This window comes from uncultured Litoreibacter sp., from assembly GCF_947487515.1.
Classification (GTDB): Bacteria; Pseudomonadota; Alphaproteobacteria; order Rhodobacterales; family Rhodobacteraceae; genus Litoreibacter.
Genome location: NZ_CANKWO010000001.1, coordinates 169,253 through 399,938 on the forward strand (window position 1 = coordinate 169,253; position 230,686 = coordinate 399,938).

The window sequence follows — 230,686 nt, forward strand, 5'->3', positions numbered from 1 at the left end:
GGCCTCTTGCGCGATGCGGTACAGCGCGATCTTGGCATCCTCATCCAGCAGGTTTCGGAACACAATTGTCTTGAATTCTGTTTCGATCTTCGTGCGGCGGGAAAACTCGTCGATAAGCGACTTGAGGGCGGCTCCCAGTCCCAAATCATCCAAAATGCCCGGTCTTAGATCTGCCGAGATGCGGCGCACCTCGTGAATCGTATCATTGAGCCCCGCAATCCCCTTATCCAAACTGTCGGACGCCATGGTATCCCCTCCGACAACACGTTTGCGCGCAAGCTCCAACGTGTAGCGGATGCCAATGAGCAACTGGCTGACACTGTCGTGCAATTCACGGGCCACACGCCCGCGTTCTTCTTCTTGGGTATCGATAATGCGCTCGGTCAATGCGCGCAGTTTGACATCGGCCAAGCGCCGTTCGTGCAAGTTCAGCAAGACGCCCGCAACAAAGACCGCGGTCAATGCAAGGATGGCAATCAACACGATGTAGACAAAGGTCTTGTGTATGCGCGCTTGGGTTTCCGCCTCGGCGGCCGCAACGGTGCTGAGAACATCATCGATGAAAATCCCCGTGCCAAGCGCCCATTTCCAATCTTGCAAGCCGACCACATAGGTCACCATGCGCGCATTTGCATTGGTGGTGGGCTTTGCCCAATCATAGGTGTGATAGCCGCCGCCCGAGCGCGCAGTGTCGATGATCGTATCCACAACCGGAACACCGTTGACGTCCTGAAGGCCTTTCCAATTCTTGCCGATCAAAAAGGTCTGGCGAGGCGACACCAAGTTGTTCCCGTCATAGTCATACACAAAGAAGAACCCTTCTTGGCCATAGATCATGGCGCTTAGAATTTGGGTCACTGCCAGTTTGGCCTCTTCGTCATCGGGGGCGGCATTGCCATAGATCGAGCCAATGGCGGTGCGGGCAAGCGAGAGGTAGTTTTTCAGCTCGGCGCGTTTGGCCTCGATAAGCTGGAACTTCAAGGCGCGGATTTCACCTTCGGCCAGCTGCCTGGACTGGATCGTCACCACGATCGATATCGCCGCCACGGCCAGCACAAGGGGCAGGGCCGTGAGCAAGAAAATCTTTTGGCGATAGGTCAACGCGATACGCGACCAGATGTTTTGCCAGCGGTTCGACATGAGTTTACCGCTCCTCCCTGCGGCGGCGACCATAGGATGCGTCAGCATTTTTGGGGCGTCAATGCGACGTCGCGGCCCGATTTGGTTAAAGTTTTTCACCAATCTACCCAGCGGTGGGTATTTTGGTTCTCAATTTCCATGCGTAAAGTCCCCACACTTGAAACGATCTATCGAGTCGCGGGGAGAACTCCGCCTTGATGATACCTTTGGGAGGAGACACAAATGGATCGTCGTTCTTTTTTGAAAACATCCGCACTTGGCGGCACCGCCGCTGCAGCCACAACAACGCTCGCAGCACCAGCTTACGCGCAGGGCAAACGCACCCTGACGATGGTAACAACTTGGGGCCGCGGCCTTGCGGGCGTGTTTGATGCGGCTCAGCACGCAGCAGACAACATCACAGCAATGTCCGACGGCAGCCTGACCGTAGACATCAAAGCTGCTGGCGAATTGGTTGGTGCATTCGAAGTGTTCGACGCTGTGACCTCCGGTCAAGCTGACATGTACCACGGCGCAGACTATTACTTTGTAGGCCAGCACCCTGGGTATGCCTTCTTCACATCGGTCCCATTCGGTATGACCGCGCAAGAGCTGGCAAACTGGTACTACCATGGCAATGGCGCAGCAATGCACGACGAGTTGGGCGAAATCTTCGGCCTGAAATCCTTCCTCGCAGGTAACACTGGCGCACAAGCTGGCGGTTGGTTCCGTAAAGAAATCAACGGTCCAGAAGACTTCAACGGTCTGAAGTTCCGTATGCCAGGTCTGGGCGGCAAAGCCCTTGGTAAACTCGGCGCATCCGTGCAGAACTTGCCAGGTTCCGAAGTGTACCAAGCCTTGGCATCCGGCGCGATTGACGGCACCGAGTGGATCGGCCCATGGGCGGATGAGAAAGCTGGTTTCCAAGAGATCACAAAGACTTACTACACGTCCGGCTTCCACGAGCCAGGTGCGGGCTTGTCGATTGCGACAAACCGCGAGGTCTTCGACTCGCTGTCTCCTGCGCATCAGAAGATCATCGAAGTGGCGTCTGCTGAAACCCACCAGTGGAACCTTGCACAATACCTGAACAACAACGGTTCTGCGTTGCAACGTCTGCAATCTGCTGGTGTGAAAACGCTGGAATTCCCAGACAGCGTTTGGGATGCCTTCGGTAAAGCGTCGAATGAAGTTCACGCTGAAAACATGGGCGACGAGCTGTATAAGAAGATCTTCGATGACTATACCGCATCGATGAAAGCGTCTTCTGCTTGGATCCAAAAATCCGAAAGCACCTACCGTGGTCAGCGCGATCGCGTGAACGGGTAACATCAGCTTCACCCTGTAGGGTGCTGATTTAAATACAGTTTCGCCACCTTCGACATTGAATGGTGGCGAAACACCCAATCTGGTCGCCTCGGGGATGTTGGCGGCAATCGACACTTTCGGGGGGCACATCATGCTAGACGCCATCGTCTGGTTCTTCACCAATATAGCAATGTCATTTTACAACCTCGCCTATGCGATCACGCATCCGGCGCAGTGGTTGTCATGGGTTCCTCACATTAACCAATCCTTGCCGACCGTCGAGCACAAGCAGTCGTTGATGTATTTCATCTACTATGGTGCTTCGGTCGAGTTCTTCTTCGTGGTCTTCACCACGTTTCTGGTTCTTTTTGCCATAGGCTTATGGCGCAATTCTTTCATGTGGGGCTGCGTACGCACCTTCGAGGGGATTGCAAATTTCACCGGACGCCTTGCCGCATGGGCGGGCTTGCTGATGGTGTTGCAACAGATCATTATCATCTTCATGCAGCGAATTTTCGCGCGGGCCGAAATCTCTATGGGGTTTGGGATCAGTTTTTCCAAAGACGTAAGCTGGTGGGCCGAGGAGCTGAAGCTCTATAATGCCCTCGTCGTGACGTTATGCGTGACATATACATTCGTGCAGGGCGGACATGTCCGCGTTGATCTTGTCTATTCTGCGGTAAGCTACCGCACCAAAAAGATGATCGACATGGTGGGCAGCTTGATATTCATGATGCCAATCGCGGTGCTGACATGGCTTTACGGCTGGTTCTTCATGTGGCGTCATCTGGTGGTGCCGAACCCTTCGGCCTCCGACAAGCTGGACAAGCTTCTGCTCAAGGCGCGCGCATTGCGCTGGAACATCGAAACCATCGGGTTTTCGCCAAACGGCTTCAATGCCTATTTCCTCTTCAAAATCTTGCTGTGCACCTTCACTGCCTTGGTGTTCTTGCACGCGGTATCCTTCTTCATGCGCTCCTTCCTAGAGCGCAAAGAAGGGCCTGAGAGCGAAGGCAAATACCTTGATAAAGACAAGCTGGGCGACGAAGACGCCGAGCTGGTCGCAAACATACACTAAGGGGCGCACTCATGCTTTTCGGATTAGATGGCGTCGAAATCGGCCTTATCATCGTTTTTCTCTGCCTGTTCGGCGGGATCTTGTCGGGGTTTCCGGTGGCCTTTGCCATCGGGGGTGCCGGTGTAATTTCTTTCTCGATCATCGCGGCGTTGGACACGGGCGGCTTACTGATACACCAAGCCATTGATGCAAGCTCTGCGGAATATGCCGCATTGATTGCCGAAGGGGTGAAGGCCGAAACCATATCATCCTTTAGATATCCCGATCTGCCCAAACTGGCAGAGCCGGTCTTTGTCAACGGTTGGGAAACCGCGCTCAATCGTAATGTTTCCTTCATTGTGAACCGGATCAACGAACGTGTGCTCGCCGGAGCCTCCATCGAGACCCTGCTGGCAGTGTTGATGTTCGTACTGATGGGCATCACCTTGGAGCGCTCGAAGATCGCCAATGACTTGCTGACAACGATGGCGCGCGTTTTCGGGCCATTGCCAGGCGGTTTGGCTGTATCAGTGGTTCTTGTGGGGGCGTTCCTTGCGGCATCCACCGGTATCGTTGGGGCCACAGTGGTTACCATGGGGTTGCTGTCCTTGCCGACGATGCTTCGCAACGGCTATTCACCGGAGCTTGCAACAGGGGTCATTGCGGCTTCTGGAACCTTGGGGCAAATCATCCCACCTTCGATCGTGATCGTCCTGCTGGGCACTTTGGCGGGGGATTTATACTCTGCCGCGCAAGAAGCCCGCGCGCAGGAAGTTGGTTGTTCTGATGCCTTGACGTATCTGGGCGAGCCGGCTGTGGTTTCCGTCGGGACTTTGTTCCAAGCTGCCTTGGTTCCTGGCATTATGCTGGCGCTGCTTTATGCGCTCTATGCCTTTGGCTATGCGATCTTGAACCCGACCAAGGCGCCCGCCGTTCAATTGGGTGAAACCAATGGCGAACCTATTCGGAAATCCGAGGCGTTGACATGGTTCCTATTCGCCCCAATCGGGTTGGTTACAGGTCTGATCTTGATGATGCAGGTCAACATTATCGGGTCCCAAAACTTCCATGTGGATAGCTTCTCTGACGCGGGGCAAACCGCCTCGCTCCGCACGAATGTGTCCGAGCAATGTGCCGGCGCCATGCTGGAGTTGCACGGCCAAGAGGCTTGGGACATCGCATTGGCAGAGCAAGCCACCATCGACGCCGCAGGCGGGGTGGAGCAATCTGTAAAACTCACCGAGGAAGAGCTGGCAACCGCCATCGATGCCAAGGTTGCCGCAGCCGCACCGATCGGCACCGGCATTTCGGTTGGGCTGCTGTTGATGGCAATGATGATTGTCGTTGCTCGCGGAGTTTCAATGTCGTCGAACACGGTGCCGTTGATCGTGGGCGTTGGTGGCATCTTGCTGACAATGCTGATCGACACATTGTTTATTGCCCCCACCACTTCGCCGGGCATGACCTTTGTTTTGTTGGCCGTGCCACTTGGCTTGATGCTTTATAGTGCGAAATATGCGGCGGGCATCCTTGGGCGCAATGATCTGATCCGCGTGGTGTTTCCACCGCTGGTTCTGATCGTCGCTGTTTTGGGTTCCATCCTTGGCGGGATCACGAACCCGACACCGGCGGCGGCACTTGGGGCAGGGGGCGCTATCATGTTGGCTGCTTACCGCAGGTTGCAAGACGAAGGGCGCTCTGGCCGCATGGTGATTATGACCACTTTTGCGATCATCATCATGATCCTTGTGGGTGTGAACTTCGATTTGCGTGTGAACATTGACGACATCACTTTCGAAAACAAAATCGCCTTCTTGGTGGCGCAGGCGGCGTATCTGTTTGCCATCTTTGGCCTGCTGTTCGCCTGTTATGTTTTGTGGAACTACGGAGTACTGAGCCCCGTGGTCCGCGAAACCGCCAAGGTGACGTCGATGGTTTTCACCATTTTGATCGGATCACAGCTGTTGAACCTTGTGGTGATTTCATTCGGCGGGGAGCATTACATCCAGCAGTTCCTCAAGTCTTTCGACAGCGAGTTGCAGGTCTTTATAATCGTGATGCTGGTTCTGTTCGTCTTGGGTTTTGTGTTGGATTTCCTTGAGATCATCTACATCGTGATCCCAATCGTCGGTCCAGTTATTTATGGCGGCACGATGGATCCTAAATGGGTGACGATCATGATCGCTGTGAACCTCCAAACCTCGTTCCTGACGCCTCCTTTCGGGTTCGCACTTTTCTATCTGCGCGGTGTGGCGCCAAAGGAAGTTACGACGGGGCACATTTATCGCGGTATCATTCCGTTTGTGCTTATTCAGGTTGCAGCTTTGGGCTTGTTGGCGCTGTTCCCATCCGTGGTAACAATTTTGCCGAACCTGATTGGAAATTGATCAACCACGCCTGCCAAGATGTTTATTTTGGCAGGCGTAACAAAGGGTTAAAAAAATACCCTATGATCTCAATTTAATTGACCTGTAAGTAAACTAGGCGACACTATTCCCTAAAGCGATGTCTATAATTCGCGCCAGTATAGTAACGAGTTATTGTTTTCTTTCTTGCATTTTTTCTCCTTCATTTGCATTCTCCCGTTGGTATCCAATTGGTAGGATCAACAGTTGAATAATTCGGCACGTTTTCCAAATGCTTCACGAGCCAATATCCTTCGTGATTTAAAACCGGAAGAGCAATCTCGTTTTATCGACAGCTGTCAGCTGCGCAGCTACAAGCGTGGCTCTGTCATTTTAAATCAGGGTGATCCAACATCATATATGATGATGATTGCGGAAGGCCGCGTTGAGGTCAGCTACCTAAGTGAAACCGGCTATCAGTCCATCATTTATCACGCCTTTCCTGGTGGCGTTTTGGGGGCCGTCGAAACCCTGTCCGGACGCCCCTGCGCAGGCACCTGCAAGGCATTGGTCGACACGGCAATATTGATGTGCAAGCGCACCAACCTTTATGAAATGATGCGCTCTCCGATCTTTGTGCGAAATCAGGCGACCGATCTACACGATGTTTTGGTGCACGATAATCGCTACAAGTCGATTGACCAGTTTTTCACCGCAGAGCAGAAAATTTGCGTCTACCTCGAAAAACTTTCTGCGGGCGACGCGACTGTGTTCATGGAAAGCCAAAGCTATCTGGCAGATGTCGTCGGCTGTTCACGGCAAACCGTGAACAAAGAACTTGGCCGACTGAGACAGCAAGGCGTCATCGAGACGACCAAAACCGGTGTGCGAATTCTTGATTATGCGGCTTTGTCACGCAGGCTGGCAGAGCTGGGTGGCGGGGCCGAGCTTAGAGCCGCGACTGGCTAGGACTTCTTAAGTTCAAGTAAATCCCAACGGTTGCCCCATGGGTCGCGCCAAATTGCGACCATTCCGTATGGCTCGTCTCGAGGCGCTTCTTCGAAGAACACGCCTGATTGTGTCATACGGTCAAAATCGGTGTAAAAATCGTCAGTGTGCAAGAAGAACCCAACGCGGCCACCCGTTTGATTGCCAATGGCCGCCGTCTGTTTCTTGCCATCCGCTTGCGCGATCAGAATAGGTGTTTGCGCGTCGGGGGATGGCGCAATAAGCACCCAGCGTTTCCCATTCCCCATGTCGGTATCTTCGACCACATGAAATCCGGCACTACCGACGTAAAACGCAATCGCTTCGTCATAGTTCGGGACCACAATGGTGACTGCAGAAATTCTGCGGGTCACTCTTTGGGGGCTCGGGTGTCGGGCAGGGAAATGCGCGCAACCTGTTCCGCAATGGGATCCACAGAGAGCGGATGCGTGTCCGCCTCATAATCTTCCGTGTCGCTCATGTTTTGCCAACGACCTGCGCGGAAAATCTCCAAACCGCTAAAGCCGGCCTTATACCCCATTTTCGGAGATCCAGGCACCCAGTAACCTAAGTACACATAGGGAAGACCGGATTCTTGAGCAATTCGCACGTGATCCAGAATGATGTAATTTCCAAGGGAATTCCGCGCCCAGTCAGGATCGTAGAACGAATAGACCATGGACAATCCGTCATCCAGAACATCGGTCAGACAAGTTGCGATCAACTGCGGGCGGTCCCCCGACTTGTCCCAATATTCGACAACGCGGCTTTTCACCGGCGTTTCTTCGATCATCGCGGCAAATTCAAAGATATCCATATCCGCCATACCGCCATCTGCATGGCGCGAATCGAGGTAGCGGCGGAACAGGTCATATTGCTCCTCGGTGGCCCAAGGGGAGGTGGCGTTGCGTTCCAGCATTTTGTTGCGGCGCGTGCATTTGCGCTGACTACGGGTCGGAACAAAGTCCGCAACCCGAATTCGGGCAGAAAGGCACGCCGAACAATCCGCACAAGACGGGCGGTAGAGGACGTTCTGAGACCGCCTAAACCCTTGCTTGCTAAGAGTGTTATTCAATGTGCTGGCATGTTCCCCTTGAAGGGCCGTGAACAGCTTACGCTCGCGACGGTCATCCAGATATGGGCAGGCCTGCGGGGCCGTGACGTAAAACTGGGGAGCAATGGGTAGTGTATGACGCATGGAACCTCTGAGCAGCGCAACTGCATCCAAACCTACCAATGGCCCAGACGAGTCACAATTGCTTTTTGCCCAAGGTCTGCGAGCAGCATGAAGATCGACTTAACTGTGCCATAGTAACCACCCCGAAATTCTACAGTTTTCCAGGAGAGTTAATCGCAACCACGCCGGTAAACATATCGTGCAAGCCTTGTCCTCGCTCGGACATCAGCATCAAAACAACCGATGCCACTTGCGGGATGAAAAACGCGCTCGCGATCATGAAGCCAATGGTATGCATCGCCGCCGTTGATCCATCGAGCTGTTGGCCGTGGTGGTCTCGTAGCTCAATGTTGAAGACGCGCATCCCGAGAGTGGCGGAAAATGCCCGAATTGTACCGATACGGTAGATCAATGAGATCACCAAAAACACCAATGGAAAGATGAACCACAACAAGAACAACGGAATGCTGGCGACAACCACAGCAATTGCGCCGATGATCACGGTATCCAGCACCCAAGCCAATAACCGTTTCACCCCCACGCCATCATAGAAAGCGGGTTGCATTTTCGGGTCGGGGAGGGCGTCGTAACTGTCATTCATGGTGAAGGACATAGCAATCTTGTCTCCTGAAATTCAAGAAAGTGAAAGGGGCCGCGCCTCGGCTTTGCAAGGCGCGGTGGAGTATTAGGCGTCTTCGTCGGACTTTGCAGCCTTTGCGCGTTCGTCCATAAAGGTGTCGAACTCGGATTTATCCTTCGCTTCGCGCAGACGCTCCAGAAAGCTCTCAAAGGCGTGTTGCTCGTCCTCTAGGCGCTTCAGCATGTCAGCTTTATACGCATCAAAGGCGGTGTTTCCAGATGTTGCAAAGCTGTGCGTCCGGCGGCCCGTCAAAGCACCACTGCGACAAGATGAGTTAAACATACGTTTGCTCCATATCATATATGCAAGAAGGGCGAGGCCAACAGGCCACACAAAGATAAACCCGAACACCATAGCGGCGATCCAAGCCCCTTTGCCGCGCTCGTCTAGCCAGGCTTCAGCCCGGGCGAACCAGCCCATACGGGGGAATGTGTGGTTGGCTGTTTGGGTGGGGGTCATCAGTCGCTCCTTTATGTGAATGTTATTTACATTTACATATTTGGGGATGCAGAACCCATATTCAAGAGAAATCGCCCCAAAAAAGCAAAAAGGGGCACGGATTCCCGCGCCCCTTTTGAATTTATTGACTTAATTTTGACTAGGAAGTCAGCTCATAAGCCCGTTCACCATGGGATGTCAGATCCAAACCGGTGATTTCATCCTCTTCCGACACACGGATCGGGAAGACCATTTTGACCAAAACGACCAACCCGATGGTCACAACAGTCGTCCAGATCCCAACCACGGCCAAGCCACCCAGTTGCGCCGTCCAGCTAGCGTGACCAAAGACCGCCAGCATGATGATGCCAAAGATGCCTCCGACGCCGTGCACCGCAAAGACGTCCAATGTATCGTCAATCTTAATCACGTTCTTCACTAGGCCACACAGCTCTTGGCACATGATGCCCGCAATGGCGCCGATGATCATCGCTTCCATTGGCCCCACAGAACCGGACGCTGGTGTAATCGAAGCCAGCCCCGCAATCGTCCCAGTCACCATGCCAACCAAGGAAGCTTTACCAAAGCGGAAGCGCTCCCAAGCGGCCCAAGTGATGGAAGCCATTGCGGCCGAGATATGCGTAACCGTGATGGCCATCGCTGCACCGCCGTCTGCTGCCAATTGCGAGCCACCGTTGAAGCCGAACCAACCAACCCACAGCATTGCCGCGCCGATCATGACCATCCCCGGATTGTGAGGAGGCGTTGTTGCTTTGCGGCGTGGGCCGAGGAAGAAGGCGATAATCAAGGCCGCGATGCCCGCTGTCTGGTGAACCACGATGCCACCGGCGAAATCATTGACCCCATCTTCAAACAAGGACCATTCCGCACCAGCCAATAGGCCGCCGCCCCAGATCCAATGCGCAACCGGCGCATAGCAGATCAACATCCACAGCGACGAGAACACCATGACAAACGCATATCCGATGCGCTCAACATAGGCGCCAACAATCAGGGCAGGCGTGATGATCGCGAAGGTCATCTGGAAGGCAAAGAACAAAACTTCAGGGATAGTGCCTGATACGGTGTCCCGCGTAACGCCATTCAAGAAGGACTTATCCAAGCCGCCCCAGTAGGCGTTGCCGTCGCCAAACGCGATAGAATAGCCTGCAACCAGCCACAGGATGCTCATGACACATGCAATAGAGAAGCACTGCATGAAGACGCTGAGCACGTTTCGCGCTCGCACAAGCCCTCCATAAAACAATGCCAACCCTGGTAGGGTCATAAACAGCACCAAAGCCGTTGCGACAATTATCCAAGCGGTATCCGCTCCATTCATGGGGTAGCCCTCCGAATTTTAACCTTTCAAGGCAAAGACGCGGTGGCGGGCGCAACATAAAGAGGCAACAGCCCTGCAGGCCGCTCAAAACCTATGCAATTTCGCAATTGCCTAAATAATGAGCAGATATACGCGGGGCCGCTAGAAAACTGCGCAACTATGAAACAATAGCCCGCATCAGCAAATCCAAGGCATGATCCACAGCAGCCCGCCGGACAGCATCGCGCCCCAATGGGCCGAAGAGCTGGGTATCCGTCTGCGTTCCTTTGGGGGTGGCGATGCCAAAACACACCATGCCTTCGGGTTTGTGCTCAGACCCGCCCGGACCGGCGATACCCGTTACTGACACGGCGATATCGACCTTTGACGCGGCCAACGCGCCAGTGGCCATTTCTTGCGCAACCTGTTCGGACACAGCGCCATGCGCCGCCAGAGCGCTGGCAGAGACGCCCAACAGATCCATCTTGGCTTGGTTGGAATATGTAATGAACCCGCGATCGAGCACATCGGATGATCCGGCGACCTCTGTTAATGCAGCGCCAATCAGGCCGCCGGTGCAGCTTTCTGCAACCGCAATGCGCCATCCGCGCGCCCGCGCAGCAGCTAGGACCTGAGCCGCATCACCCATGGGCAACCCACGCGCCTATGATCACAACCAACGCCGCCAGTAGACCTGCAATCACATCATCCAGCATTACCCCAAGCGGGCCTTCTTTACGATCAGCCCAACCCACAGGCCCGGGTTTCAAGATGTCAAAGGCACGAAAGGCGACAAACGCGGTCAACACCCCGGGCCAAAGCGTCCAAAAGGAGCTGCCCGAATGGCTAAGTCCAATGGCAACCGGAAGCAGGGCGATCCATTGGCCCACCACCTCGTCGATGACAATCTCGGATGGATCATGGTCGTCCTTGCCTTTGGTCTCAACGGCGGTGACGTACCAGCCAAGAACGAACATGATAAAAGTCAGCGCCGCAAGTGCCACCACTCCGCGCCATTCCAGAATGCCCCACGCCGCGATGACTGCCGCCGCGGAGCCCCATGTGCCGGGGGCGGGACGCAGCATTCCCACATAGAAAAACGTCGCCCAAAACTTCGAGACTGAAAACATACCGCTACCCCTTCATCAATGTCGCGGTGGCCATACAGGCGATACCTTCGCGCCGTCCGGTAAATCCAAGCTGCTCGGATGTGGTGGCCTTCACGCTGACGCGATCCAAGGAAATATTCAACAAATTCGATAACTTCTCGCGCATAGCTAATGCGTGAGGGCCGATCTTGGGCTCCTCGCAAATCAATGTGCAATCCACATGCGAAATCTTGAACCCCATATCCGCGGCCATATCGCGCGCATGCTCCAAGAACACATGGCTGGCCATGCCCTTCCATTGCGGGTCGCTGGGTGGAAAATGCTGACCGATGTCCCCCTGCGCCAAGGCGCCGTAAATCGCATCGGTGATTGTGTGCAAGCCGACATCCGCATCCGAATGCCCTTGCAAACCGCGCGAATGAGGCACTTCAATGCCGCACAGAACGACATGGGTGCCCTCGCCAAAACGATGCACGTCAAAACCGTTGCCAACCCGTATATCCACGGCGCTCTCCATATAGTTTTCAGCCCGAGCGAAGTCTTCAGGCGTGGTGATTTTCATGTTGCGCTCGGCACCGGTCACAATTGAGACGGATAGCCCAGCCGCACGTGCGATCTCGACGTCATCTGCCGCGCCGCCGCCATGCGCATGATGTGCCGCTAGAATTTTTGGCAGATGAAAGCCTTGCGGAGTTTGCGCGCGGTACAGTCCTTCGCGGTCTTGCGTACCCGCAACCAAGCCGTCCTCCCCGCGCCACAAGGCGTCTGTGACCTGCAAAGCAGGGGCGGCCCCCTCAGCATGGCTCAGCTCTTTTAGAACTGCATCAATGACCTGCGAGCTGACCAAGGGGCGCGCGCCATCATGGATCAAAACAACGTCAAAACGCCCTTCAATGGCCTTCAATCCGTTTAATACAGATTTGTCGCGACTATCCCCTCCGAAGACGCGCTGTACGCCAAGGGGCAGGGCGGCGTCACGGGTGTCTTGCGGCACCACCAGCACGACCTCATCGACCGCGCTGTGGGATGTGAAGGCTTCACAGGTCCAATCAATCACCCGCCGCCCAGCAAGTGGCTGCCATTGCTTGGCAATTTCGCCACCCGCGCGGGTGCCACGACCAGCTGCAACGATGACGGCAGCAACAGAGAGACGGTTTGAATTCATGCAATTGGTCTAAGATGTGCTTGCGCAGAGGACAATGCCCCCAATCGATGCGCCTAAAATTTAGGCAAACGCCAAAAAAGCGTCGTCGCGCCATAAAAATCCCACTGATTCAATTGCCACGGCCAACCGCAGCGCGCTAATTTGACCAAAAGCGCACAAGGATTAATCACTTGGCCATTCTTCTGGCAAACCACACCATAGACCCTCCGGTTCTTCTTGCCCCATTGGCTGGCATCACAGACCTGCCTTTTCGCAACTTGGTGTCAAGTTTCGGCGCGGGCTTGGTGGTGTCTGAAATGGTAGCCAGCCAAGAAATGGTGCAAGCCAAACCCGGTGTCCGAGAGAAAGCTGAACTGGGCATAGAGGTCGCAAACACCTCTGTGCAGCTTGCGGGGCGTGAAGCCCATTGGATGGCCGAGGCCGCACGGGTGGTCGCGGCGAATGGCGCACGGGTGATCGATATAAACATGGGCTGCCCCGCCAAGAAAGTTACCAACGGGTATTCCGGCTCTGCGTTGCTGAAGGACTTGGATCACGCATTGACCTTGATCGAAGCGGTGGTGGCGGCTGTCGACATCCCCGTGACGTTGAAAACTCGTTTGGGCTGGGATGACGACCTGTTGAATGCGCCGACATTGGCCAAACGCGCCGAGGACGCCGGCATCCAGATGATCACCATTCATGGCCGAACCCGCTGTCAGTTCTACAAAGGGCAGGCCGATTGGGCCGCTATTCGTGCCGTGAGAAACGCGGTCACTATTCCGGTGGTGGCCAATGGCGACATTGTCGACGCCGCCACCGCACGCAGCGCCCTCAACGACTCTGGCGCAGATGGTGTCATGATCGGGCGGGGCGCCCAAGGGAAGCCTTGGATATTGGCGCAAGTCGCACATGAGCTGCATGGCTCCGAAAAACCGGTCCAACCCAAAGGGAAGGCGTTCAGCAATATGGTCGCGACGCATTATGAAGACATGCTGGATTTCTACGGCTCCGATCTGGGGCCGCGCGTGTCACGCAAGCATCTGGGATGGTACATGGACACGGCGCATACGCCTTCTGCCTTGCGGCGCGAAATTCTAACCGAAAGATCACCGGCGAAGGTGCTTTCGCGCCTTCCCGAGGCACTGGAAGAAAGGGATGCGGCATGACGGCCAGCTTCTTTGATACGCTGTGGAATTCCCTACCGGTGCCTAGCTTCGTTATTGATGCGCAAAGCAACATCGTAGAGATCAATTCCGCCGGCGAGAACTTTATGAACGCTTCGGCCAAGTCTTTGCGCGGAGCACCCGTTTGGGACAAGCTGCACGTCAATGCGGCACTCGATGACGCAGTGACACGCGTGCGGCGCGACAGCTCGGCGCTATTTGTAAACACCGTAGATGTCGGGTCAGGCGAAAGGCCACCCGTTCAATGCAACGTGCAGCTGACCGCAATGGTAGATCGCCCCGGATATATCCTGATCCTGCTGGAGCCGCGTGAAATCGCCCATAAAATGGGCCGCGACATGCAATCGAAAACCGCTGCGAAATCTGCCATTGGCATGGCCGAAATGCTGGCCCATGAGATTAAGAACCCTCTCGCGGGCATCACTGGTGCGGCGCAATTGCTGAGCATGGGGCTATCAGGCGATGACATCGAGCTGACCGATTTGATAGTCGAGGAATCCCGCCGCGTGGTCAAACTGCTGGAGCAGGTCGAGCAATTCGGCAACCTTCGCCCGCCTCAACGCAAGGCCGTCAATATCCACGATGCCCTTGATCGCGCACAAAAAAGTGCGGCCGTAGGCTTTGCGGCCCAGATGAAGATCAAGGAATACTACGACCCGTCACTGCCCCCTGCATTTGCCGATGCAGATCAGTTGCTACAGGTCTTCTTGAACCTGCTCAAGAACGCATCAGAAGCCGCAGACCGGTCCGGCGGATCCATTGAAATCCGAACCTTCTATGAGATGTCGCTGCGCGTAGAGCGCCCCGATGGCACGCGGGTGGCCGTCCCGCTGCAAGTGGAAATCATCGACGATGGCCCAGGTTTGCCGCCAGAACTCGCCAGCGAGGTATTCGAGCCCTTCGTCTCAGGCCGCGAGAATGGAACCGGTCTGGGGCTCGCGCTCGTTTCCAAAATTATTTCCGAACACGATGGCTGGATATCAGTGACCTCCTCTCCGGGGCGCACTGTATTTCGTATATCCTTGCCAATTGCCCCGAAAGATATGCCCAAATGATATTCCCGAAAGTGAGAAATTAAGCCATGGACGGTACCGTACTCGTCGCAGATGACGACCGCACAATTCGAACAGTTTTGACGCAAGCCTTGACGCGGGCGGGCTGTAAGGTTCACGCCACGTCTTCGCTGACAACGCTGATGCGTTGGGTTGGTGAAGGCAAGGGTGATTTGGTGATTTCCGATGTGATGATGCCTGACGGAAATGGCTTGGAAATGCTGCCTGCCATTCGCGAACAGCGCCCCTCGTTGCCGGTCATTATCATCTCGGCGCAAAACACCATTATGACGGCCATTCAAGCCACCGAGGCCGACGCCTACGACTATCTGCCCAAACCGTTTGACCTACCCGATCTAATGAAGCGCTCCGCGAGGGCATTGGGCCGCAAGCGCGTCGTCGCCAGATCGCGCCCAGAGGACGATACGGACCAAGACGGGGGCGATCTGCCACTGGTCGGGCGCACACCGCTGATGCAAGAGTTGTACCGCTTGGTGGCCCGCGTGATGAACACCGATCTCTCCGTCATGATCACGGGCGAAAGCGGCACCGGAAAAAGCTTGATCGCCAGCGCAATTCACGACTTCTCTGACCGGCGAAACCTGCCGTTTGTCACCGCGACACCCGCCGATTTATCGGCCATGGAGGGGCCTGCAACCATGCTCAGCCGTGCGCGCGGCGGGGCGATCTTGTTTGATGAGGTCTCTGATCTGGACGATGCGGCGCAGGCGCGGATCGTGCGGATGCTTGATAGTCTAACCGATGATGCGCCACGCATTCTGGCAACGTCACAGCAGGATCTGATGGCGAAGATGGAGGCAGGGGAGTTTCGTCAGGATCTGTTCTACCGCCTTTGTGGCGTCACCGTGAATGTCCCGTCACTGCGCGAACGGGTGGAAGACATCCCGCTTCTGACCCAGCACTTCCTTGGCAAGGCCGAACGCGACGGCGCACCTGCGCGACAATTCACCAAAGAAGCCATGGAGATGGTGCGCGCCTATAGCTGGCCCGGGAATGTGCGGCAGCTGGAGAACTCTGTGCGCCGTTTGATCGTGACCGCGACGGAAGAAGAAATCGGGCGAAGTGACGTCGAAATGGTGCTGGGGAACCAGCCCGAGATTGAACCCCTTATGGGCGGCGGGGATACGGACAAACTGTCGTCAAGCATTGCGTTGCATTTACGCCGATACTTTGATTTGCACGGCGGCGTTTTGCCCCCTCCAGGGCTGTATCAACGCATTTTGCGTGAAATGGAGCTGCCATTATTGGAGATTGCGCTAGAAGCAACAGGGGGAAATCAGGCTAAATGTGCTGATTTACTTGGGATCAATCGCAATACCTTGAGAAAAAAGGTGACAGACCTCGATATTCGCGTGACACGCCGCCGTAAGTTGATGTAAAACCGCAACAGTCACCGTGACGATTGAGCCGCATGGACGGTTTAACGATCACATCAACAAGACGTGGCAAGGCGGTAAGAAAGCAGATGAAAACCCAAAAAGGGACCCGTAGTCGATCGACGACTTGGGACAGGCTGAATCGGTTGCGCAAGCAACGCAGGGTGCAGAATTTCGCGACCCTCGGGCTCGTGGTGCTGGGGCCGGTGCTGGCTGTTTTGACCTATTTAGGATTGGGTCCGTTTGAGTTGGACCCTTCATCCAGCGGCATTCGTCTGATTATCCTTGCCGATTTGATCTATATTCTCGTCGTCGCCTCGCTGGTGGCACAGAAGGTCGGAAAGATCGTCGCGTCGCGTCGGGCCAACTCGGCGGGGTCACAGCTACACCTGCGCCTGACCGGAGTTTTCGCCATCGTGGCGTTGATTCCTACGGTATTGGTTGCGGTCTTTGCTGTTGTAACGTTGAATTTCGGGCTGGAAGGCTGGTTTTCCGATCGCGTGCGCAATGTGGTCGGCACCTCGCTCTCGGCCGCGCAAGCCTATGAGAAGGAACAGCAAGACGATCTAAGCGAAGACGCATTGCGACTGGCAGGCTACATGAACATCGCCAAGCAAGCCACGAATTTCATTTCAGATTCCGACTTGAGGCAAGTGTTGACGCAAGCTCAGGATCAAGTGCAACGCGGCCTGAAGGAAGCCTTTATCGTCAACGGCGGCGGGGATCTATTGGCGCGGGGAAACAGATCCTATCGCTTCGATTTTGAACCTGTCCCCGAAGTGGCGTTTAAAACTGCTCAGAACAATCAACCGGTGGTGATCGAAGATTGGTCCAACAATGAATTCCGCGCCTTATTGCGCCTAACGGCCTACGCCGACCGCTACCTGTATATCAGCCGCACCGTCGATGGCGAAATCCTAAGTCTTCTGGATCAAACCCAAGAAACCGTGCGCCTCTACGAGCAGTTGGAGAATGATCGCGGGCGACTGCTGTTTGAGTTTGGCCTGATCTACCTCGGCTTTGCGCTCATTCTGATCCTCGCTGCGATTTGGCTGGGGCTTTGGTTCGCTGAACGTCTGGCGCGCCCTGTGGGGCAGCTGGCCAGCGCCGCGCAACGTGTCGGGGCAGGGGATTTGGATGTGCAAGTTGTGGAAGCCAAAAGCGAAGATGAGATCGCGCTTCTGGGACGGCTGTTCAACCAGATGACCCGCGAGCTAAAGGTCCAGCGCGAAACCCTTTTGTCCAACACCGACCAGATTGAGCGCCGCCGCCGCCTGTTCGACTCGGTCCTGTCATCTGTGACTGCGGGTGTCATCGGGCTGGATTCCAACCATGGGGTCACCTTCATGAACCGCTCTGCGTTGAGTTTGCTGGATATTTCGGAGGATGCGGACATCTCGCGGCCCCTGTCCGAGATTGTTCCGGAGTTCGGCGCGCTCCCGACCCAGTTAAACGACACTGGCACGAAAGCCGTGCAAGAAGAGATCAAAATCACCCGCCGCGGGCATCTGGAAAACCTGTTGGTGCGCATCGCTACCAGAACCTCGCAAGACGGCGACCTCGAAGGCTATGTGTTGGCCTTCGACGATGTCTCCGAACTGGTCAGCGCGCAAAAAATGGCGGCATGGGGGGATGTGGCGCGCCGTATCGCCCATGAAATCAAGAACCCGCTCACACCGATACAACTCTCCGCCGAACGTCTAAAGCGCAAATTCACGCCGCTCGCAGGCGACCAGCTGGACAGCCTAGAGCAGTACACCGATGTCATTATCCGCCAGACCAATGACTTGCGTCGCATCGTTGACGAATTCTCCAAGTTTGCGCGCATGCCGGAACCGGAGCTGCGCGAGATCGACCTGATGAAGCTGATCAGCGATGCAGTCTTGCTGCAGCAATCAGGTCAGCCGGACGTCAAGATCACCTTGAACAGCGACCGAGACACCATTGTAGCTGATCTGGACCAAACCATGATCGGCCAAGCCATGACCAACCTGATTAAGAACGCAGGCGAAGCCATCGAAAGCCTGTATGAAAAAGGCGCTTATGACGGTCACTCACCACAGGTGAAGGTCGACATTGTGACTGCGGATAAGGATGTGACCATCTGCATTTCAGACAATGGAATAGGTCTTCCCGAAGACCGCACACGGCTGTTTGAGCCATATGTAACAACCCGCGCGAAGGGCACCGGACTTGGTCTGCCCATCGTGAAGAAGATTATCGAAGAGCATGGGGGCAGCCTTGTGCTGCGCGACGCCGATGCCTTCGACGAAACCGGCCATTTGGGCGCAAAGGCAGTCATAAAACTGCCACGCCTGACGGCTGCCAAACGCAGGAACGTGGCCTAAAGGGCCGCAAACAGGAGCAGAAATATGGGCGATATTCTGATCGTAGACGACGAACGAGACATCCGAGAGTTGATTTCGGACATTTTGAAGGACGAAGGGTTCACCACACGGCTGGCCGGCACCTCTGATGCCTGCATGGCAGAAATCAACGCGGAACCACCGGCGTTGATGATTTTGGACATCTGGCTGAAAGACAGCTCGATGGATGGCATCGACATCCTCAAACAGGTCAAGCGCGACAACCCAGATGTGCCGGTGGTGATCATCTCCGGTCACGGCAACATCGAGATTGCGGTCGCCGCGATCAAACAGGGGGCTTACGACTTCATCGAGAAGCCGTTCAATATTGATCAGCTGATGGTGGTGATCACCCGCGCCATGGAAACCTCACGCCTGCGTCGCGAGAACAACCAACTTAAGCGCGGCGAGGCCGTTGTCTCGGAAACCATCGGCGAAAGCTCGGCGTTCAAGGCTTTGCAAGCCCAGTTGGACAAGGTTACCGGCTCCAATGGTCGCGTCATGCTGACCGGTGGAGCAGGGGCCGGCAAAGACGTCGCAGCCCATTACATCCACACGAATTCCAACCGCGCCAATGCCCCTTTCGTTACCATCAATTGCGCATCCATAGAGCCCGAGCGTATGGAAGAGCTGCTGTTCGGCCGCGAAAGCAAGGAACGCGGCATTGAACCCGGACTGCTAGAGCAAGCTCACGGCGGCATCGTGTTCTTTGACGAAGTCGCGGATATGCCCCTTGGCACCCAGTCGAAGATCTTGCGCGTTTTGGTTGAGCAGCAGTTTCAGCGGGTGGGGGGTAAAGACAAGGTGCGCGTTGACCTGCGGGTGATTTCCTCCACCAATCGCGACTTGGATCAAGCCATCGCCGCGGGCACGTTCCGCGAGGAACTATACCACCGCCTGAATGTGGTCCCAATTGCAGTACCAAGCTTGGAAGATCGCCGCGAAGACATACCAACCTTGGCAAACCACTTCATTGAGACGTTTAACAGCTCCCAAGGACTGCCCCTGCGAAAGCTGGCAGATGATGCGATCACCTTGCTGCAAACGATGCAGTGGCCAGGCAACATTCGCCAGTTAAAGAACGTCATTGAGCGCGTGTTGATCCTTGGCCCCGACAAGGGCGACATTGAAGCAAAAGAGCTGCCACAATCCGAAGGTGCCGTTGAAAGCGAAAGCGGTGTCACCATTGGCGGCAATCTGGCAACCTTGCCCCTGCGCGAGGCCCGTGAGCTGTTCGAACGTGAATATCTTATGACCCAGATCAACCGCTTTGGCGGGAACATCTCTCGCACGGCGGCCTTTGTCGGAATGGAGCGCAGCGCGCTGCACCGCAAGCTGAAATCGCTGGGCGTGGTGACATCGAACAAGGCCGGCGCCCGCATCGCGCAGGTTCAAGAAGACGACATGGCCGAAAGCACCTCCGACTAGTGGTTTTCCCAGCGATCCCCCCAAGCCGTCTAGGCTTGGGGGGATACGCGCATAACAATTGACCCGCCAGCGCCCATCTGGCATGCCTGAGCATTCCAAACACCGGGGATCATTCGATGAAAGTCATCATCTGTGGGGCAGGGCAAGTCGGTTGGCAAATCGCCCGCCACCTGTCGAGCGAGAAAAACGACGTCACCGTTGTGGACAACAATCCTGAACTTGTCGCCCGCGCCACCGAGACACTGGATGTGCAAGGTATCACCGGATTTGCCAGCTATCCTGATGTGCTGGATCGTGCTGGTGCCAGAGACGCAGATATGATCATCGCGGCGACCTATTCGGACGAGGTCAACATGGTCACCTGTCAGGTGGCACATTCGGCCTTTTCCGTACCGCGTAAAATTGCCCGACTGCGATCACAAAGCTATCTAACCGCGATCTACTCTGATTTGTATCGTCGCGATCACATGCCCATTGATGTGGTGATCAGCCCCGAAAAAGAGGTGGCAGAAGCCGCGTTGCAGCGCCTCGCCGCCCCCGCAGCCTTCGACACCGAAAATTTCCTTGCGGGGCAGGTACAACTCTTGGGCATTCAGCTTGAGGAAGACTGTCCGGTCCTGAACACCCCGCTGCGCCAGCTGACCGAGCTGTTTTCCACTCTGCGCGCTGTGGTCGTTGGGGTGCGCCGCGAAGGAAATCTGTTTGCCCCTGACCCTGGGGATCAGCTGTTCTCCGGAGACCAGATATACCTATCCACCCACCGCGAAGACGTTCCACGCGCGATGGAGATTTTCGGAAAAACCCAATCCAAGCAAGAACGCGTCGTGATCATTGGCGGCGGAAACGTCGGGCTGGCCGTGGCCCAAGCGCTTGAAAAACGGACCGAACGCATTCGCGCCAAGGTGATCGAAAAGGACCGCCCCATTGCGGAGCGTGCCGCCAATGAGTTGGAGCGCACAATCGTGCTGCATGGCGACGGGCTGAGCGCCGATATCCTGAACGAGGCCAATATCAAACGCGCCGACGCCGTGCTTTGCGTGACAGATGATGACAAAACCAACCTTCTTGCGGCGGTGCGTGCCAAGGCCGAAGGCTGCCCGATGACAATCGCGCTGGTGAATGATCCCACCTTGGTTCCCCTGATGGAGCCGCTAGACGTAGACGCCTATATCAACCCACGAGCAACCACCGTGTCGTCGATCTTGCGCCATATCCGGCATGGCCGCGTGCGCCAGATTTACTCCATCGGGGACGCCGAGGCAGAGGTGATAGAGGCTCAGGTCTTGTCGACCTCGCCAATCTCGGGGCAACCCATCCGCGACATCAGCTTTCCCGAAGGTGTCTTGGTCGGGGCGATCCAGAAGGGCAACAAAGTCGTGCGCCCTGTCGGCGGGACCCGCGTTGACGAGGGCGACACCATCGTGATCTTCGCCCTTGCGGCAGATGTTCCGGAAGTAGAGCGCCTGTTGCAGGTTTCGGTCGACTTTTTCTAGCTATGGCCCAGCGATCCAAAGCAACGACCATTCCTGTGCTGCTTCAGCTGCCCCTGTTTGTGCAGCTTATGGCCACGGGATCGGTTGCGATGTTGCTGCCCGCGATCCATGCCTTCGCCTTGGATCAGCATCGGGTTGCGCAACCGTTTTTCTACGGGGCAGTGCTATTCGGGTTTTTGACCGCTTTGATTGGTTTGGGGACGTTTCGTCAGCCCGTGCGCAATGTGCCGCGCAGCCAGCTATTGACCTTGGTTGCAGCCTTTTTGGCCCTACCGGTCATGCTGGCGGTGCCACTGCATGAGGCGCGGCCCTCCATGTCGTTCTTCAATGCTTACTTTGAGATGGTCTCCAGCATCACAACAACGGGGGCGTCGATCTTTGACACGCCGCATCTGATACCGGATCCGATCCACCTGTGGCGCGGGATTGTCGGTTGGATGGGGGGCTTTTTGGTGATCGTCTCGGCGGTGGCCATTCTGGCACCGATGACGCTTGGCGGCTTTGAAGTGTTGCGCCCAACACCCTCTAGCGGTGGCCTGCCGGGATCTGGTGCCCAGCTGGCGCGCGCCACCGAGCCCAACAAACGCGTGGCCCGTTTCACCGCGCAAGTGCTTCCGGTTTACGTTTCCCTCACCTTGATCATCTGGTTGCTGCAAGTCATCAGCGGAACCGGCAGTTTCAACGGGGTGATGATCGCAATGGCCACCATGTCCACCAGCGGTATCTTGCCCTTGAGAACTTTGGCCGAGCTGGGCATGTCCGTACCCGCAGAGATCGCCATCTTTGTTTTCCTGTTCATCGCCGTGACGCGTCAGGTCACTTGGTTGCCCTTTGACAAACACTATTCCTCCAGCCTGCGCAACGACCCCGAGATGCGGGTGGCTCTTTGCTTTGTTGTTCTTGTGCCCTTGGCCTTGTGGTTCCGTCATTTTATCGGCGCGATTGAGGTGAATGAGGAAAGCGACGTCCTGTCCGCGGTGCGCGCCCTTTGGGGGGCAGTCTTCACCGTGTTGTCCTTCCTTTCCACCACCGGCTTTGTATCTGGGGATTGGGAAACCGCGCGGGATTGGTCGGCGCTGCCCACGCCCGGATTGGTGCTGGCGGGGCTGGCAATCTTGGGAGGGGGCGTCGCGACCACCGCGGGCGGGGTCAAATTGCTCCGCTTCTACGCGCTCTATAAACACGGGGTCCGAGAGATGGAGAAACTGGTTCACCCGTCCTCCATCGGCAGCGGTGGGCGCCTTGGGCGTGGAATGCGCCGAGAGGGCGCCTTCATCGCGTGGATTTTCTTCATGCTATTTGCGCTCTCTATCGCGGGTGTGGTTGTCGCTTTAGCCTTCACCGGATTGGGCTTTGAGGAATCAGTGATTTTTGCCTTGTCGGGCCTGTCGACCACGGGGCCGCTGATCTATGTGGCTTTGGACGAAAGCGCCAGTTACGCAAGCCTGTCAACCGGTTCGAAATCGATCCTGATTTGGGCTATGGTATTGGGGCGAATGGAAACTTTGGCCATCATCGCTTTGTTCAACCCTGACTTCTGGCGTCGCTAACTCACCCAACGTCACCCGCGCCCCCCTGTGACTTTTTGCCAGTTTTAAGGCGAAATTCAGGGCTGGACGCCCAATAAAAGCCACGACATACTGCAATTTCATCACGGACAGGTGTCGGCTCGGCTGACGCTCGCACAACTAGCGCAATAAAAAAGGCAATAAAAAATGGCCGCTGATAAGCAAAACCTACAAGACGCATTCCTCAACAACGTTCGCAAGACTAAGATTCCGGTGACGATCTTCCTGATCAACGGAGTGAAATTGCAAGGCGTGATCACTTGGTTCGACAACTTCTGCGTGCTGCTTCGCCGCGATGGTCAGTCCCAATTGGTCTATAAACACGCGATTTCAACGATCATGCCATCGCAACCGATCAACCTCTACGACGGTGAAGATAATTCTTGAGACCGAAGAGGCCGGCCTGACCCGCGCATGGGTCGTCCATCCTGACATCAAAGACATAAAGGCGCGCAGGCTCCCGAGCTTCGCGCTTTCGGAAGCCGTTTCGCTGGCGGATGCTTTGCCCGGACTGGAGGTCGCGGGGTCTGAAGTCGTCCCCTTGCCAAAGGTGAAAGCGGGCACATTGTTCGGCACCGGCAAAATCGCCGAGCTGAAAACCCGTCTGCACGATGCAAAAGTCGAGCTGGTATTGATCGACGGCCCCGTCACGCCGGTGCAGCAACGCAATCTTGAGAAGGAATGGGGCGTCAAAATTCTTGACCGCACCGGCCTCATCTTGGAGATTTTCTCGGACCGCGCGGCAACCCGCGAGGGCGTCCTTCAAGTAGAACTTGCGGCCTTGTCCTACCAGCGCACGCGCCTTGTTCGCGCATGGACACACCTAGAGCGTCAACGCGGCGGCCTTGGATTTGTGGGCGGGCCAGGTGAGACACAGATCGAGGCCGATCGCCGTGCCATTGATGAAGCCATCGTTCGCATCCGTCGGCAGCTCGAAAAGACGGTAAAGACCCGCGAGTTGCACCGCGCGGCCCGCGCCAAAGTGCCTTATCCTGTCGTGGCTTTGGTCGGATACACCAACGCCGGTAAATCGACTTTGTTCAACAGGCTAACCGGCGCCGAAGTCTTGGTGAAAGACATGCTGTTTGCCACGCTCGACCCGACGATGCGGTCGGTAGAGTTGCCCGACGGGTTGGAAATCATCATGTCGGACACGGTTGGCTTCATCTCTGATCTTCCGACGCAACTTGTGGCCGCCTTCCGCGCGACACTGGAAGAAGTGCTGAGCGCTGATCTGATCCTGCATGTGCGCGACATCTCGCATCCCGAATCCGAAGGCCAAGCCCGCGACGTCCGCGCGATCATGGCCGATCTTGGGGTAGATAAAGATGTGCCCGTGTTGGAGGTCTGGAACAAATCAGACCAGCTGAAGCCAGAGCCTCTGGAAACCGCCACCAACAAAGTCGACCGTGACGACGCCTTGTTCTTGACCTCGGCAGTTACTGGGGCAGGGATCGACGCGCTGTTGGATGCGGTATCGGGTCTCTTGCGCGCGGGCTCTACCACCGAAGTGATCGATCTGGGTTTCGCAGACGGCAAAGCCCGCGCTTGGTTGTTCGGCCAAGAAGTCGTCGACGCAGAAGAGCAAACCGAGACCGGATTCAAGCTGACCGTCACGTGGAAGCCGACGCAAAAGGGCCAGTTTGAGAAGCTGTGACGACGACCTGCGTCATTCATCTCGCCTTGCAAGATGCCTCTATTCGCCCGACGGCACCAGCGTGATTGTCCCCACGGAGCCTGCACGCGCCAACTCAGGGTCAAGCGACATCGGTACATATTCCCCGCGCCGCCACAGCACACCCAAATCATCGTAATGCCGTGACAGCGGGTGGCCCGACTGCCCCGTTGCCATCACGAACAACGAGCTATCAGGGTCGCCAAAATCATACACCCCACGGTAGCCCGCCGCATGAACGTTCTGAAACGGGTCCGGACCACTGCCGGACGTGCGCCCGCGCAGCAAGGTATTATCGCCACCAGAGGTGGATTGGCGAATGTTCACAAAGATCGACAAGAAGGGTATTTTCCCCAGCACTTGGTGATCGTGGGTCGCCTCATGCGCATCCCCCCAACGCCAGCTTTCAATCGCCGCGCCGTATTTGTCGCTCAGCCAGACCAAGGCATCGTCCAACGCCAAACGTGAGATGTCGGTGCAGGTCTCGACCGGCGCAGATTGCAAAACATCGCACCACACGCCCGCATTGTCTGCGTTTCGGAAAACCCGCTCGATAAACAAAGGCTCCACATGGGTGAACTCGCTTTCCAGCGGCCCGATTTCATCGCGGATAAGGCGTGACTGCAACGCGCGCAGCCATGCAGAATAGATCAAGGGTTCAGGCAGATGTTCGGACATCTCGCCATTCCACTGCGCCATCAGCTCCAACGCTTTTTGGCGGCGACGCTCGGGCGTGCCATCGGGGGCGGCCTCTCCGGTAAACCACAGATCCCCAGCAATCAACGGAAGCAAGGAGCGCGCGGTGAATGACACCGTATCAAGCTGAGCGTCAATGAAACTGTCGCGCGTATGAACCTGCCGCCCCAACATCAACCGACGCCAGCGCTGCACCCGCTGCGTATCGCCATAGGTATAGCTGACGTGATCGGGGAAGGGGCGTTCAACAACCTTGTTGTTTGTATTGCCCAAGATGCCACCGCTAGGGCGCGTGAACTGCGGGTTGGAGGCATAGGGCATCACACCCAGCCAGCGATTTTGCGCCAACCAACCCGGCGAGGGAATACGCCCGCGCGATTGATGCGCCGGATTGCGACGGGGCACATGGCCAATGGTTTTAAACGCGATGCCGTCTTGATCCACAATGGTCAGGTTCTGCGCGGGGGCCACATAGCCCTCACCGGCTGCGATGACGTCCTCTGCGGTGCTGGACTGCATGATCCGCAACGCCGCCTGAATGGAGGTGTCTTGATCCGTCAGCATCGTCCAGCTTAGCGCCGCCTCATGCCCCAAGGGGGTGATTGTGCCAAGATTGTAATGTGTATCGGGCAAGATCGGGCCATTGTCAGACCAGCGCATGTTGATGGTTTCGGATGGGGCGTCCTTTACCAAGATGATCGATTGCGCGGTCCTGAAACGTTTGTAGCCGTCAGCTGTGAGGTATTCGTCTGGGTTCTCGGGGTTCAATTTCTCGATCAGGAGATCTTGGTCATCCACATAGGCCGATGTCAGCCCCCAACCAACCTTGTCAGAGCGCCCGCTTAACACAACCGGCATGCCAGGAATGGTTCCGCCGATCACCCCACCCGACGCCAGATCCAGCCGAGCCAGATACCAAATTGACGGGGCCGACAGCCCCAAATGCGGGTCATTGGCCAGCAAGGTTCCCCCTGCAGCCGACCGCTCTGGCGCGGCCGCAAAGGCGTTAGAGGCGCCAGCCAATTCGCGCTCGGGGAAGGGCGATAGGAAGTTGCCTGTGTCACTGGTGGTATTCGCGGCATAGCGCGGGAGCCCAAGCCCGTGCATCAGGCCCGCGTAGTCCAGCGCCGCAATCCCTTGACCCGGATTGTCGGGCAGAAGGTCACGCACCCGTTCGGGCTGCAGCACCAAGGAGGCCCGCGCGCGTACGACTTCTTCCTCCAGATGGCCCGATAGCTGCAACGCCATGATCTTGATAATGGCGATGCTATCGGCGGGCTGCCATGGGGCAATCTGTGGGGAGAACACGAAGAATTCCGGTGCGCCGCGTCCAAGGGCCTCTTGGTTGACCGTGCGAAGCCACGCATTCACCCCCGCAGAATAGCTCTCTAAGGCGGCCAATGTATCCGCATCCTGCGCCTCGACCGAGCGTTGCGCCAAACCGTAGACATCCAACCTGCGGATCAGTTTATCAACGTTCAACGTGCGTTCGCCAAACAGCTCGCTCAACCGCCCCTGAGCGGTGCGGCGCAGCATGGTCATCTGCCACAGGCGGTCCTGCGCATGGGCAAACCCAAGTCCGTAATAAACGTCTTCATCGCGGTCAGCAAAGATATGCGGCACGCCGGAGTTATTGCGAATGATCTCGACCTGCCCATGAAGGCCCGGCACGGTGTAATCCGCGTCATAATCGACCAACGACCGTGACGCGAGGTAATACACCCCCGCCAACGCCAGCCCCGAAAGCAGCGCAAGCAGCATGAAAAGCCGCAACGACCATTTGAAAACCAGACCCATCGACCCTCCGGAATTTGCGCCCTACTATTGACGCTTCAGCCCCTGTCGTTACATCGGTTGGCAGGCATAATCAAACAGATGAAACAGGGACTTCACAGAATGGCAAAAGTTAGTTTTCTTGGACTGGGCGTAATGGGGTATCCGATGGCCGGACATCTTGCCAAAGCGGGCCATGACGTCACCGTTTACAACCGCACCACCGCCAAGGCCGAAAAATGGGTGGCAGAGCAGGGCGGCCGTTTCGCCGTCACCCCGCGCGAAGCCGCACAGGGGGCTGATTTCGTGATGGCCTGTGTCGGGAACGACGATGACTTGCGCTCGGTCTGTTTGGGGGAGGATGGCGCATTTGCAGGCATGGACGCTGGCACTATCTTTGTCGATCACACCACCGTATCCGCCAAGGTCACCCGTGAACTCTATGCCGATGCCGACAACAAGCAAATCTGTTTTGTTGATGCGCCGGTCTCCGGAGGCCAAGCGGGGGCCGAAAATGGCCAACTCGGGGTTATGTGCGGTGGCGATCAGGGCGCCTATGACCGCGCCGAGCCGATCATCAACGTCTACGCCAAAGCCTGCAAACGCATGGGCGACAACGGGGCGGGCCAATTGACCAAGATGGTCAACCAGATTTGCATCGCAGGCGTGGTGCAGGGCCTGTCCGAGGCGCTTCACTTCGCCGACAAAGCCGGACTGGACGGCAAGGCAGTGGTCGAGGTTATCTCCCAAGGGGCCGCTGGATCATGGCAGATGTCCAACCGCTATGAAACCATGGTGGACAATGAATTCGACCACGGGTTTGCCGTAGACTGGATGCGCAAGGATTTGGGCATTTGCCTTGATACGGCCGACGAGAATGGCGCGTCCTTGCCGCTGACCGCCTTGGTGGATCAATTCTACAAGGACGTCCAAAAAATGGGCGGTGGTCGTTGGGACACCTCATCCCTGATCCAACGTCTACGGGCGCTGGATCACGCCTGAACCTGCCCCCAAAAGCCCTGTTGAAGCGCCGCGATCTAAATCTGCGCTTCAATTAACCTTAGGATAAGACGCAAGCCTCATAGTTGGTGCTCTATGAGGTGTCGTATTGTGCTTAGATCAATCACGCTATGTGGTCTTTTATTCTGTGTGTTCAGCACGGGCCCAGCGGCCTCCGCGCCCGAGGCCCAGTGCAAACATGAAATCATGCAGGACGGTGTTTGTGTTTACAGGCTGGCCGCCGACGCGAGTTTGAACGCCCCAAAGGGCGCTTTGCCACGCGCTGGCTCAATCACCCCAAAAAGCCACAGTTTTTCAATGCAGGGGGGCAATATGATTGCGCTGAAGATACTGTTGGGATCTCTGATACTCATCATCCTGTGGCGACTTACGCGTCGCAGTGATCTGCGGCATAGCTGCAGGATTCCGGTGCAGGTCATGTGCCTAAATCAATGCAAATTGACCCATATGGCCGATTTGGGGCGTCAGGGCTGCAAAATCGATGTCATCACTATCGGCGAACCCGGAATGCACGTCGAGCTGACCTTTTGCGGCATCTCCGTCCCCGCCGAAATCATATGGCGGAATTCGCAGTTTGCAGGGCTGGAATTCGAAAGACGTCTGAGCGTGCAAATGCTAAAGAATGCTCTTGCGTTTGAAGATCACGCTACACTGCACAAGCGCATCTAGGGGCAAAGACCCCGATGTGAGGCCGCCATAGCTGACTGGGCTATGACGGCAGCTTTGTTACGGAATGATACGGTTGTATTTATTGCCTTCAATCTGCGCACCAGCGATCAAACCGGACTGACCAAAGACAACTGCAATGACAGGTGTCAGCGCCGTAGTGGTATCAACACCTAGGTTTCCAGCGTCATTTGCCACTGCAAAGCGCGCATCTGCGCCCAATGTCCAGCCTGGGGACCTGCGAAAATCTGACAATGCCTGTTCGGTCATGAAGAACAATGCGTGCGAATATTGCTGCGCGCCGATCTGGAAGCCGAAGCTTGCAGCGGTTGTTGAATAGTAATCAACGGTGACATCGTTCACCCGCAAAGCACCACGCCCATAGGATCCGCCAACACCGAAGCCCGCCTCTGAAACCAGTGGCATCATCAAAATGCCAACCGCCTTATTCGACAGATCGGTCGTTCCACCGACGTTATTATACATAAAATCCAATGCGCTATCCACACGCGCGTCGATCTTGCCGCCGCCTTGTGAATTGACGCCATTGCCGCATGCCGCAAGCAAAGTCGCGCTACCAGAGGTCGCAAGAAAATTGCGCCGAGAAAGAATGCTCATGAGTTCCGCCTATATATAATTTACTGCCGTTGGCCTCTGAAATCGGGCCTTGTGGATAAAATACGGCATGATCCGCACCTTGTCACGCGAATTGAGCACGGCACGGCGGTAGATTGCCGAAAGTTTGATCAGCCTTTTTCAGCGTAAACTTGCAAAATGGCGGCATAGGCGTCGGGTGGGGCTAAGGAAAACACCCCTGCATTCCCCGCATCAAATGCCGTGCGCCATGTCGTGTATCCCTCACGAAAGCCCTCGGGGGATGACACGCCATCCAACACCAACTCCGCCGTATTGTCCGAGTTGAACGCGGTCTCGGCAATTGGCGCGTGCTCGACTTGCGGCCAATCCAGTTTGCGAGCTTCCTCGCTCGGGGTCATCGACACCGATAGCACCGCGCAATTGGACGGATCCGCGCCCAAGTCACCGGCCGTATCAATACAGCCGATGGTCACGATCAGTTGCGGATGATCTTCAGTCTCAGCAAAGCTCCAGACTTGTCCTGCCGCAAAGATCATGCGCCCAGCAACTTTGCGACCCTTGGTGCGAAATAGGTCAGGATTCCATCGCAGCCCGCGCGCTTGAAGGCCATCAGGCTTTCCATCATCACCTGTTCCTCGTTGATCCAGCCATTGGCACCGGCCCCCATGATCATCGCGTATTCGCCGCTGACCTGATAGGCATAGGTTGGGGCGCCAAACTGGTCTTTGACGCGGCGGCAGATGTCCAGATAGGGCAGGCCGGGTTTGACCATGACCATATCCGCGCCCTCAGACAGATCACGTGCGACCAACCGCAGGGCTTCATCCGAATTGGCGGGATTCATCTGATAGGTTTTCTTGTCGCCAACCAAAGCCCCCGACGCCCCCAGCGCATCGCGGAACGGGCCATAAAAGGCAGAGGCATATTTGGCAGAATAGCTAAGGATTGCGACGTCTTGGAAACCATCGGCCTCCAAGGCGCGGCGCATCGCCCCGATGCGACCATCCATCATGTCAGACGGCCCGATAATATCCGCACCCGCAGCGGCCTGCGCAAGCGTCATTTTGACCAAAGCCTCTACGGTTTCGTCATTCACAATTGTGCCGTCGCGCACAAAGCCGTCGTGCCCATTGGCGTTATAGGGGTCCAATGCGACATCTGTCATAATCGCGATGTCCGGCACCGCGGCTTTGATCGCAGCCGTTGCGCGGTTGGACAGGTTGTCAGGGGACCACGCCAAGGCGCAATCCTCAGTCCGCGAGGCATCATCCGTATATGGAAAAATGCAGATCGCCGGAATCCCCAGATCATGTGCCTCCTTGGCGGCCAATACGGCCCGATCAACCGTCAACCGCATGACCCCCGGCATGGACGGGATGGCGTAGCTGTCGTTTTGCCCTTCCATCACAAAGATCGGCCAGATCAGATCATTCACGCTCAAGGTGTTTTCAGCCGCCAAGCCGCGTAAGGCAGCTGTACGACGCAAACGGCGCAGGCGCGTCATCGGGAAGGGCGCATTTACGGGCGTGATGGACATGAAAATTTGGCCTCCAAAGAGCAACATTTCTCCAGTGGTGGCATGATTGACACCGCGCCTCAAGCCCTTGGCCCAAAATCGCATTGGCCGGTCTTTTCATCGCCTCAATCCCCGACTAGGGTGCAGCCTCACACTGACCCCACCAATGAGGCGCCCAAGCGTGGATATTTACTCAACGGTCTTCGAGCTTATCGACATGCGCTCTTTCTCAAACCTGTGGTTCTGGATCACATTGGCCTATGTTTGGTCTGCCGCGTCGCATTACGTGATTGGTGTGCCCTATGATATGGTCGCACGGGCGACGAAATACGGCGGTCAAGTGGATCAGGACTTGAAGGATTTGGTGCGCAGCAATGCCAACCGGTTTACCTTTATCGCCGATAATTCGGGCATCTGGTTGGTGGGTTTCGGCTTTTTCATCCTGACCGCGCTGGCGCTTTTGGGGTTCTATTACAAGCTGGAGTTCAGTCAGGCGCTGTTCCTGATCTTCGCGCCCTTGTCGCTGGTTTTCGCGCTTTCGGTGCGATGTGCGCGGCGCATCGATCACACTTCCCTTGCAGATATTCGCATGAAGCTGCGGCGGCAACGACTGGCCATCCAAGTCATTGGCATGTTGTCGATCCTTGTGACGTCCATGTGGGGGATGCTTCATAATCTGTCTGTAGGTGTGCTGGGCGGTTGACACCCGCGCCTCATGACATAGGTCATCGGCCATGAATATGATCACAGTTTCCGGTGCCCCCGAAGGGTTTGATGCTCGACTGCTTCTAAAAGAGCTGGAACGCGGCCCCGTTATCCATGTGGCCCGCGATGACAAACGCATGCAAGCGATGCGCACAGCCTTGCGCTTTTTCGCCCCTAACGTCCCCGTGCTGGATTTCCCCGCGTGGGATTGCCTGCCATATGATCGTGTCTCGCCAAATGCGGATGTGGCGGCGGCGCGGATGGCGACATTGGCAGGGCTGGCCAGCGGAATTCCCGGCCCGTTCATTTTGTTGACAACTTTGGCGGCGGCATCCCAATACGTGCCCGCGCGCACTGTGCTCGAAGGGGCGTCCTTCGTCGCGGAAGTCGACCGCCAGATCAACGAAAAGTCCCTGCGCGACTATCTTGTGCGGATGGGCTTCACCCAAAGCCCCACAGTAATGGAGCCCGGAGACTACGCCATTCGGGGGGGGATTATCGACATCTTCCCACCGGGCGAAACCGGCCCGATCCGTCTTGATCTGTTTGGAGATGTTCTGGATGGAATCCGGCGATTTGATCCGGCCAGCCAACGCACCACCGAAAAGCTCAACCGTGTGGAGCTGGCCCCCGTCTCAGAAGTTATTCTGGACGAGGCGGCCATCACAAGGTTCCGGCAAAACTACCGCATAGAATTTGGCGCGGCAGGGACCGACGACCCATTGTACGAAGCCGTGTCTGCAGGCCGAAAGCATCAAGGCATCGAGCATTGGCTGCCGTTCTTTCATCAGTCCTTGGAAACCGTTTTTGACTATCTGCCGGATGCCATAGTTGTGCTGGACGACAAGTCCGAACCCGCCCGCATCTCTCGCTGGGAAGGAATAGCAGACCAATATGACAATCGTGCAGAAGCCCTGAAGTCCAAGGCTCGCGTCGACAGCGTCTATAAACCGGTGCCGCCGCATTTGCTGTATCTCGACAATGACGCGTTTCAATCTACCTTGAAGGGCAAACGCGTCTTGCAATTGGCAAGCCTTCCCCAAGCCACCGGAGCAGGTGTCACCGATGCGGGCGGGCGGATCGGGCGCAACTTCGCCCCCGAGAGACAAGCCGAAGATCGCAACATATTCAACGCACTCGCGGATCATGTTAATGAACTTCGTGACGGGCGATCTGTGATCGTCGCCAGTTTTTCCGAAGGGGCGCGGGAACGGCTCAGCGGCTTACTTGAAGACCAAGACATTCGCGACGCCAAACAGGTGACCTCCTTTAAGGATGTCGGGGAGCAAGGGGTCTATCTGACCGTTTGGGCATTGGAGGAAGGGTTCACCGCCGCGGGTCTTGCGGTGATCTCGGAGCAAGATGTGCTGGGCGACCGCCTGATCCGCCGCGCCAAGAAAGCCAAGCGGGCAGAGAACTTCCTTACCGAAACCCAAGGCTTGTCTTTGGGCGAGCTGATCGTCCATGTCGATCACGGGATTGGCCGCTATATCGGCCTTGAAACCGTTACCGCAGCCGGCGCGCCCCACGAGTGCATTTTGCTGGAGTACTCAGGCGGGGACCGGCTGTATCTTCCGGTTGAAAACGTCGAACTCCTGTCGCGATATGGCCATGAAGAAGGCCTGCTGGACAAATTGGGGGGCGGGGCTTGGCAGGCCAAGAAAGCCCGTCTGAAACAGCGCATCCGTGACATGGCAGACAGGTTGATCCGCATCGCAGCCGAGCGGGAGCTGCGGCGCGCCCCGATTTTGGAAGCTCCGCAGGACATGTGGGAGGCCTTCTGCGCAAGGTTCCCCTATGAAGAAACCGAAGATCAGCTGACGTCCATTGAAGCCGTGATGGATGACCTCGCCAAAGGCCGTCCGATGGACCGATTGGTCTGCGGCGATGTGGGCTTTGGCAAAACCGAGGTCGCGATGCGCGCGGCCTTCATCGCCGCCGCAAGTGGCATGCAGGTGGCTGTGGTCGCACCGACGACGCTTTTGTCGCGTCAGCATACCCAAAGCTTTCAAGAGCGCTTTCGCGGCTTCCCGATCAATGTGCGGCAACTGTCACGCTTTGTAAGCGCGAAGGACGCGAGCGAGACCCGCAAAGGGCTGGCCGATGGAACCATTGACATCGTCGTGGGGACCCATGCGGTATTGTCCAAACAGGTGCATATCAAAAACCTAGGCTTGTTGATTATTGATGAGGAACAACACTTTGGCGTGCAGCACAAAGAGCGCCTCAAGCAGTTGCGCTCTGATATTCACGTGCTGACGCTCTCGGCCACTCCGATCCCGCGCACCTTGCAGTTGTCTTTGTCGGGCGTGCGTGAATTGTCGATCATTGGCACGCCGCCCGTGGACCGATTGGCGATCCGAACCTATGTATCCGAATTCGACACGGTCACTATCCGCGAAGCCCTGTTACGTGAACATTATCGCGGCGGGCAAAGTTTCTATGTGGTGCCACGCGTCTCGGACCTGCCTGATGTTGAAGCATGGTTGAAGGAACATGTGCCGGAGGTGTCCTATCTTGTGGCCAACGGTCAAATGGCACCTGGTGAATTGGACAGCCGCATGAACGCCTTCTACGACGGCAAATATGACGTGCTTCTGGCCACCACAATTGTTGAGTCCGGCATCGACATTCCAACCGCCAACACCATGATCATACACCGCGCCGATATGTTCGGGCTTAGCCAGCTGTATCAAATTCGCGGGCGGGTCGGGCGCTCCAAGACCCGTGCTTATGCATATCTGACGACAAAGCCCCGCCAGAAACTGACCAGCACCGCCGAGAAACGTTTGCGCGTCCTCGGCTCCATCGACAGCCTCGGGGCGGGCTTTAACATCGCCAGCCAAGACCTTGATATCAGGGGCGCAGGCAATGTTCTGGGCGAAGAGCAATCCGGCAATATGCGCGAAGTGGGCTTTGAGCTTTACCAATCCATGCTGGAAGAGGCCGTCGCCAAGATCCGGTCCGGCCAGATGGAAGGCCTGACGGAAACTGACGACCAATGGGCCCCGACGATCAACCTTGGTGTGCCGGTATTGATCCCTGAGGATTATGTCCCCGATTTAGACGTGCGTCTTGGCCTTTATCGCCGCCTGTCGGGTCTGACGACCAAGGTCGAGCTGGAAGGCTTTGCCGCCGAGCTGATCGACCGCTTTGGCAAGCTGCCGCGTGAGGTAAACACATTGATGTTGGTTGTACGCATCAAGGCCATGTGCAAACGCGCAGGGATCGCCAAGCTGAACGCAGGCGAGCGCGGCGCAACAATAGAGTTCCACAACAACAAGTTCGCCAAGCCGGAAGGGTTGGTGGCCTACCTTCAGGATGACCGCAATCTAGCCAAGCTGAAAGACAACAAGGTCGTCGTACGCAGAGACTGGAAGAAAGAGGCCGACAAGATCAAAGGGGCTTTTGCCATTGCCCGTGATCTGGCGGAACATGCAGGCACCTTCAAGAGGGCACAAAAGGCCAAGTAAACTCGGGCGCTTTTACCGCAGGCCGCGCCGGACCAACACAAACGCCGATATGGACAGAACCGTCGAAGCCAAGGCAAGGGGCAAGGCTGTCCCGTCAAACGCCAAGCCAATAGGGGCGGCAATAGCGACGCCGAAAACCGTAGACAGCGCACCAATCACCGAAGCGGCCATACCGGCCACATGGCCAACCGGCTCCATTGCCAGTGCATTCAGGTTGCCAACAGCCAGCCCGACCATGAAGAACATTGACGTGGTCCAGACCAGATACAGGGAAAACGGCAGCGTCCCCGTGGCATAGGAAAGCAGAACCAACCCCGAAATCGCAATTTGCATTCCCAACCCTGCCAAAATCAGCTTTTGCATTCCCAACCGGACAACCAAACGCGCGTTCAAAATAGAGGCCGTTCCCGACACCAAGGCGACCAAGGCAAACCAAAAGGGAAACTCTTCTCCGCGCGCAAAGGTGGTTTCAAATATCTGCTGCGTCGAACTTAGGGCGCCGAACAGCATCCCGTAGACGAGAATTTGCACAACCGTCGACAGGATGAAAACCCGATGCGAGAAACACTCCCGAGCGGCCACCAGCAAAGACGCGGGCTTGAAGGGCACCCGTGCCTCCGGCGCCAAGGTTTCGGGCTGACGGATGTATAGCCAACTCACGACAATCACCGCGAGGATCACAAAGCAGTAGAACACCGCGTGCCACCCGAAACCGTCAATGATGAACTTGCCTAACAGCGGCGCGATCGCAGGCACCAGCGTGAACACCATCATGACATAGGACATGATCGAGGCCATCGGTCGCCCCTCATATTGGTCGCGCACCATCGCGACCGCCACAATGCGTGGCCCCGCCACACCAATCCCCTGCAAAAGGCGGCTGAACAGCATGCCATCCAACGTCTGCGCCTGTGCCGCCATGATCGCCCCAACCGCATAAAGCAACGCCCCGCAAAATATCACCGGCTTGCGCCCAAACCGATCCGACAGCGGCCCCATCACCAGTGTCCCCAAGCCCATTCCGAACACAAAGCTGGTCAGCACCAGCTGGGCGCGATTTGGGGCGTCCGGAGTAAGGGTCTGGGCGATCTCGGGCAGGGCGGGCAGCATGGAATCGATGCTGAATGCAACCATTGCCATGTGGCATGCGATCAGTCCGACGAATTCAGGTTGCGAAAGCTTGCGGATCGGAGCGTTCAAAATTTTGCCTTTGCAAACAGGTAGAGGGCAAGAGCCCAAATGGCCAACTCTAGGGAAAAGGTCCAATGAAACAGGAAGGACAAAATGAAATGATCATGTGTCGGCTCCACCGTGACCAGCTGAAACAACTCGCTGTTGATCGGCCATTGCCAAGCGATTGAGCCAGCGATTGTGTCCAGCACAATATGCATGAAGATCGCCACAAAGAACGTGCGGGCAGGGGGCAGATACCTAGGCCTCCAACGCCGCAACACCATTAAAGTCGCCACCGCAACAGGCAGCCAGAAGGCGGGCATATGCACCCAGTAAAGGTGATGGTGGAACGCACGATTGTCGACAAAGTAAAACCAGATCAGGTCAAAGTCGGGCAGCACCGCCCCCAGAATGGCAGCAGGCATCAACCAAGGGTGAACCCCGTACCGTTGGGCGCCGCGCCCCAAAATATATCCAGATGGAAGATGTGCCGTGATCACCCCTGCACCTCAAGTTGCTCATTGAGCTCCTTGATCACATCCATCCACAACTCCGGCGGTTGGGCCCCTGACAAAACATGTTGATTGGCGATAATATTGGCAGGCACGCCTGACACGCCGCGCTCGCGGGCATGTGCGTCACGGGCACGAATATCCTCGACATCCTGATCCATCGCCAGCAATCGTGCGACCATATCGCGATCCATCTCGGCCGCCTCGGCAATGTTGATCAGGGTTTCACTGTCGCCAATATCCTGCCCGTCTTTGAAGTAGGCCTTGAACAGTTTGGACACCACCGCGGTTTGGCGTCCTTCCAACCCTGCCCAATGGATTAGGCGGTGGGCATTAATGGTGTTCGGCGTGCGCTGTATCGCACCAAAATCCACCTCTAGCCCCGCTGCAACCGCCGCTTCCGCGATCTGGCCGTAGACCCGCAACGCCCCATCCTTGCCGCCGAATTTGTGCTCCAGATACTCTCGACGGTCCATCCCGCCGTCAGGCATGGTCGGGTTCAGTTGAAACGGATGCCACTCAATGGTGAACGGGTGGTCGGGATTGGCCTCCAACGCGCGGTCCAGATGGGCTTTTCCGATATAGCACCAAGGGCAAATAACGTCGGAGATAATATCAAGTTTGATCATGCGAGGCCTCAAATCTGTCGCGAAGCAATCTGCGGTTCAGCTTGCCGTTCCCCCCTTTTGGCAATGTGTCGAGGTGGATGTAAAGGCGTGGTTGCTTGTACCGCGCGAGCAAGGCCTGTGCGCAGGCGCGCAATGCCTCTTCATCCAAGGGGGCGGAAGAGGTGTAGAACAGGGCGATAACACGCGTATCCGCCTTAATTTCAACGCTAGCAGCAGCGCATCCAGTCAGATGGGCGACGCCGGAAAACGCCGCCTCCACCTCCAGCGGAGACACACGGTAACCACCGGCATTCATCATATCATCACGGCGCCCCAGATAGGTGATGTCGCCGTCTTTGCTCATGCTTACAGTATCAGAAGTAATGAACCATTCGCCTTGCTCCGGCTCCTCTCCAAGATACCCCAGCATAAGACCAGGATCACTACGGTGAATGGCCAGCAAACCAGCGGTGTCATGGGGCACTGGCTTCCCGTCTTGCAGCACCGCGATCCGTCGCCCGCGCTGAGGCCGCCCGCAAGAGGTGCTATGTGCAGGGGTCTTCGGGTTGCCGGATATGAAGGTTGAGCATTCCGACATGCCCATCGCCTCGTGAAGATCGGTCCCGCTTGCCGCCCGCCAAGCCAGTCGCAGCGACGGCGGCAAACTTTCGCCCGCGCTAAGCCCGTGGCGCAAGCGCGGCATATCCGGCAAGTCATGCTTCAACATTTGCCTGTAAACGCCTGGAGCCGCGGCAAAAATGCTAACGGAGTTTTGCGAGATCAACCCTGCCAGCTCGGCAGATGTGACATCATTATCTGGGATCAATGCCGTGGCTCCGATGCTCCATGGATCCATCAGCCCCGTGCCCAAAGTATAGGTCCAGTTGAACGCCCCCGCATGCATCATCCGGTCGTCTTGCCCCAAGCCGTACCAGCCCTCCCACATCATCCGTCGCGCCCAGATTGCACGATGCGCATGACACACGCCGCTTGGCCGCCCCGAGGTGCCAGAGGTGAACACGATATAGGCAAGGCGGTTCGGGTCTCCCATGACCGGCGGCACCGCATCCGCTTGGGGCAGCTCCGTTAGAACTGGCGCATCAAACTCCGGCAATGACACGCCCTCTTGATGCAAGATCACAGCGGGTCGGGTTTGACGGGCAATTTCAGTCGCTTCGGGCACGGTAAGTTGCGCCGATGCAGGGATCGGAACCAGCCCGCCCCAGATACAGGCAAGATAGGCCACGGGAAAATCTGGGGTATTCCCAAGCCGCAGCAAGACGTGATCGCCCGCCTGCAACCCAGAGGCCAGCAATCCCCCCGCAACACGGCTCACGCGGGCATGAAGCTGCGCGAATGTGATCACCTCGCCAGAGCCCCCCAAGATTTCCAACGCGGGTTTGTCCCCCAGCTCCACTGCCTTCGACAGCACATATGCCGCCATGTTGAACGGTGCAGGACAATGCGCAGCGGCGCCATGATCGAATACGGATTGCATAGCCCAAACGGCTAGCCCCCATTGCAAGGGGCCGCAAGAGGGCGTTAAGAACCCATATGAGCAACAAAGACGAACCCAGCCTTATCCGGCTTGCCCGTGCCAATGGCGAAAACAGCCCAGTGGAACCCTTGAACCTTGGCGCGCGCGTTCGCGAATTGCGCAAGGCCCGAGACTGGACGTTAGAGCAGGCCGCAAATCAGGCAGGGCTAGCGCGATCGACCTTATCGAAGATCGAAAACGAGCAAATGTCGCCCACCTTCGAGCTGATGAAGAAACTCGCGGACGGGCTTGGGATCGGCATGCCGCAATTGTTCACCCCGCCGAAGAAAGCCCAAGTGAACGGGCGTATGGATGTGACCCGCTCGGACGACGGATCGGCCCATGTGACCCCCACCTACGAGCATGAAATGTTGAATACGGGGCTGACCAAAAAGGCCATGTTGCCTTACCGCGCCCGCATCCGTGCCCGCAGCTTTGACGAATTCGATGGCTGGGTCAGGCATGACGGCGAGGAGTTTCTATATGTGCTGACCGGCAGCGTGCAGCTGTTCACCGAGTTCTATGAACCCGTCGAGATGAAACGTGGCGACAGCGCCTATTACGACGCCTCCATGGGGCACAACGTCGTGTCGACCAGCGCTGAGGACGCGTTGATCCTTTGGGTTACCTCAATGACGTGAAAAGCGCCGCGATGATCATTCGAACATCGCCCTCAGATCGACAGACGACCGCTGCCCCAGATCATCAAAATGCGCCTCCAGAAACCCGTCCGCCGCCGCGCGACCTGCGGATTTCAGCTCGGCCAGAACAAAGGGCGTGGGGATGCTTTTGGTGGCGACCGACAGTTGCGTCATCAACGCGTCATCCGCAATCATATGCACCAGCACATCCTTCATCGAGCCGCGTGTTAGCTTGCCGCTGGCGATCAGATCATGCACGAATTGAATGGCCCGCAGCTCTCGGAACAAGGAACCATTAAAGCTGATCTCGTTGATCCGGTTGTGAATTTCCGTCGCCTTGCGAGGAATATCCTCGCGGTGCAGCGGGTTGATATTCACGATGATCATATCCGACGGAAACTGGGGTTCGAACAGGGGGAACAGGGCAGGGTTGCCCATATAGCCGCCGTCCCAATAGGCCTCTGTCCGGTCGGTTTTGGGATCAAAAATTTCGACCGCCTTGAACAATGTAGGCAAGCAGCCTGACGCGAGGATTGCGTCGGTGTTGGTGTCATGGTGATCAAAGATGCGGATCTTTCCCGATCTGACATTTGTCGCGCAGATGAACAGATCGGGGCCTTCCTTGGCGCAGACCTCGTCAAAGTTCAGTTGCTCCACAATCGGGCGCAAGGGATGGCTGTATAGCGGGCCAAGGTTATAGGGGCTGGCCATCCGGCTGTAGACATCCATCGCCTGATAAAAAGGCGAGGCTTCGACCGCGTGGCTGACCACGCCTGGTGTCACGCCCTTCATCCAGCTTTGCAGATGCGTTTGATCGCTTGCGCCAATCTCGGACCAAAGCCAATCCAGTTTGGCCTTGGCGCCACTGGCCCCGCCCTCCAGCAGCCCAGATTTCAGCGCCGCGCCGTTCAACGCCCCCGCAGAGGTGCCACTGATCGCCGCGACCTCCAGCCGGTCGTCCTCTAGAATGCGGTCCAGCACCCCCCAAGTGAAGGCACCATGAGCGCCCCCACCTTGAAGGGCCAGATTGATCTGTTTCTTTTGGCTCACAACGCCGTCCAGCCACCATCAACGCTCAGAGTTGTGCCGGTGATCTGTGTGGCGGCATCCGAGCACAAGAAGGTTGCCACGCCGCCCAGTTGTTCGGTGGTGGCAAACTCTTTGGAAGGCTGGCGTTTTAGCATGACATCTTGGATCACCGTTTCGCGGTCCATGCCGTATTTTTCCATCGTATCGGGGATTTGCGACTCCACAAGCGGTGTCATCACATAGCCCGGGCAGATTGCGTTGGCGGTGATCGGCTCACGGGCGGTTTCCAACGCCACAACCTTGGTCATCCCAACGACGCCATGTTTGGCGGCCACATAGGCGGATTTATAGGGCGATGCGGTCAATCCATGGGCCGAGGAGATATTGATCACACGTCCCCAACCCGCAGCGCGCATCATGGGCAGGGCAGTTGCCGTCGTGTGAAAGACCGAATTGAGCATGATCGCCATGATCGCGTCCCATTTTCCAACTGGAAATTCGTCAATCGGGGCCACATGTTGGATGCCAGCGTTGTTAATAAGGATGTCACATTGGCCCGCTTGGCTGACCAAGGCGCGCGCTTGCTCCCCGTTGGACAGGTCGGCCTGAATATAGCGCGCTTCGTTGCCGGTTTCTTTGGTGATTTCTGCCGCCAAGGCGTGATCTTCATCTCTATCGGTATAGGAGTTCAGGACCACATTGGCCCCTGATCTGGCCAATTCACGTGCGATGCCCAACCCGATGCCCGAATTGGAACCTGTGATAACTGCTGTTTTTCCCAAAAGGGGGGCCGCGCTGGTCATGAATGAAGTCCTTTTAGATGCATTTCATCAGCGAACGCTACAATGCTGCACCTGCGAAATGAAGGGCCAATTCCGGCAATCGCGGCGAGTTTACCAAATCTTCGCTGGTTTCCCTCATACAGGCGGCTATGCAAAATTTCATCACACCAGACCTCACCAGCCCGTTTCTAACGACCACAGCCCCGACGCTGCGCTTTATGCAGGTCACGCAAGTGGCGGCACGGACCCTCACCGGAGGGGACGGCGACGACATTCTGACCGGAACCAGCGCAGATGAAATCATCAAAGGCAGCGATGGGAACGATAGGATCAAAGGGGAAGAGGGCAACAACGAGCTGTGGGGGCAAAATGGGGATGATACGATTCAGGGCGGCACCGGCGATGACCGTGTGAACGGCGGCCACGGGGATGATTCACTTGACGGCGGCGATGGTGACGACCTTGTGGCGGGGGGCACTGGGGCAGATACGCTGCGCGGCGGCTCTGGTAATGACCGGCTGTACGGTGGCTCCGGCAATGATGTCATCGAAGGAAATCGCGGGGATGATAAGCTCTACGGCCAAGCCGGTGACGACCGGCTCACAGATTCATCAGGGAACAATCGCTTAAGTGGTGGCGCAGGGAATGATATCCTTCGGGTCGGGCAGGGCGATGACCGGCTGGATGGGGGAACCGGCGATGACACTCTCTACGGGTTTGGCGGCCAAGACACGTTGAAAGGCGGGGCTGGGGCTGATCAATTCGTGTTCCTGACCGAAGAGCTAACCGGAGACAGCCATATGATCGTCAATGACTTCACGATCGGCGAAGACCTAATGATCATTCAGGTTGCGGATGAGGATGCAATTGCTGATCCGTTTGCGTTCTTCTTGTCCAATGCCACCCAACAAGGCCCCAGCGTAGTATTTGAAATGCCCGAAGATCTCTTGGCGCCATCAACGACCTTAACCATCCGTCTGCGCGGAATAGACCTCGACGCATTGTCCGTGAATGATTTTCTGGGGGCGGATGCGGGCCTGTTCTAGGGAACACCGAGGATCGCATTGGGAAAACGTCAAAAAAAAACGCCAGCACGAAGCTGGCGTTAAGTTATTGAGGCAGGTTTCATACAGGCAAGAAACCTATCGAGCAGTGAGGTCTTTATAAGCCGAACTCAGCCACCCGCCAAGCTAAAAGTTTGAAAAGGCTGGAAACACTGCGTAGCATGGTTTTCAAACAGGGCAGGTCGCTGAAGGATTGTTACCGAAATGAAATCAAACTTTTTCCAAACCGTGCGCAAAGGTCTCACAACTGTGGCAATCCTTGCGACAAGCGCCGCAATAGCAGAACCTCAGCATGGCATAGCTATGTATGGTAAACCTGCTCTACCACCAGAATTTGTGTCCCTGCCATATGCGAATCCCAACGCACCGACCGGTGGCAAAATTGTGACCGGTGAAGTCGGCGGGTTTGATTCGCTGAACCCCCACATCCGAAAGGGACGTGTGCCTTGGCAGCTACGCTTTCTCGCATATGAGAGCCTCATGGGGCGGTCTTGGGACGAGGCCTTCACACTTTACGGGCTACTCGCTGAAACCGTAGAGACCGATTCGACGAATCTCTGGGTGGAATTCAAGCTTCGCCCCGAGGCCCGATTCTCTGACGGAAGCCCCGTCACCGCCGAAGATGTGATCTGGTCTTACGAAACTTTGGGAACCATTGGCCACCCTCGCTATGCGGGGACATGGGCCAAGATCGCCAAATCCGAAATCACACCCTCAGGGACCATTCGCTTCACCTTCAAAGAACCTGACCGCGAGCTGGCTTTGATCATGGGCATGCGCCCAATCCTGAAGAAAGCGCAATGGGATGGGGTCAAGTTTGACGAAAGTGGTTTGGATACCATCCCGATCTCCTCGGCCCCTTATGTCATCGACGACTTTGAAGCGGGCCGCTTTGTGTCCCTTAAACGCAATCCCGACTATTGGGGGCGCGATATCCCAATCCGGCGTGGCACCAATAACATCGACGAATTGCGCATGGAGTTCTACGGCGATGCGACCGCGATGTTTGAGGCCTTCAAAGCGGGGGAGCTGAACACCATTCGCGAATCCAATGCCGCCAAATGGGCCCGAGACTACGCGTTTCCACGTATTGCCAATGGTGACGTGGTGAAATCGGAAGTCCCGCACGCGCGCCCGACCGGAATGAACGGCTTCGTGATGAACACACGTCGCGGCATCTTTAACGACTGGCGCGTACGCGAGGCCATGCTTCATGCCTTCAACTATGAATTCATCAACGAAAAGTTGAACGGCGAGGGCGGCCAGCCCCGCATCGCCTCTTACTTCCACAACTCTGTTCTTGGGATGGAGGCGGGGCCCGCGACGGGCAGGGTTGCCGAACTCTTGGCGCCGTTTAAGGACGACCTGCTTCCTGGGACATTGGAAGGCTACAGCTTCCCGCAAAGCAACGGATCGGCACGCAACCGCGCAGGTATCCGCGAGGCCTTGCGTTTGTTGGAAGACGCTGGCTGGACTGTAAAGGACGGCGTTCTAACCGGCAGCAACGGTAAACCATTCGTTTTCGACATTCTTTTGAAGCAGGGCAGCTCGGAGCACCAATCGATCGCAAGCATCTACAAAGAGCACCTAAAACGTTTGGGGATCTTCCCTACAATCACCATAGTTGACAGCGCCCAGTACCGTGAACGAACTGACGCCTATGACTTTGACATGACACACTTTATTCGCGGTCTTTCCCTGAGCCCCGGCAATGAGCAGATGGCGTATTGGGGCAGCGACGGAGTGGACAACAACGGCTCACGCAACTGGATGGGCATGTCCAGCCCCGCCGCAGAGGCGATGATCCAAACGATGCTCACCTCGCAAAGCCAAGAGGACTACCGCGCCGCCGTCAAAGCACTGGACCGCATTCTAACGGCTGGTCGCTACGTCGTGCCATTGTGGTACTCCAACGTCTCTATGTTGGCCCATGACGCGGACTTGAAGTTTTCGGACAATGTTCCTGTCTACGGCGATTGGATCGGGTTCCAACCAGACGTCTGGTGGTCGGAGTAAGCCGCGACCCTTCTGCAAAAGCAAAACGGCGGCTCTGGTTGGGCCGCCGCGATTGATCCGCCGTAGGGGCGCGCTTACTGAGCAGCCAAAGCCTTCGCAGGCGAAGTCGGATCGTCCTTATTGGGGTAAACCAGCCCCGCCGAGATCACCAGTTTAGCCGCATCTTCCACCGTCATATCTAACTCGATCACATCGGATTTCGGCACGAACAGCAAAAAACCGGACGTGGGGTTTGGCGTGGTCGGCAAGAAAATGGACATGATCTCGTTTTCGACAGAAATGCTGGCATCGATTTCACCCTTCGCAGAGGTCGAGATAAAGGCAATCGCCCAAATACCGCGGCGCGGGTATTCCACCAAACAAGCTTTCTCAAAGGAGGTTTCGCGCTGCGAGAACACCGTCTCGGCAATCTGCTTGAGGCCGTTATAGATGGACCGCACAACCGGCATCCGATCCACAAGGCTTTCGCCCCACCGCAAGAACGACCGCCCAAGGAACCCTTTGCCCATCCAGCCGACAACCATAGTGAACAGCAAGAAGAACGCGACCCCCACGCCGCGCAGGTTGATGCCCACATATTGCTCGGGGCGATAGTGATAGGGCACGAAGGGCAGCACCCAGCTATCGATCCAGCCAACGATGCTCCAGATGAACCACATGGTCAGCCCGATGGGGGCAATCACCACCAAACCGGCCAAAAAATTGCCACGCATTCGCGCAAAGAGGCCCGGCTTGCGGGGTTTCTTAGGTTCAGTTTCCAAATCGTCCAGCAGCATGAGCGCTCTTGTCTCTCTTTTCGTCTTACCAACTTATGTATGATCCCACACACTATCCGGCAAGATGATCAAGTGTTTATGGGGGTATTCAGGTCAAATTTCGAGCAATCTGCGCCGCCAATCGCGCATTGTTCAGCACCAACGCTATGTTGGCAGTCAAGGAGGCACCGTCGGTTAGCTCAAAAATGCGCCCCAGCAGGAAGGGCGTTACGGATTTCCCATCCACGCCCTGCGCGTCAGCCTCGGCCAAGGCTTGTTCGATGATCGGCGTTAGAATCTGAGAGGGGATTTCATCCGTGGCTGGGATCGGGTTGGCGATCAATTGCCCCCCAGGAAGCCCCAATGCGGCCCGCATCCGGTGGGCTTTGGCGATGAGAGAGGCCTCATCCATGCGAAGCGGGGCCTTCAAAGTGGATACCCGCGACCAAAAGGCCGGCAGCATATCTTGGCCATAGGCGATAACCGGAACCCCAAGGGTTTCCAACACCTCCAATGTCTTGGGCAGGTCCAAAATCGCCTTGGCACCGGCCGCGACGACTGTAACCGCGGTTTGCGACAACTCTTGCAGATCGGCGGATATGTCGAAGCTTAGCTCTGCTCCACGGTGAACGCCGCCGATACCGCCTGTGGCAAAGACCTCAATGCCCGCGTGGCGCGCCGCAATCATCGTGGCCGCCACGGTTGTGGCTCCGGTGCCTCCGGTCGCGAGACTGGCGGCCATATCCGCCCGCGATAGCTTTGCCACATCCTTGGCCTGACCCAGACCGTCCAACTCGGCCTCGGTCAACCCGATGTGCAACTGGCCGTCGATCACAGCAATCGTAGCGGGGACGGCCCCGTGATCGCGGATGGTTTGCTCTACACGCCGTGCGGTGTCCACGTTTTGCGGGTAGGGCATGCCATGGGTGATAATGGTGCTCTCCAACGCCACAATAGGCTGGCCTGCGGCCTTTGCGGCCTCAACTTCGGGGGCATAGTGCAAGGGGATCAATAGCTGTCTCCGGAAATATATGTGGCTGTCGCCTGCAGGGCGTTTTGCAAGGCCGCCTCTGGTGTGGCCCCTTTGGATTCGGCTGAAACATGGGCCGCCATGAAAGTATCACCGGCACCGGTGATCCGTTTCACCTCAACCGAGGGCGGGGTTACCGTTATCAAAGTGTCGCCAGAAGCCAAGGAAGCAGCCTCGGCCCCATTGGTAACCAACGCACGATGTAGCCCTTGCCCCAGCAGCGCCGAGGCCGCGGCTGCGCTATCTGGGAAATCCGTATCTAGCAATAAGCCTGCCTCTTCGAGGTTCACATAAAGCGTGGCGGTGGGATGCGACAAGAAAGGCTGCAAGCGCTTCGCCTTTCCAGGAGAGGCGGGGGCAATGCGCAAGTCAGCTTTCGTAAAGACCGGATCCGCCGCAATCTGCGTCAACAAATCAAGGGTCAAATTTCCATCAAGGGCGATCAACCCGCGCCAGCCAGCAAGTGCCTTGGTCAACGGAGACAGGATCGCGGCCCCCGCTTCCTCCAAGGAATGCGCATCTGCGATGGCCGCAATCAACCCGTTTCGACCTTCAATCGCCATGTAGCGATCTGTGGGCAAATCCGTGGGGCGGTAGATGTGGTCAGTGATGACACCGCGCCCTCTGCAGGCCTGCATCAGCTCTTGGCCCTCAGCATCGGTTCCAATCGACGTCAGCACCGCGGGCGTCATACCGTAGGCCTGAACCGCCATAGCGATATTCATCGCGACCCCTCCGGGCACCCGCGTTATATGGCCGGGACGATCATGCCCGCGTTCCATGTTTTCATCGTGGCGCCCGATAATGTCCCAAAGGACGGCGCCAATGCAAAGGATGTCAGCTGTCTTAGTCATGAGACGCGTTATGATCGCGACAGGTGGAAGGGATCAAGGGGTATCACGACGGATTTCAAGCCAATTGCGCCCAACGTCCAGATTCCCCCCGATTTCCCACGCGAAAGACGGCATTGGGGCTTGCAGGCAAGCAGGGCTTGGGCTAATTGGCGCTTACTTCGCAGGCGGGGTCGGGCAGATTGGGGAGACATCCCAAGACGTCCACCGGTTGAGGCATTCGTCTCTACACCCCGCCGAGGCATAAACCGGAAAAGGAAAACGGATATGGCACTGCCAGAATTTTCGCTCCGTCAGCTTTTGGAAGCTGGCGTTCACTTTGGTCACCAAACCCAACGCTGGAACCCGCGTATGGCCCCGTATATCTACGGCGCTAAAAACGGCATCCACATCATGGATTTGACCCAAACCGTCCCAATGCTGGAGCAGTCGCTGCAAGTTGTACGTGACACCACCGCAAAGGGCGGCCGCATTTTGTTCGTCGGCACCAAGCGTCAGGCACAACGCCCGATCGCTGAAGCTGCTGAAAAATGCGCTCAGTACTACATGAACCACCGTTGGTTGGGCGGCACGCTCACCAACTGGAAAACAGTTTCCAACTCGATCAACCGTTTGAAGAAGATCGACGAAGCCCAAGAATCCGGCTTCACAGGTCTGACCAAGAAAGAGCGTCTTGGCATGGAACGTGATCAAGGCAAGCTTCAGGCTTCTTTGGGCGGCATCCGCGAAATGGGCGGCGTTCCTGACTTGTTGGTTGTGATCGACGTAAACAAAGAAGACTTGGCCATCGCCGAAGCAAAGAAGCTGGGCATCCCAGTGATTGCTGTGGTTGACTCCAACTGCTCGCCAGACGGCATCGACTACCTGATCCCAGGCAACGACGACGCATCGCGCGCCATCGGTCTCTACTGCGATCTGGTTGCACGTGCGGCTTTGGACGGCATGCAGGCGCAAATGGGCGCTGCTGGTGTTGATCTGGGCGCAATGGACGAAGCGATGACTGAAGAAGCTGTCGCTCCTGCTGAAGGCTAAGGCCTGACGTCATAAACTCTTTACCCGAGGGCTGTTACGGCCTTCGGGGCTAACCCTATTTTTTCTATTAGGAGAACCATGATGGCGATTACTGCTGCACTGGTGAAAGAACTGCGCGACTCGACTGGCGCGGGCATGATGGACGCAAAAAAAGCGCTGACAGAGACAGAAGGCGACATGGAAGCCGCTGTTGACTGGCTGCGCACCAAAGGCTTGGCAAAGGCTGCCAAGAAATCCGGCCGTACCGCTGCTGAAGGCCTTGTGGCTGTTAAGGTAGAGGGCGGCGTTGGTGTTGCTGTTGAAGTGAACTCCGAGACTGACTTCGTTGGTAAAAACGCTGAATTCCAAGCTATGGTTTCTGGTGTGGCCGATGTTGCTGTTACCTGCGCCGACACAGATGCACTTGCTGCAGCTGACATGGGCGGCAAATCGGTTGCTGACACAATCACTGCTAAGGTTGCTACGATCGGCGAAAACATGTCCCTGCGCCGCATGGCTCGCTTGGAAGGCGCTTCGGTCGTTTCCTACGTGCACAACGCAGCAGCAGACGGCATGGGCAAAATCGGCGTTTTGGTGGCTTTGTCCGCTGAGAACGAAGCGTTCGGCAAGCAGGTCGCGATGCACGTCGCTGCGGTGAACCCTGCGTCCTTGTCCGAAGCCGATCTGGATGCCTCGGTTGTTGAAAAAGAGAAAACGGTTCAGATGGACATCGCCCGCGAAAGCGGCAAGCCAGAAGCCGTGATCGAGAAGATGATCGTCGGCCGCATGAAGAAATTCATGGCCGAAGTTACTTTGCTGAACCAAGCATTCGTTGTGAACCCAGACCTGACCGTTGAAGCGGCTGCAAAAGAAGCAGGCGTCGAAATCACTGGCTTCGTACGTTTGGAAGTGGGCGAAGGCATCGAGAAGAAAGAAGAGAACTTCGCGGAAGAAGTTGCGGCAACGCTGAAAGGCTAAGCCTCTCTACATACTCTACTGACACAAAAAAACGGCGCGATGGGGAAACCCTTCGCGCCGTTTTAGTATGTTGTCGGGCTCACATGCTGGGGATGATGCGAGCCCGACTAAGGGAGGAGAGCAAACATCGCCAAGACCTGTCGAGGATCTTAACAATGCGCACCGGTCGAAATCCTACCCAACCGGTACTACCCTTGAAAATGCAAGGCGCACCCTAACTTATGCCTCACGGCCGGAGCCGTCACTCATAAGGCATGAATGAACTATGTCGCTGCGACGCGGAAAATCAAAGTAGGGATTTCCTTACCTATACGCGTCGCCGGAACGCGTCGCTGTAAGTATTTGAATTTACTAAATTATTTACCATTGATCGCAGGCGAAAACCGGCCGGTGAAACGGAAAAATATTGCCCGTCTAAACGACCTAACTTCAGCGCTCGATTAGGAAAAACTGGTTTTGGCTGGAGGCTTTCAAAATTGCTTGGGCCGTTGTGTCCACATCAAGGGTCTCACGTGCCAAGCGCAAATGCTTTTCGATTGTTGCGGGGTTTAGCCCCATAATCGTTGCAGTATCTTGAATGGTTTTACCATCTGCAACCCACTCAAGCACCTCACGCTGCCGCGCGGTGAGGGGCCGACGTTGACCCGTCGTATGTGGAAGCTGCGTCACCTTCAAGTGCATGACTTTATTGGCCAATTCGATATCAACACCATGTTTGGACCAAATCTCATCAACATCGTCTTGCGTAAGCCCACGTCGAGCAGTCAACCCAATGGCACCTTTGGCACGGCTTGAGACGTCATGAAAACTCACGGTGTAACCGGCAGTGACATCAAGGCGCTGGTTCAAAGCCACGACCTCCAACTCCCCGGGGGAAAGTTTTCCGTTCATCGCCAATTCTTGCATCATGCGCCAGCTACAAGCGCCAACATTCTCAGCGGCCCAAGCGACCATCGGCCCTTGGTAATAGGCCCCGTCACCAACGAAATGCTCTACGTATTCAGCGTCATGGTTGGTCAGGATCAAGGCATCTTGCAGGTCACCAAGGGTACTTCCAGTCCGAAACCGAGTATATCCGTAGACGATCCGGTCGAAGCCGAACTCAGCCATTTTGTCCCCATGCAGGGACCACACATCTTCTAGCGTCTCTGCAACAAGAATTGCGCTCAGGTGCTCTTGAATACTCATCATGCTGCCAGATGTCCCGCTAATGCATCCAATGCCAATACATATCCTTTCACCCCGAACCCAGCGATCTGACCGAGGGCCACGGGCGCGATGAAAGATTTATGGCGGAAGGCTTCTCGGGCGTGAATATTCGACAAATGCACTTCAACGACCGGCAATTCGACAGAGGCAATCGCATCCATCAATGCCACAGACGTGTGGGTAAAAGCCCCTGCATTCAGGACGATACCTTGATGGGAGGATTTCGCAGCATGAATGGCGTCAATCAGAACGCCCTCATGGTTGGACTGCATGGTTTCAACGTCAAACCCCAGAGATTTCCCATGAGCCTTACAGATTTCTTCAACATCAGCCAAAGTGACAGATCCATAAACCTCAGGTTGCCGCGTTCCCAGCAGGTTAAGGTTAGGTCCATTCAGGACAAGTAGTGATGTCATAGAACATTCCTTAGAAAACAAGACCTTCTTATAGCCAGAACGGCTCTGTGTCGAGCGCGTTGCGGCCCCAACTTTCCTGCGTAGGAAATCCCCTTAACGACGATCACGTGATACGGGGGTGCCTACTCCGAGTGTGGCGCTCAGGCTGATCATCGCAAAAGAAAGCTTTTATTGGAAAACTATGGTCGTTTCAAACTGTTTTGCCAAAATGCACTTCAAAGCAAGCGCCAGTTTCCGACGGCACGCACCGAATTGATGCCTCATATCCCTCTAAGACAGCCGCAACAATTGACAGGCCCATGCCGGTTCCACCGTGCTCGCGCCGCGTTGTGAAGAAAGGCTCTGTCAAACGGTCCAAATTGCTATCGAGCACGCCGGAACCATCGTCTGAAAGCGTCAACACCCCTTGGGCATATCCGAGTGTCAGGCGACCCGCCCCATGGGCGAGGGAGTTTTGTGCCATTTGCTGCAGTATCATCTGCCCATGTTCTGGCGAGATCGGAAGCACTGTATCTAAAGGAGCCGTCGAGATGATGCTCAAACCGTCGATATCAGGTATCATGTCCGCCAAGCGTCCCGAGCCGACTTCATGTGACGTGCGCACGCGGGTCATTTCGCGCAGCTTTCCGAGAAGGCTGTTCATCCGGCGCGACTCTACTTCAATATTATCAAGCAATTTCAGCTTATTATCTGGCGTAATTCCATCAGATTTCAGCAGTTCCGCCGCACCGATCACTGCGGTGACAGGGGACTTCAACTCATGGGTTACATGGTCAGTGTAGGTCGAAATTTCTTGCGACCGCCGCGACAGAGTTGCCGCCATGCTCGACACGCTTTCCCCAAGATCGGCAAGCTCGCGCAAACCGTAGTGACCGATGGCGCGAACATTGGGATTTCGCTGCGCTGCAATGGCCCGCGATCTGTCGCGCAAAGCATGTATCGGCCTTGAGATGAGCCGTTGAAGCAGCAAGCCAATCAATCCGGCCCCAACCAGCGTTGAAACCAGCATGATCATCAACGCATATCGCTCTTGAAACAGGAACTTACCAAGGTTCAACGGAGTCCGCGATAGATACACCACACCGACCACCCGCTCGTCGACCAGCACCGGATAGGTCAAAAACACCCGATAGCCCGTATCGCGGCTCAGGGAAGAAAACCGGTGCGATTCAAAGTCATCAGAACGCCAACGAAGGGCCGCCCCAATGTCGCCCGCCAAAGCCGATTTCACCTCATCAAGGGCAGCAAGGGACGGGGCCCCCTCGGAATTCAGGTCACGACCTGCATGATCCAAGAAAACCACCCCCGCCAATGTCGTCCGTTGAGACCGCTTCGCCAAACGGATCAAGCGCGGGGTGACAGCTGAATATCGCGGATCCAATGGCGCGGCGACTGCCGTGCCGTCGGGGCGCGGAGGGCCGACCGTATCTTGGCGCACATTGAGATGCGCACGGGCAGGGTGGAACTTCGCCCCCCAATGCTCTTTTTGCGCGTCGCTCAAGATCGCGCCGACCAATGGCCCATCCAACGCAGAAAACGTCTGCGCGTAGATTTCCGCATAGATGGCGCCTTGCTGGATCAATGATTGCTCTGTCTCGCGCACGAATTGATTAGATGTCAGCCGCACCGCCAAAAGCGCCACCAATGGCACCGACACAAGAGCCACACACACCGCAGCGATTACCATCGCGATCGAAGGGCGCCACTTTTTGCGCACTGCGCTCACAGGCTACAGGGCCCCAACTTCACCCCCACGCCGTGCACCGTAACGATTATGTCGGTACACCCCAATGCCGCGGCCTTTGCACGAATGTTCCGCAAATGGCTGTCGACCGTCCGTCCCGACAGGTCTGAATTCGGGCCATAGATGTGATCGATTATCCTGTTACGGTCATAGAGCTGTTCGGGGTGGGTCATCAGGACTGCCAACAACGAAAACTCCGTCGCCGTCAGTCCCAATGCAGCGCCCCCAAGAAGGCAGATATGGCGCGGAGGGTCCAACTCCAACTCCCCGTGTCGCAGCTTGGTGTCGACTTGTGGCTTGCCGCGGGCCAGAATGGCCTTGATACGAAGGACCAGCTCCCGTGGGCTAAAGGGTTTAGAGACAAAGTCATCCGCCCCCAGCTGGAACCCTAACACACGGTCCAGCTCGTCGTCTTGTGCCGTCAAGAACAGCACAGGCACATTGGAGCGGGCGCGGATTTTCTTACAGCACTCGAACCCGTCCATCTGCGGCATGCCCACATCAAGAACCACCAGATCAACTTCTTCACGGCCTATATGGGTGATCGCGTCTTGACCGTTCGCCGCCTCCACAGACCGCAGCCCAGCCCCTTCAGCCGCTATCCGCACCACGTCGCGGATGTGGGGGTCGTCATCTACGATCAAGATACGCTCATTCATATCCAAGGTGTTACAACTCACGTTAAATTTGTCCAGCGCTGCAATCCATTACCCGACCCTTCGCCGAAAGCCCAACAGGGTCATAGCCGCGATGAGGAGAAAGCCGATTATGGCCTCAGGTTCCGGCGAAGAGGACCCTGCGAAAGCCGTCCCATGCCCGTGCCCCGCCTTTGACATGCCCGACACCATTGGCAGTGGCACCAGAGCGTTTTTGCCGGTAACTCCGCTGGAGTTGCTTTGCCGCTGAGACACCGCAACAAAAGATGTGTATTGAGTTTGAAGCGCATATTCCAACCCCAGTTTGGTGATCTCCCGATCCGCCGAAGACGGGTCTTCACCCACGGCGATCTGCCGTGTCAAATCAGCGATCCTGTTGCGCGCCCAAACAAGCGGAAGGGCGGGGTTCTGGGGGGTGTCCTTCAGGGAAACCGTAACCGGCATTTCCGCCAAATGCCCGTTTACCAGCCCTTTCAAAGTTATTTTGGCTTGCGCGAGGTCTTTCACGTTTTCCCGATCAAACCGCGTGTAGACGCGCAGGCTGTTGCCGGCAAACAGGTCCGGCACGCGGGCAGGGGTGACGTCTTGCACGTCCAGATCCCCCCAATCGATGGTGATATCCGTGAGCAAAGGAGATTTGAGATCAGCCGCCAGTTCCTCCGCGACCTCGGACGCCTGCTCATCAAGACCGACATAGCGGGAATACCCGCGCCCTTCATCGGCCATCGCGTCCAACAGGTAGCGGTTCACGGAGTTTCCGACCCCAAAGGCGTAGATGCGCGCCGCGCCAATTTGCGCGCGGATGGTCCGAAGCACTTTGGCCTCATCACCAATGTAGCCGTCGCTCAGGAAGACGACGATGCGCATCGTGTCCTCGGGCTGGCTGGTGGAGAACGCCGTGCGAATGGCATTGTCGATCTCGGTGCCACCACCGGTACCAAGGTTGTTCACATAGGCCCGACCTTTGCGAATGTTGCTCTTCGTCGCGCGGGTGGAGCCATTGGCAAACCGTTGGGTATGATTGGCAAAGGGAATGATCCGGAAGTAGTCGTCAGGGCGCAGTTCGCTTAATGCGGCGTCCATGAAGTTCTTGCTGGCTTGCATCGGCTCCCCATTCATCGAGCCGGAGGTATCCAACACGAACACCAACTCGCGTGGGGTGATATCGGCATCGGCTGGCGTGGAAGGTGGCTCAATCATCAAAGAGACATATCCCCCGCGATCGTCCACATGGGACAGGGTTGCGGCCTCAAGCACATCACCGCCCAAAGTGTAACGAATGACCAGATCGCGGTTGTCTTGAACCTTCCCATTGGCGAATTTCGCGCTCAGCCCTTCATAGGTCTGCTCCACTTTCAAGTGATGCGTTCTGCTGATGAAGTCTGACACTGTAACACCCGATGTCATGTTCAGCTCAAGAGACACGCGGTCGCTTGAGAACGTATCGGGAAGATCAAGCCCAATGACCTTTGGATAGGCAGGGACATCGCTAATCGCCCAAGTATTCGTGGTCAGAACCGGTGCTTGATCGTCGCCTGCGACTTCTTGATCATGGTCCAAAGACCCACCGCCATCGTATCGTGGTCCGACGATCAGGGGGATCACCAGTTCATGCTGACCCTCAATCTTCGGAACCATCTGCACATAGCGCAAGGTCACGTTGATCGGCTCCCCTGGCATCAGGTTGGCAATCCGCTGCGAGAACATATTGGGGCGATGCTGGGTCAAAAGAGCTGCGGATTTGCCGTCTTTGGCGGCTTGATCAAATTCAGCCTGAGCCTGCGCTTTTTCGCGAATTTCTGCGCGAATGACCTCATCACCGATGCGCATCTCCATGCCGTAGACTGCGGCCAGCTGGTTGAGCGGAAACAGATATTCGGCCTCTAGGGGAAGATGTGCCTCATTCAAGAAGCTCTGAGTGATCTCGACGGTGGCCATATCTCCTTCGATGCTGACATCGATGTTGCTGTCCAGCAAAGGCAGATCATAGGACGCCCCCGCCAAATTGGCGACCACGCGCCCAGCCACATCTTCCTTGTCAGAGCCCCATGCCGACATCGCAGCGCTGAGCGAAAAAACCGGAAGTAAAATTAGAAAAAGTCGCATAATGATCCTCGTTTAGGTTATAGATCGAGAGCAGCCAGAGCCGCCTGTTCAAATGAGATTCGGTCCTGTTCAGGAAGGGATTTTGCCGTGATCCGCTGCACGGATTGCCAACTGCGCGAGGCCCCGCTCAGCCAGCTCCAGACGGCTTCGCCAACACTGGCCGTTTGCTGCCCGTCATCAGAGACAAAGCTGACCGAGACAATCCAGACACGGCCATCAGGGCCTGTTGCCTCATAGACCGAACTGGGCAGCGGATCGTAGGTTGTCCCCAGAAAGCGAACCGCAAAGCCCATCCCCAACAGGCAGGTTTCTGGCGAATGAAGGTGGCGGAGCGGCGAGGTCGTGCGCACGATGTTTACCCCCATCGGCCCGTATTGAACCTTCTGCGCGGTGCCACCATAGGCGGTAAAATACCTCTGCTCCGTCTCGCTTAGGGCAATCGGCTTTGCCCGCTGCCCCAACAGCTGCATCGGCAGTTCGGCGGCGACCACAGGGGCTGACAGGTCCATCGGGCGTTTGGGGGCGTTCACTATTCCGACGGCGGCCACAAGCGCCACGAAAACCACTGGCCCATGAAGTCCCTTTGGCAGTTTTATGACGGCAGATTTCGGCACGACAACGGCGCGGGGCTGCGGGCGGTAGACCATCAACACCGGTATCGCGGTCGCCATCAAGGTGAACAGCCCGATGGCGTTGTGCAGCCATGGCTCCATGGTGTCGATGCCCAGTGCAAGCCCGCCAGCCAGAAGGCTGATCCGCAGCGCGTTGCCAAGGATGCTAACGCCAATAACGGACAATCCCCCCAACAGCGCCACCCGAAAACGAGGGCGGTAGAGAATATTCAAAAACGCCCACAGGCTCACCAGCAGCAGCAATCCCGACGCGCCGGAGCAGGGCAGGTCCACCAACACATCCACCCCATTGAGGCGCAGCCGCACCCCCTCGCACAACAGATCCGAGAAGACCGGCGACAACATTTCGCAAGCCACCTCCGCAGACACCATTTGCAATGGAAACCCCGCGACCCGCTGCAAAATGGGCCCAAGCGGCAAGGCGAACAGGAAGAATACGGCCATCCAAAAAGGAGATAGCGCCAGCTTCCGCCGGTCCAGCCTCAACACCGTTGCCACTGCAAACACATCAAGCGACAGGGCCAAGGCGCTCAGAATATTGATCGCGAGAAGCTGGCCTGCCAGTCGGATCGCCGCCGCCAGAAGGAATAGAACAAAAACGCGCCCCGCCACAGAAGGCCCTTGGGGAGGGGAGCTTTTTATCGACAGCCCCGCCAATCCGGCAAGCACAACGCAATATAGCGCGCCATAAGACTGGTAGGACGGATCACGCCAACTGGTAAGGAGCCACCGCAGAGGCTCGATTGCCAATAAGACCGACGCGGCTGTCAGGCCAATCCATAGAAGAGTATCGCGTTTTTGTTCCATGCCGCAGGTCTCGCGGCGAGACGTGCAGATGGATCAGGGAAGATGTGCAGAACCTGTGCAGACGTCGATTTAACCGCTGTATTGCGCGCGAAGGACGTTCTTTTGCACTTTGCCCATGGTGTTGCGCGGCAAGGATTGCTGGATCAGATAGCTGCGCGGGTGCTTGAAGCGGGCCAAGAGCGGCTCGATCCGCGCGGCAATGGCATCGCCGTCCAAAGCGGCACCATCTTGCAACACCACGGCTGCGATGACGCTTTCGCCGAAATCCGGATGCGGCACCCCGTAGACGGCACTTTCCAGCACCCCGTCTATGTCATTGATCACATCCTCAATCTCCTTGGGGTAGATGTTATACCCGCCCGAGATAATTAAATCCTTCTGCCGCCCGACGATACTGACCCGCCCATCCGCCGACTGGATTCCCAAGTCTCCGGTTATGAAAAATCCGGTCTCGCGTATTTCCTCGGCCGTTTTTTCCGGCATATTCCAATAGCCCTGAAAGACATTGGCACCCCGCACTTCAATCATCCCGACGTCGCCCGTTGGGGCAGGGTGGCCTGTTTCGGGATCGGTGACTGTGACCTCGACATTCGGCAAGGCATATCCAACCGTACCGGCCAGCCGTTCCCCCCGATAGGGGTTGGAGGTGATCATATTGGTTTCGGTCATGCCGTACCGCTCTAAGATGCGGTGGCTCGTTCGGGCCTCAAAAGCCACATGCGTCTCCGCCAGCAACGGGGCAGAGCCGGATATAAAGAGCCGCATGGAGGCGCATTTGTCCTTGGTCAAGCGCGGATCATCCAACAATCGGGTGTAGAAAGTCGGGACCCCCATCAGCAACGTCGAGCGTGAAAGCTCCGACAAAACACCATCCACATTAAACGCCGCCATCAGCCGTATCGAAGCCCCCGTCAAAAGGCAGGTGTTCAGCGCCACAAACAATCCATGCGTGTGAAAAATCGGCAAGGCATGGATCAAGCGATCTTGGTCGGTGATTTCCCATAGCTCCGTCAAAGATTGCGCGTTGGACAGAAGGTTGCGATGGGACATCATCGCCCCCTTGGAGCGACCGGTCGTGCCGGAGGTATACAAAAGCCCCGCCAAGTCATCCGCCCCGCGCGCGACTGTGTCAAATTCCGTCGAGGCCTGATCTGCGGCCTGCACCAGACTTCCGCGGCCCTCTGCGCTCAAGGTCAGCACCTGTGCACCAAGCGGCACCGCGATGTGATCAATCGCGGCCTCGTCTTGGACGTCACACACGACCAATCGCGGTGCGGCATCCGTCAGAAAATACGACAGCTCGGCTTGCGTATAGGCCGTGTTCAACGGCAAATAGACCGCCCCCGACTGCAACGCCGCACCATATAATGCGACGGCATCCGCGTGTTTGGGAACCTGAGCGACGACACGGTCCCCAGGCGTCACACCAGCTTTTTGCAAAACATTGGCCATCTGCGCCACCCGCAGCACATAGCTGTGATAGCTGACAACAGAGCCATCATCACACAGCAAGAACGGTTGGTCGTTGTCGCGGTGCGGCGCGATGAGCGCATCATACAGGGCGTTTGTCATACTATATTCGTCCTCGCATTGATCAGCCTCTATATTCCTGACCCGCCGTGACCCGCCAACACGCAGCATCCACAGACGGCGCTAGGAGGGGTCAATCATTGGAGAATATGTGGCGGAGAGACAGGGATTCGAACCCTGGGAACCCTCTCGAGCTCAACGGTTTTCGAAACCGTCCCGTTCGACCACTCCGGCACCTCTCCGCAAAGGCTGACTTGTGATCAGGTGCGCGCGGTTTAGCGGGCAACTTCATCCGCTGCAAGCCCATCTCTGCCAATTTCCGCGCAAGCCAATGTCGCTAAGTATAATTTCAACGTGGCAGCCATTGTCGAAGCCGCGTTTGGCTCCTATTCTGAAGTAAGAACCCGCCGCAAAGGATATGCAATGCGCCTTCTAACAGCCAGCTTCACCGCGCTCATGATTTCCGCCTCCGCTGTCGCCGCCCAAAGCGCGTCATTGCTGGACCGCTACTTTACCGCGCTAGATATGGACACGGTGTTTAAGGTTTTGCAGGCAGAAGGCATCGCCGCAGGGCAGGACATGTCCGACGGCGACGGCGTGGCCCCATCGCCCGCGTGGACTGCACGGCTGTCACGCATCTACGCGCCACAACGGGCCAAAAAGGCCTTCTTGGAAGGCATGGCAACCATCAAGGACATCGAAGCGTCCGAACCGGCCCTCGCATTTTTCGAAACTGAACTCGGTGCGCGTATCGTGCAAATTGAGATCGACGCGCGTGAAGCTTTGAACACAGACGCAGGCGAAGCCATCGCTGCCGCAACTGTTGCCGATATTCGCAAGGAGGATCCGGCCCTCTATTTGATGTATAAAGAGTTCATCAAAGTGAACGAGTTGGTCGAAAGCAATGTGGCCGGCGCGCTGAACTCCAATTTGGCATTCTACCGAGGCATGGCGACGAATGAAGGCTATGCCGAAGGATTGACCGAAAGCTTCATGCTGAACTCTGTTTGGGAACAAGAGCCCGAAATCCGCGCGGAAATGGAAAGCTGGACGATGAACTTCTCGTCGGTGGCCTATAGCGGGTTAACCAAGGCAGAGTTGCAACGCTACATCGACATCTCCAAAACCCCCGCAGGCAAACGCCTCAACACCGTCCTGTTTGCAGGCTTTGACCAGATGTTTGAACAGCAAAGCTACGAGTTGGGGCGCGCCACGGCCGAGTTCATGGAAGGCGAAGACACCTGAACTTTAGTCAGTCAGAGTGAACCATCAGGCTGACCGTCACGGCCTCAATGTCGCGGCGCAGATTGGGGTCTTGGGACAACATAGCCGTCAGGGCAGGGCGCTTGGGCACAGGAACCGCCGCCAGATCATAGCCCAATTCCAAGTTCGGCCCGCCGCCCGCCTGAATTTCAGCAATCAATAGATCAAAGGTCTTCTTCACATGAGCTTTGACCACTGCGCGTCTTTTATTATACCGCGCATTGTGAATGGCATTTCCAGCGGCGTAGACAGGAAACAGGACCGGATTGGGAACATGGGACGGCGCAGTCGAGCCGCACCCGAGCACCGCAAAGGCCAAAAAGCCGAATAACGCTAGGTTTAGAGGCCGCGGCCTGTTGACAGTGAGGCGCATTTCCAACATAAGCCCGCATCTGCGCATGTTGCGTAGATTTTTGCAATGACGTCCCGTACCGGGGGCGCGCTGTCCGAGGTGGCCTGAACAGGCCCATGAACGCCGCGAAATGCGGGGCCACAGGACGCGGAAGATAAAAGGGTATGCGATATGTTCGCGGTTCTAAAAACCGGCGGCAAGCAGTATAAAGTCGCCTCAGGCGACGTTCTGCGCGTCGAAAAACTGGACGCCGCCGCTGGCGACACAGTTCAATTCAACGAAATCTTGATGGTAGGCGGCACTGTAGGTGCTCCTTTGGTCAAAGATGCAGGCGTTCAAGCCGAGATCATCGACCAGATCAAAGGCGTTAAAACGATTAACTTCGTTAAGCGTCGCCGTAAGCACTCCTCCAAGCGCACCAAGGGCCACCGTCAGCAACTGACGCTCCTGCGGATCACTGACATCCTTGAAAAAGGCGCCGACAAGTCCGGCGTTAAAGCTGCCATCAATGGTGGCGGTGTGTCTGTTGCTGCTGTTGAAGCTGCGGCTCCTGCACCGAAGAAGAAAGCCAAAGCCGCTGCGAAGCCAGCTGCGAAAGCTGAAAAAGCCGCTGCTCCTAAGAAAGAAGCTGCACCGAAGAAAGCCGCACCTAAGAAGGCCGCTGCTAAAACTGACGGCGCAGACGATCTGAAACAGCTGTCGGGCGTTGGCCCTGCGCTGGAGAAGAAACTGCATGAAGCTGGCGTGACCACATTTGCGCAGGTCGCAGCGTGGACGGATGCCGATGTGGCTGCTATGGATGAGAAACTGTCGTTCAAAGGTCGTATCGAGCGTGAAGGCTGGATCGATCAAGCCAAAAAACTGGCATAAGGAGACTACGAGATGGCACATAAAAAAGCAGGTGGTTCATCCCGGAACGGTCGCGACTCAGCGGGTCGTCGTCTTGGCGTGAAAAAATATGGCGGCGAAGCTGTCATTCCAGGTAACATCATCGTTCGTCAGCGCGGCACTGTTAAGTGGCCTGGCGAAGGCGTCGGCATGGGCAAAGACCACACAATCTTCGCCAAAGTCGAAGGCAACGTGAAGTTCCATAAAGGCCTGAAAGGTCGCACCTTTGTATCCATCGTCCCGATGGCGGAGGCTGCCGAGTAACCGAGACCCACAAAGGTTTGAAAATTTGAGGGATCGGTTGAAAAACCGGTCCCTTTTTCTTTTGTAACGCAAGGCCAGACCATGAGTGTCGCCGCCGTATCATTCGCAATCTTTGCCGCTTCGCAAGTTGGCACACCGGGTCCGGCCAATATGGCCTTGCTCGCAACAGGTGCGCGCTACGGGTTGCGACCTGCACTGCCGTTCGTTGCTGGCGTGGCTTTGGGCAAGCAATTGGTGATCTGGCCGGTTGGCTTTGGCTTGATGCAACTCGCCACCTCGGCCCCTTGGGTGTTTGAAGCGCTTAAGTGGATTTCCGCTGGCTACATTATTTGGTTGGCGTGGAGGGTGGCGAACCTGCGTCTTAACACCAATATCAAGGCTTCTGCGCCCGGTTTTATGGCGGGGTTAATAGTTCATCCGCTAAATCCCAAGGCATGGGCCATGATTACGACCGGTTTTACTGCTTTTACGGACCCCGAAACACCAAGTTTTGAGGCAACCGTTACAATTGCCGCGATACTATTGGGCTTGCAGCTGATCTTGCACCCCATTTGGACCTATGGAGGCGAGCGCATAGCGCGTCTTGTGGCGGGAACGCCCGAAGAAAAATATTTGATGTGGATGTTGGCAGCAGCAACGGTCGCCAGTGTTCTGTTTGTACTATTTGCGGGAGGCAAATAATGAGTTTTGAAGGTATTTACGCCCAGCCGATCATTGCGGCCGACGGATTTGTTCTGCGTCCTTTGACGTCCGCAGATGCAGGTCAATTGGGCATGTATGCCGCCGACGAGCGGATCGCCAAAGCCACATCTTCGATTCCGCATCCCTTGCCACCCGGCACAACCGAGGGGTTCATTGAGCGTTCACTCGCAGATGAGCGTGCGGAGGATGTCTGGGTGATCGACCCCTCTGAGGACAGTTCCCAAGTTCTCGGCGTCATCGCTTTGACTCGTATGGACCGCGAACAATCCGAAATCGGGTATTGGGTCGCACCACAACTGTGGGGCAATGGCTTGGCGTCAAAGGCCGTAGAAGCCTTGATTGAGGCCAATCCGCAGGCCTGCCGCACGCTATTTGGCTCGGTGTTTCAAGACAATCCCGCGTCGGCGCGGGTTTTGACCAACGCTGGGTTCGAGTATATCGGAGACGCGGAAACCTTCTCCGTTGCCCGTGACGCAACAGTGCCGACTTGGACCTATATTAAGAAGCTGGATTGAGGGTTGCGGCCTTGTAGGTTAAGGCATCACAACCCCGCTAGAAAAGGCCACGACTATGAAATTTCTCGACCTCACGAAGGTATATGTCCGTTCTGGCGGCGGCGGTAGTGGTAGCATCAGCTTCCGGCGCGAGAAGTACATTGAGTATGGCGGCCCCGATGGCGGGGACGGCGGCGCGGGCGGCGATGTAATTGCCGAAGCGGTTGATGGGTTGAACACCTTGATCGACTTTCGCTACCAACAGCATTTCTTTGCCAAATCCGGCCAAGGTGGCATGGGGCAGCAACGCACTGGTGCCAGCGGCGACGACATTATTCTACGCGTGCCCGTGGGAACCGAAATCCTAGACGAGGATGAGGAAACCGTCATTGCCGATGTCACAGAGGTCGGGCAGCGGGTCGTTCTTGCACAGGGCGGAAATGGCGGCTGGGGCAACCTGCACTTCAAATCCGCCACCAACCAAGCCCCGCGTCGCGCCAACCCGGGCCAACCGGGCGTTGAGCGCACACTCTGGCTACGGCTGAAGCTGATCGCGGATTCCGGTCTTTTGGGACTGCCGAATGCGGGGAAGTCGACGTTTTTGGCCGCCTCCTCAAACGCCCGTCCGAAGATCGCGGACTATCCGTTCACCACATTGCATCCAAACCTTGGCGTGGTCGGGGTTGATAATACCGAATTCGTCATGGCCGATATTCCTGGCCTGATCGCGGGGGCCTCCCAAGGCAAGGGCATTGGTGATCGCTTCTTGGGGCATGTCGAGCGCTGCTCGGTTCTGTTGCATCTGGTTGATGGCAACTCTGATACCGTCGCCGAGGATTACCAAACCATTATCACCGAGCTTGAAGCCTACGGCGGCGAGTTAGCGGATAAACCGCGCGTAACAGCACTCAACAAGATCGACGCATTGGACGACGACGAACGCGCCGAGAAGAAGGCAGAGTTGGAAGCCGCCTGCGGTGGACCGGTCATGATGATGTCTGGTGTCTCGCGCGAAGGGCTGACGGAGGTGCTACGCGCAGTGCGCTCGGAGATTCAGGAGGATCGTCTGCGTATCGCCAAAGCCGGCGAGGAGCCTGAACCATGGCGCCCCTAACACCTTCCCTGAAAAGCGCCAAACGCATTGTCATCAAGATCGGCTCAGCCCTGCTGGTCGACCGCGACAGCGGTGCGTTGCGGCAAGATTGGCTACACGGGTTGGCCCAAGACGTAGTGCGATTAAAGCGTCGCGGACAGGATGTTGTTTTGGTGTCCTCAGGCTCCATCGCCCTTGGACGCGGGGTGCTGAACCTCGGATCAGGGGCTTTGCCCCTAGAGCAATCCCAAGCCGCAGCCGCCGTCGGACAAATCCGGCTGGCCCGCGCCTATGAGGATGCATTGGCCCCGCATGACGTGACCACTGCTCAGGTATTGGTCACTTTGGAAGACAGCCAAGACCGTCGTCGCTATCTGAACTCACGTGCCACCTTGCGCCAATTGCTGGGCATGGGCGTTGTGCCCATCGTGAATGAAAATGACACCATCGCCACGGATGAAATCCGCTACGGCGACAATGACCGCCTTGCGGCCCAAGTGGCCGTCACGGTGGGGGCCGATCTGGTCGTTTTGCTGTCCGATGTGGATGGGCTGTACACGGCCAACCCCAATGACACCCCTGATGCCACACGTTTGGAAGTGATCCATGAGGTCACGGCCGAAATCGAAGCCATGGCTGGCGACGCCAGCTCTGGGCTCTCCAAGGGGGGGATGAAAACCAAGGTCATGGCCGCCAAAACCGCCATGGCCGGAGGGGCCGCCTTGGTCATCGCAGAAGGATCCGTTCTGGCGCCATTGAACGCGCTGGAGAACGGCGCGAATTCCAGCTGGTTCATCCCGCAAACCGACCCGCAGATTGCACGAAAACGCTGGATTTCAGCGATGAAACCGCAGGGCATATTGACCCTAGACGCAGGCGCCGTCGCAGCACTTGGGCGGGGAAAATCCCTGCTTCCTGCCGGTGTGACCCATGTAAGCGGATCGTTTGAGCGTGGTGATCCGGTGTCGCTAACAGATACAACTGGGGCAAACATAGGTGTCGGGCTGACCCGCTATACCCATGCCGAAGCCCAGCTGATTAAGGGGCATCAATCCTCCGAAATTGAAGCCATTCTTGGCTACCCCGGACGTGCGGCGCTTGTTCACCGCGACGATATGGTGCTCTAACTGACCCTGACCAATAAAGGCCTGTTCCTATGACCAAAGTTGACAACATCCCCGCCGTCATGACCCAGATCGGGGAGCAAGCGCGCGCCGCCGCAGCCGAGCTGTCTTATGCCAGCGCCGAGCGCAAACACGCCGCTTTGATAAGTGCTGCCGAGGCCGTTTGGGACAACCGTCACAAGATCATCGAAGCCAACAAGCTGGACATGGAATTCGGGCGCAACAAGGGCCTGTCCCCCGCAATGATGGACCGCCTAATGCTGGATGAAGACCGCATCCGCGCCATGCAAAACGGCCTGCGTGCTGTGGCGGAACAGGCCGACCCTGTCGGCAAGGTGATCACAGAGTGGGATATGGCGTCAGGGCTACAGATCAAAAGAGTGCGCACACCATTGGGGGTCATCGGGGTCATTTATGAAAGCCGCCCCAATGTAACCGCTGATGCCGGTGCTTTATGCTTGAAAGCCGGAAATGCGGTCATTTTGCGTGGGGGCTCCGAGGGCTTCAACTCCTCGACCGCCATCCATGAATGCCTTGTGAAAGGTCTACGAGACGCGGGTCTGCCCGAGGCCGCAATCCAGCTTGTTCCCACACGCGACCGCGCGGCGGTGTCGGAAATGCTGACCATGACCGACTATATCGACGTGATTGTTCCGCGTGGCGGCAAAGGGTTGGTTGGCCTTGTTCAACGCGAAGCCCGTGTTCCGGTTTTTGCCCATCTCGAAGGCATCGTGCACATCTATATCGACAAAGACGCCGACCTAGAGAAAACGCTCAATGTTGTGTTGAACGCCAAAACGCGCCGGACGGGGATTTGTGGCGCGGCGGAATGCTTGCTGATCCACGAAGATGTGGTCGACACCATCGGGCAGGGCGTTATTCGCGCTTTGTTGGAGAAAGGTGTCACAGTGGACGCAGACATGAAGCTGTCGGGTATTGAGGGCACGCAGCCTGCCAGCCTTGAGCATTGGGGCCGAGAGTTCCTCGACATGGAGATCGCTGCTAAAACGGTCAGCAGCGTGGAAGACGCGATGGCCCATATTCGCGAATATGGATCGAACCACACCGATTGCATCATGACCGAAAATGACGCCACAGCGGAGCTTTTCCTTAGCCGCTTGGACAGTGCCATTTTGATGCATAATGCCTCCACCCAATTTGCCGATGGTGGGGAGTTTGGCATGGGGGCCGAAATCGGCATCGCCACTGGAAAAATGCACGCCCGTGGCCCTGTCGGCGCAGAGCAGCTGACCTCATTCAAGTATATTGTCAAAGGCGACGGCACCATTCGCGCCTAGGTTAGGAATACGACAGGGGCTCTCGGTCAAACCACTCAATGCAAAGGTCGGGCGCGGCGAGGCACAGTTCTGCTTTGACGATGTCCGGTCGGGGCAGGCGGCCACTTACCACACGGTAGCAACCGCGATACCCCAAACCGGCCAATCGCAGCGCCAGTTCAAGCGCGTCACAATCTTGAAACACAAGGGGTGATACAATGAGGCAGGGCTTCAGCTCTTTTATAACCAAGTCATTTAAACGCGCGGCTTCAATGAAATACGCCGGCGGAGAATAGGGCAAAATATGAAGCGGCAGTCGTGCAACCTCAACCGGATTGAACCCGATGGCAAGCGATACATTGTCTAGGGAACACCCCCGACTGCGAACAGAAGAGCGGGTATTGAACTGTTTCACCGTTTATGTCCGACTGGCATACTCGACCTGCAAACTTGCTAAAACCTAAAGCTAACAGGGGTCGAAAACCGCGCAAGACAGGTTTACCTGTCCTCAAACAGGCGCAAGACATAGACCAAACACTCTGACGAGCGGCACAAAGGCAAAAGGACCATGATGATTGAAGCGCTTCTGAAAGGCATCCCATTGCCGACAATGATCGTGGGAAGCGACCGGATTGTTACGCATACAAACGCTGGAATCTCGGAGATTTTCGGGCGCGATCTGGCGGGCGAAAATGTAGTGAACCTAATCCGCCAAGCACAGGCCTCCGCGGCAATCGAAGCCTGCCTCGACAACGGCCGATCGGGGGCGGCGCGGTTCGTATTATCCAACCATTCCGGCGAACACAGCTTCCAGCTTAGCGCAGGCGCCATCGGAAACGGGCAAGCCGTGATAAGCTTTGAAGACCAGACCCGCCATGAAGAAGACGATGCTATGCGCCGTGACTTTGTGGCCAATATCAGCCATGAGCTGCGCACACCGCTGACCAGTCTGATGGGGTTCATCGAAACCCTCCGAGGCCCCGCGCGCGGGGACACTGATGCTCAAGACCGCTTCCTTTCCATTATGGAACGCGAGGCCGAGCGAATGAGCCGCATGGTGAGTGATTTGCTCTCTTTGAGCCGTGTGGAAGTGGACGAACGCGTGCGCCCTCGCGATCAGGTGGACATCAGCGGGGTGCTGCGTTCGGTCATTGCGACTTTGGAAGGGAAGATGTCGGACGCCGACATAACCGTGAACGCCACCAATCTGGAGAACGCCTTCATTGTACAAGGTGACCGTGACCAGCTGACCCAGCTGTTTTTGAACCTGATAGAGAATGCGATAAAATATGGCGGGACGGGCAAAACCATCCACGTAAGCCTGAGCACCATCGCGCGCGACCAGCCCCTGCGCCAACCCGCTATAAAGGCGGAGATTCGTGACGAAGGTGCGGGAATCGATCCGCTTCATCTTCCGCGGCTGACAGAGCGTTTTTACCGCGTGGATGACCACCGAAACCGCAATCAGGGCGGAACAGGTCTGGGCTTGGCAATTGTGAAGCATATCGTAAAACGGCACAGAGGACGCTTAGAAATCTCTTCTAAACAAGAGGTTGGAAGCCAATTCACGGTATTTTTCCCGCAAAAGTCGTGAACTTTTTACGCCCATATCGCAGGTTGTCATGAACTTGTTACAAAAGGTTCACAAAAGGTCAGCACGGCGCATTTATTTCGTCGGTCATTCATAGCCACCAAGGGGGTGGACGTGAGATTATGACACTAAAGGAGTGACCGTATGTCGTTCATCAAAACAGTGGCTTCCGCCGCTATTCTAGCCACCGCAGCTGTGACTGCCGCAGAAGCCCGTGACCAGATCCGCGTCGTCGGCTCATCCACAGTATTTCCCTTCTCAACAGCTGTTGCAGAACAATTCGGCCGCTCCACTGATTTCCAAACACCGATTGTTGAATCCACCGGCTCCGGCGGCGGTATGAAGTTGTTCTGCGCAGGTGTTGGCACCGAGCACCCAGACATCACAAATGCGTCGCGCCGCATGAAAGCAAAAGAGTTCAAACTCTGCGCTGACAATGGTGTCACTGAAGTGACTGAAGCTATCGTAGGGTTTGACGGTATCGTCATCGCCAACGCAAAAGGCGGACCAGAGTTCGCGGTCACACGCACCCAACTTTGGCAAGCTCTCGCAGCGGAAGGCCCAAAGCCGACCAACTGGTCCGACATTGATCCATCCCTTCCAGTGATCAAAATCGAAGTTCTGGGACCTCCACCGTCCTCGGGCACACGTGACGCCTTCGAAGAGCTGGTTATGCAAAAAGGCTGTGCCAAAGCAGAAGCTGGCGACAAAGCATATTGCAAGAAAGACGGCTCCCACATCCGCGAAGATGGTGCCTATATCGAAGCTGGCGAAAACGACAACTTGATCGTGTCGAAATTGGAAGCAAACCCGAATGCGGTTGGCGTATTCGGCTTCTCTTTCCTCGACCAGAACTCCGACAAGCTGCAAGGCGCGGTAGTTGACGGCGTTCAGCCAACATTCGACAACATCGCAGGTGGCGAGTACCCAGTTTCACGTTCCTTGTACTTCTACATCAAGAACGCCCACGTGGGTGTCATCCCTGGCTTGCAAGAGTACGCAAACGAGTTTCTGTCCGAAGATGCCGCCGGTGAAGAAGGATACTTGATCGACAAGGGCCTGATCCCGCTGCCAGAAGACGAATTCAAAACCATCTCCGGCAATGTGAACTCCTTGACCAAAATGACTGGCAACGAGTGGAACTAAGCCCCATGGGTTAGAAAACAATTGGCGAGGGCGATATCACAGATGTCGCCCTCGTTGTACGACGAAAGATCAACAGATACTCCTCGAGGATCGAATGCTAACACTCACATTCTTCGCAGTTCTTGCACTTGCATTGGCGTTCTTTCTTGCAGGGCGAAGCCGCGCTCTTTCCATCGTGGGTGGAGAGGTCCGAAACCTCCATTCGCGCCCGAATTTCCACGGCACATTGGCGCTGCTGCTATCGGCAATTTCCGGCATCACGGTGCTTCTTTTGGTCGGCATGCTTTGGAGCGCTTGGATCGAAAGCAGCCTTCTTGCCCAGATATCCGCGTCTCATCCCGATTTATCCGCCATTGAAGCGGAATTGGTGCTGTCGGACGCCTATGCCATAGCCAATAGCGGCATTGCCTCCAAAACCGACGAGCTGCGCATCGCAATGTCACAACAGGTGACCCGCACCAGCGCCTTGCACCAATGGGGCACGATTGCAGCCGCCCTGATCGCCACACTGATGGCGGGGGCTTGGGCCTTGGGGAAAATTTCCCCCGACTGGCGCGCGCGCAACCGCTCCGAGACCATCATTCGCCGCATCTTGATGCTGACCGCCGTGATTGCGGTGCTGACCACCGTCGGCATTGTGATGTCGCTGATCTTTGAGACGATAAACTTCTTCAACAACATCGACTGGCAGATCCACAAGTTCCTTTTCGGAACCACATGGTCACCGCTTTCAGGTGTGCAGGCCGGAAAACTGGACCCCGATAAAGTTGGCGCAATTCCATTGTTTGCTGGCACCTTGATGATCACCGTGATTGCAATGCTGGTGGCCGTGCCAATCGGACTTTTGTCAGCGGTCTACCTGTCTGATTTCGCCAGTCCGAAGCTGCGCGCTTGGGCCAAGCCGATGCTGGAATTGCTGGCGGGTATTCCGACCGTTGTTTACGGCTTTTTCGCCGCCATCACCTTGGCCCCATTCATCCGGAATTCGGGCGAAAGCATTGGCCTGACCATCGCGTCAGAGAGTGCGTTGGCGGCGGGCATTGTTATGGGCATCATGATCATTCCGTTCATCTCCTCGCTGTCTGACGACGTGATCAACGCCGTTCCACAAAGCCTGCGCGACGGCTCCTACGGATTGGGCGCAACCAAGGCCGAGACCATCCGCCAAGTCGTTTTGCCAGCCGCGTTGCCGGGCATTGTATCTGCGGTCTTGCTGGGTATTTCACGCGCCGTAGGCGAGACGATGATCGTGGTGATGGCTGCAGGGCAGGGGGCCAATTTGACCGCAAACCCGCTGGAGGCCGTGACCACAGTGACCGTGCAAATCGTCATGCTGATCACGGGGGACACCGAGGCCTCTACGGCGGCGGGCCCTGCCTTCACACTTGGGTTCACGCTGTTCTGCGTGACCTTGCTTATGAACATTGCGGCACAACGCGTCGTGCGCAAATACCGCGAACTCTACGATTAAGGGCTGCTGGCACATGGTAGATATGACAACTCTTAGTACGCGCCACTCTGGCGAGGCTTCGGCCAAGCGCATCCGCAAACGGCGCTTCGCTGAAACCCGCCTTAAGGCCTACGGCATCTTTGCCTTGGCCTGTGCGGCGGCGGCACTTATCGCTCTTTTGGCTTCGGTTGTGACCAAGGCAGGGGGGGCGTTGACAGAAACCTATCTGACGCTTCCGGTAACCTTGGACGCCGCCGAGATTGATCCTGATGGCACAGGTGACCCCAAGATCATCCGCCGCGGAGATTTTACCGGCTTGACCAAGGACGCGCTTAAAGCTCACTTCCCCGACGCCAAAGGCCGCACGGCCCGACGCCAACTCTATGATCTGACGTCGTCAGGAGCAGCATTCGAGCTGGCTGAGAAAGTCGCAGCCGACCCGTCTTTGGTAGGTCAGAGCATCGACTATGATTTTCTCGCCTCCGATGTGACAGACCTGTATCTGAAAGACGCCTTTGGCAGCTTCCAGTCTCAAAGCGTATCGGGACATCTGACCCTGACCGCGGAGGGTGACAGCATAGCCGTGTCATCCACGTCAGAGGATTTCGCCCTAGCGCTGGAGCGCGTCAAAGAAGGGCTGATCGGCAAAGCAGACCGTCTTCGCAAACAGGCCGCATTGCAGGAGAACGGTGTCACTGAATTCACCCGTCGCGCCGAAGAGGCCAAGACGGATGACGACCGCCAGAAGAACGAGGCGCTTGCGATTGCTCGTGCAGCCGCCCGCGACAAACTGCTTGATGAGGCCGCAGAGCTGGACGCCCGCGCCGCTGCTGACGGCGGCAATGAAGCTTTGGATGAAGACAACCGCTCGGTGCTTGTAAACGTGGCCGGCGGCTGGCTGAAACTGACGCATATCACCCCAACGGGCGGTGTAGCGGAGGTGGTGTTGCCGGTAGAAGGCGAAGTCGTCTCCGGCACGCCTTGGAAATTGTTCATCACAGAACTGCCCGAGGCCGCGCGCAAAGTGTCCGACAACCAGATCATCTGGATCGAACAGCTCAAATCGCAGGGCAGGGTGGATGTGGTCTTCAACACGCGTTTCTTCACAGCAGGCGACAGCCGAGAACCTGAATTGGCAGGGATTTGGGGGGCCGTCGCTGGCTCTTTCTGGACCATGGTTGTCACCTTCCTGTTGGCCTTCCCCACAGGTGTAATGGCCGCGATCTACCTTGAAGAATTCGCCCCTAAGAACAAGCTCACCGACTTCGTAGAGGTCAATATCAACAACCTTGCGGCTGTGCCCTCCATCGTGTTTGGCCTGCTGGGGCTATCGGTATTCCTTGGGGTGTTCGGGGTTCCCAGATCAGCGCCATTGGCCGGTGGCATCGTGCTGGCGCTAATGACGCTGCCGACCATCATCATCGCCTCGCGCGCCTCCATTCGCGCGGTGCCACCCTCCATCCGAGATGCCGCCGTGGGACTTGGGGCAAGTCCGATCCAAGCGACGTTTCACCATGTACTACCGCTGGCGATGCCTGGAATTCTAACCGGCACGATCATCGGCATGGCGCAAGCTTTGGGCGAAACCGCGCCCTTGATTATGATCGGCATGGTGGCCTTCATTGTCGATATTCCAGGCTCGATCACCGATAGCGCATCCGTGCTGCCCGTTCAGGTGTTCCGCTGGTCCGACTTCCCTGAGCGCGCCTTTGAGGCAAGAACCTCTGCCGCGATCTGCGTGCTGCTTCTCTTCCTCGTGGTGATGAACGCCATCGCCGTATTCATGCGCAAACGATTTGAAAGACGGTGGTAGACAATGCTCGATATGACACAGACACTTCAAACGGAGCCGACCATGTCCAAAGACATCAAAATTAGCGCCAAAGGCGTGGACGTTTTCTACGGCGACACACATGCCATCAAAAATGTGAATGTCGATATTGAAGACAAGGCCGTCACCGCATTTATCGGACCGTCGGGTTGTGGCAAATCCACCTTTTTGCGCTGCATCAACCGGATGAATGACACCATCGATATTTGCCGCGTTACCGGCGACATCTTGTTGGAAAACGAAGATATCTACGCCAAGTCCGTTGATCCGGTTCAACTGCGGGCCCGTGTGGGCATGGTGTTCCAAAAACCGAACCCATTCCCCAAGTCAATCTACGACAACGTGGCCTATGGCCCGACGATACACGGTCTGGCAAAAAACAAGTCAGAGCTTGATGAAATCGTCGAGCAATCTTTGCGCCGCGCCGCAATTTGGGATGAGGTAAAAGACCGCTTGCACCAGCCTGGCACCGGCTTGTCAGGTGGCCAACAGCAACGCCTTTGCATTGGTCGCGCCATTGCAACCGCCCCAGAAGTCTTGCTGATGGATGAGCCATGCTCAGCCCTTGATCCGATTGCCACCGCGCAAGTCGAGGAACTCATTGACGAATTACGCGCCAGCTACACGGTGGTGATCGTCACGCACTCTATGCAACAAGCCGCGCGCGTCAGTCAGAAAACTGCCTTCTTCCACTTGGGCGAGGTTGTAGAATACGGCGACACCGATAAAATTTTCACAAACCCAGAAGACAGCCGAACCGAGAGCTACATCACCGGACGGATCGGGTAGGGAGCAGAACCATGACTGATAAAGAACACATCGTATCGGCCTTCGACCGTGATTTGGCCGCGGTTCAAACCTTGATCATGAAAATGGGCGGAATGGTTGAAACCGCAATATCTGACGCCGCACGCGCGTTGGAATTGCGAGACGTTGAATTGGCCGAGCAGGTTCGCAAAAATGACAAGCAGATTGACGCTTTGGAAGAGCAGGTGGCCTCCGAAGTTGCGCGGATCATTGCGACACGCTCGCCCACAGCAGGTGATCTTCGCACCGTGCTGACCGTGCTTAAGATATCGGGCAATCTAGAACGCATGGGGGACTATGCAAAGAACCTAGGCAAGCGCACTTCCGTTTTGTCCGAAATGCCCGCAATCAACGGGTCGGGCGGGGCATTGCGCCGCATGGTTCAACTTGTCAGTTTGATGCTGAAGGACGCTCTGGATGCCTACATCCAACGCGATGTGGCTTTGGCAGAAGACGTGCGGCGACGCGACGGCGATGTTGATCAGATGTACAACGCATTGTTCCGTGAGTTCCTGACCCACATGATGGAAGACCCGCGCAACATCACCGCCTGCATGCATCTTCATTTCATCGCTAAGAACGTGGAACGCATGGGCGATCACGTCACATCGATTTCGGAGCAAGTGATCTACCTTGTGACCGGTGGGCTTCCTGAAGAAGACCGCGATAAGCAAGACAAAACCTCAATCGATAGCGCCTTGGGCAAGGTTTAACATGCTCTCGCAACCTTATGTTCTTGTTGTAGAAGATAACCCTGCGCAACGCGAAGTTCTGATTTATAACATCAGTGCTGAAGGGTATCAGGTCGAAGCTGCAGAAAACGGCGACGAAGCTTTGCTGATGATCAAAGAGCATACTCCCGATGCGATTGTTCTGGATTGGATGTTGCCCAATGTCTCGGGGATCGAGATTTGTCGCCAAATCAAGAGCAACCCCGACACACGCGCCATTCCCGTCATCATGCTATCGGCCCGATCCGAAGAAGATGATCGTGTTCGGGGCCTCGAAATCGGCGCTGACGACTATGTCGTCAAACCATATTCCATCGCAGAGCTTCTGGCGCGTATCCGTACTCAATTACGCAGATCACGTCCGGCTTCTGTTGGTCAGCGCTTGGAACATGATGATGTGGTGTTGGATCTGACTGAACATCGAGTGTATCGCGACGACGCCATGCTGAAGCTTGGCCCGACAGAGTTTCGACTTTTGGCGACTTTCATGGAACGTCCTGGTCGGGTGTGGTCACGAGAGCAATTGCTCGATCGTGTTTGGGGTCGCGACATCTACGTCGATACACGTACTGTAGACGTCCACGTTGGACGTTTGCGCAAAGCTTTGTGTTCCTTCGGGGGGGATGATCCCATTCGAACCGTCCGCGGCGCTGGCTATTCTTTGGGATAATACATCAATGCAATCATATGGATAAGGCGATGTTTTAAACTAGGGCTCATGTTTAGAGCTATCTTTAATTTACATAATACTGATTATTAGTAAACCCAATCAGATCCTGCAGGCCACATTAATCACCTTTACCGATCCTCCCCATCGTTAAGATTTTACGAACTGCCTTCGGTCCTTCACAGTCCACTCGTAAACGACTACCAGGCCATCGGCCCTGAACGGCAATGCTCCCATGGTGCTGCATCCACTGCGTAGCGAGCTGTATCGTGGAACGCCGCAGTCAGATCATTCGCTTCAACCGTGGCGTTTGCTTCGAGCAGCGTACTCGTTCATCTGCCGGTACGGCAAACCAGGATCTCGCATTGCACTCTGAACGTCATCAGCACGCTTTCTACAAAGCTTGATATTCCATTCTTTTACAACGAGATGCGATGTGCATCTCATGTAATCAATGCACTGCTTTCCTATATGATGAGTAGGGTATCCATAGGCCCTGCCCCATGCCGATGCCTTGCTAAAAGTGATCTTTCAGACGCCGTAACTCCGCGAAAACTTCGCTGTCGCTGGCCTGCTCCAGCCCCAACTTCGTCCGAATTTCGGGGTTTGCGCAGCGCAAAAACGGGTTGGTGGCGAGCTCTTGCGCCAATGTCGTGGGAACCGTGGGGTCTCCTTGCTCTCGAAGTTGCTCAACCTCGATCATTCGATTGCGCAACGCCATATTGTCTGGATCGACCGAAACCGCAAATTTCGCATTTTCCAATGTATATTCATGGGAACAATAAATCACCGTCTGATCCGGCAAAGCTGTAAGCTTCTGCATGCTGCTCCACATGGTTGAAGGACTGCCTTCAAACAAGCGACCGCAGCCCATCACAAACAAAGTATCCCCTGTAAATACAATACGTTCTGACTTGATGTGAAAGTTCAACATATCCATCGTATGCCCCGGAGCATGAATGACCTCCACCTGTCGGCCTGCGAACGAAAAATGATCCTCGTCCGATAGCACCTCATCCACACCTGCGATCCCTGGCGGGCCATAGACGGTAGCGCCAGTGGCAGATTTCACCTCTGACAACCCCGTGACGTGATCGAAGTGATGATGCGTCACCCATATCTGCGTCGGAGTCCATCCCGTTGCGTGAATAGCCGCCATATAGGCCGGCCCGTCCCCCACATCTACTGCCGCTGTTTCGCCTGTCTCTGGGTCATGGATAAGCACGCCATAGTTTTGTAATGGCGGATGCGGGAATTGATGGATTTGCAACATAGGGGCCTCCTACGGCCAAAGGTATTGTTTAGACGCTAGCGTTCACGAAAGATCAGACACCCTAGCTGCGGACCGCGCGAAGTGCTCCACTTAGCAACGCTACATCAGAGGCAATCGCGACAAAGCGCGCGCCCATTTTGATATAGTGCTCCGAGCGCGCCTTATTCAATGTCAGGCATCCTGCAATCTTGCCGGAGGCCGCAATCCTGCGCAGGGCTGCATCAACGGCGGCCTGAACCTCTGGCGCATCCAAATTATGCAGATACCCCATCGATGCTGCCAAATCTGACGGCCCGACGAACACTCCATCCACCCCGTCAACGGCGCAAATTTCTTCGAGGTTCTCCAAGGCAGTCGTCGTTTCAGCCTGAACCATTAAGCACACGCGATCATTGGCCTGAGCAAGGTAGCTGGTGTCAAGATTGTAGCCTGACGCCCGTACAATTGCGGCGCCAATTCCTCGGGTTCCTTGCGGAAATTCTTTAGATGGGTAGCGCATCGCACAGGCCAGTTCACGGGCTTGGTCGGCCGTGTCGACCATCGGCACTACAACGGTGTGAATGCCCAGATCAAGGACTTGCTTGATCATCCAGCATTCGGCGTTGGGGATCCGCACACAGGCGTCTGGCCCCAGCACGCGCGCCTGTTGCGCGACTTGGGAGATGTCATAAGGGCCATGCTCGCCGTCGATCAGACACCAGTCAAACCCCGCTGTTGCGGCAATTTCGGCAGAGGTCGCAGTGCCTAAGCCCAACCAGCATCCTTGTTGAACTTGGCCTTTTTCTAGTCTCTCTTTTAGCGACGTCATAATTCACGCAATCCCCTGTAACTGATGATTGCATCAAGGCCACCAAGGGCCCCATCTTTCAAGCTGGATTCGGACATCTGAGAAGAAAAATGTGCGGAATTTCAGAAAAACAGAAACTCAAACATCTCTCAACATTCAAATACCCCCTATCTATCAATCACTTACAACTTTACTCAGCGACAAGCTTGCACAGAGCAACCTGCCCCCTACCATGTCCATATAACACGTCGGACAACTGACGTCCTTGGGAGGAACAAATGAACAAACTACTCAAAACCACCGCTATAGCTGCGCTGACAGTGTCCTTTGTCGGCGAAGCGGCCGCCACCGAATGGAATGTCTCGGTCTGGGGCAAACGCCGCGCGTTCACTGAACATGTTGAGAAGCTTGCCGAATTGGTCTCTGCAAAGACCAACGGCGAATTCACCATGAATATCAGCTATGGTGGCCTGTCGAAAAACCGTGAGAACCTAGATGGGATCTCCATTGGCGCATTTGAAATGGCGCAGTTTTGCGCTGGATACCACCGCGATAAAAACCGCGTCGTTACCGTGCTGGAACTGCCGTTCTTGGGCGTCGCAAACCTTGAGGAAGAAGTAGCGGTATCCAGCGCCGTCTATGCCCACCCTGCTGCAGCCGAGGAAATGGCGCAATGGAACGCCAAACTTCTGATGACGTCGCCAATGCCGCAGTACAACATCGTCGGCACCGGCGCGCCTCGGGACACGCTGGATGCAATGAACGGCATGCGTGTTCGTGCGACCGGCGGATTGGGCAAAGCGTTTGAAGCCGTAGGCGCCGTGCCAACGTCGGTGACCGCGACAGAGGCCTATCAGGCGATGGAATCCGGTGTCGTCGACACCGTGGCCTTTGCCCAGCACGCCCATTTGTCGTTTGGCACCATCAATCAAGCAGAGTGGTGGACCGCCAACTTGAACCCCGGCACCGTGAACTGCCCTGTCGTCGTCAATGTCGACGCCTATGAGGCCCTGTCGGACGCCGAGCGTGCGGCGCTGGACAGCTCTGTTCCAGAGGCCTTGGATCACTATTTGGCCAACTACGGCGAGCTGCTCAAAAAATGGGACAGCGTACTGGAGGAAAAAGGCGTCAAAAAGGTTGAGATCAGCGAAGACGTCTTGGCCGAATTCCGCGCCAAGGCTGCCGACCCGATCCGCGACGCTTGGATCAAGGATATGGAAGCCCAAGGCCTGCCTGGCCAAGAGCTCTATGACCTTGTCGTCAAAACGCTCGCCGACAAACGCGGCAGCTAAAGTCTAAAGCAGCGCCCTATTTGCGGGGCGCTGCATCACGACATCTGGGGGAGTAACTTACATGGCCGGATCCGCCGCCGTGCTGGAAGATTCCAGCCTTCTAAGCAAGCTTGATCGGGCCTTACTGCCATTGGAGCGCTTGTTTGCCCTGCTTTCAGGCCTCACGGTTTTCTCCTTGATGTTCCTTGCCGCCTATTCCGTAACGGGGCGTAAGTTTTTCAATTCTCCGCTGTCGGGCTACGTCGATTATATCGAGGCCGCGATGCCCTTGATCGCCTTTATGGGGGTATCTTTCGTGCAGCGCGAAGGTGGACATATCCGTATGGACATCGTGATCGCAGCCCTGAAAGGGCGCGCCATGTGGTTGTTTGAGCTGCTCTCGGTTCTTCTTATTCTTCTGGTGATACTGGCGCTCATTTGGGGAAGCTGGTCGCATTTTGATCGCAGCTTTGACATGAGCAGACCTCTGTGGAGTCGCGACAGTTCTATCGATATTGGCATTCCCATCTGGCCGTCGAAATTGCTGGTCCCCGTTGCTTTTTCCGTCCTCGCCCTAAGGCTGATGCTGCAATCATGGGGCTATGCGCGGGCATTTGTCTTGGGATTGGAGGCGCCGGTGGCCGTGCCGTTAATCCTCACTGTAGCCGAGCAAGCCCGACTGGAAGCTGAACAACTTGAGGGGGCCGACTGATGGATGAAATCACCATTGGCCTTTGGGTGTCAGGCGGAATGCTGGCGATGGTTGTGCTGGGCATGCGGGTGGCATTTGCGGCGGCGGCTGCAGGCCTGTTCGGGTTGGTCTGGCTGCGCTGGAACGGGTTCGACTACGATCCAAGCCTATTGTGGAAGTCGGTAGAAATCAGCGTGAAGATTGCGGGGCAAGTCCCCCACTCCAAAGTGTCGTCGCAGGCGCTGAGCCTCATTCCGACGTTTATCCTGATCGGCTATCTGGCCTATCACGCCAAGCTGACATCCGCCCTGTTTGAGGCCGCCAAGCGCTGGTTTGCTTGGGTGCCAGGGGGATTGGCTGTGTCGACCATTTTTGCGACCGCCGGATTCGCCGCTGTGTCAGGGGCATCGGTTGCCACCGCTGCGGTTTTCGCCCGCATCGCTATCCCAGAGATGTTGAAAGTCGGATATAATAAACAGTTTGCAGCTGGTGTTGTGGCCGCAGGTGGCACCTTGGCGTCGCTTATTCCGCCCTCGGCCATCCTTGTGATCTATGCCATCATCGTGGAGCAAGACGTCGGAAAATTGTTGCTGGCGGGCTTTGTGCCTGGGGCGTTTTCAGCTGTTATCTATGCGATGCTGATCATTGGCATCGCTGTGGTCTTTAAAAACGTCGGCCCTCCGGTGACTGGTTTTACCTGGCGCGAGCGTTTTGCGTCCCTGCCTCCTGCCCTACCGATTGTGGCAGTTGTCGTTATCATTATCTTCTTTGTCTACAACCCCTTCGGAGACGCATGGGGCACCCCGACAGAAGGTGGCGCGATTGGGGCCTTTATCGTGTTTTTGATGGCCGTTTACCGTGGCATGCGGTGGGGGCAATTGAAAGAGGCGCTTATCGACACGGCCAAGCTGACGGTGATGATTTTCACCATCATTTGGGGGGTGCTGATCTATGTGCGCTTCCTTGGCTTCGCTGATCTTCCCGGTGCCTTTTCCGACTGGATTACCACGCTGGAGATGTCGCCGATGCTGATCCTTGTGTGCATTTTGCTGGCCTATGCGGTTTTGGGGATGTTCATGGACGCCATTGGCATGTTGCTGCTGACCCTGCCTGTTGTCTATCCGGCGGTCATGGCTTTGAACGGTGGCGAAGCTGTAACTGCCGCAGAAAGTACCTTTGGCATGTCCGGCCCCATGTGCGCGATCTGGTTTGGAATATTGGTCGTGAAGATGGCCGAGTTCTGTCTCATCACCCCCCCCATCGGGTTAAACTGCTTCGTGGTGGCGGGGGTTCGAGATGATCTCAGCGTGCAAGATGTGTTCAAAGGCGTCACACCTTTCTTCATTGCAGATGGCTTGACCATCGCCGCATTGGTGGCCTTTCCCAGCATCGTGCTTTGGCTGCCGTCCCTTGCGGGGTAGATGTTGCTTTTGAGTATTTGGGACCAAATGGAAATAGGGCTCCGCGCCCCTGATCTATCGGAGGGGCGCGGTTCAATGCTTAAGAATTATGGGGTGATCTCATAGAGGGCGCCGTCATGCACCGAGAGAAACCAGATCTCCCCGTTTGGCCCTTCGATGACATCCCGCACACGGCCCGTCGCACTGGATTGAAGGCGTTCTTCGCTTAGGGTTTTTCCATCCAGTTTAGAGATCATATCAAACTTGAGCGAACCTACGAAGATATCCCCCCTCCATTCCGGCCAGAGCTTTCCCGAATAGATCATCATTCCCGACGGAGCGATGGACGGATCCCAATAGTGTTCGGGTTGCTGGAGGCCGTGCTTTGACGTGCCTTCGCCTATTTTCAAGCCTGAATAATGTCGCCCGTAGCTGATCACCGGCCAGCCGTAGTTTTCACCGGCATCGATTTTATTCACCTCGTCGCCACCGCGTGCGCCATGCTCAACGACATAGAGATTCCCGTTCAAATCCAGCGCAGCACCTTGGGGGTTGCGGTGGCCGTAGGAAAATATCTCCGGCTCGGCCCCTGGTCGGCCAATGAACGGGTTATCCGGCGGAACCACCCCCGAGCGCCGCACCCGCACAACCGTGCCACTATGGTTTTGCAAGTTTTGGGCCTCGGATCGCTGACCACGATCGCCGATGGTCAAGAAGAGAGTGCCATCGCGGGCCTCGACGACCCGTGAGCCGAAATGTTTGGCGCTTGTTGCCCCGCGTGCTTGTTGAAAAATTCGCTTGAACCCGACCAAGGACTTCGCATCCGAGCTGAGTTTGCCGCGTCCGAGGGCCGTGCCATAGCTGCCCCCTGCCCGATTGGCGTAGCTCAGGTAGATCTCGCGGCTTTGTTCGAAATCACGCGGGATCATGATATCAAGCAAGCCCCCCTGCCCATTGTCGACGACATCTGGTACGCCGGAGATCTTGTGCCTTGTGCCATTTGGGTGCAAATAGGTAAGTGAACCTGCGCGCTCGGAGACCAAAACCGCACCGTCGGGCAGATGCTCCACCGACCAAGGCTCATCGAATCCATCGGCAATGAGGGTCACGGTCAGCTTTCCCGCGCTGCTTTCCATAGCATTGAGGGGAACGGCAGCGGTTAATGCGACCGCGATTAGCGAGTATTTCAGGAACATCCGTCACTCCAGGCTCTTAAGTCAGGACGATGACAGCTTGACCGACATCCACTCATAAAACAACTGAACATTTATGTGAAAACCCCCGCCACCACCCTTGAACTTCAACAAAATTGGGGCCGTGCAACTCCCCTTTTCTTTTAAAGAATCCCTGCGTAAGCTCATTCAATAAAAATACGATCAGGGAGATCAAAAAATGAAAAAACTTCTTCTCGCAACAACTGCATCCGCAATGATGACCAGCATTGCCGCTGCTGAAGATGTTAAAATCGGTATCATTTTGGGGTTCACCGGCCCCCTTGAATCCATCACCCCGCAAATGGGCGCTGGTGCTGAATTGGCGATTGCAGAAGTCAGCGCGTCCGGCGCCTTGCTGGATGGTGCCAAAGTTGAAGGCATCCGTGGCGACAGCACATGTGTTGACGCCGGTGCCGCAACCGCCGCCGCAGAGCGTTTGGTAACTTCTGACAAAGTAAACGCGATCATGGGGGCTGATTGCTCTGGTGTGACCGGTGCGATTTTGCAGAACGTGGCGCGTGCGAATGGCGTAGTGATGGTGTCCCCATCGGCTACATCCCCAGGCCTGTCGACTGCAGAAGATGACGGACTGTTCTTCCGCACCGCACCTTCCGACGCGCGTCAGGGCGTGATCGTGACCAATATTTTGCAGGATCGCGGCGTCAAATCCGTGGCCCTTACCTACACAAACAATGACTATGGCAAAGGTCTGGCCGACGCTTTCAAGGCTGAATTCGAAGCAGCCGGTGGCGAAGTCACGATCTCCGCGGCACATGAGGACGGCAAGGCCGACTATTCCGCGGAAGTTGGCGCATTGGCATCGGCTGGTGGTGAAGTACTGGTTGTGGCCGGCTATGTTGACCAAGGTGGTTCTGGCGTGATCCGTGGGGCTATCGACTCTGGCGCGTTTGACACATTCTATCTGCCAGACGGCATGGTTGGCACCAAGTTGAATGAGATCTTCGGCGCAGAACTGAATGGCTCTTACGGCGCATATCCTGGTACAGACAGCGAAGGTGCCGCTACCTATGCTGAAATGGCCAAGGCTGCAGGCTTTGACGGCACATCTGCGTTCTCTGGTGAATCATATGATGCAGCGGCGTTGATCATGCTTTCCATGCAGGCGGCCAAATCTTCTGCTTCTGCAGACTTCAAAGACCACATCTTTGATGTTGCCAACGCACCTGGTGTTGAAATCTTCCCTGGTGAGTTGGAGAAAGCTTTGAAATTGATCGCAGAGGGTCAAGACGTGAACTACGTCGGGGCCTCAGCGGTAGAGCTTGTTGGTGCTGGTGAATCCGCCGGTAACTACCAAGAAATCGAATTCAAAGACGGCGTCTACTCCACGATCAAGTACCGCTAAACTCTTTTGAAAACCTAAGAAAGCAGCCCGTGGTTTCAGCACCTCGGGCTGCTTTTACAAAGGGATACGTAAAATGATCGAAGTTCACGACCTCCATAAGCATTTTGGTGGCTTTCACGCGGTTGATGGTTCAACCCTGAGCATCGAAAAAGGGTCGATCACCGGATTGATCGGGCCAAACGGCGCAGGTAAAACCACACTTTTCAATGTCATAGCGGGTGTTCTTAAACCTACCTCTGGTACGGTTCTCATGGACGGCGAAGACATCACGGGCCTGCCTCCGCATGAACTCTTCACCAAGGGCCTTTTGCGGACGTTCCAAATTGCGCATGAGTTTTCGTCGATGACCCTGCGGGAAAACCTGATGATGGTTCCGGGAAACCAAGCAGGCGAAACCCTGTGGAACACGTGGTTCGGGCGCAAACGAATTGCCGACGAGGAACGGGCGCTGGCGGCCAAGGCCGATGAGGTGCTGGAGTTTCTGACGATAGATCACATCAAAGAGGAGAAAGCTGGCAACATCTCTGGCGGGCAAAAGAAGCTGCTGGAGCTGGGCCGCACGATGATGGTCGACGCCAAGATCGTGTTCTTGGACGAGGTAGGTGCCGGCGTGAACCGCACCCTTCTCAACACCATTGGCGACGCGATCATCCGTTTGAACCAAGAACGCGGCTACACCTTCGTGGTGATTGAACACGATATGGATTTCATCGGGCGTCTTTGTGATCCGGTGATTTGCATGGCGGAAGGCCGTGTGTTGGCCGAAGGCACGTTGGATGAGATCAAAGCCAATGAACATGTGATCGAGGCCTATCTGGGCACTGGATTGAAGAACAAGGTGGCCTCCGCATGAGCAATGACAACTATGATGCGCACAGCCAACAGCCGACACAGGCTGTCGGTGGCACAAAGAGTGAGCCCTACCTCATCGGTGACGCCATGTCCGGCGGCTATGGCCAAGGGCCCGACATCCTGCACGATTGCACTATCGCGGTGAACGAAGGCGAAATCGCCGTCATCGTCGGACCCAATGGCGCGGGCAAATCTACGGCCATGAAAGCGGTTTTTGGCATGTTAAATGTCCGTAAAGGTGCCGTGCGATTGGACGGTGAGGACATCACCGCCCTCACCCCGCAAGCCCGCGTGGCGAAGGGGATGGCCTTTGTGCCGCAGACATCGAACATCTTCACCTCTATGTCGGTTGAGGAAAACCTCGAGATGGGCGGTTTTCTGCGTCGCGATGATCTTCAAGGCACGATTGAACAGATCTACGACCTGTTCCCGATCCTGAAGGAAAAGCGCAACCAAGCGGCGGGTGAACTCTCCGGAGGCCAACGCCAACAGGTGGCCGTGGGGCGCGCGTTGATGACCCAGCCAAAGGTTTTGATGCTGGATGAACCGACCGCAGGCGTCTCGCCCATTGTGATGGACGAACTATTCGACCGGATCATTGAGGTGGCGCGCACTGGCATTTCCATCCTGATGGTGGAACAAAATGCCCGACAAGCACTTGAAATTGCAGACAAAGGATATGTTCTGGTGCAAGGGGCCAACCGGTTCACCGACACTGGTCAGGCGCTTTTGAATGACCCCGATGTCCGCAAAAGCTTTTTGGGAGGTTGATGTGAAATTTAGTGTTACCCCTCCTATCGCCCTCTGCGCGCTCCTGTCATTTTTGACGGCACCAAGTATGGCTGAAACTGTGCAATGCAGCTTCACGACCGAATGCTATGAGGCTGAAGCCTGTTCCGAGACCGCATTTGATCTCTCCATTGAGGACGCGGACGGAAAAACCGCGATCGTAACGGACGCCCAGACCATTCCCACAAGCATCGGTGGCAGTGAAGCCGTTCGCATCTACGTTGGTGTGACCGACGACGCGTTTCACCTGATCAGCCGCGCATCTGGCGGGGCGACCCGCTACACAACCCACATTTACGAGGGGCCTATGATGGTAAACTACCTCGGCACCTGCAAAGGGGAAAACTAATGGACTTTTTGAATGCCATTGTGGCCCTCGCAAATTTCGTCATCGTTCCTGGCATGGCCTACGGTGCCCAACTTGCACTCGGTGCGCTTGGGGTAACCTTAATCTACGGCATCCTGCGCTTTTCGAATTTCGCCCATGGCGACACGATGGCGATTGGCACGATGTTTGTGATCCTCATCACATGGGGCTTCCAAAGTGCAGGCATCACGTTTGGCCCCTTGCCGACAGCGCTGCTGGCCCTGCCCTTTGGCATAGCCTTAACCGGCCTATTGCTGATTGGCACCGACAAGGTGGTGTATCAGTTTTACCGACAAAAGAAGGTGAAACCGGTTGTTATGGTCATGGTGTCGCTCGGAGTGATGTTCATCATGAACGGGTTGACGCGCTTTATCATCGGGCCAGGCGATCAGCGCTTTGTCGATGGCGAACGTTTCTTGATCTCGGCGCGCGAATTCAAGGCTATGACTGGCTTGAAGGAAGGCTTGGCGATCAAAACCAGCCAAGGTCTAACGGTCGTGACAGCGGTGATTGTGGTCGCCATTCTGTTTTGGTTCCTCAACCGGACCCGCACAGGAAAATCCATGCGCGCCTATTCCGACAATGAAGATCTGGCGCTTCTGTCGGGCATTAATCCGGAACGGGTGGTTCTGTATACATGGCTCATTGTGGCCGCGCTGGCGACGGTGGCAGGCACCCTTTACGGGCTGGATAAGTCATTCAAACCTTTCACCTATTTCCAACTGTTGCTTCCAATTTTTGCAGCCGCCATCGTTGGCGGGCTTGGCAATCCGCTGGGGGCGATCGCGGGTGGCTTCGTTATCGCCTTCTCGGAGGTAACGATCACCTATGCCTTTAAGAAAGTGGCGAACTATCTGCTGCCAGAGGCGCTGGCCCCCGACGGCCTCGCCCAGCTCATGAGCACCGATTACAAGTTTGCCGTCTCCTTCTCGATCCTGATCATCGTGCTGCTCTTTAAGCCGACAGGCCTGTTCAAAGGACAATCCGTATGACCCGCCGCGACGCACTTCTGTTTTTATTCGTTGGCCTGTTAATCCTGCTCACAGGGTTTTTCCAATCTTGGAACACGGCGCTTGTCATCCTGAACATGGGGTTGATATCGGCCATCTTGGCCTTAGGGGTTAACTTGCAATGGGGCCTCGCGGGGTTGTTCAACGTCGGCATTATGGGCTTTGTGGCGCTTGGTGGTTTGGCTGCGGTCATCACCTCAATGCCCGCGAATGGCGAAGAATGGAGCCAAGGCGGCTTCCGCGTTCTGGCCGGTTTGCTCCTTGGGGCGGGCACCATACTTGCCGCAATCATGACCTTTCAGCGGCTTCCTAAAGGGGGCACCCGCACCCTTTCTATGTTGGCCATTCTGATCGGCGGGTTCTTCTTGTTCCGCTATGTCTTTGATGGCGGCGTAGAGGCGATTGAAGCCGTCAATCCCGCCTCCACCGGCTACCTCGGAGGCCTTGGGTTGCCTGTGCTGCTGGCTTGGCCCGTCGGCGGTCTACTGGCTGCTGGTGCGGCTTGGGTCATTGGTAAAACGGCGCTTGGGTTGCGGTCAGATTATCTGGCCATCGCGACACTCGGAATTGCCGAGATCATCATTTCGGTCATGAAGAACGAAGAATGGCTGTCACGCGGCGTGAAAAATGTGGTCGGTTTGCCCCGTCCCATTGGCGTGCCGCGCGAGGTGGATTTGCAAAGCAGCGCCACCTTCGTTGAAAACGCCGCCAAATTCGGCTTGGACCCAGCAACGGCCTCGACGCTATATGTCAAACTTGGCTATGCGGTGTTCTTTACCATCGTTTTGCTTGTCTTGCTGTGGCTGTCCCAAATGGCCCTGAATTCACCCTGGGGGCGCATGATGCGCGCCATTCGCGACAATGAGGTCGCAGCCGAGGCCATGGGCAAGGATGTCACCAAACGTCATTTGCAAATCTTCATTCTTGGCTCTGCGATCTGCGGCATTGCAGGGGCGATGATGACGACCTTGGATGGTCAGTTGACCCCAACCAGCTATCAGCCGCTGCGCTACACCTTCCTGATTTGGGTGATGGTGATTGTGGGCGGCTCTGGCAACAACTTCGGCTCTGTCTTGGGGGGCTTCCTCATTTGGATCTTATGGGTTCAGGTCGAGCCAATTGGCCTTGCATTCATGACCCTCATCACTGCGGGAATGTCAGATGGGTATTGGTTGAAAGACCACCTGATTGAAAGTGCGGCACATATGCGGTTGCTGACGATGGGAGTGGTTTTGCTTCTGGTGCTGCGCTTCAGCCCGCGCGGGTTAATCCCTGAACGCTAGGCGCGAGCACACCCTCAGCCGACGCCTTTGACGGGCGTCGGCGATCTACATTTGGCGGACCATGCTATGCGCATTCCGTTGCTAGCTGCGCAATCGATGCCCCATGGGATCAAACGGCGGCTCGGCCAGAACCACGCCACGATGCGGACGGCCTAGGATCATGACGTCGACCTCTGCCCCCGCCTCGACCCTGTTCAAAAACCCCATCGCCAAGGATTTTCCAACCGTGTAGCCATAGGCGCCAGAGCTGACGCGCCCCGCAGGGGTCCCGTCCGGCCAAAAGATCGGCTCGCCGCCGGTCGCATCTGCCTGATCCACCTCCAAGACCTCTATGATACTCAGTCTCTCGCGGGGGGTGTTCCCCCTCAACGCGGCATAGGCGTCCTTGTGCAAGAACTCCTTGTCCATCTTGATCAACCCGTCGAGCCCCACTTCCTGTGGCCAGTTCTCCGGACTGTATTCCCGCGACCAGCTGCCATATCCCTTTTCAATGCGAAGCGACATCAACGCCCGCGCGCCGACCGGCCCTGCGCCAAACTCTTTTCCCGTCTCGATCAGTGCCGCATACAAACGATGTTGGTCTTCGGCTGCGCAGTGCAATTCCCAGCCCAAATCACCGGTAAAGGACACCCGCACCGCCACAACCTCCACCCCCGCAACGGTGATCCTGCGCGACCGCATGAAGGCGAAATCCTTGGTGGCCAGTGATGCGTTGGTCAGGCGCTCCAGCAGGGCGCGGCTGCTTGGCCCCGCGACGTTAAAGCCGCATATGGCGTCCGACATCGATCTAAAGGAAACCGCGGCGGGCCGCTCAACCATGTTGAAAAACCGCAGATGATAGCGTTCTGCCATACCTGAGCCGATGACGAGGAAGTCTTCGTCATCCAGCTTGGTCACGGTGAAATCCCCTGCAATCCCTCCGCGCACTCCGATCAGCGGCGTCAGGCAGGACCTCCCTGTGAGCGTAGGCATCCTATTGGCGAAGATCGTATTCAACCAGTCCGCCGCCCCCTGCCCTTTGACGCTGTATTTCGCGAAATTGGAGATATCGATAATGCCCGCCCGTTCACGCAGCCTACGGCATTCATCGCCAACAGGGGCAAACCAGTTTTGCCGCGTGAAGCCATTGGTATCGGCGACCCCAACCTCCTGCGCAAACCACAAAGGATGCTCCCAGCCGGAGTTCAACCCGAAGACCGCCCCCATCTGTTGTTGCTTCTCATAGACGGGACGCCTGCGCAAAGGGCGCCCTGCCGCGCGTTCCTCATTGGGGAAATGGATCGAGAAACGGTTGGCGTATTGATCGCGCACTTTGGCTTTGGTGAAGGCCCTATCCGCCCAAGTGCCAAACCGCGCCATATCCCACGGAAACATGTCCAGATGCGGCTCGCCGGTGACGATCCATTCAGCCGTCAGAGCCCCCAGTCCCCCTGATTGAGAAAAGCCCGGAATGATGCCGTTGCAGCAGAAATACCCTTTCAGTTCGGGCACGGGGCCGAACAATGCGTTGGCGTCGGGTGTCCAGATCATTGGACCATTGATGACCCGCTTGATCCCTGCGGTGCCGATCACCGGCACCCGATCAATCGCGCGCAACATGTTGTCCTCAATGCGTTCCAAATCGTCTGCGAACAATTCGTGACCGAAGCCCTGCGGCGTGCCGCTTTCGGCCCAAAGCCGCACGTCCTTTTCATAGGCGCCCACCAGCAACCCCTGACCTTCTTGGCGCAGATAATATTCGCCGTCTCGGTCGGCAACTGATGGCAAGCGTTCCGGCAGGGCCGCGACCTCTGGAATGGTTTCGGTCACAAAATACTGGTGCTCGGTCGGCTGTAGCGGCAGCTCTATCCCCGCAAGGGCGGCCACCTCACGCCCCCATAGGCCCGCCGCGTTGACGACCACCCGTGTCACGATGTCGCCTCTGGGGGTCTTCACCACCCATGTGCCGTCGGACTGCTGGTCGGTTGCAGTTACCGGCGTGAAACGATGAATGTCTGCCCCGTTGTTGCGCGCGCCTGTCGCGTAGGCATTCGTCACGCCAGAGGGGTCAACATTGCCGCCAGAGGGTTCATACATAATGCAGCGAATGCCGTCGTAGTCGACCAACGGGTGCAACTTCTCTGCCTGTGCGCGGTCCACCTCATAGAAATTCAGGCCGTAGTATTTGGCTTTGGCCGCTTGCAAACGCAGTTGATGCTCACGGGCTTCTGTTTGCGCGAGATACAGTGATCCGGGTTGAAAAACACCGCAAGATTGCCCCGTTTCGGCTTCCAGTGCGTTGTACAAATCCATCGTGTAGTTCTGAATGCGGGTGATGTTGTTATTGTCATGCAGCCCGTGGATGTTTGCCGCCGCATGCCACGTGGATCCCGAAGTTAACTCGTCGCGCTCCAGCAATGCCACATCCGTCCACCCCAGTTTCGTCAGGTGATACAGGATCGAGCACCCAATGACCCCGCCCCCGATTACGACCGCTTGATAGTTTGTGCGCATGGGAGACCCTTTGTACATTCAGTGATACGCCCTAGGGTGACAGGCTTTGCGACCACGTCCCGACCATTCGCGACATTTTCAGGCCAGAAGCTGCCACCCCCAGCCGAATGGACCAGCAGCGACATATTAGGTCGGAATTGACGTTGTTCACGCTGTACCCAAGCCTCAGGATCAAGGGGCAACCAAGGAGATGCCCATGCACAGCACGACCAAAGTAGCCGTCATAGGCGGCGGCGTTGTTGGATGTTCCGTCCTCTATCACCTGACGAAACTGGGATGGTCTGATGTGATGTTGCTAGAGCGCTCGGAGCTGACGTCTGGGTCCACATGGCATGCGGCAGGTGGGTTTCACACCTTGAACGGCGATACAAATATGGCCGCGTTGCAGGGCTACACCATCAAGCTCTATCGCGAGTTGGAAGAGATCACCGGAATGTCTTGCGGCTTGCACCACGTCGGAGGCGTGACCTTGGCGGACAACAAAGAACGCTTCGACATGTTGGTCGCGGAGCGCGCCAAGCATCGATACATGGGGCTCGAAACAGAGATCGTGTCACCCGAAGAAATCGCGAAAATCGCGCCTATCACCAATATTGATGGCATCTTGGGCGGCTTGTATGACCCATTGGACGGCCATCTTGATCCATCTGGAACCACACATGCCTACGCCAAAGCCGCGCGCATGGCCGGTGCCACCATTGAAACCCATGTGAAGGTAGAGGCCACGACGCAGCGCCCAGACGGCTCTTGGGATGTCGTCACCAACAAGGGTACCATCCACGCCGAACATCTGGTCAACGCCGCGGGTCTTTGGGCGCGCGAAGTTGGGGCAATGGCGGGCGTCTATCTCCCTTTGCACCCGATGGAGCACCAGTATCTGGTCACCGAGGACACCGCAGAAATCTATGAGCGCGACAGCGAGCACCCCCATGTCATGGACCCCGCAGGCGAAAGCTATCTGCGCCAAGAGGGGCGCGGTTTGTGCATCGGCTTCTACGAGCAGCGCTGCCGGCCTTGGGCCATCGATGGCACCCCCTGGGACTTCGGGCATGAATTGCTTCCCAACGATTTTGACAAGATTGAAGACAGTATCAGTTTTGCCTTCAAACGCTTCCCCGTGTTGGAACGTGCTGGCGTCAAAACCGTCGTCCACGGACCGTTCACCTTTGCCCCCGATGGCAACCCGCTGGTTGGCCCCGTTCCAGGTTTGCGCAACTACTGGTCAGCTTGCGGGGTGATGGCAGGGTTTTCACAAGGGGGCGGCGTCGGCTTGATGCTGGCGCAATGGATGATCGAGGGGGAGACCGAGCGCGACACTTTCGCAATGGATGTTTCACGCTTTGGCGACTGGATCACCCCTGGCTACACCCGCCCGAAGGTGATCGAGAACTACCAACGCCGCTTCTCGGTCTCCTATCCCAACGAAGAGCTGCCAGCCGCCCGTCCTCACCGCACCACGCCGATGTACGACATCTTTTCAGACATGGGCGCGGTCTGGGGGCAGCAGTTCGGGTTGGAGGTCGCAAATTACTTCGCCCAAGGCAATGAGCCCAAGGTTGAGACACCAAGCTTTCGCCGGTCCGATGCATTTGATGCCGTCGCCCGAGAGGTCGCGGCCGTGCGCAGCAAGGCAGGCATAAACGAGGTGCAAAACTTCGGCAAATTCCGCGTCAGCGGTAAAGAAGCCCGCGCGTGGCTCGACCGGATCATGGCAGGACGCATCCCTTTGGCAGGGCGTCTGTCCCTCTCGCCGATGCTGTCCCACAAGGGGCGGCTGATCGGGGATTTCACCGTCGCATGTGCCTCGGAGACAGAGTTCTACCTAACGGCCTCCTATGGGTCGCAATCCTATCATCAGCGTTGGTTCGAACAGAACGCAAAGGATGGTGTCTTGGTCGAAAACATCTCCGATAGGCTCACCGGATTCCAGATTGCCGGCCCCCTGTCTCGCGAAATTCTACAAGCCTGTACCCGTGATGACGTGGCAGCAATGCAGTTTCTGGATGCGCGGGAGATGACTGTGGGTCAAGTGGCCTGTCGCGTGCAGCGCGTCAGCTACACTGGTGATCTGGGCTATGAGATTTACTGCTCTACGATGGATCAACGCCAGCTGTGGGACACACTTTGGAGCGCTGGGCAGCCAAAGGGCCTGACCCCTTTTGGGATGCGCGCAATGATGTCCTTGCGGTTGGACAAGTTCTTCGGGTCATGGCTGTCGGAATATTCAGCCGATTACACCGCCGCCGAGACCGGTATGAATCGCTTCATCAGCTTCAAAAAATCCACCGATTTTATAGGGCGCAGCGTCGCGGAGGCCGAGCGTGAAACTCCCCCCGAACGCCAGCTTTGCGCATTTGAAGTTGATGCGCAGGATGCCGATGTCGTGGCCTATGAACCGGTGTTCATCGACGGTACGGTTCAAGGGTTTTGCACATCCGGCGGCTTCGCGCATCACTCTGGGGTCTCAATTGCCATGGCATTGATCCCCCGCAGCTATGCCAAAGAGGGATTGAGTGTCGAGATCGAAATCTTGGGCGAAATGCGCCCCGCCACATTAATCACCACGCCGCCTTTCGACGCAGATGGAAAACGGATGCGCGGTTAGCACAATTTGGCCCGTGGAGATGTTCCGCGGGCCCGCGGCCTTTGGTCTGTAGGCGCCTATTCGGCCTCTTCCACGATCACTAGGTCGCGCTCTGCGGCACCTTCCGCATGCTTTAACGCCGCTTGATAAGCATCTGAATAATAACAGTCATGCGCCGCTTTCAAAGACGGGAATCGCGCCACTACATTGCGGGCACGATCATTTCCCTCTAGCTGCTCATAAGCACCGTTTCGCGCCAAAAACACACCCTTATGATCTGCAATGGCAACCGTCGCACCTGCCGCATATTTGGCATAGCGGTCAGGGTCGGTCACCTTCACATGGGCGATCCACAAAGCTGTTGGCATTTATCCTCCTAAGACGGCTTTCGCCGCATTTATTGCTGCATCAGAGTTCTCGGCGCTGGCTCCGCCGCCTTGCGCCATAGCTGGACGGCCACCACCGCCTTTGCCCCCCAACTCTGCCACCGCCGCGCGCACCAAATCAACAGCAGAAACTGTCTCGACCAAATCATCAGTGACCCCAGCGGCGACGGCTGCCTTGCCATCCGCATCTGCGATCAACACAACGACCCCCGATCCCATGCGGGCTTTGTGCTCATCGATCAACGCGGGCAATTCCTTGCCCGACACCCCAGACAAAACCTGTGCAAAGAAGGCCTTGCCGCCGACTTGCTCGTCAGCGGTTTCAGCCGCGCCACCGCTCATCGCGAGGTCGCGGCGCAATTGGGCGACTTCATTGCTCAGTGCTTTGCGCTCCTCAAGCAAGGCCTTCACACGCGCCGGAACATCTTCGCCGGACGCTTTCAAAAGAGCAGCGGCCTCGGTGAGATGCGCATCCTGAGACCGCAGGTGCTGCAATGCCGCCTGCCCCGTCAGAGCCTCAATCCGGCGCACACCAGAGCTGGACGCGCTGTCGCCCAGCAAGGTGAACATACCAATGTCACCGGTTTGTTTCACATGCGTGCCGCCACATAATTCGATCGAGTAAGTGTGCCCGTCAGCCCCTTTGCCCGTGTCTTCGCGCCCCATAGAGACCACACGCACCTCGTCGCCGTATTTCTCACCGAACAAGGCCTGCGCCCCAATTTCGCGTGCGTCATCAGGCGTCATGATCCGCGTCTCAACGGGGCTGTTTTGACGGATGAAGCGGTTCACATCTGCTTCTACCTTGAGCAATTCGTCAGCCGACAACGCTTTGTTGTGGCTAAAATCAAATCGCAAACGGTCATCCGCGTTCAGCGATCCACGCTGCGCCACATGATCCCCCAAGGCATCGCGCAAAGCTTCATGAAGCAAATGCGTCGCAGAGTGATTGGCACGAATTGCACCACGGCGCGCATGGTCAACAAGCAGTTCGGCACCGGCGCCAACGCGCAGCTCCCCCTCAGCCATGTCAACAAAATGGATGAAGACCCCCGCCGCTTTTCGCGTATCGGTGACCTGCCCCAACGCGGTTTCCGTTTTGATTGTGCCGCGATCGCCAATTTGCCCGCCACTTTCTGCATAAAATGGCGATTGGTTGAACACCAACTGTACAGTTTCACCGGCGTTTGCGACGTCCACTTTCGCGCCGTCTTTCAAAATAGCCAACAACTGCCCTTCGGCGATTTCCGTGTCATATCCCAAGAAGTCAGTCGTCCCATGGGTGTCGGCGATGTCAAACCAGATGGTGCTATCCGCCGCCTCTCCCGAACCTGACCAAGCTGCGCGCGCTTTGGCTTTCTGTTCTGCCATGGCTTCGGTGAAGCCGTCGACATCAACCCCCCGCCCCTTTTCGCGCAGGGCGTCTTGGGTCAAATCCAACGGGAAACCGTAGGTGTCATAGAGTTTGAAGGCAGCAGATCCGGACAAATCCGCCCCTTCGGGAAGTCCGCCAACTTCATCATCCAACAAGCGCAAGCCGCGCTCCAATGTTTGTTTGAAACGTGTTTCCTCGGCACGGAGGGTTTCCTCGATCATCGCCTGTGCATGGCCCAACTCTGGATAGGCAGCCCCCATCTGGCCAATCAACGACGGCACAAGTTGATGCATTACCGGGTCTTTTGCCCCCAGCAAATGCGCATGGCGCATGGCGCGACGCATAATCCGGCGCAACACATATCCGCGCCCGTCATTCGAAGGCATGACCCCATCCGCAATCAGGAATGACGTCGAGCGCAAGTGGTCTGCAATGACGCGGTGATGCACATTCTGTTCGCCATACGGGTCCGAGGATGTCGCATTGGCCGAGGCTTCGATCAGCGCCTTAAACAGGTCGGTGTCATAGTTGTCGTGACTGCCTTGCAACAAGGCCGCGATGCGTTCCAGCCCCATGCCCGTGTCAATGCTTTGCATGTCCAACGCCCGCATGGAGCCATCTTCGAACTGTTCGTTCTGCATGAAAACGATGTTCCAGATTTCGATAAACCGGTCACCGTCTTCGTCTGGGCTGCCAGGAGGGCCGCCCCAGATGTGCTCACCGTGGTCATAGAAAATTTCTGTGCACGGGCCACATGGGCCGGTCGGCCCCATTTGCCAAAAATTGTCTGAGGTTGAGATGCGGACAATGCGGTCTTCTGGAACTCCAAGCTTCTTCCAGATTTCGAAAGCTTCGTCATCCGTGTGATAGACGGTGACCCATAGCCGGTCTTTGTCGATGCCAAAATCCTTGGTGATCAACTCCCACGCGAAGGCGATCGCCTCATCCTTGAAGTAGTCTCCAAAGCTAAAGTTACCCAACATCTCGAAAAATGTATGGTGGCGTGCGGTATAGCCGACATTGTCCAGATCATTGTGCTTGCCACCGGCGCGCACACATTTCTGCGCCGTTGTTGCCCGCTGGTAGTCGCGGGTTTCTACACCGGTAAACAGGTTCTTAAACTGCACCATCCCAGAGTTCGCAAACATCAACGTCGGGTCGTTTCGCGGAACCAAAGGGCTCGATGGCTGCACAGAGTGCCCCTGCCTTTCGAAGTAATGAAGGAAGGTCGAGCGGATATCATTCAGGCTTGGCATCAGGATCACTTTGCGTTGTTTGTACCAGCAAATATCGCCCCACGCTCTGCAGGTAAAGCCATCCCCGTCGAATTGAGGCCCATAAACAGAAAAGGGCGACCCGAAAGCCGCCCTTCACCGAATTTTCAAACATGAACCGTCCGAGGATCAGTCTTCGATCAACCCTTCAGCTTCATCCTTAGCTGCCGCTGTTTTCTCGACTTCAGGCATATCGAACTCAAGACCATGAGCCGCACGCACCTTGTCTTCGATATCCAAAGCAATTTGGCCATTTTCCTTCAGGAACGCCTTGGCATTCTCGCGACCTTGGCCGATCCGGTCGTCGCCATAACTATACCACGACCCTGATTTCTCAACCACACCGGCTTTGACACCCAGATCAAGAAGTTCACCCATCTTGGAAATGCCTTCGCCATACATGATGTCGAATTCAACCTGCTTGAATGGTGGCGCGACTTTGTTCTTCACCACCTTCACACGGGTCAGGTTTCCAACAATTTCATCGCGATCTTTCAACGCGCCAATGCGGCGAATGTCCAACCGAACGGATGAGTAGAATTTCAACGCATTGCCGCCAGTTGTTGTCTCTGGGCTTCCAAACATAACGCCGATTTTCATCCGAATTTGGTTAATGAAAATCACCATGCAGTTGGAGCGCGCAATAGAGCTGGTAAGCTTACGCATCGCTTGGCTCATCAAACGCGCATGAACACCAACCGAGCTGTCCCCCATGTCGCCTTCAAGCTCGGACTTCGGAGTAAGTGCCGCAACCGAGTCGACAACAACCATGCTCACGGCACCGGAACGCACCAATGTGTCCACAATCTCCAGCGCTTGTTCGCCCGTGTCCGGCTGAGAGATCAGCAATTCATCCAGGTCGACGCCCAATTTCTTGGCGTATTGCGGGTCCAGCGCATGTTCCGCATCGACGAAGGCGCACACTCCGCCCTTCTTTTGTTCTTCGGCGACACAGTGCAACGTCAATGTTGTTTTACCTGACGACTCTGGGCCGTAGATTTCTACAATCCGCCCCTTTGGAAGGCCGCCTATGCCGAGCGCGATATCCAACCCAAGAGAACCGGTGGATGTTGCCTCGATTTCCTGAATAGCATTCTCTCCCCCCAGCTTCATAATAGAGCCTTTGCCAAACTGGCGCTCGATTTGTGCCAAGGCTGAATCCAGCGCCTTTTGCTTATTGCTTTGATCTTTAGATGTCATTTTAAGGAGTTCTGCTGTTGCCATGATTTCGTCCCTTATTTCACACCGCCTTAACTGCGGCAATGATTGCTTGTGTTCGCCACTTGTTCCCATTTGTATGGGTACAAAATGAGAACATATCAAGTAAAACTTTTAGGTACTTTCGCTGCGCTACGGTTAAAGAGTAGTTTAAAACCCAGTAAAAACAGGCAAGCAGACTCAAAATGATGATTTTCTACCGTGAACGTTTGGCTTTTCTGGCTGTGCCAAAGACCGGAACATCTGCGCTGGAACGAGCTTTGGGCTCCAAAGCATCAGCAATTTTTCGCGATCCCCCAGGAATCAAACATACGAATGCCCGTAGATTCGAAAGCAAATATCGCAAGTTATTTGACCACAAAGACTATCCGCCAATCGAAACCATGGCCGTGATGCGCGAGCCGGTGGAATGGCTTGGAAGTTGGTACAGGTATCGCCAGCGCCCTGCATTGTCTGGCCATGTAAACAGCACCGAAGGGGTAAGCTTTGACAGCTTTGTCGAATCCTACCTCAAGCCAAACCAACCTCCCTATGCAAACGTCGGTAGTCAGGCTCGATTTGTGACGGACAATGGCGGCAACCTGTTGGTAAACCACTTGTTTTCCTATGAGGATCTACCCATTGCCACAGGATTTCTAGAGAGGCGACTAAACTGTAGTATTTCACTGAAGCCCGTAAATGAATCCCCTAAGAGAGAAATCAACCTGTCCAAAGAATTGGAGCAGGAATTTCACCGTATCTATGCGCTGGACTTTGAAATTTACAAAGCGCTACAAGATGGTCCGCTTTCCATTTCGTAAGAAGAACTCTACGCGGCGGCGCTCAGATGCCGTCGCACTGTTGAAGTCAGCTCATCCAAAGAAAATGGCTTTGGCAGGAAGACAGATTCAGGGATAGTCAGCTGTTCCTCAACCGTACTCCCGTCAGCGTATCCTGACATGAACACCACACGCAGTTTTGGATGATTTTTACGGGCTTCGGTGATCCAGGTTGGACCGTCCATTCCGGGCATGATGACATCCGTCAACACAATGTCTATTTCCACAGTGTCGTCATTGATAATATCCAATGCCGCTTCACCGCAGTCGGCTTCGACCACCTGAAATCCGCGATATTGCAATGCGCGACTGGCGAAGGCCCGTACGGGTGCTTCATCTTCAACAAGAAGAACAACCCCATCTCCCGGACCGGATTCTGACAAAACCGATAGCGTGTCGGCCTGTGTCTTTGCCGGCTCAACTGGCTTGTCGTGTGTGGGGAAGTAGATGGTAAATTCGGTTCCCTCACCTAACTCGCTGTCGGCAAATATAAAGCCGCCAGATTGTTTGATGATGCCATAGGCCGTGGACAGCCCCAATCCTGTGCCGTCTCCGGTTTTCTTTGTCGTGTAGAACGGCTCGAAGATTTTATGTAACTTGTCCGGAGATATGCCACTTCCCGTATCGCTAACTTTCACAATGACATAGTCACCTGCAGGAACAACAGCTCTGTCCCGCCGCAGCTCCGAAGCCAAGCTGGCATTTCTTGTTTCAATCTCAATCGTGCCCTGCCCTCCAAGTGCGTCACGCGCGTTCACAACCAAGTTCATGAGGACTTGTTCCAATTGCCTGCGATCAGCGCGCACGGACATCAAATTGGGATCATGCGACAATGATAAAGAAATCTGCGCACCCACAAGGCGGTTAAGCAAGTGGGTCAGGTCAGACAGCGTATCGCGTATATCCAACACCTCCAGTTGGAGGTTTTGCTTCCGGGAAAACGCCAACAGTTGCCCAACAAGAGAGGCCGCGCGATTGGCGTTCTGGTTAATTTGCTCAAGGTCAGAGAAATCATTGTCGCCCGGGTCATGGCGCAACATCAACAGGTCGCAATGCCCTGAAATCGCCGTAAGAAGGTTATTGAAATCATGCGCGACCCCGCCCGCGAGCTGGCCGATTGCTTGCATTTTCTGACTTTGGACGAATTGCTTCTCAAGAGATTTCAACTCTGTTGCATCATTAATCAAAACGATCAAAGAAACCACGCCATCATTGATCACCCTACCGAGCGTGACTTGCACATACATTTCGTCAGGGCCGCGTCTACATTTTAGAACCTCTGGGCGATGAAGCCCCTTCCCTTCAAGGGCATCCGACAACCAATCCGAAATCGGGCGCCCCAATCCCTCGATAACATCACTCATGGTTTCGGCGGGTTGTTCTTCCAATCCTAGAAGAGAGCGTGCGATGCGGTTGGAATCTGAAATCCGCCCCGCCGCATCCAGTTCAAGCAAAGCAATCGGAAAGTCCTCCAATTGCGCCATAGTTGCATCTGCCTTTGCCGACTTGGTGACCGGAGCGAGAAAGTACTCGGTACGCCCCAAAGCGCCATCGACAATGATCGCCATGACATCAATCGGGCCATCCTGCCCACTCAACACAACGGCTTCACCGGAATGCTTGGGTGGATCGACGAAAATCACATCAAGTGACTTGGCTCGGCCTCCGACCAGTTTTCGCATAGCGTCATTCATGAACAGAACTGACCCAGACCCGCCAATTGTAAACATCGGCAAGGACAGTCTATCGGCTGCATGCCCTGCATTTTGGCTTTCCATTTGCGAGTTATGCAGTCGCCAAATCAGATTGTCGGAATTGCCAACACGGTGGGTTGCGATGTGAAAATTGCCGCTTCTCGTAACGATATCCTCATGCGCAGCCCCAATTTTCTGAGCTTTGGCTTGTAGTCGAAACATTGTTGCGCTGGCGTTGGTGGTAATTTGTCCCAAAACGGCCTCAAAGGCATCGCCCTTTTGTTCAGGCAGCAGCTTTCTTGCAGCCATATTCTGCGACAAAACCGTGCCCGACGGATCGGTAACAAACACCGCCCATTCGTCATGCTCCATCATATCTTCAAGTGATACGCTCCCAAGCTTCGCGTCGCTGCTGCCGGACTTCGGCAGCAAGGACACGACGGCGACCAAGGCGCAAACAATCGCGGTTAACCCAATAACCCTGACATCACTGAAAATCAGCGAGGCCACCACCGCGATCGCCAAACAAGCCAAAGGCAAACCCAAACGTGAGGCGACACTAGAAATCTTTCCGATCTTGCGATCTTCACCCCCCGTCGCATCCACCAGTTGGCTCACAGATTCACTCCTACAAGAATCACTCCCGACAACCATCTCTCGAAAAGCATTAACTTGCGCTTAACGGATGGACATCGTGGAGTATTCAACCCCGCGAATCTTGCGTCAAGTAAGCTAAATAGAACCCGTCCCCGCCCTCAAGCGGTGAAAACCGGTGATCAAATGCACGAGTCCAGCCGTCATTTTCAGCGCAAAACTTAGCAATTTGTTCTTCATTTTCGCGGGTGAACACCGAACAGGTGGCAAAGGCCAGCGTTCCGCCAACAGCCACCAATCCCGCGGCCTCGCGCAAAATGTCCTGTTGTACGCCCAAGAGCCGCTCATAGGCGGATTCCGATAAGGACCACTTCCCCTCCGGAGAACGCCGCCACGCGCCGCTGCCTGAACACGGAACATCACATAAGACCAAGTCAAACGGGGCCGCCTGCCGGCAGGCTTTCGAGCTGAGAATAGAGACTTTTACCCCCGCCCGTTTCGCCCGCGGGCCTAAATCTTGTAGGCGCTTTGGATTGGCATCATGCGCAAACAACAAGGCGTCATTCTGATCGCCATAGGCCAACACTTTGCCACCCCCTCCCGCGCAGTAGTCCAACATTCGCTTGGCTGAAGGAAGCTTCGCGCAAAGGGCTTGAGAGGCCACATCCTGCAATTCGACCAGACCAGATAAATAGGCCGCACTGCCGGATAACTTCCGTGGATTTTCAATGAGTTGTAGTGCGTTCTTCGACAGGTCATGGCGACGGGCCACAATTCCGTCCTTTGCCAATGAAGACAGAGCCGCATCAACGGAGCCCTTCGTGGTGTTCACACGCACAAACACCCCCGCCCGATCCGACAAGCTTTGGGCAACCGCGATGGCATCGTCACCGAGTGACGCTTTCAATTCAGCGCTTAGCCAATCTGGCATGTTGAACAGCATCTCGTCCGAGGTGGCATTTTCGCCTTGCTCAAGGGCCGAATGCTCGTCTTTCGTGAGCCCTGCAGGCGCGTGACCTTCCCCCGAGAATAACGCCTTCAGCTCCTCGGGGTTCTCAACGGTGTCCGCGCTGTAACACACAACCAAGCCGCGCCCTGTCAGTCCCAACCGCGAGAATTTTCCGCGCTTGCGCAGGCATTCGAACACGATGTCACGCACCGCTGCACGATCCTTGGACCCCGCAAACCGAGAGCGACGCGCCCAATTCGTTAAAGCCTTCTCGGCGGCGGTTCCGGACAAATATATGTCAAGAACCTCAATCGCCGCCGACAGGCGTGCTGCAGGGGTCATCTAGCCGATCCGGTAGTTCGGGGACTCGCGGGTGATCTGCACGTCATGCACATGGCTTTCCTTCAAGCCCGCGCCGGTGATCCGCACGAATTTCGCCCGTTTGTGCATCTCCGGAATGGTTGCCGCACCGGTGTACCCCATGGAGGCACGCAGACCGCCGACCATCTGGTGGATCACAGCATTGGCAGAGCCTTTGTAGGGCACCTGACCTTCAATCCCCTCAGGCACCAATTTGTCCGAGGCCGCATCCTTTTGAAAGTAGCGATCCGCAGAGCCTTGCGCCATCGCGCCAAGCGAACCCATGCCACGGTAGCTTTTGAAGCTACGGCCTTGATACAAAATAACTTCTCCGGGGGATTCGTCTGTTCCGGCAATCATCGACCCAACCATGGCACAGCTGGCGCCCGCGGCAATCGCCTTGGCGAAGTCACCGGAAAACTTGATGCCACCATCCGCAATGATCGGCACGTCGCCCGCACCAGATGCGCAATCCATAATCGCGGTCAGCTGAGGGACGCCAACCCCCGCAACCATGCGCGTGGTGCAAATCGATCCCGGACCGATGCCAACCTTTACCCCATCGGCACCTGCCCCAATCAACGCTCGTGTCGCCTCTGCGGTGGCCACATTACCGGCGATCACCTGCACATTGGACGACAGCTTTTTGACACGCTCCACCGCAACCGCCACCCCTTCGGAGTGACCATGCGCCGTATCAATCACCACCAGATCAACACCAGCATCGATCAGCGCCTCGGAGCGCTCGAATCCGGCATCCCCCACGGTGGTCGCTGCAGCCACCCGCAACCGGCCCAAATCATCTTTACAGGCATGCGGGTTCAATACCGCTTGCTCCAGATCCTTGATGGTCAGCAAACCGGTCAGCTTGCCTTCCCCATCCACAACCAGCAGCTTTTCAATGCGGCGGGCTTCCATCAGCGATTTCGCCTCGCTCAGATCGGCAGGCTCACGCAGCATGGCCAAATTGTCGTTGGTCATCATCGCCGAGACAGGGGTTTTGTCATCATTGGCGAAACGCATGTCGCGGTTGGTTACAATCCCGAGCACGCGGCCAGAACCATCGACCACTGGAAACCCTGATACTTTGTAGCGCTCTTGCAGTGCCTTGGCGTCGGCCAAAGTCTGATCGGCAGTCAGTGTGATCGGGTTATAAACAATCCCGCTTTCAAACCGCTTCACACGGCGCACCTGACGGGCCTGCTCTTCCACGTCCAAGTTTCTGTGGATTACTCCGATGCCGCCAGCTTGCGACATGGCAATCGCCATACGGGCTTCGGTCACTGTGTCCATCGCGGACGACAGCAGCGGGATATTCATGGCTATAGATTTGGTTACAATTGTGCGCGTATCAGCCGTGGACGGCAGCACGTTGGATGCGCCTGGAACAAGCAAAACATCGTCAAAGGTAAGGGCCTCGCGAATCTCCATGGGGTACTCCTTGGGGAAGGTTCGTTTGGCAGTTTCCTATTTCATGGATTTCGCAGATGCGAAAGGGTGGATTTTGTGGCAAAGCGTCTCAAACGCATTCGGAGCACCATTTATGCCCAATATCCTCGTCGACGCAGACGCCTGCCCCGTGAAGGAGGAGGTCTTCAAGGTCGCCTACCGCCTGAACACCCCCGTTACTTTGGTCGCCAACAGCTATCTGCGCACACCGAACCATCCGCTGATCTCGATGCAGGTCGTATCTGACGGTTTTGACGCTGCAGACGACTGGATCGCCGAGACGGCAACCCCATCTAGCGTGGTGATAACGGCAGATATTTTGCTCGCGGGGCGCTGCATCGAAGTGGGGGCCACGGTGCTGGCGCCAACCGGAAAGCCGTTTAATTCCTCTAACATCGGCGGTGCAATCGCCACACGGGCGATCATGGCAGATTTGCGTGCAGGGTTAGAGCAAACGTCCGGCCCTGCCCCCTTTTCCAACAAGGATCGATCGCATTTTCTCAACGCCTTGGATCGCGAACTTCAAAGGCTAAAGCGAGAGGGGCATTAGCCTTCCCCCTCTTGCTCCGTGCCAAATGTGATCCCGCAATCTGCGTCACCAGATGTCGGCCCGACAGAGTGGCAGTTTCAGCCCCCAAATCCCGACAGGATCAAAGGCCCGCAACAGTTGTTGCCAAAGCCTGATTTTCTGCGGCAACTCTGTCTTGAACGGCAGCGCAGGCACGAAGGTTCCCGTCCAAGCAAGCGGCGTCCAGCTGCTCACGAGCGGAGATTTCAGCCGGTGTTTCGCATGCGCTTAGGCCAAAGGCTGCCAAAAATAGATATCGTTTCATTGGGTCTCTTTCAGGTTGTTTTCTTGTCCGACCATTGCAAAATGTGATGCAGAACGCCCCGTTTCGACCTCCGGCATCCCCCGAAATCCGCGCAATAGCTGCTAGTCTTCGATGGGTTGCTTGGGGTTTCCTGCGGGGGCTCCAGATCAGCAACGGCACGATCAGATGTCGCGCGGATTCGCTGTTTTGTCGTCCATCCCAACAGGGCAAGACATCGTCTTGCGAAAACTGGACGGGGTTTGACCAGTGACGCGCTTGAAGGCGTTGTAGAAAGAAGATCGCGCGTTGAAGCCCACATCATAGGTAATGTTGAGGATTGTATCATTGGTTGAGGACAGACGCGCCTTCGCCTCTGCGATGCGGTAGCCATTTACGAAATCAAAGAAACTTTCACCGATAACTTCATTCAACGTCTGGGAAATGTAATTTGGCGACGCCCCTGTATGTCGGGCCAAAACCCATAGCGACAGATTGGGGTCTCGGTGCAAGTGGTCGGTCTCCATGGCATCACGCAACTTGCGGCTAAGCCTTGTGGCGGTTTCGCTGTTCAGCGCGGATTTCTCGTATTTCTCTGCTTTCCCCTGCTCCGCATTTTTCTTTGCCTTCTGACTGTCTGCGCCTCCGGACGGCGGCGTGTCGGTTGGGACCGGCACCAAGGGGGGGCGCTGCCTCACCCCCCAAAGCGTCGTCGTCGCCACCAAGGCAAGGCCCGTGAGACTGGCCAGATTGCTAAATGCAGGCGGAGCAGTGGCCGCACTCGCCTCAAAGGCCAGCACCAAAATTGCGGTATGGGTCCCCCAGAACAACACTCCAAAACCGCCAATAGCATAAATCCAGCGCAATTCGTGTTCCTCGGTGCTGGCATAGACGTCTCGCAACAGACGGCGGTACTGCAACAGGCGGCGCAGGATCAAAAACAGATAGACTGCCATTTGTGGAAACAGCAACAATTGCAAAACCGCGAAGGCTGCAATCAACACAATCGCGCCAATTGACGTGGGTAGCGTGTCATTCGGTATAAGCGCGGTCCTGACCTCTTGCGGCCCAACCGCTATGGCCACCCCAACGAGCATCGCCAACGCAGGAAGAACAAAATGCCGGTACAATCGCGCGGGGCGCCGCTGCGCCTTTGACGTCAAAGTATACACATAGAGCCAAAACAACGGGGCAAGGCACAGGTTGCTTGGTGACCAAAGGACGACTTCAGCCACCTGCACAAAGAAACTGCCCTCATCCTCGAAGTAACGGTTTAAGGCCGTAGGCACATTGTTGACTGCGATGGCCGCAAGAAACACCGAAAGGCTTCTGTTCACCCGACAGTATCGCGTCTGCAACAAGCAAAATGCGATGCCGAACACTGTGATAGCGATGGTGGCCGTTGCGGCCATTTCAATGATGAAAAGGTCCATGTCGTAATGTGTCCCAAACCTTATGTGGAAACCAGCGTGCAAACACTTGCGCAGGCCTCTTTCTTGGATGGATTTGCGAAATCCATTGTGATGGTCCGCGCAACGTCCCATCGCCGCAATGGGGTTAAATCCGCAGCCAAGCTTGTCGCTGTTAGAATAGGTCGGCTCATTGATCGGATGTCCCTGTTTAGCCAAAAGAAACTCAACGCCGTATTGAGTGCGGCCAAGCTGCTTTGTGGGAGACGTAAAGTCGCCCCGTCCTACAGGGACGGACAGGGGCAATGCATGGGTGCAGGCGTGCACATAATAGGATGGCTCGCCAGATTGCGCCGATCTGGCCTAAACTTCGGGGTGCGTCAGAACAGATGCCGTTCCTTGGCCATCAAAGCCGCCTGCGTTCGGTTGGACACCCCAAGTTTGGCCAGCAGGTTTTTGACATGTAGCTTCACGGTCACTTCTTTGATGTCCAAGTTGCGCGCAATTTCCTTGTTGGACAGACCAATGCACAGTTGTTCCAATGTCTGCAACTCGCGGGCAGACAGGTCAGAGAACACGCCCTCGGTCTTGGCCTCCGGCTCTGCGGTGCCGAAGTCGAAAGGCAGGTATCGCTCGCCTGCAAGGATGAATTTGATGGCGTTGACCAAAGACGCCGCGGTCAGTGATTTGGGGATAAAGCCATTGGCGCCTTGGGACATGGCGCTGGTGGCGACATCGCGGTTCGCGACACCTGACATCAATGCAATCTTGCACTTGGGATGGTCACGACGCGCGCGGATCAACCCCTCAAGCCCGTTCATCCCTGGCATGTTGTAATCCAGAATGAGCAAATCGATCGCATCCAGCCCGCGCATCAACTCCATGGCGTCGGCAAGGTTTGCCGCGGTCAATACGTTGAAGCCCTCAACGGTCTCCAGATAGGCGGCAATCGTATCTCGGACCAGATCATGATCGTCAGCAAGAAGTATATTCGGCATTTACAGGTCTCTTTCAAAGTCTGGTCCCAAAATACACTGGGAAAAATGATCAAAAAAAGGCGAGTCTATACTTTAGTATAGGTGACTATGCCGATGCCCCCAACCGCTTCGTCAAAATTCCGTCTACAAAAAGATACTGTCGAAACAGGAGACTGATCATGCACCCTAAACATCACTCAAAGCTTATGATCATGCTCCTAGCCCTGCTGTCATTTTGGGTTGCCCCCGCAACTGGGCAGGGCGTGGCGAGGTTGCAGGTAATGGCAACCTCGTCACCCAATGACGCCGTACATTTAAGTCTCGATGCCTTGGACGCGATGGAGCAGATCGAGTTCACAACGACCACCATTTGGACAGATGGCGACATTCACTTTACGGGCGTGCCGCTTAAGGCCCTGCTCGACCAACTTGGACTGGTTGGCAGCACCGTAGAGATGGTGGCTTTGAACGACTATTCGATTGCAATGCCGGTCAAAGATCTTGAGGACGACGCCCCAATCGTTGCGACACGGATGAATGGCAAGGCCATGTCTGTGCGTGACAAAGGCCCCTACTGGGTTGTTTTTCCCTATGACAAAGACCCCAAGTACAGCACGGAGACAAACTACTCCCGTAGTATTTGGCAGCTAAATCGCTTGAAGGTCGTAGATTGAGTAAGCTTTGCTCCATAGAGTGACCTCAAATTGGAGGCCTCTATGAAAACCGGACTCAACAAATACCGTATTTCCATATTGGCAGGCTTTGGCCTGTTAATCTTGGTGTTGGGCCTGATGGTCACCAATCTTATGGCCCAACTGCGCGATCTGTCGACCGCTGCGGGTGACAATACCCAGTGGAACATTTCTCAGCTGGATGCAGAGTTCGCCAACCTGAATGCAACCCTCTCCGACCGCATGGCTGGAATTGAGCTGTCGGATAACGAGGTGCGACTGCGGTTGGACATAGCTCTCAGCCGGTTGAACACCATCAACTCGGGTCGCGCAGGTCTTGTGTTTGGCGGCAACGAAGAAGCCCGCGCATTGATCGCCCCCGTTGATCTGTTCACCGCAGAGGCCATCGCCATCTCGGACCAACTCGGCCCGATCACGCAACAAGACCTGAAGATGCTGCACACCAAGGTGCAAGAAATCCGCCCAACCGTTCGCAAGATCGCGTTGCTGGGGCTGACGTTGAGCGCAAAACAATCCGAGAGACAGCGCAATGTTTTCGCAAATCAACTGGCCAGAACCGGTGGAATTGCCATTGCTCTTTTGGTTCTGATGGGGGCCTTGATGGTGTTGCTGGACAGGTTATTGCGGCGCGCAGCACTTCGAGACGCCGAACTTCTGACGTCCACGAAACAACTTGCCTCAACGGTTTCTGCGTCACTGGACGCGATTGTCACGGCCAATGACCAAGGTGTCATTATTGGCTTCAACGCCTCTGCGGAAAACGTATTTGGGTGGTCGAGCGATGAAATCATTGGTCAAACAATGGAAAGCACCTTCATCCCGCACCATCTTCGAGACGCCCATATCACCGGCATGAAGCGCTATCTGAAGACCGGCACCCCGCAGGTCGTTGACGGGGGGCGTGTCGAGCTGTCAGCCCTGCGCAAAAGTGGTGAAGAATTTCCCGTAGAGTTGAACATTACATCCACCGAAGACGATGATGGACCCAAGTTCATTGCCTACATTCGCGACATCAGTGATCGCAAAATCATAGAGCAGAAACTCATCGACGCCCGCGACAGGGCCGAACGCACAGATAAGGCCAAGTCGCAATTCCTGACCGTGATGAGCCACGAAATGCGCACCCCCCTCAACGGAATATTGGGTGTGCTGGATTTGATGAAAACCACATCCCTGTCACCCGAACAGGAGCGCTATATTCAGATCGCCACCGCATCGAGCGAAATTCTCTTGGAACAAACCAATGAGGCCCTCGACATAACGCGCATTGAAACCGGCACGTTGCAACTTACCTCCCAAAACTTCGATCTTCCGCAGGTCATGGAAACGCTCGTTGACGTGCTGGAACCCTTGGCGCGCGAAAAACAGTTGAGCCTGACCCTGAATATTGAAAACACGATGCGACTGGGGTTCTTCGGGGATAGTAGCCGCCTTCGTCAAATATTGACCAACCTCATCGGCAACGCGATAAAATTCACTGACAGCGGCCATATCCGCCTTGACGTAAGCGGCATTCACGGGCCGCTCATGTCATCGGTAAAATTTGCTGTCTCTGATACGGGCGCGGGAATTGCCCCAGAGCACCAAGAACAAGTGTTTGAGGATTTTGTGGCCCTTGCCCATGGCGAGGGGCGTCAAACGCGCGGTGACGGGCTTGGGCTGTCAATCTCTCGGAAAATCGCGCGTCAGATGGGGGGCGATCTCAATCTAGTCAGCGACCTTGGCGTCGGCTCCACCTTCACGTTGACTGCCCCGCTGCAACGGCAGGAGGCGCATCTGCAAAATAGCAGCACACCGCATTCTCCTGACCCTCTGATCGCCAAAAGTTGCAATGTGCTGATTGTCGAAGACAATACGATCAACCGCAAAGTGCTTGGGGACATGTTGGGTGGCATGGGGCATTCGGTCAAGCAGGCTGTCGATGGGATCGAAGGCCTGAAGCAGGCCGAAGGCGAAAAATTCGACATCATCTTTATGGATATCAGCATGCCTGAAATGGACGGGATCGAAGCGACCCGCAGGCTTCGCGCGGGTGGCGGGCCGAATGCACAGGCGCGCATCATCGGACTTACTGCCCATGGGCAGGAAGAATTTCGAGACGCGGCAGAGCAAGCAGGAATGAACAGTTTTCACACCAAGCCAATCCGCTTGGGCATGTTGCACGATATCATGGCCGAGGCCACACCCCCCGCCTCCTCCTTGAGCCCACAAACAGCGGCACCATCAGATGCCTTGCGCGAATTAGGCGACGCTTTGGGCTACGATAAGGTCAATGACATCGGGACCCGCTTCTTTGACGAACTTGACGTGTTTTGCGACCAAGAACCCCAAAGGGATGGCGAGGACGGCTCTTTGGCCGCTGCATCGCACAAAATGAAGGGCGCCGCGGCCCTGCTGGGCCTGCGTGAACTTGAAGCCCCATTGGCCGAGTTGGAGCAGGCCGCGCAGCATGAAGAGGCCCCAATGCTCACCGCGCGCATAGAAGCGCTTCAGGAATTGGCGAAAGCGGCGCGCGCCGGATTTGCCGAAAGGCTGGCAAGATCTATCCCCTAGCGCTCCATTGGGTGAGCGACCTACTCCGAAGTCTAGATCATCCCCTCCAATTCCCTAGAAACTATCCCCCCGCGCGGCGGTTTTGCCAGCCGTCGGGGGGTAAATCTTAGTTCATCAGCAACATGGGTCGCCTGGAGGTGCCCAGCAGAAAGGAACTAGGACAATGACAAACGCTCAAGAAATCATCGTAGTCGGTGGCGACGGATTCTGCGGCTGGCCCACGGCACTTCACCTCTCGAAGCTGGGGCACAACGTCACTATCGTGGACAACATGTCCCGTCGGGAGATCGACAAGATAATGGGCGCAGACAGCCTGACGCCTATCGCGTCGATGAAGGACCGCTTGATTGCTTGGAAAGATCAAACCGGCCGCACAATCAAGTTTGAGAAGATCGATGTCGCGCATGAGTTTGAGCGTGTGCTCGCCTTGCTGAGTTCGGTAAACCCCGACACAATCATCCACTTCGGCGAGCAACGCGCAGCCCCCTACTCCATGCGCGGCGTCACCGAAAAACGCTATACCGTCGACAACAACATCTCCGCCACGCACAACCTGCTGGCCGCGTCAGTCGAGCTGGGCCTAGACCCGCATTTCATCCACCTCGGCACGATGGGCGTCTACGGCTATGACGACGACGGCATCGAGATCCCCGAAGGATATCTGCCCGTCTACATTCCAGGAGACAACAACAAGATCTACCAACGTGACATCTTATATCCAACCAATCCAGGCAGCGTCTATCACATGACCAAATCAATGGATCAGCTGCTGTTCCAATTCTACGCCAAAAACGATTCCCTCCGCATCACGGACCTTCATCAAGGCATCGTCTGGGGCACCCAGACAGATGAAACCAAGCTTGATGAGCGCCTTATCAACCGTTTCGACTATGACGGTGACTACGGCACGGTGCTCAATAGGTTCTTGATGCAAGCCGTGGTCGGCCACCCTCTGACAGTGCATGGCACTGGTGGTCAGACCCGTGCCTTTATCCATATCCAAGACACGGTAAAATGCCTTGCCTTGGCCGTGGGAAACCCGCCTGCCCGCGATGGCAAAGTGGCGATCCTGAACCAGATGACGGAAACCCACACTGTGCGCTCCTTGGCTGAACTCGTGGCCAAAACCTCTGGGGCGCAGATTGCCAATGTGGACAACCCACGCAACGAAGCCGCGGAAAACGACCTGCGCGTGTCAAACAAAACCTTCTTCTCGCTTGGGCTAAAGCCTGTCACATTGGCAGAGGGGCTAATGAATGAAACGCAAGAGATCGCGGCCAAATACGCCCGTCGCTGCATCCACAAAATGATCCCTTGCGTGTCCACTTGGACGGACAATCAACGCCCGGGTGTTGTTCATCGCGACGACAAGCAAGTCGCTTAATCACGTATCGTGGCAATAGCGCCGGATCCGCTTGGAGGTGGACCCGGCGCAAATTGCCCTGAGACACTCTTAATATATCGGTGAAAAATATGCGCATGATTGGCATTGGGCTGATGGGATTTCTTCTTGCAGGCGTGGCCCTCCTGTTGTCGACAATGAATATCTTGGAAAAGGGGCAACGCTATGTCACTGAACTGACAAAAGGCCCGCAGCTGGTTTTCGAAGACCGCCGCGCCGCGCCTGCAAAGGACGCCGATCGGGCCGTCATTTTGCGCAGCACCCCCAGCCATCCGGTTATTCTTTCCGGTTTGCCCGCCTATCAGGGGGTCGCATTCAACATGCCAATGGATGCGCGCCCTACGTCTGGATACCTCCAAATAGATGCAACATTGCAGGTCCTTGACGGCGTTGAAGGGGTGCTTCGCATCTCCATCGACAACGCCCGCAGAGGCGAAATGTTGCTGCGTCCGGGCGAGGTTGGGCGATCCTTGCAGATTCCGCTTTCACCGACGGATTTTGTAAGGGACCAGCTGGTTGTTTCTTTCTCATTGCAAGGTGAGGGCCCAAAGTCCCACTGCAGCAAGGACGAAGGTTTTGAAGCCGTCGTTGAGATTGAAACAACCAGTGCCGTCTATCTCACGCTAAGCCAGCCGCTGGGAGCTGCGCATGACCGCGTCATCGCCTGGGGGAATATGGCGCGGGTGGCGTGGCCTGATTGGCTCAAGGCTGATGAAAGGCTGCGCCGCTTGGTTTTGGCCACCCAATTCCAACAACGCGGCATTGAGACGGCAATGATTGATGATCACTCCGCCGATGCCCTGACGACCACCGAGTTGCGTTCTGCACTGCCGGTCTTCACGAGCCATGGCGCCGCTCCGGAAATCGCCGCGTGGCCCCGATTTATCGCGCAAAACGGAGCAAACGCTGGAATGCGCAGGTTTCACCGAAAAACCATTTGGCGCGAGCGGTTCGCCCTGCGCGATGCCTCCGAGATGCGCTACCTTAAGACTTTCGAGCTTCACCTCGCACTTGGGGATGCGGGGCAAAGGATGCCTTGGGCGTTAACTGTGACGCTCAACAACCGCCTTGTGCACCAGCAAGTGACCGAAGCAGACCAACAGCTGCTTAGGGTCGAAATTGAACTGCCTTCGGAGCTGCAAGCCGCAGTAAATGTAATTGAGGTCACCGCAGCGTCCACACATGCAGGTAGCCAGCCCTGTGACGACAGACCCGAGCTCATCGCGGAAATGTTGCCGGACACCAAGCTGATCGCAGGTACGACAACCTACTCCGACACGATGACGAAACTGCACGCCGCTTTAAGCAATATCGGCCCCCTTCGCATCGGGGCGCTGTCCAGTTTGACTGCTGCAGATGCTCAGATCGCCAGTACAATCATGGCGCGTTTGCTGCCTTTGGATGCCACCTTGAAGCCCGCCACCACCACGGCTGAGGTTGTGGTGTTTCCCCCGCAATCCGGCGCCTTTACCTTGCCGCATGCAGATCCTATCTGGCTTGTCAGTCTCGATACCGGAACGGAAGAACTGGTGGTGCGCGCCCTTGAAGGCGGATCACTGCTGCCCCGCAGTTCCATGGCCGTGCTGATCATCCCCTCCGCTGTAGATATTCAGGAGTTGGCGATATGAGCGAGGCTGACGACAAGCGCGAGCAGATCAACTACATCTCGGTCGATAGCGCGCCCAAACGATTTGCAGGTCCCGTGTCCGAGTGGCAGGCCCCGCAAATGCTCCTGTTGTTCACGGCGTTGGCCACGGTGCAACTTTGGGCCGTAAACACCGATGTTGCCGAACAGATTTTTCCGAACCACGACTATGTCTTTTCCCCCCATGAAGGGCGGCATGCGATTGCCATTCGCATTTTCCTGACGTCCTTTTTCGTGTCCTTCGCCGCCTTTAGTCACGGCGGGTCCCGTGGTCGCATTTTATTCGGCTTGGACATGACCCTCACTTTCCTTGTGGGCTGTGCGGCCTTTGATCTGGCGAATGCCTTTGTTCATAGCGTGATGGGCGCTTCCTTTTCGCTTCATTTCAGCGCAATTGCGTCCGGTCTATTTGGCTTCGCGGTCTACTCGTTCAAGCTATTGGAGCGCGGCCTGATGCCCGCTCGCATTCGCATCGAACATGTGTCGGTTAGCCAAATGTGGGCCTTTGTTCGTTTGGGGATCACATTGACGGTTGCGGCGTTGGTTGCGCTTTGGGTTGGCGGAATGGAGCTACCCGCAGTCACCATTTTGCGGCAATGGACTTTGTTGGGTGGCATTGGCCCTGGGGTATTTTTGTTTTTGCCCGTTTTGTTCGCGCAACTCTACCTGCTGGCGATCTATGACGTGTTAACTGCGAAGACCCCGAAATTCGCCCCGCCGGTTTCCGTGATCGTGCCTGCACATAATGAAAGCTACATCATCAAGGAGACGATCAACGCAATGGACCGTGCGGCCGTTCACTATGGCGGCGAGGTCAATATCCTGATCATGAACAACAATTCCACCGATGACACAGAAGAGATCGCGCGCAAGGCGCTGGCCAACTGCCACGCGGCGAAAGGTCGTGTGATCAACGTCCCCAAACCCGGAAAATCCAACGCATTGAACGCGGGGCTGGACGCTTGCGAAACCGAGTTTCTGGTGCGTGTCGACGCTGATACCCTAGTGGGCGAAGACAATTTCTCCCGCGCCATGCCCTATTTCACCAACCCGTTGGTGGGTGTCGTGGGCGGGGTGCCCGTGCCCCCGGGCGGCGCCCTGTTCGATCGCGCGCGCTTGCTGGAGGTTCTGGTAAAACACGGGTTCTATTCGGTTGCCATGGGCGCGGTGAATGGAGTGGTCGGCATCCCGGGGATGTTCGTGGTCTACCGTACCCATCACCCACGATATTTGGGCGGCTTCGTGGAAGGCATGAACGGGGAAGACACTGATATTTCCTTGCGGATTGGCGAGTTGGGGTTTCATTCTGTGGTCGACCCTAAGATCCGCTACATCTCTGAAGTGCCCTCGTCCTACAGTCATATGCGAGAACAGCGCATGCGGTGGTTCCGGTCCATCTACCATATCTCCTCTCGGTGCCGCGACCTGATTTATGGCCCCAACAAAACTCTGCGCGGCAAGGTTATTTTGCCCTATATGCTCATCAATTCTGCGCGTCGGGCCATGCTGGTTCCTTTGATCATCTATGGCAGCTTGGAATGGGGGCTGCGCTTCAACCCCGACAGCCCGATTTTGTGGCAGTCCATTGTGGCCGTGACAACCGGAGCACCGGCGATAATGGCCGTTGTGGCCTCTTTGTTGAACGGAGTTCCCAAGGGAATTCTCGCCCTGCCCGAGTATCTGATTTTTCGCGTGTTGCGGGCCTATTTCACCTTGGAGTCGATGCTTAGCATTTTGGTGGATGTTGAGGGGGAAGACCTCGAACATGTCATCCGCATGGATATCGTCCCAGACAAACCAACGCGCGTAGCATGACCCGCTGTTTTGGCACCCTATACGTTCGGGGGCTCACCTCTTCGAACTTTCCACCCCCTACCCCTGCGCGCCCCGCAAGAGGCGCAAAAACCGTCGTAGGATTGGCAAACCAACAGATACAGCACCCCCCAAACTGAAAGCGAATGCGTGATGACAAGACACATATACGGAACTCCACAAGACAATGTCATAACCGCGGGGAACGGCAAGGATCACATCTTGGGCAAAGCAGGCGACGATCTGATTTTTGGCGGTGCGGGGAACGATGTTCTGGGCGGCGCTGCGGGAAATGACATTCTTTACGGGGGCTCCGGAGCTGATGTTCTTTACGGACGCTCCGATGACGATGAGCTGCACGGCGGCACTGGAAACGACCAATTGGTCGGCGGCGCGGGTTCGGACCTGATATTCGGCGATGAAGGGGCGGACAGCCTGACAGGTGGCAATGGCCATGATGTTCTGCATGGCGGGTCCGGAAACGATCTCCTTGTTGGAAATTCTGGCGAAGACCTGTTGGCGGGCGGCCACGGCATGGATGTCCTTATGGGGGGCAGCGGTGCCGATCGGCTTGAAGGAGATACCGGTGCCGATACGCTAAACGGAGGCGCCGGAGCAGATGTTTTGCTTGGGGGCGCCGGAGCAGACAGCCTTCATGGCGGATCAGGCATTAATCACCTGTCCGGCGGCACCGGCGCAGATGTCTTTGTGTTCAACGCGGATGTCACCTATTTTTCAGACACCATCACCGATTTTCAAGCCTATGGTTCTGGGCAGGACCAGTTGGATATGTCGAGCTTCAACCTTTTGCACGCCAACCCAGATGTGGGGGCATGGGCGCAAAGGTCCATCGCTCAAACCGATGATGGGAACCTACGCATCACGCTCTCTGCATCCCAATCGATCATCATTGAAGATCATGCAGATATAGGGTCACAGCTGCTTGGCGAAGTCCTTGACGCCATTGCCTTTTAAAAGACCCAGAAGGTTTGCTAGCGATTTCATTGCACCCTCAGCCCTGCTGAGAACATCATGATCTCTGCTAAATGCTGTGGATTTACTGATTTGGTTGCGGGAGGGTGAAACCGCCGAAACCTACCTGTTCTTAAATGCGCGGTATGATCTTAGTAGAATGGCGGGGAGCAGTCATTCGCTTCATGTGCGTGGGCTCTAGAGTAATCTGGTAAGAGCAGCCGTTCGATGAGAAGTTAAATCCACAAATGTTGCAAATGATCTAATGTCTCCACTGAGCCCTGAGTGACTAATGCTGCAGAACGCGCGAACGTCGGCTTCTGAAAAGAAATGCTCAGAACTTCAAAAAACCTTTGACCCTGACGTTAGTGTCAGGGCTCTAGGCAAGCCTCTTATCGACCCCAAAAGATTCGCAGATAGGAGACTGAGCGAGATGACAAATAGAGATGAATGGCAGGGCAAAGTAGCGATCGTCACAGGGGGCAGTTCTGGGATTGGCCAGGCGACTGCGATCGCGCTGGCAGACTTGGGTGCAAATGTCCTGATCACTGGCCGCAATTGGGATAAATTGTCTGACGTTGCCGCCTTGAGCAACAACATAGAAGCTTTGCAGATGGACAGCGCAGACGCGAAGAGCGGTGAGCAGATCGTCGATGCGACTATGTCGCGCTGGGGCCGCATTGATTTGGTCGTCAACAATTCCGGCGCAGGGCAACCAGCCCCAATAGATGCCTATGACGCGGACATCATTGCCAATATGTCGGCGGTGAACATCATGGCCCCATCTGTGCTGGTGAAAGCGGCCCGTCCCGCCCTAAGCGCGCAAAATGGGTCAATCGTGAACATCAGCACGGCCGTTTCTCGGAACGCGGCCCCCATGCTGTCGCACTACGGTGCAACCAAAGCCGCCCTAGAACATCTGACCCAATCCTGGGCCATCGAGCTGGCAGGTGACGGTATTCGGGTCAACGCCATTGCTCCGGGGCCCGTTAAGACAGGGGCGCTGACTGGAATGATGGGCCTCCCTGAAGAGATGGCCGAACAAATCGAGGCACAAGAAGCGGCGCAAGTACCCTTGGGCCGTCGAGGTGTGACAGCGGATATCGTGCCATGGATCTTACGCCTCGGAAGCGCTGAAAACGAGTGGCTAACAGGCCAAGTTTTGACCATCGATGGCGGCTGGTCACTGCGCGTTTGATGTGAAGGGAACCCGGTGGCGCAACCAATCCACCGGGTTCGCCTTGATAAACACATTGAACATTAACATTTAAGTCAGGCTGTGTAGGAGACGTCTGAGATGCAAGCAAAAGAAGCTGCCGAAAAGTTGCAGATCACGCAACGCATGTTGCGCCACTACGAAAAAGAAGGGTTGATGGCGGTTGGGCGAACACTCAATGGCTATCGCAGTTACTCTGCAGCCGATTTGAGGCGCGCTGGTCGCATCCGCGATTTTATTGCGACGGGCTTTTCAACTCGCGAAATCCGCGCCATGAGCGCGTGCCTGTCGGACGAGGGTTCTGGCCCGTGCGAAGGCGGCGTGGAGAAACTGCGAGAAAAGCTTGAGCATATCGATAGGCTTCGGGCGGAACTTGACGACAAGCGAAACGTTGTAATTGATAAGCTCGCCGCATTGCAAAACGGGCTCGCCACCGTAAGCAGTCGTTGACCTTTAAATTGGCAAGATCCGCTTTGTCCCGCATCTTTTCCGTCCCTATACTTAAAATTTTGCTCCCGCGGCGAATGGCAGGTAGAACGGCAGCGTCAGCAGCACTCGAGCTCCAAGTTCAAGGTCCGGGCGCCGAATTAGAGAACAAACTCCCAGCCCTGCCTGAACAAGATCCAATTCTACTTCACCCTGCCCCCTCAGAGACCTAGCGTCGCCTTGTCGGGCTGCCGCAATCAAGAGACCAGTAGATCCGAGACCTCAGAGCTGCTGCGTGGTCTGCTTTCTGAGGGGCTTCTGCACTCTGACGAGAGCGCTGAAGATAGCCATGTGATTGAACTAATTGGCGAACTGACTGCGACCTTGGGGCTGACGGCCCCTAGAGACGACAAAATCCGCCGTTTTAGGGGCGGATTGACGTATCAATTGGTTGCGGGAGTAGGATTTGAACCTACGACCTTCAGGTTATGAGCCTGACGAGCTACCGGGCTGCTCCATCCCGCGCCAATTCGGTTTTGATGATTTATGCCCGCTGAAACACATGTTCAAGCGAAATCGACAGCCTATCCGCGAAAACTGTCTTTGGGATTTGGTGACCATCCGATCCAGCAAACAGCTTCCAAAACAAGGCGCAAAAAACAAAGCCTAGGCGTCGCGTCCTTTGAAGCCGGTGGCCACCACAAATTTTTCCGAGCTGTCCTGACGGCTTGCACCCGGCTTGAAGTTCGCCACTTTCTTGAACTTTTGCTTCAAAATATGCTGCAATTCCCCCTCGGCCCCTCCGGCGAGGACTTTGGCGACAAAAACACCGCCTTCTTCCAGCACATCAAACGCGAAGTAAGCTGCCGCTTCGCACAGCGCAATAATGCGCAGGTGGTCGGTTTGTTTATGACCGCAGGACGCGGCTGCCATGTCACTCATCACCACGTCAGCCGTGCCACCCAGCCATTCCTTGACCTTATCGTCGGCGCCCTCTTCGAGAAAATCCAGCACATGTATCTCGCATCCGGGGATCGGCTCCACTTCTTGCAAATCGACGCCCAGCACGGTGCCTTGCGCCTTGCCTTGACGTTCCCCTAACGCATTTACGCGCCGCGCCGCGACTTGGCACCATCCACCGGGCGCGCACCCAAGGTCTACAACCCGCTTTCCTGGCGTCAAAAAGCGGTACTTATCGTCGGTTTCGGAAATTTTATAGGCCGCCCGCCCCCGCAGGCCTTCTGCTTTGGCGCGCTTCACATAGGGGTCGTTCAGCTGGCGTTGCAGCCACAACGTAGAGGACATGGTGCGGCCTCGCGCGGATTTCACCTTAACCTTCAGGTCCCGCTGCCCGCGCCCCGAGGTGTTGCCGCCTTTGCCGCCTTTAGGTCCGGTTGGTGATTTGGCCATGATCTCTACTTCACTTAGCTATGAGTTTCCCGCGAAGGCACTCCCTACCTGCCTACGCCCCTAAAGGCCAGCCTAGTACGGCCCCTCCTCCAGCACGCCGTCGCTGGACATCTGCGCATAGAGCAGCCCCTCGCGCAGCCCGCGGTCCGCTACAGACAAGCGATCGGTGGGCCACACCCGCAACAGGGCTTGCAAAATCGCCGCCCCCGACATGATCAACGCATGGCGGTCTTTTCCAATACGCGGATCGGCGCGGCGCCCTTCAGGCCCCATATGCAGATACCCTTGGATCACTTGGTCGATCTGGTCGGAGGTCATACGCAGGCCGTCCACCTTATTGCGATCATAGCGTTTCAGCCCCAGATGCGAGGCGGCCACAGTGGTCACGGTGCCGGATGTGCCGACGATCTGAAATCCGGCACGCACCTGATCTGCGTCGATATAGGGAGTGAACTCCGCTAAGTTTTCCTCAAAGAACCAAGACATTAGGGCAAACCGCGCGCCATCGTCGTCGACATCGTTGAACTGATCTCGCAAAGTCGCCACCCCCAAGGGCACAGAAATCCAGTCGACCACTTTGGCGGCGGGAAAGCTGCTGTCTTTGCTGTCAAAGCCGGTATGAAGTCGCATGATGGCGCGGGGCCGGTCGACTTTTGGGACGCGGCTCAGATCGATCCAAACCAACTCGGTGGACCCCCCGCCAATGTCGACCACCAACAATTGTTCGGTATTAACCGAGACCAGCGGAGCGCAGGAAATCACCGCATAGCGCGCCTCTTCCTCCGGCTTGATGATCTCAAGGTCAATTCCCGTCTCGCGGGTCACAAGTTTCATGAACTCCGCCGAGTTGCTCGCCCGACGACACGCCTCGGTGGCGACCAAGCGCATGCGCTTGACCTCATGGTGACGCAGTTTCTTCTGGCAAATCTTCAACGCGCCTACAGTGCGAGCCATTGAATTGCGGGACAATTTACCCGTGCTCTCCAGCCCCGCGCCAAGCTGGACGGATTTGGAAAAGCTGTCGACCACATGGAACTGGCTGCCCTTTGGCTGGGCAATCAGCATCCGGCACGAATTCGTGCCGAGATCCAGAGCCGCATAAAGATCGGCTGGGTCAGGTTTCCCTGCCGGAGCAGGATGGGTCGCGGGCCGCGCGGTCGGCACAATGGCCGGTTTGACGAACGGGCCCGCGCTATGTGGCGGTCGTTTCGCCATGGCGCAGGGCCTCCTAATGATGGGTTACCTTCAACGTAGGAGCGCAATCGGTTTGAAGCAAGCACAGACCTGCGCCCATCCTCATAAAAACCATGAGAAATATGAGACGCCTCGATACTGGCCCAATTTCAGCAACCCCCTTAACTAGGTCTGCGACATCTCTGGGTCGCTCTGCTCTGATTAAATGTCGAAATTGCACCCTGCCTGTTCGGCGAGGCCCCCTAGTCTCAACACAACGCTGAGCCAACAAGAAGGATTCGACCCTATGCCTGATGTGACAATAGTTTACTGGCGCGACATCCCTGCGCAGGTCATCGTCGGCAAAGGCCGTCGGGGGCATAAGGTGCAACTGGAGGAACGCTTCGAGCAAGCCATCGATCGCGCAGCCATGAAAGTCGGGGCAAAGGATGCCGATGCCTATTTGGCCGATTGGCGTAAAGCTGCGCCCTATGCTGTCGATGGTGACCCTCAACAGGTCGCTATTGCCGAAGCGGCCCGTCTCGAAGCTGAATACGACGGCGATAGGATCAAGCAGCTGATCGCGAATGATGGCAATGCCACCTGACACGATCGCCACGCGCATAAGGGAGGGGCTCATGGCCTTGTTGAATTTTAAACGTAAAACGGCGGATGCACAGACAGTAAACCCGCAGGTTGAAAGTTTTCTGCAAGACTATTCCATCGAGGTCATGCCGCGCACTGCTGAAAAGGTTGACGATTTCCGAGCATTGCTGCCGCAAGACACCCGCGTTTATGTCGCCCATATCGAGGGCACGCCGATTGAGGACATGGTCTCAACCGCCGCGCGCTTGAACGCTGATGGCTTTAAAGTCATGCCGCATTTTCCTGCACGGATCATCAAGGACAAAGCCACATTGGCCGATTGGATCGCCCGCTATCAGGGTGAGGCGAATGTCGATCAGGCCTTGCTGTTGGCGGGCGGTGTGGCCGATCCTCATGGGGAGTTCGACAGCTCTATGCAATTGTTGGAAACCGACCTGTTCGGCAAAGCCGGCTTTTCGCGGCTGCATGTGGCGGGCCACCCAGAGGGCAATCGCGATATCGACCCAGATGGCGGAATGAAGAACGTCGACGAAGCGCTTGCTTGGAAACAAAAATTCTCCGCGACAAGTGATGCGAAAATGGCGCTTGCCACGCAGTTCGCCTTTGAGGCCGACCCGATCATTGAATGGGCGAATTCGATCAAAGCTGCGGGCATCGACCTGCCGGTACACATCGGCATCGCGGGTCCGGCCAAACTTCAAACATTGATCAAATTCGCCATCGCATGTGGGGTTGGTCCGTCATTGAAAGTGCTTCAGAAGCGCGCGATGGATGTCACCAAACTGTTGCTTCCCTATGAGCCAACAGATGTCATCACCAAACTGGCAGCCCATAAAGCCGACAATCCTGACTTCAACATCGAGTCCGTCCACTTCTTCCCCCTCGGCGGCATCAAAACCAACGCCAATTGGGCAATTTCCAATGGCGGTCGCTCCGCCGTTCCAGCAGATCAAGCATAAGAAAGATCAAGAATGACCCGCACCGTACTGGAATCAAAAACAAAAACCACCGTGATTGGCTTTGACGAGCCCTTTTGCGTCATTGGCGAACGGATTAACCCGACGGGCCGCAAGATCCTGAACGAAGAGCTGGAAAAAGGTGACTTTTCTCGGGTTGAAGCAGATGCCATCGCCCAAACCATGGCCGGTGCCAACGTGCTGGACATCAACTCCGGCGCGGTGTTTTCGAACAAAATGGCCGAAGACCCCCGCTATGCCGACAACAATTTTGTTGAACCGACCTTGATGAAAGAACTGGTAGAGCGGGTTCAGAAGGTCTCTGACATTCCGCTGTGCATTGACAGCTCTGTGCCTGGTGCATTGGAAAACGGCCTTGCGGCGGCGGAAGGTCGCCCGCTGCTGAACTCCGTCACCGGCGAAGAAGAGCGCCTTGAGCTGGTGCTGCCATTGGTCAAAAAATACAACGTACCCGTTGTTGCCATTTCCAATGATGACACTGGGATTTCCGAGGATCCTGATGTGCGCTTTGCCGTCGCCAAAAAGATCGTGGAGCGCGCCGCCGACTTCGGCATTCCTGCTCATGACATCGTTGTCGATCCGCTTGTGATGCCAATCGGCGCGATGGGCACCGCTGGGCTGCAGGTCTTTACACTGGTGCGTCGCTTGCGCGAGGAACTTGGGGTGAACACCACTTGCGGCGCGTCCAATATCTCGTTCGGGCTTCCAAACCGTCACGGCATCAACAATGCCTTCTTGCCGATGGCGATGGCCGCTGGGATGACATCCGCGATCATGAACCCCGTCGCTTTGCCCATTGGCCCAAAGAAGATGCAAGAAAAGCTGGACGCATTGGCCGCTGCAGGCATTATTGTGCCAGACGATATCGACCCCGAATTGCTGGTTCAACTCACCGGCATGGGGTCCACCAAACCGCAATCCGGCAAGGAAATGGAGGCCATCCGCGCCGCCAACTTCCTTATGAACCAAGACCCGTCCGGCGCGGCATGGATCAACGCCAATAAACCCAAGAATGCCGATGGCAGCACGGCTTCCGCACGCGGCGGACGCTCCGGCGGCCGTCGCCGTCGGGGCTAGGCTAAGTCACACTTATCGCGGGCAAATCTTTGAAACAGCTTTGCCCGCGCCTCAACATTAGTTAACGTCCGATCGATATTTTCGGAGTTTTCATAATGTCATTCATTCAGCGATTAAAACCTCAACTCGAGCGCCCCCGCGAGGATCGCCCCTTTGGCAGCGGATGGCTGTCCGGTGGCGGCGCCCTCTTGGCGAGTTTGACCGCCGCAGCCCTTTTGGCCATCATGTATTTTCCCGGCCTGTTTTCCACGCCGGACCTCGCAACCGTCGCCACCGCCGCCAACCTTCAGTTGTTGCTGCAGGTGGTTTTGCTTTTGGGATACGCCTTCGCCCTTTTGTCCTTGCTGTTGTCTCGCGACAAAATTCTCGGCTGGACAGCCCTGTTTCTGATCATCACCGTCTCCTTGATCGGAACGCCCGATGACGGGCAGGTCGTAACTGCCCCGCTTTATTTCGGTCTTGATTTCTTCATTCTGAACGTCGTGTTTCTTGGCTTCCTCTTTGTCCCGCTGGAGCGCTACTTCCCGCAAGATTCTGACCAAACGGTCTTTCGCCCCGAATGGCAGGAAGACATGTTTTACTATCTTGTGTCCTCCTTGATGGTGCAGGTTCTAACCTTCCTGACGTTCATGCCGTCCAATTTGATCACCAGTTACATTGACATGAGCGCAGTTCAGGACTGGGTCTTCGCCCTGCCCTTCGTCGTCCAGCTGATCGCAATCCTGATTTTCTCGGACTTCGTGCAATATTGGGTCCATCGCACATTTCACATGGTTCCAGCGCTGTGGCGGTTCCACGCGGTTCATCACTCGGTGGAGCATCTGGACTGGTTGGCCGGATCACGCATGCATTTCATTGAAATCGCTATCTTGCGCGGCTTTACCGCTGTCCCGATGTTCACGCTGGGCTTCGATCCGGCCGCCATTCAGGCCTATGTTTTGATTGTGTATTTCTACTCGCATTTCATCCATTCCAACATCGGCTGGGACCTCAAAGCGGTGGAGCGCACGTTCGCCACGCCAAGGTTCCATCACTGGCATCACGGCGCAGAACGCGAAGCAATCGACATCAACTACGCCATTCACTTCCCGATTTTGGACCGCCTCTTTGGAACGTACCACATGCCCGAAGGCCGTTGGCCCAAACGCTATGGCGTGGCCGGAGAGCAAGTGCCGCGCGGCTTTGTGAAGCAGTTCATGCACCCGTTCACCAAAAAGAAGTTGCCTGATACGGAGTAAACAAAATTCAGGGTTGGCCTTGGTTTCTACGGGCCAACCCTGTCCCAGCGGGATTTATGCGGCCAATTGCTTGGCCGAGGTCACCCCCCACACAGGCCACAGCAAAAGAAGCAGATAGCCCGCGTTGCCCAAAACATTCAGGGGGGCTGCAGCAAGGAGCGAGCCGGTGCTGTCGATCACGAACCACGTAAGAGCCCCCGCAGTCAGCATTTTTCGCACCGCCATTGGCGCTTCTTCACAAGGCTTTCCCGACGCGGCAAACCAAATTGCCCCTAATCCCGCAATCACACCCCCCGCAATGGCAAGCATCAAGCGCGCGACCGGAGAGGTGCCATCTACCCCCGCGCCAATCGGCCAAATGACCAAGTCCGCAAACATCATCGCGGGCATATTAAGTGCGGGCAAGGCTGCAAGGGCGCAGATCGCTCCGAATATCAGGTTTACCACCCCGACGATCTTCAACCGGCGACTCATTGTCTGGATTTCCATGAATTATTCTCCGTTTATGGTGAAATCGCACAAGACCTAGCCAAGCCGCCCGCCGCAAAACAATTACCACCAAGGTAAGTGAATTCACTTTTCACCTCATGTAACCTACCCCCATGAGCAAATTCGGACCACAGCTTCAGTTCTGGCGCAAAGCGCGACGCCTGAGCCAACTGCAACTCGCGGTTGAAGCCGACGTATCTTCGCGCCACATCTCGTTTCTGGAAACCGGCCGCGCGGCCCCAAGCCGCCCTATGGTGCAACACCTCAGCGATATACTCGACGTTCCTCACGCACGGCGAAATGATCTGTTTGATGCGGCAGGCTTTTCACCTCAACATAGCAGATCGGCCCTTACGGATGAGCACATGCAAATGGTGTCCTCCGCCATGTCACAGATGTTGGAACGCCACGCGCCGTTCCCTGCGATTGTCATTGATGCGAACTGGGTGCTGGTTCAGCTGAACAAACCGGCTCAGAAGCTCTTTGGGGCCATCGGGCTTGGCTGCGGGGCGAACATGCTGGATTTTGTCGCCACCTCTGGCGCCGCTGCGCAAGTGATTGAAAACTGGCCAGAAGTGGGACATCACTTCTTGCAACGCCTCACCGGTGAAAGCCGCGCCGCTGGGGGTCTACGGGCGCTCGACAAGGCAATAACGAGTCTCAGAAATGATCCCGCTATCGCAAATTACGATCCCCCCAGCCCGTTGCCGCCGCTGATCTCGATCAACTACTCTGTGGGGGGGCTGAAATTGCCCATGATCTCGGCGATTGCACAGTTCGGAGGCGCCGAAGATTTGACCGTTACAGATCTGAAAATCGAGCTGATGTTTCCAGCGACCAAAGAGGCCCAGACATGGCTAGAAGAAAACTTTGGAAGCGACCCGTAGCTATAGCCGCGCAATTCCGTCGTTTCATTCATAAAAACCATGCGCATTCTTGCCATATCACGTCGCAGACAGCCATTGCGCCCAGACATCAATTCCCTACAACTTTGGGGGAAACCAGCCACTGGGTGCCCAAATGTCCGATCAAGATCCGCTCGTTATTTTCACCCCGTCCGGCAAGCGCGGACATTTTCCTGTTGGCACCCCCGTCCTGACAGCCGCGCGCCAGTTGGGCGTGGACCTTGATAGCGTCTGTGGCGGGCGCGGGATTTGCTCCAAGTGCCAAATCACGCCCTCCTTTGGTGAATTCCCCAAGCATAAGGTCACCGTGGCCGAAGACGCGCTTTCTGAATGGAACAGTGTCGAGCAACGCTACAACGACAAACGTGGCCTGACTAAGGGCCGCCGCCTAGGTTGCCAAGCGCAGGTTCAGGGCGACGTCGTCATTGACGTGCCCGAAAGCAGTCAGGTGCATCGCCAAGTCGTCCGCAAACGGGCCGAGGCGCGGGACATTACGCTGAACCCATCGACCAAGCTGTACTATGTCGAGGTGGAACAACCCGACATGCATGAACCATCGGGCGATCTGGAACGGCTTGTTCAGGCTTTGCGTAAGGAATGGGACCTGCCCGATCTGGAGGCAGACCTAGGCCTGCTGAAAACGCTGCAACCCACTTTGCGCAAAGGCGACTGGAAGGTAACCTGTGCCGTCCATCTGGGGGATACGATGTTCGGCCCGCGCATCATGCATATCTGGCCTGGCTTTTATGAAGGCACCGTCTACGGGCTGGCTGTCGATTTGGGCTCAACGACCATCGCGGGGCATCTATGTGACCTTGCAACCGGAGAGGTCGTGGCGTCCTCGGGCATCATGAACCCGCAAATCCGCTTTGGCGAGGATCTGATGAGCCGCGTCAGCTATTCCATGATGAATGCCGGCGGCGCGGATGAAATGACCCAAGCCGTGCGCGAGGGAATGAACGCCCTGTTTGTGCAGATCGCCTCAGAGGCCGAAATTGACCGCAACCTGATCGTGGACGCGGTTTTCGTTTGCAACCCTGTGATGCATCACCTGTTCTTGGGCATTGATCCGTTCGAGTTGGGCCAAGCCCCCTTTGCGCTGGCCACATCCGAAGCCTTGTCCCTGCGCGCCATAGAGCTGGACCTGAACCTGCATCCCGCCGCACGGGTTTATCTGTTGCCTTGTATCGCGGGCCATGTGGGTGCTGATGCCGCGGCCGTGGCCCTATCCGAGGCCCCCGATAAATCCGACGATCTTGTTTTGGTGGTCGATGTGGGCACCAACGCCGAAATCCTGCTGGGCAACAAGGACAAGGTGCTTGCCTGTTCTTCCCCAACAGGCCCCGCCTTTGAGGGCGCGCAGATCAGCTCTGGCCAGCGCGCCGCACCCGGGGCCATCGAGCGCGTGGAAATCGACCCCGTCACCAAAGAGCCACGGTTTAGGGTGATCGGCTCTGACGTATGGTCCGATGAGGATGGCTTTGACGCGGTCATCGCCAGCACAGGCATCACTGGAATCTGCGGCTCCGGCATTATCGAGATGGTCGCAGAGATGCGCATGACCGGCATTGTCGACGGCCCCGGTCTTATCGGCTCGGCAGAACAAACCGGCACATCTCGGTGCTTTCTTGATGGGCGAACCTATAGCTACTTGGTCTATGAGGATGCGGAACGCCAGATCACCGTGACCAACCGCGACATTCGCGAAATCCAGATGGCCAAGGCAGCGCTGTATTCCGGCGCACGGCTGTTAATGGATAAGTTTGAGGTCGATAGCGTGGACCGCGTGGTTCTGGCCGGTGCCTTTGGCGCGCATATCTCGCCCAAACACGCGATGGTGCTGGGGATGATCCCTGACGCACCGCTGGAAAAAGTCACCTCGGCGGGCAATGCGGCGGGCACTGGGGCGCGGATTGCCCTGCTCAACACAAAAGCGCGGAGCGAGATTGAGAAGACTGTGCACAACATCCTCAAAATCGAGACCGCCATCGAGCCGCGCTTTCAGGAGCATTTCGTCAATGCCTCCAATATCCCCAACGCGGTGGAGCCCTTTCCGATCCTATCTTCGATCGTCACCCTGCCCGATGTGAACTTCAACACGGGTGGTGGCGACAAAGAAGGCGGTCGTCGCAGACGCAGGCGCTCTTGACGCCACCGCTTGGCTCACTTAATTCAAGCGCATCGGCGGGTATGGTGAAAAGGTATCACGGCAGCTTCCCAAGCTTTAGTTACGAGTTCGATTCTCGTTACCCGCTCCATTGGCGTTAAATTGTGTATTTAAATCAGTAGATTATCTCATTTTGGCTGCACAACCCCACATCCTACCCCTCTTTGCATCTGTTCCTTAATGTGATGCTTTTAGGCTTTCCATTGCCCCCCTTCTAGCATAGCGTGAAGTCACCTAATTGCTTGATATTAATATTTTTTCAGAAAGCTTCAAAATGAAGAAAGTTCTCTCTTTGGTTCCAATTCTTGCTGTTTCGGCATGTTTAGAAGCTGGTGAACCTATGGTGTCAGATTATAGATTATAATGGCCGGATCGTGAAAGTTCAGTTCCACAATGTTGCACTAGGTGAAAACTACCGTGAAAGTCCAATCTACGCCAAGGCAGTGGAGACCTGCAAACTAGATGGACGCAGCGACGCAGCCTATCAAGGCGTTCGCCCGATCGGTGATCTTGCTGGCGAGCATGTCTTTTTGTGCCGGTAACATTTATCTGAACGTGTACAATTGAAAGCATGAAAATGAAAAAAACTGCAATCGCTCTTATCCTTATGTCAATAATTTCAGGCTGTTTGGAAATACCTGAGCCAGTTGTTTCTCAGTTCAATGGAAACACTGTTTCCATTCAAGGGGCTGGGCTTGCCCCTGTTTCAGCACCCGGCAGCGATGATATTACACTTGCGGAAGCAACCTGTGGCGGGGCTGTTCGGTACGCATCTGGAAGTGTCGTTGCGGATGGGCTTGTAGAACGCCTATTTATTTGTATCTAGCGCTCTAACAACATTTCAGACGTAGTCGAGTGTTGGTCTTCAGACATCAGCCCAAGCTGCATTGCCTTGTCAGCATCCACGCCAGCTTCTTTAGCTACCGCCAGCGCTTGAATGATGCCTTTCAGTTCCCTAGCCCTGCCGCCAGCATCAAACGCTTGTAGGGGCCGCATAATGTCGATCTTAACGGGGCTTCCCAGCTTGGTTGCGGCTTCCTCTGCCAACAAGGCACAGATTGGCTGCAAGGTCCATTGTGCAAGGTGGCGTTGTGCTTCTCTTACCATTGGCCCAGTTGTTGCGGCATTGGTTTGACCGTTACCCGCTCCAAAATCTACGATGACAGACATTCCTTATCACGCCCCGCTCACCACTGACTCCCTGCGCAATCTGGGCATCCCAGAGCCTTGGACCATCGGGTTTGCCGACCGCGTGCGGTTTACAGAACTGGACCCTTTGGGGCATGTGAACAACGCCGCCTATCTAAGCTGGTTTGAGAATTTTCGACTGCAGTATATGGATTTCTACGGAGCTCCGCTTACCGGACGTGATGCCTATATGGTGGTTTTGCGCCAAGTTCAGGTGGACTATCTGGGCGAAATGAAGCTTGGGGATGACTATGTCGTCACTGGCCGCACCACCGTGCTGCGCACGTCCAGCTTTCAGATGGAGTATGCGGTCTGGTCGGGCGGCGCATTGCGCACCACATCAACGGCTGTGCTGGTGATGGTCAATGAGGATGGAAAATGCCCCATCCCCCCAAAACTGCGCAGCATCCTGACGACCCGCGACGGGGCCATAAGCGCTTAGTCGCGTAGATAGCTCAGCAACAGACGGGTGGAGCTATCCTTCCCCGCATCTGTTGCCTCCCCGCGCAACACCGGTGTCAGCGCATTCGCCAGCTCTTTGCCCAGTTCAACGCCCCATTGGTCGAAGGAATTGATCCCGAGCATCACCCCCTCAACAAACACGCGGTGTTCATACAACGCAATGATCTGCCCCAAGACAAAAGGCGTGAGCAACGGATAGAGCAACGTCGTGGACGGGCGATCCCCAGGGAACACGCGGTGGCGGGCTTGGCGGTCCAACTCCGCGCCGGTTAGTCCGCGTTTCGCCATAATTTCAGTGGCTTGCGAAAGAGTGCGGCCGACCATCAGGGCCTCGGATTGCGCCAAGCAATTTGCCACCAGCAACTCATGCTGATGCGCCAGTTCCGGTTCATGCCCATGCCGCGCAACCATGAATTCACACGGGATCACGCGCGTGCCTTGGTGGATCAACTGATAGAACGCATGCTGCCCGTTGGTCCCCGGCTCCCCCCAAACCACTGGGCCGGAGTTCACGTCAAGCGCGGTGCCATCCATGGCCACGGACTTGCCGTTGCTTTCCATTTCCAGCTGTTGAAAATACGCAGGTAGTCGGGTCAGGCGCTGATCATATGGCAACACAGCGCGTGTCGCGTGGCCGCAGCCTTGGGAATTCCAAATCCCCGTAAGGGCTAGCCAAACAGGCATATTTTCATCCAAGGGCGCATCGCGAAAATGACAATCCATGTCATAGCCGCCTTGGAGGAACGCGTTGAAATTCTCTGCTCCGATCGCGATCATGATCGACAGGCCAATCGGCCCCCAAAGTGAGTATCGCCCACCGACCCAATCCTCAAAGCCAAACACGCGGGCGGAGGAAATTCCGAACTCTGCAGTTTTTTCTTCGGCGGTGGAAAGTGCTGCAAATTGCGCGCCCGTGTCTTTTACCACCCTGCCCATCCAGCTTTGCGCGGTCCGAGCGTTGGTCATTGTCTCGATGGTCGTAAACGTTTTGGAAGCCACGATCACCAAGGTTGTCGCAGGATCGAGCCCGCGCAACGTCTCGGTGATATCTGCCCCGTCCACATTGGATACAAAATGCACGTTCGGCCCGTCGCAATAAGGGGCCAGCGCCAATACCGCCATGGCGGGCCCAAGGTCAGACCCACCGATGCCAATATTGACCACATCAGTGATTTTGCCGCCCTGCCCCTTATGGCTGCCGGACCGCACTGCTTCGGCAAATTCGGCCATCCGCCCACGGGTTTCGCGCACCCCTTCCATGATATCCGCGCCGTCGACCACCAGATCGCCGTCATCCATGTTGCGAAGCGCCGTGTGAAGCACCGCGCGGTTCTCCGTCTCGTTTATCTTCGCGCCGGAAAACATCTCTGCCCGCCGCGCCTCGACACCGGCGTCAACCGCCATAGATACCAGAAACGCGCGATCTTCTGCGCCGATCTGCGTTTTGGAAAAATCGAACAGCATGTCGCCATGACGGAGCGAATAATCCTCGGCGCGGGTCGGGTTCTGCGCAAACAGCTGGGCTAAAGGCGCACGTTTTTCGGCGCGAGATTGAAGCTTTGACCAATCCATCATGGGGCCCAATGCACGGTTGCGTTGGCCAGAACCGTACGCACAGGCGCCTCGGTCTTGGTTGATTGTGTCGCGCGCTCAAATGCGTCGCGCTTGTCTTGGCCCGCAATCAGCACATGCGCGCTCATCGCTTCTTCAAGCACGCGCCCCGTGAGCGTGACGCGAGGCTCCAACCCGTCAGAGGCCTGCACCAGCATCAGGTCAGGCGCGTCTGAGGCCAATGCGGCCTCCAGATCGGGGGAGCCGGGAAACAACGACGCCGTGTGCATATCCGCCCCCATGCCCACAACCAACACCGAGATCGGCAAATAGGCCGAGATATCCGGCAGCTGATCGCCCTCCGGCCGAATTGATACGTAATTTGCCGCCGCCGCCCGAGACGTCAGCAGGCGCGCGCGGATCATCCGTTCATTGGAGCGTTCGTGGTCCGCCGGCACGCGGCGCTCGTCTCCCACCAAGATATCAACCCGCGACCATTCAATATCTGCGGCGCATAGCGCATCAAACACCGGCCCCGGCGTGGAGCCCCCCGGCACCACAAAACTGGCCCGATCATGTGTCATCAATGTCTCTGCCAACTCCCCTGCCAAATGATTGGCAAGATCCATCATCATCAAGTCGCGATCAGGGTATTCTACGAATTCCATTACTTAATCTCCCGCCAACGACGCCCGTCACGGTGCAGCAGCATCAATGCATCTTCCGGCCCACTTGTCCCCGGTTCATATTGCACCGGCTTGTCCCCGCGATTAGTCCAACCCTCGATAATCGGGTCAGTCCATGCCCATGCGGCCTCTACTTCATCGCCGCGCATAAACAGCGTCTGGTTGCCACGGATAACATCCATGATCAGGCGCTCGTAGGCGTCAGGGACATCCGCCCCTTCCGGTCCAAGGGCTTCGGCAAATGTCATATCAAGCGGGACATCGACCAAGCGCATGCCACCCGGTCCCGGCTCCTTGATCGTTACGCGCAAATCCATCCCTTCATCGGGTTGCAGTCGAATGGCCAATACATTGGCTTGGCTGCCCGCATCTGCGCCAAAAATCGAATGCGGAACTTCTTTGAACTGCACCACGATCTCCGACATGCGGCCCTTAAGCCGTTTTCCAGTACGCAGGTAAAACGGCGTCCCCTTCCATCGCCAGTTCGAGATGTCGACCTTCATCGCAATGTAGCTTTCGGTCTTGCTCTCGGGATTTTCCGAATGGCTGATGTAGCTGTCCTGATCCGCATCCCCCGCATATTGACCACGCACGATGTTTTCTGGCGTCACGGCGTCTAAGGCACGAATAACTTTCAGCTTTTCGTCACGCACGGCGTCCGGCTCAAACTCGGAGGGGGGTTCCATCGCGGTCAGACACAGCAATTGCATCAGGTGGTTCTGGATCATGTCACGCATGGCGCCTGATTTGTCATAATAGCCGCCACGACCGCCGACACTGACGGTTTCAGCCACGGTGATCTGCACATGATCGATGTATTGCGCATTCCACAAAGGCTCGAACAGCATATTTGCAAAGCGAACGGCCATCAGGTTTTGCACAGTTTCTTTGCCAAGGTAGTGGTCAATGCGGTAAATCTGGTGTTCTTCAAAGCTTGCCGCAAGCACCGCGTTCAAGGCCTTGGCGCTGTCCAAGTCACGGCCAAAGGGCTTCTCAACCACGATGCGGCTGTCAGCATTGGCAATCTCGTGCTGGTGCAAACGCGTGGCCAAATCGCCAAACAGGCTAGGCCCGACCGAGAAGTAGAAGGCTTGCACCACATCCTTGCGCACCAATTTGGCCAAAGTGGCCCAACCACCTTCGCCCTTGGCATCGATTGGTGTGTAGTGAAGCTGCGCGAGAAAGGCATCCACCACCTTCGGATCACGCTTCTTTTCCGAGACGAATTCGTGAATGGCCGTCCGAATTAGGTCGCGGAACCCCTCGTCATCCATGTCACTGCGCGCCGCACCGATGATACGGGCATCTTCCGGCATTTGCCCCGCCAAAAACCGACGATACAGTCCAGGTAAGATCTTGCGGCGGGCCAAGTCCCCCGTTCCGCCGAAAATCACAAGATCAAAGCTTTCTACTGGGATAACGCGTGAGACCATGGGATTTCCCTTTGTGCGGCAGTTAACTGAGCATTTGTTAGCGCTAACGAAGTCGCAGTTCTACCAAAAACTATTCGCCCCCACATTAGCACTCCCATTCTTAGTCACAAGCGCGTCAGTTGATACTCATCCCACTTTCTCTTCGCAATGTAACAGGTTACCGATACAGCGACAGGCAATGGAGCGGACGCAATGAAAGACCACACGGATACCCCCCAAACCGCGAACCTTGGGAAGTTTTCGGACCCTTTCACCACCGCAAAGGGCGACACGCGTGCGTCGGTTGCCCTGACCAAGCCAGAAACTCTTTGGTTCAACACAGGAACTTTGTGCAATATCGAATGCGAAAATTGCTACATCTTATCGTCCCCCTCTAATGATGCCTTGGTCTATTTGACCACCGCAGAAGTCGAAAACTACCTAGACCAGCTGGACAGCCGCAAATGGGGTGTGCGCGAAATTGCCTTTACCGGCGGCGAGCCCTTCATGAATCCTGATATGTGCGACATGGCGCGGGTATCGCTGGAACGCGGGTATGATGTGCTGATCCTGACAAACGCGATGCGCCCGATGATGCGAAAATCCGTGCGTGCTGCCTTAGAGGGCCTGATCGCTGAATTTGGCGACAAATTAACCTTTCGTATCTCTTTGGATCATTGGTCGCCCGAAGTGCATGACAAGGAGCGCGGCAAAGGCGCGTTCGACAAGACCATTGAGGGCATGGAATGGCTGCGTGATCAAGGGGCTGTTATGGCGGTGGCCGGACGCTCTATTTGGGCTGAAAGTGACGCCCAAGCCCGCGCGAGCTACAGCGAAATCTACGCGAAACACAACTTTAATATCGACGCACAAAACCCTGCAATGACTGTTCTTTTCCCAGAAATGGATGAAAGCATTGAGGTTCCGGAGATCACCACAGAATGCTGGGGCATATTGGACAAATCCCCTGACGCCATCATGTGCTCCTCATCGCGAATGGTCGTCAAACGCAAAGGCGCCGATGCACCTGCCGTTCTGGCCTGTACCTTGCTGGCCTATTCCCCCGAATTCGAGCTGGGTAAAACCTTGGAAGAGGCGGAGCGCGACGTGCATCTCAACCACCCCCATTGCGCCAAATTTTGCGTGTTGGGCGGGGCCAGCTGCTCGGCTTAACTCTCCAACTCTGCATCCCAATACAAGAAGTCGATCCAGCTTTCATGCAAATGGTTCGGCGGAAACTTTCGCCCCGCATTCATCAATTGCCCTGTGCTCGGCTGCCCTGGCGGCTTTCGCAGCGACATGCCCGACCTATGCAACCACTGCGATCCCTTGCGCAGGTTGCATGGCGAACAGGCCGCAACCACATTTTCCCATGACGTCACGCCCCCATGGGCCCGTGGCACCACATGGTCAAAGGTCAAATCCCCCCGTCCGCCACAGTATTGGCAGCGGAACTCATCCCGCAAAAAAAGGTTGAATCGCGTAAAAGCGACCTTCTTTTGTGGCTTCACATAATCTTTCAGAACAACAACGCTTGGGATCCGGATTTCGGTGGTCGGGGATCTGACCACATCCTCATATTCGCTCAGGATTGTCACACGGTCCAAAAATGCGGCTTTCACAGCCTCCTGCCATGTCCACAATGATAGAGGAAGATATGACAATGGTCGGTAATCGGCGTTCAACACAAGGGCTGGGTTATGTCGTAAGCCACTGGGTTCGCGTATAAAGTCTTGTCTAAAGTCGCCGTCCATAGAGAAGAAGTCTCCTGCTCTGTCGTGCCTGTTAGAACACCAGAGCGGGGAGTCCCGCCCCAGTCTAGGAAAACTATATATCGTTATATCGACCTGACAACCCCGATATATAGCGTCGCAAAAGTTGAGCACGTCGCAGCATCATGAGGTGGTGTGTGACGATAGCGCACAGCGGCAAGGTGGCAAATGCTGGCTAGGCTGAAACCGGAACTCAAAAGGACATTCGAATGTTGGCCATTTCCGACCACGTCTTGCCCGAAGACGCACTCCTTCAGCGCTACAACGACGGATCGGGCCATTACACCGATTGCTTCACCACCCATATTTCCCGCAGAACCACCCTGCCCGAATTTGTCGAGGCCTTCTACACCGCGCCGCTGTTTCGCGCCGAGCGGGTCGTGTTGCGCTACATCGCCAAACGCCCCTCGACCGATCAAGATGCCTCGGACGTTGCGCATGCGAGAGCCACAAAATTCGCAGTTTGGGAGGTCGAGGATCGCAGCGCGTCACAACTTTTGATGTGCGATGTTTCGGGCAAAACTCGATCATGGTTCATGACACGTGACACAGAGCACGGCACGCAGTTGTTCTTTGGGTCCGCCGTTACTGCCAACCCGACGACAGGCACTGTTGGCGTGCTGATCAAAGCGACAGCTTGGCTGCATGTTATCTACTCCCGCGCCCTGTTAAAGGGCGCGGTAAAGCGGATTAACCAAGGTCCAAGCCCAGTTGTTGCCCGATAAAGGACAGCGCAACCCCCAAACCATCAGGCGCAATCCCGTGGCCCGTGCCCTTCATAACATGGCCGTACACAGGGAACCCCGCTTCTTGCAAAGCGTCACCAGCTTCCGGCATTGAAATTGGTGGCACAACATCATCTTGATCGCCATGGATCAGAATAACCGGCGGCTTCGAGAGCGCCTCATCCGCCAACACCTCGGGTCGCAGCAATCGGCCCGAGAAAGCGACGACACCCGCGAATTGGTCTCTGCGGCGTGGCGCAACATGCAGCGCCATCATGGTGCCTTGGGAAAACCCAACCAAAATCGTCTCGGCTTCGGACAGCCCCTCTTCTTCCATGGTCGCGTCGATAAAGGCGTTCAAATCCTCTACGGATTGCATCATGCCGCGCTCGGATTCTTCTTCGGAGGAGTTGTCAATCCAAGGGATCGGAAACCACTGCTTGCCCATCGGGTTCCCAATGCATTGCTCTGGTGCATTTGGGGCGACAAAAACTGTGTCCGGCAAATGCTCCGACAAAGGGTCCGCAAGCCCCAACAAATCCGCGCCATCCGCGCCGTAGCCGTGCAGGAAAATCACCAGTGAGCTGTCTTCGCCCGATTTCGATGCCTTGCGGCTGCTTTCTAAAACGCGTGTCATGAGATCCCTTCTCGGTCTTTTGCCACTCGGTAATAGGCCCACAAGATGCGCGCTGCAACGCTTTGCCAAGGTGACCAGTCCAAGGCCATTTGACGCATCTGCTTTTCTTTCGGGCGCTCGGGCAGCTCAAACAAGATGCGCGCCGCCTCCTGCAAGGCCAAATCGCCCGAGGCGAACACATCTGCATGACCCAGCGAAAACATCGCGTAGATTTCAGCCGTCCATGAACCGATGCCAGAAACCGATGTCAAAACTTTGATCACTTCTGAAGTAGGTTTTCCGCGCAATGCATTGAAATCAATTCCAGAATTCGCCAAAGCATGGGCGTATTTGATCTTTTGCCGAGACAAACCACAGGCGCGCAATTCATCCTCACTTGCCGCCGCGACAGATGCCTCATCAATCAACCCAGCAGCACGCAACCGTCCGTTAATCGCCGCTGCAGAGGCAATCGACACCTGTTGCCCCATGATTGCAGACAACAGCTCCGCAAAGCCCTCGGGCTTAAGACGCAGCGGCAAAGGGCCAACTTCAATGAGCGCTTTGGCAAAGCGAGGATCGTGATCCGCCAGCCAAGCAGCCCCTTCGGACACGCAAGCATCACCCTTTATTATACGCATCGATCCACTCCAAAGCCGCGTCTACATCTTTGACAACCGGCCCCGCAGGTGGCGCTGCGCGGTTGATCATCAGCACAGATATCCCCATCTGCCGCGCCGCATCCAACTTCGAGCGAGACATATCCCCCCCCGCATTTTTCACGACCAGCCAGTCAATCTTCAACTCCGTGAACAGGCGCACCTCATCCTCAACCGAGAACGGCGGGCGCCCAATGCGAAACTCGCCGTTCTCAAAGGGGAAGGCCCCGTCTGGCGGATCAATTTGGCGGCAAATAAGGTAGCAGGCCGACAGGCCGGAAAACTGCTCCAATGTTTGACGCCCAGTGGCCAAAAACACCCGAGACCCATCTGGAATGACGGATGAAGCAGCCTCAGGCTTGTCGACAAAAACCCATTCATCACTGTCGGTTGCAGACCATTCCTCACGCCGAACTTGCAGATAGGGAACCGTCAACTCATGGCAAATTCGCGCGGAGCGCTCGGTGATGCGTGTGGCAAAAGGATGCGTGGCGTCGACCACCATATCAACCGGATACTTTGTCATCCACTGGCGAAACCCCTGCGCGCCTCCAAATCCTCCCACACGGGTCTCACATCCCAATTTGCGTGGGGCCCGCGTCGCGCCGGCCAATGATGCTACAACGTCATGCCCCTGTGATACCAAGGCCCGCGACAGGTCTCGTGCTTCACTGGTCCCCGCAAGCAAAAGGATTTTCATAGACCGGCCTTTGCCAAAATATTCCCTGCGCGGTCGATGATCACAATGCTGGGGATCACCGGCGCATCTTTCAGCAGCATCTTGACCTGCAATAGCGCCTCTTGTGCAACGCGCTCCGCCAGTTGGGGGGCGATCGATACGGCCTCTAGCGCGGTGTTGACGCCTGAAATATCCTGCGCAACCCATTCATTTAAAGCAGAAAAATCGACCTGAGATCGCTTCGAATGCAAGTCCCGCGCCCCTTGCGCCAGCTTGGACATCTTCCCAATGCCCCCGCCAATTGTGACGCGGTCCACCGGATGTCGCGCCAGATATTTCAACAACCCACCAGCAAAATCACCCATATCCAGCATCGCTTGGTCCGGCAAACCCAACAGGTCTTGCACCACACGTTCCGAGGTCGCCCCCGTGCAGCCAGACACATGGGTCAACCCTTCGGCGCGGGCAACGTCAATGCCGCGATGAAGGGAAGCGATCCACGCGGCACAGGAAAACGGGCGCACGATGCCAGTCGTCCCCAAGATCGACAAGCCGCCCTTGATCCCCAGACGCGGGTTCCATGTTTTCTCCGCCAGCTTTGCGCCATTGGGCACAGAGATGGTGATTTCCACATTTGGCATCTGCCCGTATTCGCTGGCCATTTCGGCCACGACTTCATCCATCATCGCGCGAGGCACGGGGTTGATTGCGGGCTCGCCGACGCCGATCGGCAATCCGGCCTTGGTCACCACCCCCACGCCCACGCCCGCGCGAAACACCACGCCCCCCTGCGACGCGCAAACCCGCGCCTTGATAATCGCACCATGGGTCACATCAGGGTCGTCGCCCGCGTCTTTCTCAATGCCGACCTCAACCCATCCATCACCTCTGGTCATGTCAGCCAGCGAAAACACTGGCGTTTCGCCCTTTGGCAAGGTGATCGACACATCATCGGGCACATGCCCATCCCAAAGGATCTGCAACCCCGCCTTCACGGCAGCGGTGGCACAGGCACCCGTGGTCCAGCCACGGCGCAATTGGGAAGCGGTCTCATATGTCATCACCGCGACCTTAACCGCAGCCTTTCGCGCCGCCAATGGCGATTGCGGGGTCGCTCTTTCGCTTTTGCACCGGCGCTATACAGGTCATAAAGGGGCCATGAGCGACTCGAAGCCCCTTCACGACAGCAATTGGCCCCAACATGATTGGCCCGTTCTAGAACCCGGCTGGGTTTGGCTGTGCGGCGCTGGCCCTGGTGATCCGGGGCTATTGACCCTGCACGCCCTTAACGCGCTGCGCCAAGCAGATGTGGTGATTTACGATGCGCTGGTCCAAGAAACGATCCTCAACTGGGCGCCGCAGGCAGACCATATCTATGCCGGAAAGCGCGGGGGCAAGCCTTCTGCAAAGCAACGCGACATATCCTTGCGGCTGGTGGACCTCGCAAAAGAAGGCAAACGGGTGTTGCGCCTCAAGGGCGGCGATCCATTCGTCTTCGGCCGCGGCGGCGAGGAAGGGCAAACCTTGGTGCAGCATGGCATCCCCATTCGCATCATTCCCGGCATCAGCGCGGGAATCGGTGGGTTGGCTTATGCAGGCATCCCCGTGACCCACCGCGACGTGAACCAATCGGTCACCTTTGTCACCGGACACGACCAGTCGGGGAACGCGACGGACAGCCTTGATTGGCAAGCAATTTCAAATGGGTCGCAGGTTATTGTGATCTACATGGGCATGAAGCACATTGCCCATATCACCGCGCAGCTTCTGGAGGCCGGCCGCCCTGCCTCCGAGCCGGTGGCCATCGTCACAAACGCCACAACGCCGCATCAACAGGTGCTGGAAACCACATTGGACACATGCGTCCGCGACATTGAGAAATCCGGCATAGAGCCACCTGCGATTATCTGTGTCGGCCGTGCGACCTCCATGCGCCAAGTGCTTGACTGGCAAGGTCAACTCAAAGGCGAACGCCCGCGCAACCTTGACCCATTGGGGCGGGGTCGTCCGGCAGAAAGCGTATGAAATCCGGTCACGGGGTCCTTATAGCGGCCCCCTCCTCCGGATCCGGCAAAACAACCGTTACCTTGGGGTTGCTGCGCGCGTTGTCCCGCCGCGGTGCGGTTCGCGGCGCAAAATCGGGCCCCGATTACATTGATCCACGCTTCCACGAAGCCGCCTGCGGAAAACCCTGCTTCAACCTTGATGCGTGGGCCATGACACCCAACCGGATAAAGAGCTTGGCCCAATCCCAATCGGACGATTTCTTGCTGGTTGAAGGGGCAATGGGGCTGTTTGACGGGGCGATGCCCGATGGCAAAGGCAGCGCGGCTGATGTTGCAGATATTTTGGGCATTCCGGTGATCTTGGTTATCGACGGGTCCGGAATGGGGCAAAGTGCAGCGGCTATTGCCGAGGGCTTCGCACGCCACCGGAGCGGGATTCATGTGGCCGGCGTGATCCTCAACAAGGTTGCCAGCCCAAAACATGAGGCCATGCTACGCCGCCATTTTCCCGATCATCTTCCGATCTTGGGCGCCTTGCCACGTCGCAGCACACTCACCCATCCCTCTCGCCATCTTGGGCTGGTTCAAGCCTCGGAGCGGCGCGACCTCGAGCAATGGCTCGACGAGGTCGCCGATTTCATCGAAACGCATGTTGATTTGGATGCGCTTCCGGCGGCCCGTTTGGCGCGCTCTGATCACTATTCACCGCTGCGCCTTCCTTACTCGCGTATCGCCGTGGCCCATGACGAGGCCTTTGCCTTTGCCTATCCTCACCTGCTAAGGGATTGGCAAGCCTCTGGAGCGAATATCCAGCTGTTTTCGCCACTTAAGAACGAGCCTGTCCCCCTGAGTGAATTGGTATATCTCCCCGGAGGCTACCCCGAGCTTCACGCCGCGCGATTGGCCGGCAATGCCACATTTCTTGAAAGCCTTAGAAGCGCGTCAGAAACGTCTGATATTTATGGAGAATGCGGCGGCTACATGACCTTAGGTGAAACCCTCACGGACGCTGATGGCACCCCTCATAAAATGGCGGGTTTGCTTGATCTTCACACCAGTTTTCAACAGCGAAAACTGCACCTCGGCTACCGGAACCTGAGGTCTCAATCCGGCCCGTTCAAAGGTCGGTTGACGGGCCATGAATTCCACTATGCAACCACCCTCAAAGCCGAGGGCGAACCCTTGTTCGAGGCCACAGACGCGCAAGGCGCAGTGCTGCCGCCGATGGGGTTGAAAAAGGGGCGCGTCTGCGGCTCGTTTGCGCATATCATTGACCGTCTGGACACGACTGCGAACTAGGCCTACGCATTGCGTATGAGTTATACCGCAACCGCCCCCGCCAGATCCGATCCCCGCACGCGCCGCAACGTTGCTGTGCTGGTCGCAGCCCAAGCGATACTGGGCAGTCAGATGCCGATGCTGTTTGTGGTGGGCGGGCTGGTTGGCAATGCGCTGACACCGAATCCCTGCTTGGCGACACTGCCGATCTCGATGATTGTCTTCGGCTCGATGACCACGGCCCCATGGATCAGCCCTTTGATGCAGCGCCGCGGACGTCAAACAGGCTTTATCATCGGCGCGCTTGGCGGCGCTTTGGGCGCAGCGGTCGCAGGGTTTGGCTTGTACATTGGCTCGTTCATATTGCTGCTTTTGGGAAGCTACCTGAGCGGCATCTACATGTCAGCCCAAGGGTTCTACCGCTTTGCAGCCGCTGACGGGGCATCGGAAAGATTTCGCGCCAAGGCTATTTCATATGTCATGGCGGGCGGGCTGCTGTCGGCCATTATCGGCCCACAGTTGAACAAGGTGATGTTCGACTTCAGCGTCATTCCCTTCCTCGGCAGCTATATCGCCATTGTCGTGCTGAACCTCGTTGGGTTGCTCCTGTTTTTCCTGTTGGACTTGCCGAACGCGGCTGCGACGGCCGCCAGCAAGACCAGCGAAGCCGTGCGCACCAAGATGCAGCTGCTTCGAACCCCACGCATCGCCGTGGCGGTGATTTGTGGCATGGTTTCTTATGCCTTGATGAATTTGGTCATGACCTCGACCCCTTTGGCAGTGATGGGCTGCGGCTTCACCTCTGCGGATGCCAATGATGTTGTCACGGCCCATGTGCTGGCCATGTTCGTCCCGTCGTTCTTCACCGGTCACTTGATCAATAAATTCGGCGTTGAAAAAATCGTTGCAGCTGGTCTGGTGATTTTGGGCTTGGCAGGTGTTGTCGCCTTAACCGGTGTTACATTGACCAATTTCTTTGCCGCATTGATCCTGTTGGGCTTGGGCTGGAACTTCGGCTTTATTGGCGCGACGACTATGCTGGCGTCGTCTCACAGCTCTGCGGAACGCGGAGTAGTTCAAGGCCTGAATGACACCATCGTCTTTGGTTGCGTGACACTGGCGTCACTGGCATCGGGCGGGTTGATGAATTGCTCTGGAGGCACATCGATCGAAGGATGGAGCGCGGTGAACATCGCGATGGTGCCATTCCTGACCCTTGCGGGCGGCGCGTTGATCTGGCTGGCTTTGCGCCCGAAACCGGCCGCCTAGCTTAGAAACAACCGCCAGCGTTTGCCAAACTCACTGAGCTGAAGCGCCCCGTCGGCCACCCGCATTGGGGCCTCGATGGCCTGAGCCAGCAACGCCCGTGCCTGCCAGCCTTCGGTGATCGCGAACCGCGCGTTGCCCTTGAGTTGCCGTTTCAACGCGGAGGGCTTTGGCATCCCTTCGAGCACACGCTGGCACAAGTCGGCAATGGCTTCTGGGCGGCCATCCACAAGTGGGCGCTTTCCGCGGAGCTCCAGTTCTGGGGCGGCTTGCAAGAAGCGCACCAGCCCCACGCCGCGCCCATAGGACATGACGGCTTGCTTTGCCTCAGATCGTGCGCCCAAGGCGGACGCCCCCGCCCACATCAGCCCACCGGCAGTGTCGTCCAAATAGGCCAGCAAATCGGCTTCATCCGCGAAGCTTTCAGTATAGATGTCCCACCGGCGCGCCTGCACCAGCTTGTCCAGTTGCAAGGCTTCCGCAGCACCAATGGAGGTCGCCAGCGCAGTCGTGACCTCATGCGCCCGCACCGCCTTGCCCTCGGCAATTTCCTCCAAGGCATCTCGCCACCATTGCAGTCGCATCTCGGCAATCATCGGCTCTTTGGTAACCCAAGGGGCGCGGCTGACCTCGATATTCATCGCATATAGCGGCCACAACACCTTCTGAGCCGGCTCCGGCCCAAGCTGAGCGGCGGCAAAACGGTCGGGGTCGGCGCGTTCAACCAATGCGCGGCAGGCTTCAAGAGACATCGGCGCCCTCTTGCACCAACTTCCAGTTGATTGCGTCCAGCAAAGCCTCAAAGGAGGCATCTACTATATTCGGTGATACCCCCACGGTTGACCAGCGGCGCCCTTTGCTATCGGCACAATCAATGATGACCCGCGTCACAGCCTCGGTGCCGCCTTGGGTGATGCGCACTTTGAAATCGACCAAGCGCATGTCTTCGATCATCGAAGAATACGGCCCCAAGTCCTTGGCCAAGGCTTTCGAAAGCGCATTCACCGGACCGCGATCAGAGCCGGTTTCATCCAAGCTTTCAGACACTGACAACATCTTGTCATCGCCAACTTTCACCACGACCACCGCCTCGGACAGGCTGATCATCTTGTCGTATTTGTTTTTGCGCCGCTCGACCGTGACCTTATATCGCTTCACCTCAAAGAACGACGGCAACCCCCCCAATTCCCGTCGGGCCAGCAACTCAAAGGAGGCCTGCGCAGTGTCGTAAGAATACCCCGCATCTTCGCGCAGCTTGATTACATCAAGAATGCGCGGTAGAGCCTTATTATCAATATCTTTTAGCCCCATTTCGGACAGGCGTTTACGCAGATTGGACTGCCCTGCCTGATTGCTCATTGGGATAATACGCCTGTTGCCGACCAAAGACGGATCGATGTGCTCATAAGTCGTGGGATCCTTGAGGATCGCCGAGGCATGAAGCCCAGCCTTATGCGCGAAAGCCGAGGCTCCAACATAGGGGGCATGCTTGTCTGGCACGCGGTTCAAAATATCATTGAGCTTGCTGGACGCCAACATCAACAGATGCAGGTTTTCCGGCTGAACACCGATCTCAAAGCGCGATTTATAGGGCTCCTTCAGCAGCAACGTCGGGATCAGCGAGGTAAGATTGGCATTGCCGCAGCGCTCTCCCAAACCGTTAAGCGTGCCTTGGATGTGCCGCGCGCCTGCGTCAACCGCCGCCAAAGACCCCGCGACGGCATTGTCGGTGTCATTATGTGTGTGAATTCCAAGACGCGCACCCGGAATGCCGCTTTCAATGACTTTGGTGACGATTTCAGAGACTTCAGCCGGAAGCGTGCCGCCGTTTGTGTCACATAAAACGATCAGCGCACCGGCAGCAAAGGCCGCATGGATACAGCGCACTGCATAGTCGGGGTTGGATTTATAGCCGTCAAAGAAATGCTCCGCATCGAACAAAGCCTCGCGGCCTTGCCCTGTGATGTGCTCGAAGCTTTTCGCAATGTTTTCAACGTTCTCGTCCAATGAAATGCCAAGGGCGGTTTCCACATGGAAGTCATGGGTCTTGCCGACCAGACAGACCGCGGGCGTCTTTGCGTTCAGCACGGCCGCCAAAACGTCGTCATTCTCGGCTGAGCGCCCAGCCCGTTTTGTCATCCCGAAGGCCGTCATAGTGGCCGTGGTTTTGGGGGCATTGTTGAAGAAATCGCTGTCCGTCGGGTTCGCACCCGGCCAGCCCCCTTCGATGTAATCCACCCCCAGATCATCCAACATTTGGGCGATCTCGAATTTTTCGGCCGTAGAGAATTGCACCCCTTGCGTTTGCTGGCCATCGCGCAAAGTCGTGTCAAAAAGCGTTATGCGTTCACGGGCACTCATTTGATTTCCTTGAGCTTTGAGGCATCAAAACTGGGGCCAAGATTATAGGAATAGCTGTCTTTTTCTTCACGTATTTCAACACCAGCTGCGATCAAACCACTACGAATTTTATCCGCTGATTCATATGCCTTCACTTCGCGGAGCTGAAATCGTTGCGACATCAAGTCTTTAATTTTTGCATCGACGCGCTCATCGCGGTTACTGACAAGGTCGCTCGAAGCAAAGTCTTCTTCTCTATAAATTCCCAAAAAAATCAAGGATGCTCTAAGTTTTGCGATGTCCTTTCCATCCCAATCAATACCTCGTGCAAGCCCGTGCATTTCAGAGATTGCCTTCGGCGTGTTGAGGTCATCTCGAAGAGCTTCGACAACCCCTTCTCCCGGGTTCTCAGCAGTGCTTACCTGTACGCACATATGAAACCACTTCCTCAACGTTTTCTCCGCCTCGTCCCGTTTCTTTTGCGTCCAATCCATCGGCTTGCGGTAATGCGTGCTTAGCATCACAAAGCGGATCACCTCACCTGCCACGCCTTGGTCCAGCAAATCGCGCACGGTGAAGAAATTGCCCAAGGATTTGGACATCTTCTTGCCCTCGACCTGCAACATCTCATTGTGCATCCAGACGTTCGCAAAATCGTGGCCTGCACATTTCGACTGGGCGATTTCGTTTTCGTGGTGCGGAAAGGTCAGATCATTGCCGCCACCGTGAATGTCGAACCTGTCGCCCAAGAGGTCAAACGCCATGGCAGAGCATTCAATATGCCACCCGGGACGCCCACGCCCCCATGGGCTTTCCCACCCCGGCAGATCATCACTGGACGGCTTCCACATCACGAAATCCATCGGGTCTTCTTTGTAAGGCGCCACCTCAACGCGTGCCCCCGCAATCATGTCATCCACCGAGCGCCCCGACAGTTTGCCGTAGTCCGCATAGCTGCGCACTTTGAACAACACATGACCTTCGGCTTCATAGGCATGGCCTTTGGCGATCAGCTCTTTGATCATTGAGACCATTTGGGCGATGTAATTCGTGGCGCGCGGTGCATCTGTCGGCTCAAGCGCGCCCAATGCCCCCATGTCGTCCAAGAACCAACCGATGGTTTCCTCGGTAATGTCGGAAATCGCACGCCCTGTCTCCGCGGCGCGGGCGTTGATTTTATCGTCTACATCCGTGAAATTTCGGACATATCTGACGTTATCCTTGCCAAATTCATGGCGCAACAAACGGTAGAGCATGTCGAACACCACCACCGCGCGGGCGTTGCCGATATGCGCGCGATCATAAACCGTGGGGCCACAGACATACATGCGCGCGGTCCCTTCGGCAATCGGGACAAAGACCTCCTTGGAACGGGTCTTGGTGTTGTAGAGCTTGATCGTCATATCGGCCTCGCGCGCAGGTGTTGCGGCGGGTTTAGCGAAACTGGCTTAAGATGAAAACAGTAACGACCCGCCTGAGAATTCTCAGATGGTAATGCAGCAGCAAATAATGGAAGTGCGTGTCGTCATATCGGTTGGATAGCAGGCAAAACACCTGTGGTCGAGCACCCATTTAGGTCAGAAATTCTGACCATCACAAAATTCGATTTGACAGCCCGTCACTTCACGGTGCCTCCTCGCGACACCAACAAGGGAGAGACATATGAAATTGTCGCAGCGCATATTGGGGTTGACCGGAGGCACCTCGGATGGGTGGGAACTGTTTAACAAGGCGCGCCGGATGATTGACGACGGCGTTGCGGTAACAGAGCTGACCATCGGCGAGCATGACATCAGAACGCACCAATCGATCCTTGATGCAATGCATCGCTCCGCAAGTGCAGGCCATACCGGCTACGCCATGATTCCGGGCACCAATGAGTTGCGCGATGCCGTCGCCGCACGGGTCTTCGAGCGCACAGGCGTTCCAACCACCCGCGACAATGTGCTGATCACCCCAGGCGGGCAATCTGGATTGTTCTCCGCCCATAGCGCCCTTTGCGATGAAGGCGACGTGGCGCTTTTCTGCGACCCCTATTATGCCACCTACCCCGGAACTATTCGCGCCGTGGGGGCGGTGCCGCGCGCGGTTCCCTGCCGCTTTGAAAACTCGTTTGAGCCGTCGTTTCCGGACATTGTTGCCAAAACGCGAGACGCCAAAACCTTGTTGGTGAACTCCCCGAACAACCCTACGGGCGTGGTCTATTCGCGCGAAACCATGGAAGGCATCGCACGCGCCTGCTGCGAACATGACCTGTGGTGCATCTCTGACGAGGTCTATGACACGCAGGTTTGGGACGGCACCCATATCAGCCCTCGCACCCTTGACGGAATGTTGGACCGCACGCTGGTTATCGGCTCCATGTCCAAAAGCCATGCAATGACCGGCAGTCGGGTCGGTTGGGTCGTTGGGCCAGAGCCGGTCATCAAGGAGATGATCAACCTCGCCACTCATACCAACTACGGCGTGCCGGGCTACATCCAAGATGCAGCCGCATTTGCCATCGAAAGTGGCCAGCCGCTTGAAGACGAAATCGGCGCACCGTTCAAGCGCCGCCGGTCGTTGGGACAAGCTATCATCGCGCAACAAAACGCCGTGGGGTTGGTCCCTTCTTCGGGCGCGATGTATATGCTGCTTGATATCCGCAGCACGGGCCTAAGCGGCGATGAATTTGCCGATAGGCTGCTCGAAACCCACCACATCGCCGTCATGCCAGGGGAAAGCTTTGGCGCCTGTGCCGCGGGACATATTCGCGTGGCCATGACGGTTGAAGACAGCGCCTTCGAGACAGCGCTACATACGTTAGTCGACTTTGCAAAAGGGGTAGAATGATGAATTTTCGCGAGATGCACAAACCGGGTGACCCCTTCATATTGGCCAATGCATGGGATGTTGGGTCGGCCAAGATGCTGCAAGGCTTGGGCGCCAAAGCCATTGGCACGTCGTCAGCGGCCCATGCCTTCACCCTAGGCCGGACGGACGGGGGAAACGTTACCCGCGACGAGGCCCTCGCCCATGCCCAAGATTTGATCGCCGCGGTCGACATCCCTGTCTCTGGTGATTTTGAGGACGGCTTCGCAGAGGCCCCCGATGCCTGCGCGGAAACCGTGCGTCTGTCGGCAGAAATTGGCCTTGCCGGGATCTGTATTGAGGACACGATTGAAGCCTCAAACCAAGTGTATGACTTTGATCTGGCGGTGGAACGGGTGCGTGCAGCGGCCAGTGCTGCCAGTGCTGCGCGCGCTCTTGGTGACGATTTCTTCTTTGTCGCCCGCGCCGACGGGGTGATGACACAGGCCTATGACATCGAGGAAGCCCTGCGCCGCATTCGCGCCTTTGACCGCGCAGGCGCTGACGGGCTTTATGTCCCGATCCCGAACTCCATGGATGACCTCAAACGGATCATCGAGGCGACCGACAAGCCGGTCAATGTCTTGGCAGCGGGCCCCTACGCCAGACACAGCCACCAAGAATTCGCAGCCCTCGGGGCGGCACGCATCTCGATTGGGTCGGCTTTGGCCCGCGCCACGCATCGCATCATCCACGACGCAGGACGTTCGATGTTCGAACAGGGCGATTTCTCCGCTCTGACCCAAGGAATTTCGGGGGCAAAGGTGGACAAACTGATGAATTAAGGGGCATCAGAGCCGCAAAGTAATTTTGACGGGGTTTGATTGATGTTTCGGATTTTGATTGTACTGGCTGTGGCTTTGCTCCCAGCCCTTGGCCATGCGCAGGACAAGCTGCCCTACCCGCAGCATTATACAGTTCTGACCAATGACTTTGCCGACATCCTAAGCCCAGAGGCCGAAGCGGCGATCAATGCGGAACTTTCGGCGGCCCGCGCGCGCTCTGGCCGCGAAATGACGGTCGTGACCATTCGCTCGCGGGAGGATTACCTGCCCTCTGCCGACATCGTCAGCTTCTCCAAGGCGCTGTTCAACGGCTGGGGCATCGGCAACTCCGAGAAAAACGACGGCTTGCTGTTGCTGGTGGCCATCGATGATCGCGAAATCCGCATCGCCTTGGGCGCGGGATATCCGGCCCGCCAAGACGGCGTGGCTGCGCGGATCATCCAAACCCAAATTGTTCCCGCCTTCCGCGAGGGCCGCATCGCAGATGGCATTTTGGCGGGCACCCGTGCGGCGCTGTCTCAAATCCGCCACCCAAGTGATGCCGAGCCAACCCTCTCTGTCGTCCCCACTGGGGCGCAAGACATACAGCAGCGCCCCGTGGCAAAGCCCGAGGGGGTCGTGCAAAATGTGTTGGCCTTCATGGGGGACCACCCGCTTGGTGCGGCTTTCCTCGCCGCGCTCACCGCTCTCGCAGGGTTCTTCGGGGGGCGCTACGTTCAACGCTACCGCCCGCGCAAATGTCCGCAATGCGGCAACGTCATGTTGCGCCTAGGTCAGGCACAAGAAGATCAATATCTGGAACATGGCCAGCTGGTCGAAGAGCGGGTCAAATCCAAAGACTATGGCGTGTGGTTTTGCACCAATGACGAACATGTCACCGTCATCGGCTATCCGGTCTTGTTCTCGAAGAAGGCCGCCTGCCCGCAATGCAACTATCACACCTACGAAACCGAGCGCTTCGTCAAAACGCCAGCTACAACATCCTCGGAAGGCGTGGCGCAGTTGAATCACAGCTGCCACAACTGTCACCACAAGGCGACCGAGACAGTCAGCATCCCGCGTGTAACGGAGAGCAGCAACAGCAGGAGCTCGTTCAGTTCTGGCGGCAGCTCATCTTCCTCCTTTGGCGGTGGCAGCTCTTCGGGCGGAGGGGCGTCAGGCAGCTGGTAGCCTTTTGGTGACGCAAACAGACCCTGTTGGCGCAAATAGAACAGAATGACCTCTCTTTTGGCAGAACACTGACCTAAAGGGAGGAGACTGATGCAGCGATACGGATGCAAAACAGTTCTTGTGGCCCGTACCATCGGGGCCAGACGAGGCCGTGCAGCGCGTGGGGCACCAAGGCAGGTTTGATCGCAAACCTTCCCTTCCAGCCTCATCGAAAGCTCTCTGACATGAACGATCAAACTCCACCGTCGTCGCGCCGCTCCGGCGGACGCGCTGCGCGCCGCGCCATGCGTGCCGCCCCGCTCACCGCAGATCAACGCGCAATCAAACCGGGAATGAGCGGTGGCACATTGCGGGTTCTGAGCGACATAGATATTGCCAACATCCATCAGGCCGCCCTAACCGCCCTAGAGGAAATCGGCCTTGCAGATGCCCCCGATAGCGGCATTGAAATCTTGACATCTGCGGGCGCCATTTTGGGCGAAGACGGTCGCATTCGCTTTCCGCGCGCGCTGGTGGAAGACATGCTCGCAAAGGCCTGCAAGGAGGTCACGCTTCACGGGCGCAGGCCACAGAACGACCTGCAGCTTGGGGGCACACGCGTGCATTTCGGCACCGCGGGTGCTGCGGTGCACATGGTCGATGTCGATGGGCGCGACTACCGTGAAAGCACCGTGCAAGATTTATACGATGCGGCGCGCATTTCCGACCAACTCGACAATATCCACTTTTTGCAACGCCCGATGGTCTGCCGCGACATCGCCGACAACTTTGAGATGGATATGAACACCATCTACGCCTGCACCCGTGGCACGACCAAACACATCGGCACCTCCTTTACAGAGCCCGAATATGTCGCCGGAGCCTTGCAGATGTTGCATATGATCGCTGGCGGCGAACACGCTTGGCGCGCACGCCCTTTCGTGTCCAACACCAATTGCTTTGTGGTGCCACCGATGAAATTCGCCACAGAGGCCTGCCGTGTCATGGAGGAGTGCATCGACGGCGGCATGCCGGTGTTGCTGCTTTCCGCTGGCATGGCCGGCGCAACTGCCCCTTCCACCGTGGCGGGGGCTATTGTGCAAGCTGTCGCAGAATGCCTTGCGGGCGTGGTCTATGTGAACGCGATCAAACCGGGGCACCCGGCGATATTCGGGACATGGCCCTTCGGGTTGGACCTTCGTACCGGTGCGATGTCTGTGGGATCCGGAGAGCAAGCCTTGCTCACGGCAGGTTGCGCGCAAATGCACCAGTTCTATGGCATCCCTGGCGGCGCGGCCGCAGGGGCTTCGGACGCCAAGCTGCCCGATATGCAGGCCGGTTGGGAGCAAATGTGCTCCAATGTCATGGCCGGATTGTCGGGGTTGAATATGGTCTATGAGGCCGCAGGCATGCATGCCTCCCTACTGGGGTTTTGCCACGAGAGCCTGATCCTTGGCGATGATCTGATCGGCCAAGCCATGCGCTGTTTGCGTGGAATTGAGGTAACAGAGGAAACGCTGGCCTTGGATGTGATGCGCAGCACTTGCCTTGGAACAGACGGCACCAACGGGATCGGGCATTACCTAGGAGCAGAGCAAACCCTCAGCCGGATGCAAAGTGACTACGTCTACCCAAACCTCGGTGACCGGACGTCGCCCAAAGAATGGGCCGAAAAGGACAAACCCGACCTGCTGAAAATGGCCACCTTGAAGAAGGAGGAGTTGCTGGCGGCCCCTTGCGCGGCGGCGTTTGACCCATTGCTCGACAAGGCCATTCGGGAGGCATTCACCATCCATTTGACGGCGTAGACGCCCTAAATAAGCCCGCCATCAATGCTTTCAATAAGGCCCGCCCCGTCGTCTTTTGCGCCAAACTTGGCGACGCGGTGATGTCGAAAGCGCCCGCCCCATCGCGTGCCATAACTGCGTAGCACAGTGGCATCGTCGTCCTTATGGCCAAGCCAGCCTTCGGCTTCTTCGCCGTTCAGGATCACCGGCATTCTGTGGTGAAGAGAGGCGATGTCCGGCATCGCCTCGCGGGTCAAAATAGTGCAGGTTCTTGTTCCATCTTCACTTAAGGATTGCAGTCCGGCAAACATCATAATCGGTTGATTTTGCTCTACATAAATCCGGTGAGGTTGCTTCTTTCCCTTTTGGCCGGTCCATTCAAAATACCCAGAAGCCAGCACCAAACAGCGCCCCTTGTTCCATGCGCCTCGAAACGTGGGCTTTTCCCATGCGGTTTCGATCTTGGCGTTGAAGGTGGTGGCCTTCCATGCCTTCACGTCTCCCTTGTGCCACTGCGGCACGAACCACCAACGGGCAGTGCTCGAGACCAAGTGACCTGCGTCCTGCGGGTACAGCAGGCTCACCTGTTGTGTGGGGGCTATGTTGAAGCCGGTTTCCGCTTCGGGCGCAGACGCATCATCGATGATCGGTGTCGACGGATAAACATATCCGTTGATCACTGCCGCCATTTCAGCCTGCGTTTTGCCGCCGCCTATCAGTCGCCCACACATAGCAGTAGTTTGAGTTCATCCCGTGCCATTGTCCAGTCAATGCGGCGCTGGAGCCTTCCCGAAAGGTGATACGGCTTATCTGCGCGGACCATATGAATTGCCACCCATTGAGCGGCAAAGGCAATTAATAACAATTAGATAGAGAGCACACTTCAAGCAGAAAATGCCGCCTTTGAACCCTATTCGCGCGGCAGCGCCGCCGCCTCTTTGGCGATGACCGTGATCCCGTCCCAATCACCCGACTTCATTTTGTCCTTCGGCGCGACCCAAGATCCGCCCGCGCAGACCACATTGGGCAGGCTCAGATAAGACTGTGCATTGGATGGGCTGACCCCTCCGGTTGGGCAAAAACTGACTTGCGGGATGGGCGCGCCGATGGCCTTCAACGCAGGTGCACCGCCTGCAGCCTCGGCGGGAAAGAACTTCAACATCGTATAGCCGCGTTCAAGCAACCGCATGGCTTCGGTCGCTGAGGCAACCCCTGGCAAAATCGGCAAGCCCGCCTCTTCGCAAGCATCCAGCAAACGATCGGTGGCTCCTGGCGACACACCGAATTTCGCCCCCGCATCAATCGCGGCATGCACATCCTCTGGCGTCAGCAATGTTCCCGCCCCGACAACGCCGCCTTCGACCTTGGACATTTCTGTGATGACCTCAAGTGCGGCTGGGGTGCGCAGGGTCACCTCCAACGCTGGCAAACCGCCGGCGACCAACGCCTGCGCCAAAGGCTGCGCATGAGCCGCATCATCAACCACCAAAACAGGGACAATCGGCGCAAGCTCACAGATATCACGGGCGAGTTGGCTGGCTTGCATAGGTGTCATTGTCAAAGTCCTTTTAGGTTTACGGCTGAAAACTGAATTGCGCTGCTTTTAGAACAAGTCACGCGGTTAGACCACCACGGCGGCCCCATCCGCCGAAGTTCCGGCAGTTTGGCGAAACATGGAAAACAATTCGCGACCAATGCCGTGCGAATTGCTGCCAAGATCCGGCGTCGCGGCAGGGCGGCTGTCGACCCCAGAGGTCAAAACTTCCAACGTCCCTTGGGTCGCATCCAACCGGATCACGTCGCCATTCTGCAGCTTGCCGATCAACCCGCCATCAACCGCTTCGGGGCAGACGTGAATTGCAGCAGGCACCTTCCCCGAGGCCCCGGACATACGCCCGTCGGTCACCAACGCCACGTTCAACCCGCGATCTTGCAACACTGCCAGCACCGGCGTCAGGCCGTGAAGCTCCGGCATTCCGTTGGCCTTTGGGCCCTGAAAGCGCACCACGATGATGGTGTCGGAGGTGAATTCGCCCGCTTTGAACGCAGCTTTCACTGCGTCTTGTGTGTGAAAAACGCGCACAGGTGCTTCGATCGTCCGGCGCTCGGGTGCCACAGCCGAGACCTTGATCACCCCACGGCCCAGATTGCCCTGAAGCTGCTTCAAGCCACCTTGAGCGGCAAAGGGGTCCCTGACCGGACGCAGTATCCGGTCATTTTGGGAGGTCCTTGGGGCGTCTTCCCATGACAGCACCCCATCGCGAAGTTTCGGGTCCCGCGCATATGCCCCAAGCCCCGTGCCCATCACTGTGCGGGTGTCTGGATGCAGCAAACCTGCGTCCAACAGTTCCCCGATCATATAGGTCAGCCCGCCTGCCGCATGGAAGTGGTTCACATCCGCAAGACCGTTCGGGTACACGCGCGCCATCAGTGGCGTGGCGTCCGACAAATCCGACAGGTCTTGCAGATCAAGGATAACCCCTGCCGCACGGGCCATTGCGATGATGTGAATCACCAGATTGGTCGAGCCCCCCGTGGCCATCAACCCGACAAGCCCGTTCACAAAGGTTTTCTCGTCCAGAATGTCGCACACTGGGGTGTAGTCATCACCAAGTGCTGTGATCTCCAAGGCGCGTTGGGCGCCGTATTTTGTCAGGGCGTCGCGCATTTCGGTATTGGGGTTCACAAAGCTGGAGCCTGGCAAATGCAGCCCCATAAATTCCATCAACATCTGGTTGGAATTGGCCGTGCCATAAAAGGTGCAGGTACCTGGGGAATGGTAGGAGGCCATTTCCGCAGCCATAAGCGCGTCGCGACCAACCTCACCTGCTGCAAACTGTTGGCGCACTTTGGCTTTCTCGTCGTTGGGCAAGCCCGACGCCATGGGGCCTGCAGGCAGGAAAATTCCGGGAAGATAGCCAAAGGTCGCGGCGGCGATGACCAAACCCGGTACGATTTTGTCGCACACCCCTAGGTATACGGCAGCGTCAAAAGTGTTGTGGCTCAACCCGATGCCTGCCGCCAAAGCAATCACATCGCGCGAGAACAGCGATAGCTCCATCCCTACCTGACCTTGGGTCACGCCGTCACACATTGCAGGCACGCCACCCGCCACCTGAGCCGTGCCGCCAATTTCACGTGCCGCGGCCTTGATCAAATCGGGGTAGTCTTTGAAAGGCTGATGCGCCGACAACATATCGTTATAGGCCGAGATTATCCCAATATTTCCGCCCACCCCATCCAGCATCGGGGCCTGATCTTCCTCCATGGCCGCATAGGCATGCGCTTGATTGCCACAGGTCAAATGCCCTCGGCGGGGCCCTTCCTCGCTTGCGTGTCGCATCCGGTCCATATAGGCAGAGCGGGTCGGCTTCGAGCGATCAATGATACGTTGCGTCACGTCTTTGATGGTGGAATTGAGCGGCATGGCGTCCTCCGTAAACTACAAGTTTTATAGCTACGTTAGCGCTAACGGTAAAGCGCTTCGCTCCGCCCCAATTGCGCTGGAGTGACGCAGGCCGTATTGCAGGGCCCATGACAGAGTTCGACATCACAATCGCCCAACCGGAAGATGCAGTTTCACTGCTGCCAATGGTTCGCGCTTTGGCTGCCTTTCACGGGGATGTGCCAGAGGTGACGGAGCAAGATTTGCACCGTGACCTGTCGGACGGATGGCTTTACGGGCTTGTGGCAAGGTGCGAAAATCGCCCCCTTGGATACGCGCTTTTGACCCCGCAAGCACAGGCCCAATACGGGGCACGCGGAATGGACCTTCATCACCTATATGTTGAACAAAATCAGCGCGGTCATGGTGTCGGCTCCGCCCTCATCGCGTCTGCCGAAGCTTTGACTGTCGCGCGAGGCGGCTCGTATCTGATCATCGGAGCCGAAGCCGGAAATATCGCCGCGCAGCGGTTCTACCTCAGCCACGGCTATGAGACGCGCGCCTCCTCCGGCCAACGGTTTCGAAAAAACCTGCCCTAGCGGTAAAGCAGCGATTTCCCCTCGAAGAACAAATGCACCTTGGACGGGTCAGCGGTCATCGTCATCTCTGTGCCGCGCACATCGGGGTGTATGCCTTGCAACTTGGCGATAACCGGCTCTTGATCTGGATTGGATTTGGCAAAGTAAAGCTGGGTGACTTCGCCCAATGCTTCGACAATGTTTACTGTGCCACGGAAGGCGTAATCCCCGCCGTCGGTAACTTGCATGTCTTCGGGGCGAATGCCGACGTTGACCTGCAGCCCCATGTCCTGCGCGGTGGTAGGGATATGGGCCGCAAGAACGCCCTGCCCCTGCGCCAATGCAACGGTTGTGACCTCCCCCGTCCCGACGACTTCGCCCGAGAGCAAATTCATCGCAGGAGATCCGATGAACTGGGCGACGAACTCGTTCTGGGGCGTCTCGTAAAGCTCGAGCGGGCTGCCCACCTGCGCAACGCCCTTATCCGCCAAGACCACAATGCGGGTTGCCAGCGTCATCGCCTCAACCTGATCATGGGTGACGTAAATCATTGTCGATTGCGGCATGCTTTCCTTGAGCTGGGCGATTTCGATCCGCGTGGCGACCCGCAAGGAGGCATCCAAATTCGACAGCGGCTCGTCGAACAGATAGACCTTCGGGTCGCGCACAATCGAGCGCCCGATTGCCACCCGTTGCCGCTGCCCGCCCGACAACGCCTTGGGCAGGCGGTCAAGATAGTCTTCCAGCTGCAACACCTTCGCCGCACGCGCAACGGCTGCGTCAATTTCATCGGCAGGTTTCTTGGCCAGTTTCAGCGCAAAGGCCATGTTGTCGCGCACCGTCATATGCGGGTAAAGCGCGTAGCTTTGAAACACCATGGCGATCCCGCGCTGCGCAGGAGGCATGTCATTCATCACCTCGCCGTCGATTTGCAACTCTCCGGCGGTGATTTTCTCCAATCCTGCGATCATGCGCAGCAAGGTAGATTTACCGCAGCCCGAGGGGCCTACAAAAACGATCAACTCGCCGGCGGTGATATCCAGATTGATGTCTTTCAGCACCTCAACCGCGCCGCCGTAGGTTTTCCCAACCCCTGTGAGTTTCAAATCCGCCAAGAGAATTCCCCTTCAATTACCGTTTCAACGCGAAACACGGCTGCCACTGATCCAGATGAACACCCCCAAGGGCATCCGCGGTCGCGCCACCCAACTCGGTGCCAATGGCCCGCCACTCGCCCGCTGGCATCTGCAACACCGCAGGCCTATCCGACATGTTGAAGGCGCAAAAGATCGTCTGCCCCTCATGGCTACGCTGAAATTGCAGCACATCGCCTTGGGCTTGCGTCTGCGTCTGCGTCCCTTTCACCAACGCCGGATGCGCCCTACGGAAAGCCAAGACACGGCGGTAATGATGCAACGGGGCGCAAGGGTCGCTCTCTTGGGCGGCAACAGAGCGGGTCAGATGCGCCTGCCCCACAGGCAGCCACGCCTTGCCAGTAGAGAAGCCGCCATTGTGATTGGACAGCTCCCAAACCATCGGAGTGCGGCAACCGTCGCGCCCTTTGAATTCGGGCCAAAACTCTATGCCGTAGGGGTCTTGCAAGTCGTCAAAGGCGACATCCGCCTCCGGAAGGCCCAGCTCTTCGCCTTGGTACAAACACAGCGATCCGCGCAAAGCCCCCATCATGCTGGTGTAGCCGCACAACGCCTGAGGGCTCAGGTTCCAGCGTGTCGCATGGCGCACAACGTCATGGTTGGAAAAGGCCCAACACGCCCAACCATCAGGCGCTGCGGCCTCCAGTCGGGTCATGGTTTCCACCACGCCTTGGGCACTCAGCCGGTCTGGCGACAAGAACTCGAAGGCGTAACACATGTGAACACCTGTCTCGCCTGCGGTATAGGTCCCTAATAGCTCCAACCCCCGCTGTGCATCCCCCACTTCCCCTACGCAGGTCGCCGCTGGGTATTGATCCAGAAGCGCTCGAAAGCGGGCAAGAAAGGCCAGATTTTCAGGCTGGTTTTTGGAAAACAGATGCTCTTGGTGATTGTAGGGGTTTACCGAAGGCGCAATGGTGTCATTGCGGCGTTCCGGCGGTAGGGCCGGATTGTCGCGCAGCATTTTGTCGGCAAAATAAAAGTTGATTGTATCCAGACGAAACCCGTCCACTCCGCGCTCCAACCAAAATCTGGTGGCGTCCAGCAAGGCATCTTGCACTTGGGCGGAGTGGAAATTCAGGTCGGGCTGCGATGTCAGGAAATTGTGCAAATAATACTGCTCTCGTCGCGCGTCCCATTGCCACCCAGAGCCGCCAAAGATCGACAGCCAATTGTTTGGCGGCGTTCCATCCGGTTTCGGGTCCGCCCAGACGTACCAATCCGCCTTGGCATTGTCGCGATCCTTGCGGCTTTCGCGGAACCACGGGTGCTGATCTGATGTGTGCGACAGCACCAGATCAATCATCACCTTCACCCCCTTGTCATGCGCCGCGGCCACCAATGCGTCGAAATCGTCCAATGTGCCAAACATCGGGTCCACGTCGCAGTAGTTGCTGACGTCATAGCCGAAATCCTTCATCGGGGAGGTAAAGAACGGGCTGATCCAAATCGCATCCACCCCCAAGGAGGCGATATAAGGAATGCGTTGCGTGATCCCAATCAAATCGCCGATGCCATTGCCGGTGCTGTCTTGAAAACTGCGCGGGTAAATCTGGTAGATCACCGCTCCGCGCCACCAATCCTTGTCCGGCGCCATTGCCGCTGTAATTTCTGTATCCATTTGGGTCACGGAGTTCGTCCTATCTATTTCACCGAGCCAGCCAGAAGACCGCGCACCAGATAGCGTTGCATTGTAAAGAAAACGATCAAAGGCACAGCAATCGACACGAAGGCCGCCGCCGCCAAAATCCCCCAATCCCCGCCCTTGGAGCCCAGAAGATCATCGGCAATTTTCACAGTCATGACCCAGCTTTGCGAATTTGACGGCAAGAACACTTTGGCCACGAGCAAGTCATTCCACGTCCACAAAAACTGGAAAATCGCGAAGGACGCCAGCGCTGGAAAGCTCAGTGGCAGCACGATCTTGGTGAACACCTGAAAATCTGTGGCCCCGTCGACTTTGGCACTTTCGATGATATCTCTCGGCAGCCCGACCATGTAATTGCGCAAAAGATAGATCGCCAAAGGCAGCCCGAAGCCGGTGTGCGCCATCCAGATACCAAGGAAGCTTTGGCCGATGCCAACTTTGTTGTGCAACGTCAGCAATGGCACCAAGGCCAGCTGCAAGGGCACAACCAGAAGCCCCACAACCAAGGCGATCAGGAAACCACGGCCTTTGAAATCCATCCAAGCAAGCGCGTAAGCTGCGAAGGCCGCGATCAGGATCGGGATGATGGTCGCGGGAATGGTCACCGTCAAAGTATTTATGAATGCGAGGTCCATGTTATCGGAGGCCAGAATTGTACGGTAATTGGCCAGCGAAAATTCGGGCGGGCTGGCTGCCGAAAAATAGATCGACGGATCTCGTTTGATCTCCACCGGTGATCGGTAGTCATAGCGCCCGTCTGCATAAACCGTCAGCGTCCGTCCTTTGGTCAGCTTTGCCGTATGCCCTGCCGCGAACTCCACAGGGGCCGCGCGCTTCCCGCCAAATCGCGCGACAACGCCCGCCCCCTCTGCAAAAACGTTACCGGAGAGAACGCGCATATCTCCGTCAACGATCACGCCGTCTTTGGGGGCTTTGAACTTGTGGTTCTGCTCCACCGGAAAAGGCGACAACCACCACCCTGTGGCGCTAATTTGGTCGCGGTCACGAAAGGAGGAGATCAGCAGCCCCACCGTCGGGATCAGCCAGATCACCACCAACATCACAACCGAGATATTCACCACCCAAGACAAGGATGATTTAGTTCCGGCAATGCTGTTCATCGCTCTGCCTCCGCACGGGCTTGACGGATGTTCCAGATCATCACCGGCAGCACGATCACCATAATAACAAAGGCCACCGCCGTGGCGCGACCATCATCGCGGAACATGTAACTCATCATGTAGCTGGGCAATATGTCGGTTCCGAAGTTGCCGCCGGTCATCGTGTAGACGATGTCGAACACCTTCAGCACAAGGATGGTAATCGTCGTCCAGACCACCACAATCGTGCCCTTGATTTGCGGCACTTTGATCCGAAAGAACACTTGAAACGGGTTGGCCCCATCGATGATGGCCGCCTCCACGGTTTCCTCTGGAATGCCGCGCAAAGCAGCACTTAAGATCACCATGGCAAAGCCGGTTTGAATCCAGACCAGAATGAACATCAAGAAGAAGTTGTTCCAGAACGGCAGCTGCAAAGGATCAAGCGGCGCGGCGCCAAAACTGTCGCGGATCGCGTTGATGAGCCCGATGTCGGGATTGTTTGCATAGACAAACTTCCATATCAGCGACGCCCCCACAAATGAGATCGCCATTGGCATGAAAATAAGGGATTTGGCTATATTCCCCCAAACCAGCCGGTCCGTTAACTGTGCCACCAACAACCCGAGAAAAGTCGCCCCCGCAGGCACCACAAGCACCCAAAGGAAATTGTTCACCAATGCTGTTTGAAACCCGTCGTCAGCAAACATGACGCGGTAATTGCCAAAGCCGATGAACAGCTCGCCGCTGCGGTTAAACAAGGACCGGTAAAAGGAGCCCACAACCGGATACAGCAGGTACAGCGACATGGCGCAAAGGGCCGGAAGTAAGAACAACCAAGGGCGCACCATGTTGGCGCGGTTGATGTTTCGGCCGGAATTCTTGGACCCAACGGGGAAGATAACCTTATCAAGGATCAGGTTGGAGGCATAAAAATACCCCACGCAACCGCCCACACCGATCAGAATGGTTAGCATTCCTTGGATCATCGGGGACACTGGGCAATCCTCTCGGCAAAGAAACAATGAGGTTGCGAGCGGAACACCCCCTCGCAACCTCTAGGCTTGGGGTCTACTGGATCGCGTCCCAACGGGTTTGAATACCCTTGGCGACCTCGGCGGCATCCGTGCCGGTGACATAGTCAACCATACCGGTCCAAAACGCGCCTGCGCCAATTTCTCCTGGCATCAAGTCAGAGGCGTCAAAGCGGAAGGTCGTGGCGTTCTGCAAGATTTCACCCTGCGCGCGCAGGCTGTCGTCCGAATAGGCCGCAAGGTTAACGCCCGCATGCGCCGTCAAGAATCCGCCCTGCGTCATCCACAACTCATGCGCGATGGGCAACTTCATGAACTCGATCATCGCATGGGCCGCATCAGACGGGTTGGTGATCGCAAATAACGCCCCCGCCCCAAGAACCGGCTTGCCTAAATCTTTGTCCGCGAAGGCTGGGAAGTAGAAGAAATCCACATCCTCACCCATTTCCGTTCCCTCAGGGAAGAAGGCCGGAATGAAGGACGCCTGACGGTGCATGTAACATTTTTGCGGGATGGTGAACAAACCTGCGGGGCTGTCGCGGAAATCCGTGCTGGCCACCGCCGCTGCCCCGCCGTCAACATAGGCGTCATTGCGCGCGAAGGCGCCAAAGGCTTCAATCGCTGCAATCACTTTGGGATCATCAAACTTCATCTCATTGGCGACCCATGCGTCGTAATCTTCAGGCGTGTTGGTGCGCAGCATCATGTCCTCGACCCAATCTGTCGCAGGCCACCCTGTTGCCGCGCCTGATCCCAGACCGATACACCAAGGCGTTCCGCCGTCAGCGACGATCTGATCGGTCAACGCCTTCAGCTCTTCCATCGTTTCAGGGATGTCGTAGCCGCCTTCGTCAAAGGCCTCGGGCGAATACCACACCAGCGACTTCACATCGACGCGGTAGAACATGCCGTAAAGCTGGTCCGCGCCGTCTTTGTCCGCATAGGTGCCCAAATCAACCCACGACTGACCCGCCGCAAAATTGTCTTTGACCCAATCCCCGGTGCCTTTGGCCAAGGGGGTCAGCAACCCTTGGCTTGCCATATCTGCGGCAAGGCCGGGTTGTGGAAAGGCTGCCAAATTCGGGGCCGAGCCAGAGCGCGCGGACACGACGATGTCCTGCTCGAAGCTGTCAGAGCCGGAATAATTCACCTCCGCCCCTGTGGCGGCGGTGAAATAGGCAAAAACTTTCTCTACCTTCTCTTTTTCGTTGCCAGTCCACGCGCCGGTGATTGTGACGGTTTGCCCCGACAAATCCGTGGCATCCGCAAACGCATTATAGCTGCCCCATGTGAAGTCGCCGCCGTCAGTTCCATATGCGAGATGCCCATCTGCAAAGGCCGCTCCGCTGAACAAGGCCGCAATCGCAACCGAGGCTGTTAACGTATTCTTCATCATATCCTCCCAGATACTGCGCGTATGGCGCGCAATGATTTAGACCGCTCCGAGAATCATTTCCAAAGCGCTTTGAATTGCGATGACCGTGCCGCAGCCAATCTGCCCTGTCAACAACCCCAGTTACAAATCGACTGTTCGCCTATGCTGCAAGGTTATCGCTGCGCCTCTCAAACACATATCTCGATAAAACCCCTTTGACGCCGAGCAAAACTCGCCGTAACAATCACCCCCATATCCAAAGCGCTTTGGAGACTTGGAAAGGTTTGTAATAGTGAATTTACGAGAATTATCAGACCTGCTTGGGCTTTCTCAGACGACCGTCAGTCGTGCCCTGAACGGCTATCCTGAGGTCAAGGAAGCCACCCGCAAACGCGTAACCGAAGCTGCGAACGCCCATAATTACCACCCCAATACCCGCGCCAAAAGTCTCGCGACGGGTCGCACGATGTCGATCGGGCATGTGATCCCCCTGTCCAGCCAGCATGAGATGGTCAACTGCGTGTTCTCGGATTTTATTGCTGGCGCTGGCGAATCCTATGCGCGTCACGGCTATGACATGCGGGTGTCCGTGGTGGATGACCTGAAGGAGGCGGACGCCTATAAGACCCTTGCGACCACTGGAAAAGTGGACGGGGTTATCGTCCATGGACCGTTGGTTAATGACGAACGCATCCCGCTGTTGGTTCAACTGGGCCTGCCGTTCGTGGTGCATGGCCGCTCCAGCGATTGCACCACCCCCTATAGCTGGCTGGACGTGAATAATATCTCTGCCTTCAAACGCGCCACTGATTTCTTGCTAGATCTGGGGCATAAACGCGTGGCTTTGATCAACGGATTGGAGACCATGGATTTCGCCATGAGGCGGCGCGAGGGATACGCAAATGCGCTGGCGGATCGCGACATTCCACTGGATGCGGCTCTCACCTATAGTTCCGAAATGACGGAGCCGTTCGGCTACGCCAAAACCTGTGAAATGCTGGATGCCGCGGAGCCTCCTACCGCCATCATTACCTCCTCCCTTATACCCGCCCTCGGCGTGCGTCGTGCGGTTGAGGAACGCGGTCTAACAATCGGAAAAGACGTGTCAATTATCTGTTTCGATGATGCGTTGTCCTACCTGCCCAACGGCGCGGGATCCCCGATATTCACCGCGGCGCGATCCTCTGTGCGGGATGCAGGCCGCAGATGTGGCGAGATGCTGATGGATCAAATTGAAGGCCGCACGTCGGGCCCTGTCCATGAGTTGTGGGAAGCCGAACTTGTGGTTGGGCAGTCCACCGGCCCTGCCCCAAACCGCTAAAGGCGCATCACCATGAATTTCACCCGATCCGACTTCCCCGACGGCTTCCTGTTTGCCGCAGCGACTTCTGCCTATCAGATCGAAGGTCACGGCTTTGGCGGCGCGGGCCGCACCCATTGGGACGATTTCGCCGCGACCCCTGGAAATGTCTTGCGCGGGGACCATGGCGCCATCGCCTGCGATCACTATCACCGCTATGAAGACGACTTGGATTTGATGGAAGGAATGGGCCTTGATGCCTATCGGTTCTCGACCTCATGGGCCCGTGTTTTACCCGAGGGCCGAGGGCAGCCAAACCCGCAAGGCCTTGATTTCTATGACCGTCTTGTGGATGCAATGCTGGAGCGCAACCTGAAGCCAATGGCCACGCTTTACCATTGGGAACTGCCATCCACACTTGCGGATCTAGGCGGGTGGCGGAACCCCGATTTGCCCAAATGGTTCGCCGACTACACCCGTGTCATTATGGACCGGATTGGTGATCGCCTGTATTCGGTGGCCCCAGTTAATGAACCGTGGTGCGTCGGGTGGCTCAGCCATTTCTTGGGTCAACATGCCCCCGGAGTGCGCGACATCAGGGCAACCGCCCACGCGATGCACCACATCCTTTGCGCCCATGGCCGCGCGGTTGAAGTCTTGCGCGACTTGAACATCAGCAATGTCGGCGCGGTGTGCAACTTTGAGTACGCCCACCCCGCAACGCAGAGCGCGGCCGACATAAAGGCCGCCGCCCTTTATGACGGGTATTACAACCGTTTCTTCATTGGGGGACTGTTCAAAGGAGCCTACCCCGAGAACGTCATGCAAGGCCTAGAGCCACATATGCCAAAGGGCTGGCAAGATGACTTTCCCCTGATTGGTCAGAAACTCGACTGGCTGGGGTTAAACTACTATACCTGTAAAAGAATCTCAGCCAACACAGAGGCTTGGCCGTCCCACAGCGAAGTCGAAGGACCGCTGGATAAAACGCAAATGGGCTGGGAAATCCACCCCGAGGGATTGCATCATTTCCTGACATGGGTGAGCCAAACCCACACCGGCGATCTGCCGCTCTATGTAACAGAAAATGGCATGGCCAACCCAGATGTTCTGGCCACAGCTGATACTCCCCGCATGGATTATCTGAACCAGCATCTGGATGCCGCCCGCCGCGCAATTGCCGATGGTGCGCCGCTGAAGGGCTACACTTTTTGGTCCTTGCTGGACAATTATGAGTGGGCTTTGGGCTATGAAAAGCGCTTCGGTTTGGTTCACGTTGACTTCGAGACGCTTGAACGCACGCCCAAAGCCTCTTACCACGCGCTATCAAAAGCCCTGAAAGCGTAACGATATGAGCCGCCCCGCCGACATCTATTCCCTTGTTGCCGACATTGGCGGCACCAACACGCGCGTGGCCTTGGCTGAGGGCACCCGCCTGCTCACCGATACTGTCACCCGCTATGCGAATAAGGATTACGCAGGGCTTGAGGCCGTTCTAAGCGCCTACATCGACGCCCAAAAGGTTACGTGCAAAGGCGCCTGTGTGGCACTGGCCGGTCCCGTCACAGACGGGCGCGGGGTTATGACCAATCTAAATTGGGAAATAGACGAGGTGACTTTGGCACGGGCCACCGGATCAAACGCCGCCTATCTTTTGAACGACTTGCAAGCGCAGGGCCATGCCTTGGGATCCCTTCCCGAGGGCGCGGTAAGCCAATTGGTGTCAGGGCAAACGCCCCGCCCGCTCGACAGCCAAACCAAGCTGGTGATTGGCGTTGGCACCGGCTTCAATGTCGCCCCTGTTTATGAAACACGCGGCGGGCGCCACGTCCCCCCGTCTGAAAGCGGGCATTCAAATCTGCCGGTCCGGAATGCGCAAGAGCTGCGTCTGGCCCAACACTTCGAGACAACTCATGGATTTCCGGCGATAGAGGACATGCTGTCAGGGCGCGGGTTAGAGCGTATCTACACATGGATTGGCATCGAAGCCGGAGAGCCTCGCGATGCCAGCGCTGCGGAGATCATGGCAGGGTTCGAGAATGGCACCGATGCGCGGGCGCGCGCGGCAGCAGGCATGTTCGTACAAATGTTGGGCACGGTCGCGGGTAACCTGGCGCTCATTCATTTGCCGTTCGGGGGGGTGTATTTCTCCGGCGGTGTTGCCCGTGCTTTGGCCAAGCATTTTGGCCCTCTTGGATTCGAACACTCCTTCCGCGACAAAGGCCGCTTTGCCCAGTTCATGGCACAGTTTGACGTGGGGGTGATCGAGGACGATTTTGCGGCCCTCACTGGCTGCGCAAACTATCTGGCGGCCGTTGAAAAAAGCCCGAACAATGGGCCTTCACAGGTGTGAAACCGTTTTCACACCTTATTCACACCCACTAAGCCATTGATTTAAAGCAATTAAAATTACCCACCTAACGCAGCGTTAACTAAACTCTTGCTCGAGACATATAGTTTGGAGCAGAGTTTCTACAGAAGCGGAGAGTGAGCCGCTTTGTTTTAGTACCAAACTCTACTTGACGCCCGGCGGCGCTGCTCTCGACGAGGATTACCCCTTTGCAGGCCGCCGGGCACGACAACCCAAGATGGCGCATCGGTGTGTCCCCACACCTCCCCAGTTTTTGCGCTTGAACCTAAGAGCCCTCTTGCACTGTTCTCCCTGAGCAAGAGGGTCACTGGTGCCCTCGCCTACCCGTCTGACTTATAGCCGTAGATCCAGTCTTGCTGACGATGAACCGTTGTAACAGACAGCCGTGAAGCAATTGCCATTGGGCCATAGGTCATCAATTGCCCTAGCATGGATCGTTGATGAAACATGCGCGCGTTCCGTGCGGATCGGTCCTGCACCCGCGTCACACGCGGCTTTCGCCCCCCCTCGTATCGTAGCAAGGCTTGCGAAATGTCCGAAGTGTGCTCCAGCTCATCAGCCAACACCACCGCGTCCTCCAACGCCATAACCGCACCTTGCGCCATTGAAGGCAGCATTGGATGTGCCGCATCTCCCAGCAATGTCACAGGCCCGTCGCACCAAGAGGCCAAAGGCGGCCGCCCGAATAGCGCCCAGCGGAACATTCCCTCGGACGCCCTCAGAACGGATGTCAAACAAGGCTGCCAGTCGCCAAAATCCTTCAATGCGTCCTCCCTCTTTCCAGGGATCGACCATCCTTCTTCTTGCCAGTCGTTTTGCTCGACGATCCCCACGAAGTTCACGTGACTGCCGCCGCGCACCCGTGTCGTCACCGCATGTTTTCCGCGCCCCGCCCAGATCACGCCATAGGGCGGCGGCGCGTCATCCCCCAAGGCCGCGACAGGCACCACAGTCCGCCACGCCACCTGACCGGTAAAGCGCGCACGGTCCGCCCCGTTCATCTGATTGCGAATGACCGAACGCACACCGTCCGCGCCGACCAGCACATCACCGAAGACGCGGTCGCCCCGCTCCAGATAGACCGAGGCCCCGCCCCGTTCGCGCACATATCCGGTTATTTTTGCATTTGTGCGCACCCGCGCAGTGGCCTGCGCCCGGAGCGCTTGCAGCAGCCCGTTGTGCAGGTCTGCGCGGTGAATTTGCACAAACCGCTGCCCCCAGCGATCCTGCGCATAGCCCTTCATCGGCAGGCGAAACACCCGCCGGTTTGAGCGCCCCATGCGCAGCTCAATGGCTTCCGGCTCAAACAATGCGTCTTCTATCAATGGCACGACCCCAAGCCGCTCCAACACCGCCATGCCGTTGGGGCTGATCTGTAGCCCCGCACCGACTTCCGTCATTTGAGGGGCTTGCTCCAAGACCTCGACGTCCCAGCCGTTGCGGGCCAAAGCCAGCCCACAGGCCAATCCGCCAATACCGCCGCCTGCAATTACTGCGCGTCTTGTCGTCATGAATTTCGCCACCCGATTAGTTTTGCCGAAAGATACGCAGGATACGGGTGGCGCGAAAGACCTTGACTGCGCATAGTGGCAAAACACCGCTCGGAGCCGCTCAATGCCATTGCCCCAAATACCGCTTTCCACCGTGCGCCTTCACCACATGGCGCGCCACCGCCTGTGCGAAGCCCCAACCGGCACCGCGAAAGGCAGCGACCTGCATCAATTGATGCAAGACCTGACCTTTGTGCAGCTCGACAGCATCAACACAGTGTCACGTGCCCATCACATGATCCTGCACGCAAGGCGCACCAATTACCGCCCTCGCGCGTTGGACAAGCTGATGTCCGACCGCTTGGCCTTTGAGCATTGGACCCATGATGCCTCCCTCATCGAGATGGAGAACTTCGCCCATTGGAAACTCAAGTTTGCCCGCGATGCGGTGATCGTAAAGGCCCGCTACAAGAACTGGCGACGCGACGGGTATGAAGAGAAGTTCAATACGGTCTTGCAACATATCGCAGACAACGGGCCTTGTTGCTCGTCAGACGTTGGCAAGGATGAAAAGAAGGGCTCTGGCGGGTGGTGGGATTGGCATCCGTCCAAAACCGCGCTGGAATATCTTTGGCGGGCGGGCAAGCTATCGGTCACGCACCGCAAAGGGTTTCGCAAGTTTTACGACCTGACGGAACGGGTCATCCCAAAGGCCCATCTGGCGGCAAGCTTCACGCCGGAAGAAACCATTGACCATGCCTGCGCCACCGCCTTGGACAAGCTCGGTTTTGCGACCTCCGGTGAAATAGCCGCATTTTGGGACATGATTACCCCCGCCGAGGCCAAGGCGTGGTGCGCCGCGCAGCTGGCCGCGGGTGATCTGGTTGAGGTCGAGCTGCAAACCGCCCAAGGCGGCAAGCCGCGTCGGTCCTTCATGCGCCCGACGACGCTGGATACCCCTTTGCCCGAACCCACCAAACGTATCCGCATCCTGTCTCCCTTTGATCCCGCACTGAGGGACCGCAAACGCACCGAGCGTTTGTTCGGTTTTCACTACCGCATCGAAGTTTTCGTGCCCGCCCCCAAACGCCAATACGGCTACTATGTGTTCCCCGTTCTGGAGGGCGATCGCCTGATCGGGCGCATCGACATGAAGGCGGACCGCGCCCGCGATACTATGGCCGTGCGCGCCTTCTGGCCTGAAAGCGGCGTCAAACTGGGCACTGGGCGTATCAAAGCCCTCAGCACAGCGATTGAGCGCAGTACGCGGCTCGCGGATGTCACAGATGTGGACTACGCCGCCGATTGGCTACGCTAGCTCTTGATCACATTGCCTTTTGCAGCGATGACTGCTGTACCATATTCGGAGGCACCAATGACTGAGACCCAGCTACGAGAGCAGATTTGCATGCTCGCGAAATCCATGTTTGATCGCGGCCTGACAGGCGGCTCAACCGGCAATATCTCGGCCCGCACCGATGATGGTGGCTTGCTGGTCTCGCCGACGGGGACCTCCTTCGGGCGATTGGACCCTGGTCGCCTGTCGCGCTTTGACGCCTCGGGCCAGCTGATCAGCGGTGACAAACCTACCAAAGAAATGCCACTCCACACTGCGTTCTACGATACACGTTCGACCGCAGGGGCCGTCGTTCATCTACATGCTTGCCATTCCGTGGCTTGGTCGATGATGCCCGATGTCGACGAAGACAACTTCCTGCCCCCCCTGACGCCCTATGCCATCATGAAACTGGGCAAGGTCAAACTGCTGCCCTTCTTCCTGCCGGGTGATCCACAGATGGGGGAAGCCGTGCGCGGCTTGGCGGGGAAACGCACAGCCGTCATGCTGGCCAACCACGGGCCGGTGGTGGCCGGTAAGGACATTGAGGCCGCCTGCAACGCGATTGAAGAGCTGGAGGACACCGCCCGTTTGGCAATCATGATGCGCGGCTTTGACGCCAACGCCCTGAGCCCGCAGCAGGTCCAAAACCTTGTTACGAAGTTTGACGTGCAGTGGGACTGAAGATGGAGTTCTCTGCGAACCTTGGCTTTTTGTGGGATGAGCTGCCACTGCCGGACGCAATCCGAAAGGCCAAAGATGCAGGTTTTTCCGCCGTCGAGCTGCACTGGCCCTATGCCACCCCATCCGCGGATGTTCGCGCAGCATTGGCCGACACCGGCCTGCCCTGTTTGGGGTTGAACACACAACGCGGTGACGTCAGCGCCGGCGACAATGGCTGCGCAGCCATCCCGGGGCGCGAAGCCGAGGCGCGCCGATACATTGACGAAGCGCTGGCCTATGCACGCGATATCGGCGCGATGAGTGTTCACGTCATGGCAGGGTTCACCGACCGAAGCCCCGCCTCTAAGGCCACTTTCGCGCAAAACCTGCGCTATGCCTGCACACAAGCGGCCCTGACCCAACGCACGATCCTGATCGAGCCACTGAACACCCAAGACGCCAAAGGGTATCACATATCCACGGTTCCAGAAGCGCAAGATGTGCTGGCCAATGTTGACTTGCCGAACCTGAAAATCATGTTTGACTGCTATCACTTACAGATCATGCAGGGCAATTTGGCCCATCTGTTTGAAACCTGCCAAGCTCAGATCGGTCACGTGCAGTTTGCTGCAGTTCCAGGCCGCGGCGAGCCGGACACCGGAGAGATCAATTACCGGTGGTTATTGCCTGAGTTGACCCGATTGGGTTGGGCTGGGCCGTTTGGCGCAGAATATAAGGCCCGCGGGACCACCGACAGTGGTTTGGGCTGGATGGATGACTACCGCTAGGCTCCTGAGGATTACCCCCATCAACTTCGCCTTAGCCCAATCGCTCTAGCGAGTTGGCGTTGTCTCGGGCCGGTTTCAGATCGCGACACATGTCCGCATTGGTGCAAAACGTCCTTGCGGTCGCCCCGTAGCTTTCCAACCCAATTGCCCCAAGCGCAAGCACCGGCAACAGGCTAAGGACATTCATGCGTTGGGTAGAACTCAACGCCGCCAATCCCATGGGGCCCGGGTAGAAACTTTCGGACGGGCAGTTTTCCGCAAAGACAATCTGATGCTGAGCGAACAGCAGATGCACATAGGTTACCTTTTTCACCCCATGTGCGACGCGAAATCCGGCCCCCGCTTTGCGCGCAAGGTGAATGGCCCGCACCAGTTGTTCCGGCCCACCGCGAGGACAGGCGACCATCCCGTGTTGTCTCGAGACCAGCATGTCGCGTGAGTTCCCCAAGGCCCCTTTCTTGATCAAAACCGGCCGCGCTTTGGGATTATCGCGCAGCTCCTGTTCCGACATATCTGTCTGCCCCACCCACATCACCTGTTGCGGGCCATTGTCTGCAGTATCGACCAGATCGCCCGCTTTCAATGTCTCGACTAGCCGGTCCCCAAAAGGGGTTCGATTAAGCGTACCACTTGTGAAGCAGGGAACCCCCATACTGTGCAAGGCGGGCAAGGTGACGCTGGCGGGCGAGACGCCGAATAGGGTGATGCTTTCGCCGTTTGGAAAGCTCAATACCGCATTCCCAGAGCCGTCATCCGTCACCGTCACATCAGTGTAGGTCACCGGATCGCTGCTGGCATTTGTCAGCCCCGAGACATCCAGTTGGTCGTTGGTGAACCCGTCGTCGTCGGGGTCCCCCATGTCGAAGTCGTAGATGATGTCATTCCCTGCCCCGTCGGCATAGACAAAGATGTCATCCCCTGCGCCGCCCGTCAGTTGGTCGTCCCCTGCGCCGCCCGTAAGGATGTCATCCCCGTCTTCGCCGAACAGCTGATCTTGGCCGGTTCCGCCATCGGCGACATCCTCACCTTCGCCCAAGTAGATCCTGTCGTCTCCACTCCCGCCGGTGACCGTATCGTCCCCTCCAAAGGTATACGTCTTAATGCCCACCCCATCAGCGGAGGCATCAATCGTATCGCCGTAGTCCCATGTCCCCCAAATCTCTTCAATGTCTTGAAAGGAGTCATTGGCGCTTGTGCCATCGAAGTCAAACGTGCCCGCTTCGTTGCCCGTATAGGTAACCGACACGCCTTGGGTGCTGACAACATTGGTCAACATTATTGTATCCCACCAGCCGCCGCCGTCGATGATCGAGGTTCCGTCGTCATCCTCAATATGGAACCGGTCATTGCCGTCGTTGCCGATCAGCGTGTCCGTTCCAGCGCCACCATGCAGCATATCCGCGCCGCTTCCGCCCGTGAGGCTGTCGTCACCTTCGCCCCCATAGATCGTGTCATCGCCGGCACCTGCATCAACGACATCATCGCCGCCCGCTGCGTTAACGACATCATCGCCGTCCCCTGCGAAGATCAAGTCAGACCCGCTGCCCGTCGTGACCGTATCCGCGCCCCCCAATGTATGGAGCTCTAGGTTCTGGCTGGTGCTGGCCGCGTTCACCGTGTCATCATATTCGGTGGTGGACAGTTCCTCGATCTGGCTGAAGCTGCCATTGGTCGAGGAGCCGTCAAAGGTGTAACTGCCAGATTCCCAACCGTCGAAAGTGACCGTAACCCCTTGAGTGGTCGTGTAATTTGCAAATGTCAGATGATCCCAGTCGGTACCTCCCTCGCCACCTTGCAAGTTCACCACATCATGGTCATCGGTTACGGATATAACATCCGCCCCATCGCCGCCGTAAATCCAGTCATTGCCCGCAGCACCGGTTAAATAGTCGTCCCCTGTCCCGCCATAGATGGTGTCGTCGCCCATTCCGCCGATGATGCTATCATTGCCAGCGTCACCATAAATGGTGTTGGTGCCAGATCCCGTCGCGAAGGACCCGATGACGTCATCCCCGTCCCCGCCGTAGATCACGTCATTTCCGTCGCCAAATATCACCGTATCATTGCCGCCTGCGGCATTTATGGTGTCATCGCCCGTCCCAGCATAAATATCGCCATCGGTGTCTTGAATAAGCTCCCCACCGGCTGTGCCGTTTAAGGTATCCGCCCCCGTAGTGCCATAGATGGCATCTATGTAGTCAGTCACAGTGCCCGCTTCACCAGTGGGGAACCCTGTCGCATCATCGGGCACAAAGTAAAAACTGCCCCCGACATCGTAAAACATCCCAGCAGAATCGCCGACTGTACTCGGGTAGTTTACGACCGCCGTTCCTTCTGGGTTATAGCTGGAAGTGTCAAAGGATGTGGTCGCGCCCCCGCCCGAGATTAAGTCGCCATTCGACGGCCCAGCGGCCCCCATGTCCGAGAAGATTAAGTATCCGGTAACTGTCGGCATGGCGTCCACATTCTTTGCTGCTTCCCAAAACCTAGGACGGCAATCTTAAGAATTGTTCAGCCCCACCTGTCATTTGCCTTAGTCACGGAGCCCCACCGGCAACCGCACCCGATAAAATCGCATAAAGGGACACAAATAGTGCCGTCGACACGGGGACGAAATTCACTGAAGTCTGTAAAATAATTTTATATTTCAGTCCATTAGAAGGTCAGCCCACTAGCAAAGCCAATCGTCACGAGGGCGAAAGCTCCTGCTAAAAATTCAACCAAATTTTCGGTAGAATTCAACATATCAATCCGCAAAACAGGCCCCGGTAGATGTGATCTAAGCCACGGCTGTTAAGGCACAGCTTTATGGGACACGGTCGAACGAGCACCACTGGAGGATGAAATCCTCTCACCCCCCGTTCTGGGCATGCACAGCTGAGCACCAAAGGCCCAAGACTAGTAACCACCTTGGCAGCCAAGGCGAAGAACGGATCTCAAGTCAAAGAAGATAATGGCGGACAGACAGTCCGCCACACGAAGCCCCCAAGCTACTATAAAACATTAATTAAAAATGGATTCCTAAAATTAATACCACAGAATATACCACCTTGCGCTGCAAAAACGATTTACTCGCCCAGCAGCTCCCCTACCGGTCAGCCCGAAAAATTTTGGCGGCGGACACTCGGTAGCTAACCCACCTGTCCACTAACAAGCCTCACCATTTTTGCGTGAACTAACTCAGCTCTCGCATCCAGAAAGGTTTTATAGTCGCCGGAAACGAGCTCGTCATATGGGATGAGATGACTTTCTAGGCGGCTGCGAACCTGTGACTCTGTTGCTTTTGCATCTTTAGCACGCGCCTGAATGTAGTCCTTTGGAGTTTTTGCACCGATTTTCCGGTTCGTAGCCCACGAAATTAAAGCACAGTTTAACGCTGAGTTTACCATTTGATCAGAAAACTGATTAACCAAAAGCGCTTTTGGATAGACGTGGTGATACTCGCGCTTTGGAACGTTCTTTGCAGTCGCTTTCTTCTCGTCAGCGAAGTCATACCCACCTGCGGACAGAGAAACGACAACGATGGCGCGGCCAAGCCGGTCTTTGCGGCTAGGCCAACCACCGCGAACAAGTTCGGTCACATTAGGAAGGGGATTTAACTCTTCATCAAAGAGTTCTGGAAGCTTTGAATATTTTGGATTGGCGACTAGCTTTCGAAGCTTCTTGTAGTCGGAGAAGGCTCGAGTACTAGCGGTTTTAAGGTACCTATCCGTGAAGCTAGCACGCCAGATAGCTTTTCTGATGGTTGAGCGAGCCCAACCTTCTTGGTCTGTACCGTCTTCTGGAACTTCGGCCCAGAGCGCAGCCGAAAGGTATACGATAACTTCAGTCGGCAGCAGCTTTTCGTTTAGAATCCCCTCATCACGGAGGAACTCAACCGACCTTTGAATGCCGATGACAACATCATCCCAGACAGCCGCTAATTTACTGCCAAAACCCTTATCAAGATAAGTTCTCTTCAACGGAGGTTCACCGTTTAAGAGTGCACCAACTGCAAGGACCGTATCCTCGATTTTACCAAATTCTTTTGCCGCAGGAACTCTCTCATGCAAATCATCAATCATGTCATGGAGCGAGCCGCGCGCCGTACGCTCCAATTGAGCGACAACAATGTCGAAGTCTTTCAACGGTGACGCCGACGTGTTCATGTTGATAAACACGTCTAGTGCTGTTTCTTGGCTCGTCGAGACAGGTAGCGATAAGAACGGAATCATATATCCCGCCATTCGATGCCTGAGCTTGTTGATAGCGCGGTCCGCAGCCTTGTTGGTACCAGCCTTGTCGCACCATTCGTCCATGTGTCTTTCACCGTCACTGCCCGGACATAGGATAGAGATCGGGAATACTTTACGCTCGAAGGTCGCGACAGGATCATGTGCCCAAGCTGGCATCGGATTACCCGCTTTCGACGTGTACCTCTTGACAATTTGCACGTCGGGAACATCCTCATTGTCCAAAGACACGAAGATCAGCAAATCTTCATACAGGTCATTTAACGACTTCCATAGCGCGGTCATACGTTGTTGACCGTCCAATAGGTTGAGCTGTGGCAGTGCCTTTGGCTCAGGTGCGCCAGACAGCGGGCGGGAATGAAACAGCTCTTCTTCGCCAACTTCCAACACCAACAAAGCGCCCACAGGTAAAGAAGGAGTGCGCAAGATGTTTTCTAAAACACCTTCAATCTGATTTGAGTGCCATGCTTCAAACCGCTGAAACCGTGGCAAGGTGACTTGCGCACCTCGGATCATTGCAAACCAATCTTCTACGGACTTTGAACGTGCTTCCATTTAACTATCACTTCTTCCAATAGGTCTGTTACGCGGCGTATCTGCCATTATCACCCTTCTCGGCCTGCCCTAATGCAGCGAGGCTGTCCATCAACGGCTCTACAGTCACCGCCCTGCCACGGACAAAGCGGCGGGCGATTTGTTCGGGGGTGGCCTCGCCCATCTCGGTGAGGGCTTCGCGCACGGCGGCGATTTGTTCCGGTAGGGTTTTGGGCCATGGGGCTTTTTCGATCTTGGCCACAACGCCAAGCTCCATATCGGCAGTTTTGTCCTTGGCGACCTGCTGGCCAGTGGGGTTTTGGTAGTCGGGGCGCAGCCAGCGGATGTGGCCGCGCGCCTCTTCCTCGGCCCGTTCCTTGTTGAGGGCAACAAGGTGCAGAAGGATGCCTTCGTCACTCAGGTCCGCAGGCCAGCCGTAAGCGTCGGCCACGGCGGCGTCGATCTGGTCATGCAGGTCGCGCAGGATGCCGATGAGGCCTTGGTCGTAGATGTCTTTGTCCTTGCCTTCGATCACCTCCCCCGCGCGCAGCTTCTCGAGGACGTTATACATTTGCGTCAGCGTCAGCTTCGGATGCGCCGCCTGCTGGCGCTTGCGATGCGCGTCGAGGTCTTCCCCAAGCTGGCGCAGGTGGCTGCATTGCGGCTCGGTGAGGTCTGGGAAGGGGAATGGGTCAAATATCTTCGAATTGTTGTACCTAGGATCATTGCCAATACCCATCCAACCACAAACGGACAGCGACCAAACTTCATGAATTTTTGACGACAAGACACTCAAAGCCCAAGGCTTATCGAGACCTACAATTACAACCTCGCTTTCGCAAAGATCAGTTGTCGACCAAAGCTGAAAACAGCGGAATTTTGCAGTTCTAGAAGTAACAATGCACATATCCAATCCTTCAGTCGCCGCGCGGTAGCTGCGAGAAGGATCGCCAAAAACCCACCAATTCTCTCGCCGCCAATCCATTGGATTTTCGTCTCGGACCGGCTTCACCGTGTCTAAAACGTGCTGGAATAACTTAGGGTATGTAGCGCGACTCACCTTTTCCGAAAGGTCCCAGAAGTCGATGACCCATCTTTGGCGGTGCTTCTGGCTCAAATCATAGCCACCCAGGAATGGACGAACCACCTTTTCGGCAATCGCGCTTGTTCCACTTGCAAGTTCCTTTAGCTCCGCCTCGGTTCCGAGAAAACCTTTCCCAACTAAAAACGAGCCACGGGCACTTAATCGACTATTTGCCATGAGAGGCTTGGCGCTAAGTAGGTCAGCACCGATACGAAGATTTGGAAAAATTTTTCCGCGATGATGGTCAAATGTGACCTTCCTTCCATCTGCCTCGTTTTTCTCTTTTTGCTCTGACGCTAGTATCGCAAGACGTCCTATCCGGTTCCCGACAGCACCTACGGTCATACCAATGCGCACATCGGCATCCCCCTTACCACTATCTACCCAAGGGTGATCCGGTATCACAAACAGCAGCGACAGCGGCTTCTTCGCATCATTCAAATGCGGTTCCAGCACGCGGCGGTTGAACGTCTGGCGCAGCGAGTTCGTCGTGATCAACCCGAACCGCCGCGTGCCCTTGCCCGCCTTGGCATTCCACGCCCGCGCCGCCAGCGCCGCCTTTTCCCACCAGAACATTACCAGATCAGCACTTTGCGGCATCTTGGGATAGGCGCTCCACAGCGCTTCCACATAGCCATCGCCCAAAGAGTCCCGCAGCCGTGACGCGCCGATAAACGGTGGGTTGCCCACGATGAACTCCGCCTCCGGCCATTTCGTCGGCTTCGCTCCCGCGTAGTCATAGACCGCAATCCGCGCGGCGGGGTCCGGCACCTCCTCCCCCGTGACGTTGTGGCGGATGGTCGTCACCCCGTCCCAACGGGTCACCGGCGCGCCGTCCGCGTCCAGACGCGCCGTGCGACCCGACCATTCCAGCACCGCATCGCCGTTGCGAACATTCTTGAAATCGCGCAGCACCGGCTCGCTTGGCGCGGCCAACCCGTGGGTGCGGAAGTGCCATTGCAGGTAGCCGATCCACAACACCAGCTCCGCCACATTGGCGGCCCAAGGGTTCAGCTCGATGCCTAAGAACTGGTGCGGGTCCACGGTGATAAAGCTGGTCTGCGTCTCGCCCAGCTCTTCGAGCAGGGAAGTCACCTCGCCCTCCAGCCGCTTCATCATCTCAAGCGCCACATAGAGGAAGTTGCCCGACCCGCAGGCCGGGTCCAGCACGCGAATTTCGCACAGCTTTGCGTGGAAGTCGCGGACCAGCTTGCGCGCGGCCTCGTCCTTGCCATCCTCCGACAGGCGTTGCACGGCGGTCTGCACGTCGCGCCAATCCTCGCGCAAAGGTTCCATGATGGTGGGGGTCACCAAGCGCTCCACATAGGCGCGCGGGGTATAGTGCGCGCCCAGCTTGTGGCGCTGGCGCTTGTCCAAGGCGCGTTCGAGCAGCGTGCCGAAAATCGCAGGCTCAACTTGTTTCCAATCAGCCTCCGCCGCCTCGATAAGCAGGCTTAATTGCACGTTGTCGAGAGGCAGCGCCTCGGAGTCCTTGAACAGCCCGCCATTGAACCGCTTGAGGTCCTGCATCAACACTTGGGAAAAGCCGCCCGTGTCCATCGTTTGCCACAGCCCTTGCAGGGACGGTTGCGCGTGTTCGGGGCGGCCACGCAGCTTTCTGAGCAGGTCTGAGAAACTGTTACGCGGGATCAGGTCCACGTCTTCGGCAAACATCGAGAACAGGCAACGCATCAGGAAACGCGCAACGGTTTCGCTTTCATGTCCCTGCCCCTCGAAGCTCTTGCCCAGCTCCGCAAGGTGGGTGGCGATTTCACGGGTGACTTGTGCTGACCGAAGCGACGGATCAAGGCTTTGCGGGTTCGTCCAGATCGTGCGCAGCAGATCGCGCGTTTTCTCTTCGCGTAGGTCTTCGAGCTTGATCCGGTAGCGGTTACCGTCGGGAAACTGGTTGTAGCCCTGACCCTGCCCTGAGAAGTCGGCATACAGCTCGATGACGTGACCCACATCCACAACCATAAGGAAGGGCGGCCAGCCGTCCTCCTTGGCGACCGCACGAGCATAATTGTCAGCTTGGTTGCGGGCTTTCAACATCGTGTCGTCGAATTTGGACGTGCCGCGCTTGCCATGACCGGTTTGCTTCGGTGCGTCCTTCTCAAGGAACAGCTCCAGCGTGTTTTTGTCCTTGGCATCTGGAGACACAAACTGCTTTGCCTCAAGGATGAAGTGCCCTTTTTTGTAAAGGTCGATACGGCGGTTTTTCTTTCGGCCCGTGTGAGTTTCGGTCACCGGACGTTCGAAGCGGTAATCGAGAAAGTCGCCATCCTTGTCAGACACGTTCGGGCGCGGCACACCCAGCAATTCAGTCAGTTCAATTGCAAACGATTGCGCCGTTGCCATTTCGCTGCCACCGGACCCGAGCCAGCGATCAATAAACTCATCTACCTGCAAAGCATCAACCTAAAATCAATTTAACATTTGCCCGAGATTGCCCCTGAATGTCCGAAACTTTCAATCCCTCAACTGCTTTTTCCTATGGTTATTGCACTACCCTGCATCCAACCCCTTAATCAATGCACCCTGCTGCTGGCCAGATACAGGCAAGTAGCTAGAGACCGTCGTGGCAAAGTTTTCATGGCCCAAGTTTTGCGACCACGCTTTTTGTGTTGCCAAGGGCAGGTTCCGGTCACTCAGCTCTTGCCCCAACGTCTTGCGGATACTGTGCGCGCCATATGGGTGCATCTGGACCTGAGCAAAAGCGTTGCTGAATACCTCGTTCACCTTTGCCCCGTTGGCATAGGTATCCCGTGATAGACCATCAAACACGAACTTCCCATTCTCGATCCGCATCTCAGGCTTTGGGAATAATGCATCTTCTTGCCCGAACATCTTGTTTTCGCGCAAGTAGTTCACCCAATCCGTGAAACACGCAAGGTAGTCAGGGTGCATGGGGAAAAACCAAGTCGTGATCGTCTTGCCGCCTTTCGTCCGCACCTCGCGCCCATCTTGATAAACGAAACCGTCCACCAGATTGATGTGCTTCAAGCGCAATGAGGCTACAGCGCCAACCCGCGCCCCAGTGATAACTAGAAATGCGAACATCGCCTTGTCGCGGCGCTCCAGCTCTGAACGATCCGCCATTGCCTGAAACGCGTGATAAACAGCGGCCTTCGACGGGTATTGGACTGGGCGCTGGGCATGTGCCGCGCGGGCGTCATTCCGGTTGTTGTTGAAATACTCCACATCAGAATAGCTCAACACCTTCTTGAACCCCTGCTGCCCCGCCAGCCAATGAAAGAACCCCTTCACCAAGCGCAATGTCGCATCGGTGGTTGTGAGGCTCAATTGTTTACCCTGCACGGTCTTTGCACGGCTCAATGCGTCTTTGAACTGCCGTGTTTGTTCAATATGAAACGCCTTGAATGCTTTGAACTTGGTGCATTCCTCGAACTTCACCAATGCGGCGCGAACCTTGTCGATGGACTTCTCGTCCTGCCCTTTGGCTTCCCTGAGATATTGCTCATAACGACGTTTTAACCGCTCGTTCTCTGCATTGAATTTCCGCATGGCTTCGTCGCCTTTCTGAAGTTGTGGTTTAAGGGGGGATTGAGGGGTTCCTTTAGGGTCGCTGAATGCCCCTGATTGCCACGTCGAGAACTTTGCGAATTGCGGGCAGATCACTAGCGCTTACATTTCGATTGCAAGGACACTCACACTCGTCACATAGCGCCTTTAAACAGCCCCCCGCCGTAGCCGACGGCTCATAGTAGTCGGTCATCGCGCCAAGCGGCTTTCGGGGACCTTTGCACCTAAAGCAATAGAACTCTCCGACCTTGAGCGGCTGCTTTGCTTTATTCCTACGGGCCTTGAGAAACTCGAGCGCTTGAAAACCCAAAACCATTGTGGGGCGGTTCCTATCGACCCGACCCATCCCAGCCTTCAGCCAACTCCGCACCGTAGCCACAGATACGCAGGCCACGTCTGCCAACTCATGGACGTAGTAGGCCTGATTGGCCTTGATGCCCCGCGTTTTGAAGCGCGTTGCCATTATACGCGCTCTGCGCTGGGATCAGTCCTGTTAGACTCCGCCCACGCATTTAGATCTGCGCCGCGATAGATGATCTTGCGGCCCAAGCGATAGAATGCTGGCCCCATATTTTTGTGACGCCATTGGGCAAGCTTTTCGCGGTCGCCAATGAGGTCCAATTCCGGATCGCCCAGAACGTAGATGCGGTCTTGCTCGAATAAGTTTTCCATACTTCCAATCCTCCTGTGTTGGATTGGATGCTGTCTGGCAGAACAGGAAACGTCTGAAAACAATCTCAAAAGAGCAAATGTTCAATTGAAAAAGGCGTTTACTTCGGCACCTTTTTCTCCGTTTTCATCAACTCATGAACCACCGGCGATATAGTTGCTCCTGTTGAAACCTTCTCGAACCCCATCCCTAACAATCCACCCGATAAGTGATTCAATGGAGGGTTCCAGTCCGCCTCAACCAACTGCGGTATTGCCCACTCCCCAGCCGAGCGCACATTTGCTTTTATACCCAGTATTCTAAACAGGTCCTCCAACGCGCGACCATAGTCCGTTGAGGGATGGTTGCCGTCGCTTACAGTTCCGATCGTTGGCTTGATCCCCCGCTCCTGCGCGAACAGTCGCGCGAACCGAAGGGCTATTGTCCGTGCGTAGTAATTTGGCGGACGGTTCGAAACATTCCAAAAGTCAGCCTCTTGCTGCTTTAGTTCGGCCAAGCGACGCCTATAGGCCTCTATCATGCGAATAATAACTAGCAGAGAACTATGATGGAAACCGGTATCTACCACGTTTCTTACTGCGAGGTCATTCGGGCTATTTATCCGAGCTGAACCGCTCCCTTGAAGAGCGTACAAGTTGATAACCGGTTCAAGTCTGTCCATCATCTCAACATGAGGCGGCGCGTCGCGATCCTGACCAACCAATTGGAATAATATACCTTCGCAGTGACCGATGACCGCCTTCACAGCCTTTAATTCCAGCAAAAACTCGGACTTGCTGTCATGAAAATTCGGGCGTGAAATATCAATGAACGGACTGCCCCCTGACAGGAAGTTGCGGGGCCTATCCCCAAACAACTCCTCGCAAAGCGCGTGTACCTGATCAACTTTTGACGGTTGTTCCATAAGGGGGACGCTGTCACTACCTTTCCGCATTTCAAGCTATCGAAACTACTTCGCCCCACCCTACACTGATTAGCATAAGGTCGGCCAACCCATCCCCTTATCGCATTCATTTAGTCGGTATATTTCGCAGCCTTGGGGTAAGCGTGACAGCGTAGGGGGCGTTTGGCTTGTCCAAATCCCCCCGAAGCCGGGTTGGGTCGCCATGGGCGAGCCACAGTAGAAGAAACCAAAATCAGGTCACTAAATGGCTCTGGACATACAACAACGACCGGTCCAGCATGGCCACCGGCGGCATCACACCCGCAATGAAACTGAAACAGGCCGCGTAGCTCTACAAACGGACCCCATTGAGTATGAGGGGTTTTCGGAGTTGCAATAGGGGCGCAGGTCAAAACGTCGCAAATGAATTTGGTGGTTCTGGTCCCACAGCCTCCGTAGACAATTAGGATCGAAAGGAAGTTCAAATGCGGAATTTTTCTGACCAAAAGGAATTTTTAAATTGAATAATTCCCCGAACTACAAGCATCAAAGGGAAAAGAAAATCGCTATTCCCTGTTGGTTTTTAATTTTGTTATTTTGGGTTGCTTTCCCATCATTCGCCGCGAATTCGTTATTTGCACTTCCCTCTATTGTGTACTTAATTTGCGTACCAATATGGATTGCAGTTCATCACCTTAAAAACAGAAACATTAACGGAAATTGACCATGATTGAAAGTGTCCTGACAAATTCGGATAATGAAAGCCGCGTCGGTGAAACCGTCGGTGGAGCCGTGTCAGGAGTCGTAGGTTTTTCTATCGATTCTTTAGGGCATGCCGCAACAGCAGTGCATTATACTCTGGGTGAAGTTACGGGAGTATTAGGATCAGTCGTTGGCGGGTATGTCACTCAAATATCAGATGGTTACTATTCAACTCGAGATTTCGCACAGCATTCTGGTGACGTTGTTGGAGGGGCAGTTGGGTCAGTTGGGGGACTAATAGCTGGCGCAGGAGCCTTTGGGACAGCGGGCCTGTCCTTTGTGGCCGGCTTTGGCACATCATTATTATTCGAAGCTATATATAGTACATATGGCTCTCCTGTCCAAGCTAGTGCGCACACTAGCGTCCGTTCACTTAACACTGATGGTTCAGTGTCAACTCAATACCATGGTGTGATTGGTCAAAGAACCATCAATGGTGAAAGATTCGCGATTCTACATACCGTTGAAGTTACGCGAGGAGCAGATGGTGAGGTGTCTAGAGAACAATACACAACAGAAATATCCGTAGATGAAATAGAGAGCACCTTTGCTCAGTTTGAAGCCATCGATAACGCATTCGAAAGAGATACGAACCCTAACCCGGACGGCTATGGCTCACCGGTAGGCGATCCAAATGACCCAAATGGTGGCGGCAACGATAGCCCCGCTGAAACTTTTGGCGCTGAACAGCTTAATAGCTGGGAAGGAGATATCACGGTTACCTTCCCAAATGCGCGGCCAATTATTCTCGACCTTGACGGCGACGGCGTCGAGATCACCTTTGGCGAGAACATCTTCTTCGACATGGACGAAGACGGCTACCTCGAGCAAACCTCCTGGGCTGCTGCCGACGACGGCTTCTTGGTTATCGACCTAGCGGCTGACGGCTCGATTGGTACTGGCGACGGCGTAATCGACCAAGCCCGCGAGATCGCCTTTGGACTGTGGGGGCCAGAGGGTGCGACGGACCTGCAAGCTCTGGCTCAGGCAACAGATGAACAAGGCAACCTGATCTTCGACAGCAACGGTGATAGCGTACTCGACAGCAGCGATGCCCTTTGGTCGTCGTTCAATGTCTGGCAGGACGTGAACCAGAACGGCGTGACGGACGACGGCGAGCTGCTGACCTTGGCGAGCCTTGGCATCACCTCGATCAACCTGACCTACGATGATGGCACGACTTACTCTGATACCGATGACGACATCACGGTCTTCGGCAATACTTTGCATGGGCTTGCGTCCTTTGTGCAAAACGGTGAACTAGTTGAGGGCGGCGTTGGCGATGTATCTCTTGCCTACAACACGCAAGGTTACCGCCGCATAGAAACCGACCAAGGATATGAAATAGAATTCGAGAGCGGAGAGACACTGCGATACGCCGAGCTAGGTGGGACAGGCAGCGCTGACGTTAATTTGGTCAGTGAGTGGCTTAACGGCGCAACTGGTGACGGGCGCAACAATGTCCTTGATGCGAGTGGGCACACTTTGGGTGTCCAGATTGCCGGCGGTGCTGGGAATGACACCATCACGGGCGGCCAGCTCGACGATCTTCTGTCCGGGGACGCCGGAGCCGATGCGTTGGTTGGCGGTGGCGGCAATGACGTCTTATTTGTCGATCAACATGACACGGTTATTCAAGGCGGAACCGGGAGCGACACGGTCATTTTCAACGGCGATGGTGCACTGACCCTGAACCTGGTCACGTCGTCTGTCGAGCAAGTCTATGGTGGTGAACAGGCTGACACCCTTACCGCTTCAGGTGGGCAATATTCGGTCTCTGCCTACGGCGGCGACGGTAACGACACGCTCACAGGCGGAGAGGACAACGACGTTTTATCCGGTGATGGCGGCAACGATGTTCTGTCAGGTCTTCGTGGCGATGATACACTTCTCGGCGGCGCCGGAGATGACACCGTTCATGGCAGCATCGGTGGCGACTTTATCTTGGGTGGTGACGGCAATGACGACCTCTTTGGCGGTGACCATGATGATACGATCTTTGGTGGCGACGGCGATGATGATCTAGAGGGCAACGCCAATGATGACTTCCTCAGGGGCGATGGTGGCAATGATACGCTCGATGGTGGTCAGGGAGACGACCGTCTTTACGGCGGCGACGGCAATGATCATCTGACCGACCGCTCTGGCGACAATCATCTTTCAGGCGGCGACGGCAATGACCTGTTTTTTGTCAGCGATACGTCAAACCGATCTGAGGTTTTGGGCGGGAGCGGGTACGACACACTACGTCTTGCAGGCGTACGGTCTGATTGGTCCATCGTCCAGCGCTCCAATGGGCAATATCACGTCAGCAATGGTGCTGCCACATTCGAAGTCATGGACGTCGAGCGGATCGTGTTCGAGGGAAATTGGACTGCACATGCGCTTGCGGGGACGAACGCTCAAGAAGACAACTCGGACGCGTTTGTTCAGGGCAACGCCTACTATGTGAATGGCAATACTGCGACGAGCGGAGCTCAACGGATTGCCAATCACGAAGTGTGGGTGAGCTCCTATACGACAATTGATTTTAATGACGGGCAACGCTTGGTCTCTTTGCTGGAGGGGGCCGATTATCTCTTTGGCCATGCGGGCTCAGATAGCATTAGTGCCGGTGGCGGGAATGATACGCTGCACGGTGGAGCTGGGTCTGACTTTGTAAACGGAGAGGCTGGTCACGACACTCTCTATGGCAACGCCGGGTCAGACACGTTGCTGGGTGGGGCTGGCAATGACACAATCGACGGCGGTAGCGGCGACGACGCGATTAATGGCGGTGACGGGAACGACCACATCTCGGGTGGAACCGGTGGGGACTATCTCTATGGCGGGGCGGGCAACGATTTGATTGCTGGCCAGGTTGGGTCTGATTTCATCTCGGGGCAAACCGGTGACGATCAGCTCTTTGCGGGTGACGGTGATGATACTGTGTATGGCGGCGAAGGGGACGATACTCTGGACGGTGGGTATGGTCGTGACGCGCTCTATGGTGGCGATGGCAACGACACTCTTCATGGTCAACAAGGCAACGACACACTGTCTGGCGGCGAGGGTGATGACACCTTGAATGCCGGTATTGGCTTGGATGCCCTTTATGGCGGAAGCGGAAACGACACACTTGATGGAGGTGATGATGACGATTACCTGGCCGGTGGTGAAGGTGATGATGAGATCGCCGGTGGGAACGGGAACGATCTCCTTCTCGGTGGGGCTGGCTCCGACATCTTGAACGGTGGTGCAGGTGTTGATTTTGCGAGCTTTGATGCTCTCGTAGCGTTTGTCCATGTCGATCTGCGAACAGGTATTGCCACAAGTGATGTTGATGTCGACACATTGAGCGGTATCGAAAATTTATTTGGTACGGAATTTGATGACACTCTTATCGGAGATGGCGCTCATAATGTAATCATCGGTGGTGCGGGAGCCGATCACTTGCATGGGCTTGCCGGCAATGATGTTCTAGAAGGCCGCGATGGGACCGACGTTTTGCATGGGAATGCCGGTATCGACAGTCTAGATGGCGGTGCCGGCAATGATGCTCTAATCGGCGGTGATGGTGCTGATCAACTCATCGGTGGCGATGGAATTGATCGTGCTCAGTATACCGATGCAACAACTAGTGTAATTGCGGACTTGCAATATGCGCATCTAAATACAGGCTTCGCAGCTGGAGATACGTATTCGAGCATCGAGAACCTCTACGGCTCGGTGTATAGCGATGGTCTTCGTGGCAACGCTGGCAATAATATCATATGGGGCGGGGCTGGCAACGACTGGATATCGGGGCGGGACGGAGATGACACCCTGCACGGTGGCGACGGCAACGATTACTTGGTCGGCGGGGCTGGAGCAGACCGGCTCGTCGGGGGTGAGGGCTTCGATCGGGCGCAGTATAGTGACGCATCCTCCAGCGTCGTGGTTGATTTACAATTTGCATCCAACAACACCGGCTTCGCTGCCGGGGATACTTTCGACAGTATCGAACGAGTGTTCGGTTCGAACCATAGCGACGATATTCGTGGCGATCAGTTCGATAACGACCTGTGGGGTCATCATGGCAACGACCACTTACATGGTCGAGACGGAAATGATTATCTATTCGGCGACGCAGGTAACGACACCCTAGAGGGCGGAGTGGGAAACGACCATCTCAGCGGTGGTGCTGGAAATGACGTTATTTACACGGGCATCATTGATGGAGAGGCATACGGGCTGGATACAGCTTATGGTGGTACCGGACATGATCAAATCACAGGCTCTAATGGAACCGACCGATTGAATGGTGAAGAGGGAAATGACGTTCTGCACGGAGGGCAGGATTGGTCTACCGCAGACATTGACTATCTCAATGGCGGAAGCGGGAACGATATCTTGATTTCAGGCCAAGATCGTACACCACAGGCCGCATACCAACACAGAGGGGATCACCTTTTCGGTGGTGATGGGGATGACCAACTCGTCGGAGGGCGCGCCAATGACCGATTGGAAGGCGGTTCGGGTGCCGATACGTTTATCTTCGAAGTGACCTTTGGTCAGGACCGGATCGTAGATTTTGAAGTCAATGCAGCTGGTGAGCAAATCGACTTGTCTGCCATTGTGCAAATCAGCAGTTTCTCGGATCTGCTCGCAAACCACGCCAGTCAGTCAGGTGCCGATACGGAGATCAGCGATGGGCTTGGCAATACTATCACTCTTGCTAACGTTACTCTATCTAGTCTCTCAGCCGATAATTTTGTTTTCTGATCTCAGAGTTGTTAATTCTAAATCATATGACCGTGCCACATCTGTAGCCGCAAATGAGGCATGGTTTTGACTGTTGCGCTGACTTGATTTGAGCAATTGCACCTTTGGCCCAAGCTATAATCACGTTAGCGGGTAGCGCCTCATTCCCAGCCGGGATGGATGTGCTGACCCCAACCGTCAAAGTTGCCATCGAAACCCTGCGCGATGGCGACCTAGTGATCGGCGGCAACGAGGAAACCGGCATCTCCGGCGTCTTCCCGGTCACCGCTGTCATGTCTCGGCAGGCGCTCGATACGCTGTGGCTAGCGCTGGAAAACGAGGCGGGTGAGTCGAGCCGTAAGCGCCCCTTCAGCCCTTATAGTTCCACGGCAACAGTTCATCAATCCTGTTGATCTTGTGGTCGGCAATACGCGTGAGGACATCCGTCAGCCAAGCCTGCGGATCCACATTGTTGAGCTTTGCGGTTTCCATGAGGGTATAGATGATGGCAGCGGAGTTGCCGCCGCGTTCAGAGCCGACAAACATGTAGTTTTTGCGACCGATGGCGATGCCGCGCATTGAGCGTTCTGCTGTGTTGTTGTCCAACTCCAGAAACCCATGGTCCAAATATCCGCGCAGCCGCTTCATGCGGGTCAGTGCATAGCGGATGGCGTTGGCCAGCGGCGTTTTGCCTGACAGCTTGGGCAGCTCGCCTTGCAGCCAACGTTCCAGATCATCAAGAATGGGTTTTGACTTTGCTTGCCGTAGTGCGACGCGCTGATCTGGGAGCAACCCACGCGCCTCCTTCTCCACAGCATAGAGCAGCGCGATGCGCCGGATGGCTTGTTCTGCAACATGCGACTCTTGGGATTTGAACACATCCACGAACTTGCGCCTGACGTGCGCCATGCAGGCCACTTCCTTAATCTGGCCCGAACGATACAGCTCTTCAAAACCTGCATATCCATCAGCGTGCATCCAACCCTGATAGTCCTTGAGGTGCTGGCTGGGGCGGATGCCTTTGCGGTCTGGCGTGAACTCATACCAAGCAGCTGGCGGGGCATCGCTGCCCCAAGGGCACTCATCTCGTCCATACGCCCAAAAACGGGCTACCTTTGTCTTGCCGTTCCCGGGAGCGAGCATCTTTACGGGCGTATCATCTGCGAAGATAGCCTGACCGGATAGCACATAACGCTTGATGGCCTCGGCCAGTGGCTGCAGGAGCGCAGCTGCCTTACCGACCCATCCGGCCAAGGTGGAGCGATCCATGTGTAAACCTTCACGGGCAAAGATTTGCGCTTGGCGGTATAGCGGCAGATGATCCATGTATTTGCTGATCAGCACATGAGCTAAGAACCCTGGGCCGGGAATGCCTTTCTCGATTGGGCGCGACGGCATTGGCGCTTGATTGATGCATTCGCAGCCTTTGCAGGCCATGCGGGGGCGGATGATCTGGTTCACGACAAAACGACCCGGGACATATTCCAGTTCCTCTGTCGTATCGCGGCCCAGTTCACGCAATGCGCCGCCACAGCCTGTGCAGGCGTCACCAACAGATAGCATCTGTTCGACACGCGGTAGATGCTCGGGAAGTGGTTTGCGCTTGGGTTTGGTCTTCGTTTCCTCGTCAGCTTGCTTTGGCGGCATGACAGGTGCAGCGGCAGCATCGGCCACCTCTTCATCCTCAAGGCGCAATTGCAGCTGATCAATACCCTCGGCCTTTGATCCAAAGCGGTGGGTATTTTGGCCCGCAACCTGATGACGCAGCTTCTCAATCAGCATGTCGCGGTTCTTCAACTCCGCCATTAATCCAATGGTAAATGCGCGCAGTTCGGCGGGTTCAGAGGGGATGATATCAGGCGTGCTGGACATGCGTTCATATACCTGTTGTGGTCATCGTCGTGAATCCCTGAAGCGCAAAAGACCCAACAATTATGGGCTCATCCAACCTTTAATGGTCGCCATGTCTTTTGTGGCATGCGCCAGTCGATGCCCTCCAGCAACATCGATAACTGCGCAGGCGTTACGTTGATCTTGCCGTCCTTGGCGGCAGGCCACACAAATCGGCCTTTCTCCAGCCGTTTGCTGAACAGACACGCGCCTTGGCTATCCCACCAGATGATCTTCAGAAGATCACCACGACGGCCACGAAACACAAACAGATGGCCAGAATACGGGTCTTCTGCCAGAACCGATGACGCCTGCGATGCCAGTGTATTAAATCCGCGCCGCATGTCCGTCACGCCAGCCGCAAGCCAAACCCGCGTGTTGCTTGGCACAGGGATCATGCCGTCAATCCCTCCACCAAGCTGACCACAGCGCACAATGCAGTTGGCCCCTCGATCAAAAGCCGTCGTCCGTCAGACAGCGTAAGGTCAACGCGGGTGGCGCGCAGCGGTGTTTGAGTAGCACCCGTCATGATAGCGGGGGCAATCGTGTCAGAAACCACTTCGGCGTCATCAATCTCAACATGCAAAAAACCGTCGACCGCCGGAAGAACAGTTTCGTCATCGGCCGTCACAGCAAAACGTGGATCACGCAGCCATTTATGGATGAGGTTGGCATTCACCGCATAACGGCGTGCCACCAGCGCCACCGATGCATCCGCAACGCGCGTTTGACCGCAAATCTCGCGCTTCTCGTCATCTGACCAAAACCGCTTCTTTCCCGTACCCATGGAGTGCCCCTAAGTGTCCACTATCGATGGTGGACACTTAGTTCATCCCAAAACACTCCGGCAGAGCGGGTTCACCAAACGCTTACACCTTGGGAAGCGAAACAATAGTTGCAGTGCACCCATTTACATAGCCAGACCACCTTTCCATCAATACCCTCCGCTTATCAAGTAAATCAGACCGCGCATAAGCCCGCTCAACATCCGACCCCACTTTATGTGCCAAACTCATTTCGGCCACCTCACGGGGCGCGTTTGCGGCCTCAGACGCCCAATCTCGGAACGTCGAGCGGAAACCGTGGACCGTAACGCCCACAACAGCCATTCGGCGCAAGAGCATCAGCATCGACATATTGGATAGAGGTTTGTGGCGCTTCTGGCCTTCAAACACGACTTCCGACTTCATCACCTTCAATGGCTCAATGATTGCCAACATCTCGTCAGTCAGCGGGACACGGTGCGCCGATCCAGTTTTCATGCGCTCCTCTGGGCAGGTCCAAACACGCGCCTCAAGGTCCAATTCTTCCCAACGCATCCCCAAGACCTCGCCCGTGCGGCTTCCAGTCAAGCAAGTGAACATCAGCGCCTTAGCCGCCATCGCGTTGCGGCTTTGCAAGTCAGCATAGAAAGCTGGAACGTCTTGCCACCGCATCGCCTTGTGGTGCTTCGGCTTGGCAGTGATCTTGGGTAACACCTTCCCGTCCTTGATCGACGTGACGGGGTTTTCGCCAGATCGCAGTCCTTTCGACTTGGCCACATCCAAAACCGTCTTGATACGTTGGGACAAACGCCGCGCGGTTTCGTGCTTTTCCGTCCAGATTGGGGAAAGGCACATCAGCACCTCCGGTTGGTCAATGCTATCGACGGGCATTCGCCCGATCTTGGGGAAAGCATAGTCGCGCAAGGTGTTGATCCATTGCTGCCCATGCTTGGCGTTTTTCCAAGCTGGCATCCGGTCAATGTGGACTTGCTGGGCGAACTCCTCAAACGTCGGAATATCGCGCTGGGCATTGAAACGTGGGTTCAGACCCTGTTTAGCCATGCGCCGGTATTCCAGCGCCCTCTCGCGGGCTTGGTTGATCGTGACCACATCAGCGCCACCTAACCCAAAGTCAGTGCGTAGCGGTGCGCCCTTCTTGTTCTTTTGGCCTTTGACGACCACACGGACAATCCAGCGTCGTGCGCCAGATGGATCAACAACCAGATAAAGCCCCCCGCCATCGCCATGACGCCCCGCGCCAAGGTTCTCAACGAGCTTCTTTGTTAGCTTACCGGTTAGAGCCATTTGAGAATACCACCATTCATACCACTCAAGGAACGAATATAGGCGACATCGAAAGAAACTCAATGAAAACAACAACTGCCACTACAGCCATAAAAACAAACAAAAAAGGTCGCTCAAGGCGACCAATACAAACTCAACAAAATGGGGTGGTGGCGGACAGACAGGGATTCGAACCCTGGAGACGGTCTCCCGCCTACACACTTTCCAGGCGTGCGCCTTCGACCACTCGGCCACCTGTCCGTGGCGCAGGGTGTAGCCAAAACCATGGGGGATGCGCAAGGGGCAAATAGCGCTTTTCGACAAGAGTTTAACCGAAGGGTGGCATGGCAGTATGTTCGCTGCACGAATAGGGCGTGCTCGGCCGGTATTTTCGCCCCAACCTGCCCCGATCTTGGGCAGGTTATGGGCCGCTCACACGTCCTTCTTTGCGGGCTTGCGGGGGGCCGCCTTTTTGGGGGCAGCTTTCGGAGCCGCAGGCGGGGCCAAGGCTTCTGGATTGCGCAGCCAGACGTCGCGTTGGGCAAAGGGTATCTCTAGGCCTTCCTCGGCAAATCGGCGGGCGATTTCATGGTTGATATTGGTTGTCACTGACAATGAGTAATTCACGTCGCGCAAAATGGCCCGAATTTCAAAGTCCATCGAATCCGCCCCAAAGCCACGGAAGTGCACAGCTGGCGGCGGGTTGAGGATGACCAATGGTTCGGCTTCGGCAATTTCCCGCAATATCGCCTCGACCCGTTTGGTATCCGTGCCGTAGGCCACGCCGATTGGCACAATAATCCGGCCCGCCAAATTGCCTTTGGTCCAGTTTGTTACAGATGTAGAGATCAAGTCGGCGTTGGGAACGATCACGTCACGGCGGTCGAATGTTTCAACCCGCGTTGCACGCACCGAGATGTCGCGCACGACCCCCATGGTGCCGCCGACCTCGATCCAGTCCCCCTCCGAGATCGGGCGCTCGATCAGCAAAATTATGCCCGACACGAAGTTGGACACGATTGTCTGCAACCCGAAGCCGATGCCAACAGACAAGGCCCCCGCCACAATCGCCAAAGAGGACAGATCGATGCCGGCACTGGTAATCGCAATCACCGCGGCAAGGAAAATCCCGATATAGCCCGCCCCAGAGACCATTGCATTTCGCCCGCCGGTATCAAGTTTGGTACGGGGCAAAATCTGGGTTTTCAGCGTCCCTTGCAGCAACCGCGTCAACCCGTATCCAAGCGCGAACACAAAGGCGAATTTCAAGAAATCCACGGGTGAGATGCGGCTTTCGCCCAAGGGCACCCCTGCCGATATGATCGCCCAGGCTTCGCTAAGGTCCGTGACACGGGCCCCCCAGATCAGCGCCAGAACCGGCAGTGAACACAGCGCCAGCGCAAAACCGACCAACACCGGAATTAACCCAGTAGTGCCAGCGTCTTCCCCGCGGACCATCGCGTAGATATCGCGCACCAGCCGTTGCAAAATGGCGACCCCCGCCAAAAGGGCCAGCGTCAAATAGCTGGAGAAGACCAGCGCATTCCCTGCAAAAGTATAGCCGATTGCCGCAAGGATGGGGCCAACCACGGCGACAATACGCGCTGCCCGCCCCAAGTACCGCAAAATCAGCCCAGCGGAGGCATCCGTGGCCGAAAGCCCCGTCTCCGCCGTCTCGCTGTCCTCAAGCGCGCGAGCCTGCGCCATCGCAGCTGAGGCAATCATCAATTGCGCAATCCGGAACAAAAACAGCCCCGCCAATACGATCACCGGCAACCCCAGAACCGAAGCTGTGGTCTCCGAGATCAGGTCCATTTCCAGCAAACCCGAGACAGCAACATCCCCCGCCAGCAGCAATCCCGCAACATTGATCAGCAGGCGTATTTGCAGCCCCTGCCCGTCCGTCAGAACAAGCAGCGGATGCGGCGGATAGGCCGGAGGGGCCACTTGGCGGCCCAGCCAGCGCGCAATATAGGCAATCGTTGCAAAGGCGACTGCGATGTCCAACACAAGGCTGCCGACACTGCCGGTCAACTCACTGCGTTCAACGGCGTGGCGTAGCATCAACAGGCCGATCAACGGCAGACAGAGCGCCAGCAAGGACGTCAGGAACACCCCCACCCGAACACGCGCACGGCTGGCATGCCTGCTGCCACGCAACGCCGCGGTGGCGCGCTCTATCCAAGCACTGCCTCGGACAACGAAGGCGATCCCGACCAAGACCAAAACTGCAATCAGCGGCAAACTTCCCTTTAGCGTCTCGGATCGTAGCGGGGAGGCAAGATTGCTGTTCACTTCGGAGGTGATCTTACCGGTAATTCCAGCCAAAGAGATCGCCGCCTCGGGCCAAAGCGCGGGGTTTAAAGGTGTCGGGTTCAGCTCCAGAATTTGGTTTGTTTGACGGTCGCGCAGAATACTGTCCAAGCGCGAAACAAGACCATCCGCGCGGGCATGGGCTTCTTCAGCGCGGCGCACAGGAGCCGTTGCGGCCTCCAACTCGGTGTTGAGTTCTTTGCGGCGGGTTGCAATTTCCTCTGCCTCTTGCTGGCCATCGTCGGGCAGCGGGCCAAGCGCGGTTATTTGATCTTGCAGCGTCGATATCTGCTTGCTGTTGGTGCCTTGCCGTTGCGAAAACAGGTCACGCCATGATGTCAGCTGCGCGCGCAGGGATTGCAGACCTTCCACCGAGGCGCGATTGGCCTCCAGCACCTCATTGCTGCGCACCGCGTCGCGTTCCCATGCCGCGTAGTCAGGGCCACCCGAGCTGGTCGTAACAGCCTGCGCCATAGCCGGCCCCTGCCCTGACGTGGTGGCAAGGCACAGCGTCAGCGCAACAAGAAACGCGCGTAAAAGGGTCATGGCAATTTATTCCTGTTCAAACATATCCGGCATCGGCGTCGCGCCATTGGCCAGCCATTCGGGGTACGGCAGCCCTTTCTCTTTCAGGAACTCTGGATTCCAAAGCTTGGCTTGATACCGAGTCCCATAGTCGCACAGAACAGTCACAATCGTATGTCCCGGCCCCATGTCCTTGGCCATGCGAATAGCCCCTGCCACATTCACGCCAGATGAGGCGCCCAAGCACAGGCCTTCGTCCGCCAATAGGTCAAACACCACCGGCAAAGCTTCCTCGTCAGGGATCTGGTAGGTGTAATCCGGCGTGAAACCCTCAAGGTTCTTGGTAATGCGCACCTGCCCGATGCCCTCGGCAATGGAGCCTCCCTCCATGGTCAGCTCGCCTTTGGTATACCAGTCAAACAACGCGGCCCCCATTGGGTCGGCCAAACCGATCTTCACGCCTTTGGGCTGCAGGGCCATAGATGTCCCCGCCAATGTGCCACCAGACCCGACGGCGCAAATGAAGCCGTCAACCTTGCCGCCTGTTTGTTCCCAAATTTCGGGACCGGTGGTTTCTACATGCGCTTGGCGGTTGGCGACATTGTCGAACTGATTGGCCCAGATTGCGCCGTTTGGCTCGGTCTCATTCAGCTTCTTTGCCAAACGTTCGGAATAGCGAATAAAGTTGTTTGGCTTGCGGTAAGGGGCTGCGGGAACCTGCACCAACTCAGCCCCTGCCAGACGCAACATGTCTTTCTTTTCTTGGCTTTGGGTCTCTGGAATGACGATGACCGTCTTAAAGCCCATGGACGCACCAACAAGCGCCAAGCCGATGCCGGTGTTGCCCGCCGTGCCCTCAACGATTGTGCCGCCCGGCTTCAACGCCCCGGAGGCAATCGCGTCGCGAATGATATAAAGCGCAGGCCGGTCCTTCACCGACTGGCCCGGGTTCATAAACTCGGCCTTCCCCAAGATTTCACAGCCCGTCGCATCGCTGGCGGCATTCAAACGGATCAAGGGCGTGTTGCCCACCAAATCAGCTAGGTTTTTCGTGATGGCCATCTGCGGGCAACTCCTGTTCAACGCTGCGACAATAGATATGCGTCGGGGCGGCTGAACTCAAGCGCCGGATGCAGCGGAGCGAAGCCTCTCGCGTTCGCGCTCAAGGAACATCGCGCAGATCAACAACGGGCCGTTTTGCACCTCTCCGCTGCGCAGGGCGGACATAAGATCGCCGAAAGGGACCACCAAAGAACGAATGTCTTCCCCCTCACTTGGTAAACCACCAATCCCCGCGACCTCTGGCGGCAAATCCGCCAAGCCGATGTAGCAGTAAAGATATTCCATCAGCGCCCCGGGTGACGGGTAGTAATTGGCCGCAGGCAGCAATTCCTTCAAGGTTATTCCCGCCTCTTCAAATGCTTCGCGCCGCGCCGACATTTCCGGCGTTTCGCCGCCATCAATACGCCCCGCGATGGCTTCCAACCCCCATGGGTTCATGTCGCCACGCGCAAACGGAGCCGCACGGAACTGCTCGATCAACAACACGGTGTCGCGCAGGGGGTCGTAGGGCAGCACCACGGCTGCATCGACCGAAACGAAGACTTCGCGGTGAATAAGCTGCTCGCCACCGTCAAATCGCGGGTGGCGCAGGCTCAGCTCATCCATCGCAAAGAAGCGCGAATAGGGTCGGTTTTGCGCCTCCAGCGTGACGGCGTCGCGCCCAGCACCTTGGCGCAGCGCGTTGGGGATACGCTCCGCGCGGGCATTGACCCGCGACTGCGCCCGAGACCGGATCGAGCCAAGCTTGCCTTGCAGGGCGGAAAGAGTGGTTTGGCCAAACATCCCCATGATCTCATGGGCAGCCTCTCGGGTCATCGCCCCCTGAGAGCGTTGCCAGTCAGCCAAACACCATTCGGCCCCTTTGGAATACTGATCGCCTGTTGGCCGGTAAACCTGCGCGCCGCGCCCATCCGCCAACACAACAGGCTGCAAAGCGTAGCCATAGGGGGCCTCGTAGTAGTCAAGCCGCGCGACTTGTTGCGCCGTGAGCCCCTCCAACAGCAGCCCCTTAGCCTGATCCCCGACGGACGGTAGCAGCAATGGGAAACTCTCTCCTGCAGCGGTGAAAACCGCATGATCTTGCAGCACCACAGGTTGCGCATCTGCCACAGCACCCAGAACGATTTGCAGCAGGTCGGGGTCCGTGAGCGTGCCAAACAGCACAATCCCATCGGGCGATTTTACGGGGGGCATAGAGTTACTCGAATTTCCGGTGGGCCCATTCGGACGCAAGACCTCCAATGAACCCTCCCACCACAATCGTGACCAAAATATAGGGGTTCAACAGCAGCAGCGCATAGTCGAGCATCAGGGCGAATACATCGACCAATGCATCCATCGGGCCATCATATTGAAGGCGTCTCGACTTGGTGATCATCAAAGAAATCGAAAACACCAAAAGCACGGAAACAGTTGACACAACAATGGCATAGAAGCCGGAGTTCATGCTAACCCCGTAATTTTTTCCAACCAGTTTCCCCATAATGCGCCACCCGACGACCATCGGCACAAAGACGCAAACTTGCACCAGCCAGTTCAGCGGCTGCCCCTCCGGCATGGTGGCGCGCAGCATCTCCGCGACCAGATATCCGGTAACGGCAAACACGAAGGCTGCGACAAGTTTGGCGGAGGTGGGCATATGAACGTCTCGGCTTTGTGGTTCGGTGTCGGTGTTTCGCCCCAGTGTTCACTTCAAACCTTGCAGGCGCAAGAGGTCGCGGTGATTTTTTCTACGCCGCCCCATGCGCCCTGCCCCCCGAACTACCCGCGGGTTTTATACGCCTCCAGCGCCCGCTGCCGCCCCTGTGCCAGCCCCACAATCGGTTGAGGCGGATAGGCGTCCTCAAAGGATAACCCCCAAGACGCAGGGATGGCGCGAAAGTAGTCGCGCGCCTCCTCGCCGCAATCCGCATAGGCTTGCGCAAGATAGCGTGCACGGTAGCGCCGGTCTGGGTCAAACTTCTCGGCCTGCGTGTCGGGGTTGAACACACGAAAATAGGGCGAGGCATCCGGCCCGCATCCCGCAGACCATTGCCAGCCCATCGCGTTTGAAGCCGGATCCCAATCCAGCAAACACTGCGCGAACCACGCCTGCCCAATTTTCCAATGGGTCATCAGATGTTTGGTCAGGTAGGAGGCGACAATCATCCGCCCGCGATTGTGCATATAACCTGTCACATACAACTCTCGCATAGCAGCATCGACCAAGTGCACCCCCGTACGCCCCTGCGTCCACGCAACAACTTCGGGGGTCGTTTCATCAGTATTCCAAGGAAATGCGTCCCACTCCGCCCGCCAGTTTTCGGATATGATATGTGGCGTATGAAATGCCAGATGGTAGGCGAAATCGCGCCAGACCAATTCCTTCAAAAACACCTCTGCCCCTGACTGCCCCATGCTCAAGGACATCCGGCCCGCGTGAAAGCACATGCGCGGGGAGATTTCGCCGTAAGTCAGGTTCTCGGATAGCATCGAGGTTCCACGTATCCCCATTTGGTCACGGGCCAAAGCATACTCCGGTAGCGCCAAATCGATGAACTCTGCCAATCTGGCCTGCGCGGCCGCTTCGCCGACCACCACATGTTTGGACAAGATGCGCATCCCGCGCTGCATCCCTGCCCCCATGCCCCAAGTGGATATATCCTCGGACGCGGGCCAGTGCGATGGCGCCGGTAAGGCCCGCACCGCTGGCACGCAGGGGGCCAGATCACGCCCGCGCACGGCCTTCCACATCGGCGTAAAAACTTTGTAGTAGCCGCCTGTTTTGGTCTGCACGGACCATGGCTCGAACAAGACATGCCCCGCAAAGCTATGCGCCGCTACGCCTTGGGCTTTGAGGCTGCTCTTGACCGCCGTGTCGCGGGCAATCGATGCCGGATCATAGCCGCGGGACCACCACACAGCCCCTGCACCGGTTTCTGCGATCAGCTCCTTCAACACATCCAAAGCAGGCCCACGCCGCAACACCAAATCAGAGCCGATCCCTTGCAAGACCTCTTGAAAATGGGACACAGCCAGCCCCATCCGCCATTTCGGTGCGGCCCCTAGGCCGTCAACGGCCTCGTCATGGATAAACACGGGAATAACGGGTCGCCCCGTCTGGGCCGCTTGCGACAGCCCTTCGTGGTCCGACAGGCGCAAATCGCGGCGCATCCAAAACAAGATCGCAGATTGGGTCATCGGGAGAGGGATATCATGGTCATACCTGCCAAAGAGGACAGGCAATGCGGGCCTTTGTCCAGATGGAAACACCCAAAACACCCCGCCCAATAAGAAAAAGCCCCGATACAAAGACCGGGGCTTTCAAAGAGTTTATGATCTGGTCGATCTATTCAGCGGCTTCTGCACCGGCAGTCGTTGGAATGCCTGCCAGTTCACGTTTGCCATCGTTGTAAATGGCCTTTACCAGCGCCAGACACATCAACACCATCACCACCGAGAAGGGCAAAGCCCCGATCACCATGGCCGTTTGAATGGCTGATGTCCCACCAGAGATCAGCAAGCCTGCAACCACCAAACCGAGGGCTGCGCCCCAGAAAATGATATGCGGACGTGCTTTTGGACCTTCGTCGCCAGCCGCGTTGATTGTGTTCACGATCAGCACCGCAGAGTCAGCAGAGGTGACAAGGAACGTCATCAGCAGCACAACAATCAGCAATGCCATACCCCACGCCAAAGCCTCGGCAATCGGGGCCAGCATGAACTCGGTCATCGCAAAGATTTTGTCGCCATTCGCCGCATCAAAGATCACGCCACCGGCACCGCCATTGAGCTCCAGATCGATTGCTGTGCCACCGGCCCAAGCGAACCACACAAAGCACATCAACGCAGGAACGATCATCGCGCCCAACACGAATTCGCGAATTGTCCGCCCGCGCGAGATCCGCGCAAGAAACAAGCCCACGAAAGGTGCAAAAGCAATCCACCAAGCCCAGTAGAATACGGGCCACCAGCCCTGCCACTGCGCCAGCTTGAAGGCTTCGGAGCCCTCTACGCCGTCCGAGCTGAATACGTTGAAGCTTAGGTATGGCAACGCCACAACATAGTCCCAAACGCCCAAGACCATCGCCGTTGCCCCAAACCAGGTTGCGCCGAAGATGATGAAGAAGCCCAAAAGCACGATGGACAGCACCATGTTGATGTTGGACAGCCATTTGATGCCTTTACCAACGCCAGACAGCGCCGACAGGGTCGAGGCCCCCATGATCACCAAGATAGCCACGATAACACCCACAGTCGTCGCGTTGCCTGAAATGCTGTCACCAGCCGCATTCACCGCGTCAGGCCCATGTGCCAAACCGCCAATGCCGATACGTGTCAGACCCGCTACGAATTGCTCAACACCAAACCCTAGGGTCTGTGCAACGCCCAAGATCGTGGCCACAACAGCTACGATATCGATGAGGTGCCCAAGCTTGCCCGACAAGCGGCTGCCAAAGAGTGGCGTCAGCGACGAACGGATCGTCAGCGGCAGGCCGCGACGGTAGCTAAAGAACGCCAAAGACAGGCCCGCAATCGCATAACATGCCCATGCCCCGAAGCCCCAATGCAGGAACGACCACTTGTAGGCCATGCGCACATTGTCCTCAGTGCCACCATTGGTGATCCCCATGATTGTCTCGGGGTTGGACCCGAAGTGCGTAACCGGCTCGGCCACCGCCCAAGTCAACATGCCGACACCGATACCGGCACCAAACATCATCGAGAACCAAGAGAAGTTTGAAAACTCTGGGCCTTCGCCCTCTTGACCAAGGTTCATTCGTCCTGCGGTAGGCCAGATCGCCAAACCGATACACACAATCACAAACAGGGCGACGACCCAGATGTACCATGCGGCGAAATTGCCAAGGATGAAGGCATTCAGACCGTTCAATACGGCGCCCGACTCCGTTGGCCAGAAGATGGCCCAGACGACCAAGGCGCTGATAATCACTTTACTTATGACGGTCACATCTAAGCTGAACCCATGATAAAAACCGCCTTCGGCGGTCTTGATCGGAAGTTCAGTCAATGGTGGTTTCACTGACATATTGTTTTCCCTGTTTTATTTTTTAGTGTGCGCAGTAGGCTACGGGCGATCGTTAATACAGGCCAGCCAAATGCGACACATTCGGCCAGTAAAGCGCCCAATACCGACCTAAACGAGGTTGTGAGCACGAAATCGGCTTTGCCTTCACAAAGCCGATTGCGCAAGTTCGGGCAAAAAGCCGCTGATTAAGCGTTCACGTCAACGACGACCCGCCCCTTCACTTGCCCCTTTAGGATGTCTTTGCCCAAAGCAGGCAAATCTGAAAGCGTCGCCGGTTGCACCATGGCCTCCAGCTTGTCCATCGGCAGATCTTTGGCGATCCGTTGCCACGCCCGCAGGCGGTTGTCGTAGGGTTGCATTACACTATCGATGCCCAGCAAGTTCACCCCGCGCAACAAGAACGGGATTACAGTTGCAGGCAGCCCTGCCCCGCCCGCAAGTCCAACCGCCGAGACGGATGCGCCGTATTTCATCTGACCCAGTAGACGAGCAAGCATTTCGCCCCCCACCGCGTCTACGCAGCCCCCCCAAGTTTCGGCCTCTAACGGGCGCTTGGTGGTCTCGTTCAACTCATCTCGCGCAACGATCTGGGTCGCACCCAGGCTCGTCAGGTAGTCGGCCGTTTCAGGGCGGCCCGTGACCGCTGCCACGTCATGGCCAAGGTTGGCCAAAATTGCCGTCGCCACGGACCCAACACCACCTGCGGCCCCCGTTACCAAAACAGGGCCATCTTTGATGCCGTGATCTTCCAGCGCCATAACTGCCAACATCGCGGTAAAGCCTGCGGTTCCCACGGCCATCGCTTGGCGGGTGTCCAAACCATCTGGCAAAGGCACCAGCATGTCCGCTTTCACGCGGGCCTTCTGGGAATAGCCGCCCCAATAGGCCTCGCCCACACGCCAACCGGTTAGAACCACCTTGTCGCCCGCTGCGTAGCGGTCATCGCTGGAGGCCTCTACGGTGCCGGCGAAATCAATACCCGGAACATGGGGATAGTTACGCACCAAGCCGCCCCCGGGGCCAATGCAAAGCCCGTCTTTATAATTCACGGTGGAGTATTCCACGGCGACGGTCACTTCACCCTCTGGCAAGCGGTCCTCGCCGATTTTCTGGACCGAGGCGCTGGTTTTGCCGTCTTCGTCCTTCTCGACGATCAGTGCGTTAAACATGTATTTTCTCCATTATATCCAGAATTTTTCATGGACTGTCGCGGTGCGCAGCCCGTCTTGTGTGTCAACTTGTACCTTGGTGCCTTCGTTCCAATGCGTCATCCGCACCATCCCGATCGCAACATTGGTGTCAAAATCCGGGCTTTTCGCAGCCGAGGTCACCTGACCAATGACATTGCCCTTCTCAACGATCCGCCACAGCCGGTCGCAGGGGGGCAAATCCCCCTCAAAGCTAAGAGCGCGGATTTGCTTGACCGGCCCCTCCTTGGCGACCCGCAGCAAAGCGTCGCGTCCTACGCAGCCAATCGCCGCTTGGGTCGAGCAGAATTTGCCCAAACCACATTCATGCGGTGTGTTATCGCGGGTCATGTCATTGCCGTAAGACAACAGCCCGCCTTCGATGCGCTCAATTGCACTGGGGCATCCCGCATGGACGTCTAAGTCCTTGCCCGCCTCCATCAAGGCATTCCACAAGGGCATGCCGTTCTGAGAACCTTCAACGTAGACCTCAAACCCGCCTTGCTTGGAGTAGCCGGAGCGCGCCACCAACATCATCTGGCCCTGAAAGTTGAAGTACCCATAGCGGAAGAACCGCAGATCCTTCACGCTGTCGCCAAACACGCGTGCGGCCAACTCATCGGCCTTCGGGCCTTGAATAGCAAGCGGCGACACATCCGGCTCATCCACGATAACGTCAAGATATAGGGCGTGGGCCAACCCCTTGATCCACAGTAATAAATCGCTGTCCGCGATGGATACCCAATAGCGATCATCCGACAACATCAGGGCCACCGGATCATTCAGCATCCCGCCCGTACCATCGACCACTGGCACATAGTAGCACATGCCCGGCAGCATCCCACGCAGGTCGCGCGGGGTCAGCATTTGCATCAGGCGCCCCGCATCCGGTCCGCGCAGTTCCACCTGCCGCTCGCAAGACACATCCCAAACCTGCACCGCAGACTTCAGGTGCCGGTAGTCCTCTTCCGCCGAACGAAAGACGCTCGCCAACAGCATATGGTTGTAAACGGTGTATCCTTTGACGCCAGCCGCCTCTACCCCGTCTGAAAACGGTGTGCGGCGCACGCGGCGCGAGGGTGTGATCGATGCCATGTGTTAGTCCTCTTCACCTAGAAAAACCAGATCTGTATCGCCAATCCTTTGCCCCGCCGCAGTGAGCATCGCGTGGATTTGCCCGCGGTGGTGGGTCTGATGATTGAAGAAATGCGTGATGCAAAGCTCGACCGGCTTGCAAAACTCTTGGTTGGCCACAACAGAATGATAGGTTAGCGGCCCCACAAGATCGATTTGTTTCAAAGACTTGGACCACCGCTTTATCCGCGCGTCTGTGCGCATCCGGTCGTCCAGATACATCTGCAAGTCTTCATGGAGATGCACACTATAGGCCGGTCCCCCTTCGGGGCCAATTCCGCCGTCCAAGCGTGACATCCACAGCTTGTCGCCCCACAACAAATGGTTCGCCGTCGCAAAGATCGAGCCAAAGAACGACTTTCGATCTTTGCGCAGCTCCGCCGCGGGCATGGATTTAAACACCTCCATCTGCCCACGGTTTTGCCAAGCGTTGTAGCGCGCCATTACACGGCAGTAGTCAACCGTAATCATTTCGGAGCCGGTCCGCCCCAATCGATCTGACAAATCTCGGCCGAGCGACCGTCGAAATCCCAAACCCGACCGTAGGCGCGCACTTTGCCTTTGTTGGCTGTGGCAACGGTGATGTTTTCGCCCATCCAATATTCGGTGTTGGTGATGACCATCTCCTTGCCATCCTTGCCCGCCACTGGGACAACCTCGCCTTGGATCTTTTTGCCAACCATCAAACGGCGTGCGTTGCCTTCAGTGGTGAAGGAGACAGGCGCGCGTTCGGCCCCCAAAAACTCCCCGACCAGCATGCTGAACAGCCCAGTTGTGCCGCGTGCCGCGCCCGACAGGATTGCCACCAAACCGTCATAGGCCGCCTCGGAGACCTGATCGTCAATATAGGCTGCAGCCTTCCAATTGCCGCGCCCCATGTTGCCTGGAATATCCATCAGCATGCCAACGGCTGTGCCGGATAGATCTTCATCACCGTAGTTGCCTTCGTCGATGCGGATGCCCAGCCAAGCTTGGCAATAGCCTTCGGTAGGCGGGTGCTTGCCCAAGGACACCACGCAGGGGCAAAACACCGTGCAGTTACAGTTGAGGATCAACTCCCCCTTGATGGTCCATGGAACAGTTCCAAGTTTTTGGTCGTCTAGCGCCATTGTGTTTTCCTTCACTTAAATCGCATTCAAGAGGGTCCACGCCCCTGCCAACAACAGGAGGCCCCCCAGTGGTTTCGTTATAAATCGGCCAAGATCGGGCAGCTTTTCCAGCACCATGATCACCGTTGCCAGCCCCATGAAGCCCACGCTCATCACGCCGCCAACAAAGGCCAAAAGCATCAACGCCCAGCAGCACCCCAAGCACACAATCCCAAGGCGCATGCCGTTGCGCCAAGGGCCTTCATCGAAATGTTGCATGAAAAAGGTCATCGGCTGGCGGCACTTGCTTAGGCAGGCCTCTTTGAGCGGCGAAAACTGGTAGCCCCCCGCCATTATCAACAAGGCGCCGGACAGGCCAGCCGACAGGCTGCTGCCAAAGGCGCCAATCAGTTCCGCTTGGAACAAGATCAGCTGCACCCCTGCTGCCAAAACCGAAAACCCGAGCCAGACTGCAAGGTAGCCGGATACCAATTTGGCAAAATTCACATTGTCGCTGACATGTGACAGGTCATCATAGGTCGCCAATGCTGGCAAAACCGTGGGGGCCATCATCGCCGCAGACATCAACGACCACATGAGCACCATCCGGATATATCCGGCAGCATCCGGTGTGATCGTGCAAAGGCTCACCCAGAAATCGCGGCCGTAGGTCTGCTCCATCATTCGCAGCTCTGGTGGAATCGACATTGCATATAGCACCGACCAAGACGCCAGAATGAGCCCGAAAAGCGCAAGCCAATGCACTCCTGACATTGCTCTGATCCGATCTGACCACATCTGCGTTGCGACTCCTGTTCAGCGTGTTAGGTTAAATTGTCAGACTTTTATTTGTCTGACAATTGATTTTTAGGTAAACCTGATGAAAAAAAGTTCAAACCACAGTGCAAACCCCCGTGGGGACTTGTCCGCACAAATCGCCGCTTCGATCCGTGACGCCATTATTGCAGGCGAGTTGATTGTGGATGACCGCCTTCCTTCCGAGACCGAATTATCCGAGCAATTCGAGGTCTCTCGGCCAACAGTTCGCGAGGCATTGAAACGCCTCGCCGCCCAAGCCTTGATCCGCACACAGCGCGGGGCCACTGGGGGCGCATTTGTAAATCACATAAAATATGCGGAAGCCTATGATCAGCAGATCACCACCTCGACATTGCTGCTATCAATGAATGATATCTCCATCGTGACCGCCTGCGAAGCCCGCTACGCGCTTGAGCGCGCCTGCACCCCCCTGTCCGCCGCGCGCCGCAGCGCCGATCACCTCGCGACGATGCGCGCAGAAATGCACCGGCAGTCCCAACCAGGGTTGAGCGATGAAGCCTTCTGCGCCTCTGATGTGGCCTTCCACCGCGCCTTGGTCGACGGGGCCCAAAACCCCGTGATGTCTTACCAGCTGGCCGGTGCGGTTGAGGCGATGCAGCCGTTGATGAATATGATCACCTTCACCGCGCGCTCTCGTGAGCGGATCGTGGAGCTTCATGGTCAGATCGCAGATGCGCTTGAGGCCCAAAACGGAGAAGATGCCGACGCCGCCCTGATCGCGCTGGAGGCATATACCGTGTCATTGGCAAAAGATGTGCTGGAGGCGCGAAAAGCCCGCGGCTAGCGACGCCAGACGCCAAAATCGCATTGAAAAAAGTGGCAAGATTTAATGCCACGGCAAATATGCAGGCCAAATCTGCCCCCGATCGCACCACGGAGATTGTAACTCCCCGCACCTCCTCCTATATATGAGATGTCTCTTCGGGGACTATGGACATAAACGCGCTCGTAATAAGCGGATCGGACTCGGGGGCGGTACCCGACGACTCCACCAAAACTCCCTCGTTTGGGGACCATGGGGTCGAAATAGGATCGACGGACGTCTAAAGGGGTTTGCTTTGTCTCGGTGAGTTACCACCGATATCGGTACACTTAAGCTAGTTGCAAACGACAACAAAGCTCCAATGGCGATGGCTGCGTAAGCAGTCGGAACTATTGAAAACTTAAGTCCTCTCGCCTAGCAGCGTTTGGCGGGGTTTGCAGGTACCTGGCAACAGAAACCTGCGCTAACCTCTACACAAATCACTTAAGCAACGGCCCGCAAGCCACTAAAATTGCACCCAAATCTCAATTCGACAAAACCGGCAAGCCGCCGTGATGCTGTTGCGAGAGCATGATGTCTTTGATGGGGCCCGCCTGCGCAACTGCTCGGCCCGCCGCAATCACAGGCCGGACCAGCGTCTTGCAGGGACGCCTGTGGGCATTGTTGAGGTCCTTTAGGTGCCTTTCGCGGTCTTGACGCCGCCCAGATCACAAGGCACCATATGCTTATGGGGTTTCTGCGACACCTCGTGAGGCGCCAGCCGAATGATCGCACCCTTTCGCCACTAACATACGGGGTGCTTTACCATGTCTGGCTTTTCTGAAATCTCACCATCCGCCTTAATGCGCTTGATCGGCACCGCTGATGCGCCGACCATTCTGGACGTCTGCATCGATGACGACTTTGCCGAGGATCCGCGGCTGATCCCCACCGCTCAGCGCTGGCCACATCGCAAAATCAAAGCCTATGAAGGCAGCGGACCGGTTGTGGTTGTCTGCCAAAAAGGCCTGAAGCTTAGCCATGGGGCCGCCGCCATTTTGCGCGCCAAAGGCATTCGGGCCGAGGCCTTAGAGGGCGGAAATTATGCGTGGCGCGACGCGGGGCTTCCCTTGACCCCCGCCGGTGTCATCCCCGCGCCCCTATGGGTTACACGCCATCGCCCCAAAATTGACCGCATCGCCTGCCCTTGGTTGATCCGCCGCTTCATAGACCCTGCGGCGCAGTTCATGTTTGTGCCACCGGCGCAAGTGATCAACGTGGCAGAAAAATTTGACGCCACCCCATTTGATGTAGAAGGCGCCCCCTTCGGGCATCAAGATGATCTGTGCAGCTTTGACGCCATGCTGAGCACCTTCAAACTTGACACACCCGCCCTGCAGCGAATGGCGAAAGTGATACGTGCCGCTGATACGAACTCGCACGACCTTGCCCCAGAAGCCGCCGGTCTGCTGGCGCTTTCAGTAGGTTTATCAAGACAATACAAGGACGACACCGCGCAGCTGGAAGCTGGCATGGCGCTCTATGACGCGCTCTATCGTTGGGCGCGAGATGGTCAGGGGGAAACTCACGCATCCGCGGGCGCGCGCACGTGATCGGCTACACGGAGATGACCCGCGTGTTTGGGCGTATCGGATTGCTGTCCTTTGGCGGCCCCGCAGCCCAAATCGCCCTGATGCACAAGGAGTTGGTCGAAGACCGGCCTTGGTTGACCGAGGCGCAATTTTTGCGCGCCTTGTCTTTCTGCATGCTCTTACCCGGGCCGGAAGCGATGCAAATGGCCACCTATTCGGGCTGGCGCATGCGCGGCATGTTGGGAGGATTGCTTGCGGGTTTGCTGTTTGTGATCCCCGGGGCTTTGGTGATCATGCTGCTGGCCTTGGCCTATGGCCTCTACGGGCAACTTCCTTTGGTTCAATCGCTGTTCTTGGGCGTGAAAGCCTGCGTTGTGGTGATCGTAATCCAAGCCTTGATAAAGGTGGCCAAGAAAGCGCTTAAGGGCCCGATATATTACGCCATTGCGGTGGCTAGTTTTCTGGCATTGTTCACCCTCAACGCCCCGTTCCCATTGGTGATTGCTGTGGCGGCAGTGATTGGCGCTTTGGTGCTGACCGGAACCACGGAAGAGACCGCCTCCGCGCCGCTGCCCTCGCCCGTCCAAACCCTGAAAACCATCGCCCTTTGGTTGGTCATCTGGTTTGCCCCCATTGCAGTTTTGGCGCTGATCGCTCCGGGGATATTGACGGAGATGGCGCGGTTCTTCTCTACCCTTGCGGTGGTGACATTTGGCGGGGCCTATTCGGTTTTGGCCTATATGACGCAAGCTGTGGTGGGTGATTTTGGCTGGTTAACGACCGCCCAGATGGTCGATGCACTTGGCTTGGCCGAAACCACGCCCGGGCCGCTAATCCTTGTGACGCAATTTGTGGCCATGGTTGCGGGCTTTGAGGCCGGAGGCACCGGCTTGGCCCTGATCGCAGGCGGGGTCACGCTTTGGGTCACCTTTGCACCGTGCTTCTTGTGGATATTCGCCGGTGCGCCCTACATTGACCAATTGGCCCATATGCCCCGCCTTTCTGGTGCCCTAAGCGCCATCACCGCAGCTGTGGTCGGAGTGATCGCCAACTTGGGCCTTTGGTTTGCTGGCGCAGTTTTTGTGGATGCTTCGGTCATCGATCCGATTGCTGTGGTGATAGCGCTGGTCTCGGCGGTGCTTTTGCTTTGGCGCAAGTGGGATATGTTAATCGTGTTGCCCATTTCTGCGGCACTTGGTCTGCTTTTGGTCGGGGTGGCGTAAGCTCCCCTTTCCCTCACCACCGAATCCGCGCATGCTATAGACCACGTCAAATACCCGGGGGCGAAAGAACATGTCCGACACAATCGACTATGGCAACAAAATGCACCGCGCCATGCGTGGACTAATTGCCGAGCTGTTGGAAGATGTTGGCACGAACGGCCTGCCCGGAGAGCACCATTTCTTCATCACCTTTGACACCCGCCACCCAGACGTCGAAATGGCCGATTGGCTGTTTGATCGTTACCCGTCGGACATGACAATTGTGGTGCAGCATTGGTTCGACAATCTCATCGTCACACCGGACGGCTTTCAGATCACCCTGAACTTCGGCGACAATCCCGAGCCGCTGGCGATCCCTTTCGACGCGATCCGTACCTTTGTGGACCCGTCAGTGGAATTCGGCCTGCGCTTCGAGAGCCAAGACGAAGAGGATGACGACGGCGAGCACGAGGTGGTGGAGCTACCGGACATGGATTTGGCCGAAGCGCTTGATCTGGACACCGCCGACACGCCTGAGGACGCCACCGACGAGAAAGAAACACCGTCAAAAGAAGCGGAAGTCGTCTCGCTGGATGCCTTCCGCAAAACCTGATCCTACCGCAGCGGCAACGCTGCTAGATCAACCAAATGCGCCTCTGCCTTGTGGCAAAGCTCAATGTCGGCGGCATGCAATGTCATGAAGTTTTTCTTCAAAATCAAAATGCTACCCCACTCAACTAAAGAAACATCTGCGCCACCATCGCCGGATCGTCGCGCAGCAAGATACGGTTGGAGTGCGTCAGCCGGTCAAACTCATCAATGACTTCAGGCGGAATGCCGTCATCTTCGCCGGCATAGCTCTCCACCTTGGCGTTGATATAGGGTTGGGTGTCTTCAAGGATCAGACCTAAATCTGCGAAATGGGCGTTCTGGGCGCTCAGCTGCTTTGCCAATTTCGCCATCAAAGCGACATTGCTGCTGATACACGCATCGCGATCCGCCTCGACAGGTAGGTTCTTTAGGCGCGCAACAATTGAATACATGTAGATAAGAAAGCCAAAGCGTTAGATAAAATAAGAGGCCCTCGACAAGCGGTTAGGCCTAATTTTCGTGTCTTAAACCATTGTTAGCGCAACCTTGATCTAACCTCCAATTGTAATAACGGCTACGCCCCGCTACATCGTGGTGCAAACTTGCTTTGGAGGACCCACCATGACCGCGACCCGCACCGAGACCGACAGCTTTGGCCCCCTAGAGGTTCCAGCCGACAAATACTGGGGCGCGCAGACGCAACGCTCGATCATGAACTTTCCGATCGGCTGGGAACGTCAGCCGGTGGCCATCGTGCGTGCCTTGGGGGTGATCAAGAAAGCCGCCGCCACCGTGAATTTGGAATTTGGTGATCTGGACGCGAAACTGGCCCCAGCCATGCAGCAGGCCGCCCAAGAAGTGATCGACGGAAAATTCGACGACAACTTTCCCTTGGTGGTCTGGCAAACAGGGTCCGGCACGCAATCCAACATGAACTCCAACGAGGTGATTTCCAACCGCGCGATTGAAATCATGGGCGGCGTGATGGGCTCCAAGACCCCTGTTCACCCCAACGATCACTGCAACATGGGCCAATCGTCGAACGACACATTCCCAACGGCCATGCACGTCGGCATCGGCATGGTGGCCCGTGACACCCTGCTGCCGGGCCTGCGCAAACTGCACGCTGCTTTGGAGGCCAAATCAGAGGAATTCAAAGACATCATCAAGATCGGCCGCACGCACACCCAAGACGCGACACCACTGACCTTGGGCCAAGAATTCGGCGGCTACGCGCATCAGATGAAAAAGGGCATTGAGCGGGTCGAAGCCTGCCTGCCCGACATCTACGAGTTGGCGCAAGGCGGCACTGCTGTGGGCACCGGCCTGAACACACGCAAAGGCTTTGCCGAGAAGGTCGCCGCAGAAATCGCCGAGATCACCGGCCTGCCTTTCGTCACTGCGCCCAACAAATTCGAAGCACTGGCGGCGCATGACGCGATGGTCATGTTCTCAGGCGCGTTGAAAACAGTTGCGGCCTCCATGTTCAAAATCGCCAACGACATGCGGTTGCTGGGCTCCGGCCCGCGTTCGGGTCTGGGCGAGTTGATCTTGCCAGAGAACGAGCCTGGCTCTTCCATCATGCCGGGCAAAGTGAACCCGACACAAGCGGAAGCGCTGACAATGGTCTGCGCCCATGTCATGGGCAATGACGCGGCTGTGGGGTTCGCCGGATCGCAAGGCCACTTCGAGCTGAACGTCTACAACCCGATGATGAGCTACAATGTCATCCAATCCATGCAATTGCTGGGCGACGCGGCAGGCAGCTTTACCGACAACATGGTGGTGGGCACATTGGCCAACGAGGAGCGGATCGAAAAGCTGATGCAAGAATCCTTGATGCTGGTGACCGCCTTGGCGCCGACCATCGGCTACGACAACGCCACCAAGGTTGCAAAGACGGCACATAAGAACGGCACAACGCTGAAGGAAGAAGCCATCAACCTAGGTTTGGTAGATGAAGAGACCTTCGACCGCGTGGTTCAGCCGAAAGACATGATCGGTCCCAAATGAAGCCAATCAACCTGAACCAGAAACGCAAGGAAAAGGCCCGTGCAGATAGCCGCGCACGGGCTGACGCCAATGCTGTGAAGTTTGGGACGCCGACCAGCTTGCGTAAGTTGGACGCACAGAAAAAGGCCATCGAGGTTACCCGCCTCGATGGCCATAAGCGCGACCCATGAGCCGCCCTGTAAAACGCTCTCTGACGTTAAAGGGCCACCGAACATCCGTATCGCTTGAGGATGAATTCTGGGTGGAGTTCCGGCGTATCGCAGCGCAAGCTGGGCGCCCCATCAATGATCTGGCAGCTCAGATCGACGGGGACCGCGGCACCGACATTGGCTTGGCCTCCGCGATACGCCTGTTTGTACTCAAAGACTTGAAGTCGTCCTAGGCCACCCGCTTCATCAAATTGGTAAACGGGGTGGTGTAGGTCCGCTTGATCCGCACGACGTTGCGATGCGCGGACTTCTCATGCTTGAGGCTCTGCATTTCGGTGAAATCTGCACTGAAAAGCTCCATCAGATCTTCGCGTTCCAACCGAGAGACGGGTTTCTCAAGTCGCCTTCCGTTGCGGATGTTGCGTTTCAAGGCTGGAATAGCAACGCGAATTTCTGGCATCCACGTGAAGCTCAGCGTGTTGCGCGCGGCTTTAGTAAGATTATCAATGTTCGTCATGGCAGACTTCCCCTTTTGGTAGGATGTAACAAATTTGCCATAAACTCCAAAAATGCGAAGGGGGAAGGAAAAACGATTTTCCCCAAAACTGAAGGTTTTCCCCATTAGAAAAATTCAAACCATTGTTTCTATTATGTTTACCTCAATGTAATGGCGCCTTCGTTTCCCAGTTCACCCAACGTCAACGCCTTGTAAATAAGGCAAATCTAATAAAATAGCCGTGAGAAAACCGAAACAATTCCATTAAAATGAGGTAGATTATTCATGTTAACCAAAACTGAATAATTAATAATTCGAATCTCTTTTGCGCCGCCAAGACCAAATTCGCCCCACCGAAAAAACAAAAAATGCCAGCAGTAACGCCGCCCCAACAAACGTTAACAACCACAGCCCGATAGATACCGCCACATGCCGCTTCAACGGCAAGTCAATCGCAATGGTTTGACTATCGGCGCGCCACAGAACCGTCACGCGGTCGCCTTTGCGAAAGTCATATCGCTGCGAGCCGCGTTTCACGCTCATCACCCGTTCTTGTCCGCCTGGATCGGTGAACTCCACTCGCGGCAGGAAGGTAAGGAAGTTGTCCGATGGCGAATTGCGAATACTGCGCATTTCGACAACCCGCCCTGAAACCTGCGCACCGTCACGCGACATGTTCCAGATGATCCGGTCGACATTGCCCACAAAGATCAGCAACACCCCCACCACCAGAAACCCGCAGATGGTCAACCAAGACTTGGGAGGCCGCGCAGTTGCTTTAGTCATGATCTGTCCTTTTGCTGACCTTCAACCAGATCCCGTCCTTGGAGCGAACGGTCAAATGCGCCACGGGCACGGGCCTGTGTTCGGTTGTCTCAAACCGGAAATTGCGCACAAGCATCGACAATAGCAACGGGCCTTCAACCATTGCGAAGCCTGCTCCTGTGCACACTCGTGGCCCACTGGAAAACGGGATGAACGCATCCCGCATACATTGTTTTCCATTGTCCGTTTCCCACCGTGTCGGATCAAACCCATCTGGGTTATCCCACAGGCGCTCATGTCGGTGCAAATGCCACGGCGAAATCACCACCTGCGCCCCGGGTTTGATCTCACGATCACGGAAGGTTTCGGGACATTTGCTTTCCCGCACCATCATCGGAACTGGGGGATACAGGCGCAATCCTTCGCGAAACACATCGCGCGACAGACGCAACTTCGACATCACCTTAAAGTCACATCCTGCATCCAGCGCTTTGGCCTCTTCGGCCAGCTTGTCCTGCCAGTCGGGAAACATCGCCAACAGGTAAAGCGTCCACGCAAGCGCAGATGCACTGGTTTCATGACCCGCCAGAAAAAAGATGGCGACTTGGTCCACCATCTCTTCGGTGGTGAAGGTTTCGCCGGTTTCGGGGTCTACGGTGGTCATGATCTTGGTCGCCAGATCATCAGGTGCTGTGCCAGCAGTAATTTGCGCCATGCGCGCTTCGGTCAGTTGCGTGATCAACCCGCGTATGGATTTCGCAGTTTGCTTGGTTTGAGGCCGAAACAGGCGCGGCATCCATTTCGGGCCCTTCACAAAGGCCGCGAGATTCAAGATGGGCTGGGTGCGTTGATAGGCGCGAAATTCGGAGAACACAGCCTGTGCGATACGGTCCTCAATGGGGATAGAGAACAATGTGCGAAAAATCACATCGGCGGCGGCGAAGCTGGTGATCTCTTCGACCTCTTTCACCCCGTCTTCCAGCCTTGCGGTGGCGGCTTCCCCAGCTTGCCACATCGCGGGGAATGTATCGCGCAGGCGCCCGCCTTCAAATGCGGGGTCGATGATGCGGCGCTGCCGCTCCCATGTTTCCCCATTTGTCAAAAACACAGAGTTCCCAAGCAGCGGTCGCAGCCCCGCCCCGATGCGGTCGGATTTGGGAAAGTCCCGCGGACGCTGGTTTAACACCGTCTTCACCAAGGAGGGCTGATTGATCATATAGCTGCGAAAAAAGGGCGTCTTAAACTGCGCCATCCATGCGCGGTACAATTTCGCCGGCTGCGCAGACAAGATGTCTTGTCGAAACAGCCGCACATATTTCAGCAGCGAAACCTTCTCAGGGCGTGAGGGGGGCTTGGGTGGGATCATAACATGCTTGTATAGCCAGAGGCCGCCACATCAATACGAGAGTGCGACTGACGCCGGTTGCGATAGCGGTCATTCAGCGAGATCGGTCCAGCCGTGATCTGGAAGTAATCATAGTGTTGCGGGCGATCAAAAGCGCAAAGGTACTGAAAATGCAGCCGGAAAAAGCGCCAACGCAGCTCTTTCCACCGCTCCGGAGACAGCGTTTGGGTGAACGCCGTGGAAAACACCAACGGCCATTTCTTGTTTTTCGGCTCCACACCTGACACCGACACCGGATCACAAAGCGCAAAAGCACATCCGTCCCCGGGGGCAGTGATATCCACCCAAGTGAGCGCTTCGCTGGCAGATAAATCATGTAGATCGCGCCGCAAACGGTCGGCTTTGGGCAAGAAGGACACCATCGGCACCACTTGGCCAAGGCTCAGGAAGGCCAGCTTCGGGCCAGCGTCGGGCACCCGACCTGCGCGGATCAAATCCGCCAGAATGGACACCGACAAATGCGCACCAGAGGAATGCCCCACCACCAGCACCTCGTCCACATCTTCCGTTAAGGCCTGTGCAATCTCCTCGCCGAACTCTGACATCCGGTCTTCCAACGCGGGTGGGTTTTCCCCCATCCAACGGGCGGTATAGGCAAAATCATGCATCAAATAATAGGCGAAGAACTTGCCGTCCTTGGCTTGGAACCAGCGTAGGATGTAGGTTGTGACCGCCGCCCAGACGCCAAAATACAGGATCAAGCCAACCCCAGTTACCCCATAAAACAAGAGCGTCTGTAAGGTCATTGGCCACTGGTTGACCCACTGCCCTAAGTTGAGAAAATCGATCACCACAAACAAGGTGACCCCCATCAGCGCCGCCAAGCCCCACACCACAAGTTTTGACACGAAAGAGCCAGCCACCAAAGCCACCAACAATTGCAGCAACAGCATTCCAATCGGGTAAAGCGCCGCGATGATCGGCCCCTTGCGCAACCGCATCAGGTTGAACAGCGCGCGCGTCGAGATATAGGTAAAGGCCGTGCGCAGCAGCTGCATATAGGTGGCAGGGATTGTGTTCGACATGCTGTCGCGCACAATGTCGGACCACACCAGCACGTCAACCTGCGCATCGGTCCGCTTGCCATCAATCTGGCTGGAGGCGTGCCACCCATATGGGCCTTCGCCAGTTTTTGGTTTTAAATCAATATTGTAACCCGAAATTCTCGCTTGCTCGGTGCCCTCTTTACGGTAGAGTTCGCGGTAGCGCCGAGGATGGATCGGATCGTAACCGGGGATGTAGAAGACCCGCCGCTTTTTCACATTTTGCACTTGGTTTAACTCGTCCACTTTTTCCATATCCGCACGTTAGCTTGCGTATCTGGCAAAAGTAAGAACCGCTTGCGTGGACAAGACCGCCCGTGTCGCCTAGATCACGGTTATGAAACATGACGCCGAACTTGATGCATTGGGGCTGCTGTGCCCCCTGCCCGTTTTGAAAGCCCGCAAGCGGCTGCAGGGGCTACGCTCGGGGCAAATTTTAAAGGTGCTTGCAGATGATCCCGCGGCCCAGATCGATATGCCCCATTTTTGCGCCGAGGCCGGCCATGAACTAATGTCCATGGCCGATGAAGCCGACCATCAAGTCTATCTTTTGCGCAAAGCCTGACTACTGGGCCGCGATTGCAGGTTCGGTTGAATTCAGAACCGCCAGAAGCTCTTCGCGACGCTTGGCCGCCGTGGCTTCATTGGCCTGTTTTACCGGACCAAAACCGCGAATTTGCAAAGGCAGTTCAGCCAAGGCAACCGCCGCTTGTAGATTGGATGCGTTTAGAATTTTGGGCAAATCGGCTTCATATTGTGCGATCAAAGCCCGCTCCATTTTGCGCTCTGCGGTGTAGCCAAAAATATCGAAAGGCGTTCCGCGCAATCCCTTCATCTTGGCCAAGAGCTTGAAGCCACGCCCCATCCAAGCGCCAAAGGCCCGTTTCACAGGGCGCCCGTTTGCCCCCATCTTGGACAGCATCGGCGGAGCCATATGATAGGTCAGTTTCAGATCGCCATCAAAGGCCTCTCGCGCTTTGCTTTGCGTCTCCAGATGCAGCCGTGCCACTTCATATTCATCCTTATATGTCAGCAGCTTATGGTAGCCTTTCGCAATTGCCTCCTTAAGCTGAGCATCCTCAATCGACGCGAGGGTGTTTTGGTATTTGGCGGCCAGCTCATTCGATTGATAGGCCTGCAAATGCGCCACGCGAAAAGCAATTTTGTCGTTGAGCGTTTTCGGCAACTCCACCAACTCACCTGAAATGTAGCTCGCGGCCTGATCGGGATGCTCAGCAGCCCAACGCCCCAAGGCAAAGGCCCGTTTGTTGCGCTCAGGGGCGGCACCGTTCAACTCAATCGCTTGCATCAACGCCTTGAAACTAATCGGCAAAAGCCCGCGCTGCCACGCAGCCCCAAAGATCATCATATTGGAATAGATGCTATCGCCCATTAACACCCGCGCCAGCTCGGAGGCGTCAAAGAACTGCACCTTATCTTGCAAGCGGGCCTCCAGCGACACTTGCAGCCGGTCGGACGGAATTGAAAACTCCGTATCTCTTGTGAAATCGCCTGTGATGATCTCGTGATTATTCACCACAGCCCCTGTGCGGTTGGTGGTCATCAACCCCAGTGTTTTCGCGCCAGCTGTGACAACCAAATCACCACCGATCACAGCGTCGGCCTCACCGGTGGCCACGCGAATGGCGCTGATATCATCGGGCGAATTGGACAGACGGCAATGGATATGCACCGCGCCGCCCTTTTGGGCCAGCCCCGCCATTTCCATCATTCCAGCCCCCTTCCCATCGAGGTGAGCCGCCATGGCCAGCACCGCCCCGATCGTCACCACCCCAGTGCCACCGACCCCTGTGATCACAACGTTATGGGTGCCAGTGATCACAGGCAGTTCTGGATCCGGCAAATCTGGCAATTCCACCTCCGTAGTAGCCTGCTTCTTCAATTGCGCCCCCTCGACGGTCACAAAGGACGGGCAAAAGCCGTTCACGCACGAAAAGTCCTTGTTGCAAGAGGATTGGTCGATGGCCCGCTTTCGGCCCAATTCAGTTTCCGCAGGCACAATAGAGACGCAGTTGGATTGAACGCCACAATCGCCACATCCTTCGCAGATATCCGTGTTGATAAAGACCCGCTTGTCAGGGTCAGGAAACAACCCGCGCTTGCGGCGGCGGCGTTTTTCGGCCGCGCAGGTCTGGATGTAGACGATTGCAGACACCCCTTTGACCTTGCTCATCTTTTCTTGAACTGCAGGCAGCTCCGAACGCTCAAAATGCTCCAGGTCCGACGGGAATTGCTTGAAGTCGACATCTTCCTTTTCGTCGTAAACCACCACGAGATCTTTGATCCCCATGGCTTTCAATTCGGCAACGATCCGTGGCGCATCAAGCCCCCCTTCATTGCCCTGCCCGCCGGTCATCGCAACGGCGTCATTGAACAGCAGCTTATATGTAATATTCGTCCCCGCCGCGATCGCCGCACGAACTGCCTGAATGCCAGAGTGATTGTAAGTACCGTCCCCAAGGTTCTGAAAGACGTGATCACGGGTGCTAAAAGGCGCCTCGCCAATCCAATTCGCGCCCTCGCCGCCCATTTGAGTAAAACCCACCGTTTCACGATCCATCCATTGAACCATGTAGTGACACCCGATCCCCGCATAGGCACGCGAGCCCTCGGGCACTTTGGTGGAGCTGTTGTGAGGGCAACCAGAACAAAAGAATGGTAAGCGCGCAGCGATGTCTTGCGCATTGTCGGACCGCTTGGCCTCGGCCAAACTGGCCAGCCCCGCTTCTATCCGATCCGTGCGCCGCCCTTCCTCAATCAGTATTGCGCCAAGTTTCTCTGCAATATCAAGGGGATCAAGCGCTGACCTTGTGGGGAACAATTCTTTGCGACGGCCCGCCTCGACCGCGTCGCCCTTGTGCCAGCCGTACACGCGGCGGCCTTTGCGATTGTCGAAGATCGCCTCCTTGATTTGCACTTCGATGAGCTTGCGCTTTTCCTCAACGACCACGATCAAATCCAGCCCTTCGGCGAATTCTTCGAAACTGTCCATATCCAAGGGCCAGACCTGCCCGACCTTATACATTGTCAGCCCCAGCTGCTCCGCCTCTTGGGCGTCTATGCCCAACAACGAAAAGGCATGCAGCAGATCAAGGTAGTTTTTACCCGCGGCCACGAAGCCGATTTTTGCCCCCGGCTTCCCCCAGATGCGTTTGTCGATTTTATTAGCTTTTGCAAAGGCTTCCGCCGCAAACCTACGATGATCAATGACCCGTGCCTCTTGCAACTGAGGCGTGTCGACAAGCCGGATGTTCAGCCCGCCTTCGGGCATGTCAAACTCGGGTGTGACAAACGACATGCGGTTCGGGTCCCCATCCACAACAGAAGTCACCTCAATCGTGTCCTTCATGGTTTTCAACCCGACCCAAAGGCCGGAAAAGCGTGATAAGGCCCATCCGTACAAACCGTAATCCAGAATTTCCTGAACACCGGCTGGCGACAAAACCGGCATATAGGCGTCGACCATCGCCCAATCTGACTGGTGCAATGTCGTGGAAGATTCACCTGTGTGATCATCCCCCATAGCCATGAGCACGCCACCATGAGGAGATGTCCCCGCCATATTCGCGTGGCGCATCACATCCCCCGACCGATCAACGCCAGGCCCTTTGCCGTACCACATGCCAAAAACGCCGTCATAGCGCCCTTCTCCGCGCAGCTCCGCTTGTTGCGAGCCCCAGATCGCCGTGGCGGCAAGGTCTTCGTTCAACCCCAGCTGGAACGTGATATCCGCCGGAGCCAGCACCTTTTCCGCCCGCGACATTTGCATATCAACCGCCCCCAAGGGAGACCCGCGATACCCCGTCACCAAACCGGCCGTGTTCAACCCCGCCGCGGCATCTCGGGCCTTTTGCATCAACACCAGACGCACAAGCGCCTGTGTGCCATTCAGCAAGACCGGTGACTTTTCCAGATCAAACCGGTCATTCAAAGAGATTGATTGTTTGCCCATGCCGCGCCTCCCAGTGCTCAGGTTTTAAGCACTATAGGTCATAAAAGCTGACCTACCAAGAAAATTTTTCCAAATGAACGCTTTTCTGATATTAAATGCATGGATAAACAGCGCACAGATTGAGTGATTTCATAAGAAAGTGGGTCCTTTATGGATTGGGACAAATTACGAATTTTTCACGCCGTTGCCGATGCCGGCAGCCTCACACATGCCGGTGACACCCTCCACTTGTCGCAATCTGCAGTGTCGCGGCAGGTGCGTGCGCTTGAAGAATCGCTCAATACGACCCTGTTCCACCGCCACGCGCGCGGATTGATTCTGACCGAGCAAGGCGAGCTTTTGTTTGACGCCACCCGCGCGATGACCAAACGGCTGGACGCGGCCTCGGCGCGCATTCGCGACAGCGAGGAAGAAGTATTTGGTGAACTGCGGATCACCACCACCATCGGTTTTGGCTCCTTGTGGTTGGCCCCGCGCCTGTCCCGCCTCTACGAGAAATATCCCGACCTGAACATCAATCTGATGCTGGACGAACGCGTGCTTGACCTGCCCATGCGCGAAGCCGATGTGGCCATCCGCATGAAGGAGCCGTCACAGGCCGATCTGGTGCGCAAACGGTTAATGTCGGTGCGCATGCGCCTATACGCATCCCGCGATTATCTCGGCAATCATGACATCCCTCACGCCATGGAAGATCTTCGCGATCACCGCCTGATCTGCCAGAATGTAGATTCCGAACAGGTCTCTGCTGGCGCGACTTTGGTGCGCGAATTGATGAGCTATGAGCTGCCAAATGTTTTGACCGTGAATAACTACTTTGGTTGCTTGCAAGCGGTGCGAAATGGCTTGGGCATCGGCGTTTTGCCCGATTATGTCGCCATTGATGACCCTGAAATCATCCGCGTTTTGCCCGATGTCGAATCGAATGCCGTGCCCGTTTTCTTGGCATTTCCGGAAGAATTGAGGCAATCAAAGCGGATTTCAGCCTTCCGCGACTTCGTTTTGGAGCAAATCGGAGAGCAACGAAAACGGGCACAACTGATTGAAAAAGAGTAATTTAGGGCTTGCTATGCACTAGACGCATAGCCGCTATGATTCAAAAAACGCCTATTTTTCTTGATCCAAGCCCCCCTGATGCCTAGTTCATAGTCACTGGGAGACACCATGTGTTTCCCACCTCCCTGTTGGACTTCGGCCGAGCTTAGCGCTCGGCCTTTTTTTTGCGCAAACGGCAAACCACAGGTCGCCAATAGAAGCCTGCGCCTTGCTCACAAGGTTATCATCCGGTTTAGGACTGGCGTATCTCCCCCTGTCCTGATACCGCGATCCACTAAGATTTCCACTGCCCATGACCAAGAGGTTCCCCATGTCAGCCCGCCCGAACATTCGACATGTTGTCTTTTTCAGCGCCAAAGAAAAAACCGACGTCGCGCGCATCATTGAGGGGCTTTCGTTGCTTGGAGGCATTCCCGACGCAGAGGTCTTTGAGGTGCGCAAGAACACCCGTGACGACGCCCTATCAGGAGAGGTTGACGTCGTCGTCTATGCAGAATTCGCCAGCCAAGAGGCGCTAACCGCCTATAAGTCTCACCCGCTATATGCGGAAGCGATCGACATTGTACGCCCCCTGCGTGACCTTCGGATTGCTGCGGACTTCTAGCCTTGGCTCCTGTCGCGCGCCCACATCAGGTTTTGTTTGACGCCGGCCCTCTGGCGGGGGCCACGGAATTTGGCGCCCCCCTTCGCATCATACGTGCGGATGCTGCCGAAGAGGTCGCCGCCGCATTTCAGGCCATGGAAGACGCCAAGGCGCAAGGTCACTGGCTCGCGGGATACGCCAGCTACGAGTTGGGATATGCCTTCTCCTCCAAGCTGCGCCCATTGATGCCCGAAAACCGCGAGGTGCCTTTGGTACATTTTGGCGTGTTTGAGCATCCGGTAGCTGCACAAATCCCCCCCCACAGCGCAGCTTCGCCGCTGACACCCCCAGTCGCGATGTGGGATGAAGACCAATACACCAAGGCCTTTGCGCAGGTGAAAGATTTCATCAGCGCGGGCGACATCTATCAAGCCAACCTGACGTTTCCCCTGCAAACGCGATACAGCGGCACGCCAATGGAGCTCTACCGACACCTGTGCGCCAAGCAGCCCGTGCCATATGGCGCTTTCGTAGATTTGGGCGGCCCTGCAGTTTTGTCCCGCTCCCCAGAGCTGTTCTTTGCAATTGACAACGAAGGTCGCATTGAGGCCAACCCGATGAAAGGCACCGCCGCGCGCGGGGCGACACCACAGCAAGATGCGGCGCAGATTGACTGGCTGCGATCCTCGAAGAAAAATCGCGCTGAAAACCTCATGATTGTCGACTTGATGCGCAATGACATAAGCAAGATGGCCGAAATCGGCAGCGTCAAAGTGCCCGACCTGTTTGAAATCGAGACCTATGTCACCTTGCACCAGATGACCTCGCGCGTCGTGGCCCAATTGCTGCCGAACCTGACCTTGCACGACATATTCGCTGCCCTCTTCCCGTGCGGCTCAATCACGGGGGCGCCAAAAATCAGGGCGATGCAGATCATCCGGTCTTTGGAAGAGAACCCGCGCGGGGCCTATTGCGGGGCCATCGGCTGGATCGCACCTGACGGCGCCATGCAGTTCAATGTGGCGATCAGAACCCTCACCTGTTTTGATGACGGCACAGCGCGTCTCAACGTCGGTGGCGGCGTTGTTTATGACAGCGAAGCGGCGGATGAATACCGCGAAGCGCTCCTAAAATCGGCATTTGTCCGATAAGCCGCATACAGAAGCGCAAAGAATAGCAAGCCCCCCCTTCCCCCTAGCCCGCCTGTGCAATAAGAGGTGCGCAAGCGCATATGACTTGGGGAATTCACGGAATGCAAGAACCACAAATCAACGATGAACTCATCGCGGCACACGGGCTATCACCCGACGAATACCAGCGCATCCTAGAGATCATCGGACGCGAACCGACCTTCACCGAGCTTGGCATTTTCTCAGCCATGTGGAACGAGCATTGCTCCTATAAATCCTCCAAAAAGTGGCTGCGCACCCTGCCCACCGAAGGCCCGCAGGTCATCTGTGGCCCAGGTGAAAATGCAGGAATCGTCGACATTGGCGACGGGCAAGCTGTTGTTTTCAAAATGGAAAGCCATAACCACCCGTCCTACATCGAGCCCTACCAAGGGGCAGCCACCGGCGTGGGCGGCATTTTGCGCGACGTCTTCACCATGGGCGCGCGCCCGATTGCGGCGATGAACTCCCTTTCCTTTGGCGAGCCCGAGCACCACAAAACGCGCCAGCTTGTATCTGGTGTGGTGGCAGGCGTTGGCGGCTATGGCAACTGCTTCGGTGTGCCAACCGTGGGCGGCGAAGTGCGCTTCCACCCAGCCTATAATGGCAACTGCCTTGTGAACGCTTTCGCCGCTGGCATCGCGGACACGGATAAGATTTTCTACTCTGCGGCCTCCGGTGTCGGTATGCCTGTCGTCTATCTTGGCGCAAAAACCGGCCGAGACGGCGTGGGCGGTGCGACAATGGCCTCTGCCGAGTTCGACGACAGCATTGAGGACAAGCGCCCCACCGTTCAGGTCGGTGACCCTTTCACCGAAAAGCGCCTGATGGAAGCCACGCTGGAATTGATGCAAACCGGCGCCGTGATCTCAATTCAGGACATGGGGGCCGCCGGCCTCACCTGTTCCGCCGTTGAGATGGGCGACAAAGGTGGCTTGGGCGTCAAGCTGAACCTCGAGGATGTCCCGCAGCGCGAAGAAAACATGACCGCCTACGAGATGATGCTGTCTGAATCCCAAGAACGCATGCTGATGGTGCTGAAGCCAGAACTTGAAGCCGAAGCACGCGCTGTTTTCGTCAAATGGGATCTCGACTTTGCCATCGTCGGTGAAACCATCGCCGAGGACCGCTTCTTGGTGCTGCATAACGGCGAAGTCAAAGCAGATTTGCCATTGGCAACCCTGTCCGGCTCTGCGCCAGAGTATGACCGCCCTTGGGTGGAAACCCCCGCCGCGGAACCACTGGAAGACCTGCCGCAAGTTGACGCCATTGATGCGCTTCGCATGATCCTGACCAGCCCCAATTATGCGCGCAAGCAATGGGTCTGGGAGCAATACGACAGCCAAGTCATGGCCGACACGATTGTGGCCCCTGGTGCGGGCGCGGGCATCGTGCGGGTGCATGGCACCAACAAGGCGCTGGCCTTCACGTCGGATGTGACCCCGCGCTACGTCAAAGCCAACCCTGTTGAGGGCGGCAAGCAAGCCGTGGCAGAAGCCTATCGCAACTTGACAGCCGTGGGGGCCGTGCCATTGGCCACCACCGACAACATGAACTTCGGCAACCCAGAGAAGCCTGAAATCATGGGGCAATTCGTCGGCGCCATCAAAGGCATCGGCGCAGCTGTAGACGCTTTGGACATGCCAATCGTATCCGGCAACGTCTCGCTTTATAACGAGACCGACGGCACAGGCATCCTGCCCACCCCAACCATCGGGGCCGTGGGCCTGATCGACCACACCGACCACATCATTTCGGGCACCGCGCGCGAGGGTCATGTGTTGTTGATGGTTGGTGAGACTGAAGGCCATCTTGGCCAATCCGCCCTGTTGGCTGAAGTCTTCAACCGCGAAGACGGCGACGCGCCTGCGGTCGATCTGGCAGCAGAAAAGCTGAACGGTGACTTCATTCGCACCGAGCGGGAATGGATCGACGTCTGCACAGACGTCTCCGATGGCGGCGTCGCAGTCGCGGCTTTCGAGATGGCCGATGCCGCGGGCGTCGGGGTTACCTTGGACGATGACACCACCGCACAAGCCTTTGGCGAGGATCAAGCCCGCTACCTGATCGCCTGCTCCTTCGACAAGGCCGAGGCCTTGATGGGGGCGGCTGGCAAGGCAGGCGTGACGCTTACCACAATCGGTAAATTCGGCGGCGACACAGTCGCAATCGGGTCGTCCTCTGCCCCATTGGCGGAGTTGTCCGAGGTGTATCACAGCAGCTTCGAAGCGGCTGTCGGTTAGGAGTTGGCGAGTTGAGGGTTGTCACCTCTTCACCGGCTCCCTACCTTTCTAAAAACGACCACTCAACAGGAGCCAAGTGCGCCCATGCTACCCAAAGATATCGAAGACCTGATCCGTATCGGCTTTCCTAACGCTCAGATCGCGGTTCAAGGCGACGACGGCGCGCATTTCTCGGCGCTGGTGGTGGACGAAAGTTTCAAAGGTCAAAACCGCGTGCAGCAACAACGCGCGGTGATGGCCACCGTTAAAGCCAAGGTGGACAGCGGCGAATTGCACGCGCTGGCCCTGACAACAAAAGCACCGGAGTAAGTCATGACTGACGCAAACGCACAGATCAAAGAAACCGTGGATGGCAACGATGTTGTCTTGTTCATGAAAGGCACCTCCGAGATGCCGCAATGTGGCTTCTCGTCCAAAGTGGCGGGCGTGCTGAACTACATGGGTGTTCAGTACAAAGACGTGAATGTTCTGGCCGACGACGCTATCCGGTCCGGCATCAAAGAGTTTTCCGATTGGCCGACGATCCCGCAACTCTACGTCAAAGGCGAATTCGTTGGCGGGTGCGATATCATCACGGAGATGACGCTTTCGGGAGAATTGGATACCCTGCTAGAGCAAAATGCTGTTAGCTTCGACAAAGATGCGGCGAACAAGATCCGCGAACACAACAGCTAAGGGGAACGGACCATGGCCGATGAAATTGAAGACTATCTAGCCGACATCTTCTCTAAGCATCGCGTGGTCTTGTTCATGAATGGCACGCTTGACGCGCCTATGGACGCTGAATCGATGATGGCGCGGGACCTTCTTTCGTCCCTTCAGGTGGAGTTCCATCCGGTCAATCTAAGCCGCGACCCCCGCCTGTTGCCCGCCGTCCAGAAACGGTCTGAATGGGAACAGGTGGCGCAGGTGTTTATCGATGGGACCTACTTCATTGACAGCTTCAACTTGGGGCCAGCGCTGAAGTCCAAACAGTTTGATAAATATCTGACTTCGAAGAATGTTCACTTCGACAAAGCGGCGGCCGACAACTTCCGAGACATGAACAAATAGCGTCCTAAATTTAAACGAAAAAGGCCCGATGAAGCGATAACTTCATCGGGCCTTTTTTGTTGCATTGCTATAGCTTACAGCAGGCTTTTGACCTTATCAGCCACGCCTTGCGCCGTGATGCCGAATGTATCGTAAAGTACATCCGCCGGAGCAGATGCGCCAAAGCCCTGCATTCCAACGAAACCCGCTTTGCCGGTCTTGCCGCGCTCGCCCAGCAACCAGCGGTCCCAGCCGAACTCTACGGCCGCCTCAACAGCCACACGCACCGGACCTGCTGGCAGAACTTTGCGGCGGTATTTTTCGTCTTGCTGCGCGAACAACTCGTGGCACGGCATGGAAACGACGCGTGTCCCGATGCCCTCGCCTTCCAGAATATCGCGGGCTGCCAAAGCGATTTCCACCTCGGAGCCGGTTGCCATGATGATCGCCTGACGCTTGCTTTCTGCCTCGGCCAAAACATAGGCGCCTTGGGCGGTCATGTTCTTCAGTTTGTGTTCTGTGCGCACGGTTGGCAGGTTTTGACGCGACAGCGCCAGCACCGACGGCGTGGATTTCGACGACAGCGCCAATTCCCAAGCCTCAGCCGTCTCCACCGCATCCGCTGGGCGGAAAACATTGGTGTTTGGCGTCGCGCGCAGCATGGCCAGATGCTCCACCGGTTGGTGTGTCGGGCCGTCTTCGCCAAGGCCGATGCTGTCATGCGTCATAACATAGGTCACAGGCACGCCCATCAATGCGGACAGGCGCATAGCCCCGCGGGCATAATCGGTGAAGCACATGAATGTCCCGCCGTAAGCCTTTGTTCCGCCATGCAAAGCCATGCCGTTCATCGCAGCGGCCATACCGTGCTCACGGATGCCGTAATACATGTAGCGCCCCTTGCGGTTCTCAGGGTCAAACACGCCCATATCCGCCGTCAGCGTGTTGTTGGAACCGGTCAAATCCGCAGAGCCGCCGAAGGTTTCCTGCATGATCGGGTTGATCACCGCCAATGCCATTTCAGACGCCTTGCGGGTCGCGACTTTGGGCTGGTTCTCGGTGATGTCTTTCTTCAACGCCTTGATGGTCGAAGACAGCTTGTTCGGCACATCCCCCGCGTAGCAGCGGGCGAATTCTTTCTGCTTCGAGTTCGACACTTCCAGCAAACGGCCTTCCCAAGCTTGGCGATCTGCCCCGCCACGGCTGCCGATGGCCTCCCACTGCGCTTTTACATCCGCAGGAATCTCGAACGGCCCACCGGACCAACCATAGGCGGCCTTGGTGTCGCGGATCAGGTCTTCCGAGGTCAAAGCGCCATGGCCTTTGGAGGTATCCTGCGCCGAGGACCCCAACGCGATATGCGTTTTGCACGCGATCATCGACGGTTTCTTGGTCTTCTTGGCCTTCTCGATCGCCTCATGGATTTGCACCGGATCATGGCCGTCGATGTCCTGAACATGCCAGCCCGACGCTTTGAAACGCTGGATCTGATCGGTGCGGTCGGACAGCTCCACAGTGCCATCGATGGTGATGTTGTTGTCATCCCAAAGCACGACAAGACGGCCCAATTCGTGACGACCGGCGATGCCGATGGCCTCTTGGCTGATGCCTTCCATCAAGCAGCCGTCACCTGCGATGCAATAGGTGTAGTGATCAACGATCTTTTTGCCGAAGCGTGCCCGCTGGTTCTCTTCGGCCATTGCGAAACCTACAGCGTTTGCAATGCCTTGGCCAAGCGGGCCAGTGGTGGTCTCAACCCCAGTGGCGTGCCCATATTCAGGGTGGCCGGCCGTGATTGCGCCCTTTTGGCGGAAGTTCTTAACCTGCTCCAACGTCATATCGGCATAGCCGGTAAGGTGCAGCAGCGAATAGATCAGCATGGAGCCGTGGCCCGCAGACAGGATGAACCGGTCGCGATCCGGCCAGTTTGGCGCGGAGGCATCGAACTTCAGGTGCTTCTCGAACAACACGGTGGCGACGTCCGCCATGCCCATCGGCATGCCAGAGTGGCCGGAATTCGCCGCCGCAACGGCGTCCAATGTCAACGTGCGGATGGCGGCAGCGCGCATCCAATGTTCGGGGTGGGCTTTGCGCAGGGCTGCAATATCCAAGGGTCTGATCCTTATTAGACGGCGTATATCAGAAGCGGTGATACCAGCGTTGGCGCGAAGTTCAAGCGGCGGATGACGCCGAAGGAGACTCATCTCACCTTAAAGGGGAGGCATTCGGCGCAATCTATGGTTAAAATCAGGCCTGTGAGGCACGGAGTTGATTCGTCGCAGGAAATCCTGTTGATTGATCCTCCTATGAGTTGAGGGACAAACATGACTGACGTCACCGAGCTGGAGCAGCGCATCATGACTGCGCTGGACAGAATTGAGTATAGCGCGGGCCAAATCACCAGCGCCCCTGCGGCACCTGACGAAGATCTGGCCGAAGAACTGGAGATTGAACGCGACACCAACGCGCGTCTGGTTGAAACAGGGCAGCAAAATCTGGCGCGCATTGAGCGGCTGGAAACCCGCGTCGCCCGCCTGACCAACCGCCTTGAGGCCGTCGACACCGAAAACAAGCGCCTTTCTGCCGTCATGGGGGCCTTGCGTGACACCAACAAAGCCCTGCGCGCCGCCAATGCGGAACATCTGGGCGCTGAGGCCGTCATCAATGACGACTTGCAAGCGGAAAACGATGCCTTAAGTGCCGCCCGTGAGGCCGATCTGGCAGAACTGGACGACATTTTGAGTGAAATCGCACCCTTGGTTAAGGAGGCCTAGAGCATGCCAGAGATCAACATTGAAATCGGTGGCCGCACTTTCCAAGTCGCCTGCCAAACCGGCGAAGAGCATTTCTTGCAAACGGCGGCAAAATTTCTCGACAATGAAGCCAGCGTTCTGGCCGAGCAAATCGGTCGTATGCCGGAAACCCGCATGTTGTTGATGGCAGGCTTGATGCTTGCCGATAAAACCGCTGGGCTGGAAGAAGACCTGAGCGCCGCCGAGGACCGCATGGATCAAATGCGCCGCGAGTTGGAAAGCCTGAAAGCGGCCCCAGCCAAAACTGTGGAAATTCCTGTGATCCCAGATTCTGTCTCTAGAACTTTGTCAGAGCTTGCTGCGCGCTCCGAGGCCTTGGCCGTCTCTTTGGAAGAAAAGCGCACCTGAACAATCGAAAGCGACGCAGGTGAGGCCCTCTCGCCTGCGTCCACCCCAAACCTCTCCCCCCTCACCCAATGCCGGCGTTTGAGCGCAGACAGCAACGACAGGTGATTCTCGCCTTGAGATCATGTGCAAATTTTCGTTAACGCTAACACGAATATCGCGCCCCGCTGCCCTGACGGAAACGAGACGTGTTAACGCTAACAGGTTCATTTTCAAGCAAAATCACGCTATCCCCCCATAGGCGCACCCCTTATACCTCAAGACAGGATTGAGCGAAGTTTAAGGGACAAGTGGCCATGACAACGACTGTAGCAATCAACGGATTTGGCCGCATTGGCCGCTGCACCCTAGCCCATATCGCCGAAAGCGCGCGCAACGACATCCAAGTCGTCGCCATCAACGCAACCGGCCCGATTGAGACCAACGCCCATCTGCTGAAATACGACAGTGTTCACGGCCGTTTCGGCCAAGACGTCCGCGTCGACGGCGACACGATGGATATCGGCCGCGGCCCGATGAAGGTCTTCTCGACCTATAATCCCGAAGAGCTGGACTGGAATGGCGTTGACGTCGTGCTGGAATGCACGGGCAAGTTCAACTCAAAGGAAAAGTCGGAAGTCCATCTGACACGCGGCGCAAAACGCGTGCTGATTTCTGCCCCAGCAAGCGGCGTGGACAGCACCATCGTCTACGGCGTGAACCACCGTGACCTGCTGCCAGAGCACAAGGTGATCTCCAACGGATCATGCACAACAAACTGCCTTGCGCCGCTGGCAAAAGTTCTGAACGACACGATCGGCATCGAGCGCGGCATCATGACCACGATCCACAGCTACACCGGTGACCAACCGACGCTGGACCGCCGTCATTCAGATCTCTACCGCGCTCGGGCAGCCGCCATGGCAATGATCCCGACCTCCACCGGTGCCGCCAAGGCCTTGGGCGAAGTGTTGCCGGAACTCGCAGGAAAACTGGACGGCACCGCCATGCGCGTACCGACCCCGAACGTATCCGCCGTGGATTTGACCTTTGAGGCCTCCAAGGAGGTGACGGTCGAAGAGGTAAATGCCGTGGTGGCAGAAGCCGCCGCCGGTCATATGGGCGCGGTCCTTAGCTACGACCCAGAACAAAAGGTTTCCATCGACTTCAACCACACACCTCACTCAAGCATCTTTGCCCCTGACCAGACAAAGGTTGTCGGCGGGCGCACGGTTCGGGTATTGGCTTGGTATGACAATGAATGGGGCTTCTCGTGCCGCATGGCCGATGTGGCTGCTGCGATGGGACGCCTCTGACACCTCAGAGGGCCCTCGCCTGACATGACTGACAAGATAGCTTTTGTACTGGCCGCTTTGATCATTGGCCTGTTCGCCGCCGACATTTTCGTGTTCGAATGGGATATTCATGTCTTTTTGGGGCGCAAACTGGTTCAGCTAACCGACTATATGGCGTTTTGGCGCTAGTCCCACGGTCTAAAATCGGTCTGACATCAAGCTGGTATCGGGCTGACACAAGGCCGCCACGTTAAGTGGTGGGTCGGTCATACCGCCCACCACAAAACAGTTTTAGCTGCGCATCAAACGGCCCAAGAACGAGCGTGGTTTGGATACGGGCTCTGCCTCGGCTTCATCGGCTGGCGCGATGGGAGGCAGCGCCGAGGCTTTTGTAAGCTCTGGCAAAGGCATAGGCGGCATTGTGCGTTCCGCAGCAGTCGTTGTGCGAAGCGCAGGCTTGGCGGCCACTGGCTTTGGCTCCTCTGCGGCCACTGCCACATGCGGCGGCTGCTCAGGGGCTGCTTCCACTGCGGGTGTGGCAGTGGGGGTCGGTGCGGCAATTTCCTCTGCCAGCAACTCTTGAATCGTTTTCATCGTAAAGGCCGTTTTCTCACGCCCAGAAACGCCTTCCATCGGTTTAAGACGGGTATGATCCATATCTCTGACCTCCAAACTCTAGGTAAAACTATTAAAACTCGTGCGATATTTTTTGCATTGGACCCAAATTGCCCTTGAAATATGGCGATTTTACGGAAGCTATCTGATCAAATCATGCCCGTTTAAGCTCGACTAGGGTCCTGCCGGGCCCTGTTTGCAAGGAAATTTGTGGGGCTTAGATCAAACCTGACCGACTTTTGCGCATTAGCGGGCGCCACCGGTTGACCTTTGGTAAGAAATGTATTTGTTAGCGGTAACAGAATTTCTAATCTCCCCTCAGGAGGGTCTCCCAAATGTCAGTTAAAGTAGCCATCAACGGATTTGGCCGTATCGGTCGCAATGTTTTGCGTGCCATCATCGAAAGCGGTCGCACAGATATCGAAGTCGTCGCGATCAACGATCTTGGTCCGGTAGAAACCAACGCTCACCTGTTGCAGTACGATTCAGTCCATGGCCGCTTCCCGCAAGAGGTTGTGGTAAAAGGCGACACCATCGACGTTGGCCGTGGCCCGATTGCCGTTACAGCCATCCGCAACCCCGCTGACCTGCCTTGGGGCAATGTCGACATCGTTATGGAATGCACAGGCATCTTCAATTCCAAGGAAGCCTGCCAAGCCCACCTTGAGAACGGCTCTTCCCGCGTTCTGATTTCCGCACCTGGTAAAAACGCGGATAAAACAATTGTTTATGGCGTGAACCACGACACGCTGACATCCGACGACATCGTTGTGTCCAACGCCTCATGCACCACCAACTGCCTGTCTCCTGTGGCCCATGTCCTGCAAGATAACATCGGCATCGTTAAAGGCTTCATGACGACGATTCACAGCTACACAGGTGACCAACCCACGCTGGACACCATGCACTCCGATCTCTACCGCGCGCGCGCAGCAGCCCTGTCGATGATCCCGACATCCACCGGTGCCGCGAAAGCCGTGGGCTTGGTGCTGCCAGAACTGGACGGCAAGCTGGATGGTGTGGCCATCCGCGTTCCAACGCCAAATGTATCGGTGGTCGACCTGACGTTTGAAGCCGCGCGCGACACGTCCGTGGAAGAAATCAACGCATTGATCGAGAAAGCCGCCCAAAGTGGCCCGCTGAAAGGCATTCTTGGCTACACAGACAAAAAGCTGGTCAGCTGCGACTTCAACCACGACCCACGCTCGTCGATCTTCGCCGCAGACCAAACCAAAGTCATGGAAGGCCGCATGGTCCGTATCCTTAGCTGGTACGACAATGAATGGGGTTTCTCCAACCGCATGGGCGACACCGCCGTTGCAATGGGAAAACTTCTGTAAGGTTGACCACTGACGACTAGAATACACGGCCCGCTCCTTATAGAAGCGGGCCGTAAGCATTTATGGAGACGGCTCACATGGCTTGGAAGACACTCGACGACATGAAGATGGACGGCAAACGCGTGCTGATCCGCGTGGATATCAACGTGCCAATGGATGCTGGCCGTGTCACCGACACCACCCGCATTGATCGCATCGTCCCAACTGTCCGAGACGTGTTGTCTGCCGGCGGAAAGCCTATCTTGATGGCTCACTACGGTCGCCCGAAGGGCAAATCCGTACCGGAGATGTCCCTGAGCCACGTCGTCCCTGCCCTGTCGGACATTCTTGGCCAGCCCGTCACCTTTATCGACGGCAACTTTGGCGACCGTGTTGACGCCTTGGCCACCGGCGAAATCGCCTTGCTGGAAAACCTGCGCTTCAATCCCGGTGAAGAAGCCAATGACCCCGCCTTCGCCGCGCGTCTTGCCACTTTGGGGGATGCCTATGTGAACGACGCCTTTTCTGCGGCGCATCGTGCGCATGCCTCGACCGAGGGCTTGGCGAAACTTCTGCCCGCATGCGCGGGGCGCTTGATGCAAGCCGAACTCAGTGCGCTGGAAGGTGCATTATCCACGCCCAAACGGCCGGTGTGCGCAGTCGTTGGCGGCGCGAAAGTGTCGACCAAGCTGGATTTGCTGGGCAATCTTGTGGGCAAGGTTGACCATCTGGTCATTGGCGGCGGCATGGCAAATACGTTCCTCGCGGCTCAAGGCATTGATGTCGGGAAATCCCTTTGTGAACATGACCTTGCCGACACAGCCCGCGAAATTTTGGCCAAAGCAGACGCTGCCGATTGCAAAATTCACTTGCCGACTGACATTGTTGTCGCCCGCGAATTCAAAGCAGGGGCCGCGCATGAAATCCTGCCTGCGGAGCAATGCCCAGCCGACGCTATGATATTGGACGCAGGCCCCGACACCGTGGCCGCTTTGGAAGGCGTTTTTGCCCAAAGCAACACTTTGATCTGGAATGGCCCCTTGGGCGCCTTTGAAATTCAACCGTTCAACTTCGCGACCAATGCGGCGGCCCGTAAAGCCGCGGATTTGACGCGCAGTGGGGACTTGATCTCGGTGGCTGGTGGCGGTGACACCGTCGCGGCCCTGAATGGCGCAGACGCATCCGCCGACTTCACGTATATTTCCACCGCTGGCGGGGCCTTTCTGGAATGGATGGAAGGCAAGACCCTGCCTGGCGTTGCAGCACTGGAATCCTAACGTTTTTCGACAAAATCCTATGCTCTCGTGCAAAATGTTAGCGCAAGCATGATTGCATCCGATCCCCCCCTCGCCTAGAGAGTGCGCAACTTAGCAACTCCAAGGCGAGGCCTCCCATATGTCGAACTCCGAGCAACTCGAACAAATTCGCAACGGCAAAGGCTTCATCGCCGCCTTGGATCAAAGCGGTGGGTCGACCCCGAAAGCGCTGCGGCTGTATGGCATTGGGGATGACGGCTACGCCAATGACGCCGAAATGTTCGATCTGGTTCATCAGATGCGCACGCGCATTGTCAAAGCGCCTGCCTTCACCGGCGAAAAAGTCATCGGTGCCATTTTGTTTGAGAAAACCATGGACAGCGAGATGGATGGCACCCCGTCGGGCAAGTTCATCTGGGAAGATAGCGGCGTTGTGCCCTTCTTGAAGATCGACAAAGGCTTGGAAGACGAAGCAGACGGCGTGCAATTGATGAAGCACATCGACGGCTTGGACGCGCTTCTGAAACGCGGTGTCGAAAAAGGCATGTTCGGCACCAAGATGCGTTCGGTGATCTCCGCCGCCTCTGAGACAGGCATCGCGGCGATCGTGGCGCAGCAATTCGATCTTGGTCGCCAGATAATGGGCCACGGCTTGATCCCGATCATCGAGCCGGAAGTCACCATCACAATCAAAGACAAAGCCCAAGCCGAGGCAATCTTGCTGGCTGAGTTGACCAAGCAGCTGGACGCTCTGCCCGACGGCAAAGATGTGATGTTGAAGCTAACCCTGCCGGAAATGGCCAACACCTATCAGTCGCTGGTAAATCACCCCCGCGTGATGCGTGTTGTCGCCCTGTCGGGGGGATATACCCGCAGTGAGGCAAACACCCGCCTGTCGGCCAACACTGGCGTTATCGCAAGTTTTTCACGGGCGCTGACCGAAGGCCTGTCCGTTCAGCAAAGCGACGTAGAATTCGACGAAATGATTTCGGGTACAATCGATAGCATCTATACCGCATCCGTTGCGGGGTAGATTGTTGAATCCCCTATAGAAAATTGAAGTTTTCTTCATTTAGGGGATTCACAAAGCGAACAGCATGTGCGATTCATAGAGAACAGCGCCCGCAAGAGGCGCGTTCTGAGGCAGCAGATGACACATTCGCGTAACAATTCTTTCGGTATCACGCCCTTGCTGATTTTTTCAGTCCTGTTTTTGATGGGTGCCTATTTCGTATTTGCGGCCGTTCAGGGCGACTACGGAATCTTTCGTCGCGTACAGGTCGAAGCCGAAATCGAGACTTTGCGGAACGAACTGGATGCGCTGGAGGCCGATGTTGCCAGTCTTCGCAACAAAACCCGTCGCTTGTCCGACGGCTATCTGGATCTGGACCTTTTGGACACTCAAGCCCGCGCAACGCTGGGATTGATGCGCTCCGACGAAATCCTGATTCATTAACCCCTTAGTAACGATGCGCTTTTATGCCACCACAGGTCGCCTGTGGGGAAATTTCATCTGCGGCATTTAAACAGGGGTGATCTTTTCGAAAAGCTCTGATAGAAGATAGTTTAACGTTAAACTATACCCTTTTGCGCCAAGATTTTTGGGAGGATTGCCAGTATGGCTGCCAAGAAAACCACGAAGAAAGCAAATGTCTCCAAGGAAGAGCTCCTGAGCTATTACCGCGACATGCTGTTGATCCGTCGCTTTGAAGAGAAGGCAGGCCAGTTATATGGCATGGGCCTCATCGGCGGCTTCTGCCACCTCTACATTGGCCAAGAAGCCGTAGTTGTCGGCTTGGAAGCCGCGACCAAAGAAGGTGACAAGCGCATTACGTCCTACCGCGATCACGGCCATATGTTGGCCTGCGGGATGGACCCGAAAGGCGTTATGGCCGAGCTGACCGGCCGCGAGGGCGGCTACTCCAAGGGGAAAGGCGGCTCGATGCATATGTTCTCCAAGGAGAAGCATTTCTACGGCGGACACGGCATCGTGGGCGCACAGGTGCCACTGGGTGCGGGCTTGGCGTTTTCCGACAAATACAACGGCAACGACAATGTCACCTTCACCTACTTCGGTGATGGCGCGGCAAACCAAGGCCAAGTCTATGAAGCGTTCAACATGGCGGCCCTTTGGGACCTGCCAGTGATCTTCGTCATCGAGAACAATGAATATGCGATGGGCACGGCGATGGCCCGCTCGACCTCTACCCCAGACATCTACACACGCGGCGCCGCCTTCGGGATCAAAGGCGAAGCCGTCGACGGCATGGATGTATTGGCGGTTAAAGAAGCCTCCGAGAAAGCCGTGGCGCACTGCCGCGCGGGCAAAGGCCCGTATATTTTGGAAGTAAAAACATACCGTTACCGTGGCCACTCCATGTCGGATCCGGCGAAATACCGGACCCGCGAAGAAGTGCAGAAAATGCGTGATGAGCGTGACTGCATTGAACAAGTTCGCGACCTGCTGCTGACTGGAAAACACGCCACAGATGACGATCTGAAAGCCATCGACAAGGAGATTAAAGCCGTGGTCAACGAGGCTGCTGACTTCTCCAAAG

203 protein-coding genes, 4 tRNA genes and 1 other RNA gene (2 of these 208 cut by a window edge) are annotated in these 230,686 nt (G+C 56.4%); 108 read left to right on the plus strand and 100 right to left on the minus strand.

Features of this window, described 5'->3' with window-relative positions:
* Positions 1 to 1,140 carry the 5' portion of a cache domain-containing protein gene (locus Q0746_RS00860; protein WP_298258003.1) on the minus strand. It extends 306 nt beyond the left edge of the window, so the window shows 1,140 of its 1,446 coding nt (coding positions 1-1,140); it begins with the start codon at positions 1,138 to 1,140; its stop codon lies beyond the left edge, outside the window.
* Between the two features lie 222 nt (positions 1,141 to 1,362).
* Here Q0746_RS00860 and Q0746_RS00865 point away from each other — a divergent pair, with 222 nt between their 5' ends.
* The 4 genes from Q0746_RS00865 (at position 1,363) to Q0746_RS00880 (ending at position 6,798) form a co-directional block, all read left to right on the plus strand.
* On the plus strand, positions 1,363 to 2,448 hold the full coding sequence (locus Q0746_RS00865; RefSeq protein WP_298256270.1) for a TRAP transporter substrate-binding protein: 1,086 nt from the start codon (positions 1,363 to 1,365) through the stop codon (positions 2,446 to 2,448).
* Positions 2,449 to 2,578: 130 nt separating this feature from the next.
* Complete coding sequence (locus tag Q0746_RS00870; protein ID WP_298256272.1) at positions 2,579 to 3,505, plus strand: C4-dicarboxylate ABC transporter permease; 927 nt, start codon at positions 2,579 to 2,581, stop codon at positions 3,503 to 3,505.
* Between the two features lie 11 nt (positions 3,506 to 3,516).
* Entirely contained in the window at positions 3,517 to 5,871 is a 2,355-nt protein-coding gene (locus Q0746_RS00875) for a TRAP transporter large permease subunit (protein WP_298256274.1), read from the plus strand.
* A gap of 225 nt (positions 5,872 to 6,096) precedes the next feature.
* Complete coding sequence (locus Q0746_RS00880; protein WP_298256276.1) at positions 6,097 to 6,798, plus strand: Crp/Fnr family transcriptional regulator; 702 nt, start codon at positions 6,097 to 6,099, stop codon at positions 6,796 to 6,798.
* Here Q0746_RS00880 and Q0746_RS00885 read toward each other — a convergent pair.
* The 8 genes from Q0746_RS00885 to Q0746_RS00920 all read right to left on the minus strand — a co-directional run bounded on the left by Q0746_RS00885 (position 6,795) and on the right by Q0746_RS00920 (position 12,666).
* Positions 6,795 to 7,190: a VOC family protein gene (locus tag Q0746_RS00885; RefSeq protein ID WP_298256278.1), complete on the minus strand. Its 396-nt coding sequence runs from the start codon at positions 7,188 to 7,190 to the stop codon at positions 6,795 to 6,797. The two genes, Q0746_RS00880 and Q0746_RS00885, sit on opposite strands and share 4 nt — an antisense overlap.
* The gene (locus Q0746_RS00890) at positions 7,187 to 8,014 is read right to left on the minus strand and encodes an arginyltransferase (protein WP_298256280.1); all 828 of its coding nucleotides are present in this window, start codon (positions 8,012 to 8,014) and stop codon (positions 7,187 to 7,189) included. Before Q0746_RS00890 ends, Q0746_RS00885 begins: the two co-directional genes overlap by 4 nt.
* Before the next feature lie 130 nt (positions 8,015 to 8,144).
* Positions 8,145 to 8,606: an RDD family protein gene (locus tag Q0746_RS00895; RefSeq protein ID WP_298256282.1), complete on the minus strand. Its 462-nt coding sequence runs from the start codon at positions 8,604 to 8,606 to the stop codon at positions 8,145 to 8,147.
* A 72-nt stretch (positions 8,607 to 8,678) separates the two neighbouring features.
* A complete protein-coding gene (locus Q0746_RS00900; RefSeq protein ID WP_298256284.1) occupies positions 8,679 to 9,092 on the minus strand; it encodes a DUF2852 domain-containing protein in 414 nt (137 codons plus the stop codon).
* A 139-nt stretch (positions 9,093 to 9,231) separates the two neighbouring features.
* The gene (locus Q0746_RS00905; protein ID WP_298256286.1) at positions 9,232 to 10,413 is read right to left on the minus strand and encodes an ammonium transporter; all 1,182 of its coding nucleotides are present in this window, start codon (positions 10,411 to 10,413) and stop codon (positions 9,232 to 9,234) included.
* 157 nt (positions 10,414 to 10,570) lie between these two features.
* Complete coding sequence (locus tag Q0746_RS00910) at positions 10,571 to 11,041, minus strand: CinA family protein (protein ID WP_298256288.1); 471 nt, start codon at positions 11,039 to 11,041, stop codon at positions 10,571 to 10,573.
* Positions 11,034 to 11,522: a phosphatidylglycerophosphatase A gene (locus tag Q0746_RS00915; RefSeq protein WP_298256290.1), complete on the minus strand. Its 489-nt coding sequence runs from the start codon at positions 11,520 to 11,522 to the stop codon at positions 11,034 to 11,036. Before Q0746_RS00915 ends, Q0746_RS00910 begins: the two co-directional genes overlap by 8 nt.
* A 4-nt stretch (positions 11,523 to 11,526) precedes the next feature.
* Positions 11,527 to 12,666: a bifunctional 2-C-methyl-D-erythritol 4-phosphate cytidylyltransferase/2-C-methyl-D-erythritol 2,4-cyclodiphosphate synthase gene (locus Q0746_RS00920; protein ID WP_298256292.1), complete on the minus strand. Its 1,140-nt coding sequence runs from the start codon at positions 12,664 to 12,666 to the stop codon at positions 11,527 to 11,529.
* A 170-nt stretch (positions 12,667 to 12,836) separates the two neighbouring features.
* Between Q0746_RS00920 and dusB the strand changes: the two genes are divergently transcribed.
* The 9 genes from dusB (at position 12,837) to hflX (ending at position 24,793) form a co-directional block, all read left to right on the plus strand.
* Entirely contained in the window at positions 12,837 to 13,814 is a 978-nt protein-coding gene (dusB, locus tag Q0746_RS00925) for a tRNA dihydrouridine synthase DusB (RefSeq protein WP_298256294.1), read from the plus strand.
* Positions 13,811 to 14,887 (plus strand): ATP-binding protein, encoded by a 1,077-nt coding sequence (locus Q0746_RS00930; protein WP_298256296.1) that lies wholly within the window; start codon positions 13,811 to 13,813, stop codon positions 14,885 to 14,887. The genes dusB and Q0746_RS00930 overlap by 4 nt, the downstream gene beginning before the upstream one ends.
* A 26-nt stretch (positions 14,888 to 14,913) precedes the next feature.
* A complete protein-coding gene (locus Q0746_RS00935) occupies positions 14,914 to 16,284 on the plus strand; it encodes a response regulator (RefSeq protein WP_298256298.1) in 1,371 nt (456 codons plus the stop codon).
* Positions 16,285 to 16,370: 86 nt separating this feature from the next.
* Positions 16,371 to 18,629 carry a PAS domain-containing sensor histidine kinase gene (locus Q0746_RS00940; RefSeq protein ID WP_298256300.1) on the plus strand — a complete coding sequence of 753 codons (2,259 nt, stop codon included), beginning with the start codon at positions 16,371 to 16,373 and terminating at the stop codon, positions 18,627 to 18,629.
* A 24-nt stretch (positions 18,630 to 18,653) separates the two neighbouring features.
* Positions 18,654 to 20,075 carry a sigma-54 dependent transcriptional regulator gene (locus Q0746_RS00945; protein ID WP_298256301.1) on the plus strand — a complete coding sequence of 474 codons (1,422 nt, stop codon included), beginning with the start codon at positions 18,654 to 18,656 and terminating at the stop codon, positions 20,073 to 20,075.
* A 116-nt stretch (positions 20,076 to 20,191) separates the two neighbouring features.
* Positions 20,192 to 21,568, plus strand: coding sequence for a Trk system potassium transporter TrkA (gene trkA / locus Q0746_RS00950; protein WP_298256302.1), 1,377 nt, complete (start codon positions 20,192 to 20,194; stop codon positions 21,566 to 21,568).
* A gap of 2 nt (positions 21,569 to 21,570) precedes the next feature.
* Positions 21,571 to 23,118 (plus strand): potassium transporter TrkG, encoded by a 1,548-nt coding sequence (locus tag Q0746_RS00955; RefSeq protein WP_298256304.1) that lies wholly within the window; start codon positions 21,571 to 21,573, stop codon positions 23,116 to 23,118.
* A 165-nt stretch (positions 23,119 to 23,283) separates the two neighbouring features.
* Entirely contained in the window at positions 23,284 to 23,523 is a 240-nt protein-coding gene (hfq, locus tag Q0746_RS00960) for an RNA chaperone Hfq (protein ID WP_298256306.1), read from the plus strand.
* Complete coding sequence (hflX, locus tag Q0746_RS00965; RefSeq protein WP_298258005.1) at positions 23,516 to 24,793, plus strand: GTPase HflX; 1,278 nt, start codon at positions 23,516 to 23,518, stop codon at positions 24,791 to 24,793. The genes hfq and hflX overlap by 8 nt, the downstream gene beginning before the upstream one ends.
* 39 nt (positions 24,794 to 24,832) lie before the next feature.
* Here the strand turns inward: hflX and Q0746_RS00970 are convergent, their stop codons facing one another.
* The gene (locus tag Q0746_RS00970) at positions 24,833 to 27,304 is read right to left on the minus strand and encodes a penicillin acylase family protein (RefSeq protein ID WP_298256308.1); all 2,472 of its coding nucleotides are present in this window, start codon (positions 27,302 to 27,304) and stop codon (positions 24,833 to 24,835) included.
* 99 nt (positions 27,305 to 27,403) lie between these two features.
* Between Q0746_RS00970 and Q0746_RS00975 the strand changes: the two genes are divergently transcribed.
* The gene (locus Q0746_RS00975; RefSeq protein WP_298256310.1) at positions 27,404 to 28,282 is read left to right on the plus strand and encodes an NAD(P)-dependent oxidoreductase; all 879 of its coding nucleotides are present in this window, start codon (positions 27,404 to 27,406) and stop codon (positions 28,280 to 28,282) included.
* Between the two features lie 330 nt (positions 28,283 to 28,612).
* Positions 28,613 to 28,969 carry a PilZ domain-containing protein gene (locus Q0746_RS00980; protein ID WP_298256312.1) on the plus strand — a complete coding sequence of 119 codons (357 nt, stop codon included), beginning with the start codon at positions 28,613 to 28,615 and terminating at the stop codon, positions 28,967 to 28,969.
* A gap of 57 nt (positions 28,970 to 29,026) precedes the next feature.
* Here Q0746_RS00980 and Q0746_RS00985 read toward each other — a convergent pair whose 3' ends face one another.
* From Q0746_RS00985 to hemB, 3 genes are all read right to left on the minus strand, one after another.
* Positions 29,027 to 29,584 (minus strand): lipid-binding SYLF domain-containing protein, encoded by a 558-nt coding sequence (locus Q0746_RS00985; protein ID WP_298256314.1) that lies wholly within the window; start codon positions 29,582 to 29,584, stop codon positions 29,027 to 29,029.
* Positions 29,585 to 29,712: 128 nt separating this feature from the next.
* Positions 29,713 to 30,099: a hypothetical protein gene (locus tag Q0746_RS00990; protein WP_298256316.1), complete on the minus strand. Its 387-nt coding sequence runs from the start codon at positions 30,097 to 30,099 to the stop codon at positions 29,713 to 29,715.
* On the minus strand, positions 30,096 to 31,094 hold the full coding sequence (hemB, locus tag Q0746_RS00995) for a porphobilinogen synthase (RefSeq protein ID WP_298258007.1): 999 nt from the start codon (positions 31,092 to 31,094) through the stop codon (positions 30,096 to 30,098). Before hemB ends, Q0746_RS00990 begins: the two co-directional genes overlap by 4 nt.
* A 166-nt stretch (positions 31,095 to 31,260) precedes the next feature.
* Between hemB and Q0746_RS01000 the strand changes: the two genes are divergently transcribed.
* Together Q0746_RS01000 and mfd are read left to right on the plus strand one after the other, a co-directional pair.
* Positions 31,261 to 31,782, plus strand: a complete 522-nt coding sequence (locus tag Q0746_RS01000) for a component of SufBCD complex (protein WP_298256318.1) — start codon at positions 31,261 to 31,263, stop codon at positions 31,780 to 31,782.
* Positions 31,783 to 31,813: 31 nt separating this feature from the next.
* Positions 31,814 to 35,257, plus strand: coding sequence for a transcription-repair coupling factor (gene mfd, locus Q0746_RS01005; protein ID WP_298256320.1), 3,444 nt, complete (start codon positions 31,814 to 31,816; stop codon positions 35,255 to 35,257).
* A gap of 12 nt (positions 35,258 to 35,269) precedes the next feature.
* Here the strand turns inward: mfd and Q0746_RS01010 are convergent, their stop codons facing one another.
* Genes Q0746_RS01010 through Q0746_RS01025 form a run of 4 tightly spaced genes read right to left on the minus strand, consistent with a single transcriptional unit; the run spans position 35,270 to position 39,048 of the window.
* Positions 35,270 to 36,457: a multidrug effflux MFS transporter gene (locus Q0746_RS01010; protein WP_298256322.1), complete on the minus strand. Its 1,188-nt coding sequence runs from the start codon at positions 36,455 to 36,457 to the stop codon at positions 35,270 to 35,272.
* Positions 36,454 to 36,930, minus strand: a complete 477-nt coding sequence (locus Q0746_RS01015) for a metal-dependent hydrolase (protein WP_298256324.1) — start codon at positions 36,928 to 36,930, stop codon at positions 36,454 to 36,456. Before Q0746_RS01015 ends, Q0746_RS01010 begins: the two co-directional genes overlap by 4 nt.
* Positions 36,927 to 37,571 (minus strand): DsbA family oxidoreductase, encoded by a 645-nt coding sequence (locus tag Q0746_RS01020; protein ID WP_298256326.1) that lies wholly within the window; start codon positions 37,569 to 37,571, stop codon positions 36,927 to 36,929. The genes Q0746_RS01015 and Q0746_RS01020 overlap by 4 nt, the downstream gene beginning before the upstream one ends.
* A complete protein-coding gene (locus Q0746_RS01025) occupies positions 37,558 to 39,048 on the minus strand; it encodes a class I adenylate-forming enzyme family protein (RefSeq protein ID WP_298256328.1) in 1,491 nt (496 codons plus the stop codon). Before Q0746_RS01025 ends, Q0746_RS01020 begins: the two co-directional genes overlap by 14 nt.
* A gap of 56 nt (positions 39,049 to 39,104) precedes the next feature.
* Between Q0746_RS01025 and Q0746_RS01030 the strand changes: the two genes are divergently transcribed.
* The gene (locus Q0746_RS01030) at positions 39,105 to 39,728 is read left to right on the plus strand and encodes an XRE family transcriptional regulator (RefSeq protein ID WP_298256330.1); all 624 of its coding nucleotides are present in this window, start codon (positions 39,105 to 39,107) and stop codon (positions 39,726 to 39,728) included.
* Positions 39,729 to 39,743: 15 nt separating this feature from the next.
* On the opposite strand, the gene Q0746_RS01035 is transcribed toward Q0746_RS01030, so the two are convergent.
* On the minus strand, positions 39,744 to 40,778 hold the full coding sequence (locus Q0746_RS01035; RefSeq protein ID WP_298256332.1) for a patatin-like phospholipase family protein: 1,035 nt from the start codon (positions 40,776 to 40,778) through the stop codon (positions 39,744 to 39,746).
* Positions 40,775 to 41,560: a 3-hydroxybutyrate dehydrogenase gene (locus Q0746_RS01040; RefSeq protein ID WP_298256334.1), complete on the minus strand. Its 786-nt coding sequence runs from the start codon at positions 41,558 to 41,560 to the stop codon at positions 40,775 to 40,777. The genes Q0746_RS01035 and Q0746_RS01040 overlap by 4 nt, the downstream gene beginning before the upstream one ends.
* Positions 41,561 to 41,688: 128 nt before the next feature.
* Here Q0746_RS01040 and Q0746_RS01045 point away from each other — a divergent pair, with 128 nt between their 5' ends.
* Together Q0746_RS01045 and Q0746_RS01050 are read left to right on the plus strand one after the other, a co-directional pair.
* Positions 41,689 to 42,585 carry a calcium-binding protein gene (locus tag Q0746_RS01045; protein ID WP_298256336.1) on the plus strand — a complete coding sequence of 299 codons (897 nt, stop codon included), beginning with the start codon at positions 41,689 to 41,691 and terminating at the stop codon, positions 42,583 to 42,585.
* Positions 42,586 to 42,807: 222 nt separating this feature from the next.
* The gene (locus tag Q0746_RS01050) at positions 42,808 to 44,619 is read left to right on the plus strand and encodes an extracellular solute-binding protein (RefSeq protein ID WP_298256338.1); all 1,812 of its coding nucleotides are present in this window, start codon (positions 42,808 to 42,810) and stop codon (positions 44,617 to 44,619) included.
* Positions 44,620 to 44,693: 74 nt separating this feature from the next.
* On the opposite strand, the gene Q0746_RS01055 is transcribed toward Q0746_RS01050, so the two are convergent.
* The 3 genes from Q0746_RS01055 to Q0746_RS01065 all read right to left on the minus strand — a co-directional run bounded on the left by Q0746_RS01055 (position 44,694) and on the right by Q0746_RS01065 (position 47,258).
* Complete coding sequence (locus Q0746_RS01055) at positions 44,694 to 45,395, minus strand: DUF502 domain-containing protein (RefSeq protein ID WP_298256340.1); 702 nt, start codon at positions 45,393 to 45,395, stop codon at positions 44,694 to 44,696.
* Positions 45,396 to 45,483: 88 nt separating this feature from the next.
* Positions 45,484 to 46,386, minus strand: coding sequence for a pseudouridine-5'-phosphate glycosidase (locus Q0746_RS01060; RefSeq protein WP_298256341.1), 903 nt, complete (start codon positions 46,384 to 46,386; stop codon positions 45,484 to 45,486).
* Positions 46,383 to 47,258: a PfkB family carbohydrate kinase gene (locus Q0746_RS01065; protein WP_298256343.1), complete on the minus strand. Its 876-nt coding sequence runs from the start codon at positions 47,256 to 47,258 to the stop codon at positions 46,383 to 46,385. Before Q0746_RS01065 ends, Q0746_RS01060 begins: the two co-directional genes overlap by 4 nt.
* A gap of 264 nt (positions 47,259 to 47,522) precedes the next feature.
* Here Q0746_RS01065 and rpsB point away from each other — a divergent pair, with 264 nt between their 5' ends.
* Positions 47,523 to 48,287 carry a 30S ribosomal protein S2 gene (gene rpsB, locus Q0746_RS01070; protein ID WP_298256345.1) on the plus strand — a complete coding sequence of 255 codons (765 nt, stop codon included), beginning with the start codon at positions 47,523 to 47,525 and terminating at the stop codon, positions 48,285 to 48,287.
* 81 nt (positions 48,288 to 48,368) lie between these two features.
* A complete protein-coding gene (gene tsf / locus Q0746_RS01075) occupies positions 48,369 to 49,244 on the plus strand; it encodes a translation elongation factor Ts (protein WP_298256347.1) in 876 nt (291 codons plus the stop codon).
* A 429-nt stretch (positions 49,245 to 49,673) separates the two neighbouring features.
* Here the strand turns inward: tsf and Q0746_RS01080 are convergent, their stop codons facing one another.
* The 8 genes from Q0746_RS01080 to Q0746_RS01115 all read right to left on the minus strand — a co-directional run bounded on the left by Q0746_RS01080 (position 49,674) and on the right by Q0746_RS01115 (position 58,586).
* Complete coding sequence (locus Q0746_RS01080) at positions 49,674 to 50,435, minus strand: LuxR family transcriptional regulator (RefSeq protein ID WP_363322717.1); 762 nt, start codon at positions 50,433 to 50,435, stop codon at positions 49,674 to 49,676.
* Entirely contained in the window at positions 50,432 to 50,869 is a 438-nt protein-coding gene (aroQ, locus tag Q0746_RS01085) for a type II 3-dehydroquinate dehydratase (RefSeq protein ID WP_298256349.1), read from the minus strand. The genes Q0746_RS01080 and aroQ overlap by 4 nt, the downstream gene beginning before the upstream one ends.
* A gap of 190 nt (positions 50,870 to 51,059) precedes the next feature.
* Complete coding sequence (locus Q0746_RS01090) at positions 51,060 to 52,595, minus strand: histidine kinase dimerization/phospho-acceptor domain-containing protein (RefSeq protein ID WP_298256351.1); 1,536 nt, start codon at positions 52,593 to 52,595, stop codon at positions 51,060 to 51,062.
* Positions 52,592 to 53,293, minus strand: a complete 702-nt coding sequence (locus Q0746_RS01095) for a response regulator transcription factor (protein ID WP_363322719.1) — start codon at positions 53,291 to 53,293, stop codon at positions 52,592 to 52,594. The genes Q0746_RS01090 and Q0746_RS01095 overlap by 4 nt, the downstream gene beginning before the upstream one ends.
* A gap of 27 nt (positions 53,294 to 53,320) precedes the next feature.
* Positions 53,321 to 55,375 (minus strand): VIT and VWA domain-containing protein, encoded by a 2,055-nt coding sequence (locus Q0746_RS01100; protein WP_298256353.1) that lies wholly within the window; start codon positions 55,373 to 55,375, stop codon positions 53,321 to 53,323.
* Positions 55,376 to 55,392: 17 nt separating this feature from the next.
* Positions 55,393 to 56,814 (minus strand): exosortase T, encoded by a 1,422-nt coding sequence (gene xrtT / locus Q0746_RS01105; RefSeq protein WP_298256355.1) that lies wholly within the window; start codon positions 56,812 to 56,814, stop codon positions 55,393 to 55,395.
* A gap of 69 nt (positions 56,815 to 56,883) precedes the next feature.
* On the minus strand, positions 56,884 to 58,386 hold the full coding sequence (locus tag Q0746_RS01110; protein WP_298256357.1) for a malonyl-CoA synthase: 1,503 nt from the start codon (positions 58,384 to 58,386) through the stop codon (positions 56,884 to 56,886).
* Between the two features lie 110 nt (positions 58,387 to 58,496).
* A tRNA-Ser gene (locus Q0746_RS01115) sits at positions 58,497 to 58,586 on the minus strand.
* Between the two features lie 181 nt (positions 58,587 to 58,767).
* On the opposite strand from Q0746_RS01115, the gene Q0746_RS01120 reads away from it, so the two are divergent.
* The gene (locus tag Q0746_RS01120; RefSeq protein WP_298256359.1) at positions 58,768 to 59,589 is read left to right on the plus strand and encodes a hypothetical protein; all 822 of its coding nucleotides are present in this window, start codon (positions 58,768 to 58,770) and stop codon (positions 59,587 to 59,589) included.
* 7 nt (positions 59,590 to 59,596) lie between these two features.
* On the opposite strand, the gene Q0746_RS01125 is transcribed toward Q0746_RS01120, so the two are convergent.
* Positions 59,597 to 59,980: a hypothetical protein gene (locus Q0746_RS01125; protein WP_298256361.1), complete on the minus strand. Its 384-nt coding sequence runs from the start codon at positions 59,978 to 59,980 to the stop codon at positions 59,597 to 59,599.
* A gap of 150 nt (positions 59,981 to 60,130) precedes the next feature.
* Between Q0746_RS01125 and Q0746_RS01130 the strand changes: the two genes are divergently transcribed.
* The 7 genes from Q0746_RS01130 to Q0746_RS01160 all read left to right on the plus strand — a co-directional run bounded on the left by Q0746_RS01130 (position 60,131) and on the right by Q0746_RS01160 (position 65,822).
* Entirely contained in the window at positions 60,131 to 60,829 is a 699-nt protein-coding gene (locus Q0746_RS01130) for a 50S ribosomal protein L21 (RefSeq protein ID WP_298256363.1), read from the plus strand.
* A 12-nt stretch (positions 60,830 to 60,841) separates the two neighbouring features.
* Positions 60,842 to 61,111 carry a 50S ribosomal protein L27 gene (rpmA, locus tag Q0746_RS01135; RefSeq protein WP_298256365.1) on the plus strand — a complete coding sequence of 90 codons (270 nt, stop codon included), beginning with the start codon at positions 60,842 to 60,844 and terminating at the stop codon, positions 61,109 to 61,111.
* Between the two features lie 81 nt (positions 61,112 to 61,192).
* Complete coding sequence (locus tag Q0746_RS01140; RefSeq protein ID WP_298256367.1) at positions 61,193 to 61,792, plus strand: LysE family translocator; 600 nt, start codon at positions 61,193 to 61,195, stop codon at positions 61,790 to 61,792.
* The gene (locus Q0746_RS01145) at positions 61,792 to 62,328 is read left to right on the plus strand and encodes a GNAT family N-acetyltransferase (protein WP_298256369.1); all 537 of its coding nucleotides are present in this window, start codon (positions 61,792 to 61,794) and stop codon (positions 62,326 to 62,328) included. Before Q0746_RS01140 ends, Q0746_RS01145 begins: the two co-directional genes overlap by 1 nt.
* A 55-nt stretch (positions 62,329 to 62,383) precedes the next feature.
* Positions 62,384 to 63,421, plus strand: coding sequence for a GTPase ObgE (gene obgE, locus Q0746_RS01150; protein WP_298256370.1), 1,038 nt, complete (start codon positions 62,384 to 62,386; stop codon positions 63,419 to 63,421).
* A complete protein-coding gene (gene proB, locus Q0746_RS01155) occupies positions 63,409 to 64,527 on the plus strand; it encodes a glutamate 5-kinase (protein WP_298256372.1) in 1,119 nt (372 codons plus the stop codon). Before obgE ends, proB begins: the two co-directional genes overlap by 13 nt.
* A gap of 29 nt (positions 64,528 to 64,556) precedes the next feature.
* Positions 64,557 to 65,822: a glutamate-5-semialdehyde dehydrogenase gene (locus tag Q0746_RS01160; RefSeq protein WP_298256374.1), complete on the plus strand. Its 1,266-nt coding sequence runs from the start codon at positions 64,557 to 64,559 to the stop codon at positions 65,820 to 65,822.
* Between the two features lies 1 nt (position 65,823).
* Here Q0746_RS01160 and Q0746_RS01165 read toward each other — a convergent pair whose 3' ends face one another.
* On the minus strand, positions 65,824 to 66,216 hold the full coding sequence (locus Q0746_RS01165) for a hypothetical protein (protein WP_298256376.1): 393 nt from the start codon (positions 66,214 to 66,216) through the stop codon (positions 65,824 to 65,826).
* A 153-nt stretch (positions 66,217 to 66,369) separates the two neighbouring features.
* Between Q0746_RS01165 and Q0746_RS01170 the strand changes: the two genes are divergently transcribed.
* The 7 genes from Q0746_RS01170 (at position 66,370) to phoB (ending at position 74,027) form a co-directional block, all read left to right on the plus strand.
* Positions 66,370 to 67,395 carry an ATP-binding protein gene (locus Q0746_RS01170; protein ID WP_298256378.1) on the plus strand — a complete coding sequence of 342 codons (1,026 nt, stop codon included), beginning with the start codon at positions 66,370 to 66,372 and terminating at the stop codon, positions 67,393 to 67,395.
* Positions 67,396 to 67,536: 141 nt separating this feature from the next.
* Positions 67,537 to 68,538 (plus strand): substrate-binding domain-containing protein, encoded by a 1,002-nt coding sequence (locus tag Q0746_RS01175; protein WP_298256379.1) that lies wholly within the window; start codon positions 67,537 to 67,539, stop codon positions 68,536 to 68,538.
* 94 nt (positions 68,539 to 68,632) lie between these two features.
* Positions 68,633 to 70,009, plus strand: coding sequence for a phosphate ABC transporter permease subunit PstC (gene pstC, locus Q0746_RS01180; RefSeq protein WP_298256381.1), 1,377 nt, complete (start codon positions 68,633 to 68,635; stop codon positions 70,007 to 70,009).
* 22 nt (positions 70,010 to 70,031) lie between these two features.
* On the plus strand, positions 70,032 to 71,801 hold the full coding sequence (pstA, locus tag Q0746_RS01185; protein WP_298256383.1) for a phosphate ABC transporter permease PstA: 1,770 nt from the start codon (positions 70,032 to 70,034) through the stop codon (positions 71,799 to 71,801).
* A gap of 12 nt (positions 71,802 to 71,813) precedes the next feature.
* On the plus strand, positions 71,814 to 72,608 hold the full coding sequence (gene pstB / locus Q0746_RS01190) for a phosphate ABC transporter ATP-binding protein PstB (protein WP_298256384.1): 795 nt from the start codon (positions 71,814 to 71,816) through the stop codon (positions 72,606 to 72,608).
* A gap of 11 nt (positions 72,609 to 72,619) precedes the next feature.
* Entirely contained in the window at positions 72,620 to 73,339 is a 720-nt protein-coding gene (phoU, locus tag Q0746_RS01195; RefSeq protein ID WP_298256386.1) for a phosphate signaling complex protein PhoU, read from the plus strand.
* Position 73,340: 1 nt separating this feature from the next.
* The gene (gene phoB / locus Q0746_RS01200; protein WP_298256387.1) at positions 73,341 to 74,027 is read left to right on the plus strand and encodes a phosphate regulon transcriptional regulator PhoB; all 687 of its coding nucleotides are present in this window, start codon (positions 73,341 to 73,343) and stop codon (positions 74,025 to 74,027) included.
* Positions 74,028 to 74,541: 514 nt separating this feature from the next.
* On the opposite strand, the gene gloB is transcribed toward phoB, so the two are convergent.
* Positions 74,542 to 75,297, minus strand: coding sequence for a hydroxyacylglutathione hydrolase (gene gloB, locus Q0746_RS01205; protein ID WP_298256389.1), 756 nt, complete (start codon positions 75,295 to 75,297; stop codon positions 74,542 to 74,544).
* Positions 75,298 to 75,358: 61 nt separating this feature from the next.
* On the minus strand, positions 75,359 to 76,105 hold the full coding sequence (locus Q0746_RS01210) for an HpcH/HpaI aldolase/citrate lyase family protein (protein WP_298256391.1): 747 nt from the start codon (positions 76,103 to 76,105) through the stop codon (positions 75,359 to 75,361).
* 257 nt (positions 76,106 to 76,362) lie between these two features.
* Here Q0746_RS01210 and Q0746_RS01215 point away from each other — a divergent pair, with 257 nt between their 5' ends.
* From Q0746_RS01215 to Q0746_RS01225, 3 genes are all read left to right on the plus strand, one after another.
* The gene (locus tag Q0746_RS01215; protein ID WP_298256393.1) at positions 76,363 to 77,376 is read left to right on the plus strand and encodes a C4-dicarboxylate TRAP transporter substrate-binding protein; all 1,014 of its coding nucleotides are present in this window, start codon (positions 76,363 to 76,365) and stop codon (positions 77,374 to 77,376) included.
* A 61-nt stretch (positions 77,377 to 77,437) separates the two neighbouring features.
* Positions 77,438 to 78,067, plus strand: a complete 630-nt coding sequence (locus tag Q0746_RS01220) for a TRAP transporter small permease (RefSeq protein WP_298256395.1) — start codon at positions 77,438 to 77,440, stop codon at positions 78,065 to 78,067.
* Positions 78,067 to 79,467, plus strand: coding sequence for a TRAP transporter large permease (locus Q0746_RS01225; RefSeq protein ID WP_298256398.1), 1,401 nt, complete (start codon positions 78,067 to 78,069; stop codon positions 79,465 to 79,467). The genes Q0746_RS01220 and Q0746_RS01225 overlap by 1 nt, the downstream gene beginning before the upstream one ends.
* Before the next feature lie 86 nt (positions 79,468 to 79,553).
* On the opposite strand, the gene Q0746_RS01230 is transcribed toward Q0746_RS01225, so the two are convergent.
* Complete coding sequence (locus tag Q0746_RS01230) at positions 79,554 to 80,642, minus strand: PQQ-dependent sugar dehydrogenase (RefSeq protein ID WP_298256399.1); 1,089 nt, start codon at positions 80,640 to 80,642, stop codon at positions 79,554 to 79,556.
* A gap of 196 nt (positions 80,643 to 80,838) precedes the next feature.
* On the opposite strand from Q0746_RS01230, the gene Q0746_RS01235 reads away from it, so the two are divergent.
* The 6 genes from Q0746_RS01235 to Q0746_RS01260 all read left to right on the plus strand — a co-directional run bounded on the left by Q0746_RS01235 (position 80,839) and on the right by Q0746_RS01260 (position 86,324).
* A complete protein-coding gene (locus Q0746_RS01235) occupies positions 80,839 to 82,023 on the plus strand; it encodes an ABC transporter substrate-binding protein (protein ID WP_298256401.1) in 1,185 nt (394 codons plus the stop codon).
* A 73-nt stretch (positions 82,024 to 82,096) separates the two neighbouring features.
* The gene (locus Q0746_RS01240; RefSeq protein WP_298256402.1) at positions 82,097 to 82,876 is read left to right on the plus strand and encodes an ABC transporter ATP-binding protein; all 780 of its coding nucleotides are present in this window, start codon (positions 82,097 to 82,099) and stop codon (positions 82,874 to 82,876) included.
* 86 nt (positions 82,877 to 82,962) lie between these two features.
* Positions 82,963 to 83,646 (plus strand): ABC transporter ATP-binding protein, encoded by a 684-nt coding sequence (locus tag Q0746_RS01245; protein WP_298258013.1) that lies wholly within the window; start codon positions 82,963 to 82,965, stop codon positions 83,644 to 83,646.
* Between the two features lie 67 nt (positions 83,647 to 83,713).
* On the plus strand, positions 83,714 to 84,013 hold the full coding sequence (locus tag Q0746_RS01250; RefSeq protein WP_298256404.1) for a hypothetical protein: 300 nt from the start codon (positions 83,714 to 83,716) through the stop codon (positions 84,011 to 84,013).
* Positions 84,013 to 85,023: a branched-chain amino acid ABC transporter permease gene (locus Q0746_RS01255; RefSeq protein ID WP_298256406.1), complete on the plus strand. Its 1,011-nt coding sequence runs from the start codon at positions 84,013 to 84,015 to the stop codon at positions 85,021 to 85,023. Before Q0746_RS01250 ends, Q0746_RS01255 begins: the two co-directional genes overlap by 1 nt.
* Positions 85,020 to 86,324, plus strand: a complete 1,305-nt coding sequence (locus Q0746_RS01260; protein ID WP_298256408.1) for a branched-chain amino acid ABC transporter permease — start codon at positions 85,020 to 85,022, stop codon at positions 86,322 to 86,324. Before Q0746_RS01255 ends, Q0746_RS01260 begins: the two co-directional genes overlap by 4 nt.
* 81 nt (positions 86,325 to 86,405) lie before the next feature.
* Here the strand turns inward: Q0746_RS01260 and Q0746_RS01265 are convergent, their stop codons facing one another.
* Positions 86,406 to 88,817, minus strand: a complete 2,412-nt coding sequence (locus tag Q0746_RS01265; RefSeq protein WP_298256410.1) for an FAD-dependent oxidoreductase — start codon at positions 88,815 to 88,817, stop codon at positions 86,406 to 86,408.
* 196 nt (positions 88,818 to 89,013) lie between these two features.
* Between Q0746_RS01265 and Q0746_RS01270 the strand changes: the two genes are divergently transcribed.
* Positions 89,014 to 91,422: an FAD-dependent oxidoreductase gene (locus Q0746_RS01270; protein WP_298256412.1), complete on the plus strand. Its 2,409-nt coding sequence runs from the start codon at positions 89,014 to 89,016 to the stop codon at positions 91,420 to 91,422.
* A 56-nt stretch (positions 91,423 to 91,478) separates the two neighbouring features.
* Here Q0746_RS01270 and Q0746_RS01275 read toward each other — a convergent pair whose 3' ends face one another.
* The 3 genes from Q0746_RS01275 to recA form a co-directional block, all read right to left on the minus strand.
* Positions 91,479 to 91,769: a DUF1330 domain-containing protein gene (locus Q0746_RS01275; protein ID WP_298256414.1), complete on the minus strand. Its 291-nt coding sequence runs from the start codon at positions 91,767 to 91,769 to the stop codon at positions 91,479 to 91,481.
* Complete coding sequence (alaS, locus tag Q0746_RS01280; RefSeq protein ID WP_298256416.1) at positions 91,770 to 94,418, minus strand: alanine--tRNA ligase; 2,649 nt, start codon at positions 94,416 to 94,418, stop codon at positions 91,770 to 91,772.
* Positions 94,419 to 94,565: 147 nt separating this feature from the next.
* Positions 94,566 to 95,660 carry a recombinase RecA gene (gene recA, locus Q0746_RS01285; protein ID WP_298256418.1) on the minus strand — a complete coding sequence of 365 codons (1,095 nt, stop codon included), beginning with the start codon at positions 95,658 to 95,660 and terminating at the stop codon, positions 94,566 to 94,568.
* A gap of 179 nt (positions 95,661 to 95,839) precedes the next feature.
* On the opposite strand from recA, the gene Q0746_RS01290 reads away from it, so the two are divergent.
* The gene (locus tag Q0746_RS01290; protein ID WP_298256420.1) at positions 95,840 to 96,454 is read left to right on the plus strand and encodes a gamma-glutamyl kinase; all 615 of its coding nucleotides are present in this window, start codon (positions 95,840 to 95,842) and stop codon (positions 96,452 to 96,454) included.
* Between the two features lie 8 nt (positions 96,455 to 96,462).
* Here Q0746_RS01290 and Q0746_RS01295 read toward each other — a convergent pair whose 3' ends face one another.
* The 3 genes from Q0746_RS01295 to guaB all read right to left on the minus strand — a co-directional run bounded on the left by Q0746_RS01295 (position 96,463) and on the right by guaB (position 101,500).
* On the minus strand, positions 96,463 to 98,784 hold the full coding sequence (locus Q0746_RS01295) for a PAS domain-containing sensor histidine kinase (protein WP_298256422.1): 2,322 nt from the start codon (positions 98,782 to 98,784) through the stop codon (positions 96,463 to 96,465).
* An 85-nt stretch (positions 98,785 to 98,869) separates the two neighbouring features.
* The gene (locus tag Q0746_RS01300; protein ID WP_298256423.1) at positions 98,870 to 100,051 is read right to left on the minus strand and encodes an RsmB/NOP family class I SAM-dependent RNA methyltransferase; all 1,182 of its coding nucleotides are present in this window, start codon (positions 100,049 to 100,051) and stop codon (positions 98,870 to 98,872) included.
* Positions 100,052 to 101,500, minus strand: coding sequence for an IMP dehydrogenase (gene guaB / locus Q0746_RS01305; RefSeq protein ID WP_298256425.1), 1,449 nt, complete (start codon positions 101,498 to 101,500; stop codon positions 100,052 to 100,054). It lies immediately after the preceding gene.
* A gap of 25 nt (positions 101,501 to 101,525) precedes the next feature.
* Between guaB and Q0746_RS01310 the strand changes: the two genes are divergently transcribed.
* Positions 101,526 to 102,068 carry a YaiI/YqxD family protein gene (locus Q0746_RS01310; RefSeq protein ID WP_298256427.1) on the plus strand — a complete coding sequence of 181 codons (543 nt, stop codon included), beginning with the start codon at positions 101,526 to 101,528 and terminating at the stop codon, positions 102,066 to 102,068.
* A gap of 100 nt (positions 102,069 to 102,168) precedes the next feature.
* Here Q0746_RS01310 and Q0746_RS01315 read toward each other — a convergent pair whose 3' ends face one another.
* The 3 genes from Q0746_RS01315 to Q0746_RS01325 form a co-directional block, all read right to left on the minus strand.
* Positions 102,169 to 102,351 carry a hypothetical protein gene (locus tag Q0746_RS01315; protein WP_298256429.1) on the minus strand — a complete coding sequence of 61 codons (183 nt, stop codon included), beginning with the start codon at positions 102,349 to 102,351 and terminating at the stop codon, positions 102,169 to 102,171.
* 161 nt (positions 102,352 to 102,512) lie between these two features.
* Positions 102,513 to 103,760 (minus strand): AraC family transcriptional regulator, encoded by a 1,248-nt coding sequence (locus Q0746_RS01320; RefSeq protein WP_298256431.1) that lies wholly within the window; start codon positions 103,758 to 103,760, stop codon positions 102,513 to 102,515.
* 356 nt (positions 103,761 to 104,116) lie between these two features.
* Complete coding sequence (locus Q0746_RS01325; RefSeq protein WP_298256433.1) at positions 104,117 to 104,734, minus strand: response regulator transcription factor; 618 nt, start codon at positions 104,732 to 104,734, stop codon at positions 104,117 to 104,119.
* Between the two features lie 158 nt (positions 104,735 to 104,892).
* On the opposite strand from Q0746_RS01325, the gene Q0746_RS01330 reads away from it, so the two are divergent.
* From Q0746_RS01330 to Q0746_RS01365, 8 genes are all read left to right on the plus strand, one after another.
* Positions 104,893 to 105,387, plus strand: coding sequence for a molybdopterin-dependent oxidoreductase (locus tag Q0746_RS01330; RefSeq protein WP_298256435.1), 495 nt, complete (start codon positions 104,893 to 104,895; stop codon positions 105,385 to 105,387).
* A 42-nt stretch (positions 105,388 to 105,429) separates the two neighbouring features.
* Positions 105,430 to 107,958, plus strand: coding sequence for an ATP-binding protein (locus Q0746_RS01335; RefSeq protein WP_298256437.1), 2,529 nt, complete (start codon positions 105,430 to 105,432; stop codon positions 107,956 to 107,958).
* A gap of 163 nt (positions 107,959 to 108,121) precedes the next feature.
* The gene (locus tag Q0746_RS01340; protein WP_298256439.1) at positions 108,122 to 109,342 is read left to right on the plus strand and encodes an NAD-dependent epimerase/dehydratase family protein; all 1,221 of its coding nucleotides are present in this window, start codon (positions 108,122 to 108,124) and stop codon (positions 109,340 to 109,342) included.
* Between the two features lie 89 nt (positions 109,343 to 109,431).
* A complete protein-coding gene (locus Q0746_RS01345; RefSeq protein ID WP_298256441.1) occupies positions 109,432 to 110,988 on the plus strand; it encodes a hypothetical protein in 1,557 nt (518 codons plus the stop codon).
* Positions 110,985 to 112,820, plus strand: coding sequence for a glycosyltransferase (locus Q0746_RS01350; RefSeq protein WP_298256443.1), 1,836 nt, complete (start codon positions 110,985 to 110,987; stop codon positions 112,818 to 112,820). Before Q0746_RS01345 ends, Q0746_RS01350 begins: the two co-directional genes overlap by 4 nt.
* Before the next feature lie 150 nt (positions 112,821 to 112,970).
* Positions 112,971 to 113,792: a calcium-binding protein gene (locus Q0746_RS01355; protein ID WP_298256445.1), complete on the plus strand. Its 822-nt coding sequence runs from the start codon at positions 112,971 to 112,973 to the stop codon at positions 113,790 to 113,792.
* Between the two features lie 430 nt (positions 113,793 to 114,222).
* Positions 114,223 to 114,987, plus strand: coding sequence for an SDR family oxidoreductase (locus Q0746_RS01360; RefSeq protein ID WP_298256447.1), 765 nt, complete (start codon positions 114,223 to 114,225; stop codon positions 114,985 to 114,987).
* Positions 114,988 to 115,086: 99 nt separating this feature from the next.
* Positions 115,087 to 115,455 (plus strand): MerR family transcriptional regulator, encoded by a 369-nt coding sequence (locus Q0746_RS01365; RefSeq protein ID WP_298256449.1) that lies wholly within the window; start codon positions 115,087 to 115,089, stop codon positions 115,453 to 115,455.
* A gap of 424 nt (positions 115,456 to 115,879) precedes the next feature.
* Here Q0746_RS01365 and Q0746_RS01370 read toward each other — a convergent pair.
* The 3 genes from Q0746_RS01370 to Q0746_RS01380 form a co-directional block, all read right to left on the minus strand.
* A tRNA-Met gene (locus tag Q0746_RS01370) sits at positions 115,880 to 115,956 on the minus strand.
* Positions 115,957 to 116,097: 141 nt separating this feature from the next.
* Positions 116,098 to 116,841, minus strand: a complete 744-nt coding sequence (locus Q0746_RS01375; protein ID WP_298256451.1) for an RlmE family RNA methyltransferase — start codon at positions 116,839 to 116,841, stop codon at positions 116,098 to 116,100.
* Positions 116,842 to 116,913: 72 nt separating this feature from the next.
* Positions 116,914 to 118,056: a Ppx/GppA phosphatase family protein gene (locus tag Q0746_RS01380; RefSeq protein WP_298256453.1), complete on the minus strand. Its 1,143-nt coding sequence runs from the start codon at positions 118,054 to 118,056 to the stop codon at positions 116,914 to 116,916.
* A 265-nt stretch (positions 118,057 to 118,321) separates the two neighbouring features.
* On the opposite strand from Q0746_RS01380, the gene Q0746_RS01385 reads away from it, so the two are divergent.
* The 4 genes from Q0746_RS01385 to Q0746_RS01400 all read left to right on the plus strand — a co-directional run bounded on the left by Q0746_RS01385 (position 118,322) and on the right by Q0746_RS01400 (position 121,912).
* On the plus strand, positions 118,322 to 118,621 hold the full coding sequence (locus Q0746_RS01385) for a virulence factor (protein ID WP_298256454.1): 300 nt from the start codon (positions 118,322 to 118,324) through the stop codon (positions 118,619 to 118,621).
* Positions 118,622 to 118,652: 31 nt separating this feature from the next.
* Positions 118,653 to 119,579 (plus strand): methylenetetrahydrofolate reductase, encoded by a 927-nt coding sequence (locus Q0746_RS01390; RefSeq protein ID WP_298256455.1) that lies wholly within the window; start codon positions 118,653 to 118,655, stop codon positions 119,577 to 119,579.
* Positions 119,580 to 119,591: 12 nt separating this feature from the next.
* On the plus strand, positions 119,592 to 120,674 hold the full coding sequence (locus Q0746_RS01395) for a methyltetrahydrofolate cobalamin methyltransferase (protein ID WP_298256457.1): 1,083 nt from the start codon (positions 119,592 to 119,594) through the stop codon (positions 120,672 to 120,674).
* 95 nt (positions 120,675 to 120,769) lie between these two features.
* Positions 120,770 to 121,912 carry a sterol desaturase family protein gene (locus tag Q0746_RS01400; protein WP_298256459.1) on the plus strand — a complete coding sequence of 381 codons (1,143 nt, stop codon included), beginning with the start codon at positions 120,770 to 120,772 and terminating at the stop codon, positions 121,910 to 121,912.
* A gap of 54 nt (positions 121,913 to 121,966) precedes the next feature.
* On the opposite strand, the gene Q0746_RS01405 is transcribed toward Q0746_RS01400, so the two are convergent.
* The gene (locus Q0746_RS01405; RefSeq protein ID WP_298256461.1) at positions 121,967 to 122,401 is read right to left on the minus strand and encodes a hypothetical protein; all 435 of its coding nucleotides are present in this window, start codon (positions 122,399 to 122,401) and stop codon (positions 121,967 to 121,969) included.
* 113 nt (positions 122,402 to 122,514) lie between these two features.
* On the opposite strand from Q0746_RS01405, the gene Q0746_RS01410 reads away from it, so the two are divergent.
* The 3 genes from Q0746_RS01410 to Q0746_RS01420 all read left to right on the plus strand — a co-directional run bounded on the left by Q0746_RS01410 (position 122,515) and on the right by Q0746_RS01420 (position 125,564).
* A complete protein-coding gene (locus tag Q0746_RS01410; protein ID WP_298256463.1) occupies positions 122,515 to 123,288 on the plus strand; it encodes a helix-turn-helix domain-containing protein in 774 nt (257 codons plus the stop codon).
* A 133-nt stretch (positions 123,289 to 123,421) separates the two neighbouring features.
* Complete coding sequence (locus tag Q0746_RS01415) at positions 123,422 to 125,455, plus strand: ASKHA domain-containing protein (protein ID WP_298256465.1); 2,034 nt, start codon at positions 123,422 to 123,424, stop codon at positions 125,453 to 125,455.
* 35 nt (positions 125,456 to 125,490) lie between these two features.
* Positions 125,491 to 125,564, plus strand: a tRNA-Gly gene (locus Q0746_RS01420).
* A 731-nt stretch (positions 125,565 to 126,295) separates the two neighbouring features.
* On the opposite strand, the gene Q0746_RS01425 is transcribed toward Q0746_RS01420, so the two are convergent.
* Positions 126,296 to 126,643, minus strand: coding sequence for a hypothetical protein (locus tag Q0746_RS01425; RefSeq protein WP_298256467.1), 348 nt, complete (start codon positions 126,641 to 126,643; stop codon positions 126,296 to 126,298).
* On the opposite strand from Q0746_RS01425, the gene Q0746_RS01430 reads away from it, so the two are divergent.
* A complete protein-coding gene (locus Q0746_RS01430) occupies positions 126,633 to 127,103 on the plus strand; it encodes a thioesterase family protein (protein WP_298256469.1) in 471 nt (156 codons plus the stop codon). The genes Q0746_RS01425 and Q0746_RS01430 overlap by 11 nt on opposite strands.
* Here the strand turns inward: Q0746_RS01430 and pgi are convergent.
* Genes pgi through zwf form a run of 3 tightly spaced genes read right to left on the minus strand, consistent with a single transcriptional unit; the run spans position 127,100 to position 130,793 of the window.
* Positions 127,100 to 128,695 (minus strand): glucose-6-phosphate isomerase, encoded by a 1,596-nt coding sequence (gene pgi, locus Q0746_RS01435; RefSeq protein ID WP_298258015.1) that lies wholly within the window; start codon positions 128,693 to 128,695, stop codon positions 127,100 to 127,102. The two genes, Q0746_RS01430 and pgi, sit on opposite strands and share 4 nt — an antisense overlap.
* Entirely contained in the window at positions 128,695 to 129,342 is a 648-nt protein-coding gene (pgl, locus tag Q0746_RS01440; RefSeq protein WP_298256471.1) for a 6-phosphogluconolactonase, read from the minus strand. Before pgl ends, pgi begins: the two co-directional genes overlap by 1 nt.
* Positions 129,342 to 130,793, minus strand: coding sequence for a glucose-6-phosphate dehydrogenase (gene zwf, locus Q0746_RS01445; RefSeq protein WP_298256473.1), 1,452 nt, complete (start codon positions 130,791 to 130,793; stop codon positions 129,342 to 129,344). Before zwf ends, pgl begins: the two co-directional genes overlap by 1 nt.
* 192 nt (positions 130,794 to 130,985) lie before the next feature.
* Here zwf and Q0746_RS01450 point away from each other — a divergent pair, with 192 nt between their 5' ends.
* The gene (locus Q0746_RS01450) at positions 130,986 to 131,945 is read left to right on the plus strand and encodes a radical SAM protein (protein WP_298256475.1); all 960 of its coding nucleotides are present in this window, start codon (positions 130,986 to 130,988) and stop codon (positions 131,943 to 131,945) included.
* Here the strand turns inward: Q0746_RS01450 and Q0746_RS01455 are convergent.
* Entirely contained in the window at positions 131,942 to 132,526 is a 585-nt protein-coding gene (locus Q0746_RS01455) for an HNH endonuclease (protein ID WP_298256477.1), read from the minus strand. The genes Q0746_RS01450 and Q0746_RS01455 overlap by 4 nt on opposite strands.
* 227 nt (positions 132,527 to 132,753) lie before the next feature.
* On the opposite strand from Q0746_RS01455, the gene Q0746_RS01460 reads away from it, so the two are divergent.
* Positions 132,754 to 133,269 (plus strand): hypothetical protein, encoded by a 516-nt coding sequence (locus Q0746_RS01460; protein WP_298256479.1) that lies wholly within the window; start codon positions 132,754 to 132,756, stop codon positions 133,267 to 133,269.
* Here the strand turns inward: Q0746_RS01460 and Q0746_RS01465 are convergent.
* The 4 genes from Q0746_RS01465 to Q0746_RS01480 are packed head-to-tail and all read right to left on the minus strand — an operon-like array spanning position 133,235 to position 136,284.
* Positions 133,235 to 133,906, minus strand: a complete 672-nt coding sequence (locus tag Q0746_RS01465) for an alpha/beta fold hydrolase (protein WP_298256481.1) — start codon at positions 133,904 to 133,906, stop codon at positions 133,235 to 133,237. The genes Q0746_RS01460 and Q0746_RS01465 overlap by 35 nt on opposite strands.
* Entirely contained in the window at positions 133,903 to 134,526 is a 624-nt protein-coding gene (locus Q0746_RS01470) for a DNA-3-methyladenine glycosylase 2 family protein (protein WP_298256483.1), read from the minus strand. The genes Q0746_RS01465 and Q0746_RS01470 overlap by 4 nt, the downstream gene beginning before the upstream one ends.
* Positions 134,507 to 135,244 carry a cobalt-precorrin-6A reductase gene (locus Q0746_RS01475; RefSeq protein ID WP_298256485.1) on the minus strand — a complete coding sequence of 246 codons (738 nt, stop codon included), beginning with the start codon at positions 135,242 to 135,244 and terminating at the stop codon, positions 134,507 to 134,509. Before Q0746_RS01475 ends, Q0746_RS01470 begins: the two co-directional genes overlap by 20 nt.
* A complete protein-coding gene (locus Q0746_RS01480; protein ID WP_298256487.1) occupies positions 135,241 to 136,284 on the minus strand; it encodes a cobalt-precorrin-5B (C(1))-methyltransferase in 1,044 nt (347 codons plus the stop codon). Before Q0746_RS01480 ends, Q0746_RS01475 begins: the two co-directional genes overlap by 4 nt.
* Positions 136,285 to 136,381: 97 nt before the next feature.
* Between Q0746_RS01480 and cobA the strand changes: the two genes are divergently transcribed.
* From cobA to Q0746_RS01495, 3 genes are read left to right on the plus strand one after another with little or no spacing between them, the layout of a single operon-like run.
* On the plus strand, positions 136,382 to 137,248 hold the full coding sequence (cobA, locus tag Q0746_RS01485; protein ID WP_298256488.1) for a uroporphyrinogen-III C-methyltransferase: 867 nt from the start codon (positions 136,382 to 136,384) through the stop codon (positions 137,246 to 137,248).
* A complete protein-coding gene (locus Q0746_RS01490; RefSeq protein ID WP_298256490.1) occupies positions 137,245 to 138,528 on the plus strand; it encodes a cobyrinate a,c-diamide synthase in 1,284 nt (427 codons plus the stop codon). The genes cobA and Q0746_RS01490 overlap by 4 nt, the downstream gene beginning before the upstream one ends.
* Positions 138,529 to 138,543: 15 nt before the next feature.
* Positions 138,544 to 139,776: an MFS transporter gene (locus Q0746_RS01495; RefSeq protein ID WP_298256492.1), complete on the plus strand. Its 1,233-nt coding sequence runs from the start codon at positions 138,544 to 138,546 to the stop codon at positions 139,774 to 139,776.
* Here Q0746_RS01495 and Q0746_RS01500 read toward each other — a convergent pair.
* From Q0746_RS01500 to cysS, 3 genes are read right to left on the minus strand one after another with little or no spacing between them, the layout of a single operon-like run.
* Complete coding sequence (locus Q0746_RS01500; RefSeq protein WP_298256494.1) at positions 139,773 to 140,525, minus strand: squalene/phytoene synthase family protein; 753 nt, start codon at positions 140,523 to 140,525, stop codon at positions 139,773 to 139,775. The two genes, Q0746_RS01495 and Q0746_RS01500, sit on opposite strands and share 4 nt — an antisense overlap.
* Positions 140,515 to 142,134, minus strand: coding sequence for a citramalate synthase (gene cimA, locus Q0746_RS01505; protein WP_298256496.1), 1,620 nt, complete (start codon positions 142,132 to 142,134; stop codon positions 140,515 to 140,517). The genes Q0746_RS01500 and cimA overlap by 11 nt, the downstream gene beginning before the upstream one ends.
* Positions 142,131 to 143,516, minus strand: a complete 1,386-nt coding sequence (gene cysS / locus Q0746_RS01510) for a cysteine--tRNA ligase (RefSeq protein WP_298256498.1) — start codon at positions 143,514 to 143,516, stop codon at positions 142,131 to 142,133. The genes cimA and cysS overlap by 4 nt, the downstream gene beginning before the upstream one ends.
* A gap of 259 nt (positions 143,517 to 143,775) precedes the next feature.
* On the opposite strand from cysS, the gene Q0746_RS01515 reads away from it, so the two are divergent.
* The 4 genes from Q0746_RS01515 to Q0746_RS01530 all read left to right on the plus strand — a co-directional run bounded on the left by Q0746_RS01515 (position 143,776) and on the right by Q0746_RS01530 (position 148,705).
* Positions 143,776 to 144,945: a pyridoxal phosphate-dependent aminotransferase gene (locus tag Q0746_RS01515; RefSeq protein ID WP_298256500.1), complete on the plus strand. Its 1,170-nt coding sequence runs from the start codon at positions 143,776 to 143,778 to the stop codon at positions 144,943 to 144,945.
* The gene (locus Q0746_RS01520; protein WP_298256502.1) at positions 144,942 to 145,748 is read left to right on the plus strand and encodes an isocitrate lyase/phosphoenolpyruvate mutase family protein; all 807 of its coding nucleotides are present in this window, start codon (positions 144,942 to 144,944) and stop codon (positions 145,746 to 145,748) included. The genes Q0746_RS01515 and Q0746_RS01520 overlap by 4 nt, the downstream gene beginning before the upstream one ends.
* Positions 145,749 to 145,790: 42 nt before the next feature.
* A complete protein-coding gene (locus tag Q0746_RS01525) occupies positions 145,791 to 146,918 on the plus strand; it encodes a TPM domain-containing protein (RefSeq protein WP_298256504.1) in 1,128 nt (375 codons plus the stop codon).
* A gap of 224 nt (positions 146,919 to 147,142) precedes the next feature.
* On the plus strand, positions 147,143 to 148,705 hold the full coding sequence (locus Q0746_RS01530; RefSeq protein ID WP_298256506.1) for a trimethylamine methyltransferase family protein: 1,563 nt from the start codon (positions 147,143 to 147,145) through the stop codon (positions 148,703 to 148,705).
* A 5-nt stretch (positions 148,706 to 148,710) separates the two neighbouring features.
* Here Q0746_RS01530 and Q0746_RS01535 read toward each other — a convergent pair whose 3' ends face one another.
* From Q0746_RS01535 to edd, 3 genes are all read right to left on the minus strand, one after another.
* Positions 148,711 to 149,415, minus strand: coding sequence for an SOS response-associated peptidase (locus tag Q0746_RS01535; protein WP_298256508.1), 705 nt, complete (start codon positions 149,413 to 149,415; stop codon positions 148,711 to 148,713).
* A 179-nt stretch (positions 149,416 to 149,594) separates the two neighbouring features.
* Positions 149,595 to 150,245: a bifunctional 4-hydroxy-2-oxoglutarate aldolase/2-dehydro-3-deoxy-phosphogluconate aldolase gene (gene eda / locus Q0746_RS01540; RefSeq protein ID WP_298256510.1), complete on the minus strand. Its 651-nt coding sequence runs from the start codon at positions 150,243 to 150,245 to the stop codon at positions 149,595 to 149,597.
* Between the two features lie 60 nt (positions 150,246 to 150,305).
* Positions 150,306 to 152,111, minus strand: a complete 1,806-nt coding sequence (gene edd / locus Q0746_RS01545) for a phosphogluconate dehydratase (protein ID WP_298256512.1) — start codon at positions 152,109 to 152,111, stop codon at positions 150,306 to 150,308.
* Positions 152,112 to 152,218: 107 nt separating this feature from the next.
* Here edd and Q0746_RS01550 point away from each other — a divergent pair, with 107 nt between their 5' ends.
* A complete protein-coding gene (locus Q0746_RS01550; protein ID WP_298256514.1) occupies positions 152,219 to 152,668 on the plus strand; it encodes a GNAT family N-acetyltransferase in 450 nt (149 codons plus the stop codon).
* On the opposite strand, the gene ugpC is transcribed toward Q0746_RS01550, so the two are convergent.
* The 5 genes from ugpC to Q0746_RS01575 form a co-directional block, all read right to left on the minus strand.
* Complete coding sequence (gene ugpC, locus Q0746_RS01555; protein ID WP_298256516.1) at positions 152,665 to 153,762, minus strand: sn-glycerol-3-phosphate ABC transporter ATP-binding protein UgpC; 1,098 nt, start codon at positions 153,760 to 153,762, stop codon at positions 152,665 to 152,667. The genes Q0746_RS01550 and ugpC overlap by 4 nt on opposite strands.
* A 16-nt stretch (positions 153,763 to 153,778) precedes the next feature.
* Positions 153,779 to 155,422: an alpha-glucosidase gene (locus tag Q0746_RS01560; protein ID WP_298258018.1), complete on the minus strand. Its 1,644-nt coding sequence runs from the start codon at positions 155,420 to 155,422 to the stop codon at positions 153,779 to 153,781.
* Between the two features lie 23 nt (positions 155,423 to 155,445).
* Positions 155,446 to 156,570: a carbohydrate ABC transporter permease gene (locus Q0746_RS01565; RefSeq protein WP_298256518.1), complete on the minus strand. Its 1,125-nt coding sequence runs from the start codon at positions 156,568 to 156,570 to the stop codon at positions 155,446 to 155,448.
* Positions 156,567 to 157,547 carry a sugar ABC transporter permease gene (locus tag Q0746_RS01570; protein ID WP_298256520.1) on the minus strand — a complete coding sequence of 327 codons (981 nt, stop codon included), beginning with the start codon at positions 157,545 to 157,547 and terminating at the stop codon, positions 156,567 to 156,569. Before Q0746_RS01570 ends, Q0746_RS01565 begins: the two co-directional genes overlap by 4 nt.
* Positions 157,548 to 157,620: 73 nt before the next feature.
* Entirely contained in the window at positions 157,621 to 158,976 is a 1,356-nt protein-coding gene (locus tag Q0746_RS01575) for an ABC transporter substrate-binding protein (RefSeq protein WP_298256522.1), read from the minus strand.
* 274 nt (positions 158,977 to 159,250) lie between these two features.
* On the opposite strand from Q0746_RS01575, the gene Q0746_RS01580 reads away from it, so the two are divergent.
* From Q0746_RS01580 to Q0746_RS01590, 3 genes are read left to right on the plus strand one after another with little or no spacing between them, the layout of a single operon-like run.
* A complete protein-coding gene (locus Q0746_RS01580) occupies positions 159,251 to 160,279 on the plus strand; it encodes a substrate-binding domain-containing protein (protein ID WP_298256524.1) in 1,029 nt (342 codons plus the stop codon).
* Between the two features lie 12 nt (positions 160,280 to 160,291).
* A complete protein-coding gene (locus Q0746_RS01585; protein WP_298256526.1) occupies positions 160,292 to 161,605 on the plus strand; it encodes a GH1 family beta-glucosidase in 1,314 nt (437 codons plus the stop codon).
* A gap of 4 nt (positions 161,606 to 161,609) precedes the next feature.
* Complete coding sequence (locus Q0746_RS01590) at positions 161,610 to 162,611, plus strand: glucokinase (RefSeq protein WP_298256528.1); 1,002 nt, start codon at positions 161,610 to 161,612, stop codon at positions 162,609 to 162,611.
* A gap of 338 nt (positions 162,612 to 162,949) precedes the next feature.
* Here Q0746_RS01590 and Q0746_RS01595 read toward each other — a convergent pair whose 3' ends face one another.
* Positions 162,950 to 164,140: an FAD-dependent monooxygenase gene (locus Q0746_RS01595; protein ID WP_298256530.1), complete on the minus strand. Its 1,191-nt coding sequence runs from the start codon at positions 164,138 to 164,140 to the stop codon at positions 162,950 to 162,952.
* A gap of 103 nt (positions 164,141 to 164,243) precedes the next feature.
* On the opposite strand from Q0746_RS01595, the gene Q0746_RS01600 reads away from it, so the two are divergent.
* The 3 genes from Q0746_RS01600 to Q0746_RS01610 are packed head-to-tail and all read left to right on the plus strand — an operon-like array spanning position 164,244 to position 166,906.
* Positions 164,244 to 165,437, plus strand: a complete 1,194-nt coding sequence (locus tag Q0746_RS01600; RefSeq protein WP_298256532.1) for a crosslink repair DNA glycosylase YcaQ family protein — start codon at positions 164,244 to 164,246, stop codon at positions 165,435 to 165,437.
* Between the two features lie 57 nt (positions 165,438 to 165,494).
* Positions 165,495 to 166,139 (plus strand): aldolase, encoded by a 645-nt coding sequence (locus tag Q0746_RS01605; RefSeq protein ID WP_298256534.1) that lies wholly within the window; start codon positions 165,495 to 165,497, stop codon positions 166,137 to 166,139.
* Between the two features lie 2 nt (positions 166,140 to 166,141).
* The gene (locus Q0746_RS01610; protein ID WP_298256536.1) at positions 166,142 to 166,906 is read left to right on the plus strand and encodes a TIM barrel protein; all 765 of its coding nucleotides are present in this window, start codon (positions 166,142 to 166,144) and stop codon (positions 166,904 to 166,906) included.
* A gap of 31 nt (positions 166,907 to 166,937) precedes the next feature.
* Here Q0746_RS01610 and Q0746_RS01615 read toward each other — a convergent pair whose 3' ends face one another.
* From Q0746_RS01615 to Q0746_RS01640, 6 genes are all read right to left on the minus strand, one after another.
* Positions 166,938 to 169,361, minus strand: coding sequence for a Hint domain-containing protein (locus Q0746_RS01615; protein ID WP_298256538.1), 2,424 nt, complete (start codon positions 169,359 to 169,361; stop codon positions 166,938 to 166,940).
* Positions 169,362 to 170,037: 676 nt separating this feature from the next.
* Positions 170,038 to 171,693 (minus strand): DUF262 domain-containing protein, encoded by a 1,656-nt coding sequence (locus Q0746_RS01620; RefSeq protein WP_298256540.1) that lies wholly within the window; start codon positions 171,691 to 171,693, stop codon positions 170,038 to 170,040.
* Between the two features lie 28 nt (positions 171,694 to 171,721).
* On the minus strand, positions 171,722 to 175,165 hold the full coding sequence (locus Q0746_RS01625; protein ID WP_298256542.1) for a DNA methyltransferase: 3,444 nt from the start codon (positions 175,163 to 175,165) through the stop codon (positions 171,722 to 171,724).
* Between the two features lie 96 nt (positions 175,166 to 175,261).
* Entirely contained in the window at positions 175,262 to 176,281 is a 1,020-nt protein-coding gene (locus tag Q0746_RS01630; RefSeq protein WP_298256544.1) for a site-specific integrase, read from the minus strand.
* 480 nt (positions 176,282 to 176,761) lie between these two features.
* A complete protein-coding gene (locus tag Q0746_RS01635; protein WP_298256546.1) occupies positions 176,762 to 176,971 on the minus strand; it encodes a MerR family transcriptional regulator in 210 nt (69 codons plus the stop codon).
* Positions 176,972 to 177,069: 98 nt separating this feature from the next.
* Positions 177,070 to 177,873, minus strand: coding sequence for a hypothetical protein (locus tag Q0746_RS01640; protein ID WP_298256548.1), 804 nt, complete (start codon positions 177,871 to 177,873; stop codon positions 177,070 to 177,072).
* 1,233 nt (positions 177,874 to 179,106) lie between these two features.
* Between Q0746_RS01640 and Q0746_RS01645 the strand changes: the two genes are divergently transcribed.
* Entirely contained in the window at positions 179,107 to 183,357 is a 4,251-nt protein-coding gene (locus Q0746_RS01645) for a calcium-binding protein (protein ID WP_298256550.1), read from the plus strand.
* Positions 183,358 to 183,512: 155 nt separating this feature from the next.
* A complete protein-coding gene (locus Q0746_RS01650; protein ID WP_298256551.1) occupies positions 183,513 to 183,749 on the plus strand; it encodes a hypothetical protein in 237 nt (78 codons plus the stop codon).
* Here the strand turns inward: Q0746_RS01650 and Q0746_RS01655 are convergent.
* From Q0746_RS01655 to Q0746_RS01730, 16 genes are all read right to left on the minus strand, one after another.
* Positions 183,706 to 185,208: an IS66 family transposase gene (locus Q0746_RS01655; RefSeq protein WP_298256554.1), complete on the minus strand. Its 1,503-nt coding sequence runs from the start codon at positions 185,206 to 185,208 to the stop codon at positions 183,706 to 183,708. The two genes, Q0746_RS01650 and Q0746_RS01655, sit on opposite strands and share 44 nt — an antisense overlap.
* 68 nt (positions 185,209 to 185,276) lie before the next feature.
* Positions 185,277 to 185,624, minus strand: coding sequence for an IS66 family insertion sequence element accessory protein TnpB (tnpB, locus tag Q0746_RS01660; protein WP_298256556.1), 348 nt, complete (start codon positions 185,622 to 185,624; stop codon positions 185,277 to 185,279).
* Positions 185,621 to 186,013 (minus strand): transposase, encoded by a 393-nt coding sequence (locus Q0746_RS01665; RefSeq protein ID WP_298256558.1) that lies wholly within the window; start codon positions 186,011 to 186,013, stop codon positions 185,621 to 185,623. The genes tnpB and Q0746_RS01665 overlap by 4 nt, the downstream gene beginning before the upstream one ends.
* 82 nt (positions 186,014 to 186,095) lie before the next feature.
* Complete coding sequence (locus Q0746_RS01670; protein ID WP_298256560.1) at positions 186,096 to 187,295, minus strand: site-specific integrase; 1,200 nt, start codon at positions 187,293 to 187,295, stop codon at positions 186,096 to 186,098.
* Positions 187,296 to 187,445: 150 nt separating this feature from the next.
* Positions 187,446 to 187,535 (minus strand) — tRNA-Ser (locus tag Q0746_RS01675).
* A 171-nt stretch (positions 187,536 to 187,706) separates the two neighbouring features.
* Positions 187,707 to 190,133, minus strand: a complete 2,427-nt coding sequence (locus Q0746_RS01680; protein WP_298256562.1) for a DUF3772 domain-containing protein — start codon at positions 190,131 to 190,133, stop codon at positions 187,707 to 187,709.
* 6 nt (positions 190,134 to 190,139) lie between these two features.
* On the minus strand, positions 190,140 to 191,174 hold the full coding sequence (locus tag Q0746_RS01685; RefSeq protein ID WP_298256564.1) for a cysteine synthase A: 1,035 nt from the start codon (positions 191,172 to 191,174) through the stop codon (positions 190,140 to 190,142).
* Positions 191,175 to 191,231: 57 nt separating this feature from the next.
* The gene (locus Q0746_RS01690) at positions 191,232 to 192,368 is read right to left on the minus strand and encodes an NUDIX domain-containing protein (protein ID WP_298256565.1); all 1,137 of its coding nucleotides are present in this window, start codon (positions 192,366 to 192,368) and stop codon (positions 191,232 to 191,234) included.
* Between the two features lie 4 nt (positions 192,369 to 192,372).
* Entirely contained in the window at positions 192,373 to 192,813 is a 441-nt protein-coding gene (locus Q0746_RS01695) for a TrgA family protein (RefSeq protein ID WP_298256567.1), read from the minus strand.
* Between the two features lie 122 nt (positions 192,814 to 192,935).
* Positions 192,936 to 194,354, minus strand: coding sequence for a deoxyribodipyrimidine photo-lyase (locus Q0746_RS01700; protein ID WP_298256569.1), 1,419 nt, complete (start codon positions 194,352 to 194,354; stop codon positions 192,936 to 192,938).
* 148 nt (positions 194,355 to 194,502) lie between these two features.
* A complete protein-coding gene (locus Q0746_RS01705) occupies positions 194,503 to 196,203 on the minus strand; it encodes a BCCT family transporter (RefSeq protein WP_298256570.1) in 1,701 nt (566 codons plus the stop codon).
* Between the two features lie 185 nt (positions 196,204 to 196,388).
* Entirely contained in the window at positions 196,389 to 197,372 is a 984-nt protein-coding gene (gene acuI / locus Q0746_RS01710) for an acryloyl-CoA reductase (RefSeq protein ID WP_298256573.1), read from the minus strand.
* Between the two features lie 12 nt (positions 197,373 to 197,384).
* Entirely contained in the window at positions 197,385 to 198,485 is a 1,101-nt protein-coding gene (locus Q0746_RS01715) for a dimethylsulfoniopropionate demethylase (RefSeq protein ID WP_298256575.1), read from the minus strand.
* Positions 198,486 to 198,488: 3 nt separating this feature from the next.
* Positions 198,489 to 198,995, minus strand: a complete 507-nt coding sequence (locus tag Q0746_RS01720) for a DinB family protein (protein WP_298256577.1) — start codon at positions 198,993 to 198,995, stop codon at positions 198,489 to 198,491.
* The gene (locus tag Q0746_RS01725; protein WP_298256578.1) at positions 198,992 to 199,633 is read right to left on the minus strand and encodes a DUF1326 domain-containing protein; all 642 of its coding nucleotides are present in this window, start codon (positions 199,631 to 199,633) and stop codon (positions 198,992 to 198,994) included. Before Q0746_RS01725 ends, Q0746_RS01720 begins: the two co-directional genes overlap by 4 nt.
* A gap of 15 nt (positions 199,634 to 199,648) precedes the next feature.
* On the minus strand, positions 199,649 to 200,386 hold the full coding sequence (locus Q0746_RS01730; protein ID WP_298256580.1) for a DUF2182 domain-containing protein: 738 nt from the start codon (positions 200,384 to 200,386) through the stop codon (positions 199,649 to 199,651).
* Between the two features lie 106 nt (positions 200,387 to 200,492).
* On the opposite strand from Q0746_RS01730, the gene Q0746_RS01735 reads away from it, so the two are divergent.
* The 5 genes from Q0746_RS01735 to Q0746_RS01755 all read left to right on the plus strand — a co-directional run bounded on the left by Q0746_RS01735 (position 200,493) and on the right by Q0746_RS01755 (position 204,601).
* The gene (locus tag Q0746_RS01735; RefSeq protein ID WP_298256582.1) at positions 200,493 to 201,236 is read left to right on the plus strand and encodes a GntR family transcriptional regulator; all 744 of its coding nucleotides are present in this window, start codon (positions 200,493 to 200,495) and stop codon (positions 201,234 to 201,236) included.
* A 92-nt stretch (positions 201,237 to 201,328) separates the two neighbouring features.
* Positions 201,329 to 201,680: a transfer-messenger RNA gene (gene ssrA / locus Q0746_RS01740) on the plus strand.
* A gap of 341 nt (positions 201,681 to 202,021) precedes the next feature.
* A complete protein-coding gene (locus Q0746_RS01745; protein ID WP_298256584.1) occupies positions 202,022 to 202,807 on the plus strand; it encodes a sulfurtransferase/chromate resistance protein in 786 nt (261 codons plus the stop codon).
* A gap of 14 nt (positions 202,808 to 202,821) precedes the next feature.
* Positions 202,822 to 204,009 (plus strand): chromate efflux transporter, encoded by a 1,188-nt coding sequence (chrA, locus tag Q0746_RS01750; protein WP_298258020.1) that lies wholly within the window; start codon positions 202,822 to 202,824, stop codon positions 204,007 to 204,009.
* Between the two features lie 70 nt (positions 204,010 to 204,079).
* Entirely contained in the window at positions 204,080 to 204,601 is a 522-nt protein-coding gene (locus Q0746_RS01755; RefSeq protein WP_298256586.1) for a ClpXP protease specificity-enhancing factor SspB, read from the plus strand.
* A gap of 124 nt (positions 204,602 to 204,725) precedes the next feature.
* Here the strand turns inward: Q0746_RS01755 and Q0746_RS01760 are convergent, their stop codons facing one another.
* Positions 204,726 to 205,031 carry a hypothetical protein gene (locus tag Q0746_RS01760; RefSeq protein ID WP_298256588.1) on the minus strand — a complete coding sequence of 102 codons (306 nt, stop codon included), beginning with the start codon at positions 205,029 to 205,031 and terminating at the stop codon, positions 204,726 to 204,728.
* Positions 205,032 to 205,200: 169 nt separating this feature from the next.
* On the opposite strand from Q0746_RS01760, the gene fumC reads away from it, so the two are divergent.
* Genes fumC through Q0746_RS01775 form a run of 3 tightly spaced genes read left to right on the plus strand, consistent with a single transcriptional unit; the run spans position 205,201 to position 206,974 of the window.
* Positions 205,201 to 206,592: a class II fumarate hydratase gene (gene fumC / locus Q0746_RS01765; protein WP_298256590.1), complete on the plus strand. Its 1,392-nt coding sequence runs from the start codon at positions 205,201 to 205,203 to the stop codon at positions 206,590 to 206,592.
* On the plus strand, positions 206,589 to 206,762 hold the full coding sequence (locus tag Q0746_RS01770; protein ID WP_298256591.1) for a DUF4169 family protein: 174 nt from the start codon (positions 206,589 to 206,591) through the stop codon (positions 206,760 to 206,762). Before fumC ends, Q0746_RS01770 begins: the two co-directional genes overlap by 4 nt.
* Complete coding sequence (locus tag Q0746_RS01775) at positions 206,759 to 206,974, plus strand: ribbon-helix-helix domain-containing protein (protein WP_298256592.1); 216 nt, start codon at positions 206,759 to 206,761, stop codon at positions 206,972 to 206,974. Before Q0746_RS01770 ends, Q0746_RS01775 begins: the two co-directional genes overlap by 4 nt.
* On the opposite strand, the gene Q0746_RS01780 is transcribed toward Q0746_RS01775, so the two are convergent.
* From Q0746_RS01780 to Q0746_RS01795, 4 genes are all read right to left on the minus strand, one after another.
* Positions 206,971 to 207,258 carry a hypothetical protein gene (locus Q0746_RS01780; RefSeq protein ID WP_298256594.1) on the minus strand — a complete coding sequence of 96 codons (288 nt, stop codon included), beginning with the start codon at positions 207,256 to 207,258 and terminating at the stop codon, positions 206,971 to 206,973. The two genes, Q0746_RS01775 and Q0746_RS01780, sit on opposite strands and share 4 nt — an antisense overlap.
* Before the next feature lie 285 nt (positions 207,259 to 207,543).
* A complete protein-coding gene (locus Q0746_RS01785; protein WP_298256596.1) occupies positions 207,544 to 208,023 on the minus strand; it encodes a DUF3592 domain-containing protein in 480 nt (159 codons plus the stop codon).
* The gene (locus Q0746_RS01790) at positions 208,016 to 209,368 is read right to left on the minus strand and encodes a cytochrome P450 (protein ID WP_298256598.1); all 1,353 of its coding nucleotides are present in this window, start codon (positions 209,366 to 209,368) and stop codon (positions 208,016 to 208,018) included. The genes Q0746_RS01785 and Q0746_RS01790 overlap by 8 nt, the downstream gene beginning before the upstream one ends.
* The gene (locus tag Q0746_RS01795; protein ID WP_298256600.1) at positions 209,365 to 210,705 is read right to left on the minus strand and encodes a hypothetical protein; all 1,341 of its coding nucleotides are present in this window, start codon (positions 210,703 to 210,705) and stop codon (positions 209,365 to 209,367) included. Before Q0746_RS01795 ends, Q0746_RS01790 begins: the two co-directional genes overlap by 4 nt.
* A gap of 82 nt (positions 210,706 to 210,787) precedes the next feature.
* On the opposite strand from Q0746_RS01795, the gene Q0746_RS01800 reads away from it, so the two are divergent.
* Entirely contained in the window at positions 210,788 to 211,015 is a 228-nt protein-coding gene (locus tag Q0746_RS01800; protein WP_298256602.1) for a sulfurtransferase TusA family protein, read from the plus strand.
* Here the strand turns inward: Q0746_RS01800 and Q0746_RS01805 are convergent, their stop codons facing one another.
* On the minus strand, positions 211,016 to 214,423 hold the full coding sequence (locus Q0746_RS01805; protein WP_298256604.1) for an indolepyruvate ferredoxin oxidoreductase family protein: 3,408 nt from the start codon (positions 214,421 to 214,423) through the stop codon (positions 211,016 to 211,018).
* A gap of 150 nt (positions 214,424 to 214,573) precedes the next feature.
* Between Q0746_RS01805 and Q0746_RS01810 the strand changes: the two genes are divergently transcribed.
* From Q0746_RS01810 to Q0746_RS01840, 7 genes are all read left to right on the plus strand, one after another.
* Positions 214,574 to 215,479: a LysR family transcriptional regulator gene (locus Q0746_RS01810; protein ID WP_298256606.1), complete on the plus strand. Its 906-nt coding sequence runs from the start codon at positions 214,574 to 214,576 to the stop codon at positions 215,477 to 215,479.
* Positions 215,480 to 215,789: 310 nt separating this feature from the next.
* Positions 215,790 to 216,083 carry a Dabb family protein gene (locus tag Q0746_RS01815; RefSeq protein WP_298256608.1) on the plus strand — a complete coding sequence of 98 codons (294 nt, stop codon included), beginning with the start codon at positions 215,790 to 215,792 and terminating at the stop codon, positions 216,081 to 216,083.
* A gap of 2 nt (positions 216,084 to 216,085) precedes the next feature.
* On the plus strand, positions 216,086 to 217,213 hold the full coding sequence (locus tag Q0746_RS01820; protein ID WP_298256610.1) for an aminodeoxychorismate synthase component I: 1,128 nt from the start codon (positions 216,086 to 216,088) through the stop codon (positions 217,211 to 217,213).
* Between the two features lie 101 nt (positions 217,214 to 217,314).
* The gene (purL, locus tag Q0746_RS01825) at positions 217,315 to 219,474 is read left to right on the plus strand and encodes a phosphoribosylformylglycinamidine synthase subunit PurL (RefSeq protein ID WP_298256612.1); all 2,160 of its coding nucleotides are present in this window, start codon (positions 217,315 to 217,317) and stop codon (positions 219,472 to 219,474) included.
* A gap of 84 nt (positions 219,475 to 219,558) precedes the next feature.
* Complete coding sequence (locus Q0746_RS01830) at positions 219,559 to 219,783, plus strand: BolA/IbaG family iron-sulfur metabolism protein (RefSeq protein WP_298256614.1); 225 nt, start codon at positions 219,559 to 219,561, stop codon at positions 219,781 to 219,783.
* Positions 219,784 to 219,786: 3 nt separating this feature from the next.
* Positions 219,787 to 220,149 (plus strand): Grx4 family monothiol glutaredoxin, encoded by a 363-nt coding sequence (grxD, locus tag Q0746_RS01835; RefSeq protein WP_298256616.1) that lies wholly within the window; start codon positions 219,787 to 219,789, stop codon positions 220,147 to 220,149.
* Positions 220,150 to 220,161: 12 nt separating this feature from the next.
* Positions 220,162 to 220,527, plus strand: coding sequence for a glutaredoxin domain-containing protein (locus Q0746_RS01840; protein ID WP_298256619.1), 366 nt, complete (start codon positions 220,162 to 220,164; stop codon positions 220,525 to 220,527).
* A gap of 74 nt (positions 220,528 to 220,601) precedes the next feature.
* Here the strand turns inward: Q0746_RS01840 and tkt are convergent, their stop codons facing one another.
* Positions 220,602 to 222,617 (minus strand): transketolase, encoded by a 2,016-nt coding sequence (tkt, locus tag Q0746_RS01845; RefSeq protein WP_298256621.1) that lies wholly within the window; start codon positions 222,615 to 222,617, stop codon positions 220,602 to 220,604.
* A gap of 213 nt (positions 222,618 to 222,830) precedes the next feature.
* Here tkt and Q0746_RS01850 point away from each other — a divergent pair, with 213 nt between their 5' ends.
* From Q0746_RS01850 to Q0746_RS01865, 4 genes are all read left to right on the plus strand, one after another.
* Positions 222,831 to 223,280 (plus strand): hypothetical protein, encoded by a 450-nt coding sequence (locus Q0746_RS01850; RefSeq protein WP_298256623.1) that lies wholly within the window; start codon positions 222,831 to 222,833, stop codon positions 223,278 to 223,280.
* A 3-nt stretch (positions 223,281 to 223,283) separates the two neighbouring features.
* Positions 223,284 to 223,667: a cell division protein ZapA gene (locus tag Q0746_RS01855; protein WP_298256625.1), complete on the plus strand. Its 384-nt coding sequence runs from the start codon at positions 223,284 to 223,286 to the stop codon at positions 223,665 to 223,667.
* A 293-nt stretch (positions 223,668 to 223,960) separates the two neighbouring features.
* On the plus strand, positions 223,961 to 224,959 hold the full coding sequence (gene gap, locus Q0746_RS01860; RefSeq protein WP_298256627.1) for a type I glyceraldehyde-3-phosphate dehydrogenase: 999 nt from the start codon (positions 223,961 to 223,963) through the stop codon (positions 224,957 to 224,959).
* Between the two features lie 24 nt (positions 224,960 to 224,983).
* Positions 224,984 to 225,127, plus strand: coding sequence for a hypothetical protein (locus Q0746_RS01865; RefSeq protein WP_298256629.1), 144 nt, complete (start codon positions 224,984 to 224,986; stop codon positions 225,125 to 225,127).
* 102 nt (positions 225,128 to 225,229) lie between these two features.
* Here the strand turns inward: Q0746_RS01865 and Q0746_RS01870 are convergent, their stop codons facing one another.
* Positions 225,230 to 225,595: a hypothetical protein gene (locus tag Q0746_RS01870; protein ID WP_298256631.1), complete on the minus strand. Its 366-nt coding sequence runs from the start codon at positions 225,593 to 225,595 to the stop codon at positions 225,230 to 225,232.
* A 293-nt stretch (positions 225,596 to 225,888) separates the two neighbouring features.
* On the opposite strand from Q0746_RS01870, the gene gap (Q0746_RS01875) reads away from it, so the two are divergent.
* The 5 genes from gap (Q0746_RS01875) to pdhA all read left to right on the plus strand — a co-directional run.
* Positions 225,889 to 226,893, plus strand: coding sequence for a type I glyceraldehyde-3-phosphate dehydrogenase (gene gap / locus Q0746_RS01875; protein WP_298256633.1), 1,005 nt, complete (start codon positions 225,889 to 225,891; stop codon positions 226,891 to 226,893).
* A 77-nt stretch (positions 226,894 to 226,970) separates the two neighbouring features.
* On the plus strand, positions 226,971 to 228,149 hold the full coding sequence (locus Q0746_RS01880; RefSeq protein WP_298256635.1) for a phosphoglycerate kinase: 1,179 nt from the start codon (positions 226,971 to 226,973) through the stop codon (positions 228,147 to 228,149).
* Between the two features lie 118 nt (positions 228,150 to 228,267).
* A complete protein-coding gene (locus Q0746_RS01885) occupies positions 228,268 to 229,161 on the plus strand; it encodes a fructose bisphosphate aldolase (RefSeq protein ID WP_298256637.1) in 894 nt (297 codons plus the stop codon).
* Between the two features lie 117 nt (positions 229,162 to 229,278).
* Positions 229,279 to 229,584, plus strand: a complete 306-nt coding sequence (locus tag Q0746_RS01890; protein WP_298256639.1) for a septum formation initiator family protein — start codon at positions 229,279 to 229,281, stop codon at positions 229,582 to 229,584.
* A 162-nt stretch (positions 229,585 to 229,746) separates the two neighbouring features.
* Positions 229,747 to 230,686 carry the 5' portion of a pyruvate dehydrogenase (acetyl-transferring) E1 component subunit alpha gene (gene pdhA, locus Q0746_RS01895; RefSeq protein WP_298256641.1) on the plus strand. 56 nt of this gene lie beyond the right edge of the window, so the window shows 940 of its 996 coding nt (coding positions 1-940); the start codon lies at positions 229,747 to 229,749; its stop codon lies beyond the right edge, outside the window.

What these genes read in the sequence shown, in the direction of transcription:
- Q0746_RS00865 (WP_298256270.1), top strand. Translation starts at nt 1,363, where the DNA reads ATGGATCGTCGTTCTTTTTTGAAAACATCCGCACTTGGCGGCACCGCC.
- Q0746_RS00870 (WP_298256272.1), top strand. Translation starts at nt 2,579, where the DNA reads ATGCTAGACGCCATCGTCTGGTTCTTCACCAATATAGCAATGTCATTT.
- Q0746_RS00875 (WP_298256274.1), top strand. Translation starts at nt 3,517, where the DNA reads ATGCTTTTCGGATTAGATGGCGTCGAAATCGGCCTTATCATCGTTTTT.
- Q0746_RS00890 (WP_298256280.1), bottom strand. Translation starts at nt 8,014, where the DNA reads ATGCGTCATACACTACCCATTGCTCCCCAGTTTTACGTCACGGCCCCG.
- Q0746_RS00895 (WP_298256282.1), bottom strand. Translation starts at nt 8,606, where the DNA reads ATGTCCTTCACCATGAATGACAGTTACGACGCCCTCCCCGACCCGAAA.
- Q0746_RS00900 (WP_298256284.1), bottom strand. Translation starts at nt 9,092, where the DNA reads ATGACCCCCACCCAAACAGCCAACCACACATTCCCCCGTATGGGCTGG.
- Q0746_RS00905 (WP_298256286.1), bottom strand. Translation starts at nt 10,413, where the DNA reads ATGAATGGAGCGGATACCGCTTGGATAATTGTCGCAACGGCTTTGGTG.
- Q0746_RS00910 (WP_298256288.1), bottom strand. Translation starts at nt 11,041, where the DNA reads ATGGGTGATGCGGCTCAGGTCCTAGCTGCTGCGCGGGCGCGCGGATGG.
- Q0746_RS00915 (WP_298256290.1), bottom strand. Translation starts at nt 11,522, where the DNA reads ATGTTTTCAGTCTCGAAGTTTTGGGCGACGTTTTTCTATGTGGGAATG.
- Q0746_RS00920 (WP_298256292.1), bottom strand. Translation starts at nt 12,666, where the DNA reads ATGAATTCAAACCGTCTCTCTGTTGCTGCCGTCATCGTTGCAGCTGGT.
- Q0746_RS00930 (WP_298256296.1), top strand. Translation starts at nt 13,811, where the DNA reads ATGACGGCCAGCTTCTTTGATACGCTGTGGAATTCCCTACCGGTGCCT.
- Q0746_RS00935 (WP_298256298.1), top strand. Translation starts at nt 14,914, where the DNA reads ATGGACGGTACCGTACTCGTCGCAGATGACGACCGCACAATTCGAACA.
- Q0746_RS00940 (WP_298256300.1), top strand. Translation starts at nt 16,371, where the DNA reads ATGAAAACCCAAAAAGGGACCCGTAGTCGATCGACGACTTGGGACAGG.
- Q0746_RS00945 (WP_298256301.1), top strand. Translation starts at nt 18,654, where the DNA reads ATGGGCGATATTCTGATCGTAGACGACGAACGAGACATCCGAGAGTTG.
- trkA (WP_298256302.1), top strand. Translation starts at nt 20,192, where the DNA reads ATGAAAGTCATCATCTGTGGGGCAGGGCAAGTCGGTTGGCAAATCGCC.
- Q0746_RS00955 (WP_298256304.1), top strand. Translation starts at nt 21,571, where the DNA reads ATGGCCCAGCGATCCAAAGCAACGACCATTCCTGTGCTGCTTCAGCTG.
- hfq (WP_298256306.1), top strand. Translation starts at nt 23,284, where the DNA reads ATGGCCGCTGATAAGCAAAACCTACAAGACGCATTCCTCAACAACGTT.
- Q0746_RS00970 (WP_298256308.1), bottom strand. Translation starts at nt 27,304, where the DNA reads ATGGGTCTGGTTTTCAAATGGTCGTTGCGGCTTTTCATGCTGCTTGCG.
- Q0746_RS00975 (WP_298256310.1), top strand. Translation starts at nt 27,404, where the DNA reads ATGGCAAAAGTTAGTTTTCTTGGACTGGGCGTAATGGGGTATCCGATG.
- Q0746_RS00980 (WP_298256312.1), top strand. Translation starts at nt 28,613, where the DNA reads ATGATTGCGCTGAAGATACTGTTGGGATCTCTGATACTCATCATCCTG.
- Q0746_RS00985 (WP_298256314.1), bottom strand. Translation starts at nt 29,584, where the DNA reads ATGAGCATTCTTTCTCGGCGCAATTTTCTTGCGACCTCTGGTAGCGCG.
- Q0746_RS00990 (WP_298256316.1), bottom strand. Translation starts at nt 30,099, where the DNA reads ATGATCTTTGCGGCAGGACAAGTCTGGAGCTTTGCTGAGACTGAAGAT.
- mfd (WP_298256320.1), top strand. Translation starts at nt 31,814, where the DNA reads ATGAATATGATCACAGTTTCCGGTGCCCCCGAAGGGTTTGATGCTCGA.
- Q0746_RS01020 (WP_298256326.1), bottom strand. Translation starts at nt 37,571, where the DNA reads ATGATCAAACTTGATATTATCTCCGACGTTATTTGCCCTTGGTGCTAT.
- Q0746_RS01025 (WP_298256328.1), bottom strand. Translation starts at nt 39,048, where the DNA reads ATGCAATCCGTATTCGATCATGGCGCCGCTGCGCATTGTCCTGCACCG.
- Q0746_RS01030 (WP_298256330.1), top strand. Translation starts at nt 39,105, where the DNA reads ATGAGCAACAAAGACGAACCCAGCCTTATCCGGCTTGCCCGTGCCAAT.
- Q0746_RS01040 (WP_298256334.1), bottom strand. Translation starts at nt 41,560, where the DNA reads ATGACCAGCGCGGCCCCCCTTTTGGGAAAAACAGCAGTTATCACAGGT.
- Q0746_RS01045 (WP_298256336.1), top strand. Translation starts at nt 41,689, where the DNA reads ATGCAAAATTTCATCACACCAGACCTCACCAGCCCGTTTCTAACGACC.
- Q0746_RS01050 (WP_298256338.1), top strand. Translation starts at nt 42,808, where the DNA reads ATGAAATCAAACTTTTTCCAAACCGTGCGCAAAGGTCTCACAACTGTG.
- Q0746_RS01055 (WP_298256340.1), bottom strand. Translation starts at nt 45,395, where the DNA reads ATGCTGCTGGACGATTTGGAAACTGAACCTAAGAAACCCCGCAAGCCG.
- Q0746_RS01065 (WP_298256343.1), bottom strand. Translation starts at nt 47,258, where the DNA reads ATGACTAAGACAGCTGACATCCTTTGCATTGGCGCCGTCCTTTGGGAC.
- rpsB (WP_298256345.1), top strand. Translation starts at nt 47,523, where the DNA reads ATGGCACTGCCAGAATTTTCGCTCCGTCAGCTTTTGGAAGCTGGCGTT.
- tsf (WP_298256347.1), top strand. Translation starts at nt 48,369, where the DNA reads ATGGCGATTACTGCTGCACTGGTGAAAGAACTGCGCGACTCGACTGGC.
- Q0746_RS01080 (WP_363322717.1), bottom strand. Translation starts at nt 50,435, where the DNA reads ATGATGAGTATTCAAGAGCACCTGAGCGCAATTCTTGTTGCAGAGACG.
- aroQ (WP_298256349.1), bottom strand. Translation starts at nt 50,869, where the DNA reads ATGACATCACTACTTGTCCTGAATGGACCTAACCTTAACCTGCTGGGA.
- Q0746_RS01100 (WP_298256353.1), bottom strand. Translation starts at nt 55,375, where the DNA reads ATGCGACTTTTTCTAATTTTACTTCCGGTTTTTTCGCTCAGCGCTGCG.
- xrtT (WP_298256355.1), bottom strand. Translation starts at nt 56,814, where the DNA reads ATGGAACAAAAACGCGATACTCTTCTATGGATTGGCCTGACAGCCGCG.
- Q0746_RS01110 (WP_298256357.1), bottom strand. Translation starts at nt 58,386, where the DNA reads ATGACAAACGCCCTGTATGATGCGCTCATCGCGCCGCACCGCGACAAC.
- Q0746_RS01120 (WP_298256359.1), top strand. Translation starts at nt 58,768, where the DNA reads ATGCGCCTTCTAACAGCCAGCTTCACCGCGCTCATGATTTCCGCCTCC.
- Q0746_RS01125 (WP_298256361.1), bottom strand. Translation starts at nt 59,980, where the DNA reads ATGCGCCTCACTGTCAACAGGCCGCGGCCTCTAAACCTAGCGTTATTC.
- Q0746_RS01130 (WP_298256363.1), top strand. Translation starts at nt 60,131, where the DNA reads ATGTTCGCGGTTCTAAAAACCGGCGGCAAGCAGTATAAAGTCGCCTCA.
- rpmA (WP_298256365.1), top strand. Translation starts at nt 60,842, where the DNA reads ATGGCACATAAAAAAGCAGGTGGTTCATCCCGGAACGGTCGCGACTCA.
- Q0746_RS01140 (WP_298256367.1), top strand. Translation starts at nt 61,193, where the DNA reads ATGAGTGTCGCCGCCGTATCATTCGCAATCTTTGCCGCTTCGCAAGTT.
- Q0746_RS01145 (WP_298256369.1), top strand. Translation starts at nt 61,792, where the DNA reads ATGAGTTTTGAAGGTATTTACGCCCAGCCGATCATTGCGGCCGACGGA.
- obgE (WP_298256370.1), top strand. Translation starts at nt 62,384, where the DNA reads ATGAAATTTCTCGACCTCACGAAGGTATATGTCCGTTCTGGCGGCGGC.
- proB (WP_298256372.1), top strand. Translation starts at nt 63,409, where the DNA reads ATGGCGCCCCTAACACCTTCCCTGAAAAGCGCCAAACGCATTGTCATC.
- Q0746_RS01160 (WP_298256374.1), top strand. Translation starts at nt 64,557, where the DNA reads ATGACCAAAGTTGACAACATCCCCGCCGTCATGACCCAGATCGGGGAG.
- Q0746_RS01170 (WP_298256378.1), top strand. Translation starts at nt 66,370, where the DNA reads ATGATGATTGAAGCGCTTCTGAAAGGCATCCCATTGCCGACAATGATC.
- Q0746_RS01175 (WP_298256379.1), top strand. Translation starts at nt 67,537, where the DNA reads ATGTCGTTCATCAAAACAGTGGCTTCCGCCGCTATTCTAGCCACCGCA.
- pstC (WP_298256381.1), top strand. Translation starts at nt 68,633, where the DNA reads ATGCTAACACTCACATTCTTCGCAGTTCTTGCACTTGCATTGGCGTTC.
- pstA (WP_298256383.1), top strand. Translation starts at nt 70,032, where the DNA reads ATGACAACTCTTAGTACGCGCCACTCTGGCGAGGCTTCGGCCAAGCGC.
- pstB (WP_298256384.1), top strand. Translation starts at nt 71,814, where the DNA reads ATGACACAGACACTTCAAACGGAGCCGACCATGTCCAAAGACATCAAA.
- phoU (WP_298256386.1), top strand. Translation starts at nt 72,620, where the DNA reads ATGACTGATAAAGAACACATCGTATCGGCCTTCGACCGTGATTTGGCC.
- phoB (WP_298256387.1), top strand. Translation starts at nt 73,341, where the DNA reads ATGCTCTCGCAACCTTATGTTCTTGTTGTAGAAGATAACCCTGCGCAA.
- gloB (WP_298256389.1), bottom strand. Translation starts at nt 75,297, where the DNA reads ATGTTGCAAATCCATCAATTCCCGCATCCGCCATTACAAAACTATGGC.
- Q0746_RS01210 (WP_298256391.1), bottom strand. Translation starts at nt 76,105, where the DNA reads ATGACGTCGCTAAAAGAGAGACTAGAAAAAGGCCAAGTTCAACAAGGA.
- Q0746_RS01215 (WP_298256393.1), top strand. Translation starts at nt 76,363, where the DNA reads ATGAACAAACTACTCAAAACCACCGCTATAGCTGCGCTGACAGTGTCC.
- Q0746_RS01220 (WP_298256395.1), top strand. Translation starts at nt 77,438, where the DNA reads ATGGCCGGATCCGCCGCCGTGCTGGAAGATTCCAGCCTTCTAAGCAAG.
- Q0746_RS01225 (WP_298256398.1), top strand. Translation starts at nt 78,067, where the DNA reads ATGGATGAAATCACCATTGGCCTTTGGGTGTCAGGCGGAATGCTGGCG.
- Q0746_RS01230 (WP_298256399.1), bottom strand. Translation starts at nt 80,642, where the DNA reads ATGTTCCTGAAATACTCGCTAATCGCGGTCGCATTAACCGCTGCCGTT.
- Q0746_RS01235 (WP_298256401.1), top strand. Translation starts at nt 80,839, where the DNA reads ATGAAAAAACTTCTTCTCGCAACAACTGCATCCGCAATGATGACCAGC.
- Q0746_RS01240 (WP_298256402.1), top strand. Translation starts at nt 82,097, where the DNA reads ATGATCGAAGTTCACGACCTCCATAAGCATTTTGGTGGCTTTCACGCG.
- Q0746_RS01245 (WP_298258013.1), top strand. Translation starts at nt 82,963, where the DNA reads ATGTCCGGCGGCTATGGCCAAGGGCCCGACATCCTGCACGATTGCACT.
- Q0746_RS01250 (WP_298256404.1), top strand. Translation starts at nt 83,714, where the DNA reads ATGGCTGAAACTGTGCAATGCAGCTTCACGACCGAATGCTATGAGGCT.
- Q0746_RS01255 (WP_298256406.1), top strand. Translation starts at nt 84,013, where the DNA reads ATGGACTTTTTGAATGCCATTGTGGCCCTCGCAAATTTCGTCATCGTT.
- Q0746_RS01260 (WP_298256408.1), top strand. Translation starts at nt 85,020, where the DNA reads ATGACCCGCCGCGACGCACTTCTGTTTTTATTCGTTGGCCTGTTAATC.
- Q0746_RS01265 (WP_298256410.1), bottom strand. Translation starts at nt 88,817, where the DNA reads ATGCGCACAAACTATCAAGCGGTCGTAATCGGGGGCGGGGTCATTGGG.
- Q0746_RS01270 (WP_298256412.1), top strand. Translation starts at nt 89,014, where the DNA reads ATGCACAGCACGACCAAAGTAGCCGTCATAGGCGGCGGCGTTGTTGGA.
- Q0746_RS01275 (WP_298256414.1), bottom strand. Translation starts at nt 91,769, where the DNA reads ATGCCAACAGCTTTGTGGATCGCCCATGTGAAGGTGACCGACCCTGAC.
- alaS (WP_298256416.1), bottom strand. Translation starts at nt 94,418, where the DNA reads ATGCCAAGCCTGAATGATATCCGCTCGACCTTCCTTCATTACTTCGAA.
- recA (WP_298256418.1), bottom strand. Translation starts at nt 95,660, where the DNA reads ATGGCAACAGCAGAACTCCTTAAAATGACATCTAAAGATCAAAGCAAT.
- Q0746_RS01290 (WP_298256420.1), top strand. Translation starts at nt 95,840, where the DNA reads ATGATGATTTTCTACCGTGAACGTTTGGCTTTTCTGGCTGTGCCAAAG.
- Q0746_RS01300 (WP_298256423.1), bottom strand. Translation starts at nt 100,051, where the DNA reads ATGACCCCTGCAGCACGCCTGTCGGCGGCGATTGAGGTTCTTGACATA.
- guaB (WP_298256425.1), bottom strand. Translation starts at nt 101,500, where the DNA reads ATGGAGATTCGCGAGGCCCTTACCTTTGACGATGTTTTGCTTGTTCCA.
- Q0746_RS01315 (WP_298256429.1), bottom strand. Translation starts at nt 102,351, where the DNA reads ATGAAACGATATCTATTTTTGGCAGCCTTTGGCCTAAGCGCATGCGAA.
- Q0746_RS01320 (WP_298256431.1), bottom strand. Translation starts at nt 103,760, where the DNA reads ATGGACCTTTTCATCATTGAAATGGCCGCAACGGCCACCATCGCTATC.
- Q0746_RS01325 (WP_298256433.1), bottom strand. Translation starts at nt 104,734, where the DNA reads ATGCCGAATATACTTCTTGCTGACGATCATGATCTGGTCCGAGATACG.
- Q0746_RS01330 (WP_298256435.1), top strand. Translation starts at nt 104,893, where the DNA reads ATGCACCCTAAACATCACTCAAAGCTTATGATCATGCTCCTAGCCCTG.
- Q0746_RS01335 (WP_298256437.1), top strand. Translation starts at nt 105,430, where the DNA reads ATGAAAACCGGACTCAACAAATACCGTATTTCCATATTGGCAGGCTTT.
- Q0746_RS01340 (WP_298256439.1), top strand. Translation starts at nt 108,122, where the DNA reads ATGACAAACGCTCAAGAAATCATCGTAGTCGGTGGCGACGGATTCTGC.
- Q0746_RS01345 (WP_298256441.1), top strand. Translation starts at nt 109,432, where the DNA reads ATGCGCATGATTGGCATTGGGCTGATGGGATTTCTTCTTGCAGGCGTG.
- Q0746_RS01350 (WP_298256443.1), top strand. Translation starts at nt 110,985, where the DNA reads ATGAGCGAGGCTGACGACAAGCGCGAGCAGATCAACTACATCTCGGTC.
- Q0746_RS01355 (WP_298256445.1), top strand. Translation starts at nt 112,971, where the DNA reads ATGACAAGACACATATACGGAACTCCACAAGACAATGTCATAACCGCG.
- Q0746_RS01360 (WP_298256447.1), top strand. Translation starts at nt 114,223, where the DNA reads ATGACAAATAGAGATGAATGGCAGGGCAAAGTAGCGATCGTCACAGGG.
- Q0746_RS01365 (WP_298256449.1), top strand. Translation starts at nt 115,087, where the DNA reads ATGCAAGCAAAAGAAGCTGCCGAAAAGTTGCAGATCACGCAACGCATG.
- Q0746_RS01375 (WP_298256451.1), bottom strand. Translation starts at nt 116,841, where the DNA reads ATGGCCAAATCACCAACCGGACCTAAAGGCGGCAAAGGCGGCAACACC.
- Q0746_RS01380 (WP_298256453.1), bottom strand. Translation starts at nt 118,056, where the DNA reads ATGGCGAAACGACCGCCACATAGCGCGGGCCCGTTCGTCAAACCGGCC.
- Q0746_RS01385 (WP_298256454.1), top strand. Translation starts at nt 118,322, where the DNA reads ATGCCTGATGTGACAATAGTTTACTGGCGCGACATCCCTGCGCAGGTC.
- Q0746_RS01390 (WP_298256455.1), top strand. Translation starts at nt 118,653, where the DNA reads ATGGCCTTGTTGAATTTTAAACGTAAAACGGCGGATGCACAGACAGTA.
- Q0746_RS01395 (WP_298256457.1), top strand. Translation starts at nt 119,592, where the DNA reads ATGACCCGCACCGTACTGGAATCAAAAACAAAAACCACCGTGATTGGC.
- Q0746_RS01400 (WP_298256459.1), top strand. Translation starts at nt 120,770, where the DNA reads ATGTCATTCATTCAGCGATTAAAACCTCAACTCGAGCGCCCCCGCGAG.
- Q0746_RS01405 (WP_298256461.1), bottom strand. Translation starts at nt 122,401, where the DNA reads ATGGAAATCCAGACAATGAGTCGCCGGTTGAAGATCGTCGGGGTGGTA.
- Q0746_RS01410 (WP_298256463.1), top strand. Translation starts at nt 122,515, where the DNA reads ATGAGCAAATTCGGACCACAGCTTCAGTTCTGGCGCAAAGCGCGACGC.
- Q0746_RS01415 (WP_298256465.1), top strand. Translation starts at nt 123,422, where the DNA reads ATGTCCGATCAAGATCCGCTCGTTATTTTCACCCCGTCCGGCAAGCGC.
- Q0746_RS01430 (WP_298256469.1), top strand. Translation starts at nt 126,633, where the DNA reads ATGACAGACATTCCTTATCACGCCCCGCTCACCACTGACTCCCTGCGC.
- Q0746_RS01425 (WP_298256467.1), bottom strand. Translation starts at nt 126,643, where the DNA reads ATGTCTGTCATCGTAGATTTTGGAGCGGGTAACGGTCAAACCAATGCC.
- pgi (WP_298258015.1), bottom strand. Translation starts at nt 128,695, where the DNA reads ATGGATTGGTCAAAGCTTCAATCTCGCGCCGAAAAACGTGCGCCTTTA.
- pgl (WP_298256471.1), bottom strand. Translation starts at nt 129,342, where the DNA reads ATGGAATTCGTAGAATACCCTGATCGCGACTTGATGATGATGGATCTT.
- zwf (WP_298256473.1), bottom strand. Translation starts at nt 130,793, where the DNA reads ATGGTCTCACGCGTTATCCCAGTAGAAAGCTTTGATCTTGTGATTTTC.
- Q0746_RS01450 (WP_298256475.1), top strand. Translation starts at nt 130,986, where the DNA reads ATGAAAGACCACACGGATACCCCCCAAACCGCGAACCTTGGGAAGTTT.
- Q0746_RS01455 (WP_298256477.1), bottom strand. Translation starts at nt 132,526, where the DNA reads ATGGACGGCGACTTTAGACAAGACTTTATACGCGAACCCAGTGGCTTA.
- Q0746_RS01460 (WP_298256479.1), top strand. Translation starts at nt 132,754, where the DNA reads ATGTTGGCCATTTCCGACCACGTCTTGCCCGAAGACGCACTCCTTCAG.
- Q0746_RS01465 (WP_298256481.1), bottom strand. Translation starts at nt 133,906, where the DNA reads ATGACACGCGTTTTAGAAAGCAGCCGCAAGGCATCGAAATCGGGCGAA.
- Q0746_RS01470 (WP_298256483.1), bottom strand. Translation starts at nt 134,526, where the DNA reads ATGCGTATAATAAAGGGTGATGCTTGCGTGTCCGAAGGGGCTGCTTGG.
- Q0746_RS01475 (WP_298256485.1), bottom strand. Translation starts at nt 135,244, where the DNA reads ATGAAAATCCTTTTGCTTGCGGGGACCAGTGAAGCACGAGACCTGTCG.
- Q0746_RS01480 (WP_298256487.1), bottom strand. Translation starts at nt 136,284, where the DNA reads ATGACATATGAGACCGCTTCCCAATTGCGCCGTGGCTGGACCACGGGT.
- cobA (WP_298256488.1), top strand. Translation starts at nt 136,382, where the DNA reads ATGAGCGACTCGAAGCCCCTTCACGACAGCAATTGGCCCCAACATGAT.
- Q0746_RS01490 (WP_298256490.1), top strand. Translation starts at nt 137,245, where the DNA reads ATGAAATCCGGTCACGGGGTCCTTATAGCGGCCCCCTCCTCCGGATCC.
- Q0746_RS01495 (WP_298256492.1), top strand. Translation starts at nt 138,544, where the DNA reads ATGAGTTATACCGCAACCGCCCCCGCCAGATCCGATCCCCGCACGCGC.
- Q0746_RS01500 (WP_298256494.1), bottom strand. Translation starts at nt 140,525, where the DNA reads ATGTCTCTTGAAGCCTGCCGCGCATTGGTTGAACGCGCCGACCCCGAC.
- cimA (WP_298256496.1), bottom strand. Translation starts at nt 142,134, where the DNA reads ATGAGTGCCCGTGAACGCATAACGCTTTTTGACACGACTTTGCGCGAT.
- cysS (WP_298256498.1), bottom strand. Translation starts at nt 143,516, where the DNA reads ATGACGATCAAGCTCTACAACACCAAGACCCGTTCCAAGGAGGTCTTT.
- Q0746_RS01515 (WP_298256500.1), top strand. Translation starts at nt 143,776, where the DNA reads ATGAAATTGTCGCAGCGCATATTGGGGTTGACCGGAGGCACCTCGGAT.
- Q0746_RS01520 (WP_298256502.1), top strand. Translation starts at nt 144,942, where the DNA reads ATGATGAATTTTCGCGAGATGCACAAACCGGGTGACCCCTTCATATTG.
- Q0746_RS01525 (WP_298256504.1), top strand. Translation starts at nt 145,791, where the DNA reads ATGTTTCGGATTTTGATTGTACTGGCTGTGGCTTTGCTCCCAGCCCTT.
- Q0746_RS01530 (WP_298256506.1), top strand. Translation starts at nt 147,143, where the DNA reads ATGAACGATCAAACTCCACCGTCGTCGCGCCGCTCCGGCGGACGCGCT.
- Q0746_RS01535 (WP_298256508.1), bottom strand. Translation starts at nt 149,415, where the DNA reads ATGTGTGGGCGACTGATAGGCGGCGGCAAAACGCAGGCTGAAATGGCG.
- edd (WP_298256512.1), bottom strand. Translation starts at nt 152,111, where the DNA reads ATGCCGCTCAATTCCACCATCAAAGACGTGACGCAACGTATCATTGAT.
- Q0746_RS01550 (WP_298256514.1), top strand. Translation starts at nt 152,219, where the DNA reads ATGACAGAGTTCGACATCACAATCGCCCAACCGGAAGATGCAGTTTCA.
- Q0746_RS01560 (WP_298258018.1), bottom strand. Translation starts at nt 155,422, where the DNA reads ATGGATACAGAAATTACAGCGGCAATGGCGCCGGACAAGGATTGGTGG.
- Q0746_RS01565 (WP_298256518.1), bottom strand. Translation starts at nt 156,570, where the DNA reads ATGAACAGCATTGCCGGAACTAAATCATCCTTGTCTTGGGTGGTGAAT.
- Q0746_RS01575 (WP_298256522.1), bottom strand. Translation starts at nt 158,976, where the DNA reads ATGAAGAATACGTTAACAGCCTCGGTTGCGATTGCGGCCTTGTTCAGC.
- Q0746_RS01585 (WP_298256526.1), top strand. Translation starts at nt 160,292, where the DNA reads ATGAATTTCACCCGATCCGACTTCCCCGACGGCTTCCTGTTTGCCGCA.
- Q0746_RS01590 (WP_298256528.1), top strand. Translation starts at nt 161,610, where the DNA reads ATGAGCCGCCCCGCCGACATCTATTCCCTTGTTGCCGACATTGGCGGC.
- Q0746_RS01595 (WP_298256530.1), bottom strand. Translation starts at nt 164,140, where the DNA reads ATGACGACAAGACGCGCAGTAATTGCAGGCGGCGGTATTGGCGGATTG.
- Q0746_RS01600 (WP_298256532.1), top strand. Translation starts at nt 164,244, where the DNA reads ATGCCATTGCCCCAAATACCGCTTTCCACCGTGCGCCTTCACCACATG.
- Q0746_RS01605 (WP_298256534.1), top strand. Translation starts at nt 165,495, where the DNA reads ATGACTGAGACCCAGCTACGAGAGCAGATTTGCATGCTCGCGAAATCC.
- Q0746_RS01610 (WP_298256536.1), top strand. Translation starts at nt 166,142, where the DNA reads ATGGAGTTCTCTGCGAACCTTGGCTTTTTGTGGGATGAGCTGCCACTG.
- Q0746_RS01615 (WP_298256538.1), bottom strand. Translation starts at nt 169,361, where the DNA reads ATGCCGACAGTTACCGGATACTTAATCTTCTCGGACATGGGGGCCGCT.
- Q0746_RS01620 (WP_298256540.1), bottom strand. Translation starts at nt 171,693, where the DNA reads ATGGAAGCACGTTCAAAGTCCGTAGAAGATTGGTTTGCAATGATCCGA.
- Q0746_RS01630 (WP_298256544.1), bottom strand. Translation starts at nt 176,281, where the DNA reads ATGCGGAAATTCAATGCAGAGAACGAGCGGTTAAAACGTCGTTATGAG.
- Q0746_RS01635 (WP_298256546.1), bottom strand. Translation starts at nt 176,971, where the DNA reads ATGGAAAACTTATTCGAGCAAGACCGCATCTACGTTCTGGGCGATCCG.
- Q0746_RS01640 (WP_298256548.1), bottom strand. Translation starts at nt 177,873, where the DNA reads ATGGAACAACCGTCAAAAGTTGATCAGGTACACGCGCTTTGCGAGGAG.
- Q0746_RS01650 (WP_298256551.1), top strand. Translation starts at nt 183,513, where the DNA reads ATGGATGTGCTGACCCCAACCGTCAAAGTTGCCATCGAAACCCTGCGC.
- Q0746_RS01655 (WP_298256554.1), bottom strand. Translation starts at nt 185,208, where the DNA reads ATGTCCAGCACGCCTGATATCATCCCCTCTGAACCCGCCGAACTGCGC.
- tnpB (WP_298256556.1), bottom strand. Translation starts at nt 185,624, where the DNA reads ATGATCCCTGTGCCAAGCAACACGCGGGTTTGGCTTGCGGCTGGCGTG.
- Q0746_RS01665 (WP_298256558.1), bottom strand. Translation starts at nt 186,013, where the DNA reads ATGGGTACGGGAAAGAAGCGGTTTTGGTCAGATGACGAGAAGCGCGAG.
- Q0746_RS01670 (WP_298256560.1), bottom strand. Translation starts at nt 187,295, where the DNA reads ATGGCTCTAACCGGTAAGCTAACAAAGAAGCTCGTTGAGAACCTTGGC.
- Q0746_RS01680 (WP_298256562.1), bottom strand. Translation starts at nt 190,133, where the DNA reads ATGACCCTTTTACGCGCGTTTCTTGTTGCGCTGACGCTGTGCCTTGCC.
- Q0746_RS01685 (WP_298256564.1), bottom strand. Translation starts at nt 191,174, where the DNA reads ATGGCCATCACGAAAAACCTAGCTGATTTGGTGGGCAACACGCCCTTG.
- Q0746_RS01690 (WP_298256565.1), bottom strand. Translation starts at nt 192,368, where the DNA reads ATGCCCCCCGTAAAATCGCCCGATGGGATTGTGCTGTTTGGCACGCTC.
- Q0746_RS01695 (WP_298256567.1), bottom strand. Translation starts at nt 192,813, where the DNA reads ATGCCCACCTCCGCCAAACTTGTCGCAGCCTTCGTGTTTGCCGTTACC.
- Q0746_RS01700 (WP_298256569.1), bottom strand. Translation starts at nt 194,354, where the DNA reads ATGACCCAATCTGCGATCTTGTTTTGGATGCGCCGCGATTTGCGCCTG.
- Q0746_RS01705 (WP_298256570.1), bottom strand. Translation starts at nt 196,203, where the DNA reads ATGTCAGTGAAACCACCATTGACTGAACTTCCGATCAAGACCGCCGAA.
- acuI (WP_298256573.1), bottom strand. Translation starts at nt 197,372, where the DNA reads ATGTTTAACGCACTGATCGTCGAGAAGGACGAAGACGGCAAAACCAGC.
- Q0746_RS01715 (WP_298256575.1), bottom strand. Translation starts at nt 198,485, where the DNA reads ATGGCATCGATCACACCCTCGCGCCGCGTGCGCCGCACACCGTTTTCA.
- Q0746_RS01720 (WP_298256577.1), bottom strand. Translation starts at nt 198,995, where the DNA reads ATGATTACGGTTGACTACTGCCGTGTAATGGCGCGCTACAACGCTTGG.
- Q0746_RS01725 (WP_298256578.1), bottom strand. Translation starts at nt 199,633, where the DNA reads ATGGCGCTAGACGACCAAAAACTTGGAACTGTTCCATGGACCATCAAG.
- Q0746_RS01730 (WP_298256580.1), bottom strand. Translation starts at nt 200,386, where the DNA reads ATGTCAGGAGTGCATTGGCTTGCGCTTTTCGGGCTCATTCTGGCGTCT.
- Q0746_RS01735 (WP_298256582.1), top strand. Translation starts at nt 200,493, where the DNA reads ATGAAAAAAAGTTCAAACCACAGTGCAAACCCCCGTGGGGACTTGTCC.
- Q0746_RS01745 (WP_298256584.1), top strand. Translation starts at nt 202,022, where the DNA reads ATGTCTGGCTTTTCTGAAATCTCACCATCCGCCTTAATGCGCTTGATC.
- chrA (WP_298258020.1), top strand. Translation starts at nt 202,822, where the DNA reads ATGACCCGCGTGTTTGGGCGTATCGGATTGCTGTCCTTTGGCGGCCCC.
- Q0746_RS01755 (WP_298256586.1), top strand. Translation starts at nt 204,080, where the DNA reads ATGTCCGACACAATCGACTATGGCAACAAAATGCACCGCGCCATGCGT.
- Q0746_RS01760 (WP_298256588.1), bottom strand. Translation starts at nt 205,031, where the DNA reads ATGTATTCAATTGTTGCGCGCCTAAAGAACCTACCTGTCGAGGCGGAT.
- fumC (WP_298256590.1), top strand. Translation starts at nt 205,201, where the DNA reads ATGACCGCGACCCGCACCGAGACCGACAGCTTTGGCCCCCTAGAGGTT.
- Q0746_RS01770 (WP_298256591.1), top strand. Translation starts at nt 206,589, where the DNA reads ATGAAGCCAATCAACCTGAACCAGAAACGCAAGGAAAAGGCCCGTGCA.
- Q0746_RS01775 (WP_298256592.1), top strand. Translation starts at nt 206,759, where the DNA reads ATGAGCCGCCCTGTAAAACGCTCTCTGACGTTAAAGGGCCACCGAACA.
- Q0746_RS01780 (WP_298256594.1), bottom strand. Translation starts at nt 207,258, where the DNA reads ATGACGAACATTGATAATCTTACTAAAGCCGCGCGCAACACGCTGAGC.
- Q0746_RS01785 (WP_298256596.1), bottom strand. Translation starts at nt 208,023, where the DNA reads ATGACTAAAGCAACTGCGCGGCCTCCCAAGTCTTGGTTGACCATCTGC.
- Q0746_RS01790 (WP_298256598.1), bottom strand. Translation starts at nt 209,368, where the DNA reads ATGATCCCACCCAAGCCCCCCTCACGCCCTGAGAAGGTTTCGCTGCTG.
- Q0746_RS01795 (WP_298256600.1), bottom strand. Translation starts at nt 210,705, where the DNA reads ATGGAAAAAGTGGACGAGTTAAACCAAGTGCAAAATGTGAAAAAGCGG.
- Q0746_RS01800 (WP_298256602.1), top strand. Translation starts at nt 210,788, where the DNA reads ATGAAACATGACGCCGAACTTGATGCATTGGGGCTGCTGTGCCCCCTG.
- Q0746_RS01805 (WP_298256604.1), bottom strand. Translation starts at nt 214,423, where the DNA reads ATGGGCAAACAATCAATCTCTTTGAATGACCGGTTTGATCTGGAAAAG.
- Q0746_RS01810 (WP_298256606.1), top strand. Translation starts at nt 214,574, where the DNA reads ATGGATTGGGACAAATTACGAATTTTTCACGCCGTTGCCGATGCCGGC.
- Q0746_RS01815 (WP_298256608.1), top strand. Translation starts at nt 215,790, where the DNA reads ATGTCAGCCCGCCCGAACATTCGACATGTTGTCTTTTTCAGCGCCAAA.
- purL (WP_298256612.1), top strand. Translation starts at nt 217,315, where the DNA reads ATGCAAGAACCACAAATCAACGATGAACTCATCGCGGCACACGGGCTA.
- Q0746_RS01830 (WP_298256614.1), top strand. Translation starts at nt 219,559, where the DNA reads ATGCTACCCAAAGATATCGAAGACCTGATCCGTATCGGCTTTCCTAAC.
- grxD (WP_298256616.1), top strand. Translation starts at nt 219,787, where the DNA reads ATGACTGACGCAAACGCACAGATCAAAGAAACCGTGGATGGCAACGAT.
- Q0746_RS01840 (WP_298256619.1), top strand. Translation starts at nt 220,162, where the DNA reads ATGGCCGATGAAATTGAAGACTATCTAGCCGACATCTTCTCTAAGCAT.
- Q0746_RS01850 (WP_298256623.1), top strand. Translation starts at nt 222,831, where the DNA reads ATGACTGACGTCACCGAGCTGGAGCAGCGCATCATGACTGCGCTGGAC.
- Q0746_RS01855 (WP_298256625.1), top strand. Translation starts at nt 223,284, where the DNA reads ATGCCAGAGATCAACATTGAAATCGGTGGCCGCACTTTCCAAGTCGCC.
- gap (WP_298256627.1), top strand. Translation starts at nt 223,961, where the DNA reads ATGACAACGACTGTAGCAATCAACGGATTTGGCCGCATTGGCCGCTGC.
- Q0746_RS01865 (WP_298256629.1), top strand. Translation starts at nt 224,984, where the DNA reads ATGACTGACAAGATAGCTTTTGTACTGGCCGCTTTGATCATTGGCCTG.
- Q0746_RS01870 (WP_298256631.1), bottom strand. Translation starts at nt 225,595, where the DNA reads ATGGATCATACCCGTCTTAAACCGATGGAAGGCGTTTCTGGGCGTGAG.
- gap (WP_298256633.1), top strand. Translation starts at nt 225,889, where the DNA reads ATGTCAGTTAAAGTAGCCATCAACGGATTTGGCCGTATCGGTCGCAAT.
- Q0746_RS01880 (WP_298256635.1), top strand. Translation starts at nt 226,971, where the DNA reads ATGGCTTGGAAGACACTCGACGACATGAAGATGGACGGCAAACGCGTG.
- Q0746_RS01885 (WP_298256637.1), top strand. Translation starts at nt 228,268, where the DNA reads ATGTCGAACTCCGAGCAACTCGAACAAATTCGCAACGGCAAAGGCTTC.
- Q0746_RS01890 (WP_298256639.1), top strand. Translation starts at nt 229,279, where the DNA reads ATGACACATTCGCGTAACAATTCTTTCGGTATCACGCCCTTGCTGATT.